Below are 217376 nucleotides of genomic sequence, written 5' to 3' on the forward strand. Positions count from 1 at the left end.
ACTGCGCATCGCGCAGTTTTTCCGCCCTCGGTCCAGGCCGTGCCTGGTCCGGGGTGCAGGGGGCGGACAGCCCCCTGCTGGGGTGCGGGGCAACGCCCCGCTCCGCGCATCGCTACGCGGCTAGTAGCCGAAGTCGCCGCCCGTCGTCCCGCCCTTGTTCGTCTTGTTTGTCGACGTCGCGGAGGGCTTGGGGAGTGGACCGCCGAGCTTCGTCGATGCCGTGCCGAGCGGCGCGGTCGAGACTGTCGGGGTCGGCGCTGCGCTCGTGGTGGGCTCGGTCGGCTTCGTGTCCTGCGACGGGGGATTGACGACTTCTGCGGCGCTCGGCGTCGGCGCCGTGTTCGGCGTGGCGGCGGTCGTCGGGACGGGCGGGGCGACGCTCGTGGTTGGGATTGAGCCGCCGGCCGGCGCTGGATCTTTTTTGCCGAGCATCAGGTAGCCGGCGACGCCGAGGCCTGAGAGCAGAACGAGCCCGACGAGCCCGCCCACGATCGCGTTCGCGCGCGACGGCTTCGGTGCGGCGGCGCCTGAGGTGTGGCCCCACGCGTTCGCTGTGCCCTGCGATCCGTCGAGTGACGTGCCGGTTTGTCCCGTCATGCCCATGCCGGGCACGCCGGGCGGCGGCGTCGCCATTCCGACGCCCGGGATCACGCCGGGCAGCGGCGTCGCCGTCAGCGGCCCCGGTGCCATGAGCACTCCGGGCGGCTGCGTCGGCAGACGCGCGCCGGGGACGATGCTCGGATTGCCCCCACGCGCGGCTTGCCAGGCGAGAAGCGCCTCCTTGAACTCGGCGCAGGACTGGAAGCGGTGCACCTGCTCGCGGGCCATCGCGCGCTGGATGATCAGGGAGAACTCGGGATCGAGATCTGGGACGAACTGCTGTGGCGGAGGCGGGAGCTCGAGCGCGATCTTGAAGAGCAGCTCGTTGAACGTCTCGGCGCGGAAGGGGACTTGACCGGTCGTCGCCTGGTAGAGCACGACGCCGAGCGCGTAGATGTCGCTGCGCGCGTCGACGACGTTCATGCCGCGCGCTTGCTCGGGGGACATGTAGTACGGCGTGCCCACGACCGAGCCGGCCCGCGTCACGTTCATCTCCTCGCCGCCGATCTGCGAGAACTTCGAGACGCCGAAGTCGAGGATCTTGATGAAGTCGGCGCGGCCCGCCTTGTTTGGCAGGATGAAGATGTTGTCGGGCTTCAGATCGCGATGGATGATCCCCGCGGCGTGCGCGGCGCCGAGCGCGTCGAGGACCTGCGACATGAGCGGGATGCTTTGCGCCGGCGGGAGGCGCCCCGAGCGCTTGATCCGCGCGCTCAAGGTCTCGCCGTCGAGGTACTCCATGACCATGTAGCGCGACTGGTCGGGGAGAACGCCGAGATCGAGCACCTCGCAGATGTGCTCCGAGCCGATCCTTCCTGCGGCCTGGGCCTCGCGTTCGAAGCGCGCGACGGTCTCGCCCGAGCCGGAGACGCTCGCGTGCAGGACCTTGATGGCGACGCGGCGCTTGATCCGCGTGTTTTCGCCCTCGAAGACCGCGCCCATCCCTCCCGTGCCGAGGAGCCGGACGATGCGGTACTTTTCGTCGATGACTTGGCCGGGGGTGAGGGTCATCGGATCGTCGCTCGCGAGAAGCGGAAGGAATCCAACACGTCTCGAGCTTACCACGGGTGCCGGGCGCGAGCCCAGGAGGCGGGTGGGGGAAAAGGCGGGGGCGCCGGCAGGACGTGGGGGTCACGGATGCCCCACAGGGCCTTTGCCGACCGGAAGCGTGTTCGTGTTAAGGTCGCCCCCGTATGTCGCTCTACGAGCTGTCGATCGACGACGCCCACCTTCGCGAGGCCGAGAGGCTCACTTCGCTCGAGGGGAGGGGCTTTCCGACGCTGGTGACACGGTGGGAGTCGCGCCTGTTCGATCAGCCCTGGTCCACGACGCTGGTGCTCGATTACACGATCCCGCTGCCTCCGCTGCCAGCCTCGCAGTCGTTCATCGAGGTGCGGATCGCGGCGTTCGTGGGCGGTGCGCCGACGAAGTTCCTCTACTTCGGCACCGAGATGAATGCGAGCGTGCCCCGCATCGGTCCCGAGATGGAGAACCAGATCGGGTGGGCGAAGCAGTACCAGGAGTACAGGCTCGACGAACACACCTCGCCCGTCCCGTACCTCAAGCTGATCCAGACGACGCCGCGCATCTACGGCGCCGGCGCGCAGGACTATTACAGCCCCGCGATCAAGGTGGAGCGCTACGATGGGGTCGCGTCGAGTGATCACCTCGCCGATCTGTTCCCGACGGCCGTGGCGAACCTGCCCTGCGTGAAGGGGCACCTGCTCACGGATCCTTCGGCCGGTCTCTGGAACGGCGCGCGGTACGTGGGGCAGACGGCGATCGCGATCCTGCGCCAAGGCAAGGTCGTGGGCATCCATCGGCGGATCGGGCGCACGGACAAGGACGCGGTGCCGCCGGAGATCAAGCGGCGTGATCCGAAGCTCGACGTGCTCAAGGAGTGGGTGTCGATCGATCTCGGTTCGAGCACGACGGTCGTCGCCCTGCGCGGCGATCGCAGCGCGCCGGAGCTCGTGCGTATCGGCGCGACGAGCGCGCCCGTGGTCTCGGCCGACTACGAGAACCCGAGCGAGATCTCGTTCGAGCAGCTCGGGCGCACGCTGAAGGCGTGGCGCGATCGCGTGATCCTGCCGATGACGCGCTGGGGCGAGGTGTCGATCGGGCACGCGGCACGCGCCTTGCGCAGGAAGGGCGGCGAGGAGTCGCTCGCGCTCGGCGCGGCGACGCTGACGCACCTGCCGATGCTGCGCGAACGCGTGGATCGCAAGGAGAAGATCTCGCTGCGCGGCCGCGGCGATCCCGAGACGCAGGAGACGCTCAAGAAGCCGGCGCCGCCGATCATCGACGAGGACGGGATCGGCGCACACGATCCGTTCGATCCGATCGAGCTCTACGCCTACTACATCGGCCTGCACGTCAACCACAGGACGCGTGGTATCCACACGCGTTACCTCGTGGCGATGCCCTCGGGCTGGAACGACGATCGGCGCAAGAGCGCGCTCGTGGCCGTGCGTCGTGGCCTCTTCCGCAGCCTGCCCGCCGGCATGCTCGAGTTCCACGACATGGACATGCTGAACGTGGTCGACGCGGGCCCCGCAGCGATCCCGTTCGCGGCGTTCGCATTCCGCGCGTTCGCAGTGCAGCCGAAGCCCGATCCGGTGCCCTTCGTGGCCATCGACGCGGGCGCGAGCGAGACGGGCGTGGTGTTCGGCCTGTTCCGCAACGCCAAACCCGAGGAGCAACTGGAGGGCGGCTACGAGCGGATGATCGAGTACCTCGAGCCGACGAGCATCCCGTGGTTCGGCGGGGAGCGGCTCTTGCACCGGCTCGCGTACCGGCTCTACGTCGCTGCGGAGGCGAGCGTGGGCGCAGCGCGCGTGCCCTTCGATCGCCCGAGCGAGGAGACACCCGTGGGCGCGCTCGAGCACCTGCTCGTCGCGAGCCCCGAGGGCCGCGCAAACGCCGAGGTCTTGAAGGACGCCATCCGGCCGCTGCTCGAAGGCGGCGACACGCGCCTGCCAAAGTCCATCAAGCTCGCCACGCTCGACGGTCCGTTCTTCGACTTCCCACTCGAGGTGGATCGGCAAGCGGTCGCCGCGGAGATCGACGGCTGGTTCTCCGAGGCAGTGGAGGAGGTGCGCGTGGGCCTGGAGAAGGCGCTCGAGAAGATCGGGCGTGATCCGGATCCCTACGACGGCCTGCGCGTGATGCTCGGCGGTCGCATGAGCATGCACCCGGCGCTGCTCGACAAACTCACGGCGACGCTCCCGAAGAACGTGAAGATCCACCGCTTCATCGAGCCCGATCGGCTGAACCTCGGCGCACCAACCGTGAAGACGGCATGCGCGCTCGGCGCCCTCGCGATGAAGTTCGAACGCATCGGCGCGAACGTGCGCGCCGAGAAGCGCGACGCCTTCAAGTATCGCGTGGGCCGCAACCGTCACGGCCAGCTCGCCGACGTGCTCGATCCTTCGGTCGAGTACGACGTGTGGCGTGAGGTCGGCGCGTGCACGAAGCCAAACGTCGAGGTGCTGTACATGCGCGCCGAGGACGACGGCGAGGTCGCCGCAGACGATCCGCGCGTGGAGGTGGCAATCTGCAAGCTCGGCGCGACGGCCGTCGGGCAGCGAATCTACATGCGCGCGGTCGGTCCGATCCGCGTCGAGGTGAGCGTCGGGCCTCCCGGCGGCGAGCCCGCGGCAGGCGCGCCGGTGTGGTGGATCGATCTGAAGGAAAACCTCGCGCGGCCGAAGGCGTAGGGATGCGCGGCGGGGCTTTGCCCCGCACCCCAGCAGGGGGCTGTCCGCCCCCTGCACCCCGGACCAGGCACGGCCTGGACCGAGGGCCGAGAAACCGCGCGATGCGCGGTTTCTCGGACGGGCCTGTGGCAAGACCCGAGGCCGCGTTGCCAGCCAAGACGGCAGCGCTGCGCTTGCAGCGAGCAGACACGTCAGCGCTGCGGTCTTGACGGGCAAGCCCGTCGCCAGTCTTGCCTCGGCCTGTTCGATGAACTGCGCATCGCGCAGTTCATCGACCCCGGGTCCAGCGCTTGCGCTGGTCCGGGTCCAGGGGTGGACAACCCCTGGTCGGGTCCGGGGTGAAACCCCGGCGCTACGCTACGGCGCGCGGCGCGTGATGTAGAAGAAGTCGCGCGGGGACGGCTCCTTCACGTAATCGTGCGTGCGGTAGTCGACGTGCGGCACGAGTGACGAGACGACGCGGCGCTCGGCGGCGGGCGGGTGCTCGAAGAGCAGGAAGCGCGGGTAGGCGTAGTTCACGTCGAGCTGCGCTGCGTCGCGCGCGCCGGCGGCCTTCATTGCGCGCGCGAGTGATTGCGCCGTCACGGCTTCGCCGAGTGCGTAGAAGAGCGTGCGTCCTGCGGCGTCGATGCCGATCGCGGAGCGGCGGATCACGGTTTCGCCGCTGACGGTCGCGCCCCAGTTCTTGTTGTACTCGGTCAGCTTCGTGTTGAGCTCGCCGCCCTCGACGAGACATGCGGGGGTTTGCCGGTATGCCGCCATCTGGGCCTCCGTCGGCGCGAGCGTCGGCCAGGTGCCGATGCGGATTGCTCCGTCGCGGTAGAGACCCACGGTGCAGGCGATGTCGCGCGGGGGCAGGAACGTCTTGCCCTCGATCATCATCCCGTACTGCCCGTGCAGCGCCTTGAAGCCTCCGTTGAAGGCTGCGATCAGGGCCGCGTGCTCCGTCGCCGGGACGAGGCCGGGACGCTCGGAGAGCGGCACGTTTTGCGAGACGGGCTCGGTCGTACCCGCGACGAGACGGATTGCGACGCGCTGGAGATCCATGGCTACGACGGCCACCGCGGCGAAGCCACGCTTCGGATCGGGGTGGACCACGGCCTTGACCAGCACGGGCGGCTCGCCTTCGCGGCTGCCCTCCTGCATCACGAGCCATGTCCCGTCGCCCGTCGCCGCGACGTTCGTGAACGGCGCCTCGAAGCGTGGCGGGGGGAAACTTGGGGCTTCGGGCGCGGAGGCGTCGGCCACGTCGACCTTCGCGGGCACGACCTCGGGCGCGGGCGCGGCGGGCAGCGCGGCCGAGGACGAGGCTGGGGTCTCCCAGAACGTCGTGGGGGCCTCGTCGCCGTGACGCCAGACGTTCACGCGGTCGGCCAGCCCGTAGGCCGTGTCCTCGATCCATGCGACCACGGAGGGGCCGAGCACTGCGCGCACGCCGTCGGCGAGCGCGGGGCCGAAGCCTGGGACGTTGTGGATGGCCCACCACGTCGCGCCTCCCGCGACGAACGTGACGCCGAGGCCAATGGCTGCGCGCCGTCGCCAGCGCCGTGGCTTCTTCTTCTTGTCTGTCTCGGGGCCGGTCACGGGGCCGGGAGGGTACCCCAGGACGGCCTGGGGACCCAAGCGGAGGCGTGTGTGCGGAGCGTCAAACGACCTGGCCGTGGGCCATCGTTTTTGGTCCGTCCTTGAACAGGATCTCGACCTTGCCGCGATCGATCACGCGGGCGACGACGCCGTCGCCGAACTTCGGGTGACGGACGAGCTCGCCTGGGCCGAGCGTGAGCGTGACGCGGTAGGGCTTGAAGGCGCCCATGGGCTGGCCGGCGATCGCGTGCTCCCACTGGATCGTTTGGTCACGCTCGCGTTGCGCGGCGGCGCTCGCGCGGGCGCCTGAGGTCTTGCGCTCCTCGCCCGAGCCCTCGCGCTTCGTCGCGGACGCGGCCTTGGTCTTTGGCGCCAGCGGCGCGAGCTTCTCGCTCTTCGGGCGGCGGTAGAGGTGATGGGAGCCGCACGTCTTGCACTCGACCTTCTTCACCTCGTCGCCGACCATGGCGATGATGCGGTGAGTCAGGTCAAGCTTGCATTTCGTGCAATAAGAATCGATCTCGCCACCGGTCTTCGGCTTCTTCGTGATCACGTACCCTCGCGTCTTCTGCGCTCGCGCCGCGTCTCTTTTCCTCGATCCTTGACCGTCACCTGCGCGGAGACGGACGGCTTCGGCAGACCTTTCTGGCCTTCCGCTGCCGCTGACTCTCCCTCCTCCGACTCCTCAGCGTCCGACTCCTCGGCCGGAGTTTTTTCGGCGGAACGCGCGTCGTTCGGGACGAAGCGGATCTCCGTCTTGATCTCGAACGAGAGCTTCGTGAGCACCTTCGTCAGCTCGTCGGCGAACTGCGTGTGCTCGAGGACGTCGCGAATTTCCTTCGCGACGACGCGGTAAAGCCCGGTCTTGGTGTCGTCGATCTGCTGGTAGAGGTAGTTCAACACCTCCTTCGGCAGCTTCATGTCCCCCACAAAATGCCGAAGGGTGTCGGGGCCTTCGCTCAGCTTCCCGACGCCGGTCTCGACAGCGCGCTCGACGGCGCGCTTGAGCAGGTCTGGAATGGCACGGTCGAACGTGCGCCGCCGCTCCGTCTCCGGCTTCTCCCCCTCGGGCGGCTCTTCGCGGCTCGGAAGATCATCGATGTCGCCCATCCGCCGGCTCACTAGCCATGAAGGGGGCCTTCGTCAATCGGACATCGACACCCGCAGCGCCCAAACCTCGGCGACGACCTTTCCCTTTCCGCGCCGGGCGGCAAGCTCCACCGTCAGGGTATCGTCTTCCAGCGGACAGAACGGCCGATCGGGCTGGACGATGGGCCACCGATCCTCGCCGTGATCCGCGGCGATCGAGGCGCCTCGGCTCGATCGGACCACGACGTCGAGGTCCGTCACCGTGGGCTCGGCGACCGCAAAGATTCGATAACACTCGCCTTTCTTGGCTTCGAGCGGGAACGGGACCGGCGCGCCTCCCTCGGCGACCTCCGCCTCGACCGGCTCCTTCGTGAGCCGTCGCATCCCGTTTTCCGGACCACACAACATGGTCAGGCGCGTGAGGTCCTTCCGCAGATCCCCTTCCAGGCGAAAGTTACCGTAACAACGAATCCAGGGACCACCCACACGAACGGGCGAGGCGAGGGGGTCCTCGTCGCGCGCGACCGGGCCGGCTTCGGCGACGCCTCCGTCGGCGTCGGCCGGGACCTCGCCGAGCATCGAGGGGGGGAGCTTGGGCAAGGGCGGGGTCGGGGGCGGGGAGTCGGGGGCGGAGGCGGCGCCGCCGGCTTGCTCCCAGGGGCGCGGGCGGTCGCGGCAGCCGGTGAGGAGGGCGAGGCTTGCGAGCGCGGCCAGGACGAGGCGCGCGCGGGCGCGTCGTGGGTTTGGCCGGCCAAGGTTCTGCGCTAGAGTCCCGGCCCGATGAACATCTTCGCCGAACGCCGCAGGCAATTGCTCGAGCGACTTCCGGGTGTGCTCGTCCTTCCGGCGGCGCCGGAGCTCATCCGCAACAACAGCGTCCACCACGAGTACCGCCAGGACTCCGACTTCCACTACCTCACGGGCTTCGGCGAGCCCGACGCCGTGCTCCTTCTGGCCCCGAAGCACCCGGAGCACAAGATGGTTCTGTTCGTCCGCAAGCGGGACCCGGAGCGGGAGAAGTACGACGGGGCCCGCGCGGGCGTGGAGGGCGCGAAGGCGGAGTTCGGCGCGGACGCGGCGTTCACCATCGACGAGCTCGACGACAAGCTCATCGACTACCTGCAGGGCAACCACAGGCTCTACTACAAGCTCGGCCAGAACCGATCGCTCGACGAACGCGTGCTCCGCGCGCGGGAGCTCCTCCGGCTGAAGGGGACGCGGACCAAGAAGACGTGGCCGACGGAGATCGTGGAGCCGGGCGACGTGCTGCACGAGATGCGCGCGGTGAAGTCGGAGGCGGAGCTCGGCTTCATGCGGCGCGCCGCGGCGATCACGCGCGAGGCGCACCTCGGATCGATGCGGCTCGCGGCGCCGGGTCGCTACGAGTACGAGGTCGATGCGCACATCCGCGAGGTCTTCCGGCGGAACGGCGCCGAGCGCACGGCGTACACGCCCATCGTGGGAGCAGGGCCGAACGCGACGATCCTGCATTACCACGCGAACCGGAAGAAGCTCGAAGGCGGCGAGCTCCTGCTCATCGATGCTGGCTGCGAGTACGAGTACTACGCGTCCGACGTGACGCGGACGTTCCCCGTGAACGGGACGTTTTCGCCGGTGCAGCGGCGGCTTTACGAGATCGTGCTCGCCGCGCAGATGGCCGCGATCGAGGCCGTGAAGCCGGGCGTGACGGTGGACGCGTTGCACGACATCACGGTGCGGACGCTGGTCGAGGGGTTTGTCCGCGAGGGGCTGCTCTCGGGCGACGTGAACGAGATCATCGAGAAAGAGACGTACAAGCGGCTCTACCCGCACCGCACGAGCCACTGGCTCGGCATGGATGTGCACGACGTGGGGCACTACTACCGCGACGGCGAGGCGAGGCAGCTCGAGCCGGGGATGGTGTTCACGATCGAGCCGGGGATCTACGTGGCGCCGGACGACGAGAAGGCGCCGGCGGAGTACCGCGGGATCGGCATCCGCATCGAGGACGACATCCTGGTCACGGCCACGGGCTACGAGAACCTGACGGCCGACATCCCGAAGGCGCCGGACGAGGTCGAGCGCGCCTGCCGAGACGCTTGAAGCAAAAAGCGATGGGTCGCGCGGCGAAATCCGCGTCGCGCGAGGCGACGCTCGCCATCGAGCTCAAGGGCTGGTTCCGGAAGAGCGCGCGGGATCTCCCGTGGCGCAGGACGCGGGATCCGTACGCGATCTGGCTGTCCGAGGTGATGCTGCAGCAGACGCGCGTGGAGACGGTGATCCCGTACTACGAGCGGTTCTTGCAGCGGTTTCCGGACGTGCGTGCGCTCGCGTCCGCCGAGCTCGACGAGGTGCTCTCGCTCTGGAGCGGGCTCGGCTACTACCGTCGCGCGCGCGAGCTTCATCGCTGCGCGCAGGAGGTCGCCGAGAAGCACGGCGGCGTGTTCCCCGCGGAGGCCGCGGAGCTACGCAAGCTCCGCGGGATCGGCCCGTACACCGCCGGTGCGGTGTCGAGCATCGCGTTCGATCGTCCCGCGGCGCTCGTGGACGGCAACGTCGCGCGGGTGCTCGCGCGCCTCGAGGTGATCGAGGACGACGTGAAGAGCACCGCGGGCCTGAAGCGGATCTGGAGCGTCGCGGAGAAGCTCGTCCCCGAGGAGGAGCCCGGCGCGTGGAACCAGGCGCTCATGGAGCTCGGCGCGACGATCTGCACGCCGCAAAACCCTGCATGCCTCATCTGCCCGGTGCGCGACGCGTGCGCGGCGCGGGCGCAGGGCAGGGAGCGCGAGCTGCCGATCGTGGGCGAGAAAAAGGCATCGCCGCGCGTGGCGATGGTCGCTGTCGTGGTGGAGCACGAGGGGCGCTTTCTGTTCGCGCGGCGCAGAGAAGGCGGACTGTTCGGCGGGCTGTGGGAGCCGCCGATGGTCGAGGCGCGGACGGCCGAGGACGCGAAGAGCTCGCTCCATGGCGCGGGCGTCGCGGCGGAGGCGAAGCTCACGGAGGTGGGACGCGTCGAGCACGTGCTCACGCACCGCGAGCTCGACGTGCTCGTGCTGCGCGCGCGGGCGGATCGGCCCTGGCCGCTCGAAGCGCCGACGACGGCGCCGTACGAGCGACTCGCGTGGCTCGAGCAAACCGCCGAGGGCGTCGGCGTCTCCACGCTGGCGCGCAAGATCCTCGCGGCGGCGAAGCCTGAGAAGAAGGGCGCAGCGCGCAAGAAGAAGGCTCGCGCGTAGCGCCCTCGGCTCACTCCGTGGGGCCTGCGCGCTTGCGCGAGGCGGGCTTGGTCCGCTCGCGCAGTGCGTCCTCCATCGTTCCGCGCTCTTCCTCCGAGAAGTACACGTCCTCGGCCTCGGCGCCGATCTCCTCGACGAGGAACGGCGTTTCGAGATCCTGCCCTTCGTCCGACAGGATCACGTCGCTCATGTCGCGGCCGCGCGTCGCGCCTTCGAGGAACTCAGCGCCGAGATCGCCGGCGAGATCCGCGGCCGCGTCGGCGTTGTCGGGATCGAAGGAAAAACCCTCGCTCACCTGATCGTTCGGGTGATGGCGGAAGACACGATCGCTGTCGTCGAGCGTGTGCACGGGCTCGTCCATCGCGTCGGGCGGGTGCACCTTTCCGGGCAGAGGCGGCGCGGCGAACTCGTCGAGATCTTCGAGCACGGGCCGCGGGGGCCTCTCCTCGAACGACATCCCCGGGCGCCGCGCGTGGGTGACGCCGTGGCGGTGTTCGCTGCTGCGTACGCTCGATGCGGGGGGCGGAGCCTGGGTGGACGGGGCGGCCGCCCGCGCGTGTTTCGCCCCGGTTCGGGCCGGCTTGAGGGGTTTGTTGCTGTTCACGCGCCACCCCGAATGCAAGAGTCGCGCGCGTGATTTGACGTGCGAAGAACGCACGTTACGCGGTAAGATCCAGGGGCCCCAGCATGCGCGAAAAACGCCCGCGGCCCCGCCGTTCGACGGCCCTCGTGACGACGTTCACCACGGGGTGCGTCCTCGCCTGCGCAGGGACCGCGATCGCCGCGGAAGGCGTGCCGAACGCGCAGGGAGAGGACGCAGCCGAAGCGAGGCGCGCGCTTTACGAGGCTCTGTCGGCACCGCCCAAGGGTTACGTACGTACGCTCGCTGGCCTCTCGTTCGGCGGCGGGCTCCGCTTCAACAATCCGTATCGACTCGCCACGCAGCTCGGCGCGTCGGCGGAGTCGCCGAGCGCGACCGCGCCCTTCACGACGCTCATGGGCGCGCTCGCGTTCGGGCCGCCCGATGGCTTGCAGCATGGAGGGATGCTCGGGGTCACCTTCGCGCTCCGCGGCGTCGGGCAAACCGTGCTCACCCCCGGGTACGTCCTGATGTACCGCGGACCGGGTCGACTGCTCGCGTACGGGCGAGTCGGCCCGGAGATCCTGCTCTCGCCGGATCTCAACGTGGGCCTCACGGCCGCAGGCGGCGGCGCGTTTTTCGTGACGGGCGGGCTCGGGCTCGTGCTCGATGTGGCAGGCAGCCTGTTCTACGGCGCGAGCACGTGGGAGAAGAAATACCCGGCGTATCCCGTGCTGTCGGCGTCGCTCGGCCTCATCGTCGACGTGGAGTTTTTACCGTGACGCGTCGGGCGATCGGCCGCGCCGAGCTCGTGCGCCTCGCCGCGATGCTCGTCCTCGTCGTCGCCGCGCCGACCGTTGGCGACATCGGGAGCTGCGGCGAAGCCCCCGCGGATCTCGACGCCGCCGCGTTCTTCCGCGAGAAGGCCTCGGTCGACTGCGCGCGTTGCAAGGAGTGCGTTTTCTCCACGGCGGCGTGCGCGCGCGCCTGTGATCCGACGCAGCCGACGCAATCGTTCCCCGAGGGCTGTTACCCCATCGTGCACGACGGCGAGGTTTGTCTCCGCGCACTCGAAGCGGCCTCGTGCGACACGTACGCGAGCTTCGTCGCGGATCAAGGCTCGACGATCTCGACCGAGTGCAACTTCTGTCCGCCGGAGGCGAAGCCGTGACGAGATCACGGCGCCTCGAAGCCCGATGGCTCGTCCTCGCGTCAGCGCTCGTCGCCCTCGCCTCGGGATGCGCTGTGCTGCGCCCCGTCACGACGTCCGCGGCCGAGTACAGCGCGTTCCGCAAGACGCGCATCTCGCCGACGCTCGAAGGCCGCATCGTCGCGGCGGCGCGGTACCTCGCGCAGTACCCCGACGGCACGTTCGCAACGGAGGTGCGCGCGTTCTACACGATGGCCGAGCCGCTCTACTTCGAGGAGCACCGAGGCACCGCCGCAGGCCTTCACGTCTACCTCGCGGCGCTCCCGCGCGGCCCGCACGCCGCCGAGGCAAGGCAACGGCTCGATCGGCTCGCCGAGAAGGGACCGAGCGCGGAAGACGGCTTCGATCGAACCGTCATGGGCACGAACGATCGCCTCGCGAGGCTCGCCGGCAAGCGCGGCGCCGCGCGCGAGCAGATCCTGACGTCGCTCCGCGCGTGGCTCGACCCGGACGCCTTCGCGCGCCCGATCGCAGAGGCGAAAGCGGAGCTCCTCGTCCCGTGGAGCCTCTCGCTCCCGTGGCCCCGGTGCGCGTGGAACGACGAGGCGCGCGGCGGAGAGATGCGCTGCGCAAAGCTTTTCGAGCTGCCGTACGAGGTCACGAAGGGGGAGGGCACGGAGGAGCGTCAAGCCACCGTCGAAGTCGTGGTCGTCGAGGACGCGCGTGGCAAGCCGCGGAGCGTCACGATCGGCGGGCCGGATCTCTTCGTGCGCCTCGAAGAGACGGTCAGCGGTCGGGCGATCGATCTCGGAGATCCGAGCGGACGAGCCGCGGGCGTGTCCCGCGCGACGGAACTCGTGCGGCGAGAATTTTCCGCGCGAATCTCGGACGATCCCGCATGCCGGAAGCGCACCCGCGCCCCCAGGGTCCTCGAGCTCGCCTGCGGCGGCATCCGTGTCGTCGTGGAGGCGGCCCTCGACAGCACCGAGGACGATCGCATCGTGATCGCCCCGATGCCCTCCGACTGAACCCGAGGCGCGATTCCGGAGAGCACGCGTCTCCCCGGAAACGAGCCTCGTATGATACTTCTTACGGAAGTGGAGATCGGCCGCGTCCTCGCCGAGCGTTACGCGCTGGTTCGCCCCCTCGCGGAGGGAGCGATGGCCACGGTGTGGGTCGCGGAGGATCGCGTCTCCAGCGGCGAGGTCGCGATCAAGGCGATCTCACTCGACGCGGCCGGATGGCGCACCGAGGTGCGCGATCGCTTCATGAAAGAGGCGCGCCTGCTCGCGCTCGCCCAGCACGAGCACCTCGTCGGCGTGCATGACGTGGGCGAGACCGAGGACGGCTTCCTCTACCTCGTCCTCGATCTGCTCGACGGCGAGACGCTCGCCGATCGCATCGCCCGCGATCCGCCCCTCGACTGGAAGGAAGCCGGCGCGATCTCACTCGCGATCACGCGCGGCGTCGCGGCCCTGCACCGCGCGGGGATCGTCCATCGTGATCTCAAGCCCGCCAACATCGTCCTGCATCGTACGAACGGCAGCACGGTGCCGAAGATCATCGATCTCGGCATCAGCAAGGTGCGCGCGGCGGCGGCGGATCCCGAGCTCTGCGCGACGCTGACGGCAACGGGGCAGGTGCTCGGCACGCCGCAGTACATGAGCTACGAGCAGGCGCTCGGAGATCCGGACGTGGACGCGCGCAGCGACGTGTGGGCACTCGGTGTGATCCTCTACGAGATGCTCGCGCGCAGGCGTCCGTTCGAAGCACCGAACGCGAACGCGGTGCTCACCGCGATCCGCCGCAAGGACGCGCCCGCGCTCGCCGAGGTCGCGCGCGACGTGCCCGGCGCGCTCGCGAAGCTCGTCGATCGTTGTCTGCTCACCGATCGCACCGAGCGCTTCAAGGACGCCGGCGAGATGGCCGAAGCCCTGCAAACCGCGCTCTGCTCGGCCGCAGCAGATCCGACGCCCGCCGAGCCGCCGCCCCCCGAGACGAAAAAACCCGCGAGCACGGCGGTCGCAAAACCTTCTCCCGCGCCGATCCCCACGCCCATCCTCGCGGAGACGAAAGCGCCGAAGCCGCAGCGATCCCGCGCCCTCGCCAGCGTCGTCCTGATGGCCGGCGCGGCCCTCCTTGGCGGGACGATCGCCACGTTCTTGACGCGGGATCCCGCCCCGGCCCCCCAGGTCGCCCCCACGAAGGCAACGAGCGGCGCCGCCGCGCCGACCCCAGAGGAGCACGATCCTCGAACGAAGCCCGCGTCGAGCCCCACGCAAGCCCCCGTAACCACGTCTCCCGCAGCCGAGGTGCGCCCGGTAGTGCAAGCAACGAGCGCAGCAGCCTCTTCGGCCTCGGTTCCGCCCACACGGCCGGCGGTGACGACGACGCGGGGCGGCACCAAGCCCCTGACGCAAGTGAACGAAGCCGGTTTCTAGAGTACGCGTCGCCCGTTCATGATACCCCTCCGAGCTGACCGTGAGCGACACTGCTTCCCCTAAGCTTCCCGCGACCGAAATCGCGCCCCGCCAGGCCAAACCAGGCGGCGGCGTCGCGCGTCTCGTCGTCACCCAGGGACCGGGTGCCGGCAAGACGCTCCTCGTGACCCGCGCCCGCGCCACCGTGGGCCGGCACCAAACCAACGACCTCGTCATCCCCGATCCGCGCATCTCCGCGACGCACCTCGAGCTCGAACGCAGGCCCGAAGGTCGCGTGCTCGTGCGGGATCTCGGCACGACGAACGGCACATGGCTCGGCCCGCACCGCCTCAATGAGGTCGAGCTCGGCCCAGGCGCGCTGCTCAAGATCGGCGACTCGCTCGTCCGCGTCGAGGTCGACGATCGCGCCGAGCCCGAGCGCGGCAGCGAAGGCGGCCGATTCGGCGGGCTCATCGGCGTCTCGGCCGAGATGCGCGAGCTCTTCGCGACGCTCGAACGCGTGGCGCCGAGCCAGCTCACCGTGCTCGCGCAAGGCGAGACCGGCACGGGCAAGGAGGAGCTCGCACGCGCGATCCACAAGCACTCGCCGCGGAGCGAGGGCCCGTTCGTGGTGCTCGACGCAGCCACGATCCCGCCGACGCTCGCGGAGAGCGTGCTCTTCGGCCACGAGCGCGGCGCATTCACCGGCGCCGACGCGCGGCACATCGGCACGTTCGAGCGCGCGCACGGCGGCACACTCTTCATCGACGAGATCGGCGAGCTGCCGATGGACCTGCAGCCGAAGCTCCTGCGTGTGCTCGAGAGCCGCACATTTTCGCGCGTAGGCGGCCACGAGATCATCCCGGTCGACTTCCGCCTGATCGCCGCGACGCACCGCGATCTACGCGCCGAGATCGAGGCACACCGCTTCCGCGAGGACCTCTACTTCCGCCTCGCCGAGGCGCGCGTCTTCTTGCCGCCGCTCCGCGCGCGCCCAGCAGACATCCCGCTGCTCGCGCGTCACTTCCTCGAGGAGCTCTCCACGTCGGAGCGCCCGCTTTCGATCACGGAGGAGGCGCTGCGAAGCCTCACGCTGCGCAAGTGGCCGGGCAACGTGCGCGAGCTGCGCAACGTGATCGCGCGCGCGGCAGCGCTCTGCCAGGACGGGACGATCACGGAGAACGATCTCGCCGGCGAGGGTTTCGGTTTCCGCGGGAGCGAGGCCGAGCGCGAGCCGTTGGACCTCCAAGGAACGTTCGCCGAAGCCAAGGCCCGCGCGATCGATCGTTTCGAGCGCGCCTACCTCGACGCCCTCGTTCGTCGCTGCGGCGGCAACCTCTCGAAGGCTTCGCGTCAGGCCGACGTCGCGCGGAACCATCTCCGCGCGTTGCTGAAGAAGCGCGGTTTGTACGATCCCGGCGATACGTGATTGTAGGGGACAGCGTGGCGCCGGGGTTTCACCCCGGACCCGACCAGGGGCAGTTCGCCCCTGGACCCGAACCAGGGCAAGCCCTGGACGTTTGATGCATCGACCGCGGTGCGGTCGATGCACTCAGATGGTGAGGATTTCCGTGTGCTCGCCCCAGGCGGCACGTAGCACGTCGCTGATCTCGCCCACGGTCGCGCCGGCCTTCACCGCCGCAAGGATCGGCGGCAAGAGGTTTTCCCTCCCGTCCTTCGCGACGCGATCGATCACGGCAAGGGATTCCGCCTTCGCCGGCGTGTCGTGCTCGGCGCGCCACGCGCGCGTCCGCTCAGCCTGCTCGCGCTCGATACGCGGATCGATCTTCATCACCGGCACGGGCGGGCTCTCCGAGGCGAACTCGTTCAAGCCCACGATGATCCGCTTTTTCTCCTCGATCTCGAGCTGATAGCGATACGCCGCCGCCTGGATCTCGCGCTGCACGTAGCCCTGCTCGATCGCCGAGACCATCCCGCCAAGCTCGTCGACACGCCGGATGTACTCACGCGCCGCCTGTTCGAGCCGTGTCGTCAGCGCCTCGACCGCGTAGCTGCCGCCGAGCGGATCCACGAAGTCCGTCACGCCCGACTCGTAGCCGATCACCTGCTGCGTCCGGAGCGCCAGCGTCGCCGCCTCCGCCGTCGGCAGTCCGAGCGCCTCATCGAATCCGTTGGTGTGCAAACTTTGGCAACCGCCGAGCACCGCGGCGAGCGCCTGCATCGCCACGCGCACCACGTTCACCATCGGCTGCTGCGCGAGCAGCGTCATCCCCGCCGTCTGACAGTGGAACTTGAGCGCCCGCGCCCGGTCCGTCTTCGCGCCGAACCGCTCCTGCATGATCGACGACCAGAGCCTGCGCGCCGCCCGGAACTTCGCGATCTCCTCGAGCAGGTTGTTGTGCCCGTTGAAGAAGAACGAGAGCTGCCCGCCGAAGTCGTCCACGTCGAGCCCGGCCTCGACGGCGGCCTTCACGTACGCGATCCCGTCGGCCAGCGTGAACGCGATCTCCTGGGCCGCATCGCAGCCCGCCTCGCGCATGTGGTAGCCGCTGATCGAGATCGTGTTCCAGTTCGGCGCGTCCTTCGAGCAGAAGGCGAAGATGTCGCTGATGAGCCGAATCGAAGGCCGCGGCGGGTAGATGTACGTCCCGCGCGCGATGTACTCCTTCAAGATGTCGTTCTGGATCGTGCCGCGAAGTTTGTCCCTCGGAACCCCGGCCTCATCCGCGACCGCGATGTAGAGCGAGAGCAGGATCGCCGCCGTCGCGTTGATCGTCATCGACGTGGAGATCGTGTCGAGCGGCAGACCCGCGAGCAGCCGTCGCATGTCGCCGAGCGAGTCGATCGCCACGCCCACGCGCCCCACCTCGCCGGCCGCGAGCGCGTGATCCGAGTCGCGCCCCATCTGCGTCGGCAGATCGAACGCGACCGAAAGACCGGTTTGTCCCTGCGAGAGCAGGTAGTGGTAGCGCGCGTTCGACTCCTCCGCGGTGCCGAAGCCGGCGTACTGCCGCATCGTCCAGAGGCGCCCGCGGTACATGTTCGGCTGCACGCCGCGCGTGAACGGCGGCATCCCCGGGAAGCCGAGATCACGCGCGGGCTCGAAGCCGAGGCGCTCGAGCGTCTCCTCGTCGTAGAGATCGTCCGCGCCTTCGCCGACCGATCCGGGCGGCCCCGAGAGCAGCGGCGCGCGTGGCCTCGCCGCCTTGCGCGCCTTCGCGAGCCGCTTCTCGAACTCTTCCTTCGCCTGGCCTTCCGCTCGGTCGTCGCTCTTCATCGTTCGTCGTCCTCGACGTTCAACCTCGCGCCGACAAGAGCCGCGCGAGCGCCTCGCCCACAGCGCGAGCGAGCTCGTCCATCCTGCGCGTGCCGGTGAGCGTGTCGCCGAGATCGTCGACCATGAGCACCGCCGCCGGCCGCCCCGCGACGCGCACCGCCACGACGGCCACGTCCGTGCTCGCGCGCTCCATCACCGCGAGCAGCCCCGCGTGCGCCTCCGTCTCGGGCACGGGCCCGAGGTAGATCGACGTCGCCGTCGCCGTCGCGAACACGCTCGGCACGTCGTGCGGGATCGAGAGCGCTCGCAGCGCCTCTTCGTCCCCGAAGTCTTCGTTGCACGTCCAACCGTGGAACCCATCGCGCTTGACCGCGAAGAGCGCCACGCGTCGCGCGAAGAGCGCCGCGCCTCCGAGCGCGAGCGAGACGATCTCGTCGCGTGTCGCGGCGCGCGCGAGCGCTCCGAGGATCGCGCTCGGATCCGGGAAGGGCAGGGGAGGCGGACCGACGAACGTCTGGCGTTGCGGCTCCTCTTCGGAATCCGGAGCGGGCGTCGGCGCAGGCGCGATCACCTGGCCTTTCACGGGCACCGGAAGCGACATCGCGGGCGGCGGCACCGACACACCACCACGACGCGCCGACGGCGCAGGCGCGAACGAGTTCGGCCCTGCAGGCGGCTCCGCGATCGGGGCCCCGAGCGCCGGCGCGAGCGCATGCGAGACGGGCGCGTCATGCGTCGTCCACATCGCCGCCGCTCGCTCGGCCTTCTCCGCGCTCGCCGCGTCGCCCACGACGCGCGGCGCCGTGCCTCCGTCGCTCGACGGCGAACGCGAGAACACCGATGGATCGAGGGTCGGACGTGTCGCGCCGCGCCACGCTGTGAGCTCGGGCGGCGCCACGGCGAGCGGCGAGGGAACCGAGGCCGGGCCCGGCGGCGGCGTCGAAGGAAACGACACGCGCGGCGGATCGTCCCCGCTCGCCGGAGCCGCTGCCGCGGCCTTCGTCGCGGGCAACGCGGAACGAACGGGCCGCTCGATCGGCGCCGCTCCACGCAACGTCCCCGGCGCGCCGCGTCGCGTGGCCGGCGTGGCTGCGTTCGTCGGATCTGCGTCACCGCCCTCCGGCACGCGTTTCACGAGCGGGATCGGCGTGCTGATCGTGGGCGGCGGCGGGATCGACGACTGCGGCGCGCCGAAAGGCGAGGGCGGCGTGATGCGGCGACCTCGTGGCTTCTTCGGAGCCTCGGGTTGCGCGGCCGTGAGCTCGATCCGCCGGATCGCCTCTTCCACGGCGCCGATCGGCGCGCGCAGCACGCGCACCGGCGCGCCGAGGTGGAACGACATCTCCGACTCGATGTGCGTGTCGAGCGGATCGGCCGCGGCCACGTCCACCGTCCCCGTGAACGGATCGAGCCGCGTCGGAAGCGCGCAGAGCCTCCGGCACATCGCGCGCGGCAACTTCGCTACGAGGTCCGGCGCGCCTTGCACGTGGCGCAGCCCGGGACCCGCGTACCGCGCGATCTCCTCGTCGAGCTCGGCCTCCGTGATCGCCCCGCGATCTACGAGCGCGCGCGTGAAGGGAATTCCCCGCACGACCGACAGGAGCAGCGCCGCCTGCACCTTCTCCCGCGTCACCAGGTTCGCCGCGATCAGGCGTCGCCCCAACTCCACCGACACGGCGCGAACGATATCACTCTTTATGTTGGCGAGGGGCGCCTTGGGCCCTCAGCGCGACGCGGGAAACTGGAAGACGACCTCGGTCTGTCGCACGAGCCCGAGGTTGTCCCGCGCGATGCGCTCGACCGCCGTCGGATCGTCCCGCAGCCGCTCGACCCGACCGCGCAGTGCGTCGATCTCGCGGTGCATCTCCGCACTCTCCTCTTCCACCTGCTCGAGCTCCCGTTCGAGCCCCCGCAGCCGCGGCAGACCCTCCGGGGAAAGGATCATCACCGGCACCCCGATGACCGCCACGATCAGGATTCCGACCGGCAGCACCCGCTCGATCGCCAAGGTGAGTCGACGCACGTCTATCTCCCTGCCACGGCCGCGGGCGCCCGGTCAACTTTCCGGGCTCGCGTCCTTCGTAAAGATCCGTGCTTTTGCGTCAGTTGTTCTTCGCGAACGACCGGACCTTTGGCTAGCATACGCCCGCCCGCGGACGCCCTGGTCGGTTCGGCTGGACCGAACCATGACCAGACGAGGACGCCCGCGCGAAGGATCCGAGGAGATTGCATGTCGATCGATATCGTCCGAGGTGAGCTCGAGCGCCTCTTCTCGCTCGATGAAATGACCGCGCTGTCGAGCGAGCTGCTCGGGCTCGATCCGGCCCAGGTTGGAGGCGCCGTCTCGAAGGCATCCTTCGCACGCGCGCTCACGGATCGCTGCTTCGAGAACGACGCCGAAGGCGCGCTGCTCGACGCGATCTTCGCCGTGAGGCCCGAGGCCGACGCGAAACTGCGCGAGCTCGCGAAGAAGGGCACGAGCGCAGACACCGAGATCAAGGCCGGCGAGGCGTTCGGCGCGTTCACGATCACGCGCAAGATCGGCGAGGGCCCGCGCGCCGTCGTCTACGCCGCGACCCGAAAGGTCGAGGGCGAGGACAAGCCCGAGGAGCGGAGCCTCAAGGTCTTTCGCAAGGACGCCGCTTCCGGGCCGCGCGCTCTCCAGCGATTCCTCACGGCCGTTCGTCTCGCCGCGAAGGTGCAGCATGAAGGCCTGCCTGCGTCGCTCGAAGCTGGCGTCGTCTCGGGCCACGCGTACGTCGCGTACGCGCCCATCGACGGCCAGCCGCTCGCCGCGCGCGTGACGCGCACGGGCGCGCTGCACATGAACGAGGCGCGCGAGATCGTCCGCGCCGTCCTCTCGGCCCTGACCGCGCTGCACGAGGCGCGCGTCGTGCACGGCAACATCAAGCTCGAGAACGTGCTCGTCGGCCGCGGCGAAGGCGGCAAGGTCCGCGCGTACCTCGTAGACGCGGGATGCGATCGCCTCGGCGCCGGCGTGGGTGGTCCCTTCGGCGTCCCCACGCTCGCCCGCGCGCTCTCGCCCGAGCAGATCCGCGCCGGCGCGATCGACGCGCAGAGCGACATCTACGGCTTCGGCGCGATGCTCTTCGAGCTCCTCGCGGGCAAGCCTCCGTTCAACGCCGAGACCGGCGCCGACATCGCCGCCGCGCACCTCGTCCGCGAGGCGCCTGCTGCTTCCTCGATCGCGCCGAAGGGCTGGGTCAACAAGGAGCTCGACGAGATCATCGCGCGCCTGCTCGACAAGAACCCGAGTGCGCGCCCCAAGGGTGTGAGCGGCGCGCTCGATCTCGTCGATCCCACGGCCAAGAGCGCGGAGGAAGCGCCCAAGGGCAAGACCTTCACCGACGACGAGATCAACGACCTCGCTGATCTGCTCCTGGCCGATCCCATGGATCACGACTCGGCCCTCGCGCTGGAGAGCGCCGCGCGTGACGGCGCGGATCCGCACAAGGTCGCCGAGGCCTTCGTCATCGCGGCCTCCGAGGTCGACGAGGGCGAGAGCGCGGGCGAGAAGATCAAGGCTGCGGAGACGAAGAAGCAGCTCCTCTTCCGCGCCGCCCGCACCTACGAGAACGTCGCGAAGGATCTGGAGAAGGCCGAGGGCGTGCTCCAGCAGATCGTCGAGCTCGACGAGGACGACGACGTCGCGTTCAGCGCGCTCGAGGACGTGCGCAGGCAGCTCAAGAAGCACGAGGAGGTCGTCGAGATGCTCCTCGAGCGCAGCGAGAAGGCGCAGGATCCGCCGGCGCGGGCGCGCGCGCTGAACGAGATCGGCCGCCTCTACGTGCGCGAGCTCGAAGACGTCGAGCAAGGCGTCTTCGCCTTCGCGCAGGCGCTCTCCATCCTCCCGCAGAACCAGGACTACGCGAAGGATCTCGAGCGCTCGGCCGGCAGCGACATGAAGGTCTGGGCCGAGGCGCTCCAGATCTTGAGCACCGCGACGACCAGCGCGGAGATGTCGACCGAGGCCAAGATCGCGCTCTTCAACCTGCTCGGGCGCTGGTACTCCGAGAAGATCGCGCGGCCCGACATGGGCCTTCCTTGCTTCCAGGCCGTGCTCTCGGCCGAGCCTGGGCACGACGGCGCGCTCGACGGCATGGCGCAGCTCTACCGCCGCGCGCAGCAGTGGCAGGAGCTCTGCCAGATCCTTCAGACCCGCGCCGATCGCGCCGCGACGCCGGAGCGCTCCCGCGAGATCCGCGCCGAGGCCGCCGACGTCCTCGAGACGCGGCTCAACGACGCCTCGCGCGCTCGTGATCTCTTCGAGCACATCTTCCAGGAGGATCCGAGCAACGACAAAGCCGCCGAGGCGCTCGGCCGCATCTACCACCGCCTGGAGGACTGGGCCGGTTACGCGAAGATCCTCGAGCGCCGCGCCGACGCGCTCCGCGGCGAGGCCCGCGTCGAGGCCATCTGCAAGGTCGCCGAGCTCTACGAGGATCAGCTGAACGACCTCGGCGAGGCCACGCGCCGCTACGAGGCCGCGCTCGACGTCGACCCGCACGGCCTCACCGCGCTGCGGGGCCTCGATCGCATCTACAACCGCACGGGCCGCTACAAGGAGCTCGTCGGCAACCTGGAGAAGCAGATCGCGATCAGCGCGACGCCGCGCCAGAAGATCAACCTCTACGAGCGGCTCGCCGGCATCCACGACGAGCAGTTCCTCGATCACGGCAAGGCCGCCGAGGCGTACGAGGCGATCCTCCAGATCGATCCGGCGCACGAGGGAACGCTCACCGCGCTCATGCGGCATTACCGCGCGCTCGAGCGCTGGGAGGACGTCGTCTCGCTCTACGAGCGCCTCCTCCGCATCGTCATCGACGACAAGCGCCGCATCGAGCTGCTTCTCGCGATGGGCCGCGTGCTCGTCGAGCAGGTCGGCTCGCCCGAGCGCGCCTCGAAGACGTACGAGAAGGTCATCGAGATCGATCCGCAGCACGGCGGCGCGCTCGAATCCCTCGCGAACGTCCGCGCCGCGAGCGGCGACGCGCTCGCCGCGCTCTCCGCGATCGAGTCGCTCGCCGTCAAGGCGACGACGCCCGAGACGCGCGCCGATCTCTGGATCCGCGCCGCCAAGCTGCTCGACGACAAGGGCGATCGCGACGGCGCGATCGAGCGATACAAGAAGGCCCTCGACGCGCAGCCCGGCAACGTCGCGGCCTCCACCGCGCTCCGCGCCTCCTACCTCGCGCGCGGCGACGCGACCAGCGCCGTCGAGCTCCTCGGCCGCGAGATCGAAGCGGCGGAGGGCAACCTCGCGAAGGCGCGCCACTACGGCGAGATGGCCTTCCTCCTGCACGAGAAGCTCAAGGATACCGATCGCGCCCAGGCGGCTGCGACGAAGGCGATCGACCTCGATCCGACGAACATGAAGGCGCTCTACGTCTCGGGCGAGATCGCCTTCAACGCCTCTCGCTTCGTCGAGGCGGCCAAGCACTTCGAGTCGCTGGCGAACCGCTCCGACGCGATGCCGAAGGACCTCGCGCTCGACGTGGTCAGCCACTACATCGACGCGCTCAGCAAGATCGGCTCGACCGAAAAGGCCGTCTCCGTCCTCCCGACGTTGCTCGCGCTCGCGCCCGACGTCCCGCAGGCGATCCGCCGCGCGGCGAAGGTCCGCTACGACGCCAAGCAGTACAAGGAGAGCGCCGCGCTCTACGTCGATCTCTCGAACCGCTTCGCCGACAAGCTCGATCCGGTCGATCGCGCCGAGGCGATGCTCTACCTCGGCCAGGCGCGACTCTCGCTCGGCGAGGTCGAGGAGGCGGTCTTGCCGCTGCTCGACGCAGCCGACCTCATGCCCGAGGCGCCCGAGCCGATCGCGGCGCTCGTGCGGCTCTACGAGGCGAAGAAGGACTGGGAGGAGGTCATCCGCCTCAAGATGCGCCGCATCGACGTCGTCAGCGGCGACGAGCGCGTCGCGTTGCTCCTCGACGTCGGCGACATCATGGCCGCGCAGCTCGGCGATCGCACCCGCGCCGCGAAGAGCTACGTCGCCGCGCTCGACGAGCGCCCGGACGATCGGAAGATCCTGACCAAGCTGATGCAGCTCTACAGCGAGGAGAAGGACTGGTCGAAGCTCATCGAGGTCGTGCTCAAGCTCGCGAGCAAGATCGACGACAAGCGGCAAAAGGCGAAGTACATGCACACTGCCGCGATCGTGAGCTGGCGTCAGCTCGGCGACTCGGACAAGGCGATCGAGTACTACGACCAGGTCCTCGAGCTCGATCCCTCGCTCGACAAGGCGCTCGCCGAGGCGATCGAGGTCCGCGAGCAGAAGGGCGACTGGGAGGGCGTCGAGCGCCTCGTGCGTGTCGATCTCGAGCGAGCGACCGAGCGCAACGACACGTCGAAGGTGCTCGCCACGATGGAGAAGCTCGGCGCGCTCTACAAGGACAAGCTCGGCGCGATCGCGGACGCGATCGACGCGTACGAAGCCGCGCAGACGCTCGATCCCGAGAACCACGAGCGCGAGGAGCTGCTCGCCAAGCTCTACGCGAGCGACCCTGCGCAGTACCTCGACAAGGCCGTGGCGGCGCAGGCGATCCTGCTCCGTCGCAACCCCTACCGCCCCGAGCCGTACAAGCTCCTGCGCAAGCTCTACACCGAGTCGAAGCGCGCTGACTCCGCGTACTGCCTCTGCCAGGCCCTCACGCTGATGAGCTTCGCCGAGCCTGACGAGGAGCGCTTCTTCAAGCGCATGCGCTCGGACACGGCGGCCGCGGCGCAGGTCCCGCTCGGTGAGGACGACTGGTTCACGAACCTCACGCACCCGGACGCCGACCCGCTCCTGACGAACGTCTTCGCCGTCATCCAGCCGGCCGTGATCATGAAGAACGGCCAGCCCTTGGAGGCGCTCGGCTACCAGATGGCCTACGCCATCGACCTCATGCGGCACCCGTACCCGCTCTCGCAGACGATCGTCTTCGCGGCCGGCGTGCTGGGCCTCGAGTTGCCCATCTGCTTCCAGAATCCCATGGATCCTGGGGGGCTCTCGTTCCTCCACGCCCACAACCCCGCGATCGTGCTCGGCGCTGCCGCGCTCGCCACGGAGGTCCCCCCGCAGATGGGCGCGTTCATCGCGAGCCGCCACCTCACGTACTACCGGCCGGGCATGTACCTCCGCTACCTCGTCCCCACGGGCACGGGGCTCCGGGCGTGGCTCTTCGCCGCGATCAAGCTCATTTCCCCGAACTTCCCGATCTCCAAGGACATCGAGGGTCCGGTGAAGGAGAACCTCGCGGTCATCGAGGCGGTGATCACGGGCGCGCGGCGCGACGAGCTCGCGAGCGCCGTCACGAAGCTCCTCCAGGCCGGCGCGATCGACCTCAAGAAGTGGGTCGCGGGCGTCGACCTCACGGCCGACCGCGCGGGCTTCGTCGTGGCGAACGACCTCGAGATTGCACAGGAAATCATCAAGGCCGCCGACGACTCCGCGAGCGCCGTGCCGCAGAAGGAGCGCCTGAAGGAGCTCGTTCTGTTCTCGGTCGGCGAGGATTATTTCGCGATCCGTCGTAAGCTAGGCATCAACATCGACGCCTGAACGACATCGTCTGGACCGCGCGAAGGGGCCGATCTCGGAGATCCGAGCGGCCCTTTTGCGCGCTTCTGGGCCGAGGGGGTACGAATTGGGGCGACGCGGCCGCGCCGTTCGTGCAAGAACAGCGGTTGACGGGCAAAATCCTTGGTTGCTACCCTCACGCCCCGTCGCACGGGCCTCGAGGGGCCCGACAGACTCATCGTGCCGTGTCGCCGCGGGGGGTTCTCCGAGCGACCGCTGGAATCACGCTCCATGGCGGCTAAAAAGACCCGTAAATTGGCCAAAAACACCAAGAAGAAGGCAGCTACCCGAGCCAAGGCGAGTCGGCGCGCAGCCCCGCCGCGAAAAACCGCGGCGGCGAAGCTCAAGAAAAAGCCGCGTGCGCAGGCCACGAAGCGAGCGAAGCCAGCCGCCAAGAAGGCCGTCCGCAAGGCCGCCGCCGCGCGCGCGACGAAGCGCGTGGCCGTGGTGAAAAAGCGCGCGGCCGCGAAGAAGGCAAAGGCGGCGAAGCCGAAGAAAAAGGTAGCGGTCGTCCGGGCCAAACGCGCGCCGGTCCGCAAGGCGCAAAGCCCGACGAAAAAGAGGGTCAAGCGCGCCATCGCGAAGAAGAAGTCGAAGAAGGTCGCGCGCAAACCCGCCCGCGCGGCCGAGCGCCAGAAGGCGCGCGCGATCTCGCGCAAGAAGAAGGCCGCGCTCCCGAAGGTCAAACGCACCGCGCGCCCGGTCGCGAAGGCCCGCCCGGCCAAGCGCGTCGCCAAGCCGGCCCGCCCGAAGCGCCCGGCTCGCCCGGCCGCGAAGGTCCGCCCCGCCGAGAAGGCCCGCAAGAAGTCCGCCGAGGCCCGGGAGGCGAGGGAAGCGCGGGAGGCGAAGGAGGCCAAGGAGGCCCGCAAGTCCGAGGCCGCCGCCAAGGCCCGCGCCGCGCGTGAGGCGGAGGAGGCCGAGCGGCTCGCCGCCAAGGAAGCGCTCCGGAAGGCGAAGGCGGCGAAGAAGGACAAGGAAGCCCGCAAGGAGAAGGAGGCCGAAAAGGCCCCGGCTCCGAAGGAAAAGGCCAAGGCCCTCCCGCTCAAGGAGAAGGGCAAGGTCGCCAAGGAGAGGCCGGTCGAGGAGCGAGAGCCGGTCGCCAAGGAAAAGGGCGGCAAGGACAAGAAGGACAAGAAGAAGGGCAAGGAGGGCAAGCTCCTCAAGGCCGACAAGCCGCGCGAGGGCCGCCTCATCGCGGTGCGCGAGCCTGCGCCGCGCGTCGTGGCGCTCCCGCTGCCGCTCCTTCCCCCGCAGCGCCGCGCGACCATCGAGGAGCGCTCCGAGGTCATCGAAAAGCGCTTGACCTCGCAGAGCGAGGAGTTCCAGAAGAACTACACGGACCGCTTCGACATGTCGTGGATCTTCCACGACAGCGCGCTCGAAGGCGTCGTGTACACGTTCGAGGAGCTACGCACGGCGCTCTCCGGTTATGCGCCGCCGGTCTCGGACACGAACCTTCAGCCGACGTACGACGACATCCGCCGCCACAAGGAGGCGATCGAGTTCGTCCGCGACTACGGCAAGAAGAAGCTGCCCATTACGATCGACGTGATCAAGAAGATCTACCTCATCCTCCATCCGGAAGAGGGAGACATCAAGACCGTCAAGTATCGGAAGGACATCCCGCAGCACCGGCTGTATTTCCACGAGTATGCGCCGCCGGACAAGATCGCCTACAAGGTGCGGCAGATCGTGGATTGGCTGAACGATCCCGAGACGCGCAAGACCCGCAATGGCCTGCGCATCGCGGCCCGCGCCCACTACGACCTCCTGCGCGTCTATCCCTTCCAGTCGGACAGCGGCAAGGTCGCGCGGCTGTTCATGAACCTCTTGCTCATCCGCTCGGGCCTGCCGCCGTCGATCATCCACTCGACCGAGCGCCAGCGTTACTACGAGGCGCTCAAGGGCTCGGCCACGACCGTGCTCCAGATGGTGCAGGAGGCCGTCGAGAACGCGCTCTCCAGCGTGGAGAAGCTCCTCGACGAGTACGAGACGCGAAAGCGCGCGTTCGTGAGCTGATCCCCAGACAAACACGACCCCTTTGCACGAGGGGTTCCAGAAGGTAAAACCATCGCCCCGAGATGACGCTCGCAGCCGAGCGAGATCGCGGGGCGATGGCCATTTCTACCGGGACCCGAGGCATGACCGCGACGAACCAGCCGCGCGCGCTCGCGCAGGAGACCTTCAGGCGCCTGCGCGTGATCCACCCGGACGCGCATTGCGAGCTCGACCATGTGAACCCATTCCAGCTCCTCGTCGCCACGGTGCTGAGCGCCCAGACGACGGACGTGCTGGTCAATCAGATCACGCCGAAGCTGTTCGCTCGCTGGCCCGACGCGCCCTCACTCGCGAACGCGCCGGTCGCCGAGGTCGCGGCGCTCCTGCGCGAGCGGCTCGGGATGTTCAACCAGAAGGGGAAGAACATCGTCGGGCTCGCGAAAAAGCTCGTGGAGAAGCACGGCGGCGAGGTGCCGCGCACGCTCGCCGAGCTCGTGGAGCTGCCCGGTGTCGGGCGAAAAACGGCGAACGTGGTGCTCGGCGTTGCGTTTGGCCGGCCCGAGGGCGTCGTGGTGGACACGCACGTGCAGCGGCTATCGCAGCGGCTCGGCTGGACCACGGAGCAGAAGCCCGAGACCATCGAGAAGGCGCTCTGCGCGCTGTTTCCGCCCGAAGACTGGAACATGCTGTCGCTCGTCCTGATCTTCCACGGGCGGCGGGTCTGCTTCGCGAAGAAGCCCGCGTGCGCCGCGTGCGGGGTGAACGACGCGTGCCCGAGCGCGTTCGCGGCAGAGAACGTGGGGCGCAAGCCGCCGAAGAAGCGGCCGGCCGTGGTCATCGAGGCGGCGCCGAGGAAGGCCGCGAAGAAGGCGGCCACGAAGAAGGTCGCGGCGACGAAGACCGCAGCGAAGAAGGTCGTCGTGAAGAAGGGCGTGGCGACGCGGATCGCGCCGAAGAAAGCGGCTGCAAAAGGGAAGGGGAGCGGGCGGGCTTAACGGCCGCGGAACGCGGTCACGAGCTGCTCGGCGGCCGTGTACGGATCGGTCTGCCGATGCGCCACGGCTTGCGCGGCGTCGTCGAGCGCGCTGCCGAGCTCGCCCATCGCCGCGTCGAGCAGCGCCTCGCGGAGCTGCGTGCGCATCGCCTCGCGGAGCCGCTCGAACCGCCGTGCCGCGCCGGACTCCGTGCCCGTGAGCCATGCGTAGTGCGCTTCGAGCTGCGTCACCAGCGCGGCCACGCCCTCGTCCCGTGTCGACACGGTCCGCGCCACGGGCGGCACCCACTTGTTCGCGTCGTGCCGCACCACCTGCTTCTGGATGTCGAGTGTCCCCGCCGCGTGCCCGCGGCTGTGCACGCCCGCTTTCACGACCTCACCACCGAGCGCGATCATGAGCTCGAGGTCCCGCACCGCGGCGTCCGCGCCCTCGCGATCCGCCTTGTTCACGGCGAACACGTCTGCGCATTCGAGCAGGCCTGCCTTGATCGCCTGCACGTCGTCGCCGAGCCCCGGCGCCATCACGACGAGCGTCGTGTCTGCGGTGCGCGTGATCTCGAGCTCGTCCTGACCGACCCCGACCGTCTCCACGAGGATCACGTCGGCGCCCCACGCGTCGAGCACGCGGATCACGTCCGCGGCCGACCTGGACAAACCGCCGAGCGCGCCGCGCGTCGCGAGCGATCGGATGAACACGTCGGGATCGCTGAAATGCGCCTGCATCCGGATGCGATCGCCGAGGATCGCGCCGCCGGAGAACGGGCTCGTCGGATCGATCGCGACCACGGCGACGCGCTTGCCTTGCTTGCGGAAGACCGCGATCAGCCGATCCGTCAGCGTGCTCTTGCCCGCGCCGGGGTTCCCGGTGACGCCGATCGTCCAGGCGCGGCCCGTGTGCGGGAACAGATCCTTCAGGACCGTAAGATAGTCCCCGGTGCGATCGTCGGCCCAACGGCAGGCCCGGGCCGTGCCACGCATGTCCCGGGCGAGCACCTTCTCCGCGAGCGGATGCACGGCGCGTTTGCTCCTAGATCCGCTTGAGATCGGGCTTCTTCGCGAGGAGCCGATCCAGCCACATGTTCGTGAGCTTCTCCTGCGCGCTGTTCGCGCGGAGGCGCGCCGACAGGTTCTTGAAGTCCACGCGATCGATGGGTTGGTCCTGGTTGTAGCAGGTGAAGACGAACTGCTCTTTGCCCGTCTCCGGATCCACCCAGCGCTGCAAGCACTGCGCGCAGACCTCTTTCATCATGCACTGCATCGGCGAGTTGATGCTCACGATGCCCACGTGCTTCGGGTTCAGGTGCGGCGCGAGCACGCCGTGCCGCGCCTCGCGCACCGCGTTCATCATGCGATCGGAACCGATCGCGATGATGCGGCTCACCTGCGAGAGCTTGAACATCTCGCCGCCGAGCGCGCCCTCCGCGTAGGCCTTCATCGCCTGCACGATGTTGCCGCGGAAGTGCCGATCCGCGGGCCTGCGCGGCGCGATCTCCACGCCGGCGTCCGTGCACCACACGACCTGGTCCGTTGCGGCCTCGATCTCCTCCTGCTTGAAGAGATCCTCGCCGTTTTTGTAGCCCGCGAAGTACACGACGTTCGCGCCGCTCGCCTTGAGCGCTTTCGCGATCGAAAAGAGCACCGCGTTGCCGAGGCCGCCGCCCGCGAGCAGCACCGTCTCGCCCGTGGGGATCTCGGTCGGCGTGCCGGTCGGGCCCATGACCACGACCTCCTCGCCCACGCGGAGGGAGGAGAGCAGGCGCGTCGACGTGCCCATCTCCAGCGCGATCAGCGAGAGCAGGCCCTTCTCCTTGTCGACCCACGCGCCCGTGAGCGCGATGCCCTCCATGGCGAGGCGCGTGTCTTCGACGACCTTCGAGAAGACCTCGTAGTTCTGCAGCCGGTAGAACTGGCCAGGCTCGAACTTCCGCGCCGCGGCAGGCGCGCGCACGACGACGTCGATGATCGTCGGCGTCAGGCGCTCGACCTTCACCACGACGGCCTTGAAGTCGTCGTCGAGCTTCGTGTAGAGCGCGCGCCGCCGCTCATCACGCGCGGCCTGCGGCTCCTCGCCGAGGCGCTCAATGTCCTTCGCGAAGAGCGAGACCACGTGCGGGTACGCGTCCTTCGCGCTCGCCATCGCCTTGACCACACTGCCGGCGTAGTGCGGGTGGTTGTCGCCGTAGAAGCTCACCGCGTGCGCGCCGTCATTGAAGCTCGTGAAGAAGCCCTCGCGCGCATCCGCGACGGCCTCGACGTGGAGCTTGCCCGCCTCGTCGACGAACGCCTTGTGCGGCTGGAAGTACTGCTTCCTCTTGTCGAACGCGAACGTGCCGGGTTTTTCCTTCTCGTACATCACGTTCGGGCTCGTGCCCGCCGCGACGCACACGCTGCGCGCCGGTAGCTCCACCATCTCGCCGCTCGAGGTCCACTTGCCGGCCTCGTCGACCTTCTGGCGCTCGAAGATCATGGCGCGCACGTGCCCGCGCTCGTCAAGGACCGCCTCGACCGGCGCCATGTTCTCGATGTAGCGCACGCCCTCCTCGAGCGATTTCGCGACCTCTTCGTGGTTCAGGCGGTAGGCCGGCGAGTCGATCACGCGCTTGCGGTAGACGAGCGAGACGCCGCCCCACGCGTCGAGCAACTTCTGCAGGTTCGGCGCGCGGCCCTCGCGTTGCGCCTTCTCGCGCTCCTCGCGGATCTGCGCCGCGTGCGCGCGTTGCTCCAGGACGAACTCGCGCTCCTCTTCGTCGAAGGAGGCCATCGTGGCGGCCTCGCCACGCTCGGCGATGAGCTTCGCCACGCGCGCGTCCGTTTTCTCCGCCTGGATCATGTAGTAGGCGATGAGCTCGGTCGCGGTGTCGATCGCCGTGAGGCCACCGCCGATCACGATCGCGGGCAGGCGCACCTGCAGGTTCGCGAGCGACGAGCGCTTGTAAGCGCCCGTGAGCTGCAGGGCCATGAGGAAGTCGCTCGCCTTGCGGATGCCACGCGCGACGTTGTTCTTGAGCGGGATGATCGTCGGCCGGCCCGCGCCCGCCGCGATCGCGACATGGTCGAAGCCGAGCTTCCACGCGTCGTCGAGATCGAGCGTCCCGCCGAACCGCACGCCGCCGTAGGCGCGGAAGTTCTGGTGACGCGCGAGCGTGATGTAGAGGACCGTCAGGAAGTTCTTGTCCCAACGAACCGTGATGCCGTACTCGCTCACGCCGCCGAACCCGAGCAGGATGCGCTCGTCGAGCTCGGTGTAGAGTTTTTTGTAGTCCTTCACGGGCCGCGGCGCGCGCGTGGCATCACCCGTCAGCTCGACGGGGAGCGGCTCGATCTTGAGCCCATCGACGGCCGCCACCGCAAAACCTTCGAGCGCGAGGTGATGCGAGAGCGTGTAACCCGCGGGCCCGAGGCCCACGACGAGCACGTTCTTGCCGATGTACGGGCGCGGGTGCGGCCGCTTCACGTTGAGCGGGTTCCAGCGCGAGAGCAGGCCGTAGATCTCGAAGCCCCAGGGCAAACCGAGCACGTCCGTGAGCACGCTCGTCTCGATCTGCGGGATGTTGACCGGCTCCTGCTTCTGGAAGACGCACGCCTTCATGCAGTCGTTGCAGATGCGGTGACCGGTGCCGGGCAGCATCGGGTTGTCGATGCACACGAGCGCAAGCGACGCGATGGAGTCGCCGCTCCGCCGCATCACGTGCATCTCGCTGATCTTCTCGTGCAGCGGGCAGCCGTTCAGCGTCACGCCGATCGGGTTCGGCTTGATCGCGCCGGTCTTGTTGTCGCGCAGGCCCTTCGAGCACGAGTCCTTGTCGCGATCGTGGCAGTAGAGGCAGTAGTCGACCTCGCTCTCGACCTCGCGCGCGGTCCCGCGCCGATCGGTGAGCGCGAAGCCGTCGCGGTGGCGCCGCTCGTGCTCGGGCCCGACGAAGAGCTCGGGCAGTTTGTCGTCCGCGCGGCGGAGCTGGACGAGCTGGTTGTGATCGAGCGTCGCCGGAGCCTTGAGCGAGGACCAGCGCCGCGCCGGATCGTGGTGATCGACGCGCCGCGCCGCGAGCCACGCCTCCACCGCGTCGAGGGCGAACGCGACGACCGCAGCGTCCTCCGCGTCCGCGGGCGTATCCCCCGCGACGGCCACCGCGCCCGCAGCGACCTGCGTGAGCATCGGATCCGCGGCGATCGCGGCCCGCACCTTCGCGGCCTTCTCGTGGAGCTCGGGCGTCCACGAGGCGCCGCCTGCCTTCGCGGCCTTGCGCGCGACATCATCGATCGTGACGAGCACGATCGTCGCCGCCGCGACCGCGAGCTCCTCCGCTTCGGATCCGCAGTCCAGCCGGCTCGCGTCCGCGCCGACCGCCGCGAGCGCGCGCCGTGCTGCATGCGCGGCCTCGACGGCCGTGCCTTTCCACGCCTTGCCCGCGCCCGGCTTGAAGAGGCGCTTCTTCGCAAAATCCTTCTTGAAGGCCCAGAGCGGCGAGCGCTCCTCGGCGCCCGCGGCGAGCGCCTCCGCCTCGCGCTCCACGCCGAAGAGGCGCACGACGAAGCGGGACAGGTGCGGCGCGCCGGCCAGCAAGGCCTCCGAGATCTCCTCGGCGGTCATGCCGCTCCCCTGGCACGCGCGGTACTTCGAGAACCGCTCGTACCCCGTGGGATCCGCTGCCTCGAAGTACGCATAAAACCGCCCCGTGAGCTCGGCCAGGCGACCGGCGTCGAAGAGATCGGCGTACACGAACCCGGGCTCGCCGAGCACGAGCTCGGAAGGTTCGGAGGTGGCGTTCACCCAGGAGGAGAAGTCGACTTGCAGACCGTCTTGCATCACCAGCGTTCCTGTCGTGACTGCTGTCTTTAGCGATGAAATATGGGGAAGCCACCCCGACGATTGAAGGGGACTCGTCGAGATTCGCTCAAGCCTGTCCGGCTCGTTCGTACTTTTCCTAGAATCGTAGTCGTTCGATCGTGCGCGTAGACATCTTGCCGGCGACCACGTCCGGATCCCGCAGGAGAGCCTGGTGGAGCGGGATGTTCGTGCGGATGCCGCCGATGATGAACTCGTCGAGGGCCGACCGCATGCGAGCGATCGCTTCCGCGCGGGTCGCGCCGTGCGTGATCACCTTCGCGAGCATGGGGTCGTAGTTGTTCGGCACGCGGAAGCCCCCGTAGACGCCCGACTCGACGCGCACGCCGCCGCCGCCCGGCGGGAGGTACTCGGTGATGAGGCCCGGCCAGGGGACGAACGTGCGTGGATCTTCCGCGTTGATCCGGCACTCCATCGCGTGGCCGCGTAAGCCGAGCGCGCGCCCGCTCGGGAGGTTGAGCGATTCCCCCACGGCGGCGCGGATCTGGTTCTCCACGAGATCGATGCCCGTCACCATCTCCGTGACCGGATGCTCGACCTGGACGCGGGTGTTCATCTCCATGAAGTAGAGATTTCCCCGCTCATCCATCAGGAACTCGAGCGTCCCGAGCGAGGTGTACCCCGTCTCGACGAGCGCGCGCGTGCACGCCGCGGAGAGCTCGGCCCGTTTCTCCGGCGTCATGGCCGGGCTCGGAGCTTCTTCGATGATCTTCTGGTGCCGGCGCTGCAAGGAGCACTCGCGCTCGCCGAACGTGAAGATGTGCCCGTGGTTGTCACCGAGCACCTGCAGCTCGATGTGCCGCGGCTCCTCGACGAACTTCTCGAGGTAGACGTCGGGGTTCTTGAAGCCCGCCAGCGCCTCGCTCGTCGCCGTCTCGAAGGCGCGGCGGATCTCGCTCTCGTCGCGCACGACACGCATGCCGCGACCGCCGCCGCCGCCCGCAGCCTTGAGGATCACGGGGTAGCCGACGACCGCCGCTTGCGCCGCGGCGTCGTCGCCGTCGCGGAGCACCGTCGTGCCCGGCAAGAGCGGCAAGCCGAACCTCTTCGCGGCTTCCCGCGCACGGACCTTGTCGCCCCAGAGGCGCATCGCCTCGGGCGTGGGGCCGATGAAGGTCAGGCCGCAGCGCCGGCACAGATCGGCGAACTCGGCGTTCTCCGACAGGAAGCCGTAGCCCGGGTGGACCGCGTCTGCGCCCGTAATCTCGGCGGCGGCGATGATCTGCGGGATGTTCAGGTAGCTCCGGCGCGGATCGGCCGGGCCCACGCAAACGGCCTCGTCGGCGAAGCGCACGTGCGGCGCGCTCGCGTCGACGTCGGAGTGGATGGCGACCGCGCGGATCCCGAGCGTGCGGCACGCCCGGAGGATGCGCATCGCGATCTCGCCGCGATTCGCGATGAGGATCTTGCCGAACACGACGCCTACCTCCTCTTTGCCGCCGCGGCGCTCAAGCCTTCCGGATCTTGAAGAGCTTCTGACCGAACTCGACGGGCTTGCCGTTCTCGACGAGGATCTCGACGAGCGTGCCGTCGCAGTCGGCCTCGATCTCGTTCATCAGCTTCATCGCCTCGATGATGCAGAGCGCCTGGCCCTTTCGAATCGCGCTCCCGACCTCGACGAAGGGCGGCGCTTCGGGGGAAGGGGAGCGGTAGAAGGTGCCGACGAAGGGCGAGGTGACGAAGTCGCACTTCTCGTCGCTCTCGGCCCTCGCCGCCTCGACGGGGCGGGGCGCCGGGGCGCCGGGGGCGACCTCGGGGCGTTCTTCGTAGGCGACGACGCGCGCGCCGCCCGCGCCGCGCGCGAGCCGGATGCGCCCGTGCTCGTCCTCGAACTCGAACTCGGTGACGTTACGCTTCTCGAGGACGCGGAGCAGCGTCCGGAGCTGCTTGAGGTCGATGTTCATGCCAATCCGTTCCCGCGCGGTGGCGGCCGCTCTCCTGGAAGCGACCCGCCAGAGTCGGGGTGCTTTCTAGCGGAAGGATGGCAAAAAGGAAGGGGATTCGAGGGCGTCGGCGATGTGACGCTGGACGTCAATTTTCGCGCTGCTGCAGGTGGTAGACGAGGCCGAGCAAGCCGAGCACGTACGACGCGGGACCAAAGCCGGCGACGGTGCCGAGGCACGCGCCGGCCGTGATCGAGTGGTGACGGAACGACTCGCGCGCCGCGGTGTTCGTGATGTGTACCTCGACCACGGGCAGGCCGCTCGCGCGGATGGCGTCGTGCAGCACGACCGAGGTGTGGGTGAGCCCGGCGCCGTTCATGACGATGCCGTGAAAGCCTTCGTCCGCGGCGCGTCCGATGGCCGTCACGAGCTCGCCCTCGTGGTTCGACTGCAGGAACGACACGAGAACGCCTTCGCTCCGCGCGACCTCCTCGACGGCCTTGTGGATGTCGTCGAGGGTGGTCGTGCCGTAGATGGAAGGTTCACGCTTGCCGAGCCTGTCGAGGTTCGGTCCTGAGACGACCAGGACGCGTTTCGGCGAGGTGCTCACATGTCCTTCAACAGGACCGGCGCTTTGACGCGCAGCATGTACCGCGCCTTGCCGACGTTACCGTCGGGCCGTACGGAGACCGCGACGAAGTGTCGTTCGTTCAGCACGCGGATGACCGTCGTCACCTTCGCGGCCTCGATGGCGATCTCGGCGGTATCGCCGGCCTCGAGCATCTGGGCCGCACGCTGGATCGACTTGATGACGACGCTGAACTCCGCGCCGATCGTGTTGATGTCGAAGGGGGCGTCGGGCTTCGAGTAGCTGTCGACCGGGATGCCCTCGAAATCCATGAGGAGGCTGGCGATGCCACCCTCCGTGCCTTCGACGACCTCCTTGAGGACGCTCTGGAACATGGGCTGAAACCTTAGCGAAACCCGAGGCGGACGGGAAAAAGAAAGGGGAGGTTCGTTCGAAGAGCCTCGGATTTGCGGCCTGGCACCCCAGGACGTCCGTCCGGTCAGGCGCGCTTTCCGTCCTCCGATCGTCCTGACAGTCTCGGGGGAGCCACTTTTGCCTCTTGCATCCCGATGCCAACCGGGCCATTCCCGCACCTACGGGCCCGCCCTAACCGGCGCTTGACCCTCGTCCCGCCGAGCGGCTAACGTGCGTCGCGGCTACGTGCCCACCGACCCATCGCGGTGGCACCTGGTTTGTCCCCACGTATCCGAACGAGAAGGACGGCCCAAAGAAATGCGCGCACGAGCCGGGGATCCCCCCCGCACGATGCCCCAGAAGATCCTCGCGGGACGCGCCGCCGATCCGCAGCTCCGAGGAGATCTGGTCCAGGTCAAGGTCGATCAGATCATCCTGTCGCGATCGCCCAACCGGGCCCTCGGTGAGGCGCTCTCCGCCGGGATGAAGAAGACCCCGGTCGAGATGGCCGTGGCCTACGACGGCACCTGCGTGACCGACGCGCGCGCCCTCGCCGACGTGGCCGCCGGCGCGCCGCAAGCCGTCTCGCCAGAGCTGCCCGCGTACAACGTGCCCATCGCCCGCGGCGGCATCGGCTTCCCCGCGCCCGTACACCTCGAGCGCTTCGCCGCGCCAGCGAGGCTCGCGCTCACGGACGACGCGCGCCTCGCCCCCGTCGGCGGGGTCGGGATGCTGACCCTCGTGGTCTCCCCGAGTCAGCTCGGCCAGGCCCTCGCGACGGGATCGACCTGGGTGCGCCCACCGCGCAGCGTGCAGATCCACCTCTCGGGCCGCGTGCGCCCGTTCGTGTGCGCGCGCGACGTGGCGCTCGAGCTCCTGCGCCGGGGCATCGACGAGATCGTACGGCGCATCGAGGCCGAGCATCACGCCCCCGTGGTGCTCGAGTTCGCGGGCCCGAGCGCGCGCCTGCTCTCGGTCGCGGAGCGCGCGGTGCTCTGCGGCATCGCGCCCCAGGTCGGCGCCGCCGCAGCCCTGTTCGTGAGCGACGAGAAGACCGAGGTCTTCCTTCGAGATCAACGACGCTCCAAGGCGCACCGCGCCCTCGTCCCCGATCCGGGCGCGCCATGCGAAGAGGTCGTCTCGCTCGATCTCAGCACGGTGGATCCCCTGCTCATGGACGAGGCGGGGGTCGTGCGACCCGTGCGGGATCTCGCGGGCAAGCCCGTGGGCCAGGTCGTGCTCGGCGGCGACTCGGGCGTGACCCTGCGCGACATGCTCGCAGCCGCGCTGCTCCTCAAGTCGAAGCGTGTTCCTTCGCGGCTCGACCTGCTCGTCGCGCCGCCGTCGCGCCAGGTGCTCGAGGTCCTCGCGCAATCGGGCGCGCTCGTGGATCTCGTGGCCACGGGCGCGCGCATCATCGAGCCCGATCGGCGCGTCGTGACGGGGGAGCTCTATCCGCCGCCATCAGGGACGATCTCGCTGCGCACAGCGGAACCGGCGCCGCGCGTGCCGGGCGTGCCGTCGTTCGTCGTGGCCTCGGCCGAGACACTCGCGTACGCGGTGGCCACGGGGACCGTCGGGGATCCGCGCTCGTTCAAGCGCCCCGTGCGCGTGACCGTGCCGCGCGCGCTGCCCACCGACGACGTGCTCGTGCTGCGCGACAAGAAGGGCGAGGGCGCGGCCGCGGGCAAGTCGCCCGCGCTGCCGCCACCGGTGTCGTGGAAGGGGCTGCTCGAGCTCAACCTGATCGAAGGTGCATCCCGATCGGGCTCGAACGGCAAACCCGCGGAGATCCAGGCGGCCCCCGGAGGTCCGCCCACCACGGGCGGCGTCGTGGTCGTGCTCCGTTCACTGGACGAGGTCCGCGCCGTCGTGGAGAAGACGGTCGATCTGCCGGCGCTCCGCGCCGTCGTCGCGCCGTTCGTCCCGAGCACCGCGGTGGGAGCGCTCGCGAGCGAAGGCATCGCGACGTTCGAGGTACCGCCCGCGTCCCTCGACGGCTTGAAGGGGCAGAAGATCCTGTCCTTGCCCGAGCCCGCAGCCTGGGGAGACAAGGTTCGTGCGGTCGTTGGAGAGCAAACGATCGAGATGACCTGGCTCGCACTCGGCGCGGAGCGGACGTGGACGCACGCGGGCACGTCGCGCTCGCCAGGATCGTCGAAGGCCTCGAAGGCCTGAGCGTAGCGTAGCGCCGGGGTTTCACCCCGGACCCGACCAGGGGTTGTCCACCCCTGGACCCGGACCAGGCACGGCCTGGACCGAGGGCGGATAAACCGCGCGATGCGCGGTTTATCCGACGGGCCCGTGGCAAGACCACGAACCACCTCGCCAGCCGAGGCGGCAGCGCTGCACGCCTCGAGCAGACACGTCAGCGCTGCGGTTTTGACTGGCAACATCGTCGCCGGTCTTGCTTCGGCCTGTTCGATGAACTGCGCATCGCGCAGTTCATCGACCCTGAGTCCAGCGCTTGCACTGGTCCGGGGTGCAGGGGGCGGACAGCCCCCTGCGGGGGTGCGGGGCAAAGCCCCGCTCCGCGCATCTCACGTCACGGGGTTGGCAGCGCCTTCTCCAGCTTGATCGAGGCGAGCAGATCCCGCACCCGCACCGACTGCTCGTTCACCTCGATCTCGAGGATTGTCAGACGCTTCGTGATCTCGCCGAGACGCGTCGACGCCTTGCCGAGACGATCCGTGAAGTCCTGCCGCATCTTTTCGGTGTTCTGCCGCGACACCGTGTCCCGCGGGTCGTCCTTGATCTTCTCGATCGCCTTCAAGTTCCGCCGGAGCTGCTCGCTCTCGCGCTCGAGCGTGTTCTGCTCGGACTGGAGCTTGTTCCGCTCGTCGAGCGCCGTCCGCAGCTTGCCGCGTGCGTCCCACGCCTTCTTCAGCTCTGCCACCACGATCTTGTCGGCGCGCGGATCGTTCATGTAGGCCTTCACCGCGTCGTCGGCGAGCTGCGACAGTGCGTCGACCTGCCGCGTGAAGCTGCGACGTTCCTCCACGTCGAGCACGTTCATCCCGCGCTTCGGCGTCGTCTGCGGGACGAGCGCGCTGCCCGTGCCGACGTTGTCTTCGGTGCCTTTGGGCGGGTTTTCGAGCCGCGTGCCGGGCATCCGCGCGTGCTTCACGAGCGTCTTTGCGTCGAGGTCCGTGCCGTTCTTGATCGTGTACTTCGTGTGGTAGACCCAATCGCGCTCGATGTAGAGCTGCCCCGCCTCGATCTTCGCGAGCCGCGCGCTGAGCTCGTCCTCCGTGCGGTCCGTGGTCACGGCGAGACCTCGTTCGAGGGCGAACGGCACCGTCGCGACGGCACCGGGCGGCAGTGGATCGACCATGCCTTGCCCGAGGAATGCGCCGCCGTCGAACACTGCGATCGGCCCTTTTTCGAGGATGCCCTTCGTGTTGTTCGTGAAGCGCGCGACGCGGAACGGGTGCGAGAACGAGTCGCGCACGCCGCCGTCTGGCGAGAACAGGAAGATCGCCTCGCCGGGCACGCTTTGCGCGAGCAAGAGAACCATCGTCGCGCTCTTGTTCGGGATGTCGACGGCGAAGGGGAGATCGTAACGCGTCGTGCCGCCTTCCATCGCGACGGCCGCGAGCGCGTTCACGTTGCGCGGGTTCGACGGCGTCACCGGGGGCGGCATCTCCGTCGGATACGGCGCGGGCGCGGCCGCCTGGCCGGTGGCCGGATATCCGCCGCCGTAGTTCGCCGCCACGCGGCCCCTCTTCGCGGGCGCCGCCGACGAGCGTTTCGTCGACGCGCGCGGCGCGGGGCCGCGGCCCTCGCCGGAGAAATCTCCGTCCGCCGCCTCATCCTTCGTGGCCTCGGCCTCGGCGAGCAGACCGTCGAGGCTCTCGCCGCCCTCTTCGGTCCGCGACGCGTCCATCGGCATGGGCGGCGGCGGCGGAGGCGCGGACGCCATCGTGGGCAGGCTCGTCTCGCCCACGGGCACCGACGCGATCACCTCGCCTTCATCCGTCACCACGGGGCGCGGCGGCACCACGGGTTTGTCGAGGGTCGCCTGGAACGCGAGCGGCGCGCCCGCGACGAGCGACAAACGCACGCCCTTCCAGTCCTCGCCCGACTGGTTCTGCACGATGCCCCAGGCCTGCAGGTCCGCCTTCCCCGTGCCGGTGCTCTCGGCCTTCCCGATCACCAGGCGATACGAGGGCCGCCAGACCGGCGTCTCCGCGACGTACCCGACCACGAGATCGTGCTCCTCGCCGTCGAGCGTCAGCCGCACCGTCTCGCGGCCATCGCCCTTCTTCTTCTTCGGCGGCTTCGGAGGCTGCGGCGGCGGCATCGGCATGCCGTACCGAGGCTCGGGGGCGGGCGGCTCGGCCTCGCTGTCCTCGTCCTCCTCTTCGCCATCGCCTTCGTCCTTGTCCTTCTCGAGCTCGACCGGGAACGACGCGCTGCGCACGCTGCTCCCGCCTTGCTCCATCACGGCGAGCGTGGCGAGGAAGTCGCCGATGCGCTCGGTCCGGACCTTGAACGCGACCTCGGCCTCGTCCACGTGCCCAGCGCGCTCGTAGTACCCGACGCCGTTGCGGTAGATGACCACGCGCCGGAGCGCGAGACCGCTGGCGACGTCCGGTCCTCGCGCACATCCCGCGAGGGGGAGTGCGGAGGCCAGAAGGAGAAACCCACCCACAGCGCCCAGTCGAAAGTGAGAAAAGCGGCTCATTCGTTGCCTCGAACGCGCGAGGATACGTGGCCTTACACCAAAGTGTGTTGTTTTCGCGGCCGTCCGGCACGAACGGGGGTAGATAGCCGGCGCCATGCCCTCTGCTCTGCGCTGTACCGCGTTCCTGGCCCTCGTCGGGGCCTCCGCTGCCTGCACCCAGAACGGCGAATCCCAGCCGCCGAAGCCTGCCGCCACCCCGGCCGCCGAGACCACGAGCGCCGCCGCGCCCGCCACCTCGACCGCGCCCGCCGCAAGCGCAGCTCCGGCCGCCGCGACTGCCGCCGAGGCTCCGAAGGCCGCGCCGGCTGACGCGAAGGGGACGGGGCTCCCGAAGGACCTCAACGTCCTTGTGGTGACGGTCGACAGCCTGCGGGCCGACATGCCCTGGCTCGGCTACCCGCGCGACATCGCGCCGGTGCTCACCAATTTCGCGAAGACCGCGGTCTCGTACTCGCGGTTCTATGCCGTCTCCTCGTACACGGCGATGAGCCTCGGCGGCTTCCTCTCGGGCCGGTATCCGAGCGAGCTCGAGCGAAGCGGCTACTTCTTCGGGAACTATCCCGACAGCGTGCTCATGTTCCCGGAGCTTCTGCAGAAGGCCGGCGTGCGCACGTTGACCGCGCACGCGCACTTTTACTTCGATCAAAAGGCCGGCTTCCGCCAGGGGTTCGACGTCTACGAGATCATCCCGGGCCTCTCGGTCGACAACACCACGGACAAGAACGTCACGAGCCCGCAGCACGTCGATCTCGCGAAGAAGATCCTCTCGGAGAAGGCGAACACGGGCGGCCGCTTCTTCGCCTGGTTCCACTTCCTCGACCCGCACGATCAGTACATGCCGCACGACGGCATCGGCCCGTACGGCAAGTCGACGCGCGACAAGTACGACGCCGAGGTCACGTTCACCGACCAGCACCTCGGCAAGCTCTTCGAGTTCGTCGATTCGCAGGAGTGGGGCAAGCGCACGGCGATCATCGTGTCGAGTGATCACGGCGACGCGTTCGGCGAGCACGGCATGTACCGCCACGGCTTCGAGCTCTGGGACGTGCTCACGCACGTGCCGCTCATCATCCGCGCCCCGGGCATCGTGCCCCGCCAGATCGACGAGCCGCGCAGCGGCGTCGATCTCGCGCCGACGATCCTCGAGATGTTCGGCCAGCCGAAGGATCCGGCCATGCAGGGCACGAGCCTCGTGCCCGAGCTCTACGGCAAGGATCCCGAGAAGCGCGACGTGATCCAGGATCTCCCGCGCACGAGCGACAACGATCGCCGCAGGGCCTTCGTGCGTGGCGACTGGAAGCTCATCGCCGAGGGCGACGACGCGGGCTACCGCTTCTTCAACCTGAAGGATGATCCGGCCGAAAAGGTGGATCTCAAGAAGAAGAACGCGGACGAGTTCGAGAAGATCAAGGCCGCGTACAAGGACAAGAGCGGCACGATCAAGGACGTTTGTCCGAAGATGCGCGAGAAGCTCAAGGGCAAGAACAAGAAGAAGCCCTGCTGAAGGAAGGAGCAACGAGCCGTGGACAAACTCACGCGAGGCGCGTCGGGGCTCCGTCACCTCCGGTGGGCGCGGGAGATCTACGCGACCTTGGCCGCGCACGTGGAGCACAGCGGGCTCGACGCCGAGCCGAAGAAGGCGCTGCGCAAGGAGCTCGGGCGGCTCGACAACTGCATCCAGGAGCTCTCCGGCGCGGTGAAGGCGTACCGCGATTTTCTGGAGCGCGAGCGCGTGCGCTACCGCGGCGCGATCCGCGCGGCGACGTTCGAGCAGCGCGCCTCCAAGGGAGACCGCCTCGGCGAGGCGACGGCCGCGATGGAGCGTGAGTCGCTGCCGCGGCAGCGCACGCTGAAAGCCGCGCTGGAGCTCGCGATCGCGGAGCTACGCGCACACCTGTCCGAGATGGACACGCGGATCGCCGGGGTCGTGTCCGAGGCCTTCGTGGACAACCTCTATCCGCCGCTCACGAAGGATCGATCCCGCGTCGCCGACGTCGGAGACGACGACGACGACGCCGCGGGACGAGACGACTGACTCAGTGAAAGATCGAGGCGAGCAGCCCGAGCGCCGCCTTCTTCCGGATCCCGTCTCCGCTCGTCGCGCCCACGCACATCGGGCACCCGGCCTGACACGTGCAGCGTGAGACGAGCTGACGCGTCCGCGCCACGAGCTCGTGCGCCGACTCGTAGATCCGCTCGGCCAAACCCACGCCGCCGGGCACGTTGTCGAAGAGGAAGATCGTCGGATCGAACCCGGCGTGCGGACCCCCCGACGCCTGCGGCGGCTGGTTCTCGTCGTCACCGCCGTCGCCGAGCGTCTGCCCGATGTCCCGCGGATCGCACATCAGCGCGAGCGTCGAGACCGTCTCCAGCGCGACCGCGATCCCGCGCATCCCCTCGATCGCCGCGGCGCGGCCGAGCCCGAGCTCCATGCACACCTCCTCCGGCACCGTCAGCCAGAAGCTCGTCGTGTGCATCTGCATGTCGGGCAGCCGCACGTCGCCGTAGCCCGTGTTCTCGTGCGTGTGGAACTTGATCTTCTTGTACCCGACGATCTTCTCGACGACGCTCACCTCGCCCCAGCCGGACATCGCCCGGCCGAGCGGGGCGCGCGCGCTCTCCTCGATGACGGCCACCTTGCGCTTCGTCATCGCCGTCGTGAAGTAGTCCGGCTCGACCTTCGTGACGAACGCCTTGTGGTTCTCGTAGTCGAGTTTCTCCACCTGGTACTGCTCGCCGTCGTGCTGGTAGATGGCCTGCTCGTGCAGCATCGTGTGCGTCGAGCGGAAGTCGAGCTCGGCGAGGACCTTGCCCTGGGCCCGATCGATGATGACGAAGTTGTCCCAGCCCACGGTCCTCAGGCTCACGTGGTTCGCCGGGTACGCGTCCGTCGACCAGTGGAACCGATCCTCGGACTCGTGCACCACGCCGTGCCCCGCGAGGAAACGCAGCGCCGCCTCCGTGTTCTCGGGGTCCATTCCGCGGTAGTCCTCGCCGCGCAGGAAAGGCATCTCGAACGCGGCGCACTTGAGGTGCTGGATCAGGATCTCGGTGTTCTCCGGATCGATCCGCGCTTGCTCGATCTCGCCGCGCAGGAGGTACTCGGGGTTCGTCGCGAGGTACTGATCGAGCGCCGTCGAGTTCGCGACCATGACCGCGATGCTCGTGCCGCCGCGCCTTCCCGCGCGTCCGAAGCGCTGCCACGTCGCCGCGATGCTGCCCGGGTAGCCCGCGCAGACGACCGCGTCGAGCTCGCCGATGTCGATCCCGAGCTCGAGCGCGTTCGTGGCCACGACGCAGAGAATCTCTCCCTCGCGTAGCCCGTGCTCCACGCGCCGCCGCGTCTCCGGCAGATATCCGCCGCGGTACGCCATGATCGCGTCGGGCCCGACCTCGTCGCCCACGCGATCACGCAGATACTTCAGCATGATCTCCACCGAGTTCCGCGACTGCCCGAACACGATCGTCGGCACCCGAGCACGGATGAGATCCACCGCGAGGTGCACCGAGGCCTTGAGCGTGCTCGCGCGCACGCCGAGCTCGGCGTTCACGACCGGCGGGTTGTAGACGAAGAGCCGACGCGCCCCGCGCGGCGCGCCCGACTCGCCGAGCACGCGGATCCGATCTTCCGGCACCCCGAGCAGCCGCGACGCGTGCTCGCCCGGGTTCCCGATCGTCGCCGTCGCGCACAGGAAGATCGGATCCGACCCGTGGAACTGCGCCACGCGCCGCACCCGCGCGAGCACGTGCGCCACATGCGAGCCGAAGACGCCGCGATAGGTGTGAAGCTCGTCGAGCACCACGTACTTGAGCCGCTGGAACGTGCGTGCCCAGTGCGCGTGATGCGGCAGGATCCCCGCGTGCAGCATGTCGGGGTTCGTCATGACGATCGGGCTGCGCTCGCGGGCCGCGCGCCTCGCGTCGCCCGGCGTGTCCCCGTCGTAGACGATGGCCGGGATCGTGAGCCCCGCGTCGCGGATGAGCTTCTGCACCCCGGCCTCCTGGTCCCGCGAGAGCGCCTTCGTCGGGTAGAGGTAGATCGCGCTCGCGTCGGGATCGGCCATCAGCGACGAGAGCACGGGCAGGTGGAAGCACATGCTCTTGCCGCTCGCCGTCGGCGTCGCGACCACCACGTGCTTGCCCTCCTTCGCGGCCGCGAGCGCCTCGGCCTGGTGCGCGTAGAGCCGCGTGATCCCGCGTGACGCGAGCGCGCGGCGCAGCGCGTCGGGCAGGCCTTCGGGAATGTCGCGGTAGTCCCCCTCCGACGAGGGGAGGGCCCGGTCGGCGGTGAGGCAAGGGCGCACGTACCCGGAGGCGAGCCAGCCTTCGATCACGGCATCGACGCCCACGGGCTGCTTCCACGGCGGCAGCGGCATGGCGCGCATACTAAACGGATGTACCGCGGTGCGCCACCACGCCCCGGGGAACAAGGAGGCCCGCTGGGCCGCTTTGCAGGTCCATGGCCCATCGCGTACACATGGTCGACCCATGACCGGACAAGACGCCGAGGAAACACGCGCGGAGGCGCCCCCGAACGACGCCTACCGCCCGTCCCTGCTCTTCCTCGCCGTGGTCACGGTCGTGTCCGCCGCGGCCGATCTCGCCTCGAAGGGCTGGGCGAAGGCCGCGTTGTCCGGGGCAGACAAGGGCCGCGCGAAGAGCATCGAGGTGATCAAGGATCACTTCGACTTCATCTACACGCTGAACCCGGGCGGGGCCTGGAGCTTTCTCCGCAGCTTGCCCGAGAACCTCCGGCGCCCGTTTTTCCTCTTCGTCTCCTCGGCCGCCATCGTCTTCATCGTCTCGGTCTACCGCCGCATCCACCGCGATCAGTGGGCCATGCGCTGGGGCCTGCCCCTCGCGCTCGGCGGCGCCGTCGGCAACCTCGTCGACCGCATCCGCTACGGCTCGGTCATCGACTTCATCGACTTCTACGTCATCCGGAACGGCCGCGAGATCCACTGGCCCACGTTCAACGTCGCCGACATCGCCATCGTCGCCGGCGTCCTGCTCATGGCCCTCGACACGTTCCTGTCGCGCAAGACGCGCGGCGGATCAGGCGAGCCCGTGCCGCCTGCCGAGCCCTTGACCGCAAGCCCCGCGCCGGAAGCGCCACTGCCTCCGGGAGAGGCGTGAGGCAATTCGACACTGGACAGCCGACACGCCTCGGGGTACCGCCGAACACGCTACGGAAAGATTTGGCGCGCCCGCGGGGCGCACCATCGCGAAGACCATGACGGAAGAGAAATCCGAGGAGTTAGAGGCCGCCGGGGCAGGGGGCGAGAGGTCGAAAGAGCCGAGCGCGGAGGCCCCGGAGACCGGGGCGGGTGAGGCCCCGAAGGCCGCGCCGCCGTACCGCGCCTCGTACGCCTTCCTCGCCGTGGTCGCGGTCATCACGCTGGCGCTCGATCTCGGCAGCAAGTGGTGGGCGGTCCAGAATCTCGACAAGCCGTTCGCCCGCGTCGACCTGATCAAGGGTTACCTCTCGCTCGCGCTCGCGCACAACCGCGGCGGCGCCTGGGGCCTGCTCCAGAACGAGAGCGAGAACGTGCGCCGGCCGTTCTTCGTGCTCGTGTCGGTCGTGGCGATCGCCTTCATCGTCTCGCTCTACCGCAAGCTCGCCCCGAACCAGACGGCGCTCCGGTGGGGCCTGCCGCTCGTGCTCGGCGGCGCGCTCGGCAACCTCGTCGATCGTATCCGCTACGGGCACGTCATCGACTTCATCGACATGTACATCGGCAACGGCACCGGCCTCGACAAGCTGGTCGAGAAGATCTCGGGCCCGATGCGCGAGTACCACTGGCCGACCTACAACATCGCCGACATCGCGATCGTGGCCGGCGTGATCCTGATGGGCGTCGACATGTTCACGTCGCGCAAGAAGAGCGCGCCACCGAAGAAGGCCGAAGAAGCCTCTTCCTGAAGGAGCCATGCGACCCGAGCTCTTCCGCGTCTTCTACCTCGACATCGGGTTCCCGGCCTATTTCGGGCTGCTGCTCACGGGCTTCCTGTTCGCCACGGCCCTCGGATCCATGTGGGCGCGGCGAATCGGGCAGGACCCCGATGTCATCGTCGATCTCGGGCTCGCATGTCTGCTCATGGGCGTCGTCGGCGGGCGCCTGCTCCACGTCATCGCAGACGGCTACTTCTGGGACTACGTGCACCTCTGCATCGATCCCACGAAGGTCGACTGGCCCTACAACGAGGCCCAGTGCGGGCAGCTCGTGCCGCGCGGATCGGGGCTCAACGTCTTCGGCTGGTACCCGTTCGGCCAGGAAGAACGGGTCGCGCGCGGGGTCTGGGACGCGGCGCGCGGCGTTTGCCATCCGCCGGCGCAGGACTGCTTCGCGTGGGCGAAGTTCTGGCAGGGCGGGCTCGCGTATTACGGCGGGTTCATCGGCTCGTCGCTGATGGCGGTCTACCTGCTCAAGCGGGATCGTTTTCCCTTCTGGAAAGCGGCGGACATGGCCGGGTTCGCGGTGCCGCTCGGGCTCGGGTTCGGGCGCATGGGATGCCTGCTCGCGGGCTGCTGCTTCGGCGTGCGCACGGACGGGCCGCTCGGGCTCGCGTTCCCCGCGAACAGCCCCGCGAGCGAGGCGCAGTGGAAGCTTTCCGAGCTGCCCGGCATGAACCACGTCTCGCACCCCGTGCACCCGACGCAGATCTACGAGTCGGCCGTCTCGTTCGGGATCGCGGCCTTCTGTCTGCTCTACGTGCACGGCCGGAAGCGCTACGACGGCCAGGTCTTCGTCTCGTTCCTCGCGCTCTACGCCATCGGTCGCTTCCTGCTCGAGTTCCTCCGCGCCGACGATCGCGGCGCGCTCCTCGGCCTCTCCACGTCCCAGCTCATCGGCCTCGCGATCTGCGGCCTGGCCTTCGCCCTCCACAAGCACCGCACCCGCAGCTCCCAGGCCACGCCCCCGGCCTCCCCGACCGCAAAAACCGCAGCGGCAAGCTGACCGTCCGCGCAGGATCGATGCGCGCACCCCGCGAGGCATTTTGCCGTACGCGGGAAGCGCTTATCCTTGCGACATGACGATGCCCTCTTCGCTTTCGCTTCTCCTTCGTGTCTCCATGTTCGGGAGCCTCGTATCCGTCGCGGCGGCGTGTGGGTCCGCGGAGACCGATCTCGACCCGCGGTCTCCGTGCACCGGCCCAGGCTGCGTGAACCCGAGCGGCGGTTCCACCGCGAGCGGAGGCGGAGGCGGGCAGGGTGGCGAGGGCGGGACGCTCTCGAACGACGTGACCGGCAACGTGGGCGTGCTGAACGAGCCAAGCTTCGCGCAAATCGGCCCCTACGCCGGCGCCGCGACGATCTTCGCCACGTCGAGCACAGGCATGCTGCTCGAAGCGCCCTACGGCGACATGGTGACGAGCTTCAGCCTGCCCTCCGTGATCAGCGGGACGCCCTGGATCTTCGTGCGCGACGAGACCCTCGGGGCCACAGGCATTCTGTCCACGCACTCCGCCGTGCGCGTGCCCTCGTCGGGCCCCGTGACCCTGCCCGTGGTCGATCGCAACGTGCTCTCGTCGATCGCCGCAACCTTGCCCGCGCCCATCGTCATCCAGACGTCACGCGCGCACCTCATCATCAAGGTTTCGCGCAACGGTCAGCCGCTCTCCGGAGTGACGCTGACGACGCCGCTGCCGGGCGCAGAAATCGCCTACGACACAGGCGTCGGGCTCTACTCGAACCAGACGAACCTGACAGGCGCAGCAGGCGTGATCCTCGCCTTCGACGTCGATGCGCCCGCGACGGCCGAGCAACGCACATTCACGCTGACAGACGCAGCCCAGCAGGGCTTCATGATCCAGCTCCCGATCCAGGCGAGCGCAGCGACGGTCGCGGCGTTCACGTTGTAGACCTGTCCTTGACGGGATCAGGGCCATCCTCGAAAGTACGCGCCCCAAATGAAAGCGACGAAGGGCAGCAAGGCGCGGCCAGCGGAAGACGTCACCCACGAGGAGGCACCCGCAAAGCCAGCCGAGGAGACGCCCGAAGAGGGCGCAGCTCCGCCGCCAGGCGAGGCCGCAGCCGACATCGCACCCGTGGTCAGCGGCAACCTCAAGCGTCTGCGCACCGAGCGCGGGCTCTCCCTGGAGAAGCTCGCCCGCGCCTCCGGCGTGAGCCGCGCGATGCTCGGGCAAATCGAGCTCGGACAAAGCACGCCGACGATCAGCGTGCTCTGGAAGATCGCACGCGCCCTCGACGTGCCCTTCTCCGCACTCATCAACCCCGAATCCGGCCCCGGCGCGATGGTCCTGCCCGCCGCGCGCGCCCGCGTACTACGCAGCATCGACGGCACCTTCCAGTCGCGCGCCCTCTTCCCCATGGACCGGCCGCGCAGCGTGGAGTTCTACGAGCTACGCCTCGCCCCCCACGCCGAAGAACGCGCAGACCCGCACCCCCCAGGGACCGTCGAGAACCTCGTGGTGAACGCAGGCCGCTGCGAGATGACGATCGGCGCCGAAAAACGAATGCTCGGGACAGGCGACGCCATCGTCTTCGAAGCCGACGTGCCCCACGTGTACCGAAACCCAGACGCGGTCGAGACGATCATGTACCTGGTGATGACGTACGCGCAGCGGCTCTAGCTGGAAGGCTGTTCGCCGGGGTTTCACCCCGGGCCCGACCAGGGGTTGTCCACCCCTGGACCCGGACCAGGCACGGCCTGGACCGGGGGTTCAAAAACCGCGCGATGCGCGGTTTTTGAAAAGGGCCGAGGCAAGACCGGCGACGACCTTGCCGGTCAAAACCGCAGCGCCGACGTGTCTGCTCGCGGGTAGGGCAGCGCTGCCGTCTCGGCAGGCAACGCCGCTCGTGGTCTTGCCACGGGCCCGTCGGATAAACCGCGCATCGCGCGGTTTATCCGCCCTCGGTCCAGGCCGTGCCTGGTCCGGGGTGCAGGGGGCGGACAGCCCCCGCTGGGGTCCGGGGTGAAACCCCGGGGCGCCACGCCTCAGCCGGCAGCCACCTTCCGTGCCCACGCTGCGCGCGCTGTGTTTTGCAGCAGGCATGCGATGGTCATGGGCCCGACGCCGCCTGGCACGGGTGTCACGAACGAGGCGCGTTCTCGGGCGCCGTCCGTGTCGACGTCGCCGCAGAGCTTGCCGACTTCGTCGCGGTTCATGCCCACGTCGATCACGACGGCGCCTTCCTTGATCCAGTCGCGTTTCACCATGCGCGCGCGCCCCACGGCCACGACCAGCACGTCGGCTTCGCGGCATACGGCGGGCAGATCCTTCGTGCGGGAGTGCGCCATCGTCACGGTTGCGTTTGCTCCGAGCAGCAGCATTGCCATCGGTTTGCCCACGATGTTGCTCCGCCCCACGACGACGGCGCGTGCTCCTTCGAGCGAACGACCCGTCTCCGCGATCAGCCGCATGCAACCTGTCGGCGTGCATGGCACGAGTGCGGCTTTGCCTGTGGCCAGGTGCCCTGCGTTGATCGGGTGGAAGCCGTCCACGTCCTTTGCTGGCGACACGGCATCGATCACGCGATCTTCGCGGATGTGCTTCGGCAGCGGGAGCTGAACGAGGATGCCGTCGACGGACTCGTCTGCGTTCAGGGCTGCGATTTGATCGAGCAGCTCGGCCTCGCTCGTCTCGGCGGGCAGCCGATGGAGCCTTCCGCGCATCCCGACCTCGTTCGAGGCTTTTTCCTTGTTGCGCGTGTAGACGACGCTGGCCGGGTCTTCACCCACGAGGATCACGTCGAGACCGGGCGGACGACCGTGCTTTTCCACGAACTGCGCGACGTCTGCGCGCACCTCGTCACGCACCTTTTGCGCCAGGGCTTTCCCGTCGAGGAGGGCTCCACTCATGCGGCGGAGTCTAGGCAGAAATCTGGGCTAGGCCACGTGTGCGCGCCGGGGAGGGGTCCCGGCTGCGCGGTCGATCCAGTCGATGAGCTGCGCGGCTCGGACGAGCCCGGCTTGCGACACGACTGGCTCGCCGCCGCGCAGCACCACGAAATGCGGGATGCCGCGGACACCGTAGCGACTGGCGAGCTCAGGGTGCTCGTCGGTGTTCACCTTCAGCACGATCGCCTTGCCTGCTCGCTGGGCGGCGGCGCGGGCGACCTCGGGGGTCGCCATCCGGCACGGACCGCACCAGGGGGCCCAGAAATCCACCAGGACGGGCACTTTCGCGGTGCGGACGATGTCTCCGAACTCCCGGGCGTCGACCTCCAGGGCCTCGGCGAGCGGCGGGAGTGGGGATTTGCAGGCGCCGCAGCGACCGGTGTCGCTCAGACGCTCGGGGGGGATTCGATTCTTCGTCTGGCAAGACGGACAAGTGCGGATCACGGGGTACCTCGACGTCGAGCGGACGGGCGCGCATGGACAGCACGCTCGTTGCCCCGCGCCATGCGAAGGCCGTGCCGGCGCCTAGCAGTACTCCGCGATGATCTCCCAGCAGGCTTGGGCGAACTCTTGGTAGAGCGAACGATCGAGCTCGCGTAGCGGCTCGCTCATCACGCCGCGGTGCTCGGAGAACAGCGAGGTCAGCGCGCCCTCGATCTCGTTCGCCGTCTCGACCCACAAAAATTCCTCGATCGCGTTGCAAATCTGATCGCGGATCAGCGTGGGCACCTCGCGGAGTTGCACTTTGCCGTGTATCCGACGTGCGACCATCGAGGCGATGCGCTCGGCGTGCTCGGGCCAGCCGCGGAGCGCCTTGTGGAACGTCGAGCCGACGAGGCGCAAACTTTGCTGCGCCAGACGCCGCACGCGCGGCCTTTGCACCCGCTCCTCGTGCTCGGCGACCATCGACAGGTACTCGTCCGTCAGGAGCTTACGGAGGTCGTCGGAGAGCATGCTCTGCGACTCCTGCGTCAGCTTGAGCTCTGCGATCTGCGCGAGGAACATGTCCCGGAGCACGCTGAGACGTGAGATGAGCGTGCCTTCGGGGTTCGTGTCGAGGATCAGCGCGAGCGGATCGATGAGGTGCCGACCGAACGTCGTGAGGACGTGATCGAGGATGCGCTTCTGGTGTTGCTCGCGAGCGAGGACGGAGAGTGCGCGCGTCAGGATCTGACGGTTCGGCGCGTCCACGAGTACGTCGCCGGCGGCGGAGCCGTAGTCGTACATGCGGAGCGACGTGAGCATCTCGCGGAAGGCTTCGAGGTTCTCGGCCGTCCCGCCCTCCTCGCCGTAGACGCGGATGACGAGACCCGATCCGGCCTGGGCGAGGAAGAGGCGCTGGATTTCCTGCTCCACGTCCTGCTCGCTGATCAGGCCCGGAGGCGGGGGCGTAGACGGCTCGGGCATGGGGTTCCTTTCCTTCACGAACGCTGAACCTGTGTAGCGCGGTCGGGCTCGTCCCGGAACGAAAAGTTCGTCAGGGCGATACCAGGAGCCTGCGCGCGAAATCCCGCAGGGCCGTGGGCAACTGTCTGTCCTCGGCCACGCGGCGGATGTCGTCCTGCACCTGGCGGAGCTCCGACGGCAGGAGCCACGACAGCGCCAGGCGAGTCGTGTAGTGCATGTTCTTCGCGAGCACGGCGCGAACGATGCCGAACGCGGGGAAGGCGAGGGAGGCCGCAAGCTCCGGCAACCCCAGCGCGCGTCCGGCTTCTTCGAGCTTGTCATCGAAGGCGTCGCGTTTCCACTCCAGCACCTCGTGGAAAACATGCGCGTCTTCCGTACTGTACGGAGTGATCGTGTCGCCTTCCGCGCTCGCGAGCACGAACGTCCCATCGCCGTCGACGCCCACACGCGCGCCCGAGTCGAGCGTCACGAGCGGGAGGAAGGTGCGCCCTCCGAAAGGCTCACCCTTGCCCTCCGCCGCGATGGCACGGACATGCTGGCGGAACGTTTCGTCCATCGCTTGATTCTCTCATGAAAACGGCCCGCGAACAGAGCCCCGTGATAGGCTCTGCCGCGCGTTTCCGTCCGCGGCGATCAGGACTGGAGAGGTTCGGAAATGGGCAAGGCGTTCGGGTGGGGCCTCGCAGCGCTCCTCGTCACCGCGGCCGCATGCACGGCGGACGGAGACGACATCGGAAGCGGAGGCGGCGGCGGTAGCGGCGGCGGAAGTGCGAGCGGAACCGGTGGCGGCGGCGGCACCGGCACCGGCGGAAGCACGAGCGGCACCGGCGGCGCGGCGCCCGATTGCATGGACGGCCTCGCCAACGGGGACGAGACCGGCGTCGATTGTGGCGGCCCGACCTGCGGCATGCTCGGATTCAAGTGCTCCAAGGGCTCCGGCTGCCTCACCTACGACGATTGTTTGACGGGCAACTGTTGCGGCGCGAGCGGTGCCCAGCTCGGCACCTGCATCGCCGCGGACGAGATGTGCATGATCCGCTGAATGCTCAGGGCAGATCGAGGATCCGGTAGTGGTGCCGGTAATCGAAGAGCGGTGAGCTTGCGTGCGCGGAGAGCCGCAAGAGCTCGGCCACGCGTGGCTCGTGCGAGATGAACAGGACGAAATCCTGGTGCACCTCGGGGAAGAGCTCGAACAGGCTCGACCGTTGCTGCGGAGCGAGCGAGGGCGGCTTTTTTCGGTGCTTTGCGGGATCGGCGCGAAAGCGCTTCGAGAAGTAGGGACGGTCGTCGCTCTTCACGCAGCGCAGGATCCGCTCGAGATCCTGCGGCCCGACGCGATCCGGGACGAGGCCGCAGAGCGTGATGCCGGGCGAGAAGCGCGCCTCGTCGAGCTCCTCGAGCTCGCTCGAAATGCACGCATCGGCCGCGAGCCCCGCGGCCTTCATGCGGTCGAGCTCGGCGCTCAGGGCCGATTTGTACATCGCGGGAGATGCGTGCTCCGGCGACGCGGGGACATACCCGAAAATGAGCCCACCACGCATGGACCCGCGGATCAGGTCCTCCATCCGGTACGCCATGCCCCCCTCCGACGTGACGCGTGACGAGGGAATCTGTACTCCCGCCGCGCCGCGTCGCAACCCGGGCAAGCGCGTCGACGAAGAGGCGAGGGGAGCGGCCGACCGGGGCGTTTTGCGATGAAGGGCCGAGCCGTCGATGACGGCAGAGGCGCGATGGCAGGGTTCAGGAGCGACGAAAACGCTCGAGCTCGGCCCGCACGGCCGCGAGCTCGACCTCGGCGCGGTCGGCGCGGGCGCGCTCCTCATCGGCGCGCCTTGGGCGACGGCACGCGGTAGCCGTGAAGTGTGAGGCGTCCCCGATCGAAAATGAAGTATTCGGGAATGCCATACTCAGCATAATGGAGGACGTTGGCCGCGTGGCCCTTCCGTTTGTCCCCGGCGACGTGGACCTCATTGGTTCGTCGCGGGAGCCCCCACGATCCGCCCTGAATGGTGCGAGGGCGTTGGAATGAGATGCGGGCGTCAGTATCGCTCGACCTGCGCTGTCGTCCGAACGCCGCCGGCGGCGACGATACGCGCTGCCACGGCATCGTGGCGATTGACGAGCGCGAGGTCGAGCGGGCTCGCTCCGGCGCCGATGACGTATTGCCTGCCGACCTGCCACCTGCGCTGGCTCAGCGTCCTGGCGTTCGGATCCGCGCAACGCTCGAGGAGCAAGTCGACGATTTCCGCGTTGCTGTCGAACGCATGCAGGAGCGCATCGAGCAGCGCGACGTCGTCCGTTTGAGCCGCGTGGTGGAGGGCCATCCTGAACACGTCAAGGATGCCAGCGGGCGGCGTCGCGCGATCCGTCGATTGCGCGCGCCGTCCCGCACTTTCGTAGGGGCGTCCTCAAAAGATGCGCGGCAAAAGCCACGCGGCGACGGAGATCAGCCCGGCCGTCCCGACGAGCGGCCAGAAGCCCTTGATCTCGAAATCGTCGATGAACTTGTCGGTGATGTAGAGCAATATCGCGTTCACGAGCAGGCCGAGCACGAGGTAGGGCAAGCCGAACGTGAGCACGGCGGCGGGCAGGAGCACGACGGCGAGCACGGCCCGCAAGAGCCACCCGAAGAACAGGTTGAGCACCGCGAACGCGACAGCGATGCCGATCGCCGTGTTGCCCTTGCGGACCCGAACCCCGGGCATGATCTTGCTTGCGACCAGGACCGCGAGCGCCGCCGCGATGGCTTGACTGAGGAACGTCTTCAACATGGGCACCTCGAAAGGGGCCGGTCACCACTCCGTCGAGCAGGCCCGTCCCGACCTTCTTCTTGGCGCACATGCGCGTCCTGCACAACCCAACGATCGCCGTGGGGGTCTTGCTCAGGGCTGAGCATTGGTCTCATCTGGGTGGCGCTGCGCTGGGGCTTTGCCCCAGGCCCCACCCGGGGCTATCCGCCCCGGGACCCGGACCAGCGCAAGCGCTGGACCCGGGGTCGATGAACTGCGCGATGCGCAGTTCATCGAACAGGCCAGGTCAAGACCGGCGACGATCCTGCCTGCCAAGACCGCGGCGTTGACGGTTCAACGGGCCACGCGCCCGTCGCCAGCGTGCAACGCACCTCCATGGTCTTGCCACCGGCCTGTGGGAAGAACTGCGCATCGCGCAGTTCTTCCCCAAATGGTCCAGGGCTTGCCCTGGTTCGGGTCGAGGGGCGAACAGCCCCCGCGGGGTCCGGGGCAGAGCCCCGGCGCGGCGCCGTTCAGAGCACGAGCCCGATCACCCCTGCGAGGATCAAGGCCCCCGCCCAGACGCGATCGAGGTCGAACCACGCGCGCCGGAGCATCGCGAGCCCGACCTTGTAGTAGACGATCAGCGCCACGATCGCCGAGACCGCCAGCATCGCCAGCGTGTGCAGCGAGATCGCGGCCAGGTATCCGCCGGGACTCGACAGCGAGATCCCCGCGGCGTCGTGGCACGACGGGCCGTGGCAAGGCGCGGGGTTGTCCTCGCCGAGCACGAAGACCGGCAGCAGCATGAGCCCCGCGCCGTGCGCCGTGGCCATCAGGAACGACCACACCACGAGGTCACGCGCGCTCACGCGCATGCCCACCCAGCGCGGGTGCCGCGGGCGCACGAGCTTGAAGATGCCGAACGCCACGAGCACCCCGCCGGTGATCCACGGCAAGATGCCCGTCGGAATGCTCGCCTTGCCCGCCGCGAGCAGCCCCACCGCGAGGCCCACGCTCGCGGCGTGGCCGATCGCGATGGGGACGAGCGCGCGTAGCACGGCTTTTCCGCTCTTCTCTTGCAGCCCGAGCGCCACCGCGAAGAGCCAGCCCATGCCGGGGCTCAAGCCGTGGTAGGCGCCGAGGGCCGCGAGCGTGATCCAGGGCCAGATGCTGGTCACGGGTAGCAGAACGAATCCGAGGAAGCGTCGCCGCCTTCGAGCCGGACCTGGTGGGCCCGGCGCGGCCCGAAGTCCACGAAGAAGTCCGGATCCAGCTCGATCCCGCCGCCTTCCTTGACGTCGACCTTGACCATCCAGCCCTTGAGCCCGTCCGGGTAGAACTGCTCATCCCAGGTCGTGTAGAGGCCGCTCGTGAAATAGATGCGCTTGCCGTCGCGGCTCACCTCGACCATCTGCGGCGCGCCCGTGAGCGGACCGCCCGAGCGCGGGTGCGGCGTGCGCCGCGCGATGCCGCCGATGTGCACCGAGCCCACGTGTTTCGGCTCGTGCGGGTTCGACACGTCGTACTGCCGGAGCTCGCCCGTGCCCCAGCAGGACACGTAGAGGTACTTGTCGTCGAGCGACAGGTTGATGTCCGTCACGAGCGGCGGCACGGCGCCGAAGCCCTTGAGCAGCGGCGGCAAGAGGTCCGCCGAGGCGGGCTCGGCCGGGATCGTGATCACCTTCTTGATCGCCCAGCGCTCGCCTTCGCGGTACCAGAGCCAGACCGAGGCCGAGAGGTCCGCGACGCTGATGACCACGCCCATGAAGCCCCAGGCCTTCGTGGGATCGTGGGCCGGGCGCAGTTCGAGGGCCATCTGGTGCTCGTCGCCGATGTCGAGCGCCTGGACGTGCTTGCGGCGCCTGAGATCCCAGACGTGCAGCCGATGGCCGTACTTCTTGCCGAGGAGCAGCTCCGGCACCACGCCGTTCTCGATCATGTTCGGTGTGCCCCACTCGCTCGAAATCAGCGTGTCGTGGCCGAGGTGCCACCAGAAATCGTAGTGCAGGTGCTGCGGCCCGCGGTCGATCTCCCAGCGGCCGAGCACGTCGAAGCTCTCGCAGTCGAGGACGAAGATGCCGCCGGGGCCCTCGCCCGCGGGGTTGCCGAGCGCCGAGACGTAGATCCCGTCGGGCCCGCAGTGCAGCGTGTGCGGGCGCGAGTAGCCGGTGCGCGAGGCGATCTCCTCGGCCTCGATCGTGCGGACGAGCTTGGGCCTGCGCGGATCGAGCTTCGTGTCGAAGACGTAGATGCGCGACGAACGCAGGGCCGGCAGCATCAGGTAGCGGCGCTCCACGTGGGGGTGCGGCGCGTACGGGCAGAGCGCGGCGCTGCACGCGTTCCAGCCGGAATGATGCAGCTCGTCGCCGAAGTTCGGCACCTCGGCGAGGGCGATGATCTGGCTGTACGTGGGCGACCGCGGGTCGAGGTCGACCGTGGCGAGGCCGTCGCGGAGCGGGTTCGGGCGTCCGAGCACGGCGTTCGCGTCCGGGGCGGCGACGTAGGCGAGCCGCTCGCGCGGCGCGTCCATGGCCATACGCGGCGACGGATAAAACGTGGGATCGGGTCGGAAGGGCATGGCTTCTCCGGGGAGACGGCGCGAGCATAGGGCCATGTCGTGCTTTCTTGAAAGACAAATGATGCACGAAAGGCTGCTCTCATAACGCTGTTTGCCGCGGCAGGCTGCGGCCCGAGCGTCGACGTGGATTCGCCTCCGCACGTGGTCTCGTTCGAAAAACCAGGCGCTGAAGCTCACCGCTCCGCCGCGCGGATCACCATCGCCCCGGCCGCCGCGCGCGCCGCGACCACGGTCATCCCCTCCCCCGCGACCGGCGCATGAAGCTCATCGCTCTCCATGCCCGTCACCACCGTCGCTTCCGCGCCCAGATCCGCCGGCTGCCGGAACAGCGTGGCGGGCGCTCCATTCCGCCATTGCACCCATTCGATGAAGCCCCCCCGCGCCGTCGGCCGCACATACGGCCGCGCCGTCTCGATGTCCACGACCGCCACGTCCGTCTCCCCGGACGCACCCACGTCCCCCACGATCAGCGTATACGCGCTGAACTTCGGCTCCGGGTGCAGCGGCCCCCATTCGAGGTAGACCACACGCTCGTCGGCGCCGAGAAGCGGAAAGGCTTGTTTTCCCGGCCGCGCGCGGCGTGTCGTTCGTCCCGTCCCGCGCTCCATCACGACCACATCCGAAGCGTCGGTCGCATTCTCGTCGAACCGGCCGTCGGCGTCCTCCGCGAAATCGGCAAACGCCACGTACGTATCCGAAATATCGGGAAATCGCTGCTGTCCGGGTCCGCTCGCCACGACGATGACAGAGGCCTTTCCCGGCTCGTAAAGAAAAATATCCGTATCCCCCGCCTCCTCCGCCGAGAGCCAGGCCGTGAACACCACCGCATCCCCCGCGGCGCGAGGCTCCCCCGCGTGATCAAACGGGCCCGTCACCGTCCGCGTCGCTCCCTCCGCGCGCACCCGCACCACGCGCTGCCCCGCCTCCAGGGCTTCCCAGGCCACGACCCCGCCGAACGCCGTGGGCCGCCGCGGCGCCTCGACCGCCTCCGCGAGCGTCTCCTCGCCGCCCCGCGCGAGATCCCGCGCCCGCAGCGATCCATCCGGATGCACGTACACGAGAAGGCAACTCGCCACGGCGTGCGGCGCATATCCCAGCGAATACCCGTTTTCCCCCGAGCCGTCCGTCGCCGCGACCTCGATCCCCTCCGCCGCCGTCGCCGCGCAAACGAGCGGCGCCGTTCCATCGGACGAACCCTCCGCCTCCGCGCCGCAACCCGCGAGACAAATCGCCCCGAAAAACGCCACCCATGTCCGCATTGCATCCCTGCCCATCACGTCCACCACCTACCCGAGCTTTTTCCGCGAAGTGGTCGGCTCGCGCATCCCGAGCCGCACCATTCGTTTCTTCAGCCCCTGCCTCGACAAACCCAAGAGCGAAGCCGCCTGGCTGATGTTCCCTCCCGTCTCCGCGAGGGCCCGCCGGATCGGCGCACGCTCGTCCGCTTCGGGGATCGCCGCGCCCCGCCCCCGGATCGCCCGCGGCAGGTGCGCCCGTTCGATCCGCGACGCGCCGAGCACGCCGAGCCGCTCCATCACGTTGCGTAGCTCGCGCACGTTGCCGGGCCAGGGATGCGCCGAGAGCGCGGCGAGCGCGTCCTCGGCGAACGTCGCGCCCGGAAGGAAGGCGCGGCAGAGGAGCGGCACGTCCTCGGCCCGCTCGCGCAAGGGCGGGACGCGGATCGTGATCGCATTCAATCGATAAAAGAGGTCCTGCCGGAACGTTCCGTCGGCCACCGCCTTTTCGAGGTCGCGGTTCGTCGCGGCCACGATCCGTACGTCGAAGGCGCGCTCCTCGTCGCTGCCGATCGGCCGGAATCGCCGCGCTTCGAGCGCCCGCAAGAGCGAGGCCTGACGGAGGAGCGAGAGCTCGCCGATCTCGTCGAGCAAAAGCGTCCCGCCGTTCGCCTGCACGAGGAGCCCCGTCCGCGCGCGCTCCGCGCCCGTGAAGGCGCCACGCGCGTGCCCGAAGAGCTCCGCCTCGAAAAGCGTGTCCGGGATCCCGCCGCAGTTCATCGCGACGAACGGACCCCGCGCCCGCGGACCAAGGTCATGCAGCGCCCGCGCGAAAATCTCCTTCCCCACGCCGGTCTCGCCGACGACGAGGACCGGCAGATCACTCGGGAGCGCCGCTTCGAGCCGCCCGAGCGCGCGCGTGAGCGCCGGGGAATCGCCCACGATCCCGGGAAAACTGCGGCGCGGCCCGGAGACCGGAATCAACGTCGTCGCGCCCGGCGGATCCGGCGCAGGTTTCCCTGCCAAACCCGGATCCTTCCGGGTCACCGGGCGCGGGGCGAGCGTCTCCTCCTCCGGCTCGGCAGCGGCCGAGAGTCGAAAGACAAGCGCCGCGAGAATGCCCCATCGACGCGCCTCCGCGGCCGTCACGCGATCGAATGCGCCGGGCCGGAATCGATGTTCGACCACGACGATCGCGCTGCCCTGCGGCCCCTCGGGTCCCGCGACGACGAGCCGCGCGCCTCGACCGCCCGCGGTGGGTATGTCCCGCTGATACAATGGCTCCGCGCTGCCGAGCGCCTCTCGCAGGAGGCCCGCGTCGAGCCGCTTCCCGGCCTCCGTGAGGGCGAGCCCGTCCAGATCCGCGCCGTACACCGAGCCGATCCGCACCGCCCCGCAGGCGAGCACCACGAACGCCCGCTCCGCGCCCGCGCGCGAAGCGATGCGCCGCGCGAGGTCGAGGCCAAGCTCCTCGGGAGACGCGCGCGCCGCGCCGGCGAGAAATTCCCAGAGCGCTTCCTCCCCCGCGTCCTCCGCCGCCATGCGCGGAGCATATCGAACCGGTCGCCGCGCCGCGAGCGCACGCGAAAGGGCTTCCCGCGCTTCGGCCTCGCCCTCCACGAGCCGCGCCTCCCGCGCGCGCCGGAGCGCCCCGATCGCGATCCGCCCCGCGCGCCGTGGCTCTGTCGGCAACGTCGCGAGCCTCGCCTCCACCTCCGCGAGTCGCGCCCGCACATCGACGAGCGCATCCCGCGCCCGCGCCTCGGCCGAGAGCTCACCGAGCGCCGCGAGCGCGCCCGCGCCGTCGCCCGCGCGCGCCCGGATCCGCGCGCGCAGGATCAAAAGGTCGGCCCGCACCACCGCGGGCAGCGATTCCCCGAGCGCCCACGCCTCCACGACGAACGGCGCCGCCGCCGCGAAATGGCCGCGACGAACCTCGAGCTCCGCGCGCGTAAAAAGGCACCAGCCGAGCCCCGCCTCTTGCCCGAGGGATCGCGAGAGCAACGTCGCCTCGGCGAGCGCCGCCTCCGCCTCGGCATGCCGTCCCGCGCGCCCGAGCGCCATGCCGAGGTTCATCAAACACGAGCGCATCCCCGCGCGATCCCCGAGGCCCCGCTTCTCCCCGAGCGCCCGCGAGAACGTTTCGATTGCCTGCTCCGCGCGATTCCGATACAGGGCCACGACGCCCGCATTGTGGTGGATCCGCGCGAGCTCCTCGGGATCGTCCGAGCCCCGCTCGCCGAGGATCGCCTGCACGCGGGCGAGATGCTCGGCCGCGTCGGTGTAATCGGCGGAGAACAATGCCACGAGGCCGAGCGTGCCGTGGGCAAACGCCTCGGCCTGCCGATCGTGCGTGCGCCGCGCCGCCGCGAGCGCCTCCTCGGCGAGCGCGCGCGCCTCCGGCGTCGCGCCGGCGCGGGCCTTTTGCTCGGCGCGCCGTCGCAACGAGAGCGGGCGCAAGCTCGCGTCCTGCGAGGCCGCCTCGTCGAGCCAGCGGAGCACCTCGGGATGCGCCCCGGGCAAACCCGCGTCGCGGACCAGCCGCTCGAGGCGGCAAAGCAAGTCCCGTGTGCGCTGCGCCGGGTTTTGCAAAAGCAACAAAAGCGCCTCGATTTCGAGCGAAAGAAGCCCGCTCTCTCGCGCCGCCCGCGCCGCCCGCGCGAGGAGTTCGTCCCGCCGCGTGGACAGCGCCGCCGCCTTCGCCACGGAGAGCAGCGCCGCGGCATCGGCATTTGGCTCGCTCAGCCAAACCTCGGCCACGAGGTCCACGAGCTCCGGTGTAGCGAGCGCCGCCGCGAGATCGGGCCCGAGCTCGGGCGAGGAAAGCACGTACCGCACGTCCCCGGATACCCGACGTCCGATCAAGGACGCCGACAGAAGCTCCGCGAGCAGCGACGCCCCCTCGCCCCCGAGACGCCGCGTGATCACATGACAAACCCCCTCGGGCATGGCCCCGCCCGACAGCGCGATCGCCGCGAGCACGCCCCGCGCCCCCAGAGGCAAACCAGAGGCCCGCCCAAGCGCCGTATCCCGTTCGAGCGGCACCCGCCCGAGCGACGCGAGGAGCCACCCGGGCAAACCCTCCGAGGCCGCCCGCGCGCGTTCGATCGCCGCCGCGTCGGACAAACCGAGCGAATGGCAAAGCGCGACAAACGCCTCCCCCGCGAGCGGCTCGATCCCGAGCACATCCGCGCCCGCAGGCGCGGCGCGCGCCGTCACCACCACGTCGAGCCCCGGCGCCCGTGCGTTGCGGCAACGATACGCATCGAGGGCCGCCGCGAGCTCCGGCGGACCCGCTTCGAGCCCGTCGATCAAGAGCAGCGCCGTCCCGCCCTCCGCCGCGGGCGCGAGCGGCGGCGCCGGCTCCATTCCGCGGAAAAACCCGATCAGACGCGGCACGATCGAGCCCGCCTCCGCGGGCAACGAGACAAGCCGCGCGGCCCGGCCCGCGCATAACGTACGCGTCAAGAGCTCCCGCGCGAGGTGGCTTTTTCCCGCGCCGCTCGGCCCCACGACATAACGAACGGGCGATACGGACGGCGCGGAGAGCGCGGCGATCTCCGCCTCCCGTCCGACAGGCGTTGGCGGCGCCCCGAGCCGCTCGCCCGCCCTTGTCGCCGAGGCCCCGAGGAACGACAGAACCCGACGCGTATCCTCGGGCCGATCGAGCGGGTGCACCTCGACGAGCGCCTCGACGATCTCGGCGAGCGTGGGCCGGAGCCACGGGCACGACGCAGACAACCTCTTTTTCGTATTTCCCAGCGGCGGAGGCGCGCCCGTCGCCGCGGCCCAGGCGAGCGCACCGAGGCCATACAGGTCCGAACGAATCGTCGGCGCCGCGCCCGCCAGCACCTCCGGCGCCGCATACCCGGGCGAGGCCGCGATCGATTGTCCCAGCGCACGCGCCCGGAAAAACACCGCCGCGCCAAGGTCGAGCAGGACGGGCCGCTCGCGGTCCGTGTCGGGCCGCATCCGCACGTGCGCCGGCTTGAGATCCCCGTGCAAAAAGCCCGCGTCGTGCAGCGCCGCGAGCGAGGCCGCGACACCCGCGCAGAGGTCCGCGAGCCGCCGATTGCGATCCGCGTCGCCCGTCGCGCCTCGCACCCATGTCGCCGCATCGAGCCCCGGCACGAAATCCTCCACCAGAAAGGGCGCTCCCGTCCGCTCGTCGTGGCCGAGGTCGTGCGCCCGCACCACGCCGGGCAGTCGCAGCCGCGAGAGCAACGCGAACTCGCCCAGCAAGGCCGAAGGCTCGAACGCGCCCGGCCGGAACACCTTCGCCGTGAGCGAGCGGCCCGGATCCTCCCGATCCACCACGCGCAGTACGATCCCTTGCGCGCCGCGCCCGAGCGGCTCGCCGGCCGCATATCGGGCATGCACGAGAAGCGCATCTCGGTCGCGGCGTCCCATGGCGTCCGAGTCTATCCGCTCATTCGCCCACCGTGGCGCGCGTCTCGGCGGAGGTCACCGCCGCGAGGAACGGCTCGCCCCAGGAAGGCTGGCCGAGCAGACCGAGGGCGCGGCGCAGGCGTGGCTCGGCGAACCGGCCGAGGCCCTGGAAATGAGCCTTCGACGCGACCTCGGTCGCCGGATCCGCGAGGCCCTTCGCTGCGGCGACGTCGCCCTCCTCGAGGTCGGGCGTGATCACCTCGACGCGAATCATCATGACGCGGGTCACGCTGTCCGGCGCGGGGTCGACGGAGAGCGGCAAGGTCGCGTCGGTCCACGTTTGGGGCGCGAGGTAAAACACGCGCAGGCCCGGGGTGCGGAACCATTGCCGCTTCCAGGTCGCCACCATGGCGAGGGATTCGTCGTGGTAGAGCCCCGCGCCGTCGAGCGCGCTCGTCACGGCCTCGCCGAGCGCCTCGGCGAACGCATCGAGCGGCGCGGCGGAGGCGAGCGTCGGGGCGTCGAGGTCCACGGTTTGGCCGGGCGAAACGCCCGCGGGGACCACGGAAAACGCGCCGCCCGCGGGGCCGACGTTCACCACGAAGAGCGCCCCGAGCGCATCGGGTAGGGTGTTCTCGACGCGGACCGCGCCCGCGGCCGCGGTCACGCGCGCGGGCGGCGTGAGGTTGCCGAGGCCTCGATAAAAAAGGAAACGCTCGGCCTCGGGCGAGCCGCTCGCCGTCGGCGCGGCCGTCACGCGCACCGCATTCGCGTCGACGGCGCGCGCGTGGCTCCACGTGAATGCGTCGAGCGAGGCCTCGGGCAGCGGAACGTCCTCGCCACGCGGCAGGATCTCCACCTCGCCCCAGTCGAGCAGCCCCTGCCCGACGGCGCCGTATTTCTCCTGGCAGGTCGGCCCATTCCAGGGAAACGCCGGATCGAGCACCGGATCACCGGCGGCGACGAGGCCCGGCACCGCGTACGCCTCGGCCACCCACGGGTAAAAACTCGCCACCGCGGGGTACCATTGCGTGAGCACGCCGCTCGGGAACGCCACCTGCACGCGCGCCTTCATCGGTTTGTCCGCGTAAAAGTACGTGACGGGCGTCTCCATTTTCAGATGCACCGAGGTCGAGCCCGGCAACGTGCCGGCGCGGACGCGGTCGTAGACGAAGCCCGGGAGATCTTCCTCCTCGTGGTGCAATCCGCGTTGCAGCGAGCCGTCCGAGCCGACGACCACGGTATCGGTGCCCCATTCGTGCACGACGAACCCCTTGCCCGCATAGGCCGCGGGCTCGTTCGAGGGTTCGGGCACGCTGGGCGGGTTTCCCTCGCCGGGTTCTGCGCCTCCGCCGGAGACGATTTCGACAGCGCAGGCCGGTACGAGCGCGAGAACGAGGGGGAGCAGGGCGAGACGGGAACCGAAGGAACGAAGGGTCATGGTAAGCCTCCGCGCCCCACCCGAGCAGGGCACGTGCCATCCGGAAATCCTCGGGTTTTCGGGCCATCACGCGCCGGCAGGTGGGAACCGGTTCCCAGCGCCGGTGGGAACCGGCCCCGGCTGGTTGCCGGCAGACGCGCGAGCGGTCCCCTCAGAGAAATCCCTACCTCATCCTTTCCCCCCTACTCATTGCCCCGAACCATTAGGTCAGTTACTCTGGCTTCCTATTCAGGTTTCCACGGACCAGGGTCATGCGTGTACAGCCGGGCCCCCCGAGCGCAGGGGACTCTCTGCAAGATTGCGAGGTGGAGCTCGCACGTCGCACGTCCAGGCAGCCTGATCATGCAGCCGAAAACCGCGCCCTCGTCGCGCTCGCCGAGACGCTGACCGGGGCCCCGGAGGCCATTCTCCCGAAGCTCGTCGAGCTCGCCCTTTCCCTCTGCCAGGCAGACACGGCCGGCGTCAGCGTCATCGAGCGCGACGGCAACGAGGAGGTGTTCCGGTGGCGCGCCCTCGCAGGAGCGGACGCGGGCAGCCTCGGCGCGGTGATGCATCGGTGGAACAGCCCCTGCGGCGTCGTCGTCGCCCGCAATGCCCCCCTGCTCTTCCGCGACCCCGCGCAGATGTTCCCGCGCGAAGGGGTGCCCGACATGGGCATCGTCGAAGCGCTCACCGTCCCCTTTCACGACGGCGACAAACCCGTCGGCACGGTCTGGGTCTTCACACGCAACGAGACGCGGAAGTTCGACCGGGAAGACGCCCGGATCCTCACGAGCCTGTCGCGGTTCGCCGGGAGCGCCACGAAGGTCCTCACCCTGGCCGAGGAGCGAAAGCAGGCGAACGAGGCGCTCCGCGCGAGCGAAGGCCGCCTTCGGTTCCTCGCGGAGCTCGCCGCCGCCACGCAGCCGCTCACCGATCCCGACGAGATCATGGCCACGACGGCACGCCTGCTCGCCCAGCACCTCGGCGTCGACCGCTGCGTTTATGCCGAAATCGAGGACGAGCGTGTCTTCATCGTCACAGGTGACTACACGCAGGGCGTCCCGAGCATAGCCGGGCGGTGGCCGTTGGACGGCTTCGGGCCCGCGTTCGAGCAGGCCATGCAGGCGAACCAGCCGTACGTGATGGACGACGTGGACCAGGATCCGCGGGCCGCGAACGACCTCTCGGCCTATCGGGCGGCAAGGATCCAGGCCGGCATCTGCGTCCCGCTACACAAGGCCGGCAAGCTCATCGCATTGATGGCCGTCGATCAAGCGAGGCCGCGGCGCTGGACGTCCGAGGAGGTCGAGCTCGTCCGGACCGTCGTGGGCCGCTGCTGGGAGGCCCTCGAGCGAGCCCGGACGGCGCGTAGCCTGCGCGAGCGAGACGAGCGGCTCGATTTCGCGGTCGAGCTCGCCGGGATCGGCTTCTGGCATTGTGATCTGCCGTTCGACGAGCTCAACTGGGACGAACGCGTCAAAGAGCATTTCTGGCTCCCGCCCGACGCCCGCGTGACGATCGACACGTTCTACGAGCGCATTCACCCGGACGACCGGGCGCGGACGCGGCAGGCCATCGAGACCTCGATCCACAATGCAACGCCGTACGACATCGATTACCGGACGGTCGATCCGGAGACCGGGGCCATCAAATGGATCCGCGCGCTCGGCGGGACGGCGTACGGGCCGGACGGGCTGGCCAGGCGCTTCGACGGGGTGACGGTCGACGCCACGGTCCGCAAGCTCCACGAGGAGCGGCTCGCGCGGTTGCTCGAACGAGAGCGCGAGCAGGCCCGGCTGCTCGAGCAGGTGGCCGACGCGGCGCTCACGATTCACGCGACCGCGTCGCTGGACAGCGTGCTCCGGGTGATCACGGAGGAGGCGCGGCGCATCATCGGCGCGCACCAGTCGGTCACGAGCCTGACGCTCGGCAACGACTGGTCCCAGGCGGTCAGCGCCCCGTCCCTGTCGCCGAAGTACGAGGCATTTCGCAATTACCAGGGGGCGCCCACGGGCAAGGGCATCTACGCGCTCGTCTGCCAGACGAACCGCCCGATGCGGCTCACGCAGGCCGAGCTCGTGTCCCATCCGGCGTGGCGAAACTTCAGCGGCGAAGCGGACCGGCACCCGCCGATGCGAGGCTGGCTGGCGGCGCCGTTCATCGGGCGGAGCGGGAAAAACCTCGGCCTCATCCAGCTCTCCGACAAGTACGAAGGCGAGTTCACGGAGCAGGACGAGGCCATTTTGATCCAGCTCGCGCACATCGCGTCCGTGGCGATCGAGAACGCGCGGCTCTACGATGAATTGCGCGATCAGGACCGGCGCAAAGATGAGTTTCTGGCGACGCTCGCCCACGAGCTCCGAAACCCGCTTGCCCCGATCCGGACGGGCCTGACGCTCCTGCAAATGGCCCGCGACGAGGCGCAGGCGCGGCGCATTCGCGAGATGATGGAGCGGCAGGTCGGGCACATGGTGCGGATGGTGGACGATCTGCTCGACGTCTCGCGCATCACGCGGGGGAAGGTGGAGCTGCGCAAGGCGCGGGTGGAGCTCGGGACGGTGCTGGAGAGCGCGCTCGAGACGAGCCGCCCGCTGATCGAGGCGGCCGGGCACGTGTTATCGGTGTCGCTGCCGACCGAGCCGCTGTGGCTCATGGCCGACCCGACGCGGCTTTCGCAGATCCTGGCGAACCTGCTCAACAACGCGGCGAAATACACGCCGGCAGGGGGCCGGATCCGCGTCGCGGCGGAGCGGGAAGGCGCGCACGTGGTCGTGCGCGTGGAGGACACCGGCGTAGGCATTCCGCCGGAAATGCTGCCCAAAGTGTTCGACATGTTCACGCAGGTCGGCCGCTCGATCGAGCGAGCGCAGGGGGGCCTGGGCATCGGTTTGACCCTGGTGCGGCGACTCGTGGAGCTCCATGGGGGCACCGTGGAAGCCGCAAGTGATGGTCCGTCCCGAGGTTCGATTTTCACGGTGCGCCTACCCCTCGGAGCTGCCGAGGAAGCCAAAGCGGTGGGTCCGAGCGGGGATGCGCCGGCCAAAGGAGCGACTGGCGGTCTGAAGGTGCTGGTGGTCGACGACAATGTCGACGGCGCGGAGAGCCTGGCAGAGCTGCTCCAATTGACGGGACACACGACCGAAGTGGCGCACACGGGCCCCTCGGCGCTGGTCGCGGCGCGCGCGTTCGAGCCGGACGTGGTCTTCCTGGATATCGGTTTGCCGGGAATGACGGGCTACGAGGTGGCGCAGCGGCTGCGGGCCGAGGAAGGGCTCGGTCGGGTGGTGCTGGTGGCGCTGACGGGCTGGGGGACGGAGGAAGACCGGCGGCAAGCACGCGAGGCGGGATTCGATTACCACCTGACGAAGCCGGTGGACCTCCAGGAGGTGCAGCGGATCGTGGACGGGGTGGCGGCGAAGATGAAGCGGGTCGCCTGAAGCGGCGTCACTGGCTCTCGCGCATCGTGAGCACGCGCCGGCGCTCGTCGATCCAGGCGCGCGCCTCCGCCTCGGTGCTGGAAAAGACGAGCGGCGGGGTATTCGGTTGAAGCAGCGACGTGGCCTTGTCGACGAGCTTCACGACCACCCGTTGCCGGAAGCTCCCATTGAAGAGCACCATGCCCTTGTTTTCAGGTCGCACCGGCGTGGTCGCGGCGCGCGTGCGCGCTCCGGGTAAGACGGCGCCGAGCCGCCCGATGTCGATGAGCCAGAACACGTGCGAATGCCCGCGCTCGTCGCAGAGCCACGCGAATGCGTCGAAAAGGGCGGCCACGTGGTCCTCGGCGAGATCCCCCCCGGTGCGGATGAACAAGATGCCCGCGTCCTCGCACCGATACGTGTGGCCACCGGTGCGGTACCAACCCTCGGAGCCGAAATCATTCGTCGGGAGGTCCGGACGCATGGGCAGTGCAGATACCACGATTCGCCCACACGAGTGAAGCAACGACCGAAGCCGACGTGAAGCGCCGGCTCGCCCTGGACCACCTCGACGGGCATCCCTCGAAGGCGATCGGGGAAGACGCGACAGCGTCGTTCGACGCGTGCTCGTCCCCCGAAAACGTGTCCCAACACTCATTTTGTACGAAAAACTTCCAACAAAGACGTAAAATTACACCCCTTCGGACGAAATTCTGGCACGCCTCCACACGATCACCTTGACAGTTGATAATGGGTTTCATTATCACTTTCATCAAGATCGCGGTTCTCTGTAGGTGAGGGTAGGCAACGCAACAGTTCGCACACCCCCGGGCGTCCCTGGAGTCTTTTCGTGGCCGATTCCCCCATGACACGGCAAGAGCGCCACCTCGTTTGGCTTCTCGGTGCCGTTCAACTCACGCATACGCTCGATTTCATGATCTTAATGCCGCTCGGGCCGGAGCTCATCGGCAAGTTCAATATTTCGGCGGCGGAGTTCGGGGCCATGGTGTCGGCCTACACGCTCGCCTCGGCCGCCATGGGCCTGCTCGGCGTGCTCTGGCTGGATCGATGGGACCGCAAGCGCGCGCTATTGCTGCTTTATATGGGTTTCATCGCGGCCACGTTTTCGTGCGGCGTCGCGAACGGCCCGACGTGGTTGCTCCTCTCGAGGACCGTGGCCGGCGCCTGCGCGGGCCTGATGAGCGCCGTCGTCATGGCCATTCTCGCCGATCGCGTGCCGGCCGAGCGCCGCGGCCGCGCCATTGGCACGGTGATGTCATCCTACGGAATCTCGGCCGTCGGCGGCGTGCCGCTGAGCCTCGCGCTCGCCAATCAATGGGGCTTTCGTACCCCCTTCTGGGCCATCAGCGCGCTCGCCGGCATCCTGTGGCTCCTTTCGTGGCGCATCCTGCCCGCTGTCGATCATCACCTCACGGGAGCGCGCGGAAAGGGCCCGAACGCTCCCGCCCCGCTCCTCTCGATGCCAGGGCTTCCGCTCGGCTGGGCGCTCACGTTCAGCGTGGTTTTCGCGGGCTTCTTGCTGATTCCCTACCTGAGCACGTTCATGGTGGGCAATCTCGGGCTCCGCCTCTCGGACCTGCCCTGGATCTATCTATGCGGCGGCGCGGCGACGCTCTTCACGTCGCGCTGGATTGGCGCCCTCGTGGACCGTCACGGTCCGCCCCGGGTGCTCGGCATTCTGCTCGTCGCCACCCTGGCGCCGTTTCTCCTTTTCACGCACCTGCCCATCCTTCCGAAGGCGGGCGTGGCCGCGCTCTTCGTCCTCTTCATGACCCTGACCTCCGGCCGCGCCATTCCCACGATCGCATTGATCACGTCCCGGGTGCCGCCTGCGCTGCGCGGGCGTTACCTCGCGGTCAACATGGCAGCGAGCGACGGCGCCTCCGGCCTCGCCGCGTGGACGAGCGGTCTCTTCATCACGACGACCCCCGAGGGCGCGCTGGTCGGCTTCGGCCCTATGGGATTCCTCGCGTCGAGCGTGTCGCTCCTCGCACTTTGTATTCTGTGGGTGCTCGGGCGCAGCGCCGCCCCGCAGCGCGCAGCGCAGACCTGAAAACCGTGAGCAACTTTCGATGATTCACGAAATCGCCATGGGCACGCCGGTGAGGAATTCCTCGAACCACGAGGCCGCCGTGCAGCATCCGCCCGGAGACATCCCGCCCTCGCGCCCGCGCGCGCCTTCGCGTTCGCGCACGAGCGAATGGAGCCCTACGTCCTGGAGATCGAGGCCCGATTCGCAGGCCGTGCGATACGACGATCCCGCCGCGGTCGAGCGCATCGCTTCGCGCATCGAAGAGCTGCCACCGCTCGTGAGCTCGTGGGAGGTGGAGCGATTCCGCTCCCTCGTCGCGGAGGCGCAGCTCGGCCGGCGCTTCCTGCTCCAGGGCGGCGACTGTGCCGAAACCATGCGCGAATGCCGCTCGGAGACGATCGTCAACAAGCTCGACATCTTGCTCAAGATGTCGCTCGTGCTCATCGTCGGCGGCGGCAAGCCGGTGGTGCGCGTGGGGCGTTTCGCCGGGCAATACGCGAAGCCGCGCTCGCGCCCCACGGAGGTGCGCGGCGGGATCGAGCTGCCGAGTTATTTTGGTGATCTCGTGAATGGATCGGAGTTCACGCCCGAGGCGCGGCGCCCGGATCCCGAACGGATGCTCGCCTGTTATCACCACGCCGCGATGACGCTCAATTTCGTCCGGTCCCTCTCGGCCGGCGGATTGTCCGGTCTCGAACGCCCGGATCGCTGGGATCTCTCGTTCTCCGAGCGCACAGATCTGCCCGCCCCCGTGCGCGAGTGCTTCCAGGCGACGACGCGGCAGCTCGAAGACGCGCTTCGATGCATGGACGCGCTCGGCGGCGCGGGGAGCGAGCTCTCGCGTGTCGAGTTCTTCACGTCCCACGAGGCGCTCAACCTGCATTACGAGTCCGCGCAGACCCGCGCGGCGCCGCACCGGGACGAGTATTACGATCTCACCGCGCACATGCCGTGGCTCGGCGAGCGGACGCGGTCGCTCGACGGCGCGCACGTCGAGTTTCTCCGGGGCATCAGCAATCCGATCGGCATCAAGCTCGGCCCGTCGGTCACGCCGGTCGAGGTCCTGCGCTTGCTCGATACGCTGAACCCCACCGAGATCCCCGGACGCATCGTGCTCATCACGCGCATGGGTGCCGAGCGCGTCGACGCCACACTCCCGCCCTTGCTCGAGGTCGTGAAACGCGCGGGCCGGCGCGTGCTCTGGGTGTGCGATCCCATGCACGGCAACACGATCACCACGAGCTCGGGCGTGAAGACGCGTGAATTCGCGGCGATCGTGCGCGAGATCGATCGGACGTTCGACGCGCACGACGCCTGCGGCACCTACCTCGGCGGCGTCCACTTCGAGCTCACGGGCGACCACGTCACCGAATGCATCGGCGGGAGCGTGCGTGAGGAGGACCTCTCCCACGCATACGAGACGGTCTGCGATCCCCGATTGAATCAATCGCAGGCACTCGAGCTCTCGTATTGCATCGCGCGGCGCATGCGGGCGATGCGCCCATGACCGTGGCGCCGCGGCGCGCCCTTTCCGCGAGAGCCCAGGAAGAATTCGTTCATGGCCCCGTCCGGGCCAGCAAGGAGAGTCGCTCGATGACCTCGATTTCGACGCCGGAAGCCTTCGCCGCCACCGTGCGCAGCGGCACGGAGCTCCTCCAGGCGTACAACCAGGAATCGTCTTTCTTCTTCTCGTCCCCGACCCGCACCGTTCTCGCGCAGGGTGTACGCGAGATCGTCGGCGGAACGGCGCACGGCGAAGGCATTCCCGAGCGCGTCGCGGCGGTGCTCGCGTCGCTCGAAAAGTCCGGGCACGAGCGCCCCCTGGCGGTCGGCGCCGTGCCCTTCGATACCCGATCCCCGGCCCACCTCCTCGTGCCGCGAACCACCCGCATCGCCGGCCCCCTGGATGCGGCGTCGATATCGCTCCCCGCACCGCCGCGGGTCTCTGCAGAATGGATGCGTTTGTCGCCCGACCGCGACGGGTTTCTGGGCGGCGTCGAGCGCGCCCTCGCCTTGATACGCACGGAGGCGCTCTCGAAGGTGGTCCTCTCCAGAATGCTGGAGCTGCGTTCCTCGGAGCCGGTCGATCTCGCTCTCCTCCTCGAGCGGTTGTCGAAACGGAACACCTCCGGGTACACGTTCGCGCTCAAGCTCCCCGAGGCGCGCGGAGCCCTCGCGCCCGAGCCGCGTACATTGATCGGCGCGAGCCCCGAGCTCCTCGTGTCGCGCTCTGGGAACACGGTATTCGCCAATCCACTCGCGGGTTCCGCGCCCCGGAGCACCGACCCCGAGGAAGACGAGCGGCGGGCGAGCGCGCTCCTCACCTCCGAGAAAGACCGGCGCGAGCACGCGGTCGTCATCGACGCCGTCGTCGAAGCGCTTCGCCCCTTCTGCAAGCGCCTCGTCGTCCCGCCGCGCGCCTCGCTCTTGCACACGCCGGCCATGTGGCACCTGTCGACGCCGATCACGGGAGAGCTCGCGGATCTCTCGACCTCGTCGCTCGCGCTCGCAATGGCCTTGCACCCGACGCCGGCCGTGTGCGGATACCCTACCACGAGCGCGCGCGCGGCCATCGAAGCGATCGAGCCCTTCGATCGTGGCTTCTTCACGGGCCTCGTGGGTTATTGCGACGCGGCCGGCGACGGTGAATGGGCCGTGACCATCCGCTGCGCCGAGATCGGCGGCGACGCACTTCGCGTGTATGCCGGGGCCGGCGTCGTCGCCGGTTCGTCGCCCGAACGCGAGCGCGCCGAGATTGCGGCCAAGATGCGCACCATGCTCACCGCGCTCGGCCTCGATCCCTTGCCGGAGGATCTCTGATGCGCACGGACGAATTGCGGGAAACGGGGACGCTCGCGGGGTTCACGCCCTGGCCTGCCGATTTCGCCGAGCGGTACCGGCGAGCGGGTTACTGGATCGGCGAGACATTCGGCGATTTCTTGCGCGACCGAGCGGAACGATTCGGTGATCGCACCGCGCTCGTCGACGACCGGCGCCGCCTGAGTTATCGCGAGCTCGATGCCCGCGCCTCGCGCCTCGCGGCCGGCCTCGCGCGACTGGGCATCAAGCCGCGGGATCGCGTTGTCGTGCAGCTCCCGAACATCGTGGAGTTCTTCGAGGTCTGCTTTGCCCTGTTCCGCCTCGGCGCGCTCCCCGTGCTCGCCCTGCCCCCGCATCGGCGGGCCGAGATCTCGTACTTCTGTCAGTTCACGGAGGCCGTTGCGTACATCATCGCCGACAAGGACGGTGGATTCGATTATCGCAAGCTCGCCGAGGAGATCCAGGCCGAAGCGAGCACCGTGAAGCACGTCCTCGTCGCCGGCGAGCCAGGGCCGTTCACCGCGCTGGAGAGCCTCTATGACGAGCCTGCGCCGCTCCCGACGCTCGCGCCCGAAGACGTCGCCTTCTTTCAGCTCTCGGGTGGTAGCACGGGAATCCCCAAGCTGATTCCCCGCACGCACGACGATTACCTTTACAGTGTCCGTGCCAGCGCCGACATCTGCGCGCTCGATGGAGACAGCGTCTTTCTCGTCGCGTTGCCCGTCGCGCATAACTTCACGCTGAGCTCTCCCGGCAGCCTGGGCGTGCTCCATGCCGGCGGCCGCGTCGTGCTGAGCCGGCGCCCGAGCCCGGACGAGGCATTCCGCTGGATCGAAAAAGAGCGCGTCACCGTGACCGCCGTCGTGCCGCCGCTCTGCGCGGTCTGGCTCGAAGCCGCGCGGAATGCCCGGCAGAATCTTTCGAGCCTTCGCTTGCTGCAGGTGGGCGGCTCCAAGCTGAGCGCGGAGGTCGCGCGCCGCGTGCGAGGCACGCTCGGATGCACCTTGCAACAGGTGTTCGGCATGGCCGAGGGGCTCGTCAATTACACCCGCCTCGACGATCCCGAGGACGTCATCATCGAAACGCAGGGGCGGCCCATTTCTGCGGACGACGAGGTCCGGGTCGTCGACGAGGACGACCGCGACGTCGAGGTCGGCCAGGTGGGCCACCTGCTCACGCGGGGTCCCTACACCATTCGCGGATATTACAAGGCCGAAGCCCACAACGCGAAGGCATTCACGCGCGACGGGTTTTACCGGACCGGCGACGTCGTGCGGCGTACGCCGGCGGGGTATCTCGTCGTGGAGGGACGCGCGAAGGATCAGATCAACCGCGGCGGCGAAAAGATTGCGGCCGAGGAGATCGAGAATCACCTCCTCGCCCATCCAGCGGTGCGGGACGTGGCGCTCGTCGCCATGCCGGATGCTTTCCTCGGGGAGCGCTCGTGCGCAGTCGTCGTCCCCCGCGAGACGCCGCCGGCCCCGCGTGAGCTCACCACATTCCTGCGAGAGCGCGGACTCGCTGCCTACAAGATCCCGGACCGCATCGAGCTCACGGGCGACCTCCCCAAGACGAACGTGGGGAAGGTGGACAAACAGGCGCTCCGTCGCTGGATCGCCGACAAGATCGCCCAGAAGGGCCAATGACGACCGGAGGACATCGACCATGGGAATCCCCAGCATCCAGCCTTATTTCATGCCTCGGAAAGAGGAGCTGCCCAAGAACCGGATGTCGTGGACGCCGGATCCGGGCCGCGCCGTCCTTCTGATCCACGACATGCAGCAGTACTTCCTCGATTATTACGATATCCGGGCCTCACCGGTCGTCGAGCTCCTGGAGAACATCCGGCAGGTGCGAGAGCGGTGCCGTGCGCTCGGGATCCCCGTCGTGTATACGATGCAGCCCTCCGAGCAGACGGCCGAGGAACGTGGCCTGCTCCTCGACTTCTGGGGTCCCGGGCTGACGGCGCAGCCGCACAAACATGGGATTGTGCACGAGCTCTCGCCGGCGGAGTCGGACACCGTCCTCACGAAATGGCGCTACAGCGCGTTTCAACGGACCGAGTTGCTCGAACTCATGCGCCGGTGGCGGCGCGATCAGCTCATCATCTGCGGCGTCTATGCGCACATCGGATGCATGTTGACGGCCGGCGAGGCCTTCATGAACGACGTGCAGCCGTTCTTCGTGGCCGACGCGACCTCCGATTTCACGCGGAACTGGCACGAGATGGCCATGACGTACGTGGCGCAGCGGTGCGGCGTGGTCGTGTCGACCCGCGACGTGCTCGACGCGCTCGCAGAGAAATCGTCCGGCGCCGCGACGTTCGACCTCGAGCACCTGCGCAGCGAGGTCGCCGGGCTCCTCGAGCGCCCCGCCTCCGACATCCAGAGCGGCGATTCGCTCCTCGATCTGGGCCTCGATTCCATCCGCCTCATGACGCTCGTCGAACGGCTGCGCGCCGCAAACTTCGACATTTCGTTCGTGGAGCTCGCGGAGCGCACGACGCTCGACGATTGGTGGGAGATCCTCTCCGCGCGAATGCCGCACGGGCGATGGACCGGAGCCGAGGAGCAAGCCCATGGAGTTCGAGGGTAAAATCGCGCTCGTGACGGGCGCCGCCCAGGGAATCGGGGCGGCCGTCGCGCGAGCGCTCGCGGCGCGTGGAGCGAGCGTGGCCGCGGTGGATTCGAACCGCGACCGCCTCGACGTGGTGGCCGCCGAAATACGGGCAAGCGGCGGCCGCGCGGCATCATTCTCTGCGGACGTCACGGACCGGGAGGCGGTCGACGCCGCGGTGGACCAGATCGAGAGCGAGCTCGGCCCCATCGATTTCCTGGTCAATGTCGCGGGTGTGCTGCGCGTCGGTCTCGTCGAAGCGCTGCGTGACGAGGACTGGGAGCAGACTTTCGCGGTCAATGCCCGGGGAGTGTTTTACCTTTGCCGTGCCGTGGCCCAGCGCATGGTGCCGCGCAAATCCGGCGCCATCGTGACCGTCGGATCCAATGCCGGGCGGACGCCACGCATGCACATGTCGTTGTATGCGGCCTCGAAGGCGGCCGCCGCGATGTTCACGAAGTGCATCGGCCTCGAGCTCGCGCAGCACGGCATCCGGTGCAACGTCGTTTCTCCGGGATCGACGGATACGCCGATGCAACGATCGTTGTGGAAGGACGAGAACGGAGCGCAAGCCGCCATCGACGGCGCGCCCGGCGCTTATAAAGTGGGAATCCCCCTGCAACGAATCGCGGACCCGACGGACGTCGCGGACGCGGTGTTGTTTCTTCTCTCGGATCGGGCACGGCACATCACCATGCACGATATCTGCGTCGACGGCGGCGCCACGCTCGGCGTGTGACGCCGCCGCCGTGCGGCGCTCAGGGGCCGTCGCCCTGCACGCGGCCGAATTGAACCTCCGAGGCCGTCCCGCGCATGACGAAGGCGGCGGCGGCCACGGCGATCATGATGGCGAGCGCGCCGAGGACCCGCGTGGGCTTCATCTGCCACCACATCGCGAGGCCGCTGAGCGCCCACACGACCAGCGTGATGCCGGTGATGTCCGCGAAGAGCGCAAAGAACCAGGCCATGTCGCCGTGAACGGGGAAATGGTGCGTCGTGTGCAGCTTCTCCAGAAGCTCCACGAAGCGGAGCTGGCCCGGACCGGCGGGTCGCCCGTCGATTTGACCCGAGCCGAGATCGTAGACGACGTTCCAAGCGCGGCCACTTTGATCACGCACACGGAAGCGCAGCTCGGGGTGGACCTTCGGATGCGCCCGCAAGGGTCCCTCCGCGTCGATCCCCAGCTTGGGCAGGAGCTCCTTCACCTGCTCCTGCACCGCCGCCATCTTGTATTCGGGCAATTCGATGGTCGCGCCGGCAAAGGGAGGAGGATCGGATTTCGGCTCCGGGGCATGCGTGGAGACCGTCGCGCCGCCGCCGTCGAGGCTGAGGATGAGCACGTGACGCCCTCCCGCGCGGCTCGGCGTCGCGAGCAGGGGCCAGCCCGAGAAGGAGCTCGGGGCCCCCGGATCAAGCGCGTACCCCCCCGGGGATCCGGCGTTGATCTGCCCGACGACCTTTTGCGCGATCTCGTTCGGATCCCAGGGTTTCATTCCGGTGAGTGTGGAGAGCTCCGCCGCGGAGAGGTCCCGCTCCTCGATATCTCGCCCGATCTGGGGATGATTAAAGAGCGCGCCGCTCAGCCCGAAGAGAAGCACCCACGGGAACACCAGCAGGCCGAGATACATGTGCAGGCGCCGGACGAATTTCATGACGGCGCCATACCCTCGGCGGCGAGGGGGCTCGGCCCGGGGCGGCGGGGCCTCTTTCGCGGAAGCCGGATTCGTCATCGGATCTTCAGGGCCGAGAAAACGAGGCCCGGCGTGCTCAGCGCCACTTCACCCGGGCCCTTCGCCTCGAGCTCGAGGAGCTTCGTCGAGTCCTGGCCCTGGAAGAGCGACACGAAGCTCCGGTCGCCGAACTGCAGCGGAATGACGCTTCCATTGCTGGGCGCGGCGTCGAGCACCTCGGCCGTCGGGGTATCCCCGAGCGTCACGGTCGCCCACTTCCAGGCCGCCGCGCTCGCGAGGACGCGCGGGTGCGTGTCCGGCATGATCGGGAAGGCGCTCTCGTCGAGCACCCGCAGGAAGGCCTCGTTGCCCGGCCCGCGGAGCAGGGAGCCGGCGGTTTGTCCGCCAAAGAGCGTGTTCAGCTCGACATGGAACGCGGCGTCGAACGTCTTCGTCGCCGGGTCGAACCGCAGCATGCAAGGCGGCGCGGCATTGGCTTCGTTCAGCCGGTGCACGGCCGCGCCGTAGGCTTCCGTGGCGAGATAAATCTTTCCATCGGGCCCTTCGATGCCATCCCGCACGTAGCCGCAGCGATCATCCGTGACGATGGTCGCCTGATCCGTCTTGCCATTCACGACGACGACCACCGCCTTGCTCGGGACCTCCGGACCCTTTCGATACCCGGCGAAGGTGATCACGTCGTCGCCCAGGCGCAGCGGCGCAGCCGTGAACGTCAACGTAGTATCCGCGATGACGAGCTCATTCAGGGAAATGTCCCCGGTGACCGTCATGTCCTTCGGATTCCAGACGACGACCTGGGCCGTGGGGCCGTCGAAGAAATATGCCTTCGTCTCGGAGACGAACTGAAATTGACCGTGATACTCGCCGAGCGCGGCGATTCCCTTGCCCTGGAAGCTCACCGTGGTGCCCAAGCGCAAGGTGCCGTCCGCTTGCAGGTCGTAACGCGTCACGGTCGGCCCGGCTTCGCCCGCGATGAATACGGCGCCCCCGTCCTCGGGCCCGACGCCGAGGGCGCGGCCCGCGATTTCGACGCCGTTGTCGAGCGTGAGCGCGGCGTCGCCCCCGAGCTTGTCGGTCACGAGGATATAACTCGTGTTGTCCCCGCCATTGGCGCCAAAGACCTGAGTCGTGAGGGCATACAGGGGTCCCGTCGCGGAACCGCCCCCGGCACCCTGGCCGCCCTGGCCACCGGTGCCGCCGGTGCCGCCGGCGCCGTCGCCGTCACCGCCGCTGCAGGCGGCGAGAGCGGGGAACACAAGGGTGATCAGGAGCGCTGTGACTTTTTTCATGGATGTATCTCCTCGGGAAGGAATGGGTGGGTCAGAGCTCGAGAACGAGCTTGGCGTTCGCCGCTCGCCCCGGTTGCTGGACCCCGAACGAATCGAAGACTTTTTCATCCGTCAGGTTCTGCACCTCGAGGGTCCCGCTGACGGACCCGTCGCCGTGCTTCATGGAGTACGTGAGCGCGAGCGCGTGGACGAGCTGCGAGGGAATGACGAGCTTGGAATCGATGGCCCCGATGCTCTCCCAGCCGCGGAAGTAGGCCTCGACGTAGCGCGCCTGCCACGTGAGCGAAAGGACGTCGCGCGGACGGAGCAAATCGGAACCTTGCACGCGAGCGCTCGCGCCGGCGAACAGGTAAGGGCGGTTCGGGATACGATCCCCCTCGAATTTGCCGAATGCGCCTTCGCTCGCGGTGTTGCGGAAATCATGCCAGGTGGCGTATCCGTCGAGCGCGACCCAATCTCCCGGGGACGTCCATCCGAGGGACGCCTCGACGCCGACCGACCGAGCCGAGAGGACGTTTTCGTGCTGAAAATAATTGCCGTTGCTGAGCAGGACGATGAGGTTCTCCGCGAAGCGCCCGAAGCCGTTCACGTTGAACCGAAAGAGGCCGGCGGCGGTCTCGGCGCGCTCCAGGGTCAGGCCGAGGTTCACGTTGTGGCTCGCCTCCGGCTCGAGGTGCAGGTTCTCGATGATGAGCGCGCCATTGCCGAACATCTCCTCGGGGTTGGGCAGACGGGTCGCGTACTCGTACGATGCCTTGGCGTAAAACGCTTCGGTGAAGCGGAATCGCAGGCTGTCGCCGATCCCCCCGCGCTGGGTCGTTCGGTCGAGATCGCGGAGATTCCCGTTCGGCAATTGCTCCTTCGTCCGGGCCATCTGCACATATGCCTTGGCGAACGCGATGTTCGCGAGTTTTCCCGCAAACGGGCGCGCCTCGTATTCGGCGCCGACCACGCTGCTCAGGAGCGCCCGCTGCGCGGTGAGCGGGTCGTATTCGTCCGCGGGAATGGCATGGTCCTTCCCCGTCCGGATGGCATAGGTGGGCGAGAGCCCGAACCGGAGCGAATGCCAGGGCGCTGGGTTCCACACCAGGTTGAGGCGGGCGAAGACATTGTGTTGCTCGATGGCCTGATCGATCGCGCGGGCCTCGATCTCACCGCGTTGCGGGAGCTCGAAAACGCAACGGCCGAACCAGTCGTAACGACACGTGGAGAGATCCTGGAATTCCCTGTGCGTGTACGTGTACCCGGCCACCGCGTCGAACCGCGTCCTCCGGGAGAAAGGATTCGCATATCGCAGGTGTGCGCCCGCCGATTGCTTGCCGTAGGTCACCGCGCCATAAGGAACGGACATGAGGGCGTTGTGTTGAACATCCCTCCGGTGTTCGGTGTAGAAAGCGCGCAGCAGGAGCTTCTCCGCCCGCGGACGCCCGACGAACCCCACCTCGACGCTCCCGCCGCCGGCGCGGTAGCCGTCGTGGAACCGATGAACGCGGGCCGGCGAGAGGCGGCCTTGCTCGTCGAAGACCTCGACGTCGATCGGGTAATCGTTTCGGGTGTAATCATAGAACCCATTCACGCGAGCGAAAAACCCGGTGGGCTCGTGCAGATGCCGAGCGCTCAGCGTCAATCGGTACGTCTTGAAGGACCCGACCTGATAGGACGCCGAGGCGTGGGTGCCGCGGACGTCCGCATCGGTCACGAGGTTCACCGCGCCGCCGAGTGCATCGGCGCCGAAACGCACGGGGACGACGCCGCGGTAGACCTCGATGCGCTCCACGAGGTTCACCGGGACATTGGTGATCCCGTGCGCATACCCGGCGAGATCGAGGGGCACACCGTCCAAAAAGAAGCGGATCTGATCGCCCGTGAGACCATTGAGCGAGAGGCGCGCGTTCGATCCGAGCCCACCTTCCCGGCGCACCCCCACGCCCTCGGAGCGCGCCAGCACCTCGCCGAGGTCCGCGGTTCGTCGCTGCGCTTCCTCGGTCTCGATGACCTGGACCGCCTGCGCGGACCGGCGGAGTCGATCGCCTTCGGACGCGCCGCGGACCGTGACGTCGATCGATGGTTTGGCAGGACCGACCATGGCCTGCGCTGCAGGCGCCGCCGGCTCGGGCCCGGGCTCGCTCGCGGCCGGGGTTATGGCGGACTGCGCCTCCGGGGGCGGGGCTGACTCTGGCGGCAACCTGAATTCGTAAGCGTAGAGGATGATCGCCGCGACGGCCTTGTCTCCCCGACGAGCTGGCGTGAAACGGAATTGCAGCGCCGCCTCCTGTGCGGCCTCGTCAAACCCGTTTCCGCCCGGCTCCACGACCTCGGCCTTCGTGACACGCCCCGCGACGTCGATGCGGAGCTTCAGCACCACGCGGCCTTCCCGCCGGGCAGCGCGTGCTTCCGCCGGATACGCCGCCTCGACCGCCTCGATGAGCTCGGGCGGGTGCACCGTGCGCTCGGTCGTCGCGCTCGTCTGCGCAGGCGAAGGGCCACTCGGCTCCGCGTCCTGCGCGAGGGCGGTCGGACAAACCGAGAGGACGAGGGCCAGGCCCCCGGCCCATCCGGTGCACGAAAAACGGCGCGTACGAACCATCAGAGATTCAGGACCTCGCGCCGGCCAGGCTTCCCTCGAATGCGCCGTGCTTCGCCATCTCGACGAGCGCGTCGTGCGCCGCCTCGATCGTGAAATCGATCTGCGCCTGCGTGTGCACGCCCGAGATGAAGCTCACGTCACGGCGCAGGAGAACGCCGCGCCTCGCCATGGCGCCGACGAACTGCGCGGCGAACTTCGTGTGCGTCGCGAGATCGTCCGCGAAAAGGAAGAACGGAATCGCGTCGTAGCCCACCACGCGCAGCGGCGCCCCGACCTTCGTGGCCTTCTCGTTGACGCCTTCGCGAAGCCGCTTGCCGAGCGAGGCGATCCGCTGGATGTAATCGGTATCCCGGTATTCGCCGAGGACCGCCTTGCAGACCTCCAGGGAGAGCATCTCGCCGCCGAACGTCGTCGATACCTGCAGCTCCGCGAGGCGGCTCATCACCTCCCGCGGGCCCGCGATGGCCGAGAGCGGCATGCCCGCCGCGATGCCCTTCGAGAGACACACGAAATCGGCCACGATTCCGTAATACTCCTGGGCGCCGCCGAGCGCGAGCCGGAAGCCCGTCACGACCTCGTCCAGCACGAAGAGCACGCCGTGGGCGTGGCAGGTCTCGCGCAAGGTACGCAAGAACTCCGCCGAGACGACACGCTTGTAGGGCAACGAGAGCAGCACCAGTGCGATTTCGGAGCCCTTTTCGGCGATCAAGTCGAGCAACGGCTTCTCTTCCGCCTCGGCCATGAGCGGCATGCGATAGGTGTAGTCGCGCAGCACCGCCGGCACGCCGGGCGTGTCGAACATGAAATGGTCGTGCCAGCCGTTGTAGCCGATGGTGACGACCTTCTCTCGCCCCGTCACGTGTCGAGCGAGCCGAATCGCCGCCGAGGTCGCGTCCGCGCCGGTCTTGAAGAAGCGGGCCATCTCCGCGCCGGGGATGAGATCGACGAGTGTGCGCGTGGCCGTGACCTCGATCTCCGTCGGCAACGAATGCAGCACGCCATTCGCGAGGCTCTCGCGAATGGCGCGGACGACGGCGAGGTGGTTGTGCCCGAGCGTGTTCGCCCCGAGGCCGCAGATGTAATCGATGTACTCGTTACCGTCGACGTCGCGCACGAGCGCGCCCTCGCCGCCCTCGAGATACACCGGGAACGAGCCGAGGGCATACATCTCCGGCCGCTTCATGAGCGACTGGGTGACGCCGGGGATCAGCCTGCGCGCCTCCGCGAGCAGCGCATTCGATCGATCGAGCTTCCATTCCCCTGCGATGGGTCGCGGGAGACCACGCTCCCGGCTGTCGACGTCTACACCAAGGGTCCGTGAGGTCATGGGTGATTTCCTTTGGTTCGGGTGGAGGCGTCGCTTCAGGCTCGGCCCGCTCGCCCATTCGAAGGGCGCGGCAGCTTGCCGGTCTCGACGCAATGATCCAGATAACGAAACACGAGCGAACGATCGACGGCGGGGCAATCGATTCCGCTGTCGGACAGGCCACGAATCACGTTGTCGCAGCGCACGCGCCCGAGGCCGAAGTTTTGCGGTTGATCTCCGGCGTCGGCCTGGAGATCGAAGAAGGCGAGCGTGGCGCTCTCGGCGGCGCTGGCGCCGCTCCCCAGGCGCGCGCGGAAGGCCGGGACCGAGCAGGTTTCGACGGTATACCCATACTCCTGTACCCAGCGGAACACGTCCCTCAGTCGGACGTCGGGCGCGGGAGCGAGGTTATACACGGTGCCACGTTGCGGACGGGTGAGGGAGAGCGCAACGATCGCGCGCGCCACGTAATCGACGGGCGTCCATGTCTCCGCGACGTCGAGGTCGGGCAAGACCCCTGCCGGAATGCCGGCGAGGAGGAGACGAAAGACGAGGTCCTGTTCATTGACGATCCCGGAATCGGGAGCGCCGACGACACGACCGAGGCGATACACGGCGACCGGCACTCCTCGCTCGCTTGCCTGCTCCGCGAGCCGCTCGGCGATCCATTTGCTCTGCTTGTAGCCGTCCAGAAGCTCCGGGTGCGGCGGGACGAACGCCTCGGGGACCTCGGGGCTCCTGGCGATCGAAGGCGCCACGGCCAGCGTCGACACGTGATGCACGGGCTTCGGGCGCGCCGCGGCCGCGAGCCTCAGCACCTCGCGTGTCCCAAGCACGTTCACCGCGCGCATGCTGCGGTAATCACGCACGAGGCTGACGATCGCGGCGTCGTGATAGATCACGTCGCATTCCGTGGCCAGGCGGTCCCACGTCTCGGCCCGCAGCCCGAGGCGGGGCAACGAGAGGTCGGCCGGAATGGCCACCACCCTGTCCTCGAAATGCTCGAGCGGCAGACGCTGTTTTTCTAGGGCCGCGCGGAGCCGATCGGCCGCTTGCTTCTCGTCCGCCGCGCGTACCGGACAAACCACACGCGCGACCGTCCCCAAAAGGAGCGCATGCAAGAGATGCACCCCGACGAACCCGGTCGCGCCGGTGAGCAGGACCTGTCGGGGCGACGGGCGCAACGTCGCGGGCGCAAGCGAGGGCGGGACGATGTCCTCCGGGAGCACGGCGTCGGCGAGCATTGCATCCGTGAGCCCCGCGGCGACCTTCGTGACGCCCGCGGATTGCTCCAGGGCGCGCGAGAGCTCCGCGATCGTCGGATGACGAAACACCATCGCCACGGGGATCTCGCGGCCGAGCGTGAGGCCGAGGCGCGTGGCGACCTGAATGGTTTGCAGCGACTGCCCGCCGCGCTCGAAGAAATCGTCCTCCAGGGAGAGATCAGAGACCCCGAGGATTTGCTCCCAGACCGCCATGACGACCTTTTCGAGGTCCGTCGTCGCTGCCGCCGACGTGGCCGTGCGGGTGGCGGCCGCGTCGCGAAGCGCGGCCCGGTCGATTTTGCCCGTGCTGGTCCTCGGCAATCGATCCGTGAACAGAAAGGCCGAAGGGACGGAGGCGGGAGGCAATGCCGATTGCGCGTGGCCGCGGAGCTCGGCCGGTGACGAAGGGGGCGTATCGGCCACGATGTGCGCTGCGAGGCGCTTGATACCACCTGGCAAAGCGGATCCGACCACCGCGACCTCGCGCACGCCGGGGAAACGAAGCAAAACGGTCTCGATTTCGCCCGGATCGACGCGATGCCCGCTGATCTTGAGCTCCTCGTCGACGCGGCCGACGAAAACGAGCTCACCCGCCTCGTTTTGCCGGACGAGGTCTCCGGTGCGATACGCGCGCGGCTGTCCGGGCAGCGTTTCGAGCATCCGGAAACGCGCGGCGGAGAGCTCCGGCTGCCCGAGATACCCCGTGGCCAGCCCTTCGCCCATCAGATACAGCTCCCCCACGGCGCCTCGCGCGACGAGCTGTCCATCCGCGCCGAGGACGGCCGCGCAGACGCCGGGCAGCGGCGTGCCAATCGGGACTTCCTGCGCGCTCTCGGCCACGGATTCGTCGCCGCACAGCGTGGCGCACGTGGCCACGACGGTCGCCTCCGTGGGACCATACGTATTGAGCAATCGGACCGCGGGCCCGACGGCGCGACGAAAACGGGCGACGCGCTCCGGGAGCGCGGCCTCCCCGCCGATGATGACGATGCGAACGCTGGGTGGAAGCGACGCGCCGGTCGAGAGGCTGTAGGCCACCTCGTGCCATAACGCCGTGGGCAGGTCCAGCACGGTGATCGCGTGCTCGGCGCAAGCGTCGAGCAACCTGAGGACCGATTGCAACATTTCGTCCGTACGGAGCACCAGCGTACCGCCCACGCACAGGCTGAGAAAAATTTCCTCCACGCTCGCGTCGAAATGCATCGGCGCGAACTGGAGCACGCGATCCTCGCGGTGGAATCCGTAACGTGAAGCAGAGCCGGCCACGAAATGCGCAAGCGATGCGCGACTGATCACGACGCCATTGGGCCGGCCCGTCGAGCCGGACGTGTAAATTACGTACGCCGGCTGCTCGTCGCCCTCGCGGATCGGCGCTTCGAGTGCGTCCGAGAGGACCTCTTCGTCCAGCACCACGACGCGGGCTCGCGTCGCTTGCCTCGCTTGCTCGGCGTACGCAGATGTCGTGACGAGCAACGTAGGGCCGGCATCCGCGAGGATCGCCGCTGTCCTGCTGCTCGGCCCCTGGGGATCGAGCGGCAGGTATCCGGCGCCGGAGAACAACGTGGCGAGAATGGCCGTGATGGCCTCCACGCTGCGAGGCAAGAGCAACGCGACGAGCGTGCCCGGTTTGGCGCCGAGCGCCGCGAGGCGGGCCGCGAGCCTCTGGGCCGCGAGCACGAGCTCTGCGTACGTCATTCGCCGCGATTCGTGCTCCAGAGCAATGGCGGTGGGCTGCTCGCGCGCGTGCTCCAGGATCCGCTCGACGACGTCACGCGCGGGGGAAGGAAGTGGGCCGCCGTCGAGAATGACGCCGGGCGAATCCATCGCCACGGAGGGAGCAGGCTCCGCGAAGCCGGGAATTTTGACTTCGGAGATCGGCTGCGCGGGCGCGGACAGGGCCGCGTCGAGAAACGCGAGGAATCGCTGCTCGTGCGCCGCGAGGTCGTCAGAGGTATAGCAGTCCGGATTTGCGTCGAAATCGATGCGGGGCCCGCGTCCGTCCGAGCGCGCGTACACGTTGATCGAGATGTCCTCGACCGGCCCGGCAGAAATGTTGTGCGCGATCGCGCGGTGACCGCCGAACCGCAGATCGTAATCGAACGGCATGATGTTCACGACCGGGCCGAACAGCCGCCGCTCCCCGCCGACGAGCTTGAGATCCCGGCGGAGATGCTCATAGCGGTAGCGCAGATGGGACCGGCTCGCGCGCATCTCCCCCGCGACGTGCTGGGCGAGCGCAGAGAGGCTCGCACCCTTCGGAATCGGGACGCGCAAGGGCACGATGTTCATCACCATGCCCGGGATACGCACGGCCACGGAGCCCAGGCGGCCCATGACGGGGAGACCGAGGACGAGCTCCGGCGCGCCGGTGAGGCCATGCCCATACGCCGCCGTCGCGGCGACGAACACGTCGGGCCAGCTCGCGCCCGCGCGGTGTGCCGCCGCCTGCATTCGCTCCATCGTGGAGGGCGAAAGCGAGGTCATCCTTCGTAATGCAGGGCGAGAGACCATGGTGGGTCGACCGCCGAAGCTCACGGTCGCGGGGCGATCGGCGAAACGTCGGAGCCAGAAATCACGGTCGCGATCGCAATCGGGCGACGCGCGGTAGGCTCGGTCTTCCTCGATGACCCGGAGCAACGAGCCGGACGGCGGGCCGACGCGGGAGCGGCTATCGATACGGGCGGTATAGAGCTCCGCCACGCGCCGCGCGATGAGCGAGAATCCAAAACCGTCGAGCGCGATGTGGTGTGCCCGCTGATACCAGTAAGTCCGGTCGGGCCCGGCCGTGAAAAGCGCCTCCGTGAAGAGCGGACCGCGCATGAGATCCACGGTCTTTTCGAGGTCCGCCTGCATCCACGTTTGCACGAAGGCCCATGGATCGGCCTCCGCACCGACGTCGATTCGATGCATGGGCCAGTCGAGGGATGGTTCGAGGATCTGCGTCGGGCCGTCCTCGGTCGGGACAAACCGCATGTGCAGCGTCTCGGCCTCGGAGGCCGCCTGGCGTACGGAGGCCTCAAAGATCGCCGGATCGACGGCTCCACGAATCTCGATGCATTCGCCGGCGTTGTAGAGCGGGCTCGCCGGGTCGAGCGCCTGGCCCAGCCAGATACCGTGCTGCGCTGCCGAGAGAGGCCAGCGCTCTTTCCGGGAATCAGGCATTGCCCGGTCCTCCCGGAGGAAGACGGGTTGGAGCGTGTCGTCTGCACATGTTTGCACGGACACTTTTCACCATGAGCTCCACAGGATTTATTGAAAATGATGTTCAAAGTCAAGACCATCTCTTCCACAAATTGCGTGAACTCAACAACCATCCATCTGTTGACGAAGGAAATTTACGACAGGAGCGTAGAACGAAGGTTGAAGAGGGAGGGCTGGGTCCGCGACCGGTGCCCGATCCTCCCACTTGCCCCGTCCGGTCGTTCGCCCAAGGAGATGCAGAGGGTGACCAACCGAAAAGGGAGGGGAATCATGAAAAAGGTGATCACGACGCTGGCGCTCCTGTCTCTGTCGGCCGTGGGGGTCGGAATGGCACCGACGCGGGTCGCAGAGGCGAGGACGCATTCGTTCGAGCGCACGTGCTGGGACTAGAAATGGAAGCGAAACGGGGATCTGTGCTCGCAGTGCCGGACGCGGAACGGTCGCGCTCACTATAGTTGTCTGCCGAATGCGCGCGCCTGCCGCGGCGACATCTCGAATCAGAATGGCTGGCTCGTCTGCGGCAGCTGACGCTTCACGACCGGACGAGCATCGAATCGTCGACAGCCCGAGCGGTACGTACTATCGTTTTTCCGCATGCGTACCGTCCGGTTCTACTTCGACGTCATCAGCCCGTACGTTTGGCTCGCGTGGGCCCAGGTTCCCGAGGTCGAGGCGCGCACGGGCGCGCGCTTCGACCTCCAGCCGGTGCTGTTCGCGGGGCTCCTCCAGGCGAACGAGAACAAGGGGCCTGCGGAGATTCCATCGAAGCGCGTCCACATGCTCCACGACATCGCGCGCTGGGCCATGACATTGAAGCGGCCCTACACGGGCCCGCCGGCACATCCATTCAATCCGCTCAAGGCGCAGCGCATGTGCGCCGCCCTCGACGACCCCGAGGCGCGGCGCAGCCTCGCCGGCGCGTTGATTGTCGCGACGTGGGAACATGGGCGCGACCTGATGAACGACGCCGAGCTCCGCGCCATCGCCGATGACGCAGGCCTCGACGGGTCCGCGCTGCTCGCCGCCACCGAAGAGAAAGTGGTGAAGGAGCGCCTCCGCAAGAACACCGAACAGGCCATCGCCGAGGGCGTCTTTGGCGTCCCCACGTTCCTCGTCGACGATCAGCTCTTCTGGGGCAATGACCGACTCGGTTTCCTCGAGACGTATCTCACCGGCGGGCTCCGTATCGACAAGGCCGAAATCGAGGAGCGGCTCGCGCGGCCACGCGCAGCGGACCGCAAAAACGTGTAGCCACCGGTCGGCGCGCCTTTCTCACCGGGGCCTGGCCACCCCCCAATCGAGGCGCAGGCGGCCGTCCCTGTAAATCCGATTCGCTTCTCCGAGCCCCGTCGAGCCATTCGTGATGGTGGCATGCACGTTCACCGCGGCCGTGGGCAGCGCGTCGCGGCCGAGATCGAAGCGCTGCCCGCGTACGAGCACGCGATAGGCCTTGTCGAGGGCGAGCGCACGCGCGCGTGACGGGAGCAGGAGGAAAGCAAGATCTCGATCGCCGCCGGGGGCCGCACGCCTCACCTCGGCCTCGGCGAGCGTGCCGCCCGGGAAAAACCGCGCCGTCATTTCGTCATTTGCCCGGAGCTCGTCGCCGCCAAAGACGCGCTGGAGATACACGAGCACCTCGGGCTCCGCGTGCCCGAGTTGCGGAACGTCGGGGATTCCGCGGAGGTCTTGTACGCGCCAGCCCGCTTCGCCGGGCACCTTGCGGGCGAACGAAAACGTTTGATCGACCGTCACGCCCAGGTTCGAATGGCAGCCCATGCAAAACCGATGCTCCTCGTCCGTCGAGAGGCGCAGCCGCCCTGCCTCGTCCTCGAGGAACCCCTGGAGCTGCCAGCCGAAAGCATTCCGAAGGCCGCTCATCGCCGACCCGGCATACACCGGCAGGAGCCCCTCGTCCTTTTCGTCCTGCTCTTTCTCCTGTGCGCGCAGGAGCGCCCATCGATCGGGGGCGAGGACCTTCTTCGCATACCGGAGTTCTTTCATTCGCCGCGCGGCATACCCGGGCGCGTCGGGGTCGAGGTAGCGGACCGAATGCAAGAACTCGACGCCGCGCGGATAAAGGCCTCGTTCGAGTGGGACGTTCGACGCGCCGCCAGCGTAGGTCTTCGGCAAGCGCCGCACGCGCGTGACGCCGGGCGAGAGGGCCCCGTCGCCGTCGAGGTCGAAGCCGAGGAGGCGCTCGTCGACGGGTTCGATTTCGCGATCGATTCGATCCGTCGGGGCATCGGGATCCGAGGCAATCGCGGCTTCGAGCAGCGAAAGGTTGAGCGCGTAGATCACGCGGGACGTGTTTCCCTGCACGTCCCGTCGAAAGGGCTCGGGCAAACGGATGAAGACATCGTCGGTGCTGCCGTTCGTCGGCCAGAACGCGCCGGGGAAGGGCTTGTACCGCACCGCGCGATAGCCGCTCCCGTCCCTGGCGAATCCCTGTTCGTCGAAGCCACGTTCGAGGTCGAGGTCCGGCACGTAGCCCTCGAATCCTCGGGCCCCGGCGAGTGCGCGCCGAAGCGGACCATAATTGTCCTCGCGGACGTAGCGGAGAATCTCCTCGTCCGAAAGGGTCGCCATGTCGGCCGTTCGATCGACGAAGAGGTTTTCGTAGTGGTTCTTCTGGGCCGCCTCGGAAAACGAATACTCGGCCTGGAGCTCCCAGTCCGAGCGTGTATTCGGACCATGGGCGCTCGTGTGGCAGACCCAGCAAGGATTCGAGGTGCCGTTCGTCTTGGTATAACAAAGCGGCGGCACCGAGGCCTCGGGGTTCAGCACGCGCCCCGCGGCCTCGCGGGCGCGAGCGAGCGGGTCGTATCCGGCCTCGGCGCCGCGCTCTTCGCGGCGGCCGCACGAAGCCGCCGCCGCCAGGGACAACAAAAGCGTGACGGCGAGCCACGATCCGGGGCGAGCTTCGTGCGTCCTCTTCATGGCTCTACCCTCCGTTCGGCCAGACGCTCCATACGCTCTCGCCGGGATGCTGCACGCTCACGAAAAGCGTGCGCATGTCCGGACCGAGCGCCGGGCCGGTGGCCTCCGCGTCGCTCGGCACGGCGACGACGCGGAACGCCTTGCCAAACGTCGCCGAGACGACGCCGGGCTGCCCCGCTGCGTGCGCCGGATCGAGGTCGAGGAAATAAATGGCGTCGGCGGTCTTGTTCGTGCCGAAGTTGCCATCCGTGCCGAACCAGACGCCGCCGTCCCGATCGATGACGAGGTTGTCCGGGTTTGCCGCGTCGTACGGTCCTGCGGCCTTCGTGCCCGCCCAGACACGGAAGAACGTGAAGGACGTCGACGCGCCCGGATCGGCCGGATTCGCCTCCTGGAATGCGAAGACGTTTCCGAGCGCGTCGGGGCGCTTCGGCGAGGTCGCGTCGTGCTCCGCGGGCGCAATGAGCTTGCCTTGCTGATCGAGCTGCGTCTTGCGGCCGTGGTTCGTGAAGGCCACGTAGAGCCGAGGCGTGCCGCTCGGATCCTTCGGGTTGTATTCGACGTCCTCGGGCCGGTTCAGCTCCATGATGCCGACCTTCGCGCAGGCCGTGAAGAGCGCGCGGCGCACGTCGTCGTCGCTCAGGAAGCCGCCGAGGCCATTGTAGTCGATGTCCATCAGGGCGGCGCCCACAGTCTTGCCGGGCTCGCCCAGCGCGGCCGCGTTCGGCGCGATTGCCGTGCTCGTGGTGCTGAGGAGGATCCATTGCCCCGTGCCCGGCTGCGACTCCGTCGGCGCCTGCCCCGTGGCGAGCATCGTGATGCCGGTGGTGCTGTCGAGGCCGGCGAAATGCGCGACGTAAAGCGAGCCCTCGTCGAGCAGCGCGCGTGTCTCCGCCCTCGTCATGCCGGCCGTGTACGGGTTCTTGGAGACAAACTTGAAGATGCGGCCGCTCCGTCGATCGTCCCCGGCATAGACGACGATGCGCTGGTTCGGCACGAGCTTCCACTGTGCGTCGACCGCGAACGTCGCGTTTTCCCAGCGCGCGCGCCCCATCGCGCCGAGCTTCTTGTGCCCCACGCCTTTCGTGGTCTTGCCCTCGTATTCGCCTTCCGGCTGCCCGGGATCGATCTCCACGAGGTATCCATACAGATCCCGCGCGTGGTGCGTCAGCGGATCCGGCGACATCCCATATTCGCTCGTCGGGCTTGCCTTCGTCTCGAACGTGATCGGCCCCCCCGGATCGGCTCCGGCCCCGAGGACGAGCTTCTGCTCGCTGGTCCAGAAGGCCTCGAGATCACCATAAAAATCCTGGACGTTCTCCTCCGCGGTGATCACGGTGCCCCAGGGCGTTTGTCCTCCGGAGCAATCTCCCATGATGCCGCTGACGACACCGGAGGGCAATGCATTGCCCTGATCGTCGTGATCGTCGGCGACCGCCGTGATGCCCGTGATGCGCAAGAGGGTATGGCTCGTCGCGTCGTACCGCACCGCCTTCGCACCGCGATCAACTTCCCATTCGCCCGAAGCCGGATCCTGCACCACGTGGAACCACGAGCCGCCGTTCTGCCGCTTCGCCTCCTGCACGTACGTCGAGCGGCTCGCGTCCGACCATTCGTTCGAGGTGACGTCATTCTCGAGGACGCCCATGGACCGGAGATAGGTCGCGAGCGTGAGGTGTTGCCCCACCGGAGCCGTCGTCGCCGTCGGGGCGGTGTTCGAGATGTATTCGTGGTTGACCCACATCCAGCCGGAGGCCCCGCTGCCGTTCCATTGCGGCGCCGCGCCGGCCGCGGCGTCCCAGCCGTCCCCGAAGAACGCGACGTAGTCGTTGTTCGCGCCAAACCGCGGCGCGGTGTGACTCTGATCGAACGTGAGGGGATCGAGCCAGGTCGCGACCACGTTGCCCGAGAGGCCCGCAATGGCGCGCACGCTGTCGGTCGCCGCATTGGCCAACGGAAACTGCACGCCGGGCGGCAAGGTGCCCTTCGCGACTTGATCCACGCGCGTCCGCACGTACTGGCCGAGATCCGCCGCGCCCGTGCCGAGGTCATCCATGAACGCAAGCGCGACCATTCCGGAGAGCGGCCGCGAAGGGTCCGGCCACGTGATCCCCGGCTCTCCCGCGGGTCCCTGCGGACCGGGTTCCCCGGGCGCCCCGGGATTGCCCTCGGGCCCTTGGGTCCCCGGCTCCCCGGGCGCCCCGGGATCACCCTGCGGCCCCTGCTCCCCTTGTTGGCCCGTTTCGCCCTGCGGCCCTTGCGCCCCGTCCTGCCCGTCGAGGCCATCCCGACCATTCGCCCCGTCTTTCCCGTCGCTCCCGCAGGCCCCGAGCGCTGCGGCGAGCAGCACACCGGCGCTCGCGAACATGAAGACATGGCGCGGCCCGGCTCCAGCAATCCTTCGTTTCATTCGCAAGCACCTCGCTTGATTCGTTCCTCTTGGAACGGTCGCGCGCGAGGGTGACGCGTCTCCGTTGCGGAGCGGCGTGGAGCCTGTCACGATTGCGTGACGCATACGCAAGTTTCACGTTGTCGACGTTCTCGTTACGATTGTGTGACAACCACATCGACGCCGCGCGCCACGATTTTCACGGCGTGACACTCGTCACGTTTGCAAGCGCGAAGAAAAACGCGAAACACGGGATCGTGCTTGCTTCGTCACCGGAACGAGCGGATCATGACGCCGTGTCTGCTGCCCCGCCCCTGCCCCATCACGACGGCGATTCGAGCATAGGCAAGTACAGGTTCATCGCGAGCCTCGGTCACGGCGGAATGGCGGACGTTTACCTCGCGGTCGTCCCCGGCCCGGCCGGCTTCAACAAGCTGCAGGTCGTGAAGCGGCTCCGGCGCGATTACGTCGAGGATCCCGATCACGTCGAGATGTTCCTCGACGAGGCGCGGCTCGCGGCGCGGCTGAACCACCCGAACGTCGTGCAGACCTTCGAGGTGAGCGAGTCCGACGGGGAATACTTCATGGCCATGGAGTACCTCGAGGGCCAGCCGTTCAACCGCATCATCAATCGTGCGAAGAAGGACCCGCCTCCGCCCGGGCTGCTCTATCGTATCGTGGCGGACGCGCTCGCGGGCCTGCATTACGCGCACGAGCTCACCGACTACGACGGCACGCCCCTCCACATCGTCCATCGCGACGCGAGCCCGCACAACGTCCTCGTGACGTACGACGGGCACACGAAGATCCTCGATTTCGGCATTGCGAAGTCCGAAGTGCGCTCGGGCGAGACACGCGCCGGCATCGTCAAGGGCAAAGTCGGCTACATGGCGCCCGAGCAGGCGCGGTGCAAGCCGCTCGATCGGCGCGCCGACGTCTTCGTGCTCGGAATCGTGCTCTGGGAAATCGCCGCGGGCCGCAAGCTCTGGGACAAGGCCACGGACATCGAGGTGCTCCACAGGCTCGCGACGGGAGAATATCCCCGCGTCCACGACGTGGAGCCAAACGCGCCCGAGGAGATCGATCGGATCTGCGCCAAGGCGATGGCCCGAGATCCGGCCGATAGATACGCGACGGCGTCCGAGATGCGCGCCGACATCCTCGCGTATCTGGATCGAGCCGGCCTGCGCGTCTCGAGCGAGGACGTGGGTCGTTACGTGACGGGCGCGTTCGGGGACAAACGGGCCGACATCCGGAGGGTGATCGACCAGCAGATCAGCAAGCTGAAGGCGCAACAATCGGGGGAAAGGCTGGCGATCCCCGACGTCGCGGGCCCGCCCGACGCGGCCCCCGATTCGCTGAGTATCCCGAACCTCGGAGGCTCCGGGCGGCACAGCATGAACGGCTCGGGATCGAATCCGAAGGGCGCGACGGGATCGAACGCGCGTATTCCAGGCCCGAGCAGCTTGCCCCCCGGGGCGCCGCCAGAAACGACCATGCAGGTGGCGGCGGCCCCCGTGTCGAACCGAGGGAGCATGATCATTGGCGCCGCGATCGTCCTGGCCGCGGCGATCGGCGCGTTCGCGTTCATGAAGTCGAGGACGCCGGCCCCGAATGCGGCGGCGCCGTTGGCCGAGAGCACGCAAGCGGAAGCGGCTCCGCAACCGGCGCCGTCGGCCGCGCCCGTCGGAACGGCATCGATTGCCACGACAAACGCGCCCGAAGGGACGGCGATGGTGGAGATCAAGGTGCGCGCGATCCCGGCACAAGCGGAGCTCTTCCTCGACGGCGCGCATCTGCCGACGAACCCGTTCACCGGCAAGTTCCCCGCGGATGGAGCGAGCCACCGCGTCCATGCGGAGGCGCGGGATCATCGATCGGCCGCGCAGATCGTCACCTTCGACAAGGACGCGAAGATCGAACTCGTGCTGGAGCCGAAGAGCGGCGCAGCTCAGGCAAACAATACGGCGACGGGCGAAAAGCCGTCCGAAGAGCCGGCGGCGACGCCCACGCCGCCGCCGGCGCCCGCGTCCACCGCGACAACCAGCACACGCGCCAAGCGGAAGCTCGGGGATGGAGATCCGTTCAATACGGCTGCGCCGACGGCCACGACGACGGGGAAGAAGCGCGCGCTCGGCGACGGCCAGAGTCCCTGGTGATCGAGCCGAGCGGGGGCGATCACGGCATTTCGCAATAACCGTAGCTGCAGGCGGGGGCGCTCGCGGGGCATTCCGAGGACTGCGTGCACGCCTGGCAGCTCGTCTTTCCGTTGACGATCTCCTCGAAGTAGCAATCGCAGCGCGAGTCGGTCGTGTACGTCTTCAGCGGGCCCATCTCCGCGGACCGGTCGACGCGCATCGCGCACTTGGGGACGAGGTGCTTCTTCGTGATCGCCTCGACGAGCGCATTCGAGAGCTTGGGCGCGGCGAAGCGGGTGACGAGCACGCCCGCCTGCTCCGTGGGAATGCCCGCGCTGACGCGGGTGTAGAAATGAAGGGGGCCCCAGATCGGGTAATGCCCGTCGCGCACGTTCCGTTTGTCGAAGAGGAACGGCGTCGAATCCGGGTAATATCCGCAATTCTGCCCGAACGCTTTGAATGCGAGGACGCGCAGATCGGAGCGGGCATCGTCCGCGACGTCCGTCGAGAGGATGCCAATCGCCTGCTCGGCGAGGGAGGCGTCGAGGAGGATCTTGAGTCCGTCGCGAACCGCGCTCGATCCGCCGCGATCCTTGCCCCACCATTTGTCGGCAGGCACGTTGATGGCACGCGCGATCATCTGCTGCGTGCCGGAGCTCGCATTTCGAACGAAATAATAGGTGGGATCCGTCCACGGCGCGGCGGCGCCCATGTGGCCGCCCGTGCCGAAGATCATGTACGCCGCCTCCGCGCTGATCGATTTTTGCGTCGAGAGGGCCGGGACCACGAAGGTCATCGGCTGGATCGGGCCCTGATAATCGGCGATTTGCACACCAGCGGGCGCCGTGGGGAAATCGCAGGTGTTGGCGTACACGTCGGAGACGCCGACGTCGACGGTGTTGCCAGCTGGATCGAGGAAGCACTCCTCGGTCGTGCCGTCGGCGTTGTAGAATCTGGCATAGTTCGCGGGTTTGCCGCCGGCGGCCGGGATGTCCTTGATGAGCCGCGCGGCGGGGTCCTCGGAATACACCGCCGAGACGCCCGTGCAGGAGCCCTGCGACTGATACACGATCGTATACGGCGACCCCTCGGCCGCGAGGATACCCTGAATGACGCCGAGGAAGCCGCTCACCGCGCTCGATCCGGCGACGTAGACGACCTTGGGTCGCTCGACGGAGTCGAAGCAGTTTTTCGTGGGAACGGCGGATGCGCCCTCCGCCACGAGTGTCGCCGCGAGGCCGAGGGCGAGCGCGGCCCCGAGATGACGCATCGTCTTCGTGCTGGGGAATCGGATCTCGTTCATGACCATGCCTCGGGAAGACTCAAGGAACGGGGGTTGGCTCGACGAGCGGGGGCAACGCGGCGCCGTTGCAGAGCCCGAGACGGGCGCAATTGTCGAAATCGACGCACGTGGCGTCCGTGCATTTGTTGAGATACTGCTCGTCGTTCGTCGGCTCGCCGGAGAAACACGCCTCCCCGCCGCCCGAGCCGCCCGAGCCGCTGCTCGAGCTCGAGCCGCCGGGCAGGACGCACACGCCCTCCTGGCAGACGGAGCCATTGCCGAATTTGCTGCAATCGGCGTCCGTGGTGCACTGATCCGTCGCGCCCTCGACGATGAGGTTGCAGGCGCCCGCGAGTCCCGCCATGGCCAGAAACGCGAGAGCCACGAGGAGCCAGCCAAAGGCGGGAGGCTGACCGCGACGATGCGGCGATTGGACCTTGGTCTCTTTCATGTTCGTCCCGTACGAGCTTCGATCAGAAGGTGCCCTTGATCCACACATTGCCTGGGCCCACGCCGACGTGGACAGGGACGAGCCCGGCCTTTTTGGGACCACTCGGCCCGGCCGTGAGCGTGAGGATCAACGAAGTCACGCCCGCGACCGCCGTGGCGCCGAGCAAGACGTCGGTCGCAATGGCGAGGTTTCTCATGTTGCCATACGACTCGTCGAGCGTGGGGCGCGTCGTGCCAAACGTGTCGAGCTGGCTCCGGTAATCGGAGCTGGCGCGGAGCGCGAGGCCTCCGACGATACCCGTGCCGACAGCGAGCGCGCCCGTGATGATCCAGGGGACGACAGGCACTTTGCGCCCCGCGCCCTTGTCCCCACCCGGCTCACCCGAGCCCGGCGCGGACGTCCCGTCGCCCGATGAAGGTGCGGCCGCGGTGCTCCCGCCGCCCACGTCGAGCGCGACATCGACGACGTCAGTGCCGGCCACTTCAATCACCCGGGTCACCGGCTCGGCGCCCTCGACGCGCGCCGTCACCTTGCGTTTACCTGCGCCGACGATGACGGGCGCGTCGAGCGGGGTCTTGCCGACGACCACGTCATCCACGAGGATCTCGGCGCCTGGCCGACGCGTGGTGATCTTGAGCGTCGCGACGCGGCCTTCGAGCTTGCGGACGTCGTTCTCGACCTCGGCGCGGCGCTGCGGGTTGATCTCCCCGCCGCCCTCCTCGAGGTATTGCTTGAAGCTGCGAAGCGCGCAGGGATAATCCGGGAGCTGATAACAGATCTGCCCGATGTCGAAGAGGAGCTTGTAGCTCGGCGCGAGCTCGTACGCGCGGCGGATCTCGACGAGCGCGGCCGTGAAGTCGTTGTCCTCGTAAAGCTCGCGACCACGCTGGTAGCGACGCTGCGCTTCCTGCATTTCCTCCTTGGTGGGCTGCTTTTTCGGGCCGGCGGCGAGCGCGGACGGGGCCGCGAGCGCGACGCAGAGGGCGCAGGAGAGGGCAAGGAGAATGGAGGATCGCATCGAGGTCCAGGGTACGCAGGCAAGCTTCTGCGGTGGTTTGTTCAGGGTAGATGAACGACCGCGGAAACTTCAACCCGAGCCCCCTGCCCTGGGCCGGCTTTCACATGATTGTCACCCCATCGTTGCAGGGCCGTTTCATTCGAGGCTCGTCGGGGTTCGGGCCCACGGCAGGCGCCCCACACCGACGCGGATCACGCGGCCCATCGTTGATCGACGATCGTGGCGACCTCCGCTTGCTCGCTCACGTTCACAGCTCCGTGGATCGGTTCGAGCCGCGTGCCCTCGCCGATACGCATCCGGTTGCCCCGCCAATCCACCGTGCGCCGAAGTCCCCCGACGACCCACGTCCACGTGGCCAGCACATCCTTGAAGGGCACGAGGAAGGCACACCGCCATGACATACCCTCGCCACGCATTCGTGACCAGAGCGCCGCATCCAGGGCGACCTTCAGCGCGACGCCGAGCAGCGCGGTCCACGCGAGCGCGCCGCCGGCCACGATGGAAAGCAAGAGGAGAAGCGGGACGGGATTGAAGAGCGGCTCGACCAGATATGAACCGAGGTGCACGCGCCTTCGCATTTGGGTCCAGCGGACATGCCGACTCACGAACCGATCGAGGCGCCAGCGCTCGTTCACGGTGCGCACCGGCTCCGTCGACACGGCGACGCGAAAGCCCGCCTCCTGGAACGCTTTTCCGAGCAGATAATCCTCGGCGAGTACGTCGCGCACCGAGGCGAACCCGCCCACCGCGGCGAGATCACCGAGCCGCAAGAGCATCGATTTCCCGATGACGCACGCGTGCCCGATGAAGACGTTCGCCGCGAGCGTCGAGCGCACGATGAACGAGTTGAGGTGCAAGTTCTCGAGCGCGGCCCCGAGGGTTCGTTCCGCCGTGCCCACGATGATGCTCGTCACGAGGCCGACGCGTGGATCCGCGAGCTCGGCAGCCATCGCGGTCAAATAGCCCGGCCCCACACGCACGTTCGAATCCGAGATGAGGACGTGCTCGTGGCGCGCGCGGGCCGCGAGCGCTTCGAGGATGCTGACCTTGGGATTCATGCCCGTCCGGCGCGGGCAATGGATGATCCGGAACGGCGCATGGGGAACACGCGCCATCACCTCGCGCGCCGCGGCGAGCGCCGGGTCCTCCGCGTCTTCCGCGCCGAGCAGGACTTCGTATGTGGGGTATTCCTGGGACGCGAAGGAGAGCAGGTTGTCCAGTAGCCCATCGTCCACGCCCTTCAGCGGTTTCAGGATCGTGATCGGCGGCGTCGGCCGTTCCCCGGATGGGACCCGACCCAGAATCCGCAGCGCGGCCCATTGCGAGGCCACGGTCATCCCGATCGACGAGAGGGCTCCCCCCGCGAGGAGCGCCACCAGTGTGCTCTTCATCGTTTCACCTCGGGAGGGCACGCTAGCGGTCGTTCGTCACATTCCGGTGTCTGCTCGTGTGACAATCGGCGACGGAGCTTTCGCCGAGGTTTTTCGTGGCCGTCGCAGGAATGTCAACTTGGCCGTGCATGCTCGCGCGCCATGACGCGGATTGCTCATGTGACGGATCTGCATTTGCTGGAAGATCGCCACGACAGCCGCAGCGGTATGGAGCGGTGGAGGCTGCGTTATTTGACGTTCGGTCGATCGCCCTGCGCGCGTCGGCGGCGCGAGCGCGCGCTGGACGCGCTCGTACGCGCGCGCATGACGGACGCGGATCACGTGATCGTGACGGGGGACCTCACCGAGGATGGCGTGTCGGCGCAGTTCGAGGTGCTTTCGGAGGTGCTCGCCGAAAGCAAGCTCTCGCCGGAGCGTGTGACGCTCGTCCCCGGCAATCACGATCTCTACGACGATGGGCGGGCCTTCGCGCGTGCCCTCGAAGGCCCCCTCCGCGCCTATGCAACGACGAGCCGGCGAGGCGCCATGACCGAGCTCCGGGACGCGTTGATCGTACCCGTATCGACCGCCGTGCCCTTGCCCGTGACGCGATCGAGTGGCCTCATCGAGCAGGACACCCTCGAGCGGCTCGGCAAGCTCGCGGAGGATCCTCATTTCACCTGGAAGGTGGTCCTCTCGGCGCAACATCATCCTCCGGGGCGGCACGCGATCGCGGCATGGCACTGGGTCGACGGATTGCAGGCGCACGAGGCGATGGACACGCTGCTCGCGCGCTGCGAGCGGCTCTACGTGGCGCATGGACATGCGCATCGATCAGAGAATCGATCGATCCGGGCGGGCGCATCGCCGCGTGTTTTTGGTGCGGAAGCCGTGGTGGATGGGGAGACCACGGTGCGTCTGTATCGGGCGACGCACGGGCGGCTCTTGCCCGAGATGGATGTAGCGCTGGCGGCTTGACGCCGCTCAGGCGTTCCTGAAGCGCGCAGGCTCTCCGCGTCGCGCTCGCGAAGCCACCGTGACTTCGGCGTGAAGCGCCTTGCCATCGCCCCCGCATCGCGAGACCATCGGCGCGGCGGCGCTCCGCCGCCTGCAATCCACGGCGAGGATTCTCATGAAAACGAATTGCGTCGAAGCGAGGACGGCCGTCCTCGGCGTGCTCCTTTTGGCCTTCCTGGTCGGCTGCGGCAATGGGACGAGCAGCGGGGGTCCGGATGCGACCCCGCCCGAGGTCTGGAAGACGTTGAACGGCAAGGAACCGCTCGTCACCGGCCATCGCGGGGCCTCCGGGTACCTGCCCGAGCACACGCTCGCGAGCTACACGCTCGCCATCGAGCAAGGCGCCGATTTCATCGAGCCGGACCTCGTGGCCACGAAGGACGGTCACCTCATCGCCCGCCACGAGCCCGAAATCTCGACGACGACCGACGTCGGGTCGAAGCCCGAGTTCGCGGATCGGAAGACGACGAAAACCGTCGACGGCGCCCCCGTCGAAGGGTTTTTCGCGAGCGATTTCACCTTGGCGGAGATCAAGCAGCTCCGCGCCGTCCAGCCGCGGAGCTACAGGCCGCAGGAGCACAATGGCAAGTACGAGATCCCGACACTCGAAGAAATCATCGCGCTCGCCAAGCAGAAGTCGGAGGAAACCGGGCGCGTGATCGGCATCTACCCGGAGACGAAGCACCCGACCTACCACGCGGACCTCGGCCTGCCGCTCGAGGACAAACTCCTCGCGGCGCTCGAGCAGGCCGGGCTCACGGGCGAAGGCGCGAAGGTGATCATCCAGTCGTTCGAGGTCGGAAATCTGCAATACCTGCGGCAAAAGACGTCGCTCCCGCTCGTGCAGCTCGTCGACGCGGACGGCGTCGCGCTCGACGGGAAAATCAAGCTCGCGCCGCCTCACGACAAACCGTACGATTTCGCGAAGCAGAACGATCCGCGTACGTTCGCCGATCTGCTCACCGATGAGGGGCTCACGTTCGTCGCGACATACGCGGACGGTGTGTCGCCGTGGAAGCGGTACATCGTGTCCGTGGAGGGCGTCGACGCGAACGGCGACGGCGAAGCGGACGACGTCAATGGCGACGGGACCGTGGACGACGCGGATCGAAAGGCGCTCGCGCCGACGGATCTCGTCACGCGCGCGCACGCGAAAGGCCTGTTCGTCCATACGTGGACTTTCCGTAGCGAAGGAATGTTCCTCGCCGAAGACTACGGCGCGACCCCGGCGGCCGAGTACGAGGTCTTCTACCGCCTCGGCATCGACGGGGTGTTCAGCGATTTTCCCGACGAAGCCGTGAAGGCGCGCGCCCGTTTGGGCCTTTGAGAACTCCGCCCACCGGGATAGGATGGCGCCGGGGGGAATGAAGGGGCGCCACGCGGCATCCCGGGGGGAGTCACATGAACAAGTACGAGGGGGAATACCGGGGCGCTGCTCTGCAGTCGCTCCTGCTTGCGCTCGGCCATTCGGAAGCGCTCGTCGAGAAGATCCTGAAGAGCTGCGGCGTCGACCGCATCGAGCCCGACCGCTGGTACGATCTTCATTGGGGCTGCAACGTCGTCTACGGCGAGGTCGTCGCGCGGATCGGGCCGAGCGCCATCCTCGCGGTCGGCAAGAAGATGATCGAGGCGGCCGTGTTCCCGCCGGGCCTCGACGACGTCCGCAGCATGCTGTCGGGCCTCGACGCGGCATACCGCCTGAATGCGCGCGGGCCGAGCATCGGCGGGATCACGTGCACGTTCGACGACGACCGCAGCGCCACGCTCGACTGGACGGCGGCGGGTCCTTGCGCGCTCAACATCGGCATCATCCAGGGCTGCTGCAGCCGCGTCGGCGCACGTCCCCTCGTCGAGCACGGCGCGACGGGGTGCATGGAGCACGGCGCGCCCTCCTGCATTTACCGCGTGAGCTGGTGATCGACGCGAGGGACCACGATGAGCGCCACCTTGCTCGCACGGCTCGATCGCTCGGCCGACGCGCTCACGCAGGATCTGTCGTCGCGCCTCGTTTCGCGCGCTGGCACGATCTTCCGGGCCATCGGCCCGGACGCGACGCGCGATGCCGTGTCGCGCCTCCTCACGGCCCTCCGCAAGGACCTCGCGGCCGAGGGCGACGGGGAGGGACGCGACGTCCTCGGTAGCTTGATCGAGGACCTCGCTCCGAAAGGGCTCGGACATTACGATCTGCGCCTGCTCACGACCTCGCTGCGCAGCGCCCTGCTCGCGGCGATGGCAGAGGCCCCCGACGTGGATGCGAAAAGCAGGGGCCTCGTCGAATCATGGCTTTTCCAGGTCGCGCTCTCCGGCCCGATGTATCTCCTGGTCCAGCGCGAGCGGGTGTTCCAGGAACAGACCGTCGAAATCGAGGTGCGGCAAATGAAAGCGCAGCTCGACGAGCTCCAGGCGGCCTACGCGGACAAGACGCAGCTGCTCGAGCAGATCCGTCAAGCCTCGACGCCCATCGCGACCGTCCACGAGGGGATTCTCGTCGTGCCGCTCGTCGGGATCGTCGACGAGAATCGCGCGCAGGCGCTCACCGAAAAGCTCCTCGATAGCATCGTCGCGGAGCAGGCCCGGGTGGTGATCGTCGATATCTCGGGCGTCGGGGTGTTCGACGCGGCGACGGCAGAACACGTCCTCAATACCGCAAAGGCCACGAGGCTGCTCGGCGCCGAGCTCGTCCTCGTCGGGCTCTCGCCCGCGGTCGCACGGACCGTCCTCGCGCTCGGCGTGGATCTTTCGGGTTTGTCGACGCGGAGCAGCCTCGCAGCCGGGCTCGCGCGCGCCCTCGGGAAGCTCGGCTTGCGAATCGCGCCCACGGCTCCTCCGCGCGCATCGAGCGGGCGGTGAGTTTCACGCCTCGACGGTTGCCCTCGGGCGTACCAAGAGCTGCTGCATGATCGTGGAGTCCTTGCTCCCCTGGCCAATGATGAGGCTGACCAGCACGGGTGAGGTCCTGGCGAGCGCGTCCTTGAGCGAGCTCCTGGAGATGGAGTCACCGACCCCGGAACGGCTGTCGGAGCGCTTCGAGGTATCCCGGCTCGGCAGCCGGGCGGTCCTCCCCGAGAAAGAGTTGCCGTGGCGGCGTGCCCTTCGCGGCGAGTCCTTCAGCGACGAGGAGGTCTGGTACGATCAACAGACCGCCCGCCGTCTCCTGCTCCTGGTGCGCTGCCGCGCGGCGGCCGGCGAGGCGCTGCTCGCGTTCGAAAACGTCGCCGACGAGCCCTTCGCGATCCGGCTCGCCGACCTCGTGGCCAGCATCGGCGCCGCGCTTCTCAGCGCGGACGAACCCTCGGCCCTGGCCCATGGGCTGCTCGACGAGGTGGCCGCCGCCGTTCGCTCCGATGCCGTGTTTCTCATCGCCACCGAGGGCGGTGAACGTCTCAGGCTGGTCGCCTCGGTCGGGGTTCCCGCGGCATTCGCGCAAGATTACAATCTGAACCTGGCGACCACCGTCGCGGGGCTGGCAGCCGAGACCGGCGACATCCAGGAGATCGCGCGCATCGAGGATCTGCCGGAGGGCACCTTCCGCGGCACCCTGCGCCTGCTCGAGCTCGGGCTCCACGCGGTCTCGGCGTTCCCCCTGAACGCAGGGGGCGAGCTGGTCGGGGTGCTGGGGCTCGCGCGGCGGCAGCCGGGGAAGCTCAGCCCGATCGAGCGCCGCTTGCTCCGGGGCGTGGCGGGCGCCTGTGCTCTCGGGCTGCGGCAAGCCCGGCAGCGCGATGCCGAACGCCGCGAGGCCCGCCGGTTGCGCTTGCTCCGCGACGTGGCCATGGCCATCGAGGCCGCCATACCCCTGCGCGAGCTGCTGCGCCGCCTGGTGGAGCAGGCCTGCGAGCTGACCCGCGCCCGTTATGGCGCCCTGGGAGTGCTCGACGCCAAGGGCACCGGCCTTTCCGACTTTGTTTACGTGGGCGTCTCCGAAAAGGTCGCCCGCGACATCGGCAGTTTACCCGAGGGCCGAGGGCTTTTGCGCGCGCTCATCAACGAACCGCGGCCCAGCCGGGTGGCGGATATCCACGCCGATCCGCGGTCGGTCGGCTTCCCCGCGCATCACCCCGCGATGACGTCTTTCCTGGGCGTCCCGCTGCTCATCGGGCAAAAGGTGTTCGGAAACTTCTACCTTTGCGACAAGGACGGCGGCGTCGAGTTCACGGAGGAGGACGAGCGTATGGTCCGGCTCTTCGCCGCGCAATCGGCGCTGGCCATCGCCTACGCCCAGCAATTCGAGAGCACGCAGGAGGCCCATCGCGAAATGGACCGCCTGCGAGACGAGTTCGCCGCCGTCATCGCTCATGATCTCCGCAACCCCGTCGCGGCCATGACGCTGATTCTGGACGCGCTGCTCGCAAAACCCGAGAACGATTCGGTCGTCGTATCGGTGCAGCAACTCCAACGTTTGCGTCGAATCGGCAGCCGGATCTCGCGCATGACGCAGGACCTGCTCGACGTCTCTCGCATCGAGCTCAGGCGGCTATCTCTCGATCGCCTGCCCGTGTCGCTGGAGGAGGCGACGCGTTCGCTGCTCGCAGAAATCGAGCCGACCCTCGGACAGCACCCGGTGACCCTTCATGTGGAGGACTGTGTGCCCGAGGTTTTCGTGGACCCGGCCCGGCTGGCGCAGATCCTCACGAACCTGCTCGACAACGCCGCCAAGTACTCGGGCGCCGGCGCGCCGATCCGGGTGACCATCCGACCGGAGGCAGGAGGCGCGGGGCTCTCGGTCGAGGATCGCGGCCCGGGTATCTCGGCGGCGGATTTAGGCAGGCTGTTCGACCGTTTCTCTCAGGCCCAGCGAGCGCGCGAGAAAAACACGGGGCTCGGCCTGGGTCTCTACATCACGAAGGGGCTGATGGAGGCGCACGGCGGCACCATTGCCGTGGAGAGCGCGCAGGGCCAGGGCTCGACCTTCCGGCTGTGGTTTCCGGCGGCTCCATCCGCGCAGGCGGCGTAGGACTAGAACAGCACCGGCAGCTCCCGGAACCCGCGGAGCCCCGCGGCGCCGCCCCAGCGCAGCGTCTCGGCCGGTACGGCGAGGCGTAGATCGGGGAAACGTCGGAACAGCGTCTCGAAGGCGATCTGCCCCTCGATGCGCGCGAGCGGCGCGCCGAGGCAGAGGTGAATGCCTTTGCCGAAGGCGATGTGACGGTGGGCATCGGCGCGCGAGATATCGTACGTCTCGGGATGATCGAATTGCGCGGGATCCCGATTGGCCGAGCCGAGGCCGAGCATCACCTGCCCTCCCTTCGGGATCGACACCCCGGCGATCTCCATGTCCTCCTTGGCGGTGCGCACGGCGCCCAGGTAATCGACCGGCCCCCAGTACCGGAGCGTCTCCTCGACGACGCCTTTGGCGAGGCCCGCCGGATCCGCCTTGAAGCGGGCATGCTGCTCAGGGTGGGTCAAGAGCGCGACGACCCCGTTGCCGATGAGGTTCACCGTCGTCACGTGCCCGGCCAAATAGAGGAGGAACACCATCGAGAGCAGCTCTCTGTCATTGAGCTTGTCGCCGTCCTCCTGGGCCTGGATCATCTGGCTTATCATGTCGTCCGCCGGCGCGCGCCGCTTCCGCTCGAACAGCTCGACGAGGTAGTGGCTGAACTGCACGAGCTGCTTGCGCGTCTCCTGCATGGCCACGGGGTCCCGGTTTTCGATGCGGAGCTCCCCCAGGCGACTGACGGTCTCGCGATCCTCCTCCGGGATACCGAGCATGTCGCTGATCACCGTCACCGGCAGCGGGAACGCGAATGCCTTGATCAGATCCATCCGCCGCTCTGGCCCCGACTCGCCGCGCGCGGCGGCTTCTCGCTCGGCTTTGTCGAGCAGATCGTCGGTGAGGCGCTGGATGCGGGGCCGGAGCGCCTCCATCACGCGGGCATTGAAGCTCGGCTGGACCAGCTTGCGCAGCCGCGTGTGGTCGGGCGGATCGAGCATGAGGAGCGAGTAAACGATGGGCCGGAGCTCCTCCGGCACCGGCGGCATGTGCGCCCGCTGCTCCGGCGTCATCCGCGCGTAGGGGTCGGAAGCGAGGCGATCGTCGAGCAGCGCGCCCGCCGCCTCTTGGTAATGGCTCACGAAGAGCACGTCGCCGACCGGGCGATGGCCCGAAGCGACGCTCTTGCGCTCTTCTTCGTCTCGGGGGAAGGGATAATGACGGGCGCGCACGACGGGCCCCTTGGCCCGCGCCTCCGCGTAGATCTCGGGAGATCGGGCGAGAAATTCGGGATCGGATCGGTCGAGCACCACGGACTCCAGCACGGGCACTTCCTTCGTGTCCGGTTTGCCCGCGTGCTCTGCGCTCGTTTCGTTCGATGACGTGGTCATATCGTCCTCTCTGGCTACTTCTGCTGCTGTGACTCGTTCGAAAGGCGCGCCGCACCTGCGCATGCGCCCGCGATCACGGTGTCGATGGCCGCGGCGGCGTAGTCCTCGCTGACGTCCTCGCCGCGATGGATGAGGCGCGTATAGATCCCCCCGAAGATCAGGTCGATGATGAGCTCCGTATTCACGCCCGCGGGCAATTCGCCGCGCGCGATGCCGCGCTCGAGCAAGGCCGTGTTACGCCGCCGGCGTTGATCGCGCAGGATCCTCGAGAGGGCCTCGACCTCCGGATCCGCGCGCTCCATCTGCATCATCCGCACGATGCCCCGGCCCGTGGGCGTCTGGCACGTCCGCACGGTCCTCATCACCACGGTCAGGAGATCCCCGCGCAGCGTGCCCGTATCGAGGAACTCCTCCTCCTCGGCGGCCGCACGCATGGATGCTGCGACGAGCTCCGCCTTCGTCGGCCAGCGCCGGTAGATCGTCGTCTTGTTCACCCCTGAGCGCGCCGCGACATCCTCGATGCGCAGCGCGCCGTAGCCCACACGCCCGAGCTCCTCGTGCGTCGCGGTCAGCACGGCCGACACCACGCGCTCCGCGCGTCCACGGACGCGGGTGCCCTCGGTTCGACGGGTTCGTTGAGCGGGCGGGGGGGTGCTGTCGTGACGCATGGGCTGAGTCTACCGAACGGTTCCTCCAGAACTTTCGCGCTGTTCCGCCACAAAGGCAACTTGTTGTTGCCATGCACTCACAGATGGGTACTATGGCAACAACAAGTTGCCTTGAGGGTCACGCATGAGCACCGCGACATCCCCTTCCGACGTCGTTCCCCAAGCCCCTGCCGTGCAGGGAAGCGCTGCTGCGGGCGCCTCCGCAAAGCCGAAGAGCAAAGGGCGCGCGCTCCTGTTCGTCCTGCTGTTCGTCGCCGTCCTCGGCGGAGGGGGGTACGGGTGGACGCACCGCACCCTGGAGAGCACGGACAACGCGCAGGTGGACGGCGAGGTGATCGCGGTCCCGGCGCGCACGGGCGGGACGATCGCGCAGGTGCTCTTCACCGAGAACCAAGCGGTCAAGGCCGGCGATACGCTGGCCGTGCTCGACGACGAGAGCGCCAAGGCGAAGCTCGCGCAAGCCGAGGCAAACGTGGAAGCCGCCGAGGCGGCGGCCGAGGCGGCCGAAGCCGACGCGCGCGTGGCCGAGATCAACGCCCTCGGCAACAAGTCCGTCGCGGAGGCGTCGCTGCAGACGGCGCAGGGCGGCGTGGTGTCGGCGGCCGATCAGCGCAAGGAGGCCGAGGCGTCGGTCAAGTCCGCGGAGACGGCCTTCAAGCAAGCCGAGGCCGATCTCAACCGCAACCGCAAGCTGCTCGAGCAGGGCGCGCTTCCGCAAGCCTCGTTCGAAAAGGAGGAGACGAGCTTCGCCGTGGCGCAGGCGAACCTGGAGGCGGCGAAGGCGCGGCTCGCGACGCTGCGGGCAAACATCGCCGTGGCGCAGAGCCGCACGACGGAAGCCTCGGCAAAACTGAAGCAATCGAGCAACGTCGACGCGCTCGTGGCGCAAGCGCATGCGCGGGCCAAGACGGCGCGCGCGCAGGTGGCCATCGCCAAGGCGACGCGTGATCTCGCGAAGCTCGAGCTTTCGTACACGCGCATCGTGGCCCCCGCGGACGGCGTGGCCTCGAAGAAGACGATTGCCGTGGGGCAACAGGTCGCGGCGGGGCAGGCCATCGTGCAGCTCGTGACGCCGCTCCTTTGGGTCACGGCGAACTTCAAGGAGACCCAGGTCGCGAAGATGCACGCGGGCCAGCCGGCGCGAATGGTGGTCGACGCTCTGCCCGGCGTCACATTGCACGGCGAGCTCGAGAGTTTGTCCGGCGCGACCGGCTCGCGCTTCACGCTGCTGCCGCCGGACAACGCGAGCGGCAACTACACGAAAGTGGTGCAGCGCGTGCCGGTACGCGTGAAATTGCGTGACGTGCCGCAGGGCCTCGTGCTCCGGCCGGGCATGAGCGTCGAGCTGTCCATCGATACCCGCGGATAGGAGGTTCGTCGTGGCCCAGCTCGCTGTTGCAACGCCCGCGCTCACCGCCGCCGCGCCCAAGAACAACAAGTGGGCCGTGGCCATCGCGGTGGCCATTGGCGCGCTGCTCGAGGTGATCGACACGAGCATCGTCAACGTCGGGCTCGCCGACATGCAGACCTCGCTCGGCGCGTCGCTCAGCCAGGCGAGCTGGATCGTGTCGAGTTACGCCGTCGCGAACGTCATCATCCTGCCCCTCGCCGCGTGGCTCGGGCACAGGTTTGGCAAGAAAAATTATTTCCTCTTCTCGCTCGTGGGCTTCACGATCGCCTCGATCATGTGCGGGCTCGCGACGAGCCTGCCGATGCTGGTCATCGCTCGTGTTTTGCAGGGGATCACGGGCGGCGGCCTCATGGCCAAGGCGCAGTCGATCCTCTTCGAGACGTTCCCCAAGGAGGAGCAGGCCACGGCGCAATCGTTCTTCGGGGCCATCGTCATCGCGGGCCCCGCGATCGGCCCCACGCTGGGCGGGTACATCGTGACGAACATCGGCTGGCGGTGGATCTTCTTCATCAACCTGCCGCTCGGCGTGCTCGCCGTGATCCTCTGCCTCTCGGCGCTCCCGCCCGACGAGCCGCATCAAACGCCTCCGAAGAGCATCGACTGGGCCTCCATTGCCATGCTGGCCCTCGGGCTCGGTTGCCTGCAGACGTTCCTCGAGGAGGGAAACTCCCACGACTGGTTCGATGATCCGATGATCGTCGTCCTGTGCGTCACGTCGATCGTGTCGCTCGTGCTCTTCGTGCGTCGCGCGCTCGCCTCGGACGAGCCCGTCGTGGACCTGCGCGTGCTCCGGTACCGCTCGTTATGGGCAGGCAGCATCCTCTCGGTGGTCGTGGGCATGGCCCTGTACGGCGGGCTCTTCGCCGTGCCGATCTTCGCGCAATCGATCCTGCGTTACACGTCGCAACAGACGGGCCTCATGATGCTGCCCGGCGCGCTGGCCACGGCGGTGATGATGCAATTCGCGGGGAGGCTCGCGCGCAAGATGGATCCGCGGCTCATGCTGGTGATCGGGGCGCTCATCCTGGCGAGCTCGCTCGTGATGTTCTCCACGATGAACCCGATGACGAGCGGCGACGATCTCTTCTGGCCGCTCATCGTGCGCTCCCTGGGCACCGTGTTCATGTTCTTGCCGCTTTCGATGGCCTCGCTCGGCCCCATTCCCCGCAAGGACGTCGCCTCGGCGACGGGGTTCTTCAATTTGACGCGCATGCTCGGGGGCAGCGTCGGCGTCGCGCTGCTCTCGATGATGCTGACCCGGCGGCAGGCGTTTCACATGGCCGTGGTCGCGGAAAAGCTCGTGTCGAACGATCCCGTGACGATCGAGCGGGTCAACATGCTGACGGGCGCGATGATGGCCAAAGGCGCGTCGGCGGCGGAGGCCAAGCAGCGCGCACTTTCGCTGCTCTCCGGGACGGTGGCGCAGCAGGGCTCGATCATGTCGTTCGCGGACACGTTCTGGCTCGCGGGCATGCTCATCGTGCTGTTTTTGCCCCTGGTGATGCTGCTCGGAAAACCGCAGCAAGGGGTCAAGGTGGAGGCAGGGCATTGAACGCACAACCCGACGCGTTGTCGATGTACCGCGCGGAGATCGCGAGGCGGCGAATCCTCTCCGCGGAGGTCGAGCGGGAGCTCGCGATCCGCTGGAAAGCGGGCGATCGTGAGGCCGGGCGGCTGCTCATCGAGGCGTGCCTGTCGTACGTGATGACGATCGCCCGCGAATATCGGCAGTGGGGCGCGCCGTTCGAGGACCTCGTGCAGCAGGGCAACATCGGCCTGCTCCAGGCGGCCCAGCGCTTCGATCCGACGCGCGGATATCGGCTCGCGACGTTCGCGAATTACTGGATCCGCGCGGAGATCCGCGATTACGTGACGCGGAACTACCGGATCGTGCGCCTGGGCACGTCGAAGGCGGAGCGGCGCGCGGTGCGCTTCTTCCGCCGGGCATTCGTGAGGGATGCGGCGACGCTCGCCGCGAGGACGGGTTTGTCCGAGCAGCGCGCCCACGAATTGATCCCGCTCCTCGCGGGGCCCGACGCGCCGATCGACACCGGGGCCCAGAGCGACGGTCCTGCGGACAGCGCGCTCTCGCCCGAGGCGGAGGTTTGTCGGGCCGACGAGCGCGCGCAGATCACGCGCGCCGTGAAGTCCGCGCTTTCGGAGCTCTCGCCCCGGGAGCAGCAGGTGCTCGAACGCCGCATCATGTCGGACGAACCCGCGACATTGGCGGAGCTCGGGGCGGCGTTCGGCGTGAGCAAGGAGCGCGTTCGGCAGGTCGAAGAGCAAGCCAAACAGCGCATGCGTGGTCACCTGCGCACGCTCGCGGGGAGCCTCTGAGCGGCTGCATTCGAAGGTGATCGGAGCATCGAGCGGAATCCCCGGAATCCCGGGCGCACGGAGAGAGGAGCGTCGCGGTCATGGAAGAGCGCATCGTCATCGTGGGAGCCGGCCAGGCCGGTGGCGAGCTTGCGGCTGGATTACGAAAGCAGGGCCATCAAGGGCGTATCGTCCTGCTGGGAGACGAGCCGCATCCGCCCTACCAGCGCCCCCCGCTCTCGAAAGGATTTTTGCAGGGAAAGGTGGCGCTGAGCGACCTCTACCTGAAACCGCTTTCGACCTATGAACGCTTCGACATCGAGCTCAGGCTCGGCACGCGCGTCGAGGCCATCGATCGCTCCGCGCGGGAGCTCTCCCTGCAGGATGGGAGCCGGCTCGGCTATGACAAACTCGTTCTGGCCACGGGCGGCCGGGCGCGTCGCTTGAGCCTTCCCGGAATGGAGACGGCAGAGCTCGAGAACCTGTTCTCGGTGCGATCGATCTCCGATATCGAGACGATGCGCGCGAAGTTCGTCGCGGGCAACCGGCTCCTCATCATCGGCGGCGGCTACATCGGGCTCGAGGTCGCGGCTGTGGCCGTGCAGCTCGGGTTGCAGGTGACGGTGCTGGAGGCGGCGCCGCGCCTGCTTTCCCGCGTGACGGGTCCGGAGGTGTCCACGTTCATCGAAGAGCTTCACCACGAGCGAGGCGTGGAGTTCCGGCTCTCCTGCGAGGCGCGGGGCCTCGAGCTCGACGAGGCGCGGCAAAAGGTGCGCGGCGTCCACGTCGCTCGTCACGGCGTGCCCGAGCGGCTCGATGCGGATCTCGTGCTGGTGGGAATCGGCCTCGTCCCGAACACGGAGCTCGCCTCCGGGGCAGGCCTGGCCGTCGACGACGGCATTGTCGTCGACGAATACGCATGTTCGGCCGATCCGGCCATCCTCGCCATCGGGGATTGCGCGAATCAGCCCAGCGCCTACATGGGCGGACGTATCCGGCTCGAGTCCGTGCCCAATGCCATCGAGCACGCACGCGTCGCGGCCGCCACCCTGATGGGCAAGCGGGAGCCTTATGCCGCCATTCCCTGGTTCTGGTCGGACCAGTACGGCTTGAAGCTGCAGATGGTGGGGCTCTCCGCCGGCTACGAGCAATGCATCACGCGAGGCTCCGCCGGGGGCAAGGAATTCTCGGCGTTTTATCTCAAGGACAAACGCGTCATCGCCGCGGACGTCATCGGCCGCCCCGCGGATTTCATGGCCGCGAAACGGCTGGTTTCGAGCCGGGCGCAGGTGGAAGTCACCCGCCTGGGCGACGCGGCCGTCCCGCTCGCGAGCCTCGCCGCTTGAAGACAATCCATCACCCAAATCCAGGAGGACATGATGCCGAAGATCAAATTCATCGAGGCGGATGGGAAGGAGTACGAGGTCGAGGCAGAGGAGGGACAATCCGTCATGCAGGCGGCGATGGACAACCTCGTGCCCGGAATCGTCGCCGAGTGCGGAGGTTTCGCCAGCTGCGCGACCTGCCACGGCTACGTCGACGAGGCCTGGCTGAAGGAGGTCCCCCCGCCCGATGCGGCGGAAGAGGGAATGATCGCGTGCGCCTATCACGTCCGGCCCAATAGCCGTCTGACCTGTCAGCTCAAGGTGACGCCCGCGCTCGATGGTCTCGTGGTCCGTCTGCCCGTCTCGCAGACGAGCGATTGAGAACCTGGTAGGCCGCCTCCTTTTTTCTCCAACCCCCGAAAGAGGTTCGAACATGCCCCCGTTCAGCGGACAGAAATTGGACACGATTCCCGCGCACGTCCCCCCGGAGCTGGTCTACGAATACGACAGCACCAAAGATCCGCGGATGCTCGAGGATCCGCACGCCCGGATGCGCTCCCTCATCCTCGAGGCCCCGCCCATCTTTTTCTCTCCCCACAATGGGGGGCATTGGTTCGTGACCCGGAAGCAGGCCATCGTGGACATCACGATGAACCCGGAGGTCTATAGCAACGCCCTCTTCGGTGCCTCGGAGGCACATGGAGGCGAACACGAGGCGCCGAAGCCGGCCTTCATGATGCTGCCCATTGCGGTGGATCCGCCGCAGCACACGGCGTACCGCGCACCGCTCAACCAGCCGCTGGCGGCCAAATCCGTCGCCGGGCTCGAGACGGCGATTCGGACCATGACGAACGAGCTCATCGACAAGGTGCTCGACGCGGGACGCTGCGATTTCCTCTCGGACATCGCCGAGCCGCTGCCCGTCACGCTGTTCATGAAGCTGGCCGGCATGCCGACCAACCGCCTCGCCGAGTTCCGTGAGCTCGCCACGCAGGCCACGTCCGCCGCGGTGGATCACGCGACCCGCGAGGGGATCTTCAAACAAATTGCGGGGATCCTGGCGGAGTCCATCAAGGCCCGGCAGGAGAAACGCGAGGATGACCTGATCAGCCGGCTGCTCGACGCGAACATCCAGGGCCGCAACCCCACGTTCCCGGAGATGTTGGGCTACAGCATCACCCTGTTCCTCGGGGGGCTCGACACCGTGGTGAATGCCCTGAGCTTCGGCGTCCGGCACCTGGCGCGTGATCAGGAATTGCAGGCGAAGCTCCGGGCCGACCCGAGCCTCCTGCCGGGAGCCATCGAGGAGCTCTTGCGTCTCTATGGCGTCGCGTGCACGCCCCGGCGGGTGACGCGTGACGTGGTTTGTCACGGCGTGAACCTCAAGCAAGGCGACGCGCTCTTGTTGCTCCTGCCGGCGGCCAACTACGACGACGCGGCGTTCCCGAACCCCGAGCAGTTCATCATGGGCCGGACCGAGCAACACATGACGTTCAACACGGGCCCGCACCGGTGCGTCGGTCTGAATCTGGCCCGCCTGGAGATGAAGGTGTTCTACCAGGAGTGGTTGAAGCGCGTTCCGCCGTTCCGGCTCGACCCCCAGGCGCCGCCGCGGTTCACGGGTGGCTTCAACCTGGCGGTCACGAGCCTGCCGCTCGTCTGGGATTGAGCAGCGCGGGCAGCGCGGCGGGCCGGATCCGCGGTTTGGGCTTGACGCGAGAGGCGGGTGCGCACCCAATCCCACGCGATTTCGATGAAGAAGTACCTTCACAGACCGGGCACGAAGCTCACCGGCCATTCCACGCCCATCCTCGCCGCGGACTTCACCCGAGACGCGTCGCGGCTCGTCTCGGCGGCGTCGAAGGACCCCACGGTTCGCGTGTGGGACGTCGATTCCGCGCGGACCATATCGAAGCTCGAGATCGCGAAGGGCGTCAACCAGGCTTGCCTGTTCCCGACCGGGGACCGGCTGGCCGCCACGTTCGACGATCGGGTCGTTCGTGTATACGCGCTTGAAAGCGGCGAGGAGCTCGCGCGCGCGCGCCAGATGATGCGCCATCCCCGGGCGCTTTGCGTGTCTCCGGGCGGCGGGGTGTACTGGGCGGGCTTCGGCGACGACAACACCGTCGTCTGGTCGTGGCGCCCCGGCGAGGACCCGAAGCCGCTCCTCCGGGACATTCCCTCCTTCGAGCCCGAATGCAGTTTGTCGCTCGCCCGGGATGGCGAGGAGCTGTGGTGCTTCTTCGAGTGGGATCTCGTGGGCTTCGACACGCGGACGGGCGCGGAGATCGCGCGGTTCAAGGAAGACCGAGACGTGGCCCTCGGGGAAGGCTTCGTGCTCTCTCCCGAGCGATGCGCCGTGGCCGTGAAATCATCGCTCAACCGTGATGACGATCCGGTCCGGCCGCGCCTCTACAAGTGGGACCTCGATTCCGACGTGCATTGCTGGGACACGGAAATCCTGGGATATCCCTATGGCGACAAACCGCTGCTGACGATGGCCCGGAGCAAGCGCTGGGTCGCGAGCGTCGGCAAAGCTTCCGTGATGTTTCATTCGCTTCGCAGCGGGCGAGCGCTCGGGATGCTGCCCTGCGAGGTGCCAGCGGCGACCCTTTCCTGCCAGCGTTTGTCTCCGGACGACCGCCTCCTCGCGGTCGGTGCTTCGAACGGCGACCTTTTCCTCTACGACCTCGGCGATTCCTTGCTCGAACCGAGCGTGGCGGCGTCGCACATCGCCACGCGCTCTCGTCAGGGCAGCCCGCTCCTCTTGCGACTGCAGAAACGGCCGGGGCTCTGGCTACGGGTGCACGAGGACGGCAGTCTCGAGCGGGCCGAAGGCGATGCCCGCGCCGACGCGCTCATCACGCCGCTGGCCGGCCAGGCCAGCCATGGAAAGAACGTGGCGGTTCATCCCCTCCGCCTTCGCTGGGAGCTTCGCAGGCGCCTCTGGCAGCACGACCTCACGAAGCCCTCGCCCTTTCACGCGTCTCGTCCCGTGCAGGTCTTCCTCGGAGCCGACCTGATCGTCGAGGGCTACCTCGGCGTCGGGCGTGACCCGGGAGCGGGGCAAGACATCCTCGGCGTCGACAGCGACCCCGACGGCGTCGGAGAGCGGGTCGCCGGAGAACTCGGCGCCCGGACGATCCTCGCCGGCATCGACGACCTCTTGGCGTTGCTCCCGACCGACTGACCGCGCGGAGGTTCGTCGCGCCGCGGAGGTGATCCGGCCCGCTCCCGCTCCCACGGAAGCTTCCTGCCCGTCCACCACTTCCTACCTCTCCGGCGCCCGCTTCCGGTACACTCGCGCCCATGGTGGCCCCCTCCCCGTAGCCCGCCGTCGAAGCGGCGATTTGGCTCGCCTTCGCTCCCGGCGGCGGCCATTTCACCGCCGTCGCGATCGGCCCCCACCACCTCCTCACCGTCGCGCGCGTCTGCGAGAACGCGCCTTACGTAGCCGAAGCGCACGGGCGCTTGCCACAGCCGTCGCCGAGGGCAGAGCCGGATCGTCGCGCACCGATGGCGGTAGGCTTTGGCTGCTTCACGCAAGCGCCCCGCGGCGCGCTCGCGGTCCCCGAGCTTGAAACCGTAGCTCCACGTCCGCCGAGGATGACCCGTCCGAATGAAGGCTCAACGGTCGAGTAAAGCGAACCATGAAGAGAGGCACGCAGGTGGCTTGCGATGGTGTCCGCAGACAGCAGGCTTCCCGCCCATGGCGCACATTCTCGCACTCGTCGATCATGGCCCCGGCGTGCTCGAGGCCGACGCTCCGCCGGAATCGGCACAGCAGCGGCTGACAAAGCCGAGGAGCGTCGGCAGCTCGTCCGGTCCGCGAGAATCCGGAGACATCTTGGAGCGGGTGGATCGAGAGTCCGATCAATCGTTTCCCGCAAGCGATCCGCCGGGCTGGATACCCTCGTGGACTGGCTAGAGACGGGTCGACGCCTTGCGCGAAGCCGTGGAGGCGCCGGACGACGTCGACCTCACACCGGGCCCCGACGAACGCGACGCGGCCTTGACGGTCCCGCGGAACATCCGAGCGATCACGCCGTGGAGGACGACCGCCTGGTTGTGGTGCTCGTCCTTGGCCCCGAAGACGAGCGTCACCGTCCCCCGCTTTGCCCGCTCCACGAGCTCGTCCACGAGCCTCGCAGCCGGCTGCTGGCGGAGCTCGGCGCGATAACGCACCGCGAACTCCTCCCATCGGGCCTCATCGTGACCGAACCAGCGCCGAAGCTCGGCGCTCGGCGCGATTTCCTTCATCCAGGCATCGATCGCAAGCGCATCCTTGCGCACGCCCCGCGGCCATAGGCGGTCCACGAGCACCCGGTACCCGTCGGCCGCTTCAGGTTCCTCGTATGCCCGCTTGAGCCGGACCGCGCAGATCGTATTGCCGCCGCCTCGTGCCTGTCGCGTTCCGCCCCGTGGACCGGTCATGATCAAAACCTTCCTCGACGAAACATGAGAACGAAACATGGGAGACTTGCACGACTACGGCCTGGCAGGCAGCGTGTAGCGGGTCGTGATGGCTTCGGAGATCAACGCGCGGCTCTGCCGGGGCGTGAGATCCGTGCGCGCGGCGATCTCCGCGGCCGTCGCTGACAAGGCAGGGTCCTTGACCGCTTCGGCAAACCAACGCGTGTAATCGCCCTGCGCGAGGTGGTAGAGCCACGTCTCGTCGTCGACCCCGTCTGCGATCTCGACGAATACGGCCAGGTTACGGGCACGAAGGTTCAGCCGTTCGTCCGGGCCCCGGAAATAAAAGCTCTTTTCGCGAAGGTTGCCCTCGGCGTACTTCCGAAGGTGCCTCAGGTGCTCCCCCCGCCCTGGCGCCGGCGTCACCCAGCGCGGCTTTTGACCCGCGCCGCGATTCCATACGAGCACGTCCCCGGGGCGCGGAGGCTCGGTCACCGGAGGCGGTGGGACTCCGATCGCCACGCTGAAGGCCACGAGCTCCGGTTCAGGCATCGGCCCGACCGAGATCACGACGTCGATACGCTCGAGGATCGGGACGGCAATCTCGTCGGCATGGAGGGTGACGAGGACGAGCTCGCCCACCTCCTGCGGAAACGTGAGGGACACGGGTCCCCAAGCGGACGGCCAGACATGGTGCGCCTCGTCTATCAGGATCCAGTGGGGTCGACCCGTCCGCGCGCGCATCGATTGCAGCCGGGGGAAGAGCTGCTCGAGGAACGCAGGCCTGTCGCCGAGCGCGATTGCAAGGAGATTGACCGACACGTCCGTGTCGGGGTTGTCGAGCACGCGCAGAATTTCGTCGATGCTCGGCGGACGACGCATGTCCCCGAGCTCGATGGCGTCTTCGAATCGAGAATAGTCACCCTCGGGATCGATGGCGATGAACTGGTACGATTGCTCCGCCAGCCGTTCGAGCAGCGCCATTGCGAATGTCGTCTTGCCGCTGCCGGACGGGCCCACCACGAGGACGTTGCCTCCGTACGGAGGGATGAGCAGCGGCTGGCCGTCGTCCGTCGTACCGAGCAGCGCGTGCCGGCGCGTCAGGCGGGGCTCGACGTGGCGCAGGTCGTCGTCGAGGAGCCCGTCGACGAGCTCGATGACCCCCCGCCCGTTTTCGCCTTTCGTTACGAGGTCCGCGCGCTCCCTGAGCGATGGAACGGCGTCGGCCGTGGCCGCGGAGCACTCGCAGAGCGCGAGGAAGGCGTGATCGTTCTCGGCATTGCCGATGCCTACGACCTCGTGCGGCGACATTCCGAGCTCTTGCAAGGCGACGCGGAGACCGCTGCCTTTGCCGACCTCCGCAGGGAGCACCATCAGTGCGTCCTGGTTATACACCATCCGTAACTCCAGGCCGCTCTGTCGAATCACGTCGAGCACCGCACGATCCTGCGAGGCATGCGTCGCCACGATGGCGCGACCCACAGAGAGAGGACCCACTCCCGTTTCGCGAAGCCTATCGACGAACCACGGCGGCGGTGCTTCCGCGAGGACGCGTTCCTCGCGCCCGATGGGACGATAAAGGACGGCGCCGTTCTCGGCGACGATGCGATCAAAAAGCTCGGGGCGAGGGAGAATGGCCAACAAGTCGCCGAGGACGCGTCCGGTCACGAGCACCACCTTCCGGCCGGTCGCGCGCAGGCGCTCCAGCGCTGCGAAGGTCTCGTCGGTGACCGCGCCGTGCTTGACGAGCGTGCCGTCATAGTCGCACGTGAGCGCGAGGTATCGCATGCGCGCTCTCTTGCGCGGCACCGGAGGACGTCAATCGGTGGCGCATGGCAACGCAGGTATGACAACACCCATCAACTCGACCGGTAACGCTCATGTTTCGAGCTCGTCCGCCCGGCGCTGGAGCGCGGTTGAGTTGACATCGACCCCCAGCCGGAGACCACTGCGAGGTCGGCAAGCCGACATCGACCCCCAGCCGGAGACCACTGCGAGGTCGGCAAGCCGACATCGACCCCCAGCCGGAGACCACTGCGAGGTCGGCAAGCCGACATCGACCCCCAGCCGGAGACCACTGCGAGGTCGGCAAGCCGACATCGACCCCCAGCCGGAGACCACTGCGAGGTCGGCAAGCCGACATCGACCCCCAGCCGGAGACCACTGCGAGGTCGGCAAGCCGACATCAACCCCCAGCCGGAGACCACTGCGAGGTCGGCAAGCCGACATCGACCCCCAGCCGGAGACCACTGCGAGGTCGGCAAGCCGACATCAACCCCCAGCCGGAAGGCTCGGGAAGGTCCGCGTGTCGGCATCGATATCGCGCCGATGACCTTCGGGAGGTCTCCGAGGAGGGGTCAAGTACGAGCTTTCGGCCTGGAGGTGGCTTCCGCGCGGGTAACTCCACCCGCTCTTGAACCTCTTGCAGGATTCCCCGTGGGTTCTTTCCATGACCACGCACCCGCTTGCGCTGCCGGCGGCGGTCGTGGCGTACGACGAGCGTCGCGAAGGTGATCTCTCCCGCTCCCGCTCCCACGCCCGCTTCCTGCCCGTCCATCACTTCCTACCTCTCCGGGGCCCGCTTCCGGTACACTCGCGCCCATGGTGGCCCCCTCCCCGCAGCCCGCCGTCGAGGCGGCGATTTGGCTCGCCTTCGCTCCCGGCGGCGGCCACTTCACCGCCGTCGCGGTCGGCCCCCACCACCTCCTCACGGTCGGGCGCGTCTGCGAGAACGCCCCTTACGTAAAACTCCTCCGCGCCGGCGAGCAGGTCCGCACCGCCGAGATCGTGCAGGTCCTGCCGCCCGAAGAGGGCGACCTCGCCATCCTCCGTTGCGCCGAGGAGCTGCCGCACGTCCTGCGGCTCATGCCGGCCGACGAGTTCAAGGACTTCGACCTCGACACCCCAGTCACCCTCGTCGGCTTCCGCGACAGCGTCGAGAACGCCCTCGCCAAGCGCGCCGTCGTCCTGCACTGGAGCAGCGTCTCGCTCATCGCCGGCGAACCCGAAGAGCCGCCGCCTCGCAAGTCCCAGCCCGACACCCTCCCGCCCCTGCCGCGCCTCCTCCAGGTCGTCCACGAAAACGAGGCCGGCGGGCCCCTCCTCGACAGCCGCCAGCGCCTCATCGGCATCGCGGGCCGCCACGAGGGCGAGGGCGGCACCGAGGGCATCGTCACCACCATCGACCGCTTCTACGAGCACAACCGCAAGTGGAAGATCCTCCTCGGCCCGCCGGCCGCCACGCGCGTCGCGAAGGCGCCGACCATGGCGCAGTCGTTCGTCCTCATGCACCTCGTCGCGGCCCAGCACGAGGAGCACGAGGGCACGAATCCCGCCACGCTCGTCGAGCACTACCGCGCCGCCCTGCGCCTCGACGCCTCCTCCGGCGCCGCGCACCTCGGCCTCGCTCACGCCAAGAGCGTCGCCGGCGAGATCGACGAGGACGTCTTCCGCAGCATCGGCCGCGCCTGCGGGCTCCTCCCGGCCTCCGAGTGGTCGCCCGAGTGCGCCGACGCGCGCCTCGCGAACCTCCTGCGCTCCTCGAAGCACCTGCACGGCGTCGTCACCGCCCTCCGCGCCGACCTCAAGAAAGGCCGTCCCCTCGCCGAGTGGGCCGCGCTCGGTCGCGCCGTCGCCGACCTCGTCCACGCCCCGCCGCCCGACTCCGAGGACCCGAACCGCCCGCGCCCGCCCGAAAAAGCCGCCGGTCGCCTCCTCCTCTGGGCCGGCCAGCCTCGCAGCGTCATCGCCATCCCCTCGCGCGAGCAGCCCGACATCCTCCGCGCGGCCGCCTTCCTCCTCGTCAACCACGCCGAGCAGGCCCTCTTCTGGCTCGACGATCCTCAGGAGGACGAGGAGGTCGAGTCGAGCCGCATGGAGACGACCCAGCAGCTCGTCCTCGCGCTCCGCTGGATCGCTCGCTGCCGCGAGGGCACGTACGACGGACTCCTCTCGCGCGAGGTCGCCGAGAAACACGGCGCCATCCTCGGCAAGCTCATGCCCGGCGGCGACGTCTTCTCCTGGCACGCGCACGCCGTCGCCAAGGCGTACCACGGCGAGATCGAGAGCGGCCTCGAGGATCTCGACCGCGCCATGCGCCTCCTCTCGCCGATGGCCCTGCCGGGCCGCTGGTCGCGTGAGTTCCCCGGCCTGCTCCCCACGCCCGCGCAGCTCGCCGCCGTCTTCGGCCGCGTCGTGCTCGATCAAGGTAAGCCCGAGCTCGCCCGCAAGGCGCTCGAAAAGCTGCCGATGCCGGGCTCGGACGACGCCCACGGCGCCGAGCTCACGAGCATCGAGAAGAAGCTCCGCGCCCTCGCCGGCGTCGACGCCGAGGTCGAGGTCTCGCCCGACCGCGCCCTCCTCAAGGCCAGCCGCAAGGATCCACGCGCCGTGCGCCTCGCCCGCGTGCTCGCGTTCTTCGCCGAGGCGGACCTGCCGCGCGAGCGCCTCGGCGATCTCGGCGAGGCCCTGCCGGTCCTGCTCAAGCTCGGCTTCTTGCGCGAGGAGGCCGATGTCGTCTCCTACGAGCCCACGTTCCGGGCACGCGTGCGCGACTTGCTCTCGCCCGATCAGCGCATCGCGGCCCTGCACGAGGCGCTCGACCTCCTGCTCATGGCCTACCTCGAGGCGAGCGCGCGCGAGCGCACCGAGCTCTGGCCGCACGTCCAGGAGACCACGAAAGCCGCCGTCGAGCACCAGATCGAGTTCGTCCCCGCGGCCGAGCTCCTCGCCCGCGTGGGCAACCAGCGCGCGCGCGAGCTCTCGTATGCCGAGGCGCGCGAGCTGCTCGAACAAGCCCACGACCTCGGGAGCCGCGGCTCGGCGCCCGCCGATCTCTGCGCCGAGATCGACATGGATCTCGGCTGGGTCGAGGTCCTCTCGGGCACGACGCCGCGTTCGCAGGAGCGGCTCGAGCGGGCTTTGAACTTTTACAACGAAATGGCCATGACCTCGACCGGCGCGACCCCGCACCGTCGAATGGCGCGTATCCATTACAGCCTCGCGCGACTCGCCGTGAGCAAGAGTGATCGCGACGCCGCATACATGAACGCGTGCCGCGCGCTGGAGGAGGCCGATCGCGGCTTCGAGCCGGGCACGCGCAAGGCCGCGCAGATCTATACGAGCCTCGCCCACCTCTTCCTCGACCTCGGCGATCACCTGCGCGCGCGCAAAGCCACGGCGCGGATCTCGCCGCGCGAGCGCGAGACCCGCACCGATCTCGCGTTCGATTCCTGATTCGTTCACGCCCGGAACGCTTGTGGCGCGGCGCCTTCCGCGTTTACCATCCGTTCCGCAATGAATTTCGAAACGCTCGTCGAGAACATCAGCTGGGCGAGCGTAGACGGCGAGACGATGATGGACCGTCACGGCCGTGACGTCGCCGTCGTCGTCGCCAAGGTCGCCTACAAGGTGAGCCGCGAGGGCGCGCCGAGGCTCGCGCTCGCGCCGGTGCGTCGCGTGGACGAGGGGGACGGCGGCGGGGGCGTGCGTTTTCCCGCGGATCTCGTGGCCGACGAGAAACCCGGCACCGACGTCGGCCTCGTGGGCGTCGCGTATCCGCCGCCGCGCTCAGCCGGGACCAAGGGGCGCGTTTATGCGTGGCTCCAGGTCGGCACGCTGCGCAAGGTCGTCGTCGTGCACGGGCCGCGCGTGCACGTGAAGAACTGGCGCGGCGCCGTCGCTCCCTCGGATCCCGCGCCGTTCGTCGAGCCCGTGCCGCTCCGCTTCGACAAGTGTCACGGCGGCCTCGACCCCATCACGGGCGCGTTCGAGCCTGCGAATCCCATCGGGATGGGTTTTTCAAGCCAGCCCACCCGCCTCCTCGGCGAGCCCGCGCCGCCGCTCGAACCGGCTTCGATCGAGGAAGGCGGCGCCCCGTGTCACGCCTCGTACGGCGCCTTCGCGCCGATCCCGGCGCACTGGGAGCCGCGGCGCTCGCGCATCGGCACGCACGACGCGGCGTGGTCGAAGAGCCGCGCGCCCGTGCGGCCGCGCGATTTTGATCCGATGCACCACACCTGGTCGGTCCCGGGTTTGCACAGCGGAACGCCGCTCCTCGGCGACGAGCCGGTCGAGGTGGGCGGCGTCTTGCCGGACGGCGTCTGGCGCTTCCGTTTGCCCCGGTACGCCGTGCAGTTCGGCAGCCAGATCGACGGCAAGAAGGTCGCGTACGAGACGCACCTCGACGGGTTTCTGATCGATACCGAGACCCGCGCCGTGGAGCTCACGTGGCGGGCGTCGATCGTGCTGCCGCGAAAATGGGAGCGGCTCGAGCGGATCTACGTGCTCGGGGTGGGCACGCTCCCGGAGGACGTGATCCGCGACCCGAGCCGGAGCGTAGGGGCGGGACGGGCCGCGGATCCGACGCGCGCGAGGAGTGTGTAGGCCATGAGCAAGAAAGCGTTGCGGATCGAAGTCTTCTTGAGCATCGGCGACGCCTCCTGGCCGGCGCTCCGGCTGCGCGTGGACGAGGGCATGAGCGAGCTCGGCGGGGCCTGGGTCGAGGTCGCGGTGGGCTCGGATCTCGACGTCGAGGGGCTGCTCGAAGAGCCGGCGACGGTCGTGATCTTCTGGGACGGGCAGGAGAAGCGGCGGTTCTCCATGCAGCTCGCGCGGGGCCGCTTCCTCGACGAGAAGGACGGCCACCTGCACTACGAGCTCGAGCTCCGGCCCTCGCTCTGGTTCCTCGGCCTCGACAAGAACACGCGCAAGTGGCGCGACCAGCCCGCCGAGCCGATCGTCTCGAAGGTCCTCGGCGAGGGCTCGGTCAAACACGCGTGGCGCACCACGCGGCAATCGGCGTCGCAGCCGTACTGCGTGCAGTATCGCGAGACAAACCTCGCATTCGTGTCGCGGATGCTGGAGTTCGAGGGTTTTTATTACACGTTCGATCCCGACGGCACGATGATCGTCGGCGACGCGTCCTCGGCCTCGCCCGAGGTCGAGGGCGGCGCGGAGTTCGAGCTCATCGATTCGGCGGGCGCGCTCTCGCATGGCGACTTCGGCGTCACCTCGTTCGAGCGCGGCGCGGTCGTGGGATCCGGCAAGGCCACGGTCAACGACCACAACTGGAAGACGCCGGCCCTGTCACTCCTCGCCTCGGCCACGGGCGCGAAGGACACGCACCTCGAGGTGTACGATTACCCCGTCGGGTATCGTGATCCGGCGGCGGGCGAGGTTTTGGCCAAGCTCCGCGTCGAGGCGCTCTGCGCGGAAAAGCGCTTCGTGGAGGGCACGAGCACGGTCTTTTCGTTCGCGCCGGCGCGCATCTTCTCGTTCACGCACGAGGAGGGCGCGAGCTTCAGCGGCCGCTACCTGCTCGTGCACGTGGAGCACGAGTATCGCGAGGAGGCGGGCGTCGCGCACTACGAGAACCGCTTCCGGGCCATCCCCGCGGACGTCCCGTTCCGCCCGGCGGTCCGGACGGAGCGCCCGGAGATCGAGGGCAACCACACGGCGATGGTGCGTGGCCCCGCGGGCGAGGAGATCCACACGGACGCCTACGGCCGCGCGAAGGTGCAGTTCCACTGGGATCGCGAGGCCAAGGGCACGGACGAGGACTCGCGCTGGATCCGCATGACGCAGGAGATCTCGACCTCGATCGCGCTCGCGCGTGTCGGCTGGGAGATCAGCGTCGGCTACATCGACGGCGATCCGACGCGCCCCGTGGGCCTCGCGCGGCAGATCAACGGGCAGATGGTCCCGATGTACAACCAGCCCTCGTTCCGCAACCGGATGACGATCCGCACGGAGACGTACCCGGGCAAGGCCGGGTTCAACGAGCTGCGCCTGGAGGACTCGGCCGGCTCGATGCACATGGACTGGCACGCCCAGAAGGACTTCAAGACCCTCGTCCAGCACGACCGGACCGAGACGATCGGCAACAACCAGACGGTGCTCATCGAGAGCAACTCGACGCGTACGGTCGAGAAAAACCAGACGATCGACATCGGCGGCAATCAGACGCGGACCGTGGGCCGGCACGTCGTGCACAAGGTCAACGTGGACCGGGACCACACGATCGGCGGGGAGGAGACCATCGACGTCACGCTCGGCGTCGAGACCTCCGTGATGGAGAACGACGTCGAGACGGTGGGCGGGACCCGCTACACGCGCTCGGGCAACGACGAGACCGGCTCGATCGATCGCTCGATCCAGAAGACGCTGACGCGCATCGTGGGCGGCTCGTCGATCTCGATGGCGGGCGGCTCGGTGGCCCACGAGGGCGGCGAGATGCTCTTCGAGTACGCCGGCGGGTCGAAGATCACGATCGGCATGGAGGAGAGCGTCAAGGAGGCGGTGGCCGAGAACCTCGGCACGTTCGTGAGCGGGTTCGTCCTGCGCAAGTCGAAGAGCGACATGAGCGTGTCGGCGAAAGAGACGAAGGTGAACGTGGGCGGCTCGGCGCTCTTCCGATCGGCGGAGCGCATGGAGCTCCGGAGCCGCGTGATCGAGCTCGTCTCGTCGGCCTCGATCGCGCTCCGCGCCGGGGCGCTCTCGATCGAGATGACGCCCGGGAACGTGACCATCACCGGGCCGCTCAAGCAGGAGAGCGAGACGAAGATCACCCTGCGTGGCAACCCCGAGAAGCTGACGCCCTGAAGGAGAACGCGCGATGGAACTTGCATTCGCCGAGGTCGTCGTCACGGGGATCGAGGTGCGCCGCGTGCTCTCGCTCCGCGGAGAGGAGGCGCTCTCGACCCTCTTCCGGTACGAGGTCGAGGTCGAGGTCGAGCTGCCGCTGCCCGACGTCGACGTGGTGATCGGCGCGGAGGCGACGCTGACCCTGCGGGATCAGGCGCACAAGGAGCGCGTGGTCACGGGCGTGGTGGCCGAGGCGAGCGCACGGGCGCTCGATAGCGAGCGCGGGCGGGCGACGCTCGTCCTCCGGCCGATGATGTGGCGGCAGTCGCTCGGGCGTGACTGCTACGCGTCGCAGGACGTCCGTGTGCAAGACGTGGTCGACGATGTGCTCGCCGACTACACCGGAAAATACCGCTGGGCGCTCACGCGCAGCTACCCGCGCTACCCCTACCGCGCGCAGTACCGCGAGGACGACTGGACCTACGTGAGCCGCCTCCTCGAGGAGGAGGGGATTTACTACTGGTTCGATCACGACGCGGGCTCGATCACCGTCTTCTCGGACAACTCGACGGCCGCGCCGGAGATGCCGGGCGGCGCGCTCCTGCCGTGGGTGCGCGAGAGCGCGCTCCAGCCGAAGCAGGACGCCGTGACGCAGCTCGGCTCGGTGAGCGCGGCTTCGACGGGTCGGTTCGCGGCGAAGTCGTACGACCTCAAACGTCCGCTCGTGCCGATCAAGGCGCAGGCCGGCGCGGGCCGGCACGAGGTGTACGACGCGCCGGGCGGGGGCACGGGGATGGAGGCGATCCTCGCGGTGCGGGTGCGAGATCAGCGCGACGCGGCCGTGGCCGCGCGGGCGGGCGTGATGGGTTTGTCGACGAGCGTGCGCCCCTACCCCGGCGTCACGCTCGAGATCGACGGGCACCCGGTCGGCAAGCTGAACGGGCGTTACCTCGTGACGCGCGTCGAGGTCGACGGCGACGAGCATCAGCCGTGCGACACGCGCTTCTGGGCGATCCGGGCCGAGGTCGCGTTCCGGCCCGAGCGAGCGACGCCGGAGGCGAAGCAGGCGGGGCTCCAGCTCGGGCAGGTGATCGGGCCCGACGGGCAGGAGGTGCATCCGGACGAGCTCGCGCGGGTGCGGACGATCCTGCACTGGGATCGGCTCGGCCCGCGCAACGAGAAGGGCGGCACGTGGATGCGCGTGGCGCAGCGCGCGGCCCCTGGATCGATGCTGTTTCCGCGCATGGGCTGGAACGTCGCGACCTTCAACGAGGAGGGCGGCGTCGACGCGCCGAGCGTGATCTGGCGCATCCACGACGGCCAGCGCCTGCCCGAGTACAAGCTGCCCGGCAACATGACACGCGTCGTGTGGAAGACGGCGACGGTGCCCGCGGACGGCACGGCGAACGAGATCTACTTCGAGGACCGGATGGGCGCCGAGGAGATGTTCATCAACGCCTCGCGCGACATGAACTACATCGTCCTCGATTCGCGCTGGGAGAGCATCCAGAACGACTCCACGCGCACGGTCGCGGCAAACCACGACCTGACGATCCACGCCTCCCAGGAGGAGCGCGTGATCCGCGATCAGCAGATCCGGATCGGCGGCAACGAGACGCTGACGGTCTCGGGCCTGCGCATCAAGTCGGTCTCGGGCAACGAGACGGAGACCGTGGGCGGCTCGCGGACGATCCGCGTGGGCGACGCGCACCGAACGTCCGTGAAGGGGGATCGCACGCTCTCCGTCGGCGGGTCGCTGATCGAGATCACGCCGAACAACATCAACCGGACCTCGCGCGACATGGTGACGGTCGTCGGCGGCAGCGTCGTGAAGATCGCGGGCGAGGACGTCTCCGAGGTCGCGCGCAAGGACTCGGTGCAGGTCATCGCCGGCTCGAAGATCGAGGTGGCGAAGAAGGACCGCGCCCTCGACGTGAACAAGGTGTGGAACGAGGAGGTCGGCGGCTCGATCGTCTGCGTCTCGAACGAGAAGTACCTCGACAACGCCGACACGACGTCGACGTGGAAGGTCACGTCGTCGGTCCTCGGCAGCGCGCCCGTCGTGCACATCGAGGCGGTCGAGAGCATCCGGTTTTCGTGCGGATCGAGCGTGCTCACGATGACCACGGAAGCGATCACGATCACGACCCCGAGCCTCGATCTGTCGGGCGCGACGTTCGACGCCGACAGCGGGATCATCGAGCACAACTGAGGAGGACGCCGTGGCAACCGAGGATCCGCTTCGTTATTTCATCGAGCTCGGCGGCGCGACGTACCCCGTCAAGACGATCACGGGCGAGGAGGCGCTCTCGCGGCCGTACCGCTTCGAGATCACGCTCCAGGTCGAGCCCACCGATGCGCTGGATCCGGACGCGCTCATCTTCACGGACGCCACGGTCACGCTGACGCGCGCCGCCGACGAGCGGCGGATCCAGGGCGTGGTGACCCAGATCAAGCGCGCCGCGACGCGCAAGGGCAACGCGGGCACGGGCAAGGTGACGCTCGTGCTCGAACCGCGCCTCGCGACCGCGCGGCACCGCGTCGACATCCGGATCTTCCGCGACAAATCCGCGCCCGAGATCGTGGCCGAGGTGATCGGCGCGCACGGCGTGACCGTGGAACCGCGGCTCGTGGGCTCGTACGTCAAGCGCCCGTACTGCGTGCAGATGCGCGAGTCGGACCTCGATTTCGCGGCGCGGCTGCTCGAGGACGAGGGGATCTTCTACGTGGTCGACGACGAGGGCCGCATGGTCCTCGGCGATTTCACGAGCGCGTATGTCGAGGGCCCGGGGACGCTCGCGTTCCACCATGACTCGGGGCTGCACGAGAACCGCGACGCGATCTTCGAGGTCGGCTGGGCGGGCCGCGCGACGGCGGGCAAGGTCTCGCTGCGCGACTTCAACCCGGAGCGGCCGCGCCTCGACATGGACGTCTCGGCCAAGGGCCCGACGGCGTGGGGACCCGAGTGGTACGACTATCCGGGCGAGTACGAGCTGCCCGCGCAGGGCCAGGCCAAGGCGAACCTCCGGGCCGCGGCGCTCGCCTGCGTGAAGCGCCGCCTCGCGGGTCGATCGACGGCGGGGCGCATGGCGACGGGCACGATCTTCTCGCTCCTCGACGCGCCCTCGGGGGTCGCGGACGGCGCGTACGTCCTGACGAAGGTCGTGCATGCGTGGGATCGGACCGCGTCGTCGTTCTCGGTCGCGTTCGAGGCGCTGCCCGCGGACGTCGTGTATCGCCCGCTCTGCGAGACGCACGTGCCGACCTTGCCGAACCCGCTCACGGGCTTCGTGACGGGCCCCGCGGGCGCGGACATCCACACGGACGCGTGGGGCCGCGTGAAGGTGCATTTCCCGTGGGATCGGCTGCAGCCCAAGGACGACACCTGCTCGCACTGGATCCCCGTTTTGCAGGACAACACGGGTCGATCGTCGGCGATGCCGCGCATCGGCTGGGAGGTGCTCTGCCAGTTCCTGGAGGGGGATCCGGACAGACCCGTCATCCTCGGACGTGTCTTCAACGCGGCGGATCCCTTCCTCGAGGAGCTGCCGATCCGCAAGATGCGCACCTCGCTCCACTCGCTGACCTCGCCGCGCTCGACGGACAAACCCTCGGGCTACAACATGATCCGCTTCGACGACCTGGCCGGCGCGCAGGAGATCCACGTCCACGCGCAGAAGGATCAGAACATCGTCGTCGCGAACAACCAAGACGAGAAGGTCGGCAACGTCGAGCAGCGGACCGTCAAGGGCAACGAGGCGATCCGGATTGGCGCGAACGAGACCATCAACGTGACGGACGACAGCGCGTCGAAGGTCGACGGCAACCTGACCGTGAACATCGGCGGCAACCGTACCGCGACCATTTCGGCCTCGCAGACGGACACGGTCCACAAGGACCACACGATCTCGATCGGCGGCTCGCACCTGCGCGACACGCACGCGGACGACAACGTCGCGGTCGAGCAGAACATGACGGAGCTCATCGCCGGGCACGTCTTCGAGCAGTCCGGGCACACGAACGCGGTCACGGCCGGCAAGACCTCGACGCTCGTCGTGGGCGGCTCGATCGTCGAGATCGGCAAGCTCAACAAGGCCGAGAACACGGAGAAGGTCCGGAACGAGACCGTGAGCGGCCTCGTCTTCAGCAAGGCCGACGAGAAGCACGCGTCGCGCGCCGAGGAGTCGCGCACGACGACCGTGGCGGGCGACTACATCGGCGTGTCGCTGAAGGAGCTCTTGCTCGCGGGCCTCGAACGGCTCCGCATCGAGTCCACGAGCACGACCCTCTCCGCGCCCGAGATCACGCTGAAGGTCGGCGACACCGAGATCCACCTGAAGAGCGGCCGGATCGACATGAAGGCGCCGAGCGAGATCACGATCGACACGCAGCAGGCCAATAACCTCGCATCGACGACGTCGTCGCAGAACTGAGGAAGGCGATGGCCCACACGAACTACCTCTATCGCATCTTCCACAGGCCGGCGTCGCACGCGCGTGCCCTCATCAACGGCATCCCGATCTACGACCGGATCGTCCCCGACAACGTCGCGCCGGTCGGCCCCGTCACGCACTGGCTGGTCCGCGGCGAGAACACGATCACGGTGGAGCTCTCGCCCTCGCCGCGCTCGCCCCTCACGCCGGATCTCGGGCCGCATTTCGAGATCTCCGTGCGGCTCGCGGAGGACATCGATCACGCCATCTTCACCTGGGACTACCCGAAAAGCGTCGCTGCGCTGGGCCTGCCGATCGATCTGCCGCTCGTGGGCGGCGGCGTGCTCCGCATCGACGACGACCTGCCCGATCCCGTGTATCGGCGCGGCTCGCGCGAGGAGTTCCCGGTCGAGGGCACCCTCGATCAACGCGCGGCCGTGCAGGAGCTCTACGACGCGTTCGCGACGCGCGACGCCGGGCGCTTCGAGACGGCGATGGACCTGAAGGTGCGCGAGTTCGAGCGTTATTACGGCCCGCAGCCCCTCTCGCGCGCCGAGGCCTTGAAGCGGATGAACGAGCCATGGCTCATGGAGCCCTTCGACGCGCACGACCTGCGCTTCGACCGCTACGCCGACGGCCGCGTCGCCTACGTGCGCCGCGCCTCCGGCAAGCCCGCCGTGCGCGCGCAGCACCGCGACGAACCCACGCTCGGCTGGGGCTCGAACTTCTACATGACGCGTCTCGATGGGCGCTGGCGCATTTTCTGTTGACGGACCGATCTCGAGGCGACGGAGGAACGAGCGATGGGCGCGACCGTTACGAACGAAGACCGCGGCGTCACGACGAAGACCAGCGAGCACACCGCGATGACGATCGGCCCGACGGACGTCTGCTTCGATCCGCCGAAGCAGAAGCCCGTGCCGCACATCAACCACGTGACGACGGACAAGGCCGTCGAGCACACGTCCGGAAAAACGCTCTTCCAGAACGGCAACGTCGTGCGCGTGGGCGAGGCGATCACGCCGAGCGATCCCGCGCACGGGGACTCGGGCGGCGGCGTCGTCAGCGGCACGTACCGCGAGGAGGCGCGGGCCACGGCCGGCTCGCCCGACGTCCGCGCCGAGGGCAAACCGCCCGCGCGGACCGATGATCCCACGACGCAGAACCACTCGAACACGACGGGCAAGATCCTGCAGGACGTGCCGCCGGAGTTGCTCACGGACAACCCCGAGGAGTTCTTCAAGCGCTGCTCCTACGACACGTCGGAGATCAAGGGCGGAGACGAGGAAGCCCCGTTCGTCGGCAACATGCCGCAGATCGACATCAAGCGCGGCGACGAGATCAAGATCGTCGCGAAGCGGAAAAACGCGAAGGTGCCCGACGCGCCGCCGGATTGTGTTCAGCCGCCGCACATGAAGTGGCTGCTCACCCGATCGGGCGGCCTCACCGCGCTCGGCGCGGCGATCCCCGAGAAGACGGGCGAGATGGAGGGCGACGAGATCACGCTCGGCGAGGATTGGAACCCGCCGTATGGCGGCCCGATCGAGTTCTCCGGCGAAATTTCGCAGAACGATTCGGACGCGACGAAGCGCCGGCGGATCAACGACAAGAACCGCTACGCGCAGCAGAACGCGGCGGCGCGTGGCTCGTCGCGGGTCGAGAACCAGGACGGGCGGCAGGCGTACCAGCAGGTCCAGCGCGACAAACAGCTCGAGGAAGCGGCGCTGAACAACCTGCGCACGCTGGCCGAGTTCCTCTGGGCCTGGCGCGCGTACCAGAACCCGGTGCGGATCCTGATCACCGGCCGCGCGTGCAGCGGCGGGGTCAGCTACGAGGTGCACTGTTATCCCGAGGGGGAGTTCACGTTCGAGCTCCCGCTCGAGCCCATCATTCGCGTGGGCCGCTGGATCAACCGCAGCCTCGAAACCGTCCAGCAGTTCGCGCGCCTCGGCAGGGTCGAGACCGAGGGCAGCATCAAGGCCCCCGGCGACGACTTCAAGGTCGAGATCCAGTTCAAGTGGGAGCCGGGCGAGGACGCGGATCTCTACCGGATGGTGCGCACCGCGGAGGTCAGCGTCAGCGGCCTCCTCTTCGAGCTCACGTTCGAGGCGAGCTGCCCGCTCACGAACTTCCTCGCCATCGTCCCGTTCGTCGGCGGCGTCGCGGCGAGCGCGGTCGGCTGGATCATCCAGCGCATGGGCGCCGAGGCGAGCATCGGGTTCGGCGTCGAGGTGAGCATCTCCGCCGCGGCGTACATCTCGTTCAAATGGACGAAGGCGCGCGGCTGGCAATGGGACACGGCGGGGGTGAAGCTGCCGGTCGAGGTCAAGATCTACGCCTTCATCCGCGTCCAGGTGCGTGATTGGCTTCAGATCGAGGGCCGCATCCAGGTCCAGGCGGAATGGGCGCTGCTGCTCGAGGCGAGCGACGCCGGCCTCGCGCTCAAGTCGGACGACGGCGAGCTCAAGGCGGGGCTCACGGGTCTCATCAAGATCGACGTCTGGTTCTACAGCTACGAGCAGACCGGTGAGTGGTGGCCCGATTGCCTCAAGACCGAGTTCAAGAAGACGGACCTCGCAACCCTCATCAGCAACTGATGCCCAAGGCCGAGCCTTTTCGCCGCATCCTCGTCGCGGAGTCGCCGGTTCGTCCCGCCGGAGAGCGCCACGCCAAACCCCTGCCTTGTCACGTCGGCGTCTTGCCCTGGGCCGTCGATCGGAACTGGCTCACGATCTTCGTCGTCGCCACGTTCCGCTTCGATCGGAGCGCGACGCATCGGTCGATCCCGCTCGAACCCGCGCCGCCGCGGCGCCTGCACGCAGGTCCGAGCGCGCCCGGTGAGCCCGTGCGGATCGACGATTTCGTTCCCTTGCGCCTCGCGGTCGATCTGACGCTCGCGGGGCACGTGGAGATCGTCCCCATGCCTTCGGGCACGCTCGGGCCGAGCGCGCTGCCGCGCCTCGCCGAGGTGGGCCTCGGGGCGCGGCGCCTTCCCTTCCTGGTGCAAGCGGACAAACCCGGGCGGATCCCGCTCCGGCCGCCGTATACGCGGACGCCGCACGGCCGTGAGATCGATCTCGGGCCGGAGGCCTGTCACGACGGATCGAGGCACGATTTCCTGCACCCGGAGAAGTTCGACCTGAGCGTCTACCAGGCGGGGACGCCGGAGATTTCGTACGAGGTCGAAGAAGTGACCTCGATCTACCTCGCGGGGCTCGGGCCGGATCCCGCGGCGACGTGGGAGATCGCGCTGCCGGCGTACGTGCCGCGCGCGCTCGTGGACTACAGCTCCGCCCGCGTGCGCCGCGGGGACGTGCAGCTCTTCCTCGACGGCGTCGCGATCGACCTGGATCAATCGACGGTGGACGTGACCTTTCGCGGGCTCGTCGAGACCACGGACAAACCACACCTCGACGTGGACCGGATCGTGATCGGCTGGGCCCCTCCCCGGCGCTGGAGCGAGGACGCGGCGGGCGCGTGGGACGATGTTTTGCGGGAGCTGCCGCGCGGGCGGTTCCGCTTCGCGGTGGAGCGCGAGGATGTGCTGAAGGGCGAGGATCCGCCCGCCCTGCGGCAGGAGGAGCTCCTGATGGCTCGCTACGAAACGTGGGGACACCCGAACGCCGCCGAGCCGGAGATGCAGCCGCACGAGGCCGCGCAGGTCGCGGCGGAGCTCGCCGAGCAGCGATGGCCTCGCGGCGAGGTGCTCGCGAAGCACAGGATCGACGAGTACACCTGGGGGATCGAGGAACGCGCGTGGGCGCAGCGGCTCGCGAGCGTGCGCGAGGAGGCCGACGGCGGGCCGAGCGGGGAGTACGTCCGGGCCTACCGGCGCGCCTCGCAGGCGCTCGCGACGCCGCGGGAGGCCGCGATCACGCCCAAGGAATTCGTGGCGATCGCGGCGAAGATGAAGCGCGAGGATCCGACGCAGGTGCTCGCGAAGGCGGGGCTCGGGATCGCGGCCTTCGGGCGGCTCGAATGGCGCTTCCGCGAGAAGGCGGCCGAGGACAAGGCGTTCGCCGCGGAGCTCGCGCGCCTCATGGCGGAGGAAGAGACACCGCGCGAAGGGCCGAAGCTCGGTGAAGGCGGGGCGCGTGAGGAGGGCGGTCGATGACCACGATGGGCCTCGTCGCGGGCGTGGGGATGTCAACGCCGCTCGGGCTCGACGCGCGGCAGTCGGCGCTCATGCTGCGCGCGCGCAAGCTCTCGCCCGGGAAAACCGGGCACCGGGATCGGCGCGGAAACTCCATCGGAGACGTGCGCGCGATCCGCATCGACGACGCCTGCAAGGGGCGCGAGCGGCTGATCGAGCTCGCGGCGCCGGCGCTCGTGGAGGCGACGCGCGGGATCGGCGCGGCGAAAGGGCCGATCCCGCTGTTCCTCTCGCTGCCGCCGCGACGCGCGGAGGAGGAGGAGCCGCTCGGGCCGGACTTCCTCGACGTCCTCGGCAAACGCGCGGGCGTGGCCGTCGCGCTCGCGGCCTCGGAGGCCGTGGTGCTGGGGCACGCGGGTTTCGCCGCGGCGCTCGCGCGGGGCCTCGCGGCGCTCGCGGCGCCGGGAGCGGGCCCGTGCGTGGTCGTGGGCGGCGTCGACAGCCACCATGATCCGGCCGTGCTCGCGGCGCTCGACAAGGAGCGGCGGCTGCACGCCGAGGGGGCGTGGAACGGCTTCATCCCGTCGGAGGCCGCGGCGTTCGTGGTGCTCGCGCGGCAGGATGCGGCCCCGCCGATCGCGCGCGTGCTCGCAGTCGCGACGGGGATGGAGCGCGAGGACGGGACGGAGATCGGCGAGGCCGCGACAGAGGTCGCGCTCCGCGTCGCCGGGGCGATGCGCGCGCCCGTGCCGTGGGTCCTGCCGGACGTGAACGGGGAGCGGCACCGCGTGAAAGAGTGGAGCTTCGTGCGCATCCGGAACCGATCGGCCTTCGACGAGGCCAAGACGATCGAGACGCGCCTCTACGACGAGCTCGGCGACGTGGGCGCGGCGAGCGGTGCCGTGCACGCAGCGTACGCGTGCATGGCGTTTCGCCTGGGGTTCGCCCCGGCACCGGAGGCGCTCGTCACGCTCGCGTCCGAGGGCCCCGCCCGCGGCGCCTTCGCCCTGGGGGCGCCATGATGCTGCAAGGTTTGCCCGGAACGACATCGACGCGCCCGCTGCTCGAAGGCGTGCGGTCCGCGCTCGAAGACAGCCTGCTCGCGATCGCCGATCGATCGGACACGGCCGAGCTCGCCGAGGCGCTCCGCGAGGGGATCGCGCTCCTGACCCGCCTCGTCGCGGACGAACCGCGCGACCTGGACGCGCTCGAAGCCCTGTCGCGCACCTCAACCGCGCTGAAGGCGGCGCGCGAGCGGATCTCGCTCGACGAGGTGGTGGCAAACCGCATCGAGGGCGCGGCGCGCTGGCTCGCAGACGCGAGCGAGCGGCTGCGCGGACGGCTGCCGGCGCGGGCCCTGGGGGCGGCCGCGGAAGCCACGCAGAACGAGGAGATCGTCGCGAGCGTGGGCGTCCCGCGGGCACATCCGGTCGTCGTGCCGCCGCCGCGGGTGCTCTCGCGCGAGGAGGCGACGGCCGCCGAAGGGGCACGCGGGCGGGCCCTGCTCGCAGCGTCGCGGGGCGCCGCGGGGGAGCTCGCGCAGATCCGCGCCCTCGCGCGCGACTGCTTCGAGGACATCGCAAGCCTCGGCAGCCTGCGCAGGCTCTACGATCACGAGCCCTGGGTCGACGCCGGCCCCTTCGAGCAGCGCCTGCTCGACAACCTCGACGCGCTCGTCGCGCTCGAACGGCCGCTCGATCCAGCCGCGCCCTCGCTCGGGCTCGTGGAGTCGCTCTTCGCATACGCCATCGAGTGGGTCGTGCCCGATTTCGGCCGGACCTTCGCGCTCGCCTTCACGCTCTCCTGTCTCGCCTCGGAGACGGCGATGCGCTGGGTCGTGCTGGCACTGCGCCGCTCGCACCCACGGACGTACCCGGCATTCGTCGATGCATTCGCGCTCGGCTCGAACGAGGCGATCGATCGCACCCTCGTCGAGCTCTGTCGCGAGGACGATCCCGCGCTCGTCGAGGTCGCGCTCTCCGCGATGGCGCGGCGCGGCCGCGTGGACATGGCGAGCGCGGTGCTGCTCCTCATGCGGCCCTCACCTTCGCCGGCCGTGCTCGACAAGGCGATCGACCTCGCGGCGCGTTTGCCCGCACAGGCGGCCACGCCGCTGCTCGCGCGCCTGCTCGACAGCCCGGACCCCGACACCGGCGCAAGCGCCGCCGCGGCCCTCACCACGCTCGGCGACGCCCGCGGCCCGAAGCACCTCCGCGCCTTGCTCCAGCGTCCCCGCACGGACGACGTCGCGGCCTTGCGCGCACGCCGCATCGCCCTCGAAGCCCTGTGCCTCCTCGGCAGCCCCTTCGATCGGAACCTCCTCGGCACCGAAGCGAGCCTCGATCGCGAGGGTTTGCCCTGGCTCGGCTGGCACGGGCACCCCGACCACGTGCCCGTTCTCATCGAAGGCATCCGCCGCGCAGCCGCGAACGGGGCATTCGACGAGGCAGATCGAATCGGGCAGGCCCTTGAGCGAATCGGCGGCGGCTCGGCACCACGCCCCGGCGCGCTCGCGGGCGGCGACTTCGAGGAGCGGCTCGCAGCATGGCTACGCGCGTTCGAGGAGCGACGGCCCCTCGACAACCCCCGCATGCGATTTGGCCAGCCGTGGACGCCGTCCGCGATCCTCACCGAGCTCACGGCGCGCGGAACGCGCCAAGGCGAACGGCCGATCCTCGCACGCGAGCTCGCGCTCGTGACCCGCAGAGCGGTGCACCTCGACGTCGCGGGCTGGATCGTCGTCCAGGAGCGCGCGCTCGCGGCGGCCCGCGATGCATTGCCCCGGCAAACCTGATCAATTCAAGCGCAGCATGCGCCCGACGATCTTGTGCACGCCTTCCGCGCGCGACAGGATCCGCTCGGCGTACGTCTCGACCTCGCCGATCGCGCGCAGCACGACGGCTGCGGTCTGCGCCGAGAGCGAGAGCTCCTCGCCGGCGTCGAGCGCGATCCGCTTCGCCTTGATGGTGTAGCTCTCGGCCGCGTCTACGCCGGGCGTCGGCTGCGTGCGTAGCGCGCCGATCACGACGAGCGTGCCGTCCGCGCCTTCCTCGACGAGCACGCGCTCGCATCGCGCGCGGGCGCCTTCGATCACGGTTGGGTGGACCGACGGATCGAGCTTTGCGGGTGCGGTCGTGGAGCCGATTCCGAGCACGACGCCGTCCTCGCGGAGTGCGTGCACCTCGGCCGTGAACAATGCCGGACGCCGGGCCGGCCCCGGCACGGGCTGGAGCCGCGGCCCCCGTTTCGCCGACGCTGCTTCGATCCCGCGCACGTTGGTGGCACGCTTCATGGCTCCTCCAGAGGCCTCGGATTCTATACGAGTCCGCGGCGCGTGCGGATCGCTTCCTCGCGCATCACGCGATCCCGCCGAGGGGTGGCGGCGCGACGCCTGGGGCCTTTGCGGCCTCGAACGCGGCGCAGAGCGCGAGGGCGAGGTCACAGCGGCCCTCGCGCGCCTCGCCCGCGAGTGCTTCTGCTTGCTGCCGCTCGTGCACGCGCCACGCGACCTCGTCGATTCCGTAGCGCGAAAGCACCTCGTGCAGCGCGTCGCGCGCGCCCCAGAGATCGACCTTGATCCGCGCATATCGCTCGATCGAGAGCTCCCCGCGCGGCGCGGCTGCGCTCGGGGAGGTGACCATGGCTCCGGACGGCGTGACCATGGCTCCCGACGGCGTAACCATGGCTCCCGAAGGCGTAACCATGGCTCCCGACGGCGTGACCATGGCTCCCGACGGCGTAACCATGGCTCCCGACGGCGTAACCATGGCTCCCGACGGCGTGACCATGGCTCCCGACGGCGTAACCATAGCTCCCGACGGCGTAACCATGGCTCCCGACGGCGTAACCATGGCTCCCGACGGCGTAACCATGGCTCCCGACGGCGTGACCATGGCTCCCGGCGCCGAGAGGACGAAGAGCGGCGTCGCCGTGGGGCTCGGTTTTCCGAACGGCAGCGCTGCATCGGGCGGAATCTTCGGCTTTCGCTCGGTCTCCGGCTCGGGCTCGTCCGCCGCCGGGGCCGGCGTGGCTGGGCGAAAGGGCAGCGCGGGCGACGCCGCGGGCTTCGCCGTGGGGACGAGCGTCCGCGTGCCATCGTCGTCCGGATCGATTGCGCCCGCCGCGACGAATGGCAGCGGCGCGGCCGCCACGGCCCTCGCCTCCGGGACACGCGTCTCGGTCCCATCGTCGTCCGGATCGATCAGCGGCAGGGTCTTCGCCACGGCGGGCGCGGGCGCCGGATGGCTCTCCGGGAGCGGGCGCAGCGGCGAGCGCTGGAACGGCAGGGTCGAAAACCCCTCGGGTTTGCTCACGTTTCCGGTCAGCGTCGGCTCGTCGTCGTCCCGCGTGAACGACACGGGCGGGCGTTCACGCCGCGGCTCGGGCGGAGGCATCGCCGGCGTGCTCGAGGGCGTGAAGGGAAGCGCGGCCGCAGGCTTCGGGGCCGTGTCGGTCAGCATCGTGATCGTGCGTGGGCCGCGAGGCCTCTCGGGCATCGCCGGGGCCTGCGGGACACTCGGCGGAACGCTTGGCGGGACGCTCGGCGCCGGGCTCGGCACGACACTCGGCACGACACTCGCCGCCGCGATCCCCCGCGTCGGCGCAACCACGACGACCCCATCTTCCTTCGCGTGCCGGAGCGGCACCGCCGCGCGCCACGTCACGCTGCAGACCCCTCGATCCGTATCGATCAGCAGCGTATCCGCGCGCAACCACACTTCCTGCGGGCCGCCCCCGCTCCGCGTCACCATCGCTCGCGGCCGGATATCCTCGACCACCGCGATCATCCGCGGCAGCTCCGGGTGCAGGTGTTCGAGGAGGATCTGCGCCTGGGCCGGAAGCTCGGTGATCTGCTGGTCCTTCGGCGCCGCGTTCCAGTACGACGCATCCACGCCCGCGGGCAGCGGCTGCTCGTGCCACGCCTCGTGCGACCACGCATTGCGATGCGCGCGCAGGTGCTCGGCGCGCGTCGGCCACCGCGCCGCGATCGGCCCGAGCCCGACCGACGGAATCTCCTGCGTGGGGCTCCGCAATACGAAACCCACCGGCTCGAAATTCGGCGGATGTCCCGGCGTCGTCGCATCGACGCACGGCGGGATCCCCACGGGATTCCACGATCTCGGCCCGCCCGCCGCGCGCATCCAACGCAGAGGCATCCGCGTGAACGGCACCGCGTCCGAAAGCCTCCCTTCCGGCAGCCAGTACCGATCGCCGTACACCACGATCGCCTTGTTCACGCCGCCCACCGCGAGACGCGCGACGAGCGACGGCACGGCCTGGCCATGGGGCGCCCACGCATGCCCCACGACCATCACGTCCACGTGCCGCTTGAACGGCGCGAGATCGTTCGGCAGGCGGATGCTGCGCGGCGAACCATCCTGCCAGTACACGTCGATCGTCTGCGGCGCGTCCGGCGTACCGAGGAGCTCGCACGGCCCGTTTCGCAGCGCGTACGTGGCCTTGCAGAGGACCGTCATCACGAAGGCGTCCGGGCGTGGCTGCCAGACGAGCTTTGCCACGGCGAGCGGGGGTTTCGCGGAGACGTGCACGGCGTCAGCTTACCATCGCGCCGCTCGCTCGATGAGGCCTCGGATCACGCGCTGCGGCGCGGCTTCCGGGCCCGAGCGCGCGTCATTGACAATCGACCCCATCCGCGCCATCTCGGAGCGCCATGGCCAAGGTCCCCCTCGATCACGCGACCGTCGACGCGTGCCGCGCAGCGGCGGCCGCGATCGCCGACGACGTCCAGCGCTTCATCGACCGCCACACCACCGTGGGCCTCGAGCGCACCGTCGCGCGCGCCTACGGCGTCACGGGCGCGGATCCCGAGGGCACGCCGCTCGCGAACGCGCTCGTCGACCGCATCCACAAGGCGGGGCACACGGGCCGCGGCGTCGCCTACTTCCTCGGACGCGCGCTCGTCGAAGGCGCGAGCTCCGCGCAGGAGGCGGCCGAGCAGATCGCCTACGGCGGCGCCTCGCTCGACGTCGAGGGCGGCCCCACCACGAACGAATGCCGCGGCGCCCTCGAGCTCGAAACGCAGAAGGCGATCGCCCGCATCGACGAAGCTCGGCACGCGCGCACGCGGTTCAAGAGCCGCTTCCCCGAGCCCGAGCTCCCGCTCAAATACGTCATCGTCGCGACCGGCAACATCTACGACGACGCGGTCCAGGCCAAGGCCGCGAAGTTCGCCGGGGCGGACATCGTCGCGGTCATCCGCGCGACGGCGCAATCGCTCCTCGATTACGTGCCCGAGGGCCCGACGACCGAGGGGTATGGCGGGACGTACGCCACGCAGGAGAACTTCCGCATCATCCGCAAGGCCGCGGACGAGGCGAGCGAGGAGACCGGCAAATACCTCGCCCAGACGAACTACTCGTCGGGCTTGTGCATGAGCGAAATCGCGTGGATGGCGGCGGTCGAGCGGCTCGACATGCTCCTCAACGACGCGATGTACGGGATCCTCTTCCGCGACATCAACATGGAGCGGACGTTCGTCGATCAATACTTCTCGCGCCGGATCGTGGCGAGGAGCGGCATCGTCATCAACACGGGCGAGGACAATTACCTCACGACGGCGGACGCGGTCGAAAAAGCCCACACCGTGCTCGCCTCGCAGTTCATCAACGAGGCGTTCGCGCGGCGGGCGGGGCTCTCGGACGAGCAGATGGGCCTCGGGCACGCATTCGAGATCGACCCTTGGCTCGAGGACAGCTTCCTCTTCGAGGTCGCGCAAGCCCAGCTCATTCGGCAGATCTTCGACAAGCACCCGATCAAGTGGATGCCGCCCACGAAATTCAAGACGGGCGACGTCTTCCACAGCCACGTGCACGACGCGATGTTCAACCTCGCGGGCATCATGACGCACCAGTCGATCGAGCTGCTCGGCATGTTCAGCGAGGCGATCCACACGCCCCTGCTCATGGACCGATTCCTCTCGTTGAAGAGCGCGAAATACATCTTCGGCACGGCCAGGCACCTCGGCGACGAGATCCAGTGGAAGCCCGGCGGCATCGTGGAGCGGCGCGCGAAGGAGGTGCTGCACAACGCGCACGAGCTTCTGGCCCAGGTGAAGGGCGAAGGCATCTGGGACGCGATCGGCCGGGGCGCGTTCGGCGACGTGAAGCGCAAGCGCACGGGCGGAAAGGGGCACGCCGGCGTGGTGGCGCGTGATCCCGAGTATTTGAACCCGATCCTCGACGAGCTCGAAGGAGGCCGCTGACCATGGCGAAATGGCTACGCGCTTACGGAGACCGTGAAGGCGACGGGATGGTGCAAATGACCTTCACGCTCGCGCTCCTGCCCGGGGATCGCGCGCGGGAGGCGGCGAAGCGCTTCGCCGAGGCCCACGGCCTGAAAGACCCGCTCATCACCACGATGGAGCAATGCTCGCAGCAGCACACGTATTTCGTGGCGTACGGGCACTCCGCGCACCAGATCGACGTCGACACCATCGACGTCGCCGAGCTCGCCGCGAAGCCGCTCTCCCGCGAGCAGATCGAGGCCATGGGCAAGGAGCTCGGCCGCAAGATCGTCGTGGTCGGCGCCTGCACCGGCTCGGACGCGCATACCGTCGGAATCGACGCGATCCTCAATTACAAGGGATTCGCCGGGGAAAAGGGCCTCGAGAGCTACAAGTGCTTCGACGCGCACAACCTCGGCGCGCAGGTCGAGAACGTCGAGCTCGCCGAGCGCGCGAAGGCGCTCGGGGCCGACGCGATCCTCGTCTCGCAGGTCATCACGCAGCGCAACTGCCACAAGGAAAACGCGGCGGCGCTCATCGATCTCCTGAAGAAACAAGGCGTCCGCGACAACTTCCTGCTGCTGCTCGGCGGTCCGCGCATCGACAACAAGCTCGCGCTCGAGCTCGGCTACGAAGGCGGCTTCGGCCCCGGCACGAAGCCTTCGGATGTCGCCGCCTTCGTGGCCGAGGAGGTTTTACGTCGCGCCCGTGGGAAACAGGTCGATCCGAGGCGGTAGAGGACGACCCTGTTGCGCGGTCGTGACACTGGTACGCCGCCGTGACGCCCGCCGTCACGCGGGCGTGACAACGCTCCCCTGCCGGCGCGCGCGCGCCTCGGAAATCGGCTTCTTCGACGGGTCACGCGCTCCGGCACGCTCGTTGCGATGCACTCGGTCACACGGGCCACGATGCAATGGCCACAACCGGGAGCACGATTCCAATGAGCAAGACGACCCTCACCAAGGCCGGCAGCCTCGCATTGACCTTCCCCCTGCTTCTCGCAGCCTCCACGATGGCCTGCGTCGGCGTGGACACCTCGGAGAACGAGGCGTTCGTCCCGACGATGGCCGATACCGAGTCCGCTCGGCTCAATGGCGACGGTGATTTCTACGGGCCGTCTGCGCGCGCCCTCCCGGAGCCGGAGGCCCGCGACAACAGCGCCCCGTGTGGGGATCAGACCCTCGCCGTGGTGCATGCCCGCTCCGGCGCCACGTACGTGTTCTGCGCCATGGGCAATGGGAAAACGGGCGTCCTGGAAGAGCTCCCCGCCGATGGGAGCGCGGTGAGCGTGCTCGATACGTACACGACGCCCACCGAGGTCCTGCGCGCCGTGGCACCCGAGAACATGGCGTTGCCCGACGAGCTCGTCGCAGCCGTCGATCGGGGCGCCCGCACGATGGAGGAGTACCGGCCGCTGAAGCCGTTCACGCTCGGCGTCCCGAAGACGCCGTCGCCCATGACGATGGTGGGGAGCTACTACTGCGACAACCCGACCGAGTGGTCCTATACGTACGGCTGGAACAACTCCTTCGTCCCGTTCATCGAGGAGTACGTCGAGGACTATGCCGATTGCTCGCTTCACCTCTGGACGAGCTCCGACACCGTGACGGCGCACCAGCACACGGCGAGCACCAACCCGGTCGCGGACGACTACGGTCCGCCGTACGCCACCGCGTGCGCGGCCAAGGAGCACGTCCTCTCGTGTAATGGCCAAACGCTGTTCGAGGCGTTCCAGAAGGAGACGCCGTCGGATCCCTGGGAGACCAAGCTCACCTACTGGGTCTCGGACGGGGGCGTCGCGACGTGGAAGCTGTTCGCGTCCGACTGCCAGGCGAGCCACGACCGCGACGATATGCGTTACAAGGGGACCAGCGAGCCGGGCGCCTACCACAAATACTCGAACATCTTCATCAAGTGGCTCGGGGGCACTTCCTGCGTCTTCAAGTGAGCCGCCTGGTAGGCGGGATCGGACTCATCGCAACGCCGCCGCGTGGTGCTCCACGTGGTCGCGCATGAACGTCGCGATGAAGTAATAGCTGTGGTCATACCCCGGCTGCATCCGCAGCGTCAGCGGATGCCCCGCGGCCTCGCACGCCTCCCGGAACAGCTCCGGCTGCAATTCCCGCGCGAGGAATTGATCCGCGTCCCCCTGATCGATCAGGATCGAAAGCCGCTCCTTCGCCTCGCGCACGAGCGCTGTCGCGTCCCACGCCTTCCACACCTCCCGGTCCGCGCCGAGATACGCGGAGAGCGCTTTTTCGCCCCAGGGCACCCGGCTCGGCGCCACGATCGGCGAAAATGCCGACACCGATCGATACCGGCCCGGATGCTTCAGCGCGAGCACGAGCGCGCCGTGCCCGCCCATCGAATGCCCGAAGATCCCCCGACGGTCCGGGAGCGCCGGCAGGTGCGCCTCCACGAGCGCCGGCAGCTCCTCGGCCACGTATTGGTGCATCCGATAATGCCGCACCCACGGCTCTTCGGTCGCGTCCACGTAAAACCCGGCCCCTTGCCCGAGGTCGTAGGCCGGATCGTCCGCCACGCCCTCGCCGCGCGGGCTCGTGTCCGGCGCGACCACGATGATCCCGTGCCGCGCCGCGTGCTCCTGCACGCCTGCCTTCGTCACGAAGTTCTGCTCCGTGCACGTGAGCCCGGAGAGCCAGTAGAGCACCGGGCAACGCCCGGACTCGACCTGCGGGGGCAGGTAGACGCCCACGTTCATGCTACAGCCGAGCGCGCGTGATTCGTGCCGCAGCACCTTCTGGTGGCCGCCGAAAGAGCGATTCGTCGAGACCTGGGTGAAGGGGTTCATCATGGCGGCTGCGAGACTACCCGAACAAGCCCCTGCCGCGCAATTCAGAGCTCCGCGGTCGTCAGCCACTTCGGGTTCTTCTCGGTCCCGTCGAAGCGCTCGGTATTCTTGAACGGCTCGTACTGCCCGCTCCGGCCCGCCGGCGCCGTCCGCGCGAGCAGCGTCTCCTTCTCCTCCTTGCGCAACGGCTCGAACGTATAGGCCGTATGCAGCGCCTGCTCCAGCACGCCCGCCGTGTCACAGCCCGTGATCACCACTGACGTCGGCAAGGACATCGCATACCGCAGGCATTCCGGCGCGCTCACCAGGCCGCTCTCGAGCAGGATCCCCGACGCCAGCGGCTTCATTCCGAGCACGCCGATGTCGTGCTCCACGAGAACCGGCAAGACATCCTTCTCGAAGCTCTTGTAATGCGCATCCATCGGGTTCAGCGGCATCTGCACCGTGTCGAACGTGAACCCGTGCTCGAACCCCGCCTTCAGCATGGCCACCATGTACGCCGGATCCTTGTGCCCGGTAAAACCGATGTACCGCAGCTTTCCGGCCTGCTTCGCCGCGAAGAGCGCCTCCATCATCCCGTCCGGCCCGAAGACCCGCGCCGGATCGCTTCCGCGGATCACCTCGTGGATCTGCACGAGATCGATCACGTCCGTGCGCAGCCGCTTCAGCGATTGATCGAGCTGCTCGGCCGCCGATTGCCGCGTGCGGCCGTCGAGCTTCGTCATCAGGAACGCCTTCTGCCGGTATCCATCCTGGAGTGCCACACCCATGCGGCGCTCGCTCTCGCCGTCGTTGTAATCCCAGCAGTTGTCCAGGAAATTGACCCCGTGATCCAGCGCCATCCGGATGATGCGGATGCTCTCCTGGGGGTCTTTTTGCATCCCGACGTGGAACCCCCCGAGCCCCACCACGCTCACGCGCTCGCCCGTCCGGCCGAGCACACGCGTCGGCATCGTCGCGCCGGCCGGGAGCGGGATGTCCCCTTCTCGCGGCGCGCCGGGACGCGGCCCGCGCGGCGGCGCATCCGATGAACCCGACCCGCCGCCATTGTCTCGCGTGGATGCACATGCGGTGAGCGCGAGGCCCACGCCGACCGAACCGATGAACGTGCGCCGCGTAAATCGTGCCACCATGCGAGCCCCCGACGAGGCCGGCATTGCAGGGGACGTGCCGCGGCGCGGTCGGGCGAGCCCGGGCCGCGGGCGGAATCGATTACTCCGTCCGCTCGATCGACACGAGCCACGCCTCCGCGTATCCCTTGCCGCCGAGCATGTGCTCGAACCGCGCCGGCCGGATCTGCCGCACCTTCCAGCCGGACGCGAATGCCGCGCGAAGATCCGCCTCCGAGAGCCGCCGCGGCCCCTCCGTGCCCGGCTCCTTGTCGCTCCAAACGAGCGCGTGATACATGCCGCCCGGACGAACCACGTGCGAAAGGCTCTCCACGTATCGCGGACGCATCTCGCTGCCGAACACGTGGAGCAGCCCCGAATCCAGCACCGTATCGAACGTCCGCCCGAGCATCTCGAGCTCCAGCGCATTGCCGCGCACGAATTGCACGGGCACGGAGCTCCGCTCTGCGCGCGTCCGGGCCTTCGAAAGCGCGTTCTCCACCATGTCGAGCCCCGTCACCGCGTGCCCCCGCGCCGCGAGGAAAATCGCGTTGTCGCCCGGCCCGCAGCCCACGTCGAGCACGTCGCCGTGGAAGGCCCCCGCCTCCGCCAGCGCCACGATGTCCGCTTGCGGCCGGCCGATGTCCCAGGGCGCGTGCACGCCCTCCTCGTAGGCATGGTGGAACGCCGAGGGCTCCGGTGGAGCCGTCACGTCCCTCGTTCCTTCGCCTTCGCCTTCGCTTGCCATCACACCTCTCCTCGGTGTTTCCGGTTGGTCCCTCTCCATGCGGCGGCGCCTCCTCGGCGGCAAGGTTTTGCGCGCGCGCTTTCGTGCGCGGCTTCTTCGCGGCCTGCCGCGGGGCGCTTCGACCGGAAGGCTCGACGCCGGCGGACACGAGCGGTAGGAAAGAAGGATCCGCCGTCGTCGACCTCGCGCCATGCGTCCCTCCCAAGCGCCCCTTTGCCTCCTTCCCTTTGCCCTCGCGGGCCTCGTCGGGGCCTGCCCGCGCGCCGCGGCGGCCGCGCCTCCGGGGCCCTCCGACGAGCAAAAACAGGCCTGCGCCGACGCCTCCGAGCAAGGCCAGGAGCTGCGCGACCAGGGCAAGCTCCTCGCCGCGCGCGAGCGCTTCCTCGCTTGCGCCGCGGAAGCCTGTCCGCCCATCATCCGCAAGGACTGCGCCGACTGGCTCGCCGACCTCGACGAGCGCACCCCCTCCATCGTCCTCGAGGCCCGCGGCCCCGAAGGCCAGGACCTCACCAACGTCCGCGTCCTCGAAGGTGAACGCGAGCTCGCCGCGTCCCTCGACGGCAAAGCGATCCCCCTCGATCCCGGCGAACACCGCCTCCGTTACGAGTGGCCGGGCGCCCCTTTCGTCGAGGAGCGAATCGTCCTCCGCGAAGGCGAACACCGCCGTCGCCTCTCCGTTCGATTCACGCCCCCCGCGCCTCCTCCGCCCAAAACCCCTGCGCCCGCCGCGCCTCCGCCGCGCCCCCTTCCCCTCGCGCCCCTCGTCCTCGGCGGCGTGGCCCTCGCGGGCGCCGCGGCATTCACCGGCCTCGCCGTGAGCGCGAAGAGCGATTACGATCACCTCGACAGGACCTGTGCGCCGCGCTGTACGGACGACCTCGTCGATCCCGTACGTACCAAGCTCATTCTCGCCAACGTCTCCCTCGGCGTGTCCGTCGTCTCCCTGGGCGTCGCCACGGTCCTCTGGTTCACCCGCCCCCAGAATTCGCCCGGAAAAACCCCCACGACCGCCTTTGCCATCACGCCCCTGCCCGGCGGCGCCGCGGCCTTCTTCGGCGGCCCCCTCCCGTTCGACGGATCGTCCCGCGCCAGGGTGATGGCCCCGATCACCCCCCCATGAACGAGCGGATCACCCCTCTCCCCCGGGCGCTTCGTTTCCGGCCGATTTCCTGATCCTCTCGCCCCGGCATGCCCGTTGCGATGGGGCCGGGGCATGAAGCACTGGAACCGTCGACGCTTCCTCTCGGGCATGGGCGCGGCCCTCGTCGCCGCCCCCGTCCTCGGCCTCCTCGAGCGTGATATTCGCGCCGAAAACGCGACGCCGGCCCGTCGCCTCGTCGTGTTCTTCTCGCCAAACGGCACCATTCACAAGCACTGGCGCCCGAGCGGCAGCGGGTCGAACTTCTCGTTCCCCGCGGGCAGCATCCTCGAGCCGCTCGCCGCGCACAAGAGCCGCCTCATCGTGTGCGACGGCATCGATTTCCACGGCGTCGACAACCACGAAGCCGGCATGGGCGCCATGCTCACCGGCGGAGGCACCGTCGGCACGGAGACCGCGGGCAAGAGCCTCGATCAATACGTCGCCTCCCGCATCGGCCAGAACGATCGATTCTCCTCCCTCGAGCTCGGCGTGCAGACGAGCGCCTGGGGCGGCGGCATCCAGACCCGCATCTCCTACGCGGGCCCCGGCCAGTTCGTCCCGCCCGACGACAGCCCGAAGAGCGTTTATACCCGCATGTTCGGCGACGCCGTCGGCGGTCCGGGGGAGCTCGACGCGGCCCTCGCCCGCAAAAAGAGCATCCTCGACCTGCTCCGCGGCGAGCTCGGCACCTTGCGCGGCCGCGTCGGCTCGCAGGAGCGCGAGAAACTCGACGAGCACCTCGAATCCCTGAAGAAACTCGAATCCGGCCTCGAAGGCCCGCTCTGCGCCCCGCCCGCGGCCCCGCCCTCGGTCGGCACCTACGATAACGACGCGTTCCCCACGATCGGCAAATCCCAGATGGATCTGCTCGTCCTCGCGCTCGCCTGCGACATGACGCGCGTCGCGTCCGTGCAATGGAACCACACCGTCGGGCCCGTCGTCATGAGCTGGCTCGGCGTCGCCGAGGGCCACCACGGCCTCTCCCACAGCGACGACAGTAACTCCAAGGGCGTCGCCGAGTTCATCGCCACCGAGCGCTGGTATGCCGAGCAGTTCGCCTACCTCCTCGAGCGCCTCGCCACCACGCCCGATCCGCAGGGCGGCATGCTCCTCGATTCCACCGTCGTCCTTTGGTGCAAGGAGCTCGGCGACAGCCGCCTCCACGATTGCAAGTCCGTGCCGTTCGTCCTCGCGGGCGGCGGCGGCCTCTCCACGGGCCGGTATCTGAGCTTCGGCGGCGCGCCGCACAACCGCCTCCTCGTCTCCGTCTGCCACGCCCTCGGCCTCGACAACAAGACCTTCGGCGATCCGGCAAAAGGCTCGGGTCCCCTGCCGGAGCTCTTCGCGTGAAACCCTTTTTTAGAAACGTGGGAGCCATGGCCATGCTGCGCACTTTCCTTCGCTCGAATTCGATCCGGATCACGGGCGCCCTCGCCCTCACGGCCGCCTTCGCCGGCTGCCTCGGCGGGGAAGACGAAAAAGAGGGGGCGCCCGGCGTAGTCGGTTGTCCGGACGACCTCGCGTTCTTCGAGAACAACATCTACGAGCCCCTGCTCGAAAAGAAATGCTTCGTCTGCCACAGCGCGACGGGCATGGCCGGCAAGAGCCGCCTCGTCCTCACGCCGCGGAGCGAGCCCGACGCCCTCGAAAAGAATCTCGAAGTGGCTCGCGCGCTCGCCGTCGACCAGCCCGCTGGCGTCTCGGTCCTCCTCTCGCGCCCCTCGGGCCAGCACCCGAATGGCCACCCCGGCGGCACCATCGTCGAGCCGGGCAGCCCTGATTACGCGACGCTCTCGCTCTTCATCACGCGCACAACCCGCGGCGAAGGCTGCGCCGCGCCGTCCGCCGCTTGCACCACCGTGCAGCCAGGACCGCGTGTCCTCCGGCGCCTCACCCGCGGCGAATACGACGCCACGATCGCGGAGCTCTTCGGCATCGAGTCGCAATGGGGCGCCTCCTTCGTCCCCGACATCGTCATCGGCGGCTTCGACAACAACGAAGACGCGCTCCGCGTGAGCCCGCTCTTCGCCGACCAGGTCCGCCGCGCCGCCGAGGAGATCGCAACGCTTGCCCTGACGAACCCTTCGAGCATCCTGCCGTGCGACCCCGTCGCCGCCGGCCCCGAGGCCTGCGCGAAGACGTTCGTCGAGACGTTCGGCAAGCGCGCCTTCCGCCGCCCGCTCAGCGAAGACGACAGCAAGCGTTACCTCGCGCTCTACCAGACGATCGCCTCCAAGGAGGGCTTCAACGAGGGCATCGAGGCCGTGATCACGGCCATGCTCCAGTCGCCGCATTTCCTCTATCGCACCGAGCTCGGCGACGAATCCGTCACCAGCGAGGGTGGCCGCGTTCGTTTGACCCCCTACGAGATCGCCACCGAGCTCTCCTACATGCTCTGGGGCACGATGCCGGACGACGAGCTCTTCGCCGCCGCCGACGCGAATGCGCTCGGCACGCCGGAGCAGATCGAGGCCCAGGCCAAGCGCCTCCTCGAGGATCCCCGGAGCGACGAGATCCTCGAGCGGTTCGCCATTGCCTGGCTCGAGCTCGATCGGATCGAAGCCGCGCCCAAGGACTCCGCCACCTACCCCGAATGGAACGCCGAGATCCGCGCCGCCATGATCGAGGAGACGCGCATCTTCGTGCGCCACGTCATCCGCAATGGTGAAGGCACGATCGCGGAGCTGCTCGATGCCCCCTACACCTTCGTGAGCCCGAAACTCGCGGCTTATTACGGTTTGCCCGCGCCCGCGGGCGCCGGGGGCGAAAACGATTTCGGCAGGGTCGAGCTCGAAGGCTCCGGCCGCGCCGGCATCCTCTCGCACGGCAGCGTCCTCGCCACGCACGGAAAACCGGCCGGCTCCTCGCCCGTCCATCGCGGCAAGCTCGTCCGCGAACGCCTGTTTTGCCAGCCCTTGCCGCCGCCGCCGCCCGGCGTCGTCGCCGAGCCGCCGCCTGTCGATCCGACGAAGAGCACCCGCGAGCGCTACGCGGCGCACACCACCGTCGAGCTCTGCAAGAGCTGCCACGACCTCGTCGACCCCATCGGCTTCGCCTTCGAGCATTTCGATGGCATCGGCCGGTATCGCGCCGACGAGAATGGCCTGCCGATCGACGCCTCTGGCGAGATCCTCTCGGCCCCGTCCACCACGGGCTCGTTCGTGGGTGTCCCCGAGCTCGCCTCCGTCCTCGCGGGCAGCGCCGACGCGCAGGGTTGTTATGCGCGCTCGTGGCTTCGTTATGCGTACGGACAGCTCGACGAGGGCCGGCTCGCTTGCCTTTCCAGCCAGGTCGCGGACGAATTCCAGAAAGGAAACCTCCGTGTCCTCGACCTCCTCGTCGCGCTCACGCGCACCTCGCATTTCACCGAGCGCGTCGCGGATCCCCCGGAGCCCGGCGGCAATCCCACGGGCGCGGGCGGCTCCGGCGCCGGCGGCGCGGGAGGTGGCGATCCCACCGGCTCCGGCGGCGCGGGCGCGGGCGGCGGTGATCCCGGCCCCACGCTCCCGTACGTCGTGGCGACCACCGTCGACAGCGATTGGGGCAGCGGGTATCAGCTCACGGTCGAGGTCACGAACATCGGAAAAGAAAGCCTCACCTGGTCCATCCCGATGCAGGTCGACGGCACGATCGACAACATCTGGAATGCGGGCTATACGGTGACGGACGGCACGACACACTTCGTCGGCGCCGCACACAATGCCACCCTCGCGCCGGGCCAGGCCACGAGCTTCGGCTTCGTCGCGACGCGCTGAACGACGAGAAGGCCGACTTTCGATCCGGACGGGCGGGCCCTACGGTTCGCGGAGACCATGGTCCCCGCGCCGCCCGCCCTCGCCGATCCCGTCGTGGATCTCCCCACGACCTGGTACGGCCCCGCCGTCGCGCGATTCGAGGCGGCGTTCCCGGGCAATCCCTACGATCCTGAAGAAAACGACGTCCGCGTCGTCTTCATCTCTGCGAACGGCGAGCGCTTCGAGCGTATCGCGTACCCGGACGGGACCTCCGCCTACGCGGCCGTCCTCGTCGCGCCGCGGCCCGGGCCGTATCGCCCGCTCCTCTATCGCAATGGGGTCCTCCAGCCCATCGAGGCCCGGAGTGCGTACGTTCGTCTCGACGACCGCCTGCCGCGCGGCTTCCTCCGCATCGACGCGCGCAATCCAAACCGCTTCGTGTGGGACGACGGCACGCCGTATTACCCGCTCGGCTTCAATCTCGGCTGGCAGATGCCGGACATGCCGCCCATGGCCGAGCAGCTCGCGCGCATGGGCGCGGCCGGGATCCAGTGGACGCGCATCTGGGCGAGCTCCTGGGACGGGAAAAACCCGTTCTGGCCCGTGGATGATCCGGCGGCGCCGCGGGATCGTCTCTGGCCGCCGGCGCTCGCGAAATGGGATGCCCTCTTCGGGGCCTGCGAAAAGGCGGGCATCTCGATGCAAATGGTCCTCTTCAATCACGGATCCTTCAGCACCCTCGTCAACCCGAACTGGCCCGATCATCCGTGGAATGCGGCCCGCGGCGGCTTCTTGACGGACGCGGCCGACGTCTTCGCGGACGCCGAGGCGAAGCGGCGCATGAAAATGTGGCTCCGCCACGCCGTCGCCCGCTTCTCGCATTCGCCGTCCCTCTTCGCCTGGGAGCTCTGGAACGAGGTCGAGTGGACGGATGCCTCGTTCGCCGGGCGATTCTCGGACATCACGGCGTGGCACGACGAAATGGCGCACTACATCCGCGCCCTCGATCCCTACGGCCATCCGGTGACCACGAGCGCGCTGCTCGCGCCGCCGTCGACGTGGCGCGCCATGGACTTCCTCCAACCCCACCTCTACACGGACGCCGTCACGCTCTTCGCGCGCCTCGGCTGGCTCCCGACCCGCGCGCCGGCCTTTTTTGGCGAGATCGGCCCGTCGCACCCCGCGCAGGTGAACCTTCGTGCCTTCGTCCGCGACGCCATCTATGCCGGCATGCTCCGCAATCAGGCCGGCACGCCCATGTTCTGGTACTGGGATCTCGTCGAAAAGCATGATCTTTACGGCGAATTTCGGACCGCGGCGAAAGTGCTCGACAGAAGCCGCCTGGCCCTTCATCCTCGCGCCGAGAGCCGCCCCATCGTCGTCATCCCGCCCTCGCCCGCACTCGCGCTCGGGGAGCGAAATTGGCTGACGATCCGGATCACGGCCGCTTCCCCGAGGAGCATTCGTATCCTCGGCGCTCGTCTCGACGAAGGCGCCTACCATCGCACGACCATCGACCTCGAAACAGGGCAATCGTTCGAGGACGTGGTGCATGCCGGACAAACCGGAGTGGAGGTCGCTCTCCCGGGGGCCGACGTGGTCATGGTGTTCGACAAACGCGCCTCGCCGTCAACCCTTTGACCTCGTACATTCGCTCGCTACCCCGACATTCATGACAAAGCGTACAGCGCCCCCTTCGAAAAGCGCGGGCCTTTAGGAAGGACGCCCATCACCGGAGAACCTGGAGCCCCTTTGCCAAATATGGGCGTTGCCGGGCTCTTGGTATTTCCGTACCATTCTCCCATGGCTGTCCCGATGCCCAAAACGACGCTGCGCGCGGCTTCCGCTGGGGCTCCTCCGCTCGGCGAGCTGCCGTGAGGCGCGCACGTCTGCCAGTTCTATCGGGGCCAAAAGGAGCTTCTCGACACGCTGATCCCCTACTTCCAGTTCGGGCTCGCCCATGGCCAGCAGTGCCTCTGGATCGCCGCAGAGCCCCTGCGGGCGGCCGAGGCGCGCGAGGCCCTCCGCGCCGTGGTTCCCAACCTCGAAGATTACGAGCGCAAGGGCCAACTGGAGATCCTGGACCACACGGATTGGTATCTCCGCGAGGGAAACCTCTCCCAGGATGCCGTCTTGCAGCGCTGGCTCGATCGCGAAGCCGAGGCCCTTCGCCGCGGCTTCTCCGGCCTCCGCCTCACCGGAAACACGAGTTTCGTCGAGCCCAAGGACTGGGACAGTTTCGTCTCCTACGAGGCCTGCGTCCACCAGGGATTCCACGGCCGGCGGATCATCGCGGTTTGTACGTATTCGCTCAGCCGCTGCGCGCCCGACGCAATCCTCGACGTCGTCCGCAATCACGACATCGCGCTCGCCCGCCGCACTGGCTCGTGGGATTCCGTGCAGTGCGCCACGGCCGCGCTCGCACACCTCGCGGAAGGTGCAGGGGCGAGCGCGGCGGCGGAGCCGGCCTTCGAGGAGCTCACGCAAAAGGAGCACGCCGCACGGAGGATCGCCGAGCAGCTCGCGCGCCTGCAAACCATCACGGCGGCGCTCTCCGAAGCGGGCGATCCTGCGGCCATTGCGCAGGTGATGGACCGCGACATCCGGGCCAGCGTCGGCGCCGATTTCTGCGCCCTCGCGCTCATCGACGCGGAGATGGCCGAGCTTCGCTTTCTCGGGGATCGCATCGAGGACACGGAGCCACTCGTCGCGACATTCCAGGCTGGGACCGCCTCGTTTCTTTCGACGCCCCATGCCATCGCCGAGCGATTCCCTCCGGCGGTCGCCTCGACGCCTCGGGCCCTTGCCGTCCTCCCGATCAGTGCCGGCGGCCGCAGGCTCGGCGCGGTCGCTTTTGGTTACCACGACGAGCGGACCTTCGCTTCGCACGAGCGCGCCCTCTTCGACGACGTCACGCGTCAGCTCGGCATCGCCCTCGATCGGGCGCGCCTCTATGAAGAGGCGAACCAGGCGCGCCGGCGGGCCGAGCAATCCGACCGCGCCAAGGACGAATTTCTGGCCATGCTCGGCCATGAATTGCGCAACCCCTTGTCGCCGATCGTGACCGCGCTCGAGCTCTTGCAAATGCGGGGCGCCTCCGGCGCCGAAAAAGAAGTCACGGTCATCAAGCGGCAGGTCCGGCACCTCGTGAGCCTCGTCGACGACCTGCTCGACGTCTCGCGCATCACGCGCGGCATGGTGGAGCTCTCCCGCGAGCCTATCGAGCTCAGCGAGGTCGTGGGGCGGGCCGTCGAAATGGTGAGCCCGCTCCTCGAGCAACGAGCGCACCGCCTGACGCTCACGGTCCCGCGCGAGGGGCTCGCCGTGCATGGGGATCCCCGGCGGCTCGCGCAGGTCGTCTCGAACCTCCTCACGAATGCGGCGAAATACACCGAGCCCGGCGGGCGGATCGTGGTGACGGCCTCGCGCGAGGACGCGGACGTCGTTTTGCGTGTGAAGGACAGCGGCATCGGGATCGCGAAGGAGATGCTCGCGCAGGTCTTCGACCTCTTCACCCAGGAAAAACAAGCGCTCGACCGCTCGCAAGGCGGGCTCGGGCTCGGGCTCGGGCTCGCGATCGTGCGCAGCATGGTCACGCTCCACGGCGGGAGCGTCACGGCCCATAGCGACGGCAAGGACAAGGGCAGCGAATTCGTCGTACGTTTGCCGGTGCACGGGGCGCATGTGCCCGAGGCGCTCGCCCTCCGCGCGAATGCGGCCGGTGTCTGCTCCGACGTATCATGGTAAACGTCTTTTCGGAGGAGACCCGTGACCGAGATCCCGCTCTACCAGATCGACGCCTTCACGCTCCGCCCCTTCGCCGGCAACCCCGCGGCCGTGTGTCCCCTGCCCGCGTGGCTCCCCGACGAGACGCTCCAGGCGATCGCCGCGGAGAACAACCTCTCGGAAACCGCATTCATCGTGCGGAAGGACGAGCGCCACGAGCTGCGCTGGTTCACGCCCTCGGTCGAGGTCGACCTCTGCGGACACGCCACGCTCGCCGCGGGATACGTGGTCCTCGAGCTCCTCTCGCCGGACCTCCCTTTCGTCTCGTTCCACACGCGGAGCGGCCAGCTCGTCGTGCGACGCGCCGAGGGCCTGCTCTCGATCGACCTGCCCGCGCGCCCGCCCGCGCCCACGCACGTGACGGACGCGCTCGCCGAGGCGCTTGGCAAGCGGCCGATCGCGGCCCATGCCGCGCGTGACATCGTGGCCGTCTACGAGAGCGCCGAGGACGTGCGCGCGCTCCGGCCCGACATGGCGAAGATCGCGGCGCTCGAGACGTTCGCGGTGGGCGTCACTGCAAAAGGCACGGGAATCGACGCGGACGTCGATTTCGTGTCGCGCTTCTTCGCGCCGGCGAAGGGCGTCCCCGAGGATCCCGTGACGGGATCGCTGCATTGCACGCTCGTGCCCCTCTGGGCCTCCACGCTCGGCCGCGCGCGGCTCCGGGCGCGGCAGGTGAGCGCGCGTGGGGGCGAGCTCGACTGTACGCTCGCCGGCGATCGCGTCCTGCTCGCGGGGGGCGCGGTGCTCGTGATCGAAGGCCGGATGCGCTTCTGAACCGGCTTCCCTGACGCCGCGCGGCAAGGTATCGTGCGGGCGGCTCATGATTCCCGTTCTGCGGTGCACCGACCTCGAGCTCACCGATCTCGCCGACGACAAACCTGCGCTCGTCGACCCCGAGACCGGCGAGCCCTCGGGCCTCTCCCTCGTGCAGTGGCTCGGCTCCGGCGGAATGTCCGCCGTATTCCTCGCCGAGCGTGACGCGGATTTTGCGGCGCCCGGGCTCTCGGAGCTCGCGCCCTCGCGGGTCGCGGTGAAGCTCGTCAAGCCGGGGACCGAGCAGGGCCTCTCGCAGATGGGCATGACGAGCCGGGATCTCGCCCAGCGCGAGATCGAGGCGCTCGATCGGGTGAAGAACCTCGTCCCGCCCAGCGAATTCGTGATCGGTTATTACGGGCACGGCAGCGCCCTCGTCGCACTGGAAGGGGAATCGCCCCTCGTGCTCCCCTGGATCGCGCTCGAATACGTGGAAGCGTCGAGCGAGGGCGCGACGCTCACCGACCGCGTGTACAAGGCCCGCGAGACGGGTGTGGATCCAGTGCGCGCGTTTCGCCTCGCGCGTGGCATGCTCGAAGGCGTCCGCGTCCTCCACGGCCTCGGCATCCTCCACCGGGACCTCAAGCCCGACAACGTATTCGTCGCGGGCCCGCTCGACGACGAGACGCCGAAGATCGCCGATTGCGGCATCGCGCGTGTCGACGGCCTCACGCTCGCCACGGTGCAGGGGATCACGCTCGGGTATGGCGGCCCCGAGCAGGCGCTCTCGTCGGTTGCCCCCGCGCGGCGCAATCCGCTCGTCGGCCCGTGGACCGACGTGCACGCGCTCGCCTCCACGATCTGGTTCATGCTCACGGGCGAGGAGTGGTGCCGCTCGATGCCTTCGTGGTACGTGGGCGAGCGTCGCAGCCTGCGCACGGCGAAGAAGCTCCACCGCGGCTTTCTGGCGGCGGAGGAGCTCCTCGGCGCGATCGATCTCGCGCTCCGGCAGGGCGCCTCGCCGGTATTGCCCGAGGGGACGTGGGGACTCGACGGCGCCACGTTTTACGAGCCACACGCCCGCAAATTGCTCGGCGCATCCATGTTCGAGGGCTCGCCGCCGCGATTCCCCTCGATCGACGCCTTCGCCGAGGCGCTGCTCCCGCCCCTCGAAGCGGCCGCGGCGCGGTGGATCGAAATCGCGGCGCGCGAGCACCAGCCGATGACCTCGTTCCGCAAGACGCGTATTCTGCCGTCCGAGGAGGAGGTGTTCGCGGCGATGGACGCGCTCGCGCCGCCGCGGACCACGAGCGAAAAGCCGCTCCTCCTTTCGCCAGACGGCGTCGTCTTCCTCCCGGGCCCCTGGGGATTCGCGCGCTCGGGCAGCGAGCTGCATGGTTTGTCCAAAAAGGAACCGCGCACCTTCTCCGTCGACGTCCCCCGGCCTTATCGAGCGCAGATCGCCGCGTCGCGTTGGCTCGTGCGTGGCCCGGGCGGCGGCATTGCGCTCGTGGGCCCGGCCCACGTCCTTCTGCAGCGCGGCGAATCGTTCGTGCAGGGCACGTTGCCCCGGCGCGCGGACGAGGGGCCCGTCGGTCCGATCGTAGCGGCGCTCGGCGACGGCCGCGCCTTCGGGGTCGTGACGGCCGACGCGGGCGAGGGCGGGCCGGAGCTCTGGCTCTCGAATGACGGCGTGCGCTGGGCCGAACCGCTGCTCTTGCCGCTCGGCGGCGAGGTCTCCGCGATTGCCTCGGGCCCGCTCGGCTTCTTCGTCGCGGGCAGCTTGCGCGGCAAGAAGGCGCGCGCCTTGTGGATTGGATACGATCAGGAGGTCCGCTCCTCCGCGGCGAGCTTGAACGACAAACCCGCCTTGCTCCTTTGCGTGGCGGGCGCCGAGGGCGAGGCGTGGGCCGCGGGCGTGGGCATCGTGATGCGCTTCGATCGTGCCGGCTCCGCGGTCGAGGCCTCCGAGGCGGAGGGCATTCCCGTGGCGATGGGCCTCGACGACGAGGGCGTCCCTTGGCTCGTCACCGAGCGGGAGGTCTTCCGACGGCACGGCGGCGGTGTCTCGCCCGTGTGGAAGCGTTATCATACGCAACCCAAGGGCGCGCCGCGGCTCGTGGCGATCGGCTTTCCCCCGGGCGGGGTGCGCGTCGTGGACGCGGTCGGAGGCGGGGCGATTTTGCGGACATAGGAATTCCAGTCCTTCTGCAATCGCCATCGCCGTCAATGGTTTGGCAGAAAGTAACACCACACGGCTTCTGCAACCGCAGATCATGTCGTATTAAACATTACAAATTCAGACAGTTCCTGAGGCGCGCAAGGGGGTGTATCCTGGGCTGACATTCCTCGCCGCACCGGGACCATGAGCACCAACATCCTCAGCCACAGTGCGCCCAGTTACGCCGATTTGGAGCGCCGCAATACCGAGCTGCTCGCCGAGAACCAGGCGCTCCGCGCCCAGGTCGAGGAGGCGCGCCTGCTCATCGAGGAACACGCGCTCGCCGACCGGGAGCGGTACCTCAACGCGGAGCGATTCCAGCAGATCTTCGACTGCGCGCCCATCGGGCTGACCACCGTCAGCCTCGAAGGGCGGTTCATCAGCGTCAATCGCGCGCTCGCCGAGATGCTCGGATACACGCCCGAGGAGCTCCTCGCGCTCCGCTTCCAGGACATCACGCACGCCGATGACCTGGAGACCGACATCGAGCTCGTCGGCAAGACCATCCGCGGCGAGATCCCGCGTTACAAGCTCAAGAAGCGGTACATCCACCGGGACGGCTCGATCATCCACGTCCTGCTCCACGTCGCCCTCGTGCGCGACGAGGACGGCGCGCCGGTCCATTTCATCTCGCAGATCCTCGACATGACCGAGCAGAAGCGGGCCTTCGAGGCGCTGCAGACCAGCGAGGAGCGCCTGCGCCAGCTCTCCACGCCCCTGGTCCCGATCCGCGACGATGTCGTGGCCATGCCGCTCATCGGCGCGATCGACGCGAACCGCGCCGACCGGGTGCTCGAGGTGCTCCTCACGGGCATCAGCGGCGGGCGCGTGCGCGTGGCCATCCTCGACGTCACCGGCGTGGTCGACCTCGACGAACAGGTGGCGGCCGCGCTCGTCCGGACCGCGCACGCCGTGCGCCTGCTCGGCGCGCAGATGATCTTGAGCGGCATTCGCTCCGAGGTGGCGCGCACCCTCGTGGACATCGGCGCCGACTTCTCGGGCTTCGTCACCTGCGCGAATTTGCAGGCGGCGATCACGCATGCATTCCGGCTCTCGCGCGGCCGCGCAGCCTGAGGCGAGAGCGCGGGAGGCCGACCTCGCGCCGGCGCTGGCGTGCTTGTTGCTCATCCACGACCACGCATGATGCGCGCCTGTACACATGAGGGATCCGCCTCGTGAGCCCGAAAGTGCCCGGCGAATCGACGCTGAGGGCCATGGGCCGGGCGCTTCTGCACCGCAATTATCGGCTTTTTTTCTTCGGGCAGGGTATCTCGCTCATCGGCACGTGGCTCACCCGCGTCGCCACGAGCTGGCTCGTGTATCGGCTGACGGACTCCGCGCTGATGCTCGGGCTCGTCGGCTTCGTGGGCCAGATCCCGACGTTCCTCCTCGCCCCGTTCGGAGGCGTGCTCGTCGACCGCTCGAGCCGCCACCGCATGCTCGTCGTCACGCAAGTGCTCGCGATGGTGCAATCGGCCCTGCTCGCGTTCTTCTCGCTCACCCACACGATCACGGTCGCGCACGTGCTCGTGCTCTCGGCGTTCCAGGGGATCATCAACGCCTTCGATACACCAGCCAGGCAGGCGTTCGTCGTCGAAATGGTGGAGGATCGAGCGGATCTCGCGAATGCGATCGCCCTCAACTCCTCCATGGTCAATGCCGCTCGCCTGCTCGGCCCTTCCGTCGCCGGCGTGCTCATCGCGGCCGTCGGCGAGGGAACTTGTTTTTTGATCGACGCCATCAGCTATCTCGCCGTCCTCGCGTCGCTCCTCATGATGCGCTTGCGGCCCGCGGCGCCGGCGGCCGCGCGGAGCCGCATCCTCGCGGATCTCGGCGAAGGCCTCCGCTACGTGGCCTCGTTCGCGCCCGTTCGAGCCATTCTGCTCCTGCTCGCGCTCGTGAGCCTCGCGGGCGTGCCGTACACCGTGCTCATGCCCATCTTCGCCGCGCGCGTCCTCGGCGGCGGCCCCCATTCCCTCGGGCTCCTCATGGGCGCCTCGGGCATCGGCGCTGTCGCGGGCGCGCTTCTCCTCGCGTCGCGACGCAGCGTGCTCGGCCTCGGGCGCATGCTGGTCATCGCGGGCGCGCTCTTCGGCGCGGGGCTCGTCGCATTCTCGTTCTCGAAATGGCTGCCCGTCTCCATCGTGCTCATGGTCGTGGTCGGCGGCGGCATGATGGTGCAGATGGCGGCGAGCAATACGCTGCTACAAACGCTCGTCGACGAGGACAAACGTGGCCGCGTGATGAGCTTTTACACGATGGCGTTCTTCGGCATGGCCCCCTTCGGGAGCCTTTCGGCGGGCTGGCTCGGCGCGCGTGTCGGCGCGCCGATGACGGTGCGGCTCGGCGGCTTCGTGACGCTCGTCGGCGTGGCGATCTTTTTACGGAAATTGCCCGCGCTGCGCCGCGCGGCGCGGCCGATCTACGTCAGGCTCGGGATCCTGCCCGAGATCGCCTCGGGCCTCGGCCAGACGACGAACAAGCAATGACGGGACGGCGACGTCAGTTCCCGACGGGCAGGAGGAGCAGCACGCCGTCGTCGTTCCCGGGGCCCATGCCCACGGATTTCGTCCCGACGATTGCCGCGTGCTTCTGGTCGGGCGACAGCGCCACGCCCCAGAACATATCGGCCGACCCGCCGAGATCGTATTGCTTCCAGCCGTTCGGCGCGAACGTCGTGTCGACCGCCCCGTTCTCGGTCAGCACGGAGACCATCGCGTCGACGTTGTCGGCCGCCGGCCTCCCGCCACCTACGAGCAGCGAGCGCTTGTCGCCGAGGCTGATCAGCGCGCGGCCGTTGTCGTTGTTGCCGGCCAGGTCGACGCGGACGAACCCATTCTGGCCGTACGTCGTATCGAGCTTGCCGTCGCCCGTGATGCGCAGCGACAGCCAGTCGAGGTTATCGTTACCGCCATTCGAGCCGTACCCCACGGTCACGAAGTTCGACCCTTGCGGCACCACGTCGTAGGCCTCGGCGACCGAGGCGAGCACGATCTGGTTGAACACGCCGCCCACGCCGAACGTCGTGTCGAGCTTACCGGCGCCGTCGAGCTTGTAGATCACGGGGGACACGATGTTGTCCGCGTCCCGGTTGTACCCGGCGAGAATTACGCTGCCATCAGCGAGAATGCGGCCCGACTTCGGGGTCGCGTTCTGCTGGGCGATGTCGAGCAGCGCGACGCCGTTCGTCCCGAAGCCATTGTCGATCGCCCCGTCGGCGCTCAGGCGCACCGCGGCGAAATCGGTGTCCGTGCGGCCGGGCGCCTTCTGCGCGCCGACGACGAGCAGCCGATCGTCCGAATAGACGTTGAGGCCCCACTGCGTATCCGCGACGTAGGTATTGCCCACGAGCTCGCCTTCGCTCAGATCGAGCAGCGCGACACCGTTCGTCCCGAAGCTCGTATCGAGCGTCCCGTCGGCGTTGAACCGCGTCACCGCGATATCGCGATCCCGCGCGTCCGCCGCGCCCACGTGCTCCACCGTGCCGGCGACGACGATCTTCCCCGTCGATTGTACCACGATCCCGCGCGTCACCTCGCCGTTCGTCCCGACGGCCACGTTGTGCGTCGCGATGCCCTTGTCGCCGAACGTCGTATCGACCTCCCCGCTCGGCGAGAATTTCACGACGATCGTCGAGAAATCTGCGTCCGCGGCCGTGCTCGCCGCCGTGTTGCCGGTCGCGTAGATGTTGCCCTGCGCGTCGAACGCCACGCCGTACAGCCGATCGTGCCCCATCTCCGAAATGGGCACGGTCACGGGCTTCGCCTCCTCGGAGCCGCCCCCGCCGCCCGCGCCGCCCATTCCACCGGCGCCGCCTGCGCCGCCTGCGCCGCCCGCGCCGCCTGCGCCACCGACGCCACCGACGCCGCCCGTCCCGCCGACGCCGCCCGTCCCGCCCATCCCGCCCGTTCCACCCGTCGCGCCTTGGCCTCCCGAGCCACTCGTATTGGTCGGGCCGTCGTCCCCGCAGCCGATCGCGAGCGCGCCGAGCAGCAGGCAGCCCGAGAGGGGAACGAGGTACGTGTTTCGCGCCCACGCGCGGCGGATGGCTCCCGTATTCGCGTTCATTCGACGATCCTCCTTATGTTCCTTTCGGTCGTGCCCGGCGTGGTGCCCAGCAACCTCACGCCCTGACCTGAAAAGGAAAATGAAAGACATTTTCAACAACGATAGCTGGGTAATTCACCGCCTGCAGCATGTCAACCTGAAATCGCCCCCCGATCGCCGCTCTTTCCGCCGAAAGAGAGCTGTTTCACAGATCCTTGGGGCAGCAACGAACTGGAAAGCGAGCCAATTTACATAAATTTGGTGCTCCAACGAACCGAGCCTACCGAACTCCGTCCAAGGAGCATGCTTCGTTTCGGCAGAAGTTGAAAGTAGTTTTCAAGTTCGACAAGCGTGCTAACATCCGCCTTCCTGCTCGGGACCAAGCTTCGAACCGGAAGAGGATGTCCATGCAAAAGGAATCGCAGGTGAGCGCTCCGCCTCCCAGGAGGTGGTTGCAAGGCGGGAGCGTCGCGCGCGCGCTCCTCGGGGGTATTTTCGCCGTGGGCCTCGTCGCAGGCTGCGAGCGAATCGCATTTTACTCGACGGGCCGTCCCCCGCCGGATTCGAATGCGGGCTCCACGACCGCCTCGTCCTCGACCGGCGGCAGCAGCGGCGATCCGACGGGCGGAATGAACACCGTGACCCGCGCGACGCTGCTCGACGCCATTGCCACGTGCAACCTCGAGCTCCTCGACGCATTCCAGAAAGCCGCAGAGGAGCTCGCCACGGAGGCCGCCGAAGCCAAGATGAACCCCGCGGGCCGCGTCGAGGCGCAGGCCGCGTGGGTCAAAGCCATCGACCTCTGGCAACGCGCCGAGCCCTTCCAGTTCGGCCCCGGCGGCCCCACGAACACGCCCGGCGGCCAGGGCCTGCGGGACACCCTTTACTCCTGGCCGCTCGTGAGCCGTTGCCTCGTCGAGCAAAACATCGTTTCGAAGGCGTACGAGGCGCCCGATTTCGGCACCACCGCGCTCATCAACATGCGTGGCCTCGCCGCCGCCGAATACCTCCTCTTCTACACGGGCACGGACAACGCCTGCAGCCCCGCGACGGGCATCAACGCCACGGGCTCGTGGGCCGCCCTGAGCGCAGACGAGCTCGCCTCGCGAAAGGCCGCGTATGCGTCGTCCGTCTCGACGGGCATCGCCGCAATGGCTGGCAAGCTCCTCGGCGCCTGGCGTCCGGGCGATGGGGATTTCGCCGCGCAACTCAGGGACCCGGGCAAGAACGGCTCGGTCTACACGACGGAGCAGATGGCCCTCAATGCGGTGAGCGATGCGATGTTCCACGTCGAGACGCACGTGAAGGACCTGAAGCTCGCGCGTCCGCTCGGCATCCTGGATTGCAGCAACGCGACCTGCCCGGAGGCCGTCGAATCCCGCTTCGCCCGCCGATCGCGGCCGCACGTGCGAAACAACCTCGTCGGCTTCCGCATGCTGATGAGCGGCTGCAAGGACGGCGAGGGCGTGGGCTTCGACGACGTGCTCGTCGCGATCGGCGCGACCGCGCTCGCCGAGAAAATGAACGCGGACGTGAATGCCGCCATCGCCGCGGCCGATGCCATCCCGGCCGACGATCTCGCCCAGGCCATCGCGGAAACCCCCGAGAGCGTGAAGCAGCTCCACGACGCCGTGAAGCGAATCACCGACAGCCTCAAGACCGAGTTCGTCACGGTGCTCGATCTCGAGCTCCCGCAGATCGTGGAAGGGGACAATGACTGAACGAGCCGAAGCGGTCCCCCCGGGCCGCCTCGCGCGGCTCGCGTCCCTCCTCCTCCGCCCCGAGGACGCCGCGGCACTTGCCGCGTTCCGATTCTGCTTCGGTGTCCTCGGCTGCGTGAGCGCGATCCGCTTCCTCGCGTATGGCTGGGTGGACGAGTTCTTCGTAAAACCCCGGTTTTTCCTGTCCTACTGGGGTTTCGATTGGCTCGCGCCGCTCTCCGCGCGGGGCATGCACGCGCTCTTCGTAGCGCTCGCCGTGGTGAGCGCGTGCGTGGCGGTCGGCTTCCTTTATCGCGCCGCGATCGTCCTCTTCCTGCTCGGCTTCACCTACGTCCAGCTCCTCGACGTCACGAACTACCTCAACCATTACTACCTCGTCAGCCTGCTCGCGCTCCTCCTCTCCTTCATGCCCCTCCACCGCGCGTATTCGGTGGACGCTTGGCTCTTCCCCAAGCAAAGGAGCGCGACCTTGCCAGCGTGGTGCACGTATCTGCTCCGCGTCCAGGTCGGCGCCGTCTACTTCTTCGCGGGCCTCGCGAAGGTCAACAGCGATTGGCTCCTCCACGCGCAGCCGCTCAACATCTGGCTCTCGTCGCGCACGTACCTGCCGATCATCGGACCGCTGCTCGGCGAGCGCTGGGTCGCCTTCGCCATGAGCTGGGCCGGTTGCCTCTTCGACCTCACCGTCGTGGCTTTTTTGCTGACGCCGAGGACCCGCGTCGCCGCGTATGCCGTCGTCCTCTTCTTCCACGGGGTTACAAAACTCCTCTTTCCGATCGGCATGTTCCCGGCGATCATGGTCGTCGCGGCGCTCGTGTTTTTCTCGCCAAGCTGGCCGCGGAACCTCGCCCGTTTCTTCCGCCGCCGCGCCTCCGCGCCCGCCCCTGCCCTGCCCGCGCCCGCCGCCGCGCCCCTCCCCCGCTTCTTCGGCGCGCGCGTCGCGGTGGCTGCCTGTTATTGCGCCTTCCAGCTCCTCTGGCCCCTCCGGACGCACCTCTATGGGGGCAACGTCCTCTGGCACGAGCAGGGAATCCGGTTTTCCTGGCGCGTCATGCTCCGCGAGAAAAACGGGAGCGTCACGTATCTCGTGACGGACCCGCGGACGGGCCGCACCCAGGAGGTCCCCCCGCGCAAGTACCTCAATGGCAGGCAGGAGCGCGATTTCTCCACGCAGCCCGACCTCATCCTGCGGCTCGCGCAACAGATCGCTCTTGATTTCGAGGCGCGCGAGGGCGTGCGCCCGATCGTCCGGGCGCACGCGCCCGTATCCCTCAATGGCCGTCCGGCGGAGCTGCTCATCGATCCGACGGTCGATCTCGCGTCCATCTCCGACGGGCTCGCCAAGGCCACCTGGATCCGGCCCGTCCCCACGGCACCTCCCATTCACCTCGAGTCCCTGGCATGGCATCGCCCCTGATTCGACGCACGACGCTCCCCGCGCTCCTTTTGCTCTCGTTCTCGCCCGCGGCGCTCGCCCAGACCCAAGGCGAACCGCCGCCTCTGCCGCCGCCCGAAGCCGCCCCGCCGCCCGAGGGCTCGCCGCCAAACGCTGCGGCGGAGGATCCGAATGCGAAAAACGCCGAGCCTCCTCCCCCCATTGAAATCTCGGTCGTCGGCACGCGCCTCCAGCAGACGAGCGGCTCGGCGCACGTGGTGACGACGAAGCAGCTCCAGCGCTTCAAGTACGACGATCCCCACAAGATCCTGCTCGCCGTCCCCGGCGTCTACGTCCGCGAGGAGGACGGCTTCGGCTTGCGCCCGAACATCGGCATTCGTGGCGCCGTCTCCGATCGAAGCAAGAAGGTCACGATCATGGAGGACGGCGTCCTCCTCGGGCCGGCGCCCTACTCGGCGCCCGCCGCGTATTACTTCCCGCTCATCGGCCGCATGGATGCGGTGCGCGTGGTGAAGGGCCCCTCGGCAATCAGTTATGGCCCGCATACGGTCGGCGGCGCCATCGACATGACCACGGCCGCCATTCCCTCCGAGCGTCGCGGCATGCTCGACGTCTCGTTCGGCCAGTACATGTTCCGCAAGGTGCACGCGCGACAAGGAATCGCCGACGACAAATACGGCGTCCTCCTCGAAGCCGTGCACGTCGCGAACAATGGGTTCAAGGAGCTCGACGGGGGCGGCGACACCGGGTTTGCCCGGACCGACGTCATGATGAAGGGGCGATACACCTTCGATCCCGTGGGCTCTGTGGTGAACGAGCTCGAGCTCAAGGTGGGCTACCAGAACGAACTCTCGAACGAGACGTACCTGGGCCTCAGCGATGCGGACTTCCGGGCGACGCCGTATCGCCGTTACGGGGCGAGCCGGCTCGATCGCATGGAATGGAACCGCACGCAATTCCAGCTCACGCACCGCGCGCGCTTCCGCCCGAACCTGGAGGTCACGACGATCGCCTATCGCCACGACCTGCATCGGGCCTGGCGCAAGGTGAACGGGTTCCGCGGCACCTCGGTCGCCGACGTCCTTTCGAACCCCACCGATCCGCGCAATGCCCTCTACTACGGCGTCCTCACGGGCGCCATCGCCCCGAGCACGGACGACGAGACGCTCATGATCGGGCCGAACGACCGGACGTTCGTCTCGCAAGGCCTCCAATCCACCGTGTCGTGGCGCCCCAAAACGGGCCCGATCTCCCACCGGATCGAGTATGGCGTCCGCCTCCATTACGACTCGATCCGCCGCCAGCATACCCAGGACGGCTTCCTGATCGAGGGCGGCAACCCGATCCCCGAGGGGCGCCCCACGGAGACGACCGCCGACAACGACGCGTACACCCACGCCCTCTCGATGTACGCGACCGACGCGGCGACCTGGGGCCCGCTCACCCTCACGGCCGGCGCGCGGCTCGAATCGATCCGCAGCGTGCTCGAGAATCACCTCACGGGTGAAGAGAACCTGACCATCCAGCAGGTCGTCCTCCCCGGCGCGGGCGTCTTCCTTGCATTGCCGCGCGATTTCGGACTTCTCTTCGGCGTGCATCAGGGCTTCTCCCCCATCCCGCCGGGGCAAAACGACCTCGTCCGGCCCGAGAAGAGCTGGAACTACGAGGCCGGCGTACGCTGGGCGCCGAAGCGCGTGCGCGCCGAGATCATCGGCTTCTACAGCGATTACAAGAACCTCACGAACCTGTGCTCCTTCTCCTCGGGCTGCGTGCAGGAGAACCTCGACCAGCAGACCGACGGCGGACAGGCGCGCGTACTCGGCTTCGAAGCGTATGCCGAGAGCGAGATCAAGCTGCGGGAAAACCTCGCGCTCCCCGGCCGATTGAGCTGGACCTATACGAACGCGCAGTTCACGAACACCTTCCAATCCACCGATCCCATCTTCGGCGACGTCGAGGCGGGCGACGAGCTGCCGTATGTCCCGAAGCACCAGGTCGCGGCGTCGATCGGCGTCGAGACGCCGCGCTGGGGCGTGAACGTGGGCTGCACGTACACGAGCCGCATGCGGGAGCTCGCCTCGCAAGGCGAACCCGCGCCGGGCACGGCGACGGACGATTATTTCCTCCTCGACGCCTCCGTGAACGTCCGTCCCCTGAAATGGTTGACGATTTACGCGCTCGGACGGAACCTGCTCGACAACGCCTACATCGCCTCCCGCCGTCCTTATGGCGCTCGCCCCGGCGCTCCGCGCTGGCTACAGGCGGGCGCGCGCCTCGACTTCTGAACGTCCCTGCCGACATCTTGGCCCGCGCCCGCGCTCCCTGCTAGGAGCCGTTCGCCCCCTCATGTCGAGCCAACCCTCGCCCCTCCCGCCCGCGCGCCGCGGCGCCTATTTCATCGGCGACAACCTCGACGTCCTGCGGGAGCACGTCCCGGACGCGTCGGTTGATCTGGTCTACCTGGATCCCCCGTTTCAAAGCGGAAGGACGTACCACCTCTACACAGGTGTCGCGGCGGACGAACCTGGCGCGGTCGCGTTCGACGATACGTGGTCCTGGGGCGATGCCGCCGCGCGCGCGCTCGCGGCCCTCGTCGCCCAGGGCGAGCCCGTCGGGCGCGCGCTCGCGGGCCTCCACGGCTTCCTCGGCCCGTGCGACATGATGGCCTACCTCGCCATGATGGCGCCTCGTCTCGTCGAGATGCGCCGCGTCCTCCGGGCCACGGGCAGCGTCTTTTTGCATTGCGACCCCACCGCGAGCCATTACCTCAAGATCCTGATGGACGCGGTCTTCGGGCCGGAGTGCTTCCGCAACGAGATCATCTGGCGCTACCGCCGCTGGCCCGCCCGCGCGCGGCGCTTCCAGCGCATGCACGACGTGCTCCTCTTCTACACGCGCGAGGCCTCGAACGAGCATACGTTCCACGCGCTCTACGGGTACGAAGAGCTCGCGGAGTCCACGAAAAAGACGTTCGGCACGAAAAAGCAGCGCGCGGATTTCTCCGCCGGGCACAGAAAGCCCGGCGTCTCGGACGAGGAGACGAAAGGGCCGCCGCTCTCCGACGTCTGGGAGATCGGCGTGATCGCGGCGAAGGGCAAAGAGCGGCTCGGCTATCCGACGCAAAAGCCCGAGGCGCTGCTCGAACGTGTCGTCCTCTCCGCCAGCAACGAGGGCGACGTCGTGCTCGATCCCTTCTGCGGCTCGGGGACGACCCTCAGCGTGGCCACGCGGCTCGGGCGTCGCTTCCTCGGGATCGACCGGAGCCCCGAGTCGAGGCGTGTCGTCGAGGAGCGGCTCGGGCGCGCGTTCGGCGAGGCGATCGATTGGGAGATCGTCGATTGCGCGGAGAGTCGGCCGAAGCCGCTCGTGCGCACGGACGCCGGAAGGACGGGCGAGCGAGAGAATCGGCCGCGGGTGGCTTGAGCCGCGTCGGATGTCGCCTCGATTCGAGGAGGCGTCCCATGGCCCCCGGACGCGCTCGAATCCCCTGAACGAATCCCGCGCGCTTTCCCGCGGCGTCGAGGACGCCCTTCCCTCATCCGTCTCCGCGCACATGGCCCGATAGAGACATTCGAGAGCTCGCTCGTTGACCGGGACGGATGCCTCTCTTAAGTGCATGCGAGAGGTCGCTGGGTCGTCGTCTGCCGAAAAGACCCTGGAGTGGATGGCGAAACAGTAGAGCCTCGTGATGGGGGACCGAAGCGCTCGCAGGGCGAGCAGGGGGGGTGTGCAATGAAGTGCCGTTCAGGAATGCTGGGTGCAATGGTGGGAATCGGCCTGACGCTGGGCTCCGCCGCGGCCTTCGCCCGGCCTCCCGGCTGCAACTCGGGCTCTGCGGCGACGATGTACGACGTGGGGGTCGCCAATGGCCGTAGCCTCACGGCGCGGGCCTGGGCGCAGGTGAACGATTGCTTCGCGCTCGAGTCCTTCTACAACCTGATCGAGGATGCACTGGATCTGCTCAGTGTGGCCCCGGGCTCGGGGAGGCTCGCCGCCTGCCGCATCGGCGGAACCGGCGACGGCATCTTCCAGAAGCTCCTGGATATCGACAACACGTGCACGAACCAGTGTATCCAGACCGGCGAGCAGATCGGCGACGTCATGGCGAGACTTTATTGCTTGATTTCCATCGCTCTCGGCGGCATCGCCCCCGCGCCTCAATTCATTCAAGGGCCCCTCGGGATCTGCGGGATCAACATGAGGCTCACGTGCGAGACGACGTTCTTCGCCACTGCTCAGAGCTACCCGGGCTGCGGCCCGTACACGCGAGGGATGTTCGAGGCTTCGTACAGGACCGAGATGAACAACGCCTGCTACGCGCCGCCTCCGATCAGCATCGGGGCCCTCGCGCCCGCGGATAGCCCGGAGATCCGGCTGGCGGAGCTCTGGAGCCGGATGAACATCGCGCTTTACACGCCCGCGGAGTAGCGGAACGGGAAGCGAAAGGCACGCCCGGAGCACGGAAGCCCAGGCTGCGCGAGGGTCTCGCGCAGCCTGGGACGGCGCCGAGATTGCAGGGCGAGCCCCTTGTCGAGGTTCTGTGTCTGTGAGGGGAGGACGAAATGAAGAAGCGCGGACAATTCGGTATGTTTTTCGGTGTCGCAATGCTTTCTCTGGTCGCGACGGGCGCGCGTCCTGCCTTTGCGGCGCCGCCCCCGGCCTGCGACACCGACACGTTGCAGCGCATGTACGAGGTCGGGTACCAGAACGGCCAGAGCCTCCTGCAGCGCGCCTGGAGCCGGATCAATCGCTGCAGCAAGCTCCGGGATTTCCGCGAAATCGTGCGTAGCACCTTCGCGGAGGCAGCGGTCCCGACCACGAGCATGATGGTCGCCTGCCGCATGAGCGGCATGCACGACGGCTACTACGACGCGATCGCGGCGATCGACAGCTCCTGCCGCACCTGCGTCCTGCAGCAGGACTGGGCCGTGGGCGATTATGCGGCCCATACGTACTGCGCGCTCGGGGGCCTCTCGATTCCGGTGGAGCAGTTCTCCTCGGGTCCCCGCCGCGTCTGCGGCGCGGCCGCCCGGATGCAGTGTCGCCGCCAGTTCGACCAGTCGGCGCGAAATACCTGCGGCGAACTGATGAGCACGAATCCACCGGACAGGTTCCGCTCGCTGGCCTGCACCGGCGAATAGCCACCCCGGGCTTCGCCCACGTCCGGCGATCCTCCTCGAACTACGGAAAAACCTCCCATGAAGATCCTTGCAGCCATGCTCGCATCGTCGATCGTTGGCCTCGGACACGCGCCGGAGGCCTGGGCGGAGCCCCCCTTCGTCCCTCGGAAATGCCGGGGCTCCGCGGAGAAGGCGGGCTTCGAGGCGGGCCGCGGCCCCGGGCGCGCCATCGCGCGGGAGGAGGTCGAGCACGCCCATGTCTGCGAGCGCCTCGACCGCGTCGCGGAACGCATGATGAGGAAAGCGCGCCGATCGCCGCGCGGGCTACGGAACAACCCCCGCGCGATCTGCGAATACGCCGGGACGGTCCAGGGCATTTACGAGGCGCTGCATGGCGTCTGGGGCCGGTGCAGCGCCTATTGTTGCAGCGAGGGGAAGATCGTCGGCGAGATCGGCGCTGAGCTCTATTGCCATCTCTCCATCGCCCTGGATGGCCTGGGCGTGACCGACTACCTGCCCCGCAAGCCGCCGTCGCTTTGCGGCGCGGCATTCGAATCCTGCTGCGAGTCGCGCTTCGGCGAGGTCACGCAGAGCTACGCCGATCCGGAGGGACAGCAGTGCCGCACGTACACGGAGGGCGCGTACCTCTCCGCGTGGGAGCAATCGCTGAACGATCAGTGCGCGTACGCGATCGAGACCCCGGCGATCACGCCCGACGCGTCGCCCTCGTCACCGCAGGATCCCCTCGACCTTCGATAACGAAAGCATCCCCTGCGCCACCGTCTGCCCGCGCACCTCGACATCGGCCTCGAAATGCTGCACGTCCGCGCCCTCGCGGATGAGCCGGATCTCGTAGCTCAGCACGTCGCCCGGAAAGACGTTGCGCAAGAAGCGGAGCTGGCTCGCGCCGATCGCGCCCGTGCGCATGGGGCCCGCCATCGTGATCGCGGCCAGGATGTCCTCGCCGAGGCCCGGCGTGAAGCCGGTTTCGAGGCGGTATCCGACGTCCGCGTTGCGCAGCGCCGACACGAGCTCGGATGCGTTCCGGCCGATTGCTTCGAGCTCGCGCTGCACGGCCACGAAGATCTGCAGCATGTTCGCCGCCTGCACGATGCCCTCGAGCGCGAGCGCCCGCGGCAGCATGGGCGGCGTCGGGAGCTCGGCCGAGAAAAACGGCTCGTTCACGCTCACCGCGCGCGACGCATGCAGCGTGGGGCGGGGCGCGCGTGAATACCCCTCGATCCGATCCACGAGCAAGAGCGGCGGCCGCTGCGGCAGGAGGAGCATCACGACAGCCGCGCCGAGGGGGAGTACGTCCGTTTTCGTCTGGGCCATGCGCGAGACGACTATCGCACAGCTCCACGCCGGGCAAAAGCCCAGGCCATGCGCCGCCCCGGCTGGCCCTCGTCAACCCCGGGGATAACCCGTATTCTCGCTTTCCCGTATGCGCTCTCGCTCGTTCGTCCTCGCGCTCGCCCTCGCCGCCGCCGCTTGCACGACGCCTCCCCCGAACGCGCCTTCCCGCTGCCCCGAGCCCACGAACGAGCGCGTGAAAACCTCCGGCGCCAAACCCGTCCCCGCGTCTCCCGCGGCTTCTCCGACGCGCGAAGGACCCGGCCTCGACGTCACGATCCGTCCCGTCCCCGCGGCGGCCGCGATCGACGTGACGCTCGCGTTCCGCGGCGCCGGCGCGTTCCCCGGCCGCACGTTCTCGATACGCACGCCCGATCCGAAGGCCTTTCGAATGAAGGAGGCGCGCGACGCGCGCGGGACGATCGACGCGCGCCCGGCTCCGCACCCGGATCACGTCGCGATCGAGCTCGCGCGCGCCCCCGAGGGCGAGCTTCGCCTCGTGTACACCGTCGAGTCGCGCGTGACGCCGGGAAAACTGCCTTTCCTGCTCTCGGATCCCGACCGCCTCGAGGTCACCGGCGACGCGCTCCTCCTGCCCGACGCCGCGCGCGATCTGCGCCTCGCCGTGAAGCTCGAAATCGATTTGAGCCCCTACGGTACGCTGGAGAGCGGCGCCTCCGTGAGCGGCGCGGCGACGAGCTTCGGCATCGGCGCGTCGCGCGAGGTGAACACGACCGCGGACGAGCTGCGCGGCGCGGTGATGGTCACGGGCCGCATGGGCACGGCTGTCTTCGACACGCTCGAAGGGCACGACGAGGCCGCGTGGTTCGGCTACACCGCCTTCGATCCGCGCCCCGTCTCCGCGGACACCGCCGCGTTCCGCACCGCCGCAGGTGAGCTCTTCGGCGAGCGCAGCCCGATCCCGCAAACGTTCCTCATCGTGCCCGAGCCCGGCCCCGTCGGCAGGTTCGTCGCGGCGCGACGCACGCGCAGCGTGCTCTTGCACGTCGCCGTGGGCGAACCCTGGTCGGGGCCGCTGCGCATCGCGACCTCGGTGGAGATGCTCCGCGCGTGGGTCGGCGAGCGGCTCTGGATCGGGCCCGAAGATCCGGCGCGTCAAGCCGAGGGCGCGTGGTTCGCCGAAGGCGTCGTGCGACACCTCGCGCGGGACATGCTCTTTCGGTTCGGCCTCGTGACGCCGCTCGAAGTGGCCGACGAGGTGAACGGGCTCGAGTCCGTGATCGCGACGTCGCCACGCAGCAAAGAGGGGAACGCGGCGCTCGCGAAGAGCTTCCGCGAGCCCGGCGTCGTGCCGCTGCTCGTCGCGCGCGGGGCGCTTTACGCGCTGCATGTCGACGCTGCGATCCGAGCGAAGAGCGGCGGCCAGAAGAGCCTCCAGGAGGTCCTGCGCGCGCTCTACGCGAAGGCCAAGGAGCGACGCGGCCCGCTGCCCGTCTCGGCGTGGACCTCTGCCCTCACGGCCGAGATCAGCCCGGCCGAGGTCGAGGTCTTCGCCGAGGCGATCGAGCGCGGGGGCAAGCTCGATCTGCCCGACAACGCGCTCGGCCCTTGTTTCCGCAGGGAAACGCGGCGCTACGAGCGGTACGACCTCGGCTTCGACGAGGCCGCGACGCGCGCGAAAATCCCGCCCGTACTCGTGGGGGTTCGTCCGGACGGACCTGCGGCGAAGGCGGGCTTGCGCGAGGGCGACGAGCTCGTCGAAGGCTTGACCTCGGCGGGGCGGAGCGACGTGCCGGTGACGATCGTCGTGCAGCGGGGCGACGACCGCATCAACGCGAAATACCGGCCTGCCGGGCCCTCCGCGAGCGGCCGCGGCTGGTCGCGGCGCAAGGACGTGCCCGACGAAAAATGCACCAAATAAAGCAGCCGGACAGCCTCGCGTGACCGGGCTCTGGTGAAGCGCTATCCGTCCGTGCGACACTGCTGCCGAGCCCGATCGCGTCCATGGCCCGCCTGATTCAGCACATCGTCGAACCCCCGCGCGCCTGCTCGTACATCCCGAACGAGCGCGCATCGCTCGAACATCACATCCTGCTCGACGTCGATCCCGAAGAGCTCGACACCCTGCTCGAGCGAGGCGTCCGCCGCTTCGGTCCCGATTACTTCCGCCCCGTGTGCCCGTCCTGCGCCGCGTGCGTCCCGACGCGTATCCTCGCGAGCGAGTTCAAGCCGAGCCGCAGCCAGCGCCGCGCGCGCAATCGCGGCGCGGAGTTTCGTATCGTGGTCGGGCCGCCGCGCGTCGACGCGGATCGGATCGCCCTCTATCACACCTGGCACGCCGACCGGGAGCGCGCGCGGGAATGGACGCCGGGAAAGCTGACCTCGCGCGATTATTTCTATCAATTCGCGTTCCCGCACCCGTCCGCGCGCGAGGTCGCGTATTACGACGACGAGGCCGGCGGGCGCCTCGTGGCGATCGGCATCTGCGACGAGACGCCGCGCGCCTGGAGCGCGGTGTATTGTTTTTACGATCCCGCCTATGCCTGGCGCTCGCCCGGCGTGGGCAACGTGCTCGCGCTCGTGGAGATCGCCCAGAGGCAGGGCAAACCTTACGTCTATCTCGGATATCGCGTCGCGGGCTGCCCGTCCTTACGTTACAAGGCGGCGTTCCACCCGCAGGAGATCCTGCCGCGTTTGCCCGCGGACGGAGAGCCGCCGCGTTGGACGCGGACCGAGGAGTGAATTCTCCGAATCACGGATAGGGGTGCGCGGCAGGATCGGGCCGCGGCGGGAACGTCTTGCGGGTCAACGGATCGGCGGCCGTGAGCGCGACGAGCAGCGCGATGAACAGGAACGTCAGAATGACGATCAGCCTGTTCGCGAAGCGCTGCTCGACGAGGTGCATGAAGATGAACAGCACGACGAACGTCTTCGCGACCGAGATCGCGAGCGCAATGACGAGCTCCGCTTCGCCGAGGCCGAGGCGCGAGATCCCGAACGACAGGAACGTCAGCACGAGCAGGGCGATCCACGAGCCGATGAGCTTGGGTGTGGTGACGTGCGCGCTGATCATGTCGCCTCTCAATCCGTGAGGTAGAAGAGGGGCCAGAGGAAAATCCAGACGACGTCGACGAGGTGCCAATACAGGCCGACATTCTCGACGGCGACGTAGCGATGGGTGCCGTATCTCCCCTTCAAGCAGAGCACGGCCACCGCGGCGAGCATGATCATGCCGGCGATCACGTGCAGGCCGTGCAGGGCCGTCATGAACCAGTAGAGCGTGTACCCGAGGACCACGCCGGCCGGCGGCTGCTCCACGAACGAGTACATCCCGGCGGGGAGCGCGTTCTCGTGAATGTGGTGGGCGTATTCGAAGCCCTTGACCACGAGGAAGACGGCGCCGAACGCGGTCGACAGGGCGAGGAGCCCGGCGGCGAGGCGGGCCTTGTTTTCCCGAATGAAATGGACGCCCAGGGCCACCGTGAAGCTCGACGTGATGAGCACGACCGTGTTCGTCGTCCCGAGCGCCACGCTGTTGTGGTGGAGCGCCTGGACGAACCCGGCCGGGTACATCGCGCGGTAATACGCGTAGGCCGCGAAGAGGGCCCCGAAGAGCAGCGTCTCGCTGCCGAGGAACATCCACATCGCGAGCCGCGCGGCGTGGTCCTGCTTTTCGAGGGTCTCGAATTGCTCAACGAGCCTTTGCGCGCTCACGGGCCACCTCCTCGGAGAGCGTGTATTCGTAGGCCGAACGCTCGATCTCGGGCGTCTCCTCGAAGTTGTGCTTCGACGGCGGGGACGCGGTGATCCACTCGAAGCTGCGCGATCCCCAGGGGTTCGGCCCGGCGCGCTTGCCCCATTTCAGCGCGACGAGGAGGTTACCGAGCGCGAGGATGAGCCCCGCCCCGAGCAGCCAGGCGCCGCCCGTCGAGAGCACGTTGAGCCACTGGTATCGCTCGGGATACGTGAAATACCGCCGCGGCATGCCGCCGTTACCGAGGAGGAACTGGGGCAAGAACGTGAACACGAACCCGATGAACACGGCGACCGAGGTCAAGAGGCCGACGCGCTCGTCGTAGAGCCTGCCGAACATCTTGGGGAACCAGTAATGCGCCCCGGCGAGGAACGATGTCAGCGTCCCGCCGACCATGATGAAGTGGAAGTGGGCGACGACGAAATACGTGTCGTGCCAGTGCACGTCGAGCGATTGCGTCGCCACGGCCACGCCCGTCATCCCGCCGAAGACGAACAGGAAGAGGAACCACAGGAAATACAGCATCGGCGTGGCGAAGCTGATCGCACCCCCGCGCAGCGTCGCGACCCAGGTGAACACCTTGATCGCCGAGAAGATCCCGACGAACATCGAGAGCGCGCCGAAGACGCCCGCGTCGAACTCGCTGAGGCCCGCCACGAACATGTGGTGGCCCCAGGTGAAGAAGCCGATGAACGCGATGCCGAGCGACGAGTATGCGATGGCCCGGTAGCTCGCCGGCTGGTTGTGCGAGAACGAGCAGACGACCTCGCTGATCACCCCGAACGCGGGGAGGATCATGATGTACACGGCCGGGTGCGAATAGAACCAGAAGAGGTGCTGGAAGAGCACCGGGTCGCCGCCGTACCGAGGATTGAAGAGCGTGAGGCCGAACGCGTGATCGAGCGCGATCAGGATGAGCGACATCCCGAGCACGGGCGTCGCGAACAGGATGATGATGCTCGTCGCATACGAGGCCCACACGAAAAGTGGCATCCGGTGCCAGCTCAGGCCCTTCGCGCGCAACGTGTGCGTCGTGACGATGAAATTGACCGACGTCATGATCGACGAGATGCCGTTCACGAAAATGCCGATCCCCATCCAGGTGACGGCCGTCGGCGACGTCGTGCTGTACGGCACGTAAAACGTCCAGCCGGTGTCCGCGCCGCCCGCGAGCATGGCCCCGAGCAGGATGATCGCGCTGAGGACGTAGACGTAGAAGCTCGCGAGGTTGATGCGCGGGAACGCGAGATCCTTGGCCCCGAGCATGATCGGCAGGACGAAGTTGCCGAAGACCGTCGGAATGGCCGGGATCATGAACAACCAGACCATGGTGATGCCATGGAGCGTGAACATCTGGTTGTACGTATTCGCGTCGATGAAGGTCTGCTCGGGCGTGAGCAGTTCCGTGCGGAGCACGAGGGCAAAGACGCCGCCGAGCCCCAAAAAGAGGATCACGCCCACGTAGAACATCAGGGCAATGCGTTTGTGGTCCTTCGTGAGGAGCCACGAGCGCAGGCCGCTGTCCGCGCGCAGATAATCCGGATGGTCCGCGCCGACGCCGAGCGATTCCGGCCTTTCATCGGCGTCGATGGTCGCTTGGCTCATTGCACCCCCTCCTGCGTCTCCGGAACGGTGACCGTGCCCCAGGGCGTCGCGCCTGGCTTCGGGCGCACGTCACGCAGGCTCTTCATGAGCTCGATGATGGCGCCCGCCTGGGCCGGGCGAATCTGGCCAAGGAAACTCGGCATGATGCGCTGATACCCCGCGTGAACGTGCACGAACGGATCCATCATCGACTCGGTGATATACGCCTCGTCGACCTTCGCGCTGCCGCCGCCTTCGAGCGGGACCGTGGTGCCGTAGAGGCCCGCCCAGGTCGGACCGAGGTGCGGCGTGCCGTCGATGGTATGGCAGCGAAAACAGCCGAGCTCGGCCGCGGCCCGTTTTCCCTGTTCAACCATGCTCAGGGGCTCCGGCGGCGCGTATTCCGTGACGGAGGACGGGCGCAGGTCGACCGGGCCCGCCACGGCCGGCTCCGGCGATTTGCCTTGCAGCCAGCGCTCGTATTCCTCGGGCGGGAGCGCGATGACCTCGCCGCGCATGGTCGAGTGGCTGACGCCGCAATACTCCGTGCACAGGATGTCGTACCGGCCCGGCTCCTTCGCCTCGAACCAGAGCGTGGTGAGTCGCCCCGGGAGCACGTCCTGCTTCAGCCGGAAATCCGGCACGAAGAAGCTGTGAATGACGTCACGGGAGGTGAGGATCAGCTTCACGGGCCGCCCGGCGGGGACGTACAGCGTCGAGATGGAGTTCGCGCCCTCTGGATACGCGAATTTCCACATCCATTGTTTGCCCGTGACGTAGATCTCGAGCGCGTTCTCCGGCGGGACGCGGATGGTCATGAATTGCCAGAATCCGATCACCCACCACACGATGAACATGCCGAAGAGGCCGACCACGACCACGGCTTCGAGCCAGATGGCCGGCGTCGCCTCGGGCACGCGGCGCGACGGGTGCTTCTGGACGGCCGTGCGGCGATAGCGGAACAAGAACCACCCGCCGATGAGGGTCACCAGCAAGGCGCCCCCCATCGTCATGATGATGACGAAATAATGGAGCTTGTCGATCTCCTCGGCAATGGTGGACGCCTGCCGCGGCAAAAACAGGATCGTACGGAGCAGCTCGTTCATCGGGGTTCACCCCCTCGTCCCCGGCGCCGATCCCGGCGCCACAACATGCCCAGGGTCGTTCCGACCGTGCACAGAATCAGGAGCGATCCAATGCGGAGAAACCCGGTGATGTACGGCCCGTACCTTCGCGTCGCCGGGTCGTAGCGATAACAGGTGACGAGCACGCGATCGACGATCGTGCCGACCTTGCCCGCCGCAGCCTCGACGAGGGCGAGCCGCAAATCCCACGCGGAGGGCTCGAGCCCGTAGAGGTACCGCGAGATGCGCCCGCCCGGCGCGAGCACCGTGACGACCGCCGGGTGCGCATATTGCTCGGTCGAGGAATCATAGCCATAACGGAAGCCCACGGCGTCCGCCACGGCGCGCGACGCCTCGGCCGTCCCCACGAGGAACCGCAGGCTTTCCGGCTTCGCGCCGAGCTTCTCGGCGAGCGCATCCCTGCGCTTCGCGGCATCGGTCGGCGTATCCTCCGGATCGATGCTGACCGTGACGAGCCGATAATCCTCGCCGGGCGTATACCCCGCCTCCGCGAGGCCCTTCGAAACGCCCGTGAGCAAAAGCGGGCAGAGCATCGGGCAGCGGTAATAAGCGAGCACGAGGAGCACGGGGACATCGCCCGCGAGGAGCTCGCCCGTCTTCACCTCTTCCCCGCGCTCGCCGCGCAGGACGATATCGCGCGGAACGTAGCCGCCGAGGCGCTCGTCGACGTCCGCCTGCCTTGCCGCCATGGGGAGCGCGCGCGTCTCCTCCGCGGCGGCGACCGGCGCGCCCGCGAGCATCATGGAGAGGGCCATGGCCCAGCCGAATCGTCTCACCAAGAGCTCCCCCTAACGCCCACGCCCCCAGAGGGCGCGGCGCTCCTTCGATGCCGCTACCGACCCGCGCCGCTCACGACGAGGTCCATGGCCACGTCAATCGGGACTTGCACCTTGCTGCGATCCTCGCCCACCCATTCGAATCGCTCGATCGATTGACGTTTCGTGAGGTGGACGATCTGCCCTCGCCCGAGGTTCGAAAACAGCTCCTCGTGGACGTTCGAGCGCTCCTTGATGGGGCCGAGGTGCTCCTCGGGATAGACCCCCGAGGGCCGGAGCTCGGCCTCGCGGTACCGTTGAAGCACGTAGGAGACCCCCGTGAGCACGAGGGCGAACGCAATGGAACCCAGGACAGCGTACATGATCAGGCGCGGCGGGAGGACGTCCTCCTCCTGCCTGACGATTCCGTGACGCTTTTCGTGCTCGGGATGGCTCATGGTCAAAGGCTCCCGTACCGGAATGCGGCCTCGAGCGAGGTGTCGTTTTTCGGGACAATCGGGCGACCACGCAGGCGGAACGTGCCGAACGCGAGCGCGGCCCCGCCGACGCAGACGAGCGCGGCGACGTCGAGCCAGTGCACGATGGGCCCCTCGGCGCGCACGGAGGGCATGACGAGCCATTCCATGTCGACCCAGTGCATGAAGAGGATCCAGAGCGCGATCGGCGCGAGCGTGCTCGGCTGCTGCTTGACCCGATACGGGAGCAGCGCGAAGAACGGAATGACGAAACGGCCGGCCGCGACGAGGATGCTGAGCGGGGCGAACTCCCTCATGCGGGGCGCATAAAACGACGCCTCGTGGGGCTTGTTCGTGATCCAGATCAAGAAGAACTGGAAGTACGCGATGTACGCCCAGAAGATCGTGAACGCGAGCAGGAGCCGGCCGAGCGCGTAATAATGGGAGCTGCCCACCCGGGTGAGCATGCCCGCGCGCTGCAGGCCATAGGTCGCGAGCACGAGGAGCGCGAGCGCGCCCAGGAAACCGCCGGCGAACCAGTACACCCCGAACATGGTCGAATACCAGGCAGGAGTGAGGGACATGAGCCAATCGACGCCCGCGAACGTGAACGCGAGCGCGACCGGAGGCAGCCCGAGCGCCGAGAGGGCGCGGAACCGCGGTTTGTCCGTGGCCGCCGGGGCCCAATCCCCGCGCAGCGACCAGCGGCGGAGGAAATACGAGATGCCGAGCCAAACGCCGAAATACAGGAACGCGCGGACGAAGAACGAGGACGTGTTCAGGTACGGCAGCTTGTGCTCGACGAGATGCTGGACTTCGTGTTCGTGGATCGTGGACGGCGACGTCCAGGGATAAATCGTGGTGATGCCGACGGCGATCGGAATGAATCCGATCACGGCGAGCGGCAGGACGCCCGTGACGCCCTCGATGACGCGGCGGAGAGCGACGGGCCATTTCGCGTCCATCGCGTGGACGATCATCAGGAAGATGAGTCCGCCGACGAGCAGGGAGACGAGCCACGCATAGGCCGAGAGGTAGGCGTAGAATGCGTCCCGGCCGTGGGCGACGCCGCCCACGACGAGCGCGATCGCGCCGACGACGAACGCGAGGAAGCCTCCGAGGATGAGCCGACCTCCTCCGGTGAAAATGCTGGGTTCCGTGTTCATCGAAGCTCCTCCTGCATCCGCACGCGGACGGGCTCGGGCAAGACGCCGACGGCGACGCCTTTCGTACGAAGCTGGAGCGCGCGCACGTAGGCGACGACGGACCAGCGCTCCTCGACGCCAAGCTCCTGTCCATAGGTGGGCATGAGCCCGTAGCCCTGGGCAATGGCCTGGTAGACGCGCCCCACGGGGTAATCGAGGACAGGCGCCTCGACAAAGCTCGGAGGCTTGCGCAGCTCCATGTTGTCCGCGACGACACTCACGCCATCGCCGCCCACGCCGTGGCAGGCCGCGCAGAAGACCTCGTAGCGCTCCCGGCCGTGATCCAGCATGGGCCGCGAGAGTGGGATGGGAATGGCCTCGACGAACTTCCCGTCTACCATTCCGCTGATCACCTCGGGCGGGCCGAGAAACCGCTCGCGCGGGACGGTGCCCTCGGGAGGCTCGCGCATGACGCGGCGATCGTCGAAGAACGGTGCCTCCTCGTAATACTCGAAATGCGCCTGGTTCACCATGCGCTCGAAATCACGCTCGGTGCCCGAACTGTTGCAGCTCGCGAGGAGCGGGCACACGGCGAGGACGAGCGGAAGGGCGGCGATGGTCTTCACGACTCCTCTCCCTCCATTCGCTCGAGCCGTTCGTCGAGCTCGGCGTCGGTCGCCGGATGCGCCCCGAGCGGCTCGACGCGGCTCGCGCCGAGCTCCCTGAGCTTGCGCGCGGTCGCCTCGCGATCGAAGGCGGGATCGAGGTCGGAGACGGCCAGGAAAAACTTGTCGATGCTGGCGCGATCGAAGCCCGGCACCTCGAAGATCGGCTGCCACAGGGATGGCAGGCCGGACCAGAGGGCGAGGATGACACAGGCCGAAAGCGCCGAGAAGAGCACGGCCATCTCGAACGTGGCCGGGACGAACGCGGGCGGCGCGTGGGCGGGCCTGCCGCCGGCATTCAGGGGGTAATCGACACCGTCCGTCCACCATTGCACGAGGTAGGCGACCGCGGCCGCCGCGATGGCGAACGGGAACACCACGAATCCGATGCGAGAGCGCCCGCGGCCGATGGCCCGTTCGAGCTCGAGGAGGGGGTACGGCGTGTACCCTTCGAGCCTGCGGTACCCGGATTTGCGGAGCTCGTGGGCCGCCCGGATGATCTGCTCGGGCGTGTCGAACGCGCCGACGATCCCGCTTTGCTGCGTCCTCCGCATTTTAATGTTCCTCCTCGTGCGAGAGCTCGTGCTTGAGCTCTTTCACCTCGGCGAGCGAAACGAACGGGACGAACCGCAAGAAGAGCAGGAAGAGCAGCAGGAAGAATCCCATCGTGCCGAGGTAGATCATCCAATCGACGTATGTCGGAACGAACACGTCCCAGGCCGAGGGCAGGTAATCGCGCTGCAGGCCCATGACGATGATCACGAAGCGCTCGGCCCACATGCCGACGTTGACGAGGAGCGAGACGGTCCAGAGCACGGCGAGGCTATTCCGCGCCTTCTTCGACCAGAAGACCTGCGGGATGACCGAATTGCAGATCATCATCATCCAGAAGATCCAGGCCCAGGGCCCGAAGGGGCGCGCCTCGAAGAACTGGTAGATCTCGTATTCGTCGCCGCTGTACCACGCCATGAAGAATTCGAGGATGTACGAATACGTGACGACCCAGCTCGTCACGAGGACCATCTTGGCGAGGTTGTCGAGGTGCCTCTTCGTGATGACGTTCTCCAGCCGGAACAGGCTGCGCACCGGGATCACCAGGGTGAGCACCATGGCGAACCCCGAAAAGATCGCGCCGGCGACGAAGAACGGCGGGAAGATGGTGGAGTGCCAGCCGGGCACGAGCGTGATAGCGAAGTCCGAGCTCACGATCGAGTGCACGGAGAGCACGAGCGGGGTCGAGAGACCCGCGAGCAGGCCATAGACGACGCGATAATGGCGGTAGGAGCTCGACGCGCCGGTGAACCCGAGCGCGAAGATGCCGTAAATGAATCGCTTCGCCCGGGTCGGCGCGCGATCACGCATGGCCGCGAGGTCCGGGATGAGGCCCGTGTACCAGAAGACGAGCGAGACCGTGAAATAGGTCGAGATGGCCGCGGCGTCCCAGGGGAGCGCGCTCTTGAATTGCGGCCAGACGCCCATGGTGGATGGGTACGGGAAGATCCAGTAGGCGAACCACGGTCGCCCGAGGTGGAGGACCGGGAACATGGCGGCCTGGAGAATGGCGAAGAGCGTCATCGCCTCGGCGAAGCGGTTGATGCTCGTACGCCATTTCTGCTCGAAGAGCAGGAGCACGGCCGAGATGAACGTGCCCGCGTGGCCAATACCGACCCACCAGACGAAGTTGATGATGCCGAACCCCCAGGCGACCGGGATGTTGTTTCCCCACATCCCGATGCCGTACATCACGGTGAGCGTGATCCCGGTGAACAGAAACAACGTGCCGATGATGGCGACGAGGAAACCGATTTTCCCGAGCCTTCTCCACGGCCGCCAGGCGGTCGAGAGGAGCTGGTCGGAGAGCTCGGCGTCCGTGGGGCGCCCGATGAAGACCGGCTCCGTGGCCATATCAACCCACCTCCGGGTTCGGGTTCTTGATCGTGGCGAGGTATCGAATGCGTGGAAGCGTGCCGAGCTCGTGCAGGACGCCAAAGCTGCGCGGCTCCTCGCGCCAGCGGACCATGTCGGTCTCCTTGTGCGCGAGCGACCCGAACCGAATGGCGCGCGTCGGGCACGCGTCCGCGCAGGCCGTCGTGACCTCGCCCGGGCGAATGGCGCGGCGCTCGATGCTAGCGTCGATCTCGGCGCGCCGGATGCGCTGCACGCAGAACGTGCACTTCTCCATCACGCCGCGCTCGCGGACGGTGACGTCGGGGTTTTTCTGGAGCGTACGGATGTCGCCGTTGAACCCGGGCTTCTCCTCCATCCAGTCGAACCAGTTGAACCGCCGCACCTTGTAGGGGCAGTTGTTCGAGCAGAACCGCGTGCCGATGCAGCGGTTGTAGACCATCTCGTTGAGCCCGTCGGGGCTATGGACGGTGGCGTTCACCGGGCAGACGTACTCGCACGGCGCCTTTTCGCAGTGCTGGCACAGCATCGGCTGATGCACGACCTCCGGGGTGTCGACCTCGCCCGTGTGATAGGTGTCGATGCGGAGCCAGTGCATTTCGCGGCTCCGGAGGACGCCCTCCCTGCCCACGACGGGGATGTTGTTCTCGGCCTGGCAGGCGACGACGCACGCGCTGCAGCCCGTGCAGATCGACATGTCGATGCTCATCGCCCACTGGTCGCCCTTGAAATCGTCCGCGGGCAGGATCGAGAGCACGGGGCCCTTCTGCCCGCGCGTGAACTCTGGTTTGTCGCGGTATGCTTCGAGCGTCGTGGCCAGAGCGATCGGCCGGTCGTGGAGCTCCCAGTGCTTCTGGGTCTGCGCGAGGGTGTGTTTCTCGCCCGTGGGCCGCACGGACGCGCCGTCGAGGAACGAGCGGCCCTGGCGGCGGAGGGGCTGGACGTTTTTCCCGACGCCCTCGGCGACGGGCAATGCCGCCCCGCGGCCGTACCCGAGGCGCAAGGAAATGGCCCGATCGGCGTGGCCCGCCAGGACGAACACCGGCAAAACGATGGTCGTGGCCGGCGGGGGGCTCGTCGTGACCGCGGGCACGGTGGGATCGAACCCGGGCAGCGTGATTTCAATGAGGTCGTCGTTCGCGACGCCGAGCTCGCTCGCCGTGCGGACGCTCATGAGCGCCGCATTGTCCCAGGTGATCTTGGTCGTTGGATCGGGCAGCTCCTGGAGCCACGGGTTGTTCGCGAACCGGCCGTCGTGAACCTTGGAATCGTGGTAAAACCCGAGCTCGTACCGGTCGGGCGCGGGTGCGGGCGCGGCGGCGAGGGTCGCGAGGGCCGCTGCGATCCCAGGCGGCGCGAGCTCGGCCCGGACAACGGGGGCCTCGGAGCCGGGCAAAAAGCCGCGGCGCAAGGTCGCCTCCCAGTGCGCCTCGAAATCGGTCTCGCCGAGCAGCGTCCGCCATTGCTCACGTACGAGGGCGTGCGCGCTCGGGTAGATGTCGCCGAGCAGAGTCGCGAGGATCTCCACGTCCGTGCGGCCGCCGAAGAGCGGACGGATGAGCGGCTGCACGACGGACGCTGTCCCGTCCCCCGCGCGGGCATCGCCCCAGGCTTCGAGGTAATGTGTCTCCGGGACGAACCACGTCGTCCGCGCGCCGGTCTCGTCCGCGTAGAGGCCAAGGTAAAAGCTCTGGCGGACGCTGCCGAGCGCCCCGGCAAAATCGAGGTCGCCCGGCGCGGTGTAGACGGGGTTTCCTCCCAGGATGACGAGCGTGTCGACGGCGCCGGCGCGCATTTCGGCGACGAGCGCCGCGAGGTCCTGCCCGGCCGCGGCAGGATTCCAGAGAATGGGATCGGTCATGGAGACCGTGGAGCCGAAGGCGCCTAGGACGGAGTTCACGAGCGCGCCGAGCGCGTGGACGTGCGCGGGTTGCCGGTCGCCGACGATGACAAGGCCGCCTTTCCCCGCGCGGACGAGGTCCCTCGCAATAGCGCCGACGAGGGCGCGCTCTTCACGGCCGAGGAATGGGCGGAGCGCCATGATGATATCGGGCGAGACGGCCGAAGGGGGCTTACCGCCGAGGAGGATCTCGGCGGCGAGGGCCGCGGCGAACGTGCCGATCTCGCTCGATCGCCGGCGCAATTTGTGATCCGCGACCGTGCCCGTGCAGCTCGGCATGCTCTCGACGACGTAGAGCCGGTTCATCGTGGGGTTCGGCCAGCCCGGGCGGCGGCGCTCGGCGAAATGGCGCGAGTGCCGCAAATGCATGCCCTGCCCGTCGAGGAAGTCCGAATCGAGCGAGACGATGACCGAGGCGTTCCGGAGGTCGAGTTGCGGCACCAGCGGGCGGCCGAAGGCGAGCGCGGCCCCTTGCGCGGCGGCGCCCGTCTCGGTCGACGAATGCACGGTGACGCGCGCGGCCGGATATGCCGCGAGAAGCCGGCCGAGCTGGCTCGCAAGGAGCGGCGAGGCCGTGGGCTCGATCAGAATGCGGAGGCCGGCGCCCCGATCGGTGCGCGGACGTGCGAGCTCCGTCGCGAGCGCATCCCACGACGTGAGCGCGCCCTTCTGCATGACGGCCCGCGCGCGGTACGGATCGTAAAGGCCGAGGATGGACGCCTGCTCGAGGACGCCCGCCGCGCCGAGGCTGGCCGGATGCTCGGGGTTGCCTTCGATCTTGATGGGTCGCCCTTCGCGGCTCTCGACGAGCAGGCCCGTCGCGAATCCGTCGAGGGTCATGCTCGTCGCGTAATACTTGGACAGACCCGGCGTGACCTCGGGCGGACGGATCGTGTAGGGCAGGATCTTCTCGACGGGGTCCTTGACGCAGCCCGTGACGCCCGCGAGCGCCATGCTGGCGCCGAGGAGCTTCAAGAAGTTGCGGCGCGAGGGTTCGTCCGGACGCTCGTCCGCCCCCTCGGGAAACTCCCTTTGCCTGTCCTCCGGCGGCGACCCCTCGGACACGAGCTCGGCGAGGCTGCGCCAGTAATCGCGGCCCGTCTTGCCTGCGAGGATCCTCTCCCAGAGCGCGCGTACGTCGTTGCCCAAAGGTGCTCTCCTATCGATGGCAGGCGGTGCAGTTGGTGACGCTTCGAACGCCGTATTCGCGGACCAGGTACGGCCCGAGGGTGCTTTGATCCGCGGCCTTCCACGTCATGTCGGTGACCCGATCGAGCGGCCGGACGAACTTCTCCGGCTGCCTGTGACAATCGAGGCACCAGTTCATGCTCAGGTCGGCGAACTGGTAGACGCGGCCCATCTCGTCGACGCGCCCGTGGCAACTGACGCACCCGACGCCCTTGTTCACGTGGATCGCGTGATTGAAGTAGACGAAATCAGGGACGTCGTTGACGCGATTCCACGGAATGGGCAAACCCGAGAAGTAGCTCCGCCGGACGGGCTCGAGCATGGGGCTCTTGTTCCAGATCTGGTTGTGGCAACCCATGCAGAGGTCGGTCGAGGGGATCCCGGCCGTGGCGGATACCGTCGCCTCCTTGTGACAATAGAGGCAATCGATACCGTCATCCTGGACGTGATGCCGGTGATCGAACTCGACGGGTTGATCGACCGGATCGAGCTGCTTTCGCCAGTTCGGCGTGCGCACCCAGATCATGGGAGCGGCCACGAGCGTGAAGGCGCCGCCCACGATACCGATGAGCGCGATCCGGAAGGCCGTATTGGTCCAGGGACGAAAGAGTGCCGCCATCCTCGTGCCTTCTCGGACGTCCGCACGGCGAGCGCGCCGCGGGCGCATCCAGCAGCATTCGATGGGAATCAGGGGGGCGGCGTTGCTGCTTTCCTGGGCGAACGAGCGGCCGATAGAGAGAACGAGCAGGCAGGCAGGCGAGCGGAGAGGAGCGAAAACGAGCGGCGGGGCGACCGGACGGGTGCGGGGAAGCCCCTACTTCGCTCAGCCGACGAGCGAGGGCCAGTCGGTGTGCACGGCGCCGAGCTCGGGTTTGTCGACGCGCTCGTAGGTATGGGCGCCGAAGTAATCGCGCTGGGCCTGGGTGAGGTTCTGCGGGAGGCGCGCCGAGCGATAGCTGTCGTAATAGGCGAGGCTCGACGAGAACGCGAGGCAAGGAATGCCGAGGCTCTGCGCGAACGCGATGGCCTTGCGGAAACCGGGCTGCGATTTCGCCATCGCCTCGCGGAACCGGTCGTCGAGGAGCAGGCTCGGCAGGTCGGGGCGCTTCGCGTAGGCCTCGCGAATGCCGTCGAGGAACTGGGCGCGGATGATGCAACCGCCCTTCCAGATGCGGGCGATCTCGCCGAGCGGCAGGTCCCAGTGGAAGGTGTCCGAGGCGGCACGGAGGAGGGCCATGCCCTGCGTGTAGGAGCAGATCTTCGCGGCATAGAGGGCGTCGTGCACGGCCGTGACGATTTCGTTCTCGTCGCCCTGGAATGCGCCGGGCCGAGGCCCTTCGAGGACCTTCGCGGCCTCGATTCGCTCGTTTTTCTTGCCCGAGAGGAGGCGCGCCATGATGGCGGCGTCGATCGTGGGAATGGCGACGCCGAGGTCGAGCGCGACCTTGGACGTCCAGAGGCCCGTGCCCTTCTGGCCCGCCTTGTCCAGGATGAGGTCGACGAGCGGCGCGCTGGTCTCGGAGTCCTTGGCGCGGAAGATCTTGGCCGTGATTTCGATCAGGAACGAGGAGAGGACGCCCTCGTTCCAGCGCGCGAAGACCTCGGCGAGGCGATCGGCGGAGAAGCCGAGGCCACGATGGAGGATGTCGTACGCCTCGGCGATGAGCTGCATGTCGCCGTATTCGATGCCGTTGTGGACCATCTTGACGAAATGGCCCGAGCCGCCGGGGCCGATGTACGTGACGCACGGGCCGTCGTCGACCTTCGCCGCAATGGCCTCCCAGATCGGGCGAATCTCCTCGTAGGCCGCGCGCTCGCCGCCGGGCATGAGCGAGGGGCCCCAGAGCGCGCCCTCCTCGCCGCCGGAGACGCCCGAGCCGAGGAAACGAATGCCCGATGCGCCGAGCTCGCGCTGGCGGCGCTCGGTGTCCTCGTACCAGGAATTGCCGCCGTCGATGATGATGTCGCCGGGCTCGAGGTACGGACGGATCTGGTCGACGGTCCAATCGACGGGCTGGCCCGCTTTCACGAGCAGGATGATCTTGCGCGGACGTTCGAGGACACGCGCGAGTTCGGCCGGGCTGTGCGCCCCGAAGAAACGGAGACCCTTCGCGCGCGTGGCGAGCAGGTGGTCCACCTTCTGGGGTTCGCGGTTGTAGACGGCGATGGGAAAACCATGCCGCTCGATGTTGAGGGCGAGGTTTTCTCCCATCACCCCGAGGCCGACGAGGCCGATCTTCGCTTGCGCCGCTTCCATGTCCTCCTCCGATTCCGGGTTCCCTCCCGGGCGGCGCTACTCTAGCAGGTTGCCCGGGAGGTGTCTCCGGCGGAGGACGACGCTTTGAGGCGACAGGCGACGGGCCGCGGGGGGCGGTATGTGGGAAGGAGCAGTGGGGAGGGCCGAGGAATGCTACCGCCGCGCGGACGTCACATCCCGTCGCAGATCGGCGCGGGCGTGGTGCAAGTGCTCGTCATCGAGTCGCACGTGCCGCTGCACTCGTCGGGCGTTACGCACGCCTCGCCGTCGGCCTTCCTGGCCGTGCAGACGCTGGTCACGGAGTCGCAATACGAGTCCTTGCACTGACTGAAGCCAGCGCACGCCTCGCCGACGGCTTTCTGCGCGGCACACATGCTCGTCTGGAAGTCGCAATAATTCGTGGCGCAGTCGTCGTCGAACTCGCACGCCGCTCCGGCCGCGCCGCGCGGCTGGCACTTGCCGAGCTCCGTATCGGTATCGCCCACGCACACGGAGTCGGCGCCCGCGCACTCGTCGTCGCCACTGCAATCGCCGCCGTCGGCCACCTTGCCGATGAAAACGCTCTGGCATTCGGGGTCGGACTCGAAAGGATCGCCGTTGATCACGGTGCAGGATCCCTCGAGCTTGTCGAGACAGCTCGCCGCGACATATCCGTCGTACTCCATGCGGCCCTCCCCGACGGCCTTCTTCAGGCGCGGGAGCACGAGCATGTCATAAATGCCCTTGAAGGTCTGCGCGCACTCGGCCTCGTTCTGAGGCTTGGGGGTAATGCCCTCGAACGCCTTGTCCTGTTCGGCCATCGTGCAACAGGAGTAGACCAGCCCGCAGTACAACTTGGCGGTCGCGGTGCCGATGTCGTCGATGGGGATGAGGACGTCGCCGCCGCCGCCGCCGCCGCCGTTTCCGCCGTTTCCGCCGTTTCCGCCGCCGCCGCCGGGGCCGCCGGTCGTATTGTTCGAGTCGTCGCTGCAGCCGATGAGGGAACCCACGCCGGCGAGGGCCAGCATGATCAAGGAAGTCACAAAACGTTTCATGTTCGTCTCCTGCCCAGGGCCGAGCCCGGGGGGCCGGTCCCGTGGGCGACTCGTGGCTAGCACGCATGAGGCGCGATGGAAAGCCCGAGCAAGAACGAAGGCGTGCTAGGCTTCGAAGGTGAACTTTCTCCTGCACAGGCACCTCGCGGAGGCGCATACGGGCTCACGCGCGGCGGGCGCGGGCGCGATGCTGCCGGACCTCTGGCGAATGGCGGACAGGCGCGTGCGGCCGTGCCGTCCCGTCGAGATGGGCGGCTTGCTCGGAGGCCGGCTCGCGGAGGTGCTCGTGGGGATCCGGCACCACGTGGCGGTCGACCATTGGTTTCACGGCGATCGCGTCTTCCTCGAAGGGGAGAAGCTCGTCGCGGCGCGCATTCGCGAGGCACAGCTCGAGGCGAAACGAATGGGGCTGCTCGCGCACGTCACGTGGGAGATGTGCCTGGACGGCGCGCTCCTCCGGCGCGCGGGTTTCGAGGCGACACGCGCGGCCCTCACGGAGGGGTTTTTGGCGATCGAGGGCGATTTCGAGCCCGCCGCGACGATGCACCATTTCGGTACGCACGAGCGGACCGCGGAGGAGCGCGCCGCGTTCGACGCGCGGATGAAACGGCTCCGCGCGGAAATCGAGCGGGGGCCGTGGATCGAAGGGTATCAATACGGCGAGGGGGTCGCGATTCGCGTCTCCGGGGTGCGCGCGCGGCTCGGGCTCGCGCCGCTCGACGCGGCCGATCACGCGCGGCTCGGGCAGGCGCTCGACGGCGTGGCGCACGAGGCCGACGCGATTCTGGAGGAGATCCTGCGAGCACCCTCGCCCCTCGGCGATGGACGAGTCCGGCCCTCAGCGGCGCTTGCGCTTGGGGCCTGATCTCCGGAACGGGAAACGAAAACGCGGCTTTTGATCGATCCGTTCGCCCTCGCGGAGCCACGCGAAGGGGTCGGCGAAGCCGGCCATCCAGGGCAAACGCTTGTAGGCGAGGAAGACGAGCTCGCCGCCGCGGATGCCGGCGTCGAGGCGATCCTGCCAGGCACCGAGGAGCCGCGGATCGAGATCTGGGTTCGTCGAGAAAAACGAGCCTTCTTCGATGCGCTCGGGAAAGCGGAAGCAGACGCCGCCGGAGACGCAGACGGGGTGAAAGAGCGTGGCGGCGATCCGCGCGATGGCCCCGGCGCGCTCGCCTTCGGGGAGCGCAAGCACGTCGAGGCTGTCTCGCGAGACGATGACGAACACGAACGAACGGCCCTCGACGATCGAGAGGTGGAGGTCGTCCACGTCGTATTCGTGGCGCAGAAAATCCGGCGCGGCCTTGGTGGCGCGATGGACCAGGCGCCGGACGGGACGGGCGGCGTCGTAAGGGCTTTTTCCCTGGGCAAACAGGGTGCGGGCCCAGTGCCTCGATTCGGCGAGGGCCTGGCCGGGCACGTCGGCGCGGCCGTCGAGATCGTCGAAGCCCTCGGATTGCGCGGTTTCGATGTCGTCGAGCCATTTCATGAGATTCGCCTCGCAAAACGACGAAAAAACGAGCGGATGCGGTCGCGCGCGGTTTCACGGGGCGGCGATGCCTCGCCGTTCCGGTATCGCCGCACGATCTTCTCGACCCGAAATCCCTCGTCCGGGAGAAACTCGACCCAGACGAGGCCCCAGAAGACCTTGAGGATGTCGTGCTTGGAGGAGAGGACGCCGACACCGCCACAATAATAACGCGTCGTGCCGCCGTGCGAGAATTCGAGGCACGCCTCGTATCGGTTGAGGCCGGGGCTCACCTTACCGTCGGGCAGGCGGGTATGCGAGGGCGGGTAGGTTTTTCCTTCCACGACCGGGCCGTCCACGAGCGCCGCGGAGAGGCGCTTTTCGCCGACCTGTATCGTCTTCGACAAACCCGCGCGAGGCTCCTTCTCCCAATCGGCGACGAGGGGCTTTTCGCCGTTGCCCTGATCCGGATCGGCCCAGACGACGAGCATGCGCGCCTCGCCCGGCGCGCCGATCTGCGCGAGCATGCCCCGCACGAGGCGCACGATGGCCTGGCACTCGCCCGAGGCGGCGACGTAATCGACCATCGGCCAGGCGCCGCCGACTTCGTTGAAATAACGCGGGTGGTCGTACTCCGCGGGCACGTCGGGGTTCGGGAGGAGAGCGTAATACGGGAATCGGCGCAGGAAGCTCTCGACGATGGCGTGCGGATCCAGGCTGTTCGCCTGCTTCGCCCATTCCACGGCCTTCGCCACGCGCCGCGGGGTCGCGCCGTCTTCCTTGTAGGGCGCGATGGGCGTGGAGCGCGGCGGCCCCATCGTGACGAGCATGGGAATGGATGTGACGGCGGGCGCGACGATCGCGGCCTCGGACGCGGACCAGCGCACGTCGAACGAGAGATCGTCGAGCTTGCGCGCAAGCGGATTGTCGGATACGAGCGTGATCACCGACGTCCCGGGAGAGACCGGAAGGGTTTGTCGAAATTGGATCCCTCCCGGACCCTCGCCCTTCAGGGTGGCGGGGCCAGGCAGCACCGCGGCCGCGTCGAGGGTGAGCGAAAGGCGGACCTTTTCGCCGAGGGTATGGCTCACGGGGACGTGGGACGCGGGCGTCCATTCGGGCTCGGGGCAGTCGTGATCGGAAAAGCGCCAGCCGCTCGGCTCGTCGCAGCCGCGGAGCGTGCCGTGATCGGAGTCGACCCGGATCGATTCGATTCGAATGGTGCTTTCCGGCCTCGGCGCGGACGTATCCCATCCGCGCGGCGGCGCGCCGCTCGGCTCCCCCACGATGGCCTCCCGGGGCGCGAGGCCAGACCGGAAGAGCCACAGGCCTCCGGGCCGCTACGCCGCCCTCACGGGAAACCTCCGGTCGAGCCCCCCCGATCGTCAACTGCCGGGAGGGCGGGCCGAGCTGCGTTTGCGAATGCGGAGAATTCGAAATCAGCGAAGGGCGGCGTGTTTCTTCCGCTCGGCTTCGAGGTAAGCGCGGCCTTCCTCGGCGGTATCGAAGAACGCGAGCGGCACGCCGTGCCTGAGGAGCGCGTCCGTGGCGCGGTTCAGCATCGTCCCGAGGACACGCACGGGGAAGGACGCGCCGACGGCGGCGACGCCGCGGATTGCCTTGGCGCCCTTGGCCTCGCGGACGGCCCAGACGCGCGCGTCGCGCGTCACGGAGATCGAGTGCGCCCTGTCGAAGAGGCAATAGACCGCGGGCTCGTCGCGGCTCATCTCGTCGATGCGCGCGTAGAGGGCCTTCATGTCGTCCCGCGTGACCTCGCCGGTCCAGCGCACGACGAGGATCGCTCCTTCTCGTCGGGACCCGTGCGCCCCCATCCGCTCGAAGCCGGCATCCATGTTCGCCACGACGGAACGAAGATACACGCTCGCACGTGGTGATGGAAGGAGGCCGGTCCCCTGACGAACAATGTCCTACCACTCACAATTCGCGCGTGACGAGTTCGTCCAATGGATGCAAGATGGACGCGTTCGATGGGTTCGGCGCGGCGCGGAGAAGTCGCCGGCGCGCCCGATCTCGCGATCGAGTCTTTCGCAGCGAGGACGGAGAGACGTCCTCGTGAAACCTCAGAGATCCCGGCACAGGAGGGCCGGTCGGGGATCCTTTTTTCCGGGTCGCCCGAGAACCATATCATCATGCCGCGACGAACCGTTCCCGAGCCGTTTGCACTGAAGGTCGGCACCCGTATCCGTGAGCTGCGCAAGGAGCGCGGATTGTCGCTCGGCAAGCTCGCCGACGCCTGTTATCTGTCGAAGGGCCATCTCTCGAGCGTCGAGCACGGGCTCGCCGCCATCACGATCCAGACGATCGAGCGGCTCGCGCTCGGCTTCGGCGTGCCCCCGCTCTACCTGCTCACGTTCGCCGCGGACGACGAGCGCGCGAAGACGGCGGAGCTGCTCCGCGAGATGTCGAACGCCGACGTGCGCAAGATCCGCCGCCGGATCCAGGAGGAGACCGGCATCCGCGTCAAGCGCAGCTAGGACAAAATTCGTCCCACCGTGCCCCGCGCGCCGCGTCACGGCGCGTCGGGCACGGTAGGACGTAAAACGTCCGATCGAGGACCATTTTTTGATTCTCCGTGCGTCCGAGGACGTGCATGATGGCTGGCCCCGTGAGATCCGGCCGATTCACGCGGGGACTTCCATTTCGACGAACTTACGACTTGCCGGCGTGTTTCGCCGGTCGGGCCGCGCTTTTTTGGCCCGAGAAAGACGAGGACCATGCCCCGACGATCCGTTCCCGATCCGTTTGCGATGCAGGTGGGCGCCCGTATCCGTGAGCTGCGCCTCGAGCGAAACATGTCCCTCGCCGCCCTCGCGGACGCGAGCGCACTGTCGAAAGGCCACCTCTCGAGCGTCGAGCACGGGCTCGCCGCCATCACGATCCAGACGATCGAGCGCCTCGCGCTCGGCTTCGACGTGCCGCCGCTCTACATCCTGACCTTCCCGGCCGAGGACGAGCGCGCCCACGTGGCGGAGCTCCTGCGGCAGCTCTCGAACGCCGACGTCAAGAAGATCCGCCGGCAACTCCAGGTGGATCTCGGCATCAAGAAGGCGCGCTGAGGGGGTTTGGGGGCATAGCTCGGCTCTGCCGAGCGGAGCCCCCAAGCGTCGAACGCTGTACTTCTCGCAGGTGACGATCCCGTGTACGCTCGCGGGCGTGCACGGGACACGCTTTTCGCTTCACGCTTTGCTTTGGACCGCTTCCTTCGGGCTTTTCGCCTGCGGCTCCGGGGATCCGGCGAATCCGGACCCGGGGCCCGAAAAGCCCCCACCGCCCTCCGAATGCAACGGCCGCGCAGAGCTCTGCGACAGGCCCTTCGATGCGGTGGCGTTCCCCGCGACGCACAATGCCATGTCCTCGTTCGAGCTCGGCTGGGCCGCGCCGAACCAGAACTTCGGCATGAAACGCCAGCTCGAAGACGGCATCCGCGCGATGTTGATCGATACGCACCGCTGGAACGAGGATCTCTATCTCTGCCACTCGATCTGCGAGCTCGGGCATACGCTCCTCGTGGACGCGCTCGTCGAGATGCGCGTCTTCCTCGACGCACACCCACACGAGGTGGTGACGCTCATCATCCAGGACGGCATCACGCCCGACGAGACGGCGGGCGTGTTCGAGAAAGCCGGGCTCGCAGGTCGCACGTACGCGCATGAGGACGGAGCCCCCTGGCCGACGCTGCGGGAGCTTTTGCTCGACGGAAAGCAGCTCGTCGTGGGCGCCGAGGACGAGGGGCCGCCGCCCGCGTGGTATCACCACTTCTGGGACATCGCCTGGGACACGCCGTATTCGTTCGAGAGCGTGGAGGACTTCAACTGCGCGCCGAATCGGGGGACGCAGGGGAACGATCTGTTTCTCTTGAACCACTGGATCGGGCCGCTCCCGACGCCCGAGCGGGGCGAGACGGCGAACGCGTACGAGGTGCTGTCGGCGCGGGCGAAGAAATGCCAGACGGAGGGCGGGCAGATCCCGAATTTCGTGGCCGTCGATTTTTACGATCTCGGCGCGCTGTTCCAGGTGGTGGACGAGCTGAACGGGTTTTAACAGCGGTACGCGGCGGCGTGCCGCTCACCATACCCCGTCTCCCCCCTGACTCCCCTACCCCTGCTCCGAAGCCAGCGCCGCCTGCTTGTGCAACATCAACGCGACACCGAGCAACATCGCCGCCCCGGCCGCGGCGCCGAGAAACGGTGAAATCGGCGCCACGCGGTTGTACATGAAGCCCCACGTGACGGGCCAGATCGTACGCGCCCAGCTCCCCGTCGATTGCGCATAGCCGAGCACCGTGCCCCGCTGGTCCTCCCGCGCGAACTTCGACGCCAGCGACGAAATGGACGGGTTGTTGATGGCCACGCCCACGCCGATGAGGACATTCGCGAGGACCATCATCCACGAATGCATCGAGAACGCCGCGAAGAGCAAGCCCGCGAGCATGAGCGCGGCCGCACACTCGACCAGCGTGAGCTCGCTGAAACGCGCCGAGAGGCGCTTGATCAAAAAGCCCTGGATCACGACCCCGGATACGCCGAAGATCGCGAACATGTAGCCGACCTGCTCACCCGTCCACCCGAAACGATCATGCGAGAGGAGCGGGAACGCGACGTTCAGGACCGTCATGGCCATGAACGTCAAGAAATACATCTGCAGGATCGTGACGACGCGTTTGTCGGAGACGATTTCCGTGAAGGTCGCCTCCTTCCGGGGCTCGTCCCGCGTGGGGCCACGATAGGCGTCGTGCCCGCCGCGCTCGGGCTCGCGCACGGGACGCGTCTCCGGCATGAGCGCCGCCGCGAGGATCAGGTCGGCCAGGGCCATCACGGCCGCCGCGATCGGCGGCGCCCAGGTCGCGATCTTGGCCGTCATGCTGCCGATCACCGGCCCCATGATCATCCCGAGCCCGATCCCCGCCCCGAGCCGCCCCATGGCCGCCGCGCGATCCTTTTTGTCCGTCACGTCCGCGATGGCCGCCTGACACGCGGCCAGGTTGCCCGCCGTCGCCCCCGCGAGCACACGCGACACGAACAGGCACCAGAGCACCTGGTAGTGCACCGCCGCCGCGAAGAGCACCATGCTCGCCGCATTGCCGAGCAGGCTCAGCACGATGACCAAACGCCGGCCGAACCGATCGGACAAACGCCCGAGGTACGGCGTCGCCAGCGCCTGCGCCAGCGAATAACTGCTGATCAGCATTCCCGTGACGGTGCCCGACCACTCTTCGGACACCATCGGCTTCACGTAAAACGGCAAGAGCGGAATCGTGATCCCGAACCCGACGAGGTCGAGGAACACGGTCAGGACGACGACGAAGAGAACGCGGTCGCGCACCTTCTCGCGCGAGGCCGCTTCGGCGGTGGACATGGCTGTATCTGGCATCGGGAGGGACGTGAGGGGGCGCCCTACCCATGCCAGAAAGCCAGGCGCGTGTCACGCGAAAATGTCTAATGCCAGCGGACGAGGCGCGCCGCGTAACGATCCGGCAAGGACTCGTGCGCCGGGATGACGCGGACGCCGAAAGCGTGCTCACCGCTCTCGTCGGTGGGAATTTCGCCCTCGAAACGATGGCGGCCGCCGCCGAGATCCGCCGCGTGACGCATCGGAGCCGCCTCCGCGCCGCGGAGCGAGCCGTTCGGGCCCGGGCGACCATAATAAAGCTCGACGACGACGTCGCTCGGCGAGAGGGCGCCGAGGTGGATCTCCGCCGCGACGCGCAAAGGCTCGCCGCTCGGAAGGCGCGAGGGGCCGAGCTGCGCCACGGAATCGACACGTACGGAGCCCCAGGCGGCGCGCACGCGGGCCTTCCATTCGCAGGCGGCGCGCGCCGCGAGGAGGCCGTCCTCCGTCAAGCGGCGATGTCGCGCGAGGGCAGGCTCGTAATACCTTTCGGCATACTCGCGCACCATGCGGGTCGTGTTGAACGCAGGGCCGATCGTGGTAATGCTGCGCTTCATGCGGGCGATCCAGCTCCGCGGGAGGCCGGAAGCATCACGCTCGTAATAAAGCGGGACGATGTCTTCTTCGAGCAATCGATAGAGGGCCTGGGCCTCGACGTGGTCGCCGTGGCCGGTGTCCGCGTACTCCTCGCCGCGGCCAATGGAAAACCCATTGTCGCCCGCATATCCCTCGGGCCACCAACCGTCGAGGATGCTCGCGTTGAGCACGCCGTTGAGGCCGGCCTTCATGCCGCTCGTGCCGCTCGCTTCAAGGGGCCTGCGCGGGGTGTTGAGCCAGACGTCGACGCCCGCGACGAGCGTGCGCGCGACGCCCATGTCGTAATCTTCGACGAAGACGATGCGGCCGCGGAAAGGCTCGGCCATGCCCGCGCGCACGATGTCGCGAATGAGCTCCTTGCCGCCCCAGTCCTGCGGATGCGCTTTGCCGGAAAAGACGAGCTGCACCGGGCGATGCGGCTCGTGGAGGATCCGCGCGAGGCGCGCCGCGTCGCGGAGGAGGAGCGTGCCGCGCTTGTACGTCGCAAAGCGGCGGGCAAACCCGATGGTGAGCGCCTTCGGGTCGAGGAGGCGCTCGATCCGCGCCGGATCCTCGGCGCGCCCCTTCTGCGCGGAAATGGCGGCGAGGCGGGCGCGAATCTGCTTCACGAGGCGCTCTTTGCGGCGGCCGTGCGCGGCCCAGAGGACCTCGTCGGGGATTTCGGCGATTTTCGCCCAGACGCCGGGTTCGGCGGCACGTTCGAGGAAATCGGCGCCGAGGTAACTCGCATACAGCAAGGCGAGCTCGCCGTCGAGCCAGGTGGGGACGTGGACGCCGTTCGTGACCGAGCCGATCGGGACTTCGTCTACCGGGAGGCCAGGCCAGAGGACGCTCCACATGGCGCGCGCCTCGCGGCCGTGGAGCATGCTGACGCCATTGTAACGGTCGGCCATTCGAATGGCGAGGACCGGCATGGAGAACTCGCTGCCGGGACGATCGGGCTCGACGCGGCCGAGGCGCATGGCCTCCTCGGCCCCGAGCCCGAGGCCCTCGCCGAGGACCTTCAGATACGGGAGAGCGAGGTCGTGCGCGAATGCGTCATTTCCGGCCGGCACGGGGGTGTGCGTGGTGAAGACGTGGCCCGCCGCGGCCGCCTCGGACGCCGCGACGAAAGGCGCTCCCGTGCGCCCCATGAGCTGACGGACGCGTTCGAGCGCGAGGAACGCGGAATGGCCTTCGTTCATATGGCAGACGCGCGGCTCCTGGCCGATGGCCGAGAGGAGCCGGACGCCGCCCACGCCGAGCAGGACCTCCTGGCAGATGCGGTGCGCGCGGTCGCCGCCGTAAAGGGTATTCGTGAGCGCCCGATCCTCGGGCGGGTTTTCGGGGATGTCGGCGTCGAGCAAATAAAGCGGGACGCGGCCGACCTGCGCGCGCCAGGCCTGGAGCTTGACCTCGCGCCGGCCCGCCCCCGCACGTGCGGGGAGCTCGACGGAGGTGACCACGCGACGGCCCTTTTCGTCGTTCACGGGCGAGACGGGCAAATCGTGCCAGTCGTTCGGCGGATATCGCTCGTTCTGCCAGCCCTCGATATCGAGGCTCTGACGAAAATACCCCTGCGAGAACGCGATTCCCACGCCGACGAGCGGCAAGCCGAGGTCACTCGCGCTCTTCAGGTGATCGCCGGCAAGGACGCCGAGGCCCCCCGAATACACGGGCAAACACTCGTGGATGCCGAATTCCATGGAGAAATAGGCCATGGTGCCGCGCGACGCTGCGTTTTTGCCGTATTTTCGGTCGAACCAGGTGGAGCGGTCGAGGTAATCCCCGAGGGAGCGCTCGACCGCGGAGAGAGCCCGGAGATATCCGTCGTCCCGCGCGAGCTCATCGAGGCGGCGCTGCGAGGCGAGCTTGAGCAGGAGGATCGGATTGTGCGCGACACGCTCGTAGAGCTCGGCGTCCACGCGCCCGTAGAGCTCACGCGCGGCCGGGGTCCACGTCCACCAGAGGTTTTGCGCAATCGTGACGAGTGGCGCGAGCTCCGGCGGGATCGTCGGGAAGATCTGGTACCGGTGGACCGTGAACATGGGCGCACCCTAGCCGGAGACCTCCCGGAAGGCGAGCCCGGTCAATCGCAGTGGCCGGCTCCGTCCGCATTGAGAATGCCGGATCGGAGGAACACTTCGAGGCGGCCACGCTCGCCCATACCGACGAGGCGTGCCCCGCGCGGCGAGACGAGCACCGGGATTCTCCGGTCGAACGGGCCCTGCTCCCATTCTTTTTGCCAGGTCTCCAGGGTCTTTTTGTCGTTTTCCCCGACGATGAGCTCGGGCAAACCCGCGACACGGCGGAGCTCGTCGAGCACGCACGAGTCGGAGATGTCCCGGGCGTGAACCCACAAGGCCCGATACAGAAGCGTCTTCAAGGACTCCGCGCGGGCCGGGTCGTGCCGGCGAGCGGCCGCGACGAGGAGCGTCGCCCGCTCGGTGTTCGGCCGCGCCGGCGGCGTGCTGATGCTGACGGCGGGCTCGCGTTGCCGCACGGAGAGGACCTCGCGCTGGAGCTCCTCACGCTCGGGGGTCGTATTCTTCGCAGGAATGGGAAGGTGCGGCATGTGGCGGATGCCGCGCCATTCGACCTTGCGCTCCGCACAGAGCTCCAGGAGCCGCTCGTTCTGCGCGTGGCAGAATGGGCAATTGAGGTCGCCGTAAAATATGTACGGCGCGCCCGAGGCCGCGCCCTGGGCCGGCTCATTCATGAACGATCACCGTGGTCCCCTCCCCGAAATCCTCGCCTGCGTTCACCGCATGCCAGCCCTCCGGGACGGGCGGGTCGGTCCAGAGGAAGACGCGGTGCGCGTCCACGGGGGAGAGATTGACGCAGCCGTGGCTGCGCGGCGTGCCGAAGACGTCGTGCCAGTACGCCGTGTGGAGCGCATATCCACTCTCGAAATACTGGATGTACGGGACGTCGCGGAGCTGGAACGTGCCCTCGCCGCGGCGCCGCGTGACGCCGTACTCGCCGTCGCCCTTCGTCGGGATCTTCTCGGCGCCCCCGGCCGCAGGGGCGGGTTTGCCCTTTGCAGCGCCGGGCTTCGCGGCGGCCGGCTTCGCCGCAGGTTTGCCGCCCTTCGCGGCCGCCTTGGGATCGGGCTTGCCGCCGGGTTTTGCATTCTTATCGCCGGCCTTCGGCGCCGCGGCCTTGCCGCCACCGTCGGGCGAATGCGAGGCGGCGACGGTCGTGACCTTGGCGCCGCCCACGCTCGAGCCCTCGTTCGAGTCCATGGTGGCCGTGATGTGCTTGTTGCGAATCTTGAAGACGCCGCGGACCGTGGCCGTGGTCTTCTTGGGATCGTCGAGGCCAGCTTTGCCCGTGGAGACGAGCGTCGCGTAAATGGGGCGCTTGCCCTCCCACATCACGAAGGTCTGGTTCGTGATGGAGATCTCGATCCATTTCTTGCCCTTTTCGGCGTCCTCGGGGAACGAGGCGGGCGGGACGGCGAGGCCGACGTCGAGCTGGCTGAGCCAGCGTTTGTCCTTGGTGCGGTAATACTTGACGCCCTCGACGGTCTTCATGGTGCCGGCGAGCGCGTGGACGCTGCGCCATTCGACGTCGACTTCGGGAATGGCCTTGCCCTTGGAGATGCGATACGTCTTGGCGCCCTGCGTGCGGACGAACGCGAGCGGGAGCGAGAACTCGTCCGTGAGCTCGAGCCCATGCCAGGGCGAGCCGAGGTCGGGCTTGATCTTGGTGTTCGGCGCGAGGCGCAGATCCGTGGTGATCGCGAAGCGGCGATTGAGGTTGTCCTCGCCCGTGGGGAAGGAGCCGATGAGCGAGAGGCCGGTGTGGCGACGCGCGCGGTCGGCGAAGACGGCGAAATCAGGGACCTTGAAATCGCTGATGTTGGGGATGAGGCGTTTTCCGCCTTCGAGCCAGAAAGGAATGGGATCCGCGTCGCTCTCGCCGCCGAGGAGCTGGCCGAGTGCGAGCTCCTGCGAATTTTTGCCGAGGCCCATTTCGCCGATGTGCTTGCCGGGAACGGGGACGCCACGATCGTCGATCGGCACGTCGGGCGCGCCGAGGACGACCTGGTTCACCGTGGCCTCGTTCTGCTTGTACCAGTCGAGGTGCTCCTGGAGCTTGAACTCGGAGTCGTACTGCTGCTTGGCCGTGGGGACCTTGACGTACAGGGGGAGGACGGCCCGGACGAACGCATATCGATACGGGAGCGCGGCCTTGAGGTCCGGGCGCTTGGCGGCGGCCTTGAGGATGGGATTTTCGAGGTCGGTCGTGGCCTCGTCCCCGGCGCAAACGAAGCCCTTCGGGTGAATCTCGTACCAGCCGCCCGGACAACCGGCCTTGCCGACAGGCTCTTCCGAGCGGGCGACCTTGGCCCCGACGCGCAGGTAGCCGAGCTTTTTCGCGGTGTCGCGCGGCTCGGCGTAGACGGTGGTGACGAACGCCGTGATGCCGAGGAGCGGTTTGTCCGGAGGCGGCGGGGGCTCGGGAACCGCGTTCTGGCCCTGGACGGCAGGCGGCGGCGCAGCCGCGTCGTCGGGGACGCCGCCGTCGGTCTGCGCGGCCGCGCCGGGGCGCTTGCAGCCGAGGGCGGTGAGGGCCGCGAGAACGGCGAGGGTGAAGGCGCCGAGCCGCGCGCGGCCCGAGCCCACAAAAAGCGAGGGAGCGGAGAGGCGAGCGCGCGGGATCATGGGGGATGGATGCCAAAAGATGCGGCCGGATGCAAAGGGAAGGTGCGGGGAGGACGGAGAACGCTCGGCCCAAGGTGGGATGCGACGTACTTCCGTGCGCCGTCGCGCCGTGCGAGGCTGCGCGCCCGAGCCATGATCGACGTGAGCGTGCCTTGCCCATGTGGAGCGGACGTCTCGTTCCAGCACACCGCTTGCCCCGCGTGCAAGACGCCGGTGTCGCGGGCGCTGCGCGACGACCTCGAAGCGCGGCTGGAGCGCGCGCACACCGAGTACGGCGAGGCGAAACAAAGCATGCGCCGGTCGGCGACGGTGCTGTTCGTGGGCGGCGCGTTGTACGTCGTGCTTGCGCTGTTCGTCTTTTACCTGGCCCGGAGTGTCGAGACCGTGTCGACCTCGATCGATTCGTGGGCGGACACGCTCCCCCTCCTCGCGAACGGGGGCCTCGGCCTGCTGCTCATCACCTGCGCGGCCTGGTCGCGTCGATCCCCGAACGCGGCGTTCGCGGTGGCGCTCGGGATCTGGCTGCTCTCGCAGATCCTCGGGTACGTGGCCGCGCCGGCCCTGTTTTTCCTGGCGTTCATGTCCGCCAGCGGGATCGCAGAGATCTTCGCGAAGGGGGGCCTGCTGGTCTCGCTCGTCCGAGGGCTCCTCGCGGCGGGGCGCGTGGACGCAATTCGAGCGGAAGTGGCGCGTGGAGCGGCCGCTTGAGGGCTAGACGAGCAAGCCCGGCAGCGGCCCCTTGCAAAAGGCCGGATTGCCGAACGTCGTGACGGGCACGCCCATGGCATGGGCGATCGCGATCAGAAGATCGTTGTGATAGGCGCCGGAATGCTTGTGCCATCGCCCGGTGGCGAGCGCGCCGCCCGCGCCGCCCATGAGGAGGAGCGGGACGTCGCGGCGCGCGTGGGTGTTGCCCTGCGCAATGTCGCTGCACCAGAGGATGACGGTGTTGTCGAGGACCGTGCCGTCGCCTTCGGGGACGCTGTCGAGCTTCTGGCAGAGGTACGCGAGCTGCTGCGCGTGCCAGTTGCCAATGTCGATGAGCGCCTGCTGCCGCTTCGTGTCGGAATCGCTCGAATGCGAGAGCGTGTGATGGGGTTCGTCCTGGCCGAGCCAGGTGAAGACCTTGCCCGTCTGGACCGTGGTCCACTGGATGCTCGCGACCCGCGTGAGGTCGCAAATGAGCGACATCGCGAGGAGGTCGAGCTGGGTCTTGGCGATCTCCGGGTAGTTGTCGTTTTCGAGGGGCTCGACCGGCGCGCCGAGGACGGGCGGATTGCAGGAGCCGCCAATGACGCCAGGCGCATCGAGGCGCTTTTCGATCTCGCGGACGGCCTCGAGGTGCGCGTCGACCTTCATGCGATCACTCGTGCCGAGGCGCGAGGAGAGGTGCTTGTAGTCGCCGGTCACGGCGTCGAGCACGGTCTTCCTCTGCGCACGCAGGCGCGCGAGGGCCTCGGGGTCGGTGCCGAGGTCCGAGAAGATGCGCGTGTACGCCTGGTACGGGTCGTCCTCGGGCGGGACAGGTTGTCCGGGGCCGCGGTAGGAGATGCGCGCCGAGACGTTGGCGTACTGGACCTGGACGCCGAACTCGAGCGAGGGGAAGCGCGTGGTCTGGCCGATCTGATCCGCGAGGAACTGATCGAGCGAGATGCCGCCGCCCCAGCCGACCATCTTGCCTGGGTTGCAAGCGTACGGGAAAAGCGAGCCCTCCTGGAGCTCGGTGCCCGTGAGCGCATGGCCGATGCCCTGCTGGTGCGGGTCGCCGGGGCCGTGGTAGGCGGACTCGTAGTCGACGCCTTCGAGGAGGATCGCCTTCTTCTTGAAGGGTTCGAGCGGGGCGAGGATGGGGCCGAAGGTGAAGTCGGTCTCGGTGCCCGTGGGGATCCACGCGGGTTTGACCGTGCCGAGGCCCGTGAAGAAGACGACAAAACGCTTCGGGAAGGCGGTGGCGCGGGCCGAATCGGCCATGGCCCCGAGGAACGGCAGGCCAACGGCCACGCCGCCGAGGCCGCGAAGGAGCGTGCGACGGCTCAGGGTCCTCTGTTTCATGGTGCCTGCGTCACGACGGCCCGGCGATACCGGAACGCGTCGGTCTGGGTGAGGGCGACGAGCAGCTCCTGGACGTTGAAGCCACTCGCCGCGAAGGCCTGCTGGATCTCGCTCATCGAGCAACGATCGTCCTCGCCTTCGACACGGCCGTAGGCGAAGCGGAACCACTGGGTGGCGACACACTGGCGCGCCTCCTCGCTCTGCGCGAGGCGCCGGCCAAGCTCGACGACGCCCTCGAAGGGGCCGTCGATGCCGCGGGTGTCGACGAGCTCGCCGGAGTCGTCGATGGGCAAACCCTGGTCGGTGTCGCGGTAGAGGCCGATGCCGTCATAGTGCTCGAAGCCAAAGCCGACGGGATCCATCTTCACGTGGCAGCCCGCACAAGCCGGGTTCTCCGAGTGCTCGGCGAAGCGCTCGCGCGTGGTGGCGTCGGGGCGGACGTCGGGCGCGTTGAAGGCGGCGTTGTTCGGCGGCGGCGGGAGGATCTGGCAGAGGAGGCGCTCACGGACGAACTTGCCGCGATGCACGGGCGAAGTCTGGTTCGGCTTGCCCGTGGCGGCGAGGACGCTCGCGTGCGTGAGGATGCCAGAGGTCTTCGTGGGATCGAGCTCGACGCGCTCGAAGCTCTGCGTGGCCGGGCCATCCTCGACGCCGTAGAACGAGGCGAGCTCGGCGTTGAGCATCGAGTAGTTGGCGGTGAAGACGCTGCCGATGTCGCCCTGGCCCTCGAAGATGACGTCTTCGAGGAACGCGAGGGTCTCGGCCCGCCAGAGCGGGCGGATGCCCTCGTAGTACTTGGGGTACGTGGAGCTGTCTTTCTTGATGTTGTCGAGGTGGGAGAGGCCGAGCCACTGGGCGTTGAAGTTCGCCACGGCCTCGCGCGCCCGCGGATCGCCCAGCATGCGGCGCGCTTCCTTGGCGATCTCTTCCTTCGTGTCGAGGCGTCCCTCGTCCGCGGCGGAGAAGAGAGCCTCGTCCGGCATGGTGCCCCAGAGCATGTACGAGAGGCGCGAGGCGATCTCGTGGGGGGAGAGGGGCACGACGTCGGCCTCGACGGGGTCGGGCATGCCGAACTCGACGCGGTAGAGGAAGTGCGGGGACTGGAGCATCACCTGGAGGACGAGCTCGATGCCCTTGGAAAAACCGTCCTCGCCGAGGCCCCACGAGAAGACGTCCTGGAAGCGCGAGACCTCGTCGTCCGTGAGGGGGCGGCGATACGCGCGGCGGCCGAAGGTCTGGATGAAGGTGGTGGCACACGCCTGCTGCCCGATCGTTTCGGGATCACAGGGGAGCAGGGCGCCGAGGTTCTTCACTGCGCGGGCGGAGATCTGCTCGGCCGCGACCATGTACTGCTCGGCGAGGATCTGGGTGACGCCGAGGGCCGTGGCCTGGTTGTCGAAGCCCATGGCCTCTTCCTCGGGCACGAAGCTCGAAGCGGGCTGGGTGTCGTCGCCGAGCAGGTCGCGGACGGTGTTGTTGTACTCGAACCGGGTCATGCGCCGGATGGGCGATTTGCCGGGGATCGTGCCGACGCACTGGAAGGCAGGAGCCTCCCCGGTATCTTCACCCGGCGGGTCGCCGATGTGACCCGAGCAAGCCGCGAGGGACGCCGCCGCAGAAAGGGCGAGGGCGCCACCGAGAAGCCAGGGCAAGCGCACAGCGTAGGTCATGAGCAAGGATCCGCGGGGGCTTGGCCGCGGCTCTCCGAGCGTAGAAGAAGGTGGGCCGGCCGTCGACCATTTCCTGATGCCGTACGCGTGCTTCGGCTCGACGGCGAGGGAGAGATCGCTACCCTGCGGGCCGTGCCGAGAAGGGGAATCCGCCGCGTCGCCGGGATGATCGCGATCACGACCGCGATCGCCACCGCCTCCGTGGCCGCATCCGCCGCCGCTCCCGCTTCCGCCTCGCCGGTCGGGGGCAGCTTGCACTTCGGCGTGGAGGTCGCGGCGCGTTGGTTCGCGTACTCGGACCCGCTGAAGATCGCCACGAACCTGCGGCCGTACGACGTCGTGGGGGTACCGATGATCTCCCTCGGCGGCGAGATCCAGCCCTTGCGCTGGACACGCGTGCCGGTGCTCGAAGGCGTGGCGATCACGGGGGCGTACACGTTCGCGCCGCACCTCACGTCCGCCGTGACCGAGGGGCGCGATATCCAGACGAGCTGGGATCGCGGGAATGTGGCGCTCCGCGTGCCGATCCGGCTCGGGCGCGGGGAGCGCGCGCCGGTGGTCGCGCCACGCGTGGGGTACGGTTGGCTCGGTTTTTCATTCCAGGAGACGGGGCCCCTCGCGGCGGAGATCCCGACGGTGAGCTACAGGCTCGTGCGCGTGGGCCTGGACGGGCGGATCGGGCTCGCCGGGCCGCTCACGCTGGTGGCGGCATTCGAGTATCTGGAGCCCACCTCGGGCGGGGCGCTCTACGAGCGGTTTCGTGATGCGACGCTCGGCGGGATCGACGCGGATCTCGGCGTCGCATTCGCGCTCGCGAAGGGCACGGAGATCTCGCTTTCGTTCGGATATACGCGGTTCTTCTCGACGTTCGTGCCCGTGCCCGGCGACGCGTACGTGGCCGGCGGGGCGCTCGATCAATTCGGCGGTGTGAAGCTTGGGATCGACTATGCCCCGTGAAAACCGTTCCCTCCGGCGCGCGCTCGCCTCCGCGCTCTTGCCGCTCGTGATCACACTGCTCGCCGCGGGTTGTCCCGGTCGGCTGGAAGACCCCGACCGCTTCCTCGACGGCGGCGGCTTCACCTGCCCGGACGTCGTGACGGAGCTCTTTCCGAAGAGCTGCGGCGGGTCGATCTGCCACGAGGGCGCCGAGCCGGCAGCGGGGCTCGATTTGATAGCGCCGGGCGTGGTTTCACGGCTCGTCGACAAGATGGGACGCGATTGCCCGGGGATCCTCGTGGACCCGGTGGTCCCGGAATCGAGCTTGCTTTACGAAAAATTGCTGCCGCTGCCAAGCTGCGGGTCGCCGATGCCGATCGGAAAGCCAACGCTGACGCCGGAGGAGCTCGCCTGCGTGCGAGATTGGATTTCGGCGCAGATGCCGACGGGCGGTGAAGACGGAAACGGAGACGGCGGGGGCGGGCCGTAGGGGATCACGCGGCCGTGTCATGCGGCCGTGACAGCGAGCGTCACGCGGACATGACACCCGTCACGGCGTCGTGTCATGGATGGGATGCGCGCACCGCTGCGCTGCGGAAAAAGGCCGCATTCGGCGATCGTGCGCGGCTGGCATCGCCTTTGCGATGGCTTCGTCAACTACCCGACGAGACGGATTTTCGCAAGCGGCATCCGCCTTCGCGAGAAAGGAAGAGTGACGAAGCCATATGTACAAGACCGTTGCTTTGCACGCGTTCGCCCTCCTCGCCTGCGTGCTCCCGGCCTGCGTCGTCGATTCCACGACGGAAATCGAGGACGGCATCAAGATGCCGGGCGCGGCGCCCGAGAGCGCACAGGTGGATGGAAAGATCGCGACCCTGGAGCTGTCCAGCGGGAAGGTGATCTTCGTCGACGAGGGGGATGGCGTCGGGTTCTGGGAGATCGGCAACGTCGATCTCTCGTCGCTGCTCCACGAGCAGAATGCCTCCGCGCTCGAGGTCTTCCTCGCGCTCGCGCCGGAAGGGACGCCCGTCCCGTCGCGGCTCGTGGAGCACCACGCGGAGGTCGTCGCCCGGACCGGTACGGTGCCCGCGGAGCCACGAAAGCTCGCGCCGATGTTCGTGATGCCCGCGGTCCAGAATCTCACGAACGAGCCCTTCGACTACCACAACTCGGGTCTCAACTGCTGGGGCTGGGCTGGGACGCTCGACGATTACAATGCGTCGACGGGCTATAGCTCCTTCACGATCGGGACGTTCCAGAGCAGCTTCAACGCCGACTCGCAGATCACCGGGAATGCGATCCAGGTCTTGAAGGGCGCCACCACCCTGCTGTCGCTCCCGGACAACGGCGGGGGGGTCGAGACCTCGTGGGGTCACGAGCGCGAAATGGCCATCTGCGCGTCGAAGGCCGTCCCGTTCGGCCAGCCGGGGAGCTGCGACGGCAATGGCGTATTCGTGAGCGTCACCGTGCAGTGCACGGACGAGGCTGGAACGTTCGTGGGTGTCGACACGATCGACCTCGAAGCGTTCGGCGTGGGCGCGCGCTTCCGCTCGAACGCCACCAATACCGGGGGCCGCGCGCGCAAGTATCGCATCCAGGCCACGTTCAATGCCGAAAACGACACCAGCGTCACCGCCGCCACGGAGTGCCAGGACCAGGCCGCGGTGGTCTGGCGGTCGAAGCATACGGGCGGCAGCATCATCCTCCCGTAGAGTGTGTTCGCGCTGGCGCGGGCGAGGTGAGCTTCGACAAACTCTGGTTCCAGGACACTATACGCGACCACGGGCAACGTATTGTCGTGACGCAGCCAACCGGCCATCGCGCGCCGCACATTTCAGGCCTCGAGCATCTCCACACTCCGCCCCGATCGGAGGTATACCGCCAGGGACGTATGCCTGAGACCACCCTCGTGGAGCGCTTGCGTGGTGTGGAGCGGCTCTGCCTGCCGGTATGGGTCTTCGACGTGGAGCGGGCCCGCATGGCCTGGGGGAACGCCGCCGCCCTCGAGATCTGGCGCTCGCCGAACCTCGACGAGTTCCTCACCCGCGACTACTCCGATGCCTCCGCCGCGACCCGCAGCCGCAACGAGGGCTTGCTCCGCAAGCTGTGCGCGGGCCGCGACGCGCACATCGAGCACACGTTCACGTTCTATCCCCGCGGCGAGCCCTTGCACCTGCGGGTCTTCATGTCCGCCATCGAGCTCGACGACGGCCGCTTCGCCCTGCTTTACGAAGGCCACGTGCGGACCGAGCAGCAAGACCCGAGGATCCTACGTAGCGACGAGGCGCTGCGGCACGTCTCCGCGATGGTCGCGCTTCTCTCCACGGAAGGCTCCGTGCTCGTGACGAACCCGGCCGCCGAGCGCGCCTTCGGCAGGTCGAGCACGCCGTCGGCCTGGTTCGAGGACCCAAGCGCGGCGACGCGGATCCTGAAGGTCGCCAAGACCCAGGAGGTGCTGCACGAGGAGCTCGTCGCGCTCACGAACGACGGTCCGCGGTGGCACGCCGTGGAGGCGCGGCGGACGAGTGATCCGGCGACCGGGAAGTACGCGGTCGTCGTGCATCAGGTGGACGTGACGAATCGGCGGGAGCGCGAGGCGCTGATCGAGGCGCAGCAGCGCGAGATCCTGGAGCTGTCGGCGCCGCTGCTCGACGTCGCCGAAGGGGTCGTCGCGGTGCCGATCGTCGCGGCCTTGACCGAGGCGCGGAGCGCAGAGCTCGAACGGCGTCTCTTGCCCGCGGTGATGGAGCGCGGGGCGCAGGTGGTCGTGTTCGATCTGACGGGCGCGACGGCCTCGGAGGGCGCAGGGCTCGCCCAGCTCGTGCGGCTCATCAGCGCCGTGCGGCTGCTCGGCGCGCGGCCGATGGTGACGGGCGTGCGGCCGGCGCTTGCAAGGGAGCTCGTGCAGAGCGGCGCGGAGCTCGCGGGCGCGGCGGTGATGCGATCGCTGCGGGATGCGCTTTCGGCGTCGCGTCCTGCGCAGAGGCCCTTCCGGCGCTGAAGCGCGCGTCTGGGCGGCGAGGGTCTGTCTCGGTCGAAGGACGGTGCAGTTTCCGACGGCCCCGATTTTGAAGTATCGGGATGCCATGCCATAATGCGTCTGAATTTTGCGTCGAAGGTGGGGCCGGACGGGACGAAATCGGCCGAGACGGAGGGTCGACGCAGGGGGGCGGGGGCGCCATGAGTTTGCCGGTCGCAATCGGGGACGTGATCGCGGAGAAATACCGCGTCGATCGTCTCCTCGGCTCCGGCGGGATGGGCGTGGTCGTCGCGGCCACGCACCTCGAGCTGCGCACGCGCCGCGCGATCAAGGTGATGCAGCCCCACGTGGTCGCCTCGGCCCTCTGCATCGAGCGCTTCCTGCGCGAGGCGCGGGCCCTGTCCGAGCTGCGCAGCACGCACGTCGCGCGCGTCTACGACGTCGGACGCCTGCCGAACGATGCGCCCTTCATGGTCATGGAGTACCTCGAAGGACAAACCTTGCTTTCGCGGCTCGCCGAGGTCGGTCCGCTGCCCGTGGAGGAGGCGGCGATCCACGTCCTGCACGCATGCGAGGCGCTCGCCGAGGCCCACGCGCTCGGCATCGTCCATCGCGACCTCAAGCCCGACAACCTCTTCCTGACCCAGGCCCACGACGGCTCGCCCTGCGTCAAGGTGCTCGATTTCGGGGTGTCGAAGCTCCTCCGCGACGAAGGCCCGACCCGCACGAGCACCGGCGCGATCGTGGGCTCGCCTCTCTACATGTCCCCCGAGCAGATCAACGCCGCGCGCGACATCGACGGGCGAAGCGACATCTGGGCGCTCGGGATCATCCTCTTCCAGCTCGTCACGGGGGAATGTCCTTTCGGCGGCAGCAACGTGCTGCAGATCCTCTCCCAGCTCGCGAACAAGAAGCCGCCCGTGCCGTCCTCGCTCCGCAAGGACCTGCCGCCGAGCCTCGACGCGATCATCCTGCGTTGCCTGGAGAAGGACCGCGAGCGGCGTTATCCGGACGTGGTCGCCCTGGCGCGTGATCTCGCGCCGCTCGCGCGCCCCGACCCGGAGCCGCCGGCGGCGCTCGTCGCGCGCATCGAGCGTGTGCACGCTCAGGCGACGAAAAAAGCCGCGATGTCGATCGCCGCCGTGCCAGAGGTCGATGCGAGCTTCGCGCTGCGAGCCGATCAAACGATGGACCTCGGCCGCACCCCTCCGCCGTGGACGCGCGCAGGCATTCAAACGACGATTCCAGCAGAGGGCGGGACGCTCCCGTCGAACCTCGGCGCGCCGACCGAGACGCATACGGCAAAGCCGCGGCGCGCCATGGTGCGGCATTTCGCGGCGGCCGCGATCGTGCTCACGCTCAGCGTGCCGCTCGGCGGATTCTTTTACAAGATGTCCCCCGGGGCCCATACGACCGCGTCGCCGGTCCCCGCCGCATCGTCTTTTCTGTTTCCTCCCCTCCCCGCGACCCTCCCGAGCACGGGTTTGTCCGCGTCGGAGCAGGCCCCGAACGAGGCCAAAACGGTCGCGCCCGCGGCCGCTTCTGTCGGGGTCGTTCCGATTTCGTCGGGGTCGGCGCCTCCTTCGACCACAGGGCGGACGGTTTTTCCACAGAATCGCTCGACACCCCGACCTCCTCCGCGCTATTGACGAACATCATCTGCGCGAGGACGGCTGCGCCATGGCGCACGGGGGCTTGCCTAGAATGGTCCTATTGGCTCGCGTGATTATCGATAGGAATCTCCCCCGCGCCGCGGCCCTCCTCCTCGGGGCCGCGTTCGCGGTGACGCTCGCGGGCAGCGCGTCCGCCGAGGTGCCGCCCGATGTCCGCGCGACCGCGGAAAAACTCTACCAGGACGCGTACGTGCTCGCGCTCGAGGGGCATCACGCGCGCGCCTGCGAGATGTACGAGGAGAGCGATCGGCTCGATCCGGCGAACGGGACGAAGCTCGAGCTCGCCAGGTGTTACGAGGCGACGGCGCGGCCCGCGAGCGCGTGGGCGCTCTACGTCGCGGTCGCCGAGGCCGACAAGGCGACCGGGAAAAACCGAGCGCGCGAGGCCGAGGCGCGCGCCCGCGCCGACGCCCTCGATGCCGAGCTGCCGAGGCTCGTGCTGATGGTGCCGGCGTCCGTCGCGGACCGGAAGGGCCTCACGATCACGCGCGACGGCGTGGCGGTCGGCGAGGCGCTCTGGGGCACGCCGATGCCGGTGGACCTCGGAAAACACACGATCCGCGCCATCCGGCCGGACAAACAGGCCTGGGAGAGCGTCGTGAACGTGTCGAGGAATGGCGAGACGGTGACCGTGCCCATCCCCGCGCCCGCAGCGTGGGCGCCGCGCGTGCGCGAGGTGCCACGTGGACGCGACGAACGGCGAGGGATGAGCCCTCCGCCCCCGCTGGTCCTTTCGCTCGGGGGCGTGGCCCTCGCGGGGTTCACGGTCGGCGGCGTGACCGGCGGGCTGGCCTTCGCGAAATGGGAGGAGGTCAAAGAGATGGCGCCCAGGCAATGCAGCGCGCCCGCGGGTTTGTCCGGGTGCACGCAAGCCGTGGCCGACAAGGGGGCCGAGGCGTCGCGGTTCGCGGGCGCGTCGACGGCAGGGTTCGTCGTGGGAGGCGCCGCGCTCGCGGCGGGCGCGATCGTCTGGCTCACGAGCGGGTCGGGCAAACGGCCGGCCGCCGGGCGCATCGAGATCCTGCCGGTCGCAGAGCCGGCGAGCGTGGGCGGCGTCGTGCGAGGAGCGTTCTGATGGGAGGCGCTGCTCGTCCTTTGGGTCTTCGTGTCCTCGGGGCGCTTGCCGTCGCGACCACGAGCCTCTCGGCTTGCGGGCTCGTGGTGGGCATCGAGCCCATCGGTGTCACCTCGGGCGCGGGCGGTGGTGGTGGCGGCGGCACCGGCGGCACCGGCGGCGACGAGGCGGACGGCGGTCCCGGAGGCGCGCCTCCGCAGGGGCTCGGCTGCGACGACGCCATTCCGCTCGTCTTCGTGGACTGGGGCACGGTGGAGATCGACGCCGAGACGACCGAGGCAAAGGGCACGATCGAGAGTGGCCCGTTCACGGGGTGCACGACGTCGAGCGGCCCGGAGCACGTCTACGTCTTCGACGCGGAGCAGACCGGATATCTCACGGCGAGCCTGCCGGCCACGGCGACGAGCTTCAACAGCGTTCTCTACGCGCGCCGGACGAGTTGCTCGAACCCGGACGGCGTCGTGCTTTGCCATGACCAGAGCGCCCTCGGCGGCGAGCTCCTTTCGTTCCCGGTCATGACGGGCGAGCGGATTTACCTCTTCGTGGACGGCCGGACGTCGGAGGATCGGGGCGCCTACCACCTGACCGTGAGCTTCTTTCCAGGCACGAGCTGCACGGGCCCGGTGCCCGTCGTGCTCGGCACGCCGATCGGCACCACCGCCATGGTGCTCGGCGTGAACAAGGTCGGCCCCGACAACGACGCGAAATGCGGAGCCTGCGACACGAACGATTGCGCGGGGCAAGGGCGACAGACGATTTTTTCGATCAAGGCGCCGCTCGCGAAGGAGATCGAGGTGCAGCTCGACGCGACCTTCGACGCCGTGCTCTACGCGCGCACCGATTGCGAGAACGACATGTCCCAGCTCGCGCAGGACGGGTGCATCGACTCGCCGGAGAAGGGCGACGAGGTCATCCGCATCCCCGGCGGCGTGACGCCCACGATCCTGTTCGTCGATACGAACGCGGGGAGCCCCGCGGGCCCCTTCTCGATGCGGCTCATCCTGAAGTGAAGGGATGATCGCGGCGGACGAACCCATCCGGCGTCCATCCTTTCGGTTGGTCCCTCCGGACCCCAGGTACGTCGCCGGGGGGAATCATGAAGCAAGCCGCGAAGAAGGATCCCAAAGACCTCGGGCAGAAACCTCCGTTCCCAGCGCAGGAGCAGGAGCACCCCGGCGCCGAGTCGGGCATGCAGCCTCGAGCGGACCACGGGGAGACGTCGTACCGAGGGCTCGGACGGCTGAAGGACCGCATCGCCCTGATCACCGGCGCCGACAGCGGCATCGGGCGCGCCGTCGCGATCGCCTACGCGCGCGAGGGCGCAGACGTGGGCATCGCGTACCTGAGCGAGCACGAGGACGCGAACGAGACGAAGCGCCTCGTGGAGGAAGCCGGCCAGAAAGCCGCGCTCTTCCCCGGCGATCTCTCGTCCGACACGGCATGCAAGAAGCTCGTGGAGGACGCGGTGAAGGCCTTCGGCCGCATCGACATCCTCGTGAACAACGCGGCCGAGCAGGGCAAGGCCGTCGAGACATTCGAGGAGCTCGACGCCGAGCGCGTGGAGCGCACCTTCCGCGTGAACATCCTCGCGATGTTCCACATCGTCCGGCACGCGCTGCCGCACATGAAGCCGGGCAGCGTCATCATCAACACGGCATCGATCCAGTCCTACCAGCCGAGCCCGGAGATCCTCGATTACGCGGCCACGAAAGGCGCGATCGTCACCTTCAGCAAGGGCCTCGCGCAGGGGCTGATCGAGCGCGGGATCCGGGTGAACACGGTGGCGCCAGGGCCGGTGTGGACGCCGCTCGTCGTGCAGTCGTTCCCGGCGAACAAGAACGCGCGCTTCGGGGAAAACAGCCCCATGGAGCGGCCCGCGCAGCCAGCAGAGCTCGCGCCAGCGTACGTGTTCCTCGCGTCGAACGAGTCGAGCTACGTGAACGGCGAGGTGCTCGGCGTCACGGGCGGTAAGCCCCTCGGCTGAGGAGGGGGGCCGCTGCGCTGGGGCGTTGCCCCAGGCCCCACCCGGGGCTGTCCGCCCCGGGACCCGGACCAGCGCAAGCGCTGGACCCTTGGTCGATGAACTGCGCGATGCGCAGTTCATCGAACAGGCCGAGGCAAGACCAGCCACGACCCTGCCGACCAAGACAGCAGCGCTGACCTTTCGACTGGCAACGCTGTCCCTGTCCCACCGGCTCGTGGAAGAACTGCGCATCGCGCAGTTCTTCCAACCCGAGTCCAGGGCTTGCCCTGGTTCGGGTCGAGGGGCGAACAGCCCCCGCGGGGTCCGGGGCAGAGCCCCGGCGCGGCGCCCCTGCCCTTTGGCCCAGCGGCTGCCCTTCCGCTACCCTGCCGGGCGATGCCCTGGCATACCCGCTCGCTCTGGATCGCGGCTCTCGCCGTGGCGTATGCCGCGGTTGCGGGGCTCTGGGCGACGGGCGGGGATGCGAGCACGTGGTTTGCGCTGCTCTTGCCGCTCGCGTGTGTGGTCGGCTGGAGGCTGACTGCGGAGGACGTGCGCGGCGACGATACGCTCGATCCGGGCGCGCGCTCGGCTGCGCGGCTCACGATCGCTGGCGCTGCGCTCTTCACTGCGTCGCGATGCGGGGCGAGCGCGCCGGGCTTCGTCGCAGGCGAGAACCTCGGCGTCGCGCTGGCAGCGATGGGCTCCTTGTGGGCCATTGCGCGGATCAAACCTCTTGGTGGGCTCGCGGAGCCGAGTCCCTCGGCGCGTAGGCTCGACGCTGCTGCGTTTGCCGCGTTCTTCTGGGTGGTCGCGGCGGCGCTGCCCGGCGCGGCTGCGATGCTGCCCGAGCGCACCGAGGGGCTCGATCCGCTGCTCATCGACTATGCGACCGTGGCTGCGTCGATCGGCTCGCTCGGCGTCCAGCTCTTCGCGGCGGCGCGGCTTGCGGCCACGCGGCGCGCTGAGATCGGCGTGGCGGAGCGGGCGCAGGCGGCGCTCTGGCTCGGCTCGATCGCGCTCGCCGTGGGGATCCTCGCGGCCGCGGCGCAGGTCCTCCCGCCTGAGCGGGTCTTGCCGATCGCGGTGGTGCTTGCGTCGGTCGGCGCGGCGTTTGCGGCGGCGAGCCGTGAGCCCGAGACGGTCCTCTCGGTCCTTCGGCTCACGCTGGCGACGACGGGCCTCGTCGCGCCGATCGCGCTTGGCGCGGTCTATGCGGCGCACGTGCGGCCGGCCGTGGCGGGGCCGATCGCGTTCGGGGCGGCGGGGGCGGCTGCGATTGCGGCGCTCGTCGCGCAGAGGCTCGCGCATCGGGCGGGGCCCGGGAGCGGGCGGCTCTTGCCGGCGCTGCAGGCTGCGACGCGGGCGGCGATGACGCCTGATCCGGAAGATGCGCTCCGATCGGCGCTCTTCGAGCTGCGCGGCGCGCTCGGGCAAGACGGCGATCCGCCGGCCCTCTACCGGTTCTTCCCGGCCGAACAGGTCAGCGTCGATCGCGCTGGCTTCCTTCACACGAAAAAGGCCGAGATGCCGCCGCGGCTCGTCTCGCTCGCGGACGCGGAGCCCGAGCGGATCCTGCGGATCGAGGTGATGCATGCGGTGTCGGTGCGGAAGCCCGAGGTGCGTCCGCTCATCGCGTGGATGGAGGACAACCACCTCTCGGCCGTGAGCGTGGTCCGCGACGTGGATGGCCCGATCGGGGCGCTCACGGTGCCCGCGGGGGCGCGGGTCGCGCCCAAGGCGCTCTCGGACGTGCGGGCTCTGCGGCAGCTCTCGGATCGGCTGGCCGCGGTGCTCGGCGTGTCGTCGATGCTGTCGCGCTCCCGCGAGCGTGAGCTCGTCGCGCGGGGCGACCTCGAAACGCGCGAAGCGGAGCGCGCGCGCCTCGCGACGGAGCTCGGGCGCATCGAGGGCCAGTTCGAGGCCGTGGCGAAGAGCTTCGAGCAGCGGGCGCGGGTCGCGCTTTACAGCCCCGCGGCGCAGGCGGCGGTGCAGCGGCTGGAGCAGCTCGCGGGCGTGGACGTGCCGGTCACGCTCTTGACGTCGCCTGGGATCGACGCGGTCGCGTGGGCGGCGCTCGTGCACCTTGCGTCGGCGCGCAAGAAGGGCGTCATGGTGATCGTGGACGGGACGAACCCGGCGGAGCACGACACGGCGAAGTGGCAGGATCGGGTCGCGTCGCCGCTCGCGCTTGCCGCGGGTGGGACACTCGTCTTGCTCGACGCGCACGTGCTGCCGGAGCTCGTGCAGATGCGGATCGCGTCGGGTTTGCCCGCGGACGTGGGGCTCGTGGTGGCGCTGCCGGGCACGGTGGACTCGCTGGCGGCGAGCGGGAAGCTCTCGGAGGCGCTGGCGGATCGGCTCGGGGATCGGTCCGTGGCGCTGCCGGCGCTCTCGTCGCGCGGGGAGGATCTCTCGCTCCTCGTGCTGGAGACGCTCACGCGCATCGGAAAGCGGCTGCGGCAGGCGCCGCTCGGGATCGATCCGCGCGCGCTGGCGGCGCTCGTGGACTACGATTTCCCGGGCAACGACGCGGAGCTCGAAGGGATCCTCTTCCGGGCCGCGCTCGTGACGCCGCCGGAGGCACGCGCGGTGACGGTGCGTGAGCTCGAAACCGCGGGGTTCTCACCGCCGCCAGGGAGCGAGCGCAGGGCGCGCGGGACAGGGCCTTTGCCGCAGCCGCGCAGGAAGCGGTCGTCGAAGACGACGTAGCGAGGCGTCTGCTCGATCTCGTGGGTGATCCGAGACGCCTGCGGGGTCCCTGGACAAACCCGGCGGCGTCTCTTGACAAACCCGTTGGTGCTCGATGACATGAGCCCAACATGGTCTCCAAAAGCCAGCACCCCGCAGACAACCACGATCTGATCCGCGTCCAGGGCGCCCGGGAGAACAACCTGAAGGACGTCAGCGTCGAGATCCCCAAGCGGCGGCTGACCGTGTTTACCGGCGTCTCGGGATCGGGCAAGTCGTCTTTGGTGTTCGGCACAATCGCGGCGGAGTCGCAGCGGCTGATCAACGAGACCTACAGTGCGTTCGTGCAGGGATTCATGCCGACGCTGGACCGGCCCGAAGTCGACGTCCTGCAAGGGCTGACGACCGCGATCATCGTCGACCAGGAGCGACTGGTCGGCAACCCCCGCTCGACGGTCGGCACGGTGACCGACGCCAACGCGATGCTGCGGGTGCTGTGGAGCCGCCTCGGCAAACCGTTCGTAGGCCCGCCCCAGGCCTTCGCCTTCAACGTCCCCTCGGTCCGCGCGGCCGGGTCGATCACGGTCGAGAAGGGAGCCGGCAAGGCCGAGAAGGTCGTCTTCACCCGCACCGGCGGCATGTGCCCGCGATGCGAGGGCATGGGATCGGTCAGCGACATCGACCTCTCCCAGCTGTACGACGACACGAAGTCGCTCAACGAGGGTGCGCTCTCGATCCCCGGCTACAGCATGGATGGCTGGTACGGCCGGATCTTCCGCGGCTGCGGCTTCTTCGACCCGGACAAGCCGATCCGCAAGTTCACCAAGAAGGAGCTCCACGACCTGCTCCACAAGGAGCCGACCAAGATCAAGGTCGACGGCATCAACCTGACGTACGCGGGCCTGATCCCCACGATCCAGAAGTCGTTCCTGTCCAAGGACGTCGACGCGCTGCAGCCGCACATCCGCGCCTTCGTGGAGCGGGCGGTCACGTTCGCCACCTGCCCCGAGTGCGGCGGCACCCGGCTCAGCGAGGCCGCCAGGTCCTCCAAGATCAAGGGAAAGAACATCGCCGACGCCTGCGCGATGCAGATCAGCGACCTCGCCGCGTGGGTGCGCGGTCTGGACCAACCGTCCGTCGCGCCGCTCCTTTCGGCGCTACGCCACACGCTCGACTCGTTCGTGGAGATCGGGCTGGGCTACCTCAGCCTCGACCGGCCGACCGGCACGCTGTCGGGCGGCGAGGCGCAACGCACCAAGATGATCGGCCACCTCGGCTCGTCGCTCACCGACGTGACCTACGTCTTCGACGAGCCGACGATCGGGCTGCACCCCCACGACATCCAGCGGATGAACGATCTGCTGCTGCGGCTGCGCGACAAGGGCAACACCGTCCTCGTGGTCGAGCACAAGCCGGAGACGATCGCGATCGCCGACCACGTCGTCGATCTCGGCCCCGGCGCCGGCACCGCGGGCGGCGAGGTGGTCTTCGAGGGCACCGTCGACGGGCTGCGGGCGAGCGGTACGCTCACCGGGCGTCACCTGAGCGACCGGATTTCGCTGAAGCGGTCGGTGCGGAAACCGTCGGGTGTGATGAAGGTGCGCGGCGCCCGCACGCACAACCTGAAGAACGTCGACGTCGATATCCCGCTCGGCGTGCTGGTGGTGGTGACCGGCGTGGCGGGGTCCGGCAAGAGCTCGCTGATCCACGGCTCGGTGTCGGGCCGAGACGGGGTGGTGTCGGTCGACCAGGCCCCGATCCGTGGCTCGCGGCGAAGCAACCCAGCGACCTACACCGATCTGCTGGAGCCGATCCGCAAGGCGTTCGCGAAGGCGAACAACGTGAAACCCGCCCTGTTCAGCGCCAACTCCGAGGGCGCGTGTCCGACCTGCAATGGCGCCGGGGTGATCTACACCGACCTCGCGATGATGGCCGGCGTCACGACGGTCTGCGAGGACTGCGAGGGCAAGCGGTTCCAGGCGTCTGTGCTCGAGTACCGGTTCGGCGGGCGCAACATCGCCGAGGTGCTCGACCTGCCGGTCAAAGACGCGGTCGACTTCTTCGGCGCCGGCAAGGCGCGTACGCCAGCCGCGCACGCGATCCTGCAGCGCATGGCCGACGTGGGGCTCGGCTACCTGCGGCTCGGCCAACCACTCACCACGCTGTCAGGTGGCGAGCGGCAGCGGCTCAAGCTCGCAACGCACATGGGTGAAGACGGCGGCGTCTACGTGCTCGACGAGCCGACCACCGGGCTACACCTGGCCGACCTCGAGCAGCTGCTCGGCCTCCTGGACCGGCTGGTCGACTCCGGCAAGTCGGTCATCGTGATCGAGCACCACCAGGCGGTGATGGCGCACGCCGACTGGATCATCGACCTCGGGCCAGGCGCAGGCCACGACGGCGGGCGGATCGTGTTCGAAGGCACCCCAGCCGACCTGGTGGCGGCAAAGTCGACGCTGACCGGCGAGCACCTGGCGGCATTCGTCGGAAGCCGTCCGAAGGCTGTCCCATCCCGCTGAGCAAGTCCGCGTTTCCCGCGATTGCAAGCCGCCGCGCCGGGGCGCTGCCCCGGACCCCGCGGGGGCTGTTCGCCCCTCGACCCGAACCAGGGCAAGCCCTGGACTCGGGTTGGAAGAACTGCGCGATGC

The 217376-nt window shown here is 68.4% G+C and carries 163 protein-coding genes and 1 pseudogene; 89 read left to right on the forward strand and 75 right to left on the reverse strand.

Features of this window, described 5'->3' with window-relative positions:
* Positions 1 to 120 precede the first annotated feature (120 nt).
* On the reverse strand, positions 121 to 1611 hold the full coding sequence (locus tag KEG38_RS28010; protein WP_272422995.1) for a serine/threonine-protein kinase: 1491 nt from the start codon (positions 1609 to 1611) through the stop codon (positions 121 to 123).
* A 182-nt stretch (positions 1612 to 1793) separates the two neighbouring features.
* Between KEG38_RS28010 and KEG38_RS28015 the strand changes: the two genes are divergently transcribed.
* A complete protein-coding gene (locus KEG38_RS28015; RefSeq protein ID WP_272422997.1) occupies positions 1794 to 4319 on the forward strand; it encodes a hypothetical protein in 2526 nt (841 codons plus the stop codon).
* 357 nt (positions 4320 to 4676) lie between these two features.
* Here the strand turns inward: KEG38_RS28015 and KEG38_RS55660 are convergent, their stop codons facing one another.
* From KEG38_RS55660 to KEG38_RS28035, 4 genes are all read right to left on the reverse strand, one after another.
* Positions 4677 to 5903 carry a phosphodiester glycosidase family protein gene (locus KEG38_RS55660; protein WP_272422999.1) on the reverse strand — a complete coding sequence of 409 codons (1227 nt, stop codon included), beginning with the start codon at positions 5901 to 5903 and terminating at the stop codon, positions 4677 to 4679.
* A gap of 61 nt (positions 5904 to 5964) precedes the next feature.
* Positions 5965 to 6456, reverse strand: coding sequence for a hypothetical protein (locus tag KEG38_RS28025; protein WP_272423000.1), 492 nt, complete (start codon positions 6454 to 6456; stop codon positions 5965 to 5967).
* On the reverse strand, positions 6453 to 7013 hold the full coding sequence (locus tag KEG38_RS28030) for a hypothetical protein (RefSeq protein WP_272423001.1): 561 nt from the start codon (positions 7011 to 7013) through the stop codon (positions 6453 to 6455). The genes KEG38_RS28025 and KEG38_RS28030 overlap by 4 nt, the downstream gene beginning before the upstream one ends.
* Before the next feature lie 33 nt (positions 7014 to 7046).
* On the reverse strand, positions 7047 to 7592 hold the full coding sequence (locus tag KEG38_RS28035; RefSeq protein WP_272423003.1) for a hypothetical protein: 546 nt from the start codon (positions 7590 to 7592) through the stop codon (positions 7047 to 7049).
* A 180-nt stretch (positions 7593 to 7772) separates the two neighbouring features.
* Between KEG38_RS28035 and KEG38_RS28040 the strand changes: the two genes are divergently transcribed.
* The gene (locus KEG38_RS28040) at positions 7773 to 9074 is read left to right on the forward strand and encodes an aminopeptidase P N-terminal domain-containing protein (RefSeq protein WP_272423004.1); all 1302 of its coding nucleotides are present in this window, start codon (positions 7773 to 7775) and stop codon (positions 9072 to 9074) included.
* Between the two features lie 11 nt (positions 9075 to 9085).
* Positions 9086 to 10207 (forward strand): A/G-specific adenine glycosylase, encoded by a 1122-nt coding sequence (mutY, locus tag KEG38_RS28045; protein ID WP_272423006.1) that lies wholly within the window; start codon positions 9086 to 9088, stop codon positions 10205 to 10207.
* 10 nt (positions 10208 to 10217) lie between these two features.
* Here the strand turns inward: mutY and KEG38_RS28050 are convergent, their stop codons facing one another.
* Complete coding sequence (locus KEG38_RS28050) at positions 10218 to 10865, reverse strand: hypothetical protein (RefSeq protein WP_272423007.1); 648 nt, start codon at positions 10863 to 10865, stop codon at positions 10218 to 10220.
* Positions 10866 to 10894: 29 nt separating this feature from the next.
* Between KEG38_RS28050 and KEG38_RS28055 the strand changes: the two genes are divergently transcribed.
* Genes KEG38_RS28055 through KEG38_RS28075 form a run of 5 tightly spaced genes read left to right on the forward strand, consistent with a single transcriptional unit; the run spans position 10895 to position 15786 of the window.
* Positions 10895 to 11569, forward strand: a complete 675-nt coding sequence (locus tag KEG38_RS28055) for a hypothetical protein (protein ID WP_272423008.1) — start codon at positions 10895 to 10897, stop codon at positions 11567 to 11569.
* Complete coding sequence (locus tag KEG38_RS28060; RefSeq protein WP_272423009.1) at positions 11566 to 11958, forward strand: hypothetical protein; 393 nt, start codon at positions 11566 to 11568, stop codon at positions 11956 to 11958. The genes KEG38_RS28055 and KEG38_RS28060 overlap by 4 nt, the downstream gene beginning before the upstream one ends.
* Positions 11955 to 12965 (forward strand): hypothetical protein, encoded by a 1011-nt coding sequence (locus KEG38_RS28065; protein ID WP_272423010.1) that lies wholly within the window; start codon positions 11955 to 11957, stop codon positions 12963 to 12965. The genes KEG38_RS28060 and KEG38_RS28065 overlap by 4 nt, the downstream gene beginning before the upstream one ends.
* Before the next feature lie 51 nt (positions 12966 to 13016).
* Positions 13017 to 14378 carry a serine/threonine-protein kinase gene (locus tag KEG38_RS28070; protein WP_272423011.1) on the forward strand — a complete coding sequence of 454 codons (1362 nt, stop codon included), beginning with the start codon at positions 13017 to 13019 and terminating at the stop codon, positions 14376 to 14378.
* A 40-nt stretch (positions 14379 to 14418) separates the two neighbouring features.
* Entirely contained in the window at positions 14419 to 15786 is a 1368-nt protein-coding gene (locus tag KEG38_RS28075) for a sigma 54-interacting transcriptional regulator (RefSeq protein ID WP_272423012.1), read from the forward strand.
* A 123-nt stretch (positions 15787 to 15909) separates the two neighbouring features.
* Here KEG38_RS28075 and KEG38_RS28080 read toward each other — a convergent pair whose 3' ends face one another.
* Genes KEG38_RS28080 through KEG38_RS28090 form a run of 3 tightly spaced genes read right to left on the reverse strand, consistent with a single transcriptional unit; the run spans position 15910 to position 19618 of the window.
* Positions 15910 to 17595: an acyl-CoA mutase large subunit family protein gene (locus tag KEG38_RS28080; RefSeq protein ID WP_272423013.1), complete on the reverse strand. Its 1686-nt coding sequence runs from the start codon at positions 17593 to 17595 to the stop codon at positions 15910 to 15912.
* Between the two features lie 19 nt (positions 17596 to 17614).
* Positions 17615 to 19270 carry a GspE/PulE/PilB domain-containing protein gene (locus KEG38_RS28085; protein ID WP_272423014.1) on the reverse strand — a complete coding sequence of 552 codons (1656 nt, stop codon included), beginning with the start codon at positions 19268 to 19270 and terminating at the stop codon, positions 17615 to 17617.
* Between the two features lie 48 nt (positions 19271 to 19318).
* The gene (locus KEG38_RS28090; RefSeq protein ID WP_272423016.1) at positions 19319 to 19618 is read right to left on the reverse strand and encodes an FtsB family cell division protein; all 300 of its coding nucleotides are present in this window, start codon (positions 19616 to 19618) and stop codon (positions 19319 to 19321) included.
* 207 nt (positions 19619 to 19825) lie between these two features.
* Between KEG38_RS28090 and KEG38_RS28095 the strand changes: the two genes are divergently transcribed.
* From KEG38_RS28095 to nth, 3 genes are all read left to right on the forward strand, one after another.
* On the forward strand, positions 19826 to 25162 hold the full coding sequence (locus KEG38_RS28095) for a protein kinase domain-containing protein (protein WP_272423018.1): 5337 nt from the start codon (positions 19826 to 19828) through the stop codon (positions 25160 to 25162).
* A gap of 249 nt (positions 25163 to 25411) precedes the next feature.
* The gene (locus KEG38_RS28100) at positions 25412 to 27199 is read left to right on the forward strand and encodes a Fic family protein (RefSeq protein ID WP_272423020.1); all 1788 of its coding nucleotides are present in this window, start codon (positions 25412 to 25414) and stop codon (positions 27197 to 27199) included.
* 122 nt (positions 27200 to 27321) lie between these two features.
* Positions 27322 to 28173 (forward strand): endonuclease III, encoded by an 852-nt coding sequence (gene nth, locus KEG38_RS28105; RefSeq protein WP_276073679.1) that lies wholly within the window; start codon positions 27322 to 27324, stop codon positions 28171 to 28173.
* On the opposite strand, the gene meaB is transcribed toward nth, so the two are convergent.
* The 6 genes from meaB to KEG38_RS28135 all read right to left on the reverse strand — a co-directional run bounded on the left by meaB (position 28170) and on the right by KEG38_RS28135 (position 35864).
* Entirely contained in the window at positions 28170 to 29186 is a 1017-nt protein-coding gene (meaB, locus tag KEG38_RS28110) for a methylmalonyl Co-A mutase-associated GTPase MeaB (RefSeq protein WP_272423021.1), read from the reverse strand. The two genes, nth and meaB, sit on opposite strands and share 4 nt — an antisense overlap.
* A 13-nt stretch (positions 29187 to 29199) precedes the next feature.
* Positions 29200 to 32979 (reverse strand): FAD-dependent oxidoreductase, encoded by a 3780-nt coding sequence (locus KEG38_RS28115; RefSeq protein ID WP_272423023.1) that lies wholly within the window; start codon positions 32977 to 32979, stop codon positions 29200 to 29202.
* 118 nt (positions 32980 to 33097) lie between these two features.
* On the reverse strand, positions 33098 to 34435 hold the full coding sequence (gene accC / locus KEG38_RS28120) for an acetyl-CoA carboxylase biotin carboxylase subunit (RefSeq protein WP_272423025.1): 1338 nt from the start codon (positions 34433 to 34435) through the stop codon (positions 33098 to 33100).
* Positions 34436 to 34466: 31 nt separating this feature from the next.
* Positions 34467 to 34922, reverse strand: a complete 456-nt coding sequence (gene accB, locus KEG38_RS28125; RefSeq protein WP_272423026.1) for an acetyl-CoA carboxylase biotin carboxyl carrier protein — start codon at positions 34920 to 34922, stop codon at positions 34467 to 34469.
* A 127-nt stretch (positions 34923 to 35049) separates the two neighbouring features.
* A complete protein-coding gene (aroQ, locus tag KEG38_RS28130; protein WP_272423028.1) occupies positions 35050 to 35511 on the reverse strand; it encodes a type II 3-dehydroquinate dehydratase in 462 nt (153 codons plus the stop codon).
* Complete coding sequence (locus tag KEG38_RS28135) at positions 35508 to 35864, reverse strand: roadblock/LC7 domain-containing protein (RefSeq protein ID WP_136934686.1); 357 nt, start codon at positions 35862 to 35864, stop codon at positions 35508 to 35510. The genes aroQ and KEG38_RS28135 overlap by 4 nt, the downstream gene beginning before the upstream one ends.
* Positions 35865 to 36234: 370 nt before the next feature.
* Between KEG38_RS28135 and KEG38_RS28140 the strand changes: the two genes are divergently transcribed.
* Positions 36235 to 38061 (forward strand): aconitase family protein, encoded by a 1827-nt coding sequence (locus KEG38_RS28140; protein WP_272423030.1) that lies wholly within the window; start codon positions 36235 to 36237, stop codon positions 38059 to 38061.
* Between the two features lie 367 nt (positions 38062 to 38428).
* Here KEG38_RS28140 and KEG38_RS28145 read toward each other — a convergent pair whose 3' ends face one another.
* Complete coding sequence (locus tag KEG38_RS28145) at positions 38429 to 40447, reverse strand: hypothetical protein (RefSeq protein WP_272423031.1); 2019 nt, start codon at positions 40445 to 40447, stop codon at positions 38429 to 38431.
* Positions 40448 to 40664: 217 nt separating this feature from the next.
* On the opposite strand from KEG38_RS28145, the gene KEG38_RS28150 reads away from it, so the two are divergent.
* Together KEG38_RS28150 and KEG38_RS28155 are read left to right on the forward strand one after the other, a co-directional pair.
* The gene (locus tag KEG38_RS28150) at positions 40665 to 42074 is read left to right on the forward strand and encodes a sulfatase (RefSeq protein WP_272423032.1); all 1410 of its coding nucleotides are present in this window, start codon (positions 40665 to 40667) and stop codon (positions 42072 to 42074) included.
* Positions 42075 to 42092: 18 nt separating this feature from the next.
* Positions 42093 to 42605 (forward strand): hypothetical protein, encoded by a 513-nt coding sequence (locus tag KEG38_RS28155; protein WP_272423033.1) that lies wholly within the window; start codon positions 42093 to 42095, stop codon positions 42603 to 42605.
* 1 nt (position 42606) lies between these two features.
* On the opposite strand, the gene KEG38_RS28160 is transcribed toward KEG38_RS28155, so the two are convergent.
* Positions 42607 to 44955 carry a DEAD/DEAH box helicase gene (locus tag KEG38_RS28160; protein WP_276073681.1) on the reverse strand — a complete coding sequence of 783 codons (2349 nt, stop codon included), beginning with the start codon at positions 44953 to 44955 and terminating at the stop codon, positions 42607 to 42609.
* 103 nt (positions 44956 to 45058) lie between these two features.
* On the opposite strand from KEG38_RS28160, the gene lspA (KEG38_RS28165) reads away from it, so the two are divergent.
* From lspA (KEG38_RS28165) to KEG38_RS28185, 5 genes are all read left to right on the forward strand, one after another.
* Entirely contained in the window at positions 45059 to 45706 is a 648-nt protein-coding gene (lspA, locus tag KEG38_RS28165; RefSeq protein ID WP_272423035.1) for a signal peptidase II, read from the forward strand.
* Between the two features lie 97 nt (positions 45707 to 45803).
* Complete coding sequence (gene lspA / locus KEG38_RS28170; protein WP_272423036.1) at positions 45804 to 46493, forward strand: signal peptidase II; 690 nt, start codon at positions 45804 to 45806, stop codon at positions 46491 to 46493.
* Between the two features lie 7 nt (positions 46494 to 46500).
* Positions 46501 to 47529 (forward strand): prolipoprotein diacylglyceryl transferase, encoded by a 1029-nt coding sequence (locus KEG38_RS28175; RefSeq protein WP_272423038.1) that lies wholly within the window; start codon positions 46501 to 46503, stop codon positions 47527 to 47529.
* A 73-nt stretch (positions 47530 to 47602) separates the two neighbouring features.
* Complete coding sequence (locus tag KEG38_RS28180; protein WP_272423039.1) at positions 47603 to 48433, forward strand: hypothetical protein; 831 nt, start codon at positions 47603 to 47605, stop codon at positions 48431 to 48433.
* 48 nt (positions 48434 to 48481) lie between these two features.
* Entirely contained in the window at positions 48482 to 49165 is a 684-nt protein-coding gene (locus KEG38_RS28185; protein WP_272423041.1) for a helix-turn-helix domain-containing protein, read from the forward strand.
* 365 nt (positions 49166 to 49530) lie between these two features.
* Here the strand turns inward: KEG38_RS28185 and folD are convergent, their stop codons facing one another.
* From folD to KEG38_RS28205, 4 genes are all read right to left on the reverse strand, one after another.
* The gene (folD, locus tag KEG38_RS28190; protein ID WP_272423043.1) at positions 49531 to 50394 is read right to left on the reverse strand and encodes a bifunctional methylenetetrahydrofolate dehydrogenase/methenyltetrahydrofolate cyclohydrolase FolD; all 864 of its coding nucleotides are present in this window, start codon (positions 50392 to 50394) and stop codon (positions 49531 to 49533) included.
* A gap of 27 nt (positions 50395 to 50421) precedes the next feature.
* Positions 50422 to 50877, reverse strand: a complete 456-nt coding sequence (gene trxA / locus KEG38_RS28195; RefSeq protein WP_272423044.1) for a thioredoxin — start codon at positions 50875 to 50877, stop codon at positions 50422 to 50424.
* A gap of 81 nt (positions 50878 to 50958) precedes the next feature.
* On the reverse strand, positions 50959 to 51840 hold the full coding sequence (locus KEG38_RS28200; protein ID WP_272423045.1) for a hypothetical protein: 882 nt from the start codon (positions 51838 to 51840) through the stop codon (positions 50959 to 50961).
* Between the two features lie 70 nt (positions 51841 to 51910).
* On the reverse strand, positions 51911 to 52396 hold the full coding sequence (locus KEG38_RS28205) for a hypothetical protein (RefSeq protein ID WP_272423046.1): 486 nt from the start codon (positions 52394 to 52396) through the stop codon (positions 51911 to 51913).
* A gap of 99 nt (positions 52397 to 52495) precedes the next feature.
* Between KEG38_RS28205 and KEG38_RS28210 the strand changes: the two genes are divergently transcribed.
* The gene (locus KEG38_RS28210; protein ID WP_272423047.1) at positions 52496 to 52882 is read left to right on the forward strand and encodes a hypothetical protein; all 387 of its coding nucleotides are present in this window, start codon (positions 52496 to 52498) and stop codon (positions 52880 to 52882) included.
* 4 nt (positions 52883 to 52886) lie between these two features.
* Here KEG38_RS28210 and KEG38_RS28215 read toward each other — a convergent pair whose 3' ends face one another.
* Entirely contained in the window at positions 52887 to 53417 is a 531-nt protein-coding gene (locus KEG38_RS28215) for a hypothetical protein (RefSeq protein WP_272423048.1), read from the reverse strand.
* Between the two features lie 136 nt (positions 53418 to 53553).
* On the opposite strand from KEG38_RS28215, the gene KEG38_RS28220 reads away from it, so the two are divergent.
* Complete coding sequence (locus tag KEG38_RS28220) at positions 53554 to 53706, forward strand: hypothetical protein (protein ID WP_272423049.1); 153 nt, start codon at positions 53554 to 53556, stop codon at positions 53704 to 53706.
* Between the two features lie 173 nt (positions 53707 to 53879).
* Here KEG38_RS28220 and KEG38_RS28225 read toward each other — a convergent pair whose 3' ends face one another.
* From KEG38_RS28225 to KEG38_RS28255, 7 genes are all read right to left on the reverse strand, one after another.
* The gene (locus KEG38_RS28225) at positions 53880 to 54164 is read right to left on the reverse strand and encodes a hypothetical protein (protein ID WP_272423050.1); all 285 of its coding nucleotides are present in this window, start codon (positions 54162 to 54164) and stop codon (positions 53880 to 53882) included.
* An 84-nt stretch (positions 54165 to 54248) separates the two neighbouring features.
* Positions 54249 to 54611, reverse strand: coding sequence for a phage holin family protein (locus KEG38_RS28230; protein ID WP_272423051.1), 363 nt, complete (start codon positions 54609 to 54611; stop codon positions 54249 to 54251).
* Positions 54612 to 55102: 491 nt separating this feature from the next.
* A complete protein-coding gene (locus KEG38_RS28235; protein ID WP_272418747.1) occupies positions 55103 to 55750 on the reverse strand; it encodes a hypothetical protein in 648 nt (215 codons plus the stop codon).
* Positions 55747 to 57150, reverse strand: a complete 1404-nt coding sequence (locus tag KEG38_RS28240; RefSeq protein WP_272418746.1) for a selenium-binding family protein — start codon at positions 57148 to 57150, stop codon at positions 55747 to 55749. The genes KEG38_RS28235 and KEG38_RS28240 overlap by 4 nt, the downstream gene beginning before the upstream one ends.
* Before the next feature lie 173 nt (positions 57151 to 57323).
* Positions 57324 to 58424, reverse strand: coding sequence for a hypothetical protein (locus KEG38_RS28245; protein WP_272418745.1), 1101 nt, complete (start codon positions 58422 to 58424; stop codon positions 57324 to 57326).
* Positions 58425 to 58436: 12 nt separating this feature from the next.
* Positions 58437 to 62795 (reverse strand): sigma 54-interacting transcriptional regulator, encoded by a 4359-nt coding sequence (locus KEG38_RS28250; RefSeq protein WP_272418744.1) that lies wholly within the window; start codon positions 62793 to 62795, stop codon positions 58437 to 58439.
* A 19-nt stretch (positions 62796 to 62814) separates the two neighbouring features.
* Positions 62815 to 64215, reverse strand: a complete 1401-nt coding sequence (locus KEG38_RS28255) for a hypothetical protein (RefSeq protein ID WP_272418743.1) — start codon at positions 64213 to 64215, stop codon at positions 62815 to 62817.
* A 305-nt stretch (positions 64216 to 64520) separates the two neighbouring features.
* On the opposite strand from KEG38_RS28255, the gene KEG38_RS28260 reads away from it, so the two are divergent.
* A complete protein-coding gene (locus KEG38_RS28260; RefSeq protein ID WP_272418741.1) occupies positions 64521 to 67634 on the forward strand; it encodes a GAF domain-containing protein in 3114 nt (1037 codons plus the stop codon).
* 7 nt (positions 67635 to 67641) lie between these two features.
* Here KEG38_RS28260 and KEG38_RS28265 read toward each other — a convergent pair whose 3' ends face one another.
* Complete coding sequence (locus KEG38_RS28265) at positions 67642 to 68097, reverse strand: STAS/SEC14 domain-containing protein (RefSeq protein ID WP_272418740.1); 456 nt, start codon at positions 68095 to 68097, stop codon at positions 67642 to 67644.
* A 381-nt stretch (positions 68098 to 68478) separates the two neighbouring features.
* Here KEG38_RS28265 and mxcK point away from each other — a divergent pair, with 381 nt between their 5' ends.
* The 6 genes from mxcK (at position 68479) to KEG38_RS28295 (ending at position 75841) form a co-directional block, all read left to right on the forward strand.
* A complete protein-coding gene (mxcK, locus tag KEG38_RS28270) occupies positions 68479 to 69687 on the forward strand; it encodes a myxochelin export MFS transporter MxcK (RefSeq protein WP_272418739.1) in 1209 nt (402 codons plus the stop codon).
* A gap of 19 nt (positions 69688 to 69706) precedes the next feature.
* On the forward strand, positions 69707 to 71173 hold the full coding sequence (locus KEG38_RS28275; RefSeq protein ID WP_272418738.1) for a 3-deoxy-7-phosphoheptulonate synthase class II: 1467 nt from the start codon (positions 69707 to 69709) through the stop codon (positions 71171 to 71173).
* An 86-nt stretch (positions 71174 to 71259) separates the two neighbouring features.
* Complete coding sequence (dhbC, locus tag KEG38_RS28280) at positions 71260 to 72486, forward strand: isochorismate synthase DhbC (protein ID WP_272418737.1); 1227 nt, start codon at positions 71260 to 71262, stop codon at positions 72484 to 72486.
* Complete coding sequence (locus KEG38_RS28285) at positions 72486 to 74132, forward strand: (2,3-dihydroxybenzoyl)adenylate synthase (RefSeq protein WP_272418736.1); 1647 nt, start codon at positions 72486 to 72488, stop codon at positions 74130 to 74132. The genes dhbC and KEG38_RS28285 overlap by 1 nt, the downstream gene beginning before the upstream one ends.
* Positions 74133 to 74151: 19 nt before the next feature.
* On the forward strand, positions 74152 to 75081 hold the full coding sequence (locus KEG38_RS28290; protein WP_272418735.1) for an isochorismatase family protein: 930 nt from the start codon (positions 74152 to 74154) through the stop codon (positions 75079 to 75081).
* On the forward strand, positions 75065 to 75841 hold the full coding sequence (locus KEG38_RS28295) for a 2,3-dihydro-2,3-dihydroxybenzoate dehydrogenase (protein ID WP_272418734.1): 777 nt from the start codon (positions 75065 to 75067) through the stop codon (positions 75839 to 75841). Before KEG38_RS28290 ends, KEG38_RS28295 begins: the two co-directional genes overlap by 17 nt.
* A 19-nt stretch (positions 75842 to 75860) precedes the next feature.
* Here the strand turns inward: KEG38_RS28295 and KEG38_RS28300 are convergent, their stop codons facing one another.
* The 5 genes from KEG38_RS28300 to mxcG all read right to left on the reverse strand — a co-directional run bounded on the left by KEG38_RS28300 (position 75861) and on the right by mxcG (position 86402).
* The gene (locus KEG38_RS28300) at positions 75861 to 76754 is read right to left on the reverse strand and encodes a PepSY domain-containing protein (RefSeq protein ID WP_372518165.1); all 894 of its coding nucleotides are present in this window, start codon (positions 76752 to 76754) and stop codon (positions 75861 to 75863) included.
* A gap of 74 nt (positions 76755 to 76828) precedes the next feature.
* On the reverse strand, positions 76829 to 78082 hold the full coding sequence (locus KEG38_RS28305) for a DUF4374 domain-containing protein (RefSeq protein ID WP_272418732.1): 1254 nt from the start codon (positions 78080 to 78082) through the stop codon (positions 76829 to 76831).
* A 31-nt stretch (positions 78083 to 78113) separates the two neighbouring features.
* The gene (gene mxcH / locus KEG38_RS28310) at positions 78114 to 80669 is read right to left on the reverse strand and encodes a TonB-dependent siderophore myxochelin receptor MxcH (protein ID WP_272418731.1); all 2556 of its coding nucleotides are present in this window, start codon (positions 80667 to 80669) and stop codon (positions 78114 to 78116) included.
* A 7-nt stretch (positions 80670 to 80676) separates the two neighbouring features.
* Entirely contained in the window at positions 80677 to 81996 is a 1320-nt protein-coding gene (locus tag KEG38_RS28315; RefSeq protein WP_272418730.1) for an aspartate aminotransferase family protein, read from the reverse strand.
* 35 nt (positions 81997 to 82031) lie between these two features.
* Positions 82032 to 86402, reverse strand: coding sequence for a myxochelin non-ribosomal peptide synthetase MxcG (gene mxcG, locus KEG38_RS28320; RefSeq protein WP_272418729.1), 4371 nt, complete (start codon positions 86400 to 86402; stop codon positions 82032 to 82034).
* Between the two features lie 633 nt (positions 86403 to 87035).
* Between mxcG and KEG38_RS28325 the strand changes: the two genes are divergently transcribed.
* Positions 87036 to 87692, forward strand: coding sequence for a 2-hydroxychromene-2-carboxylate isomerase (locus KEG38_RS28325; protein ID WP_272418728.1), 657 nt, complete (start codon positions 87036 to 87038; stop codon positions 87690 to 87692).
* 21 nt (positions 87693 to 87713) lie between these two features.
* Here the strand turns inward: KEG38_RS28325 and KEG38_RS28330 are convergent, their stop codons facing one another.
* Positions 87714 to 89378: an Aq_1262 family (lipo)protein gene (locus KEG38_RS28330; protein WP_272418727.1), complete on the reverse strand. Its 1665-nt coding sequence runs from the start codon at positions 89376 to 89378 to the stop codon at positions 87714 to 87716.
* 4 nt (positions 89379 to 89382) lie between these two features.
* On the reverse strand, positions 89383 to 91788 hold the full coding sequence (locus KEG38_RS28335; protein WP_272418726.1) for a PhoX family protein: 2406 nt from the start codon (positions 91786 to 91788) through the stop codon (positions 89383 to 89385).
* A gap of 119 nt (positions 91789 to 91907) precedes the next feature.
* Here KEG38_RS28335 and KEG38_RS28340 point away from each other — a divergent pair, with 119 nt between their 5' ends.
* A complete protein-coding gene (locus KEG38_RS28340) occupies positions 91908 to 93926 on the forward strand; it encodes a serine/threonine protein kinase (protein WP_272418725.1) in 2019 nt (672 codons plus the stop codon).
* 19 nt (positions 93927 to 93945) lie between these two features.
* Here the strand turns inward: KEG38_RS28340 and KEG38_RS28345 are convergent, their stop codons facing one another.
* From KEG38_RS28345 to KEG38_RS28360, 4 genes are all read right to left on the reverse strand, one after another.
* Positions 93946 to 95208 (reverse strand): type 2 periplasmic-binding domain-containing protein, encoded by a 1263-nt coding sequence (locus tag KEG38_RS28345; RefSeq protein ID WP_272418724.1) that lies wholly within the window; start codon positions 95206 to 95208, stop codon positions 93946 to 93948.
* 19 nt (positions 95209 to 95227) lie between these two features.
* Positions 95228 to 95638: a hypothetical protein gene (locus tag KEG38_RS28350; protein WP_272418723.1), complete on the reverse strand. Its 411-nt coding sequence runs from the start codon at positions 95636 to 95638 to the stop codon at positions 95228 to 95230.
* Between the two features lie 22 nt (positions 95639 to 95660).
* A complete protein-coding gene (locus tag KEG38_RS28355; protein WP_272418722.1) occupies positions 95661 to 96656 on the reverse strand; it encodes a PEGA domain-containing protein in 996 nt (331 codons plus the stop codon).
* Positions 96657 to 96847: 191 nt separating this feature from the next.
* A complete protein-coding gene (locus KEG38_RS28360) occupies positions 96848 to 98047 on the reverse strand; it encodes a glycosyltransferase (RefSeq protein ID WP_272418721.1) in 1200 nt (399 codons plus the stop codon).
* A gap of 141 nt (positions 98048 to 98188) precedes the next feature.
* On the opposite strand from KEG38_RS28360, the gene KEG38_RS28365 reads away from it, so the two are divergent.
* The 5 genes from KEG38_RS28365 to KEG38_RS28385 all read left to right on the forward strand — a co-directional run bounded on the left by KEG38_RS28365 (position 98189) and on the right by KEG38_RS28385 (position 103997).
* Positions 98189 to 99004, forward strand: coding sequence for a metallophosphoesterase family protein (locus KEG38_RS28365; RefSeq protein ID WP_272418720.1), 816 nt, complete (start codon positions 98189 to 98191; stop codon positions 99002 to 99004).
* A 154-nt stretch (positions 99005 to 99158) separates the two neighbouring features.
* The gene (locus KEG38_RS28370; RefSeq protein WP_272418719.1) at positions 99159 to 100370 is read left to right on the forward strand and encodes a glycerophosphodiester phosphodiesterase; all 1212 of its coding nucleotides are present in this window, start codon (positions 99159 to 99161) and stop codon (positions 100368 to 100370) included.
* Between the two features lie 74 nt (positions 100371 to 100444).
* Positions 100445 to 100960: a hypothetical protein gene (locus KEG38_RS28375; protein ID WP_272418717.1), complete on the forward strand. Its 516-nt coding sequence runs from the start codon at positions 100445 to 100447 to the stop codon at positions 100958 to 100960.
* An 18-nt stretch (positions 100961 to 100978) separates the two neighbouring features.
* Positions 100979 to 101893, forward strand: a complete 915-nt coding sequence (locus tag KEG38_RS28380; protein WP_272418716.1) for an STAS domain-containing protein — start codon at positions 100979 to 100981, stop codon at positions 101891 to 101893.
* A gap of 46 nt (positions 101894 to 101939) precedes the next feature.
* Positions 101940 to 103997, forward strand: a complete 2058-nt coding sequence (locus KEG38_RS28385; protein WP_272418715.1) for a sensor histidine kinase — start codon at positions 101940 to 101942, stop codon at positions 103995 to 103997.
* 2 nt (positions 103998 to 103999) lie between these two features.
* On the opposite strand, the gene KEG38_RS28390 is transcribed toward KEG38_RS28385, so the two are convergent.
* Positions 104000 to 105367: a cytochrome P450 family protein gene (locus tag KEG38_RS28390; RefSeq protein WP_272418714.1), complete on the reverse strand. Its 1368-nt coding sequence runs from the start codon at positions 105365 to 105367 to the stop codon at positions 104000 to 104002.
* A gap of 14 nt (positions 105368 to 105381) precedes the next feature.
* A complete protein-coding gene (locus tag KEG38_RS28395; protein WP_272418713.1) occupies positions 105382 to 105951 on the reverse strand; it encodes a TetR/AcrR family transcriptional regulator in 570 nt (189 codons plus the stop codon).
* A 208-nt stretch (positions 105952 to 106159) separates the two neighbouring features.
* On the opposite strand from KEG38_RS28395, the gene KEG38_RS28400 reads away from it, so the two are divergent.
* The 7 genes from KEG38_RS28400 to KEG38_RS28430 all read left to right on the forward strand — a co-directional run bounded on the left by KEG38_RS28400 (position 106160) and on the right by KEG38_RS28430 (position 114277).
* Positions 106160 to 107404 (forward strand): HlyD family secretion protein, encoded by a 1245-nt coding sequence (locus KEG38_RS28400; protein WP_272418712.1) that lies wholly within the window; start codon positions 106160 to 106162, stop codon positions 107402 to 107404.
* A 10-nt stretch (positions 107405 to 107414) separates the two neighbouring features.
* Entirely contained in the window at positions 107415 to 108998 is a 1584-nt protein-coding gene (locus KEG38_RS28405) for a DHA2 family efflux MFS transporter permease subunit (RefSeq protein ID WP_272418711.1), read from the forward strand.
* The gene (locus tag KEG38_RS28410) at positions 108995 to 109783 is read left to right on the forward strand and encodes a sigma-70 family RNA polymerase sigma factor (protein WP_272418710.1); all 789 of its coding nucleotides are present in this window, start codon (positions 108995 to 108997) and stop codon (positions 109781 to 109783) included. Before KEG38_RS28405 ends, KEG38_RS28410 begins: the two co-directional genes overlap by 4 nt.
* 80 nt (positions 109784 to 109863) lie before the next feature.
* Complete coding sequence (locus tag KEG38_RS28415; protein ID WP_272418709.1) at positions 109864 to 111108, forward strand: NAD(P)/FAD-dependent oxidoreductase; 1245 nt, start codon at positions 109864 to 109866, stop codon at positions 111106 to 111108.
* 33 nt (positions 111109 to 111141) lie between these two features.
* Positions 111142 to 111468: a 2Fe-2S iron-sulfur cluster-binding protein gene (locus KEG38_RS28420; RefSeq protein WP_272418708.1), complete on the forward strand. Its 327-nt coding sequence runs from the start codon at positions 111142 to 111144 to the stop codon at positions 111466 to 111468.
* A 52-nt stretch (positions 111469 to 111520) separates the two neighbouring features.
* Positions 111521 to 112756, forward strand: coding sequence for a cytochrome P450 (locus KEG38_RS28425; RefSeq protein WP_272418707.1), 1236 nt, complete (start codon positions 111521 to 111523; stop codon positions 112754 to 112756).
* Positions 112757 to 112840: 84 nt separating this feature from the next.
* Positions 112841 to 114277: a WD40 repeat domain-containing protein gene (locus tag KEG38_RS28430; RefSeq protein ID WP_272418706.1), complete on the forward strand. Its 1437-nt coding sequence runs from the start codon at positions 112841 to 112843 to the stop codon at positions 114275 to 114277.
* A gap of 734 nt (positions 114278 to 115011) precedes the next feature.
* On the opposite strand, the gene KEG38_RS28435 is transcribed toward KEG38_RS28430, so the two are convergent.
* The gene (locus KEG38_RS28435; RefSeq protein ID WP_272418705.1) at positions 115012 to 115521 is read right to left on the reverse strand and encodes a DUF488 domain-containing protein; all 510 of its coding nucleotides are present in this window, start codon (positions 115519 to 115521) and stop codon (positions 115012 to 115014) included.
* 54 nt (positions 115522 to 115575) lie between these two features.
* Positions 115576 to 117288 (reverse strand): HAD hydrolase family protein, encoded by a 1713-nt coding sequence (locus tag KEG38_RS28440; RefSeq protein ID WP_272418704.1) that lies wholly within the window; start codon positions 117286 to 117288, stop codon positions 115576 to 115578.
* Between the two features lie 813 nt (positions 117289 to 118101).
* Between KEG38_RS28440 and KEG38_RS28445 the strand changes: the two genes are divergently transcribed.
* Genes KEG38_RS28445 through KEG38_RS28490 form a run of 10 tightly spaced genes read left to right on the forward strand, consistent with a single transcriptional unit; the run spans position 118102 to position 135403 of the window.
* Positions 118102 to 120735 (forward strand): hypothetical protein, encoded by a 2634-nt coding sequence (locus KEG38_RS28445; protein ID WP_272418703.1) that lies wholly within the window; start codon positions 118102 to 118104, stop codon positions 120733 to 120735.
* Between the two features lie 60 nt (positions 120736 to 120795).
* On the forward strand, positions 120796 to 121884 hold the full coding sequence (locus KEG38_RS28450) for a DUF2169 domain-containing protein (RefSeq protein ID WP_272418702.1): 1089 nt from the start codon (positions 120796 to 120798) through the stop codon (positions 121882 to 121884).
* Between the two features lie 3 nt (positions 121885 to 121887).
* Positions 121888 to 124101, forward strand: a complete 2214-nt coding sequence (locus KEG38_RS28455; RefSeq protein WP_272418701.1) for a type VI secretion system Vgr family protein — start codon at positions 121888 to 121890, stop codon at positions 124099 to 124101.
* A gap of 13 nt (positions 124102 to 124114) precedes the next feature.
* Positions 124115 to 126295 (forward strand): type VI secretion system Vgr family protein, encoded by a 2181-nt coding sequence (locus KEG38_RS28460; RefSeq protein ID WP_272418700.1) that lies wholly within the window; start codon positions 124115 to 124117, stop codon positions 126293 to 126295.
* Positions 126296 to 126305: 10 nt separating this feature from the next.
* Positions 126306 to 128516 (forward strand): type VI secretion system Vgr family protein, encoded by a 2211-nt coding sequence (locus KEG38_RS28465; RefSeq protein ID WP_272418699.1) that lies wholly within the window; start codon positions 126306 to 126308, stop codon positions 128514 to 128516.
* Between the two features lie 8 nt (positions 128517 to 128524).
* Complete coding sequence (locus KEG38_RS28470; protein ID WP_272418698.1) at positions 128525 to 129286, forward strand: hypothetical protein; 762 nt, start codon at positions 128525 to 128527, stop codon at positions 129284 to 129286.
* A 33-nt stretch (positions 129287 to 129319) separates the two neighbouring features.
* Positions 129320 to 131113 (forward strand): PAAR-like domain-containing protein, encoded by a 1794-nt coding sequence (locus tag KEG38_RS28475; protein ID WP_272418697.1) that lies wholly within the window; start codon positions 129320 to 129322, stop codon positions 131111 to 131113.
* Entirely contained in the window at positions 131113 to 132630 is a 1518-nt protein-coding gene (locus KEG38_RS28480) for a hypothetical protein (RefSeq protein ID WP_272418696.1), read from the forward strand. Before KEG38_RS28475 ends, KEG38_RS28480 begins: the two co-directional genes overlap by 1 nt.
* Complete coding sequence (locus KEG38_RS28485; RefSeq protein ID WP_272418695.1) at positions 132627 to 133631, forward strand: hypothetical protein; 1005 nt, start codon at positions 132627 to 132629, stop codon at positions 133629 to 133631. The genes KEG38_RS28480 and KEG38_RS28485 overlap by 4 nt, the downstream gene beginning before the upstream one ends.
* Positions 133628 to 135403, forward strand: a complete 1776-nt coding sequence (locus KEG38_RS28490; RefSeq protein ID WP_272418694.1) for a HEAT repeat domain-containing protein — start codon at positions 133628 to 133630, stop codon at positions 135401 to 135403. The genes KEG38_RS28485 and KEG38_RS28490 overlap by 4 nt, the downstream gene beginning before the upstream one ends.
* Here KEG38_RS28490 and KEG38_RS28495 read toward each other — a convergent pair whose 3' ends face one another.
* Both KEG38_RS28495 and KEG38_RS28500 read right to left on the reverse strand, forming a co-directional pair.
* Entirely contained in the window at positions 135404 to 135901 is a 498-nt protein-coding gene (locus KEG38_RS28495; protein ID WP_272418693.1) for a hypothetical protein, read from the reverse strand.
* A gap of 64 nt (positions 135902 to 135965) precedes the next feature.
* The gene (locus KEG38_RS28500; protein WP_272418692.1) at positions 135966 to 138158 is read right to left on the reverse strand and encodes a DUF2169 family type VI secretion system accessory protein; all 2193 of its coding nucleotides are present in this window, start codon (positions 138156 to 138158) and stop codon (positions 135966 to 135968) included.
* A gap of 122 nt (positions 138159 to 138280) precedes the next feature.
* Between KEG38_RS28500 and kamD the strand changes: the two genes are divergently transcribed.
* From kamD to KEG38_RS28515, 3 genes are all read left to right on the forward strand, one after another.
* The gene (gene kamD / locus KEG38_RS28505; RefSeq protein WP_272418691.1) at positions 138281 to 139831 is read left to right on the forward strand and encodes a lysine 5,6-aminomutase subunit alpha; all 1551 of its coding nucleotides are present in this window, start codon (positions 138281 to 138283) and stop codon (positions 139829 to 139831) included.
* Between the two features lie 2 nt (positions 139832 to 139833).
* Positions 139834 to 140589: a lysine 5,6-aminomutase subunit beta gene (gene kamE, locus KEG38_RS28510; protein WP_272418690.1), complete on the forward strand. Its 756-nt coding sequence runs from the start codon at positions 139834 to 139836 to the stop codon at positions 140587 to 140589.
* 203 nt (positions 140590 to 140792) lie between these two features.
* On the forward strand, positions 140793 to 141800 hold the full coding sequence (locus KEG38_RS28515; protein WP_272418689.1) for a hypothetical protein: 1008 nt from the start codon (positions 140793 to 140795) through the stop codon (positions 141798 to 141800).
* Between the two features lie 24 nt (positions 141801 to 141824).
* Here KEG38_RS28515 and fghA read toward each other — a convergent pair whose 3' ends face one another.
* The 3 genes from fghA to KEG38_RS28530 form a co-directional block, all read right to left on the reverse strand.
* Positions 141825 to 142667, reverse strand: a complete 843-nt coding sequence (gene fghA, locus KEG38_RS28520; protein WP_272418688.1) for an S-formylglutathione hydrolase — start codon at positions 142665 to 142667, stop codon at positions 141825 to 141827.
* A gap of 41 nt (positions 142668 to 142708) precedes the next feature.
* Positions 142709 to 143797, reverse strand: a complete 1089-nt coding sequence (locus KEG38_RS28525) for an aldo/keto reductase (protein ID WP_272418687.1) — start codon at positions 143795 to 143797, stop codon at positions 142709 to 142711.
* A 79-nt stretch (positions 143798 to 143876) separates the two neighbouring features.
* Complete coding sequence (locus tag KEG38_RS28530) at positions 143877 to 144521, reverse strand: class I SAM-dependent methyltransferase (protein ID WP_272418686.1); 645 nt, start codon at positions 144519 to 144521, stop codon at positions 143877 to 143879.
* Positions 144522 to 144711: 190 nt separating this feature from the next.
* On the opposite strand from KEG38_RS28530, the gene KEG38_RS28535 reads away from it, so the two are divergent.
* From KEG38_RS28535 to KEG38_RS28580, 10 genes and pseudogenes are all read left to right on the forward strand, one after another.
* Positions 144712 to 145641, forward strand: coding sequence for a hypothetical protein (locus KEG38_RS28535; RefSeq protein ID WP_272418685.1), 930 nt, complete (start codon positions 144712 to 144714; stop codon positions 145639 to 145641).
* Between the two features lie 93 nt (positions 145642 to 145734).
* Positions 145735 to 147012 carry a DUF1552 domain-containing protein gene (locus KEG38_RS28540; RefSeq protein ID WP_272418684.1) on the forward strand — a complete coding sequence of 426 codons (1278 nt, stop codon included), beginning with the start codon at positions 145735 to 145737 and terminating at the stop codon, positions 147010 to 147012.
* Positions 147013 to 147038: 26 nt separating this feature from the next.
* The gene (locus KEG38_RS28545) at positions 147039 to 149417 is read left to right on the forward strand and encodes a DUF1592 domain-containing protein (RefSeq protein ID WP_272418683.1); all 2379 of its coding nucleotides are present in this window, start codon (positions 147039 to 147041) and stop codon (positions 149415 to 149417) included.
* Between the two features lie 57 nt (positions 149418 to 149474).
* Positions 149475 to 151037: a glycoside hydrolase 5 family protein gene (locus KEG38_RS28550; protein ID WP_272418682.1), complete on the forward strand. Its 1563-nt coding sequence runs from the start codon at positions 149475 to 149477 to the stop codon at positions 151035 to 151037.
* Positions 151038 to 151292: 255 nt separating this feature from the next.
* A pseudogene (locus tag KEG38_RS28555) lies at positions 151293 to 152579 on the forward strand (MEDS domain-containing protein); the annotation flags it as partial.
* A gap of 12 nt (positions 152580 to 152591) precedes the next feature.
* On the forward strand, positions 152592 to 153143 hold the full coding sequence (locus KEG38_RS28560; RefSeq protein ID WP_372518168.1) for a sensor histidine kinase: 552 nt from the start codon (positions 152592 to 152594) through the stop codon (positions 153141 to 153143).
* Between the two features lie 21 nt (positions 153144 to 153164).
* Positions 153165 to 153959: a PhzF family phenazine biosynthesis protein gene (locus KEG38_RS28565; protein ID WP_272418681.1), complete on the forward strand. Its 795-nt coding sequence runs from the start codon at positions 153165 to 153167 to the stop codon at positions 153957 to 153959.
* 46 nt (positions 153960 to 154005) lie between these two features.
* The gene (locus tag KEG38_RS28570) at positions 154006 to 156132 is read left to right on the forward strand and encodes a serine/threonine-protein kinase (RefSeq protein WP_272418680.1); all 2127 of its coding nucleotides are present in this window, start codon (positions 154006 to 154008) and stop codon (positions 156130 to 156132) included.
* Positions 156133 to 156303: 171 nt separating this feature from the next.
* Entirely contained in the window at positions 156304 to 157233 is a 930-nt protein-coding gene (locus tag KEG38_RS28575) for an STAS domain-containing protein (RefSeq protein WP_272418679.1), read from the forward strand.
* Between the two features lie 101 nt (positions 157234 to 157334).
* Positions 157335 to 158648 carry an MFS transporter gene (locus KEG38_RS28580; RefSeq protein ID WP_272418678.1) on the forward strand — a complete coding sequence of 438 codons (1314 nt, stop codon included), beginning with the start codon at positions 157335 to 157337 and terminating at the stop codon, positions 158646 to 158648.
* A gap of 13 nt (positions 158649 to 158661) precedes the next feature.
* Here KEG38_RS28580 and KEG38_RS28585 read toward each other — a convergent pair whose 3' ends face one another.
* Positions 158662 to 160227, reverse strand: coding sequence for a delta-60 repeat domain-containing protein (locus KEG38_RS28585; protein ID WP_272418677.1), 1566 nt, complete (start codon positions 160225 to 160227; stop codon positions 158662 to 158664).
* A 386-nt stretch (positions 160228 to 160613) separates the two neighbouring features.
* Here KEG38_RS28585 and KEG38_RS28590 point away from each other — a divergent pair, with 386 nt between their 5' ends.
* The 7 genes from KEG38_RS28590 to KEG38_RS28620 all read left to right on the forward strand — a co-directional run bounded on the left by KEG38_RS28590 (position 160614) and on the right by KEG38_RS28620 (position 169202).
* Positions 160614 to 161927, forward strand: a complete 1314-nt coding sequence (locus tag KEG38_RS28590) for an imelysin family protein (protein ID WP_272418676.1) — start codon at positions 160614 to 160616, stop codon at positions 161925 to 161927.
* Entirely contained in the window at positions 161920 to 163344 is a 1425-nt protein-coding gene (locus KEG38_RS28595; RefSeq protein WP_272418675.1) for an HTTM domain-containing protein, read from the forward strand. Before KEG38_RS28590 ends, KEG38_RS28595 begins: the two co-directional genes overlap by 8 nt.
* Positions 163329 to 165608 (forward strand): TonB-dependent receptor family protein, encoded by a 2280-nt coding sequence (locus tag KEG38_RS28600; RefSeq protein ID WP_272418674.1) that lies wholly within the window; start codon positions 163329 to 163331, stop codon positions 165606 to 165608. The genes KEG38_RS28595 and KEG38_RS28600 overlap by 16 nt, the downstream gene beginning before the upstream one ends.
* A gap of 61 nt (positions 165609 to 165669) precedes the next feature.
* Entirely contained in the window at positions 165670 to 166746 is a 1077-nt protein-coding gene (locus tag KEG38_RS28605; RefSeq protein WP_272418673.1) for a DNA-methyltransferase, read from the forward strand.
* Positions 166747 to 167085: 339 nt separating this feature from the next.
* On the forward strand, positions 167086 to 167751 hold the full coding sequence (locus KEG38_RS28610) for a hypothetical protein (protein WP_272418672.1): 666 nt from the start codon (positions 167086 to 167088) through the stop codon (positions 167749 to 167751).
* Positions 167752 to 167885: 134 nt separating this feature from the next.
* Positions 167886 to 168464, forward strand: a complete 579-nt coding sequence (locus KEG38_RS28615) for a hypothetical protein (RefSeq protein WP_272418671.1) — start codon at positions 167886 to 167888, stop codon at positions 168462 to 168464.
* Positions 168465 to 168521: 57 nt separating this feature from the next.
* On the forward strand, positions 168522 to 169202 hold the full coding sequence (locus KEG38_RS28620) for a hypothetical protein (RefSeq protein WP_272418670.1): 681 nt from the start codon (positions 168522 to 168524) through the stop codon (positions 169200 to 169202).
* Here the strand turns inward: KEG38_RS28620 and KEG38_RS28625 are convergent.
* Positions 169173 to 169778, reverse strand: a complete 606-nt coding sequence (locus tag KEG38_RS28625) for a hotdog family protein (RefSeq protein ID WP_272418668.1) — start codon at positions 169776 to 169778, stop codon at positions 169173 to 169175. The genes KEG38_RS28620 and KEG38_RS28625 overlap by 30 nt on opposite strands.
* Positions 169779 to 169887: 109 nt before the next feature.
* On the opposite strand from KEG38_RS28625, the gene KEG38_RS28630 reads away from it, so the two are divergent.
* Positions 169888 to 171678, forward strand: a complete 1791-nt coding sequence (locus KEG38_RS28630) for a M61 metallopeptidase family protein (RefSeq protein WP_272418667.1) — start codon at positions 169888 to 169890, stop codon at positions 171676 to 171678.
* A gap of 83 nt (positions 171679 to 171761) precedes the next feature.
* Positions 171762 to 172499 carry an arginyltransferase gene (locus KEG38_RS28635; RefSeq protein WP_272418666.1) on the forward strand — a complete coding sequence of 246 codons (738 nt, stop codon included), beginning with the start codon at positions 171762 to 171764 and terminating at the stop codon, positions 172497 to 172499.
* Positions 172500 to 172509: 10 nt separating this feature from the next.
* Here the strand turns inward: KEG38_RS28635 and KEG38_RS28640 are convergent, their stop codons facing one another.
* The 14 genes from KEG38_RS28640 to KEG38_RS28705 form a co-directional block, all read right to left on the reverse strand.
* A complete protein-coding gene (locus tag KEG38_RS28640) occupies positions 172510 to 172830 on the reverse strand; it encodes a cytochrome C oxidase subunit IV family protein (protein WP_272418665.1) in 321 nt (106 codons plus the stop codon).
* Between the two features lie 8 nt (positions 172831 to 172838).
* On the reverse strand, positions 172839 to 173471 hold the full coding sequence (locus KEG38_RS28645) for a cytochrome c oxidase subunit 3 (RefSeq protein WP_272418664.1): 633 nt from the start codon (positions 173469 to 173471) through the stop codon (positions 172839 to 172841).
* Positions 173449 to 175116, reverse strand: a complete 1668-nt coding sequence (locus tag KEG38_RS28650) for a cytochrome c oxidase subunit I (RefSeq protein WP_272418663.1) — start codon at positions 175114 to 175116, stop codon at positions 173449 to 173451. Before KEG38_RS28650 ends, KEG38_RS28645 begins: the two co-directional genes overlap by 23 nt.
* Positions 175113 to 176201 carry a cytochrome c oxidase subunit II gene (gene coxB / locus KEG38_RS28655; protein WP_272418662.1) on the reverse strand — a complete coding sequence of 363 codons (1089 nt, stop codon included), beginning with the start codon at positions 176199 to 176201 and terminating at the stop codon, positions 175113 to 175115. Before coxB ends, KEG38_RS28650 begins: the two co-directional genes overlap by 4 nt.
* Positions 176198 to 177016, reverse strand: a complete 819-nt coding sequence (locus KEG38_RS28660) for an SCO family protein (protein ID WP_272418661.1) — start codon at positions 177014 to 177016, stop codon at positions 176198 to 176200. The genes coxB and KEG38_RS28660 overlap by 4 nt, the downstream gene beginning before the upstream one ends.
* 56 nt (positions 177017 to 177072) lie before the next feature.
* Positions 177073 to 177453 carry a hypothetical protein gene (locus KEG38_RS28665; RefSeq protein WP_272418660.1) on the reverse strand — a complete coding sequence of 127 codons (381 nt, stop codon included), beginning with the start codon at positions 177451 to 177453 and terminating at the stop codon, positions 177073 to 177075.
* Positions 177454 to 177455: 2 nt separating this feature from the next.
* A complete protein-coding gene (locus KEG38_RS28670) occupies positions 177456 to 178637 on the reverse strand; it encodes a hypothetical protein (protein ID WP_272418659.1) in 1182 nt (393 codons plus the stop codon).
* Positions 178634 to 179242, reverse strand: coding sequence for a c-type cytochrome (locus KEG38_RS55665; protein WP_272418658.1), 609 nt, complete (start codon positions 179240 to 179242; stop codon positions 178634 to 178636). Before KEG38_RS55665 ends, KEG38_RS28670 begins: the two co-directional genes overlap by 4 nt.
* Positions 179239 to 179835 carry a DUF3341 domain-containing protein gene (locus KEG38_RS28680; protein ID WP_272418657.1) on the reverse strand — a complete coding sequence of 199 codons (597 nt, stop codon included), beginning with the start codon at positions 179833 to 179835 and terminating at the stop codon, positions 179239 to 179241. Before KEG38_RS28680 ends, KEG38_RS55665 begins: the two co-directional genes overlap by 4 nt.
* Position 179836: 1 nt before the next feature.
* Positions 179837 to 181186 carry an NrfD/PsrC family molybdoenzyme membrane anchor subunit gene (gene nrfD / locus KEG38_RS28685; protein WP_272418656.1) on the reverse strand — a complete coding sequence of 450 codons (1350 nt, stop codon included), beginning with the start codon at positions 181184 to 181186 and terminating at the stop codon, positions 179837 to 179839.
* 1 nt (position 181187) lies between these two features.
* The gene (locus tag KEG38_RS28690; RefSeq protein WP_272418655.1) at positions 181188 to 184235 is read right to left on the reverse strand and encodes a TAT-variant-translocated molybdopterin oxidoreductase; all 3048 of its coding nucleotides are present in this window, start codon (positions 184233 to 184235) and stop codon (positions 181188 to 181190) included.
* A 10-nt stretch (positions 184236 to 184245) separates the two neighbouring features.
* Positions 184246 to 184893: a cytochrome c3 family protein gene (locus tag KEG38_RS28695; RefSeq protein ID WP_272418654.1), complete on the reverse strand. Its 648-nt coding sequence runs from the start codon at positions 184891 to 184893 to the stop codon at positions 184246 to 184248.
* Positions 184894 to 185097: 204 nt separating this feature from the next.
* On the reverse strand, positions 185098 to 186531 hold the full coding sequence (gene gnd, locus KEG38_RS28700; RefSeq protein WP_272418653.1) for an NADP-dependent phosphogluconate dehydrogenase: 1434 nt from the start codon (positions 186529 to 186531) through the stop codon (positions 185098 to 185100).
* A 170-nt stretch (positions 186532 to 186701) separates the two neighbouring features.
* Positions 186702 to 187565, reverse strand: coding sequence for a hypothetical protein (locus tag KEG38_RS28705; protein WP_272418652.1), 864 nt, complete (start codon positions 187563 to 187565; stop codon positions 186702 to 186704).
* A gap of 118 nt (positions 187566 to 187683) precedes the next feature.
* Here KEG38_RS28705 and KEG38_RS28710 point away from each other — a divergent pair, with 118 nt between their 5' ends.
* A complete protein-coding gene (locus KEG38_RS28710) occupies positions 187684 to 188430 on the forward strand; it encodes a hypothetical protein (protein ID WP_272418651.1) in 747 nt (248 codons plus the stop codon).
* On the opposite strand, the gene KEG38_RS28715 is transcribed toward KEG38_RS28710, so the two are convergent.
* The 3 genes from KEG38_RS28715 to KEG38_RS28725 all read right to left on the reverse strand — a co-directional run bounded on the left by KEG38_RS28715 (position 188404) and on the right by KEG38_RS28725 (position 190886).
* The gene (locus tag KEG38_RS28715; protein ID WP_272418650.1) at positions 188404 to 189054 is read right to left on the reverse strand and encodes a hypothetical protein; all 651 of its coding nucleotides are present in this window, start codon (positions 189052 to 189054) and stop codon (positions 188404 to 188406) included. The two genes, KEG38_RS28710 and KEG38_RS28715, sit on opposite strands and share 27 nt — an antisense overlap.
* Entirely contained in the window at positions 189051 to 190319 is a 1269-nt protein-coding gene (locus KEG38_RS28720) for a hypothetical protein (protein WP_272418649.1), read from the reverse strand. The genes KEG38_RS28715 and KEG38_RS28720 overlap by 4 nt, the downstream gene beginning before the upstream one ends.
* A gap of 153 nt (positions 190320 to 190472) precedes the next feature.
* Positions 190473 to 190886: a SpoIIAA family protein gene (locus KEG38_RS28725; RefSeq protein WP_272419260.1), complete on the reverse strand. Its 414-nt coding sequence runs from the start codon at positions 190884 to 190886 to the stop codon at positions 190473 to 190475.
* A gap of 297 nt (positions 190887 to 191183) precedes the next feature.
* On the opposite strand from KEG38_RS28725, the gene KEG38_RS28730 reads away from it, so the two are divergent.
* From KEG38_RS28730 to KEG38_RS28740, 3 genes are all read left to right on the forward strand, one after another.
* Positions 191184 to 191528: a helix-turn-helix domain-containing protein gene (locus KEG38_RS28730; protein WP_272418648.1), complete on the forward strand. Its 345-nt coding sequence runs from the start codon at positions 191184 to 191186 to the stop codon at positions 191526 to 191528.
* Between the two features lie 240 nt (positions 191529 to 191768).
* The gene (locus tag KEG38_RS28735) at positions 191769 to 192110 is read left to right on the forward strand and encodes a helix-turn-helix domain-containing protein (protein ID WP_272418647.1); all 342 of its coding nucleotides are present in this window, start codon (positions 191769 to 191771) and stop codon (positions 192108 to 192110) included.
* A gap of 70 nt (positions 192111 to 192180) precedes the next feature.
* Positions 192181 to 193095, forward strand: a complete 915-nt coding sequence (locus tag KEG38_RS28740) for a phosphoinositide-specific phospholipase C-related protein (RefSeq protein ID WP_272418646.1) — start codon at positions 192181 to 192183, stop codon at positions 193093 to 193095.
* Positions 193096 to 193149: 54 nt separating this feature from the next.
* On the opposite strand, the gene KEG38_RS28745 is transcribed toward KEG38_RS28740, so the two are convergent.
* The 4 genes from KEG38_RS28745 to KEG38_RS28760 form a co-directional block, all read right to left on the reverse strand.
* A complete protein-coding gene (locus KEG38_RS28745; RefSeq protein ID WP_272418645.1) occupies positions 193150 to 194409 on the reverse strand; it encodes an MFS transporter in 1260 nt (419 codons plus the stop codon).
* Positions 194410 to 194489: 80 nt separating this feature from the next.
* Positions 194490 to 197066 carry an alpha-glucan family phosphorylase gene (glgP, locus tag KEG38_RS28750; RefSeq protein ID WP_272418644.1) on the reverse strand — a complete coding sequence of 859 codons (2577 nt, stop codon included), beginning with the start codon at positions 197064 to 197066 and terminating at the stop codon, positions 194490 to 194492.
* A 41-nt stretch (positions 197067 to 197107) separates the two neighbouring features.
* Positions 197108 to 197737: a DsbA family oxidoreductase gene (locus KEG38_RS28755; RefSeq protein ID WP_272418643.1), complete on the reverse strand. Its 630-nt coding sequence runs from the start codon at positions 197735 to 197737 to the stop codon at positions 197108 to 197110.
* Complete coding sequence (locus KEG38_RS28760; RefSeq protein ID WP_272418642.1) at positions 197730 to 199688, reverse strand: L,D-transpeptidase; 1959 nt, start codon at positions 199686 to 199688, stop codon at positions 197730 to 197732. The genes KEG38_RS28755 and KEG38_RS28760 overlap by 8 nt, the downstream gene beginning before the upstream one ends.
* Before the next feature lie 132 nt (positions 199689 to 199820).
* On the opposite strand from KEG38_RS28760, the gene KEG38_RS28765 reads away from it, so the two are divergent.
* Complete coding sequence (locus tag KEG38_RS28765; RefSeq protein WP_272418641.1) at positions 199821 to 200396, forward strand: hypothetical protein; 576 nt, start codon at positions 199821 to 199823, stop codon at positions 200394 to 200396.
* Between the two features lie 3 nt (positions 200397 to 200399).
* Here KEG38_RS28765 and KEG38_RS28770 read toward each other — a convergent pair whose 3' ends face one another.
* On the reverse strand, positions 200400 to 201740 hold the full coding sequence (locus KEG38_RS28770; protein WP_272418640.1) for a DUF1552 domain-containing protein: 1341 nt from the start codon (positions 201738 to 201740) through the stop codon (positions 200400 to 200402).
* Positions 201737 to 203410: a DUF1592 domain-containing protein gene (locus tag KEG38_RS28775; RefSeq protein WP_272418639.1), complete on the reverse strand. Its 1674-nt coding sequence runs from the start codon at positions 203408 to 203410 to the stop codon at positions 201737 to 201739. Before KEG38_RS28775 ends, KEG38_RS28770 begins: the two co-directional genes overlap by 4 nt.
* A 132-nt stretch (positions 203411 to 203542) precedes the next feature.
* Between KEG38_RS28775 and KEG38_RS28780 the strand changes: the two genes are divergently transcribed.
* From KEG38_RS28780 to KEG38_RS28825, 10 genes are all read left to right on the forward strand, one after another.
* Positions 203543 to 204367 (forward strand): hypothetical protein, encoded by an 825-nt coding sequence (locus tag KEG38_RS28780; RefSeq protein WP_272418638.1) that lies wholly within the window; start codon positions 203543 to 203545, stop codon positions 204365 to 204367.
* Complete coding sequence (locus KEG38_RS28785; RefSeq protein WP_272418637.1) at positions 204357 to 204836, forward strand: hypothetical protein; 480 nt, start codon at positions 204357 to 204359, stop codon at positions 204834 to 204836. The genes KEG38_RS28780 and KEG38_RS28785 overlap by 11 nt, the downstream gene beginning before the upstream one ends.
* A 235-nt stretch (positions 204837 to 205071) precedes the next feature.
* The gene (locus KEG38_RS28790) at positions 205072 to 206058 is read left to right on the forward strand and encodes a hypothetical protein (protein ID WP_272418636.1); all 987 of its coding nucleotides are present in this window, start codon (positions 205072 to 205074) and stop codon (positions 206056 to 206058) included.
* Positions 206059 to 206237: 179 nt separating this feature from the next.
* A complete protein-coding gene (locus KEG38_RS28795) occupies positions 206238 to 207347 on the forward strand; it encodes an STAS domain-containing protein (RefSeq protein WP_272418635.1) in 1110 nt (369 codons plus the stop codon).
* Positions 207348 to 207526: 179 nt separating this feature from the next.
* A complete protein-coding gene (locus KEG38_RS28800) occupies positions 207527 to 208975 on the forward strand; it encodes a serine/threonine-protein kinase (protein WP_272418634.1) in 1449 nt (482 codons plus the stop codon).
* A gap of 73 nt (positions 208976 to 209048) precedes the next feature.
* Complete coding sequence (locus KEG38_RS28805; RefSeq protein WP_272418633.1) at positions 209049 to 210074, forward strand: hypothetical protein; 1026 nt, start codon at positions 209049 to 209051, stop codon at positions 210072 to 210074.
* Positions 210074 to 211084: a hypothetical protein gene (locus KEG38_RS28810; RefSeq protein WP_272418632.1), complete on the forward strand. Its 1011-nt coding sequence runs from the start codon at positions 210074 to 210076 to the stop codon at positions 211082 to 211084. Before KEG38_RS28805 ends, KEG38_RS28810 begins: the two co-directional genes overlap by 1 nt.
* Before the next feature lie 86 nt (positions 211085 to 211170).
* A complete protein-coding gene (locus KEG38_RS28815; protein ID WP_272418631.1) occupies positions 211171 to 212058 on the forward strand; it encodes an SDR family oxidoreductase in 888 nt (295 codons plus the stop codon).
* Positions 212059 to 212433: 375 nt separating this feature from the next.
* Entirely contained in the window at positions 212434 to 214749 is a 2316-nt protein-coding gene (locus tag KEG38_RS28820) for an AAA-type ATPase lid domain-containing protein (protein ID WP_272418630.1), read from the forward strand.
* A gap of 110 nt (positions 214750 to 214859) precedes the next feature.
* On the forward strand, positions 214860 to 217247 hold the full coding sequence (locus tag KEG38_RS28825) for an ATP-binding cassette domain-containing protein (RefSeq protein WP_272418629.1): 2388 nt from the start codon (positions 214860 to 214862) through the stop codon (positions 217245 to 217247).
* Positions 217248 to 217376: the final 129 nt, after the last annotated feature.

Source organism: Polyangium jinanense, assembly GCF_028435265.1.
Taxonomy (GTDB): Bacteria; Myxococcota_A; Polyangia; order Polyangiales; family Polyangiaceae; genus Polyangium; species Polyangium jinanense.

What these genes read in the sequence shown, in the direction of transcription:
- KEG38_RS28010 (WP_272422995.1), bottom strand. Translation starts at nt 1,611, where the DNA reads ATGACCCTCACCCCCGGCCAAGTCATCGACGAAAAGTACCGCATCGTC.
- KEG38_RS28015 (WP_272422997.1), top strand. Translation starts at nt 1,794, where the DNA reads ATGTCGCTCTACGAGCTGTCGATCGACGACGCCCACCTTCGCGAGGCC.
- KEG38_RS28030 (WP_272423001.1), bottom strand. Translation starts at nt 7,013, where the DNA reads ATGGGCGACATCGATGATCTTCCGAGCCGCGAAGAGCCGCCCGAGGGG.
- KEG38_RS28040 (WP_272423004.1), top strand. Translation starts at nt 7,773, where the DNA reads ATGAACATCTTCGCCGAACGCCGCAGGCAATTGCTCGAGCGACTTCCG.
- mutY (WP_272423006.1), top strand. Translation starts at nt 9,086, where the DNA reads ATGGGTCGCGCGGCGAAATCCGCGTCGCGCGAGGCGACGCTCGCCATC.
- KEG38_RS28055 (WP_272423008.1), top strand. Translation starts at nt 10,895, where the DNA reads ATGCGCGAAAAACGCCCGCGGCCCCGCCGTTCGACGGCCCTCGTGACG.
- KEG38_RS28070 (WP_272423011.1), top strand. Translation starts at nt 13,017, where the DNA reads ATGATACTTCTTACGGAAGTGGAGATCGGCCGCGTCCTCGCCGAGCGT.
- KEG38_RS28080 (WP_272423013.1), bottom strand. Translation starts at nt 17,595, where the DNA reads ATGAAGAGCGACGACCGAGCGGAAGGCCAGGCGAAGGAAGAGTTCGAG.
- KEG38_RS28095 (WP_272423018.1), top strand. Translation starts at nt 19,826, where the DNA reads ATGTCGATCGATATCGTCCGAGGTGAGCTCGAGCGCCTCTTCTCGCTC.
- KEG38_RS28100 (WP_272423020.1), top strand. Translation starts at nt 25,412, where the DNA reads ATGGCGGCTAAAAAGACCCGTAAATTGGCCAAAAACACCAAGAAGAAG.
- nth (WP_276073679.1), top strand. Translation starts at nt 27,322, where the DNA reads ATGACCGCGACGAACCAGCCGCGCGCGCTCGCGCAGGAGACCTTCAGG.
- KEG38_RS28115 (WP_272423023.1), bottom strand. Translation starts at nt 32,979, where the DNA reads ATGCAAGACGGTCTGCAAGTCGACTTCTCCTCCTGGGTGAACGCCACC.
- accB (WP_272423026.1), bottom strand. Translation starts at nt 34,922, where the DNA reads ATGAACATCGACCTCAAGCAGCTCCGGACGCTGCTCCGCGTCCTCGAG.
- KEG38_RS28135 (WP_136934686.1), bottom strand. Translation starts at nt 35,864, where the DNA reads ATGTTCCAGAGCGTCCTCAAGGAGGTCGTCGAAGGCACGGAGGGTGGC.
- KEG38_RS28140 (WP_272423030.1), top strand. Translation starts at nt 36,235, where the DNA reads ATGCCCCAGAAGATCCTCGCGGGACGCGCCGCCGATCCGCAGCTCCGA.
- KEG38_RS28150 (WP_272423032.1), top strand. Translation starts at nt 40,665, where the DNA reads ATGCCCTCTGCTCTGCGCTGTACCGCGTTCCTGGCCCTCGTCGGGGCC.
- KEG38_RS28160 (WP_276073681.1), bottom strand. Translation starts at nt 44,955, where the DNA reads ATGCGCGCCATGCCGCTGCCGCCGTGGAAGCAGCCCGTGGGCGTCGAT.
- lspA (WP_272423035.1), top strand. Translation starts at nt 45,059, where the DNA reads ATGACCGGACAAGACGCCGAGGAAACACGCGCGGAGGCGCCCCCGAAC.
- lspA (WP_272423036.1), top strand. Translation starts at nt 45,804, where the DNA reads ATGACGGAAGAGAAATCCGAGGAGTTAGAGGCCGCCGGGGCAGGGGGC.
- KEG38_RS28175 (WP_272423038.1), top strand. Translation starts at nt 46,501, where the DNA reads ATGCGACCCGAGCTCTTCCGCGTCTTCTACCTCGACATCGGGTTCCCG.
- KEG38_RS28180 (WP_272423039.1), top strand. Translation starts at nt 47,603, where the DNA reads ATGACGATGCCCTCTTCGCTTTCGCTTCTCCTTCGTGTCTCCATGTTC.
- KEG38_RS28185 (WP_272423041.1), top strand. Translation starts at nt 48,482, where the DNA reads ATGAAAGCGACGAAGGGCAGCAAGGCGCGGCCAGCGGAAGACGTCACC.
- folD (WP_272423043.1), bottom strand. Translation starts at nt 50,394, where the DNA reads ATGAGTGGAGCCCTCCTCGACGGGAAAGCCCTGGCGCAAAAGGTGCGT.
- KEG38_RS28200 (WP_272423045.1), bottom strand. Translation starts at nt 51,840, where the DNA reads ATGCCCGAGCCGTCTACGCCCCCGCCTCCGGGCCTGATCAGCGAGCAG.
- KEG38_RS28205 (WP_272423046.1), bottom strand. Translation starts at nt 52,396, where the DNA reads ATGGACGAAACGTTCCGCCAGCATGTCCGTGCCATCGCGGCGGAGGGC.
- KEG38_RS28210 (WP_272423047.1), top strand. Translation starts at nt 52,496, where the DNA reads ATGGGCAAGGCGTTCGGGTGGGGCCTCGCAGCGCTCCTCGTCACCGCG.
- KEG38_RS28215 (WP_272423048.1), bottom strand. Translation starts at nt 53,417, where the DNA reads ATGGCGTACCGGATGGAGGACCTGATCCGCGGGTCCATGCGTGGTGGG.
- KEG38_RS28220 (WP_272423049.1), top strand. Translation starts at nt 53,554, where the DNA reads ATGACGGCAGAGGCGCGATGGCAGGGTTCAGGAGCGACGAAAACGCTC.
- KEG38_RS28225 (WP_272423050.1), bottom strand. Translation starts at nt 54,164, where the DNA reads ATGGCCCTCCACCACGCGGCTCAAACGGACGACGTCGCGCTGCTCGAT.
- KEG38_RS28230 (WP_272423051.1), bottom strand. Translation starts at nt 54,611, where the DNA reads ATGTTGAAGACGTTCCTCAGTCAAGCCATCGCGGCGGCGCTCGCGGTC.
- KEG38_RS28240 (WP_272418746.1), bottom strand. Translation starts at nt 57,150, where the DNA reads ATGCCCTTCCGACCCGATCCCACGTTTTATCCGTCGCCGCGTATGGCC.
- KEG38_RS28245 (WP_272418745.1), bottom strand. Translation starts at nt 58,424, where the DNA reads ATGGGCAGGGATGCAATGCGGACATGGGTGGCGTTTTTCGGGGCGATT.
- KEG38_RS28250 (WP_272418744.1), bottom strand. Translation starts at nt 62,795, where the DNA reads ATGGGACGCCGCGACCGAGATGCGCTTCTCGTGCATGCCCGATATGCG.
- KEG38_RS28255 (WP_272418743.1), bottom strand. Translation starts at nt 64,215, where the DNA reads ATGACCCTTCGTTCCTTCGGTTCCCGTCTCGCCCTGCTCCCCCTCGTT.
- KEG38_RS28265 (WP_272418740.1), bottom strand. Translation starts at nt 68,097, where the DNA reads ATGCGTCCGGACCTCCCGACGAATGATTTCGGCTCCGAGGGTTGGTAC.
- mxcK (WP_272418739.1), top strand. Translation starts at nt 68,479, where the DNA reads ATGACACGGCAAGAGCGCCACCTCGTTTGGCTTCTCGGTGCCGTTCAA.
- KEG38_RS28275 (WP_272418738.1), top strand. Translation starts at nt 69,707, where the DNA reads ATGATTCACGAAATCGCCATGGGCACGCCGGTGAGGAATTCCTCGAAC.
- dhbC (WP_272418737.1), top strand. Translation starts at nt 71,260, where the DNA reads ATGACCTCGATTTCGACGCCGGAAGCCTTCGCCGCCACCGTGCGCAGC.
- KEG38_RS28285 (WP_272418736.1), top strand. Translation starts at nt 72,486, where the DNA reads ATGCGCACGGACGAATTGCGGGAAACGGGGACGCTCGCGGGGTTCACG.
- KEG38_RS28290 (WP_272418735.1), top strand. Translation starts at nt 74,152, where the DNA reads ATGGGAATCCCCAGCATCCAGCCTTATTTCATGCCTCGGAAAGAGGAG.
- KEG38_RS28295 (WP_272418734.1), top strand. Translation starts at nt 75,065, where the DNA reads ATGGAGTTCGAGGGTAAAATCGCGCTCGTGACGGGCGCCGCCCAGGGA.
- KEG38_RS28300 (WP_372518165.1), bottom strand. Translation starts at nt 76,754, where the DNA reads ATGAAATTCGTCCGGCGCCTGCACATGTATCTCGGCCTGCTGGTGTTC.
- KEG38_RS28305 (WP_272418732.1), bottom strand. Translation starts at nt 78,082, where the DNA reads ATGAAAAAAGTCACAGCGCTCCTGATCACCCTTGTGTTCCCCGCTCTC.
- mxcH (WP_272418731.1), bottom strand. Translation starts at nt 80,669, where the DNA reads ATGGTTCGTACGCGCCGTTTTTCGTGCACCGGATGGGCCGGGGGCCTG.
- KEG38_RS28315 (WP_272418730.1), bottom strand. Translation starts at nt 81,996, where the DNA reads ATGACCTCACGGACCCTTGGTGTAGACGTCGACAGCCGGGAGCGTGGT.
- mxcG (WP_272418729.1), bottom strand. Translation starts at nt 86,402, where the DNA reads ATGCCTGATTCCCGGAAAGAGCGCTGGCCTCTCTCGGCAGCGCAGCAC.
- KEG38_RS28325 (WP_272418728.1), top strand. Translation starts at nt 87,036, where the DNA reads ATGCGTACCGTCCGGTTCTACTTCGACGTCATCAGCCCGTACGTTTGG.
- KEG38_RS28330 (WP_272418727.1), bottom strand. Translation starts at nt 89,378, where the DNA reads ATGAAGAGGACGCACGAAGCTCGCCCCGGATCGTGGCTCGCCGTCACG.
- KEG38_RS28335 (WP_272418726.1), bottom strand. Translation starts at nt 91,788, where the DNA reads ATGAAACGAAGGATTGCTGGAGCCGGGCCGCGCCATGTCTTCATGTTC.
- KEG38_RS28345 (WP_272418724.1), bottom strand. Translation starts at nt 95,208, where the DNA reads ATGAACGAGATCCGATTCCCCAGCACGAAGACGATGCGTCATCTCGGG.
- KEG38_RS28350 (WP_272418723.1), bottom strand. Translation starts at nt 95,638, where the DNA reads ATGAAAGAGACCAAGGTCCAATCGCCGCATCGTCGCGGTCAGCCTCCC.
- KEG38_RS28355 (WP_272418722.1), bottom strand. Translation starts at nt 96,656, where the DNA reads ATGCGATCCTCCATTCTCCTTGCCCTCTCCTGCGCCCTCTGCGTCGCG.
- KEG38_RS28360 (WP_272418721.1), bottom strand. Translation starts at nt 98,047, where the DNA reads ATGAAGAGCACACTGGTGGCGCTCCTCGCGGGGGGAGCCCTCTCGTCG.
- KEG38_RS28365 (WP_272418720.1), top strand. Translation starts at nt 98,189, where the DNA reads ATGACGCGGATTGCTCATGTGACGGATCTGCATTTGCTGGAAGATCGC.
- KEG38_RS28370 (WP_272418719.1), top strand. Translation starts at nt 99,159, where the DNA reads ATGAAAACGAATTGCGTCGAAGCGAGGACGGCCGTCCTCGGCGTGCTC.
- KEG38_RS28375 (WP_272418717.1), top strand. Translation starts at nt 100,445, where the DNA reads ATGAACAAGTACGAGGGGGAATACCGGGGCGCTGCTCTGCAGTCGCTC.
- KEG38_RS28380 (WP_272418716.1), top strand. Translation starts at nt 100,979, where the DNA reads ATGAGCGCCACCTTGCTCGCACGGCTCGATCGCTCGGCCGACGCGCTC.
- KEG38_RS28385 (WP_272418715.1), top strand. Translation starts at nt 101,940, where the DNA reads ATGATCGTGGAGTCCTTGCTCCCCTGGCCAATGATGAGGCTGACCAGC.
- KEG38_RS28390 (WP_272418714.1), bottom strand. Translation starts at nt 105,367, where the DNA reads ATGACCACGTCATCGAACGAAACGAGCGCAGAGCACGCGGGCAAACCG.
- KEG38_RS28400 (WP_272418712.1), top strand. Translation starts at nt 106,160, where the DNA reads ATGAGCACCGCGACATCCCCTTCCGACGTCGTTCCCCAAGCCCCTGCC.
- KEG38_RS28415 (WP_272418709.1), top strand. Translation starts at nt 109,864, where the DNA reads ATGGAAGAGCGCATCGTCATCGTGGGAGCCGGCCAGGCCGGTGGCGAG.
- KEG38_RS28420 (WP_272418708.1), top strand. Translation starts at nt 111,142, where the DNA reads ATGCCGAAGATCAAATTCATCGAGGCGGATGGGAAGGAGTACGAGGTC.
- KEG38_RS28425 (WP_272418707.1), top strand. Translation starts at nt 111,521, where the DNA reads ATGCCCCCGTTCAGCGGACAGAAATTGGACACGATTCCCGCGCACGTC.
- KEG38_RS28430 (WP_272418706.1), top strand. Translation starts at nt 112,841, where the DNA reads ATGAAGAAGTACCTTCACAGACCGGGCACGAAGCTCACCGGCCATTCC.
- KEG38_RS28435 (WP_272418705.1), bottom strand. Translation starts at nt 115,521, where the DNA reads ATGACCGGTCCACGGGGCGGAACGCGACAGGCACGAGGCGGCGGCAAT.
- KEG38_RS28440 (WP_272418704.1), bottom strand. Translation starts at nt 117,288, where the DNA reads ATGCGATACCTCGCGCTCACGTGCGACTATGACGGCACGCTCGTCAAG.
- KEG38_RS28445 (WP_272418703.1), top strand. Translation starts at nt 118,102, where the DNA reads ATGGTGGCCCCCTCCCCGCAGCCCGCCGTCGAGGCGGCGATTTGGCTC.
- KEG38_RS28450 (WP_272418702.1), top strand. Translation starts at nt 120,796, where the DNA reads ATGAATTTCGAAACGCTCGTCGAGAACATCAGCTGGGCGAGCGTAGAC.
- KEG38_RS28455 (WP_272418701.1), top strand. Translation starts at nt 121,888, where the DNA reads ATGAGCAAGAAAGCGTTGCGGATCGAAGTCTTCTTGAGCATCGGCGAC.
- KEG38_RS28460 (WP_272418700.1), top strand. Translation starts at nt 124,115, where the DNA reads ATGGAACTTGCATTCGCCGAGGTCGTCGTCACGGGGATCGAGGTGCGC.
- KEG38_RS28470 (WP_272418698.1), top strand. Translation starts at nt 128,525, where the DNA reads ATGGCCCACACGAACTACCTCTATCGCATCTTCCACAGGCCGGCGTCG.
- KEG38_RS28475 (WP_272418697.1), top strand. Translation starts at nt 129,320, where the DNA reads ATGGGCGCGACCGTTACGAACGAAGACCGCGGCGTCACGACGAAGACC.
- KEG38_RS28480 (WP_272418696.1), top strand. Translation starts at nt 131,113, where the DNA reads ATGCCCAAGGCCGAGCCTTTTCGCCGCATCCTCGTCGCGGAGTCGCCG.
- KEG38_RS28485 (WP_272418695.1), top strand. Translation starts at nt 132,627, where the DNA reads ATGACCACGATGGGCCTCGTCGCGGGCGTGGGGATGTCAACGCCGCTC.
- KEG38_RS28490 (WP_272418694.1), top strand. Translation starts at nt 133,628, where the DNA reads ATGATGCTGCAAGGTTTGCCCGGAACGACATCGACGCGCCCGCTGCTC.
- KEG38_RS28495 (WP_272418693.1), bottom strand. Translation starts at nt 135,901, where the DNA reads ATGAAGCGTGCCACCAACGTGCGCGGGATCGAAGCAGCGTCGGCGAAA.
- kamD (WP_272418691.1), top strand. Translation starts at nt 138,281, where the DNA reads ATGGCCAAGGTCCCCCTCGATCACGCGACCGTCGACGCGTGCCGCGCA.
- kamE (WP_272418690.1), top strand. Translation starts at nt 139,834, where the DNA reads ATGGCGAAATGGCTACGCGCTTACGGAGACCGTGAAGGCGACGGGATG.
- KEG38_RS28515 (WP_272418689.1), top strand. Translation starts at nt 140,793, where the DNA reads ATGAGCAAGACGACCCTCACCAAGGCCGGCAGCCTCGCATTGACCTTC.
- fghA (WP_272418688.1), bottom strand. Translation starts at nt 142,667, where the DNA reads ATGATGAACCCCTTCACCCAGGTCTCGACGAATCGCTCTTTCGGCGGC.
- KEG38_RS28525 (WP_272418687.1), bottom strand. Translation starts at nt 143,797, where the DNA reads ATGGTGGCACGATTTACGCGGCGCACGTTCATCGGTTCGGTCGGCGTG.
- KEG38_RS28530 (WP_272418686.1), bottom strand. Translation starts at nt 144,521, where the DNA reads ATGGCAAGCGAAGGCGAAGGCGAAGGAACGAGGGACGTGACGGCTCCA.
- KEG38_RS28535 (WP_272418685.1), top strand. Translation starts at nt 144,712, where the DNA reads ATGCGTCCCTCCCAAGCGCCCCTTTGCCTCCTTCCCTTTGCCCTCGCG.
- KEG38_RS28540 (WP_272418684.1), top strand. Translation starts at nt 145,735, where the DNA reads ATGAAGCACTGGAACCGTCGACGCTTCCTCTCGGGCATGGGCGCGGCC.
- KEG38_RS28545 (WP_272418683.1), top strand. Translation starts at nt 147,039, where the DNA reads ATGGCCATGCTGCGCACTTTCCTTCGCTCGAATTCGATCCGGATCACG.
- KEG38_RS28550 (WP_272418682.1), top strand. Translation starts at nt 149,475, where the DNA reads ATGGTCCCCGCGCCGCCCGCCCTCGCCGATCCCGTCGTGGATCTCCCC.
- KEG38_RS28560 (WP_372518168.1), top strand. Translation starts at nt 152,592, where the DNA reads ATGGTGGAGCTCTCCCGCGAGCCTATCGAGCTCAGCGAGGTCGTGGGG.
- KEG38_RS28570 (WP_272418680.1), top strand. Translation starts at nt 154,006, where the DNA reads ATGATTCCCGTTCTGCGGTGCACCGACCTCGAGCTCACCGATCTCGCC.
- KEG38_RS28575 (WP_272418679.1), top strand. Translation starts at nt 156,304, where the DNA reads ATGAGCACCAACATCCTCAGCCACAGTGCGCCCAGTTACGCCGATTTG.
- KEG38_RS28585 (WP_272418677.1), bottom strand. Translation starts at nt 160,227, where the DNA reads ATGAACGCGAATACGGGAGCCATCCGCCGCGCGTGGGCGCGAAACACG.
- KEG38_RS28590 (WP_272418676.1), top strand. Translation starts at nt 160,614, where the DNA reads ATGCAAAAGGAATCGCAGGTGAGCGCTCCGCCTCCCAGGAGGTGGTTG.
- KEG38_RS28595 (WP_272418675.1), top strand. Translation starts at nt 161,920, where the DNA reads ATGACTGAACGAGCCGAAGCGGTCCCCCCGGGCCGCCTCGCGCGGCTC.
- KEG38_RS28600 (WP_272418674.1), top strand. Translation starts at nt 163,329, where the DNA reads ATGGCATCGCCCCTGATTCGACGCACGACGCTCCCCGCGCTCCTTTTG.
- KEG38_RS28605 (WP_272418673.1), top strand. Translation starts at nt 165,670, where the DNA reads ATGTCGAGCCAACCCTCGCCCCTCCCGCCCGCGCGCCGCGGCGCCTAT.
- KEG38_RS28610 (WP_272418672.1), top strand. Translation starts at nt 167,086, where the DNA reads ATGGTGGGAATCGGCCTGACGCTGGGCTCCGCCGCGGCCTTCGCCCGG.
- KEG38_RS28615 (WP_272418671.1), top strand. Translation starts at nt 167,886, where the DNA reads ATGAAGAAGCGCGGACAATTCGGTATGTTTTTCGGTGTCGCAATGCTT.
- KEG38_RS28620 (WP_272418670.1), top strand. Translation starts at nt 168,522, where the DNA reads ATGAAGATCCTTGCAGCCATGCTCGCATCGTCGATCGTTGGCCTCGGA.
- KEG38_RS28625 (WP_272418668.1), bottom strand. Translation starts at nt 169,778, where the DNA reads ATGGCCCAGACGAAAACGGACGTACTCCCCCTCGGCGCGGCTGTCGTG.
- KEG38_RS28630 (WP_272418667.1), top strand. Translation starts at nt 169,888, where the DNA reads ATGCGCTCTCGCTCGTTCGTCCTCGCGCTCGCCCTCGCCGCCGCCGCT.
- KEG38_RS28635 (WP_272418666.1), top strand. Translation starts at nt 171,762, where the DNA reads ATGGCCCGCCTGATTCAGCACATCGTCGAACCCCCGCGCGCCTGCTCG.
- KEG38_RS28640 (WP_272418665.1), bottom strand. Translation starts at nt 172,830, where the DNA reads ATGATCAGCGCGCACGTCACCACACCCAAGCTCATCGGCTCGTGGATC.
- KEG38_RS28650 (WP_272418663.1), bottom strand. Translation starts at nt 175,116, where the DNA reads ATGAGCCAAGCGACCATCGACGCCGATGAAAGGCCGGAATCGCTCGGC.
- coxB (WP_272418662.1), bottom strand. Translation starts at nt 176,201, where the DNA reads ATGAACGAGCTGCTCCGTACGATCCTGTTTTTGCCGCGGCAGGCGTCC.
- KEG38_RS28665 (WP_272418660.1), bottom strand. Translation starts at nt 177,453, where the DNA reads ATGAGCCATCCCGAGCACGAAAAGCGTCACGGAATCGTCAGGCAGGAG.
- KEG38_RS28670 (WP_272418659.1), bottom strand. Translation starts at nt 178,637, where the DNA reads ATGAACACGGAACCCAGCATTTTCACCGGAGGAGGTCGGCTCATCCTC.
- KEG38_RS28680 (WP_272418657.1), bottom strand. Translation starts at nt 179,835, where the DNA reads ATGCGGAGGACGCAGCAAAGCGGGATCGTCGGCGCGTTCGACACGCCC.
- nrfD (WP_272418656.1), bottom strand. Translation starts at nt 181,186, where the DNA reads ATGGCCACGGAGCCGGTCTTCATCGGGCGCCCCACGGACGCCGAGCTC.
- KEG38_RS28695 (WP_272418654.1), bottom strand. Translation starts at nt 184,893, where the DNA reads ATGGCGGCACTCTTTCGTCCCTGGACCAATACGGCCTTCCGGATCGCG.
- gnd (WP_272418653.1), bottom strand. Translation starts at nt 186,531, where the DNA reads ATGGAAGCGGCGCAAGCGAAGATCGGCCTCGTCGGCCTCGGGGTGATG.
- KEG38_RS28705 (WP_272418652.1), bottom strand. Translation starts at nt 187,565, where the DNA reads ATGAAACGTTTTGTGACTTCCTTGATCATGCTGGCCCTCGCCGGCGTG.
- KEG38_RS28715 (WP_272418650.1), bottom strand. Translation starts at nt 189,054, where the DNA reads ATGAAATGGCTCGACGACATCGAAACCGCGCAATCCGAGGGCTTCGAC.
- KEG38_RS28725 (WP_272419260.1), bottom strand. Translation starts at nt 190,886, where the DNA reads ATGGATGCCGGCTTCGAGCGGATGGGGGCGCACGGGTCCCGACGAGAA.
- KEG38_RS28730 (WP_272418648.1), top strand. Translation starts at nt 191,184, where the DNA reads ATGCCGCGACGAACCGTTCCCGAGCCGTTTGCACTGAAGGTCGGCACC.
- KEG38_RS28735 (WP_272418647.1), top strand. Translation starts at nt 191,769, where the DNA reads ATGCCCCGACGATCCGTTCCCGATCCGTTTGCGATGCAGGTGGGCGCC.
- KEG38_RS28745 (WP_272418645.1), bottom strand. Translation starts at nt 194,409, where the DNA reads ATGTCCACCGCCGAAGCGGCCTCGCGCGAGAAGGTGCGCGACCGCGTT.
- glgP (WP_272418644.1), bottom strand. Translation starts at nt 197,066, where the DNA reads ATGTTCACGGTCCACCGGTACCAGATCTTCCCGACGATCCCGCCGGAG.
- KEG38_RS28755 (WP_272418643.1), bottom strand. Translation starts at nt 197,737, where the DNA reads ATGAATGAGCCGGCCCAGGGCGCGGCCTCGGGCGCGCCGTACATATTT.
- KEG38_RS28760 (WP_272418642.1), bottom strand. Translation starts at nt 199,688, where the DNA reads ATGATCCCGCGCGCTCGCCTCTCCGCTCCCTCGCTTTTTGTGGGCTCG.
- KEG38_RS28765 (WP_272418641.1), top strand. Translation starts at nt 199,821, where the DNA reads ATGATCGACGTGAGCGTGCCTTGCCCATGTGGAGCGGACGTCTCGTTC.
- KEG38_RS28770 (WP_272418640.1), bottom strand. Translation starts at nt 201,740, where the DNA reads ATGAAACAGAGGACCCTGAGCCGTCGCACGCTCCTTCGCGGCCTCGGC.
- KEG38_RS28775 (WP_272418639.1), bottom strand. Translation starts at nt 203,410, where the DNA reads ATGACCTACGCTGTGCGCTTGCCCTGGCTTCTCGGTGGCGCCCTCGCC.
- KEG38_RS28785 (WP_272418637.1), top strand. Translation starts at nt 204,357, where the DNA reads ATGCCCCGTGAAAACCGTTCCCTCCGGCGCGCGCTCGCCTCCGCGCTC.
- KEG38_RS28790 (WP_272418636.1), top strand. Translation starts at nt 205,072, where the DNA reads ATGTACAAGACCGTTGCTTTGCACGCGTTCGCCCTCCTCGCCTGCGTG.
- KEG38_RS28795 (WP_272418635.1), top strand. Translation starts at nt 206,238, where the DNA reads ATGCCTGAGACCACCCTCGTGGAGCGCTTGCGTGGTGTGGAGCGGCTC.
- KEG38_RS28800 (WP_272418634.1), top strand. Translation starts at nt 207,527, where the DNA reads ATGAGTTTGCCGGTCGCAATCGGGGACGTGATCGCGGAGAAATACCGC.
- KEG38_RS28810 (WP_272418632.1), top strand. Translation starts at nt 210,074, where the DNA reads ATGGGAGGCGCTGCTCGTCCTTTGGGTCTTCGTGTCCTCGGGGCGCTT.
- KEG38_RS28815 (WP_272418631.1), top strand. Translation starts at nt 211,171, where the DNA reads ATGAAGCAAGCCGCGAAGAAGGATCCCAAAGACCTCGGGCAGAAACCT.
- KEG38_RS28820 (WP_272418630.1), top strand. Translation starts at nt 212,434, where the DNA reads ATGCCCTGGCATACCCGCTCGCTCTGGATCGCGGCTCTCGCCGTGGCG.
- KEG38_RS28825 (WP_272418629.1), top strand. Translation starts at nt 214,860, where the DNA reads ATGGTCTCCAAAAGCCAGCACCCCGCAGACAACCACGATCTGATCCGC.